We start from the raw sequence: 230,686 nt of genomic DNA, 5'->3' as shown, positions 1-230,686 counted from the left end.
CTGAGGCTGTTGAGTACGTCCAGCTTGGTGGAGACTTTGGAACCGGCCACGATGGCGGCCATCGGTTGCGCCGGAGCGCCCAGGGCCTTGCCCAGCGCATCCAGCTCAGCGGCCAGCAGCGGGCCGGCAGCGGCGACCTTGGCAAACTTCGCCACGCCGTGGGTCGAGCCTTCGGCGCGGTGGGCGGTGCCAAAGGCGTCCATCACGAATACGTCGCACAGCGCCGCGTATTGCTGGGCCAGCTCGTCGCTGTTCTTTTTCTCGCCCTTGTTGAAGCGCACGTTTTCGAACAGCACGATGTCGCCAGGCTTGACGTCAACGCCGCCCAGGTAGTCAGCCACCAACGGTACGTCGCGGCCCAGGGCCTTGCTCAGGTATTCGGCCACAGGTTTGAGGCTGTTTTCAGCGGAGAACTCACCTTCGGTCGGGCGACCCAGATGGGAGCAGACCATCACGGCCGCGCCTTTTTCCAGGGCCAGCTTGATGGTCGGCAGCGAGGCCAGGATTCGCGCATCGCTGGTGACAACACCGTCCTTGACTGGGACGTTGAGGTCTTCGCGAATCAGTACGCGCTTACCTTGCAGATCGAGGTCGGTCATCTTCAACACGGTCATGGGTCGCAGTTCCTGAATTACTGTTGAGGTTGTTTGGAAGCCACTTGCAGATAGTGTTCTGCAACATCGAGCATTCGGTTGGCAAAGCCCCATTCGTTGTCGAACCAGGCCAGGATGTTCACCAGCCTCGGGCCGGAAACGCGGGTCTGGCTGGCATCGACAATCGCCGAATGCGGGTCATGGTTGAAATCGCAGCTGGCGTGGGGCAACTCGGTGTAGGCCAGCAAGCCTTTGAGCGGGCCGCTGGTGGCGGCGTCGCGCAATATCCGGTTGACCTGCGCCGCATCGGTATCGCTCACGGTTTGCATGGTGATGTCCAGACAGGACACGTTCACCGTCGGCACCCGTACCGCTTTGGCCTGGATTCGCCCGGCAAGTTCCGGCAGCAATCGCTCGATGCCACGCGCCAGGCCGGTGGACACCGGAATCACTGACTGGAACGCCGAGCGCGTGCGGCGCAGGTCCTCGTGGTGATAGGCGTCGATCACCGGTTGGTCGTTCATGGCCGAGTGGATCGTGGTGATCGACACGTAGTCCAGGCCGATCGCCTGATCCAGCAGGCGCAACAACGGCACGCTGCAGTTGGTGGTGCACGAGGCGTTGGACACCAGCAGCTCGGCGCCGGTCAGGCAATCCTGGTTGATGCCGTAGACGACGGTGGCGTCGACATCCGCCTCGCTGGCCATCGGCTGGGAAAACAGCACGCGCGGAGCGCCGGCATCAAGAAAACGCTGGCCGTCGGCACGGGTGTGGTAGGCACCGGAGCACTCCAACACCAGGTCGACGCCCAGCGCCGCCCAGTCGATGCCCTCGGGGGTGGCACTGCGCAGTACTTTTACGCAGTCGCCATTGATATGCAGACAATCGTCCTCGACCCGCACTTCGCCAGGGAAGCGGCCATGGGTGGAGTCGAAACGTGTCAGGTATTCGATGCTGGCCATGTCGGCCAAGTCGTTGATCGCAACAATTTCAAACCCTGCCGCCGCCCCTCGCTCGAACAGAGCACGCAAGACGCAACGACCAATGCGGCCGTAGCCGTTGAGTGCAACTTTGTAGGGACGCGGTTGGGGCATGGGGTTCTCGCAGTAGGGGCGACACAAACCACTGTAGGAGCGAGCTTGCTCGCGAAGAACTTGAGAGCGCCGCGTTAAACCAGAAACGCTGCGTTATCGTTAACGATCTTCGCGAGCAAGCTCGCTCCTACAGTAGAGGCGGTGGTCAGTGGGCCACCGCGTTAGCGCCTTAGTCTTCCAACAACTCTTCAGCCTGGCCCAGGATGTTTTCCAGGGTGAAACCGAACTCTTCGAACAAGGCAGGTGCCGGTGCCGACTCACCGTAGGTGGTCATGCCGATCACGCGGCCTTCCAGGCCTACGTACTTGTACCAGTAGTCGGCGTGAGCCGCCTCAATGGCGATACGCGCGCTGACCTGCAACGGCAATACCGATTGCTTGTAGCCGGCGTCCTGGGCTTCGAACACGCTGGTGCAGGGCATGGACACCACGCGCACGTTGCGGCCCTGGGCGGTCAGCTTGTCGTACGCCTGAACGGTCAGGCCCACTTCGGAACCGGTGGAGATCAGGATCAGTTCCGGCTCACCGATGCAGTCCTTGAGCACATAGCCACCACGGCTGATGTCGGCGATCTGCGCGTCGGTACGCACCTGGTGCTGCAGGTTCTGGCGCGAGAAGATCAGCGCCGAAGGGCCGTCCTTGCGCTCGATGGCGTGCTTCCAGGCCACGGCGGATTCCACCGCGTCGGCAGGGCGCCAGCAATCCAGGTTCGGCGTGGTGCGCAAGCTGGTCAATTGCTCGACCGGCTGGTGCGTCGGGCCGTCTTCGCCCAGGCCGATGGAGTCGTGGGTGTACACATGGATCACGCGCTTCTTCATCAGCGCGGCCATGCGTACCGCGTTGCGGGCGTACTCCATGAACATCAGGAAGGTCGCGCCGTAAGGCACCAGGCCGCCGTGCAGCGACACGCCGTTCATGATGGCGCTCATGCCGAACTCGCGCACGCCGTAGTACATGTAGTTGCCGCTGGCGTCTTCGGCCGACACGCCTTTGCAGCCTTTCCACAACGTCAGGTTGGAACCGGCCAGGTCGGCCGAACCGCCGAGGAACTCAGGCAGCAGCGGGCCAAAGGCGTTCAGGGTGTTCTGGCTGGCTTTACGGCTGGCAATGGTCTCGCCCTTGGCCGCGACTTCGGCGATGTAGGCCGAGGCTTTTTCCGAGAAATCGGCCGGCAGGTCACCGGCCAGGCGGCGTACCAGCTCATTGGCAAGCTCAGGGAATTCGGCGGAGTAGGCAGCGAAGCGCTGGTCCCACTCGGCTTCGGTGGCCAGGCCTTTTTCCTTGGCGTCCCACTCGGCGTAGATGTCGGCCGGGATCTCGAACGGGCCGTGGTTCCACTTCAGCGCTTCGCGGGTCAGGGCGATTTCCGCGTCACCCAGCGGAGCGCCGTGGCAGTCTTCCTTGCCTTGCTTGTTCGGCGAGCCGAAGCCGATGGTGGTCTTGCAGCAGATCAGGGTCGGCTGCGCGCTCTTGCGAGCGGTGTCGATGGCGATCTTGATTTCTTCCGGATCGTGGCCGTCGACGTTGCGGATCACCTGCCAGTTGTAGGCTTCGAAACGCTTGGGGGTGTCATCGGTGAACCAGCCTTCGACTTCGCCGTCGATGGAAATGCCATTGTCATCGTAGAAGGCAATCAGCTTGCCCAGGCCCAAGGTGCCGGCCAGGGAAGCGACTTCGTGGGAAATGCCTTCCATCATGCAACCATCACCCAAAAATACGTAGGTGTGATGATCGACGATATCGTGGCCCGGGCGATTGAACTGCGCGCCCAAGACTTTTTCAGCCAGCGCGAAGCCAACCGCGTTAGCGAGGCCCTGGCCCAGGGGACCGGTGGTGGTCTCGACGCCTGGGGTGTAGCCGAATTCCGGGTGGCCCGGGGTGCGGCTGTGCAACTGGCGGAAGCTCTTGAGGTCATCGATGGTGACGTCGTAGCCGCTCAGGTGCAGCAGCGAATAGATCAGCATCGAGCCGTGGCCGTTGGACAGTACGAAACGGTCACGGTCGGCGAACGACGGGTTGCTCGGGTTGTGCTTCAGGTAGTCACGCCAAAGTACTTCGGCGATATCCGCCATGCCCATCGGGGCACCGGGATGGCCGCTGTTGGCTTTTTGCACGGCATCCATGCTGAGGGCACGAATGGCGTTGGCACGCTCACGACGGCTGGGCATCGCTGATCTCCTGGGGGCTTGAACAAAGAAACGGAAAAAAGGACCGGCATTTTCCCTCAGCCACCGCCTGCGGGCAATGACAGATAGTCACTTGAAGCGGTTTTTCCTGCGGTTTGCCCGCCAATCCCTTGCAGAACCCGGATGCCGGTTCGTCCAAAGGTTATAGCGCCCGCTTATAACTGCCACTTATCGATCAATATCAAAACTTTTTGATATTGGCCTTGCGGCGATTACCACCCGTCACTAGACTGCTGGCCTTATGAACCTACCCGTGCCCTCCCTGCGTCCTGACGACGGCGATGAACTGGCTGCCCTTTGCAAGGCTGCAGGTGATCCGTTGCGCTTGAACGTATTGCGCGCACTGGCCAACGATTCCTTCGGCGTATTGGAGCTGGCGCAGATCTTCGCCATCGGCCAGTCCGGCATGAGCCATCATCTGAAGGTACTGGCCCAGGCCGACCTGGTGGCGACCCGCCGCGAAGGCAATGCAATTTTTTACCGTCGCGCCCTGCCCCACACCGAGTTGCTCGGCGGCAAACTGCACGCCGCCCTGCTTGACGAAGTGGACAGCCTGGACCTGCCGAGCGACGTACAGTCGCGCGTCAGTCAGGTTCATGGGCAACGCGCCGCTGCCAGCCAGGATTTTTTCGCACGGGTTGCCGAGAAATTTCGTGCACAGCAAGACCTGATCGCCGGCTTGCCCCAGTACCGCGAAAGCGTACTGGCGCTGCTGGACAAGCTGAGCTTCAGCAATGAGGCCACGGCCCTGGAAGTCGGCCCTGGCGACGGCGGTTTCCTGCCGGACCTGGCGCGGCGCTTTGGCCAAGTGACGGCACTGGACAACAGCCCGGCGATGCTTGAACTGGCGCGCCAGCTGTGTGAACGCGAGGCGTTGGGCAACGTCCGCCTGCAACTGGCCGACGCCCTGAGCGACACCCGCCTGCGGGCCGATTGCGTGGTGCTGAACATGGTCTTGCACCACTTTGCCGCCCCCGCCGACGCGATCAAGCAAATGGCCGGGTTGCTGCACCCCGGCGGCAGCCTGCTGGTAACGGATTTATGCAGCCACAACCAGAATTGGGCCAGGGAGGCCTGCGGTGATCTCTGGTTGGGTTTTGAACAGGACGATCTGGCCCGTTGGGCCACCGCTGCGGGACTCGTTCCCGGGGAAAGCCTCTATGTAGGTTTACGTAATGGTTTCCAGATTCAGGTCCGCCATTTTCAGCGACCGACTGGCGACACTCACCATCGGTAAATATCAGGAAAACATCGAGATGAGCGAATACTCCCTTTTCACCTCCGAGTCCGTGTCTGAAGGGCATCCGGACAAAATCGCCGACCAGATTTCTGACGCGGTGCTGGACGCCATCATTGCTGAAGACAAGTTCGCCCGTGTGGCGTGCGAGACTCTGGTGAAAACGGGCGTGGCGATCATCGCCGGCGAAGTCACCACCACGGCCTGGGTCGACCTGGAACAGATCGTGCGCGACGTGATCACCGACATCGGCTACAACAGCTCCGACGTCGGCTTTGACGGCGCGACCTGCGGCGTGATGAACATCATCGGCAAGCAGTCCCCTGACATCAACCAGGGCGTCGACCGCGCCAAGCCTGAAGATCAAGGCGCTGGCGACCAGGGCCTGATGTTCGGCTACGCCAGCAACGAAACCGAGGTGCTGATGCCCGCGCCGATCACCTTCTCTCACCAGTTGGTACAGCGCCAGGCCGAAGCACGTAAATCCGGCCTGCTGCCGTGGCTGCGCCCGGACGCCAAGTCCCAGGTCACCTGCCGCTACGAAGGCGGCAAAGTGGTGGGTATCGACGCCGTCGTACTGTCCACCCAGCACAACCCGGATGTCTCCTACAAAGACCTGCGCGAAGGCGTGATGGAGCTGATCGTCAAGCACGTACTGCCTGCCGAGCTGCTGAGCAAGGACACCCAATTCCACATCAACCCGACCGGCCAGTTCATCATCGGCGGCCCGGTGGGCGACTGCGGCCTGACCGGTCGCAAGATCATCGTCGACAGCTACGGCGGCATGGCCCGTCACGGCGGTGGCGCGTTCTCCGGCAAGGATCCATCCAAGGTCGACCGTTCCGCTGCCTACGCCGGTCGTTACGTGGCCAAGAACATCGTCGCCGCCGGCTTGGCTGAACGTTGCGAGATTCAGGTGTCCTACGCCATTGGTGTGGCCCAGCCTACTTCGATCTCGCTGAATACCTTCGGTACCGGCAAGATCAGCGATGACAAGATCGTCAAGCTGGTGCGCGAGATCTTCGACCTGCGCCCTTACGCGATCACCACCATGCTCGACCTGCTGCATCCGATGTACCAGGAAACCGCAGCCTACGGCCACTTCGGTCGTACCCCTGCGCAGAAGACGGTCGGCGACGACACCTTCACCACCTTCACCTGGGAAAAAACTGACCGCGCCAACGACCTGCGTACCGCTGCCGGTCTGTAATCGTTCGCGGCTGACAAAGCCCCGCCAGGTTCGCCCGGCGGGGCTTTTTGATTTTCAAAGATTGCAACAAAATCGTTGAAACCGAGGCCGAAGTCGACGCGGCCAGCAAAATCGGGCGGCCGAGGCTGATAACCACGACGCGCCGGAGGCGTTGGACGGCTGGTTCAAGCAGGCAGAAACACCCGGTAAAAAGCCCCGCTCGGTCGGGGCTTTTTTGTGGCCGTGCGGATCACTTAGGCTGAACGCCCTTTTCGAGCAAGGATGCTCCCGATGCGCGCGTCAATGGTTCTCCTGATTGGCTTTCTACCGTGCTGGGCCTGGGCCGAAGACTGTCCCGAGGATGCCCGAGCGCAAATCGACACGTTGTCCAGGCAGGTCAGCGAATGGGATGACGTTTATCACCGACAAGGGCAGTCCCCCATCAGCGATGAACTTTACGACCAAGCCCGCCAACGCCTGGCAGATTGGCGCAAATGTGCGCGCCAACCCGCCCTCAAGGCTGACAATCCCCTGGCCAGCTCACGTGGCACCTTGCGCCATCCGATCGCGCACACCGGCCTGGACAAACTGCTGGACGCGTCCGATGTGGGTGAATGGCTCAGCACCCGCCAGGACGTTTGGATTCAACCCAAGGTCGACGGAGTGGCCGTCACCCTGGTGTATCGCAAAGGCCAATTGCACCAACTCATCAGCCGCGGCGATGGCCTGCTCGGTCACGATTGGACAGCCTCCGCGCGCAAGATGCCGGGTATCGTCCAGCAACTGCCGGAGCCCGTCGACGCTGTACTGCAAGGCGAGCTGTACTGGCGCCTCGACGGCCACGTACAGTCGGCAAACGGCGGGCTCAACGCGCGTAGCAAAGTGGCCGGCTTGATGAACCGACGCCAATTGAGTGACAGCGAGGCGGGCGGGATCGGGTTGTTCGTCTGGGCCTGGCCCGAAGGCCCGGCGAGCTTCACCGAGCGCCTGGCCACGCTGGCACGGTGGGGGTTCACCGACAGCCAGCGGTATAGCCAGTCCATCGACAGCATCAGCGATGCCACGCGCTGGCGTACCCATTGGTACAGCCATCCGTTGCCGTTCGCCAGCGACGGGGTGGTGTTGCACCAGGCTGCGCGCGCACCCGCCAAACGTTGGCAAGCCAGCGCACCTTACTGGGCGGTGGCCTGGAAGTACCCTGCGACCAAAGCGCTGGCACTGGTACGCAAAGTACAGTTCAGGATCGGGCGTACCGGACGTATCACACCGATTCTCGAACTGGAACCGGTGCGACTGGATGACCGGCAAATCAGCCGAGTCAGCGCGGGTTCGTTGAGAAACTGGCAGGCCCTCGACATCCGGCCCGGCGATCAGGTATCCATCAGCCTTGCCGGCCAGGTCATTCCCCGGCTCGACGAGGTGATCCTGCGCAACAACACCCGAGTGGAAGTGCCAGTACCCGATACTCGAGACTTTCACGCCTTGAGCTGCTGGCAGCTGGACCCCGGCTGCGAGGAGCAACTGCTCTCGCGCCTCACCTGGCTGAGCAGCAACCAGGGCCTGGCCTTGCCACATATGGGGCGGGAAACCTGGAACGTATTGATCCAGGCCGGTCTAATCGCAGGCTTTCTCGATTGGTTGACCCTGGATGCGGCAGAGCTTGCTAACATTGATGGCTTCGGCGAACGCACCCGCGCGCGGGTGCTCGACAGTATTCACAGCGCCCGGCAACGCCCGTTTGCACAGTGGCTCAAAGCCCTGGGCGTACCGCCTGCGGCGCGCAACAACCTGGAGGGCGACTGGCATACCCTGGTCGCCAAAGACACCCAAGCCTGGCTGGCCTCGGACGGCATCGGCCCGGGCCGCGCAGCGCAACTGAGCGCCTTTTTCCGCGACCCGCAGGTCCAGGCATTGGCTGAAACATTACGTGAAGCCGGCATAGACGGTTTCTGAGTCCGGCCCGACCCTCTGAATGCTACTTGGAGTCCTTATATGAAATTTCTTGCCCCTCTTGCCTTGCTGACTGTCGCAAGCTTCATGGCCACGCCGGTGCTGGCCGCCGACGAAGCGCCCGAACTGACCGGCTGCGCCGCCAAGCGCCAGGCCATCAGCACCCAGATCGAACAGGCCAAGGCCCATGGCAACAGCGCCCAACAGGCCGGCCTGGAAAAAGCCCTGAGCGAGGTCACCGCCAACTGCACTGACGCATCGCTGAAGAAAGAACGCGAAAACAAGGTGCTGGATGCCAAGCACGAAGTCAGCCGCCGTCAGGCCGACCTCGACAAGGCCATGAAAAAAGGCGATCCGGACAAGATCAACAAGCGCAAGGACAAGCTCGCCGAATCGCGCAAAGAACTGCAGGATGCGGTGGAAGAACTCGACCAGTAAACCGGTCAGTGGTCCCGAAACTGCTTATGGCAGGCGCTGCAGGCATCTTCAACTTTCTGCACTGCAGGTTGAAGATTGCTGGCCTTATAGGGCCGGACCTGGCTTGCGATCACCAATTCACCGGTGGCCGCCTCAAGGTCGCGGGCCATTTGCTGGAACTGCGCCTGCTTTTGCCACACCTCGTCCCTGGCACTGGTGTGGTCCTCTTCACGCACGTTCGGGAAGTGCTGCCAGGGTTGATGGGACAACGCGTCCAGCTTGACCGCGCCGTCGGCGAACTGGGCGCCGTCGAAAGGGATGCGCCCGCGCAACATGCCGCCCAGGCCTTCGGCGGTCTTGAGCATCTGTTTGAAGATCGCCTTGCGCTGGCCCAGGGGGGAATTGGGGTCAACCCCGCCGCAGGCGGACAAGGCCAGGCAGGCCAACACTACAACGGTCATATTTTTTAAAGTCATGGTGGCTCAGGGTCACGGAAACGGCGGTCAGTATCCCCGCCCCCTCCGCAAAGACCAATAGCCCTATTAATAACAAGGTTGCCCAAGCGCGAAAAAGCACGGGCAATCGCTTCAGGAATTACGTGCATGAATGTCAATTGGAAACCCTGGAGCCGCTTGGCGTGGGCTCTACCGATGATCGCGCTGCTGGCCGGCTGCGACCTGGGCAAAGACGCCGGCAAAGAGACAGCCAAAGAAGAGGCGCCCAAACCCCAGGCCGTCGCCACTTACGTGAGCGCTCCGTGGGAAGCGCTGCCGGCGGTTTCCGACAGCGACTTGCTGGCGGGCTTCGAATCCTGGCGCAGTGCCTGTCAGCGCCTCAAGGCCGACCCGATCTGGAGCGCGACCTGCGCAGCGGCAGCCAGCGTACCGGGCAATGCCGTGGCGGTTCGCGGGTTTCTTAAAGAGCGCCTGGATGTATTCGGCCTGCGTTCAGCCGACAACACCCCGAACGGCCTGATCACCGGCTACTACGAGCCGGTCTACCCCGGCAGCCTGACCGAAACCGCCACCGCGCATGTGCCGGTGTACGGCGTGCCGGATGACCTGATTATCGTCAACCTGGAAGCAATCTATCCGGAACTCAAGGGCAAACGCCTGCGCGGCCGCCTGGAAGGCCGCGTGCTCAAGCCGTATGACGATGCCAGCACCATCAACGGCCAGGGCTCGACCGCCAAGCCGATAGCCTGGCTGACCGATCCGATGGACCTGCAATTCCTGCAGATCCAGGGATCTGGGCGTATTCAACTGGCCGGTGGGCGTCAACTGCGTGTGGGGTATGGCGACCAGAACGGCTACCCCTACCGCCCTATCGGCCGCTGGCTGGTCGAGCAAGGCGAGCTGAAAAAAGAAGAGGTGAGCATGGGTGCCATCAGCGCCTGGGCCAAGGCGCATCCGCAGCGTATTCCAGAGTTGTTGGCGAGCAACCCCAGCTATGTATTCTTCAGCGCCCGCCCCGACAGCAACGAAGGGCCGCGCGGGTCGCTGAATGTGCCATTGACGGCGGGGTACAGCGTGGCGGTGGACCGCAAGGTGATTCCGCTGGGCAGCCTGCTGTGGCTGTCGACCACCAAACCTGACGGTTCAGCCATCACCAGACCCGTCGCAGCCCAGGACACCGGGGGCGCAATCACCGGCGAAGTGCGGGCAGACTTGTTCTGGGGCACAGGCGAGGCAGCGGGCGAGTTGGCGGGCAACATGAAGCAACAGGGGCAGATCTGGATGTTGTGGCCCAAGGGTGCGGCGCTGCCTCAGGCGCCTGTCACGGACGCTCTATGATGATCGGGACAAGCCTTAATGCCATTCAGCTAAGCGAAAGTGCTCCACTGTAGGAGCGAGCTTGCTCGCGAAAAACGTCTAGGCAACGCGTTCATTCTGAATAAACGCGGGGGCTCTGAGTTCTTCGCGAGCAAGGGCTAGCCGCCCGCCTCGCTCCTACAAAAAGCCTTAACTGACTGGCATTAGGGCAAGCCTCCTCCCCCAGTGAATCGGTGGCGCTACAGAATCCCGTGCACATGCCGATAGCCTGTGAATAAGTCCAAGCCTTGTTCCAGGGGAGTTCGCAGCATGTATCGTTGGTCGGCCGAAAAGCTCGGAAATGTGAGCGTCAAAACCAAACTGGGCTTAGGCTTCGGCCTGGTGTTGCTGCTTACGTTAATCATCACACTCACCGGCTGGACCGGGCTATCCAGCGTGATAAGCCGTGGCGACAAACTGGGCTACATCGCCAGTCTCAACGACTTGAGCAAGGACCTGCGCATCGCGCGACTGGACTTTGAAATGCGCCGTGGCGAACAGGGCCCGGCAACCGTCAATGGCCTTCTCGGCCAACTGGAAAGCGGCCTGAAAACTGCGCGGGCGCTGATTGAACAGCCCGCCGATATCGCGTTGGTCGATGACCAACTCGCGGCGGTTGACCAGTACAAGCGTGCATTCGACGCCATGGTCCAGGCAGGAGCCAATCGCGAAAACGCGCGCAGCAAACTCGGCGATACCGCCGACAACGCGGTGCTCAAAGTCGGCGAAGTGGAAAAGGCCCTGTTACAGGGCGACAGCGTCAGCCAGTTCAACAGCATCGTCGACCTGAGCAAGCTGATCCAGCAGGCGCGGTTCCAGGTTCGCGGTTACACCTACAGCGGCAAAGTCGAGGCCGAGCAGCCTGCGCTGGATGCCATCGACAATACGCTGAAGAAAATCGCCGCCCTTGACGGCCAGCTACCTGACCAATTCTCGACCAACCTGCAACAGGCCAGCGCCTCGCTGCAAGCCTACCGCGCCGCGGTCAGCCAGTACCGCGACTCGCAGGTGGCCAGCGCCGCTGCGCTGAAACTCATGAACGTCCAAGGCGACATTCTGCTGGACCGCAGCAGCACACTCACCGCCTCGCAAACCGTGGTCCGCGACAGTGATGCCGCGCAAGCCAAACGGCTGTTGCTGCTGGCTGCCCTGCTGGCACTGAGTTTTGGTCTCTTCGCCGCCTGGGCCATCACTCGCCAGATCATCATTCCGCTCAATCAAACCCTCAAGGTCGCCGAACGCGTAGCCTCGGGCGACCTGAGCCACAATCTGGAATCTGCCCGCCAGGATGAACTCGGCCAACTGCAACGCGCCATGCAAAGCATGACCGTGGGCCTGCGCGAGTTGATTGGCGGCATCAGCGATGGCGCCACGCAAATCGCCAGCGCCGCCGAGCAGTTGTCGGCAGTGACCGAACAGACCAGCGCCGGGGTCAACAGTCAGAAGATCGAGACCGACCAGGTCGCCACGGCCATGAACGAGATGGCCGCTACCGTGCAGGAAGTTGCGCGCAATGCCGAAGAAGCCTCGGAAGCCGCCGTGGCCGCCGACCTGCAGGCCCGTGAAGGCGACAAGGTGGTTGGCGAAGCCATCGCCCAGATCGAGCGCCTGGCCACCGAAGTCGGCAATTCGACGATCGCCATGGCAGACCTGAAGCGCGAAAGCGACAAAATCGGCAGCGTGCTCGACGTGATCAAGTCCGTGGCCCAGCAAACCAACCTGCTGGCGCTGAACGCGGCCATTGAAGCGGCGCGTGCCGGTGAAGCCGGGCGTGGCTTCGCCGTGGTAGCCGACGAAGTGCGCAGCCTGGCCCAGCGCACACAGAAGTCCACCGAGGAGATCGAGGAACTGATCGTCGGCCTGCAAAACGGTACCCAGCAGGTGGCGACCATCATGGACAATAGCCGCGGCCTGACCGACAGCAGTGTCGAACTGACCCGCCGCGCCGGCAGCGCATTGGAGAACATCACACGTACCGTTTCGACCATCCAGGCGATGAACTCGCAGATCGCCACGGCCGCCGAGCAGCAAAGCGCGGTAGCCGAAGAGATCAACCGCAGCGTGTTGAATGTGCGCGATGTCTCCGAACAAACCTCTTCAGCCAGCGAAGAAACGGCGGCGTCCAGTGCAGAGCTGGCACGCCTGGGCATCTACCTGCAAACCCTGGTCGGGCGCTTCCGCATCTGACTGACTTGAGCGGCGGCCGATTGAGGCTGCCGCACCTTGTGAAATTTCCTACACAGTTATCAGCCCGCCCTCACCTCGATTCGAATTAGCGTTCATCTGTCGCGAAACGCTTTTTCTGATTGGGAGGTGTGCCATGTTTTCTCGGCTGACCCGCATACAGGTTAACGCCAGTGTTCGCCTCAAGCTGGCTCTGGGTTTTGGCCAAGTGCTGATCCTCAGTTTCATGATCGCCGCGGCGGGCTGGCAAGCCCTGAACGCCGTGCTTTATCGGTCCAATAGCCTGACGAGCCTGGGCGAACTGGCCGTGTACGCGGAGGCCATGCGCGCCGACCGCACCGTCTACCGCACCCTTGCGGACAAAGCCAGCCTGGCCCAGATGACGCAGAAGACCGAGAAAATCGACCAGCTCCTGGCAGACCTTTCGCATCGATTGGTAGACCCGACCGATGTGCAACGCAATGAGGAGGCGACACGCCTGGTGGCTGGCTTGAAGGCCGCGCTGGCGGAGCTGCCCGCGTTGATCGAGCAGCGAGAGAGTGTCCGGCCAGCGCTCAAAAAATCCGCCCTGCAAGCCAGTGACACCCTGGCCCAATTCGCCAGCGACTTGCCCGACCAGAATGACGAAAAGGCGCTCGACGCCATTGAGCAACTGCGCCAAGCCATGGAGCAGGCCGAGGATCGCGCCCAGAATCCCGCCTGGGCCGCCGAGTCGTTGCAAGCCTATGCCGAGGCAGCAAGCCAGGCGCTGGATGCGCTGGACATCGCACAGAAGGCAGTGTTCATGCTGCCCGTGGACTCAGCACTGCTCAAAACCGACCTGAACGACTACCGTGCACAACTGCTCAAGCTCAAGCAAGCCCAGCTCAACGTCGAAACCGTGCAAAACCGCTTCGAACAGCAGCTCAATGAGTTGCGCGAGAACAGTAACTTGCTGAGCCAGAGCCAGAACACCAAGCGCAATGACGAGGCCGACCACACGCGCACGCTGCTGATTGGCGTCACGGCGGCTGCACTGGTGCTGGGCGCCCTGGCCGCGTGGTGGATTGCCAGCCAGATCGCCTCGCCGTTGCGTGACATCCTCGTTGCCGCCAACCGTGTCGCTCAAGGCGACCTGAGCCACGACACCCACGTGGAGCGCCGCGACGAACTGGGCCAGCTGCAACAAAGCATCGGGCAAATGACCCGCAGCCTGCGCAGCCTGATCAGCAGCATCGGTGACAGCGCTCGGCAGATTGCCGGTGCGGCGACGCAGTTATCCACCGTGACCGAACAGACCCGCAACGGGCTGAACAATCAGAAAGATGAAACCGACCAAGTGGCCACGGCGATGAATGAAATGCTCGCCACCGCCCAGGAAGTGGCGCGCCATGCCGAACGCGCGTCCGTTGCAGCGAACGAAGCAGACCAGCAGGCCGGCGCCGGCGAGCAGGTAGTCATCCAGGCGGTTGAGCAAATCGGCAACCTGGCCAGTGAAATGGCCTTATCCGGCCGCGCGATGCTGGCTCTGCAAAAAGAGAGCGAAAAGATCGCCAGCGTGCTGGACGTTATCAAGTCCGTGTCCCAGCAGACCAACCTGCTCGCCCTGAACGCCGCCATCGAAGCGGCGCGCGCAGGCACCGCCGGGCGAGGGTTTGCCGTGGTCGCCGATGAAGTGCGCAGCCTGGCCCAGCGCACACAGGAATCGGCTGAAGAGATTGAAGGGCTGATCCTTGGGTTGCATAACGGCACCCAGCAGGTCGCGGACATCATGGACAGCAGTCGCAACCTGACCGACAACAGCGTTGCCCTGACTCGCGACGCCGGCGAGGCCTTGGCAGCGATTGCCCGCACGGTATCGGTCATCCAGGAAATGAACCCGCAGATTGCCGCCGCCGCCGAACAGCAAAGCGCAGTGGCCGAGGAAATCAATCGCAGTGTCTTGAAGGTGCGGGATGTGTCGGAACAGACCGCCGCCGCCAGCGAGGAAACGGCGGCCGCGAGTGTTCAGTTGACGAGGTTGAGCCTGGATCTGCAGACGCTGATCGGCAAATTCAAGCTCTGAAACACCGCCATCCAATGTGGGAGGGGGCTTGCTCCCACATAGGCGCCCGAACCTATAAGACCTGGCGCAGGAAAGCCTGGGCCCGCGGGTCCTTCGGCGCCGCGAAGAACTCGGCAGGCGCCGCGTCTTCCAGCAATTTGCCGTGATCGAAGAACAACACCCGGTCTGCCACCTCGCGGGCAAAGCCCATCTCGTGGGTAACGCACACCATGGTCATGCCTTCCAGTGCCAGGGTCTTCATGACATCCAACACTTCACCGACCATTTCCGGGTCCAACGCCGAGGTGGGTTCGTCGAACAGCATCACCTTGGGCTCCATCGCCAACGCCCGGGCGATGGCGACCCGCTGTTGCTGGCCGCCGGAAAGGCGTGACGGGAACTCATTGGCTTTCTGCGCAATACCCACCTTTTCCAGGAGTGCCAGGGCCTTGGCCTCACGCTCTTGCTTGCCGCGCTTGCGCACGACCTTTTGCGCCAGGCACAGGTTTTCCAGCACGGTCATGTGGGGGAACAGGTTGAAATGCTGGAACACCATGCCGACTTCACGGCGATAGGCATTCACATCGGTCTTCGGGTCGGCCAGCTGCAAACCGTCAATGCTGACCGAACCTGAGTCGAATTCCTCCAGCCCATTGAGGCAGCGCAGGAAGGTGGACTTGCCGGAGCCGGACGGACCGATCACCACCAGCACTTCGCCCTTTGCCACCTGGGTGGTGACATGGTCCACCGCACGCACCACATGACCACGGGTGTCGAAGACTTTTACCAGATCGCGGACTTCAATCACTTTGCGCGAGCCTCCGCTCAAGCCGGCTGGCCATTTTCGACAGCGGCAGGTTGATCAGCAGGTACAGGCCTGCCACACAGAACAGAATTTCAAACGGCGAAAACGAGGTGGTGATCACTTCGCGTCCACTCTTGAGCAACTCGGTGATCGCGATCACCGAGACCAGCGAGGTATCTTTCACCAGGCTGATGAATTGCCCGGCCAACGGTGGCAGCACGCGTTTGAACGCCTGAGGCAACACTACATGGCGCATCGACTGGCTGGCGCTCAAGCCCAGGGAGCGCGCGGCCTCGTTCTGGCCACGGGTGATCGACTGCACACCGGCACGCACGATTTCCGCCACATAGGCGCCGGTGAACAGCGACAGTGCGGCGATCCCGGCAAACTCCCGTGACAGGTTGAGCACCGTGCCGATAAAGAAATAGAAAATGAAGATCTGCACCAGCAGCGGCGTACCACGCACCAGTTCGACGTAGAGCGTCGACAGGTCGCGCAAGGTCGGGTTGCTGGAAAGGCGGCACAAACCGGTGGCCAGGCCAATCGCCAGGCCCAGGACGCCGGACACCACCGACAACCACAGTGTGGTCCACAGGCCCCACATCAGCGGCCCCAACGCCCAATGACGGTTGACACCGATGACGTCACCTTCAGCCACATCATCGCCGCGCGCCACCTGCAGGCTATTGTCGGCGACCGTCAGCGTTTGTTCGGTGCCGGCCTCATTGCGCAGGGTAACCTCGGCCACGTCGCCTTTGCGTACCAGTTCAATGACCGTCGAAATATCCGCCGCACGCTGCGCTTCCTCAGCCTGATAGGCGAAGTACTGCGGCACGCGGTTCCAGCGCCATTCGTAGGACATCAGCGAGGTGGCGTAGTACAAGGCACCAGCCAGGCCGACCAGTACGAGCACCGTCAGCAGGTGCCAGGGCCATTGGGCTTTTTTCTGTTTCATTTCAGATTCCGGGATTAGAGCTCGTTCCCACGCTCCGCGTGGGAACGCCTCAATGGACGCTCTGCGTCTGCTTTGTGACGCGGAGCGTTACGGGCTGCATTCCCACGCGGAGCGTGGGAACGATCAATCAGCCTTATTCCATGTCCTTGAGCCACTCGGAGCTCTTGAACCACTTGTCATGGATGCGATCGTAGGTGCCGTCGTGCTTGATCTGGTGCAGGAAGTTGTTGATGAAGTTGACGCTGTCGTAGTCGCCTTTCTTCAGGCCGAACGCCAGGGGTTCGAAGGTGAAGGGTTCGTCAAGGAACACCAGCTTGCCATTACCGACCTTCTTCTCGGCCACCACGTTGTACGGGGCGTCGTAGACAAACGCGTCAGCCTTGCCATTGACCACGTCGAGCACGCCTTCCTGCTCGTTGTCGTAGCCGTGGTACTTGGCTTTGGCGATCAGCTTTTTGGCAACCATTTCACCGGTGGTGCCAAGCTTGGAGGTCAGGCGGTACTTTTCGTCGTTCAGGTCTTTGTAAGACTTGATGGTGCCTTCCAGGTCCTTGCGAATCAGCAGGGTCTGGCCGACCACGATGAACGGTTCGCTGAAGTTCAGGCGCAGATTGCGTTCCTGGGTCAGGGTCATGCCGCTGCCGATCATGTCGAACTTGCCGGTCAGGAAGGCCGGGATGATACCGTCGTAACCGGTAGACACCAGTTCCAGCTTGACGCCCATGGACTTGGCGAGGGCCTTGAGGATGTCCACTTCAAAACCGATGATGTCACCGCGTTTGTCGGTCATTTCGAACGGCATGTAGGTCGGGTCGATGCCGACTTTCAGCGTGCCGCGCTTGACCGCATCATCGATGGCGCCGGCCTGGGCCGCAGTGGCCGCCACCAGCGCGGTGACGCCGAGCATCAGCATCGAAAGATACTTTTTCATCATCAAGTCCCCTGAACGGTTCTTATAAAGTGGGGCGCACAAAAGGGCTGCGCCATTTCGGGGTGCGATCCTAACCCACTCGTTGCCCGTCACAAAGGTTTCACGGCTAAATGTTATCGGCGTGTGTAAGAGGAACCCTACGGCGCCGCGCATGACCGCAGGCCTGGGCCGGTCAGCGCCTGGGTTCACTAATGGGTTGATGTGTAAGCAGTTATGACGACAAGTCAATTTCCGCGATCCAGGCAGTGTCCTTGAACCACTTATCATGCAATTGATCGTAGGTCCCGTCCTGGGCCACTTGGTTGAGAAAATGATTGATCCAGTTGAGGCTGTCGTAATCACCTTTTTTCAGGCCGAACGCCAGAGGCTCAAAGGTAAACGGCTGCTCCAGCGTCAGTAATGCGCTGTTCTCGGGCCGGGCCATCGCGATCAGGTTGTAGGGCGCATCATAAATAAAAGCGTCGGCCCTGCCCTCCACCACCTCGCGCACACCCTCCTCCGGCGTTACGAAACTCATCAGCCGGGCCGCCCCCAGGAAGCGCTGCGCCGCCGCCTCGCCGGTGGTGCCTTCGGTGACCGCGATCCGATAGCTCGCCTCGTCCAGGTCTTCGATGCTCGACACCGTGCCGGCCAGGCGCGGATGCAGCAGGACGGTCTGGCCCACCACGATAAAAGAATCACTGAAATTGAGCTTGAGGTTGCGCTCCTGGGTGACCGTCATACCGCTGCCGATCAAGTCGAACTTCTTCGTGATCAGCCCCGACAGCAACTCCGTATAGGGCACCGTGACCAGTTCGAGTTCAACCCCCAGCGCGCGACTCATGGCGTGGAGCAAATCGATCTCGAAGCCGACGACGCGCCCCTGCCTGTCCGTCATTTCGAACGGTACGTAAGTCGGCGTGGTGCCGACTTTCAGCACTCCACGGCGAACGGCGTCGTCAATTGCCCCGGCGTTGAGCAAGCCTGTGTGAATCAATGCGACAACACCCATCAGCAGTGCCGAACCATACCTTTTGAACATGTGTGCCCCCGTGGCGAGTCAAATTGGGGGCGATGCTACCCCAGCCACAGGCACGGCAATACGCTTCGAACGAAGGTGTTTTGTTTCGAAATAACAAAGGGTTAGCGGAGAAAGGAAGGGGCGGTAAACGCTGTAGGACAAGCACTTGGAACACCCCCGAGGTGAACCCTCGGGGGCGTCTGAATCAGGCCGGTAGAGCCTGGGACGACTGCGGTTGCAGGGGTAGCAATGGCGCGTGCGGGTCAGCCTTGATCGAAGCACGCCAAGCGTCCAGCCACTCGGCATGGCCTTCGCTCCACACCTGTTCATGCAAGCGGGCCAGGGCCACCGGATCGCTGAGCAAGGCCAGGCGTTCGCCGTTGTTGAGGCCGGCCGGGCCGACTTTCAACGCGTGGCGAACACGCTCCCCACGCAGGTACTCGATCGGCTCCGCCTCGCGGTGACGTGAAGTCGCCAGGGCGCAGGCCAGGGCGTTCTGCTGTGGGTCGACCACCGAACGTACGAACCCGTCGTTAAGCGCGTGCCAACGGTTTTCGTGGGTGTACTTCTCGGTCGACAGCAACGCCTGCGGTGGATTGTATTCCTCGGGGATCAGGAACAGGCTCTCGTCGCGAGACTTGAGGCCCAGCTTGACCCGACTGGAAATCACCGACACCGGGATCGACAGCATCAGCGAACCGACGATGGGAATCAGCCACCACAAGAAGCTCGGGTTCAGCCACACCACCAGCAGTGCCCACAAGAAGCCCAGCACAGTCTGCGGACCGTGGCGCTTGACCGCTTCGCTCCAAGGCGTGGAGTCGTCGTCGCGTTGCGGCGAGTTCCAGGTCGCAGCCCAGCCGAGGAACGCGGCCAGTACGAAACGGGTGTGGAAGATCATGCGCACCGGCGCCAGCAGCATGGAGAACAGCATCTCCAGCAGCATCGACAGGGTCACCTTGAACTTGCCGCCGAACTCTTTCGCGCCCTTGGCCCAGATCAGGATGATGCTGAGCAATTTAGGCAGGAACAGCAGCACGATAGTGGTGGAGAACAGCGCCACCGCCTTGTCCGGATGCCATTGTGGCCACAGCGGGTACAACTGGCGTGGCGCCATGAAGTACTGCGGCTCCATCAGGGTGTTCACCGCCAGCAACGCGGTGGACAGCACCAGGAAGAAGAACCACAACGGCGCCGACAGGTAGGACATCACGCCAGTCAGGAACACCGCACGGTGCACCGGGTGCATGCCTTTGACCAGGAACAGGCGGAAGTTCATCAGGTTACCATGGCACCAGCGACGGTCACGCTTGAGTTCGTCGAGCAGGTTCGGCGGCAGTTCTTCGTAGCTGCCCGGCAGGTCGTAGGCAATCCACACGCCCCAGCCGGCACGGCGCATCAGCGCGGCTTCGACGAAGTCGTGGGAGAGAATCGCACCGGCGAACGCGCCTTTGCCCGGCAACGGCGCCAGGGCGCAGTGCTCGATGAACGGCTTCATGCGGATGATTGCGTTGTGGCCCCAGTAATGGGATTCACCCAGCTGCCAGAAGTGCAGGCCGGCGGTGAACAGCGGGCCGTAGACGCGGGTGGCGAACTGCTGCATGCGCGCATACAGGGTGTCCATGCCCGAGGCACGCGGCGCGGTCTGGATAATCCCGGCATCCGGCGTGGCTTCCATCAGGCGTACCAGGCTGGTCAGGCATTCGCCACTCATCACGCTGTCGGCGTCGAGCACCACCATGTACTTGTAGTCCCCGCCCCAGCGACGGCAGAAGTCGTCGAGGTTACCGCTCTTGCGCTTGACGCGACGGCGACGGCGGCGATAGAAAATCTTGCCGAAACCACCGGCTTCGCGGCACACGTCGAGCCAGGCTTGCTGTTCGGCAATGCAGATATCGGCGTCGTTACTGTCGCTGAGCACGAAGAAGTCGAAGCGGTCCAGATCGCCGGTAGCCGCCACCGATTCGAACGTCGCACGCAAACCGGCGAATACCCGAGGCACGTCTTCGTTACAGATCGGCATGACCAACGCGGTGCGGGCATCCTTCGGAATCGGCTCATTACCAGCACTTTTACCGGAGATACGGTACTTATCGTGGCCGGTCAACAGTTCGAGGAAGCCCATCAACGCGGTCCAGAAACCGGCCGAGACCCAGCAGAACAGAATCCCGAACATGATCAGGATACTGGTCTGCAGTGCGTAAGGCAGAACCTGGGTAGCGGTTTGCAGAAGGGTCTGGTTGCGGATTTCGTCGAAGTCCACCAGCGACCAGCCCTGGTACGGCATGATGCCTTTCATGTACCAGCCGGCCACGATGGTCTGGCCAAGCATCAGCACCAACAGGATATAGCGACGAATCGAACCCACGGTACGCCAGCGCGCAGCCGGCAGGACCCGCTCGTCTTTCGGCGGCTTGGGCGGGTTGGTACGACCCGTCATCCGGCGCCAGCCGCGTACCAGGATATTGGTGCGCCAAGGCTCGGGCACGACTTTGGTCCGACGGATCGGCGGCGTGGCCTTCAGGCAGACGCGACCGCTGGCGTCGAGCGCCAGCATCTCGGCGTCCTGCAGCTCTTCGGCCGTGCTGAGGGTCAGCCTGCGGCCCACTGACGCTTGGGCGGCGTCGGTAGGTGCGTCGAAGGTTGCGGACGACAGGCGTTCGTGCAATTCGCTGAAGGAGCTGCAGCCCGCCAGTTCGGCACGCTGCTCAGCGGTCATGGGCAGATGCGCCAGGTACTCGGTCAGAGTCTCTGGCTTGGCTTGTGAATTACTCATCGGCGGGCAACTGGTAGCTCCAGGTTTCGGTCAGGACTTGTTCGGTCTTGGCCGGCTCCGGCGTGACAGGCGCCGGGGCAGCTTCTGGCTGCTTGGCGTCCTTGTCCTTCGCCTCTTTGGCGTCTTTCTTGGCCTGTTTCTCGTGTTGCTTGGCCAAGACCTTGTCAGCCTTGAGCACGTGGGTCGACACCTGTTCTGGCTCGGCCTGTGCGATCTCCTGCACCAGCGCGGCGCGCATTTCAGTCGGCTTGCTCGCGTCCTTGATCTTCATGCGCAGGGTCAGGCGCCAGCCTTTGGTGTGCTCGTTGTAGCGCACGCTGTTTTCAACCAGCTCGGCGTTGTCGCCAACACTGACCTGGCTGCGCACCGGGGCGTCCGGCAGCAGTTTTTTCAGGGCCGGGCCTTCGAAGTCCACCAAGTAAGCCACGCTGCCGTCCGGCTGACGGATCAGGTTGGATTGCTTCACGTCACCGGTGGAACGCAGGGTCTGCTTGACCCAGGCACTGTCAGGCGAATGGAAGGCAGCATCGTCCAGCGTCCAGTGCAGGCGGTAGGACACGTCCAGCGGCTTGCCGACTTCCGGCAGTTCGGCCGGGCTCCAGAAGGCAACGATATTGTCGTTGGTTTCGTCGGCGGTCGGAATTTCTACCAGGTCGACACTGCCTTTGCCCCAGTCGCCTTCAGGTTCGATCCAGGCGCTCGGGCGCTTGTCGTAGTTGTCGTCCAGGTCTTCGTAATGGCTGAAGTTGCGGCCACGTTGCAGCAGGCCGAACCCACGCGGGTTTTCGACGCTGAAGTTGCTGACCGACAGGTGTTTAGGGTTGTTCAACGGGCGCCAGATCCACTCGCCATTGCCGGCATGGATCGACAGGCCGCTGGAATCATGCAGCTCGCGACGGTAGTTGAGGACCTTGGACGGCTGGTTGGCGCCGAACAGGAACATCGAGGTCAACGGGGCCACGCCCAGCTTGCTGACCTTGTCGCGCAGGTACATCTGGGATTTGACGTCGACCACGGTGTCGGTGCCCGGACGCAGAATCAGGCGGTAGGCGCCCGTCGCACGTGGGGAATCCAGCAGGGCGAAGATCACCAGGTGCTTGTCGCCCGGCTTCGGACGCTCGATCCAGAATTCGGTGAAACGCGGGAATTCTTCGCCGGACGGCAGCGCGGTGTCGATCGCCATGCCACGGGCCGACAGGCCATACACCTGATCCTTGCCGACGACGCGGAAATAGCTGGCGCCAAGCATGGTCATGATTTCGTCTTGCTTGTCAGCCTTGTTGATCGGGAACAGCACACGGAAGCCGGCATAACCCAACTGTTCGGTGGCTTTTGGATCAAACTTTACGTCGCCGAAATCGAAACGATTGGGGTCGTATTTGATTTCCTGGACGCTGTCAGCGGTGACTTCATTGATTTTCACCGGTGTATCGAAGTGCATACCCTGGTGATAGAAGGACAGCTTGAACGGGGTGTTCTGATCGGCCCACTCGGCTTTTTCGTTGCGGAAACGAATCTTCTGGTAGTCAGCGAATTTCATTTCGCGGAATTCGTTCGGCAGATTGCTGCGCGGAGCTTCGTATTTCTGCCCAGCCAGTTCTTTTGCCTTGGCCGACACATCGTCCAGACTGAATGCCCACAGTTGACCCGCGCCGAACAGGCAAAACAGGGCAGAGCCCGTCACCAGTGCGTTTCGTAACCGTTTGGCAGACAATTTTGGTGCATTACAGGGACTAACAATCACGAGCAACCCTCGCCGAAAACAGATCAAAAAACCAACGGCCAGCTATCTATATGCCAGGTTGGCGAGCATTGTTCCGACTCCTCAGGGGCAAAATGATTCCCCACTGGTTTGTCGGACAAGTCTCTACCTAAGTCAAAAATGGACCAAACAACGCTGATCCCCGTAGCGCGCGATTATCTAGTAGCCCGCGAGACAACGCATCAGGGACAACGAAGTATTTGTAGCGAAACCCTGCGTTTTTAGGCATTAACGTCGCTTTTCATACATTCAGGTCTGTAAGAGGAAGGTCACAGGGCCATCATTGACCAGATGCACCTGCATATCCGCGCCAAAACGCCCTGACGCCACCTTGCCATGCAATTGTTGCGCTTGTAACAACAAGTGATCAAACAGCGCCGCTCCCAGGGCCGGCGGGGCCGCTGTGGAGAAGCTTGGCCGCAGCCCGCTTTTGGTGTCCGCCGCCAGCGTAAACTGCGACACCAGCAGCAAACCGCCGCCGATGTCCTTCAACGACAGGTTCATCTTGCCCTCGTCGTCGCTGAACACCCGGTAGTTGAGCAGCTTATGCAGCAGTTTATCGGCGCTCTCGGGGGTATCTGAAGGTTCGACGGCCACCAGCACCAGCAAACCCTGTTCAATCGCCCCGACGATTTCGCCGGCAACCTCGACCCGGGCGCCTCGCACCCGTTGCAACAGGCCCTTCATGCTTCTTCAGGCGGTAAATCAAGCAGGCGTCGTGCCATTTCGCCGGTTGCGCGTACCAGCGCATCGGTAATCCCAGGCTCGGACGCCGCATGGCCCGCTTCGCGGATCACCTGCAGTTCGCTGTTCGGCCAGGCCTGATGCAGCTCCCAGGCGTTATCCAGCGTACAGATCATATCGTAGCGGCCATGGATGATGACGCCAGGCAGATGGGCGATCTTGTGCATGTCGCGAATCAGCTGGTTGGGCTCCAGGAACGAGTTGTTGGTGAAGTAATGGCATTCGATGCGGGCAATGGACAAGGCACGCTGCGGCTCGGAGAAGCGCTCGACATGCTGCGGGCTCGGGCACAGGCCGAGCATGCGCCCTTCCCAGCCGGACCAGGCCTTGGCCGCGTGCATCTGGGCGATCTGGTCGTTGCCGGTCAGGCGCTTGTGGTAGGCCGCGATCATGTCGTGACGCTCATCGACAGGAATCGGCGCGAGGTAGTCCTGCCAGTAGTCCGGGAACAGGCGGCTCGCACCGGCCTGGTAGAACCATTCGATGTCCTGTGGGCGTGCGAGGAAAATGCCGCGCACGATCAGGCCATGCACGCGCTCGGGATGGGTTTGCGCGTAGGCCAGGGACAGCGTCGAACCCCAGGAGCCACCGAACAGCACCCATTTGTCGATGCCCAGGTGCTCGCGGATGCGCTCAAGGTCAGCGACCAGGTCCCAGGTGGTGTTGTTTTCCAGACTGGCGCGGGGCGTGGAGCGCCCGCAGCCACGCTGGTCGAAGGTAACGATGCGGTACAGGTTGGGATCGAAGTAGCACCGGCTCTGGGCATCGCAACCGGAGCCTGGGCCGCCATGGATGAAAACCACGGGCAGCCCTTCGGGGGAGCCGCTTTCATCGACGTACAGGGTGTGAACATCATCGACTGCCAGATCGTGCCGGGCATAGGGTTTGATCTGCGGGTACCAAGTCTGCATTGCGCGCTCCGTAGGGTGTCGGGTTCATCCCTGGGGGGACGTCTATTATTTTTGCCGTCTGGCATCATAAACCCGAATTGTGCAATGAGCATGCCCTTGAGCGCTTGTACCGGTGTCAGCCATTATCGATAGCGGGTTTGCCCCCATGCCAGCAAAGCTTGCAGCAATTGTTTGAGCACCACCTGGGTCGGCTCGGCCAGGTCGGGGCGATAGCGGAACGGCTCGACCTCCTCCATATAGGTGCTCTGGCACAACTCCAACTGCACCGCATGAATATCCTGCGCCGGGTCGCCGTAGTGCCGGGTGATATGGCCACCCTTGAAGCGCCCGTTCAGCACATGGGTGTATTGCGGGTGATTGGCGCAGATGGCTTCGAGCTGGCTGGCCAGTTGCGGATCGCACGCGGCGCCGTTGAAGGTGCCGAGGTTGAAGTCCGGCAATTTGCCGTCGAACAGGTGCGGGATCACCGAGCGGATCGAATGCGCATCGAACAGCAGCGCATAGCCGAACTCGGCCTTGAGGCGGGCGAGTTCCTCTTGCAGCGTGCGGTGATACGGGCCCCAGATTTTTTGCAGATAGGTAGCGCGCTCGGTCTCGGAGGGTGTCTGTCCGTCGCGGAACAACGGCACGCCATCGAACAGCGTCTCCGGATACAAGCCGGTGGTAGCGCCGGCGTAGAGCGGCTTGTTATCGGACGGCCGGTTCAAGTCGATGACGAACCGCGAATACTCGGCCGACAAGGTGCTGGCGCCCAGTTCATCGGCAAAGTCATACAGCGTGGGGATGTGCCAGTCGGTGTCCGGCAGGCTTTGCGCTTCGGGGATCAGCCCGGCCTCGACTGCTGGCGTAAGCCGCAGGCCCGCGTGGGGCATGCTGATCAGCAGCGGCGTGTTGCCTTGTTTGAAGGTCAGAACTTTATCCACAACGCGACTCCTTACACAGTGACGTCGACGCCATGGCGTACGACGCGTTTATCCAATTCGCCACCCAGCCAATAGGCCAGGTCGGCGGGGCGATCGATCTGCCAGGCGACAAAATCCGCGACCTTGCCCACTTCCAGGGAACCATGGGTATCGCCCATGCCCAGCGCGGTGGCCGCATGCTGTGTGGCGCCGGCCAGGGCTTCTTCCGGGGTCATGCGGAACAGGGTGCAGGCCATGTTCAGCATCAGGCGCACCGACAGTGCCGGTGAGGTGCCGGGGTTGAGGTCGCTGGCAATGGCAATCTTCACGCCGTGCTTGCGCAAAGCCTCCATGGGCGGCAACTGGGTTTCACGCAGGAAGTAGAACGCGCCCGGCAACAACACGGCGACCGTGCCGGCAGCAGCCATGGCGATGGCATCCTCTTCGGTCATGAATTCCAGGTGATCCGCCGACAACGCCTGATAGCGCGCTGCCAGGCTGGAGCCGTGCAGGGAAGACAATTGCTCGGCGTGCAATTTCACCGGCAGGCCGAGTTGCTGGGCCACTTTGAACACACGTTCCACCTGCTCGGTGGAAAACGCCAGGTATTCACAGAAGGCATCTACCGCGTCCACCAGCCCTTCGGCCGCCAGGGCCGGCAGCATGTCGTTGCAGATGTGCTCGATGTAGTCATCGGCGCGGTCTTTGTATTCCGGCGGCAACGCGTGGGCCGCCAGGCAGGTGGCGCGCACGCTCACCGGCAGCGCTTGCCCAAGGCGTCGCGCCACACGCAGCATCTTGCGTTCGTTGGCCAGGTCCAGGCCGTAACCGGACTTGATCTCCACCGTGGTCACACCGTCGCGCAACAGACTGCGCAGGCGTTTTTCCGCGCTGACGAATAACTCATCTTCCGTCGCCGCACGAGTAGCGCGCACGGTGCTGGCGATACCGCCGCCCTTGGCCGCGATGTCCGCATAGCTGACACCTTCGAGGCGTTGCTCGAATTCGCCGCTGCGGTTACCGCCAAACACCGTGTGGGTGTGGCAGTCGATCAGCCCGGGGGTGACCCACGCGCCTTGCAGGTCATGGACCTGGGCGTAATCCGCCGTCGGCACTTGGCTGCGCGGGCCGATCCACTCGATGAGCGAATGTGCGGTGACCATGGCGGCGTCCTCGATGATCGAGTATTTGCCATGAGCCATGGTCGCGATGTGGCAGTGTTGCCAAAGGGTTTTCATCAACGCCTCCCTCAGTTATCGATGAGACATTCTTATGAGGAGAAGATCGTTCCCACGCTCTGCGTGGGAATGCATCCTGTGACGCTTCGCGTCACCACTCTAAAAGCGGACGCAGAGCGTCCAGGGCGGCATTCCCACGCAGAGCGCGGGAACGATCGGTGGGTTACAGGCTCGGCAGCAACTTGGCCGGCACCAGTTCATTCAGGCAGCGGCTGGCAAGCAGTTCGCTGGCGGCGGTGATGTCCGGGGCGAAGAAACGGTCCTTGTCATAGAACGCCACTTTGTCACGCAACAGGCCACGGGCTTTTTCCAGTGCTGGCGAGGTTTTCAAGCCGTCGCGCAGATCCAGGCCCTGGCAGGCGGCCAGCCACTCGACAGCCAGAATGCCACGGGTGTTTTCGGCCATTTCCCACAGGCGCTTGCCCGCAGCCGGGGCCATGGACACGTGGTCTTCCTGGTTGGCCGACGTCGGCAGGCTGTCGACGCTATGGGGATGGGCCAGCGCCTTGTTTTCGCTGGCGAGGGCCGCAGCCGTGACCTGGGCGATCATGAAACCGGAGTTGACCCCGCCATTGCCCACCAGGAACGGCGGCAATTGCGACATGTGCTTGTCCATCATCAACGAGGTACGGCGCTCACTGAGGGAGCCGATTTCGGCGATGGCCAGGGCCATATTGTCAGCGGCCATGGCCACCGGCTCGGCGTGAAAGTTACCGCCGGAAATCACATCGCCTTCTGCGGCAAACACCAGCGGGTTATCCGACACGGCGTTGGCTTCAACGACCAACACGTCGGCAGCCTGGCGGAACTGGGTCAGGCAGGCGCCCATCACTTGTGGCTGGCAACGCAGGGAATACGGGTCTTGCACCTTGTCGCAGTTCTGGTGCGACTGGGACACCTGGCTGCTTTCGCCGAGCAGGTCACGATAGGCCGCCGCCGAATCGATCTGCCCACGTTGGCCGCGCGCGGCATGAATGCGCGCGTCGAAGGGTGAGCGCGAGCCGAGCACCGCTTCCACGGTCAGGCCGCCACAGACCAGCGCGCCGGCGAACAGGTCTTCGCCCTCGAACAGGCCGCGCAAGGCGTAGGCGGTGGACACCTGGGTACCATTGAGCAGGGCCAGGCCTTCTTTGGCGGCGAGGGTCAGCGGCGTGAGGCCGGCGATTTTCAATGCCTCGGTGGCCGAAAGCCACTCGCCCTGGTAACGCGCCTTGCCTTCGCCGAGCAGCACCAGGGACATATGGGCCAGCGGCGCCAGGTCACCGGATGCACCGACCGAGCCCTTGAGCGGAATATGCGGGTAAACCTCGGCGTTGATCAGTGCGATCAGCGCGTCGATCACCTGTCGACGAATCCCGGAAAACCCACGGCTCAGGCTGTTGACCTTGAGCACCATGACCAGCCGCACCAGCGCATCGCTGATCGGCTCACCCACGCCGGCGGCATGGGACAGCACCAGGGAACGCTGGAGGTTTTCCAGGTCTTCGCTGGCGATGCGGGTCGAGGCCAGCAGGCCGAAACCGGTGTTGATGCCATAGGCGGTGCGGTTCTCGGCGAGAATCTGCTCCACACAGGCCACACTGGCGTCGATCTGCGCCGTGGCGCTGTCATCCAGGCTGAGGGTTACCGGCTGCTGGTAGATGGCCCGCAGTTGGGCGAGGCTCAGTTGGCCTGGAATCAGGTTTAGCGCAGTCACATTCGTTCTCCTTGTGAATTGTTCTTCTTGAATAGGTGTTCAGTGCACATTCGGTAATGCAGTGTGTTTGAGCAGGTGGGCGGCCGCCGCGATGTCCGGCGCCAGCCAGCGGTCCTCTTCGTAGGCCGGTACGACTTCGCGCAGCAAGCGCCAGGCGCGGTCGGTGCCGGCGCCGAAGCGCTGGTCCTTGAGGAACTCGAACGCCTGGGCCGCCAGCAGGTATTCGATGGCCAGAATCTGGGTAACGTTGGCCAGTAGCTGATGCAGCTTGAGCGCGGCGTTGGTGCCCATGCTCAAGTGGTCTTCCTGCAGGCCCGAGGTGACAAAGTTGTCGAGCACCGCCGGTTGCGCCAACTGGCGGTTTTGCCCGCACAAGGAAGCGGCGACGTACTGCACGATCATCATTCCGGAGTTGACCCCCGGTTTGCTCACCAGGAATGCCGGCAGGCCGCTGACGTGCGGGTTGATCAGGCGGTCCAGGCGGCGTTCGGCCACCGAGCCGATTTCGGCCATGGCGATGGCGAGCATGTCGGCGGCCAGCGCCACGGACTGCCCGTGGGGGTTGGCCTGGGACACCACGCGGTAGTTGTCCGGCGTACCGAGCAGCAGCGGGTTATCCGTGGCGCTGTTGAGTTCGGTCTCGATCTGGCGGGTCGCGTGCTCCACTTGATCGCGCGCCGCGCCGTGGATTTGCGGGATCGAGCGCAGGCTCAAGGCGTCCTGGGTACGAATGCCCCGGCTGCTGGCGATCACTTCACTGCCGTCGAGCAAGGCGCGCAGATGGCGGCCGACGTACTGCATGCCCGGGTGCGGCTTGAGGGCGATGATTGCTTCGTCGAACGCGTCGATCTGGCCGCGCTGGGCTTCGAAGCTCATGGCGCCGATCACGTCGGCCCATTCCAGCAAGTGATGCGCATCGGCCAGGGCCAGGCAGCTCAGGCCGGTCATGCACGGCGTACCGTTGACCAGGCACAACCCATCCTTGGCGCCGAGCACCACCGGCTGCAAACCTTCGGCTGCCAGCGCTGCTTGCGCGGTCACCACCTGGCCGCGATAGCTGACGTTGCCGACCCCGAGCAGCGCCACGCCGACATGGGCCATGTGGGTCAGGTAACCGACCGAACCCTGGGACGGCACCTGCGGCGTGATGCCGTGGTTGAGCAGCGCCAGCAGCGCATGCACCACCTGCGGGTGCAGGCCGGACTTGCCCTGGCTGTAGTTGATGATGGCGGCGCAGATGATCGCGCGGGTCTGCTCATCGCTCAGTACCGGACCGACACCACAGGCGTGGCTGAGCAAGGTGTTGCGCGACAGCTGGCTCAGTTGCTCGCCCTCAAGCGAAACATTGCACAGCGCGCCCAGGCCGGTGTTCACCCCATAGGCGCGTTCGCCGCTGGCGACGATGCGCTGCACGATGGCCTGGGCATTGTCGATACGCGCCCAGGCGTGGCCCGAGAGTTCGAGCACGGCGCCGTGGCGGGCGACGGCGACGACGTCCTGCCAGCGCATTGGGGCGTCGGCGAGGGTGATTTTTGTTGCCTGGGACATTTTCAGCCTCTTAAGTTGATCGTTCCCACGCTCTGCGTGGGAATGCCGCCTGGGACGCTCCGCGTCCCGCTGTCAGGGAGTGACGCAGAGCGTCACGGGATGCATTCCCACGCGGAGCGTGGGAATGATCAGTCAGACCACCGCCGCCCGCCGCTGAACGAACCGGTCCACATACTCATCCGCCGGCGAATGCAGGATCTCCCTGGGCGTGCCGACCTGAATCAGCTTGCCATCCTTGAGGATCGCAATGCGGTTGCCGATGCGCACCGCTTCGTCGAGGTCGTGGGTGATAAATACGATGGTCTTGTGCAGGGTCTTTTGCAGCTCGAGCAACTGGTCCTGCATCTCGGCGCGGATCAGCGGGTCGAGGGCGCTGAAGGCCTCGTCCATCAGGATGATGTCGGTGTCAGCCGCCAGGGCGCGGGCCAGGCCGACACGTTGACGCATGCCGCCAGAGAGCTGGTGCGGGTATTTGTTTTCATAGCCCTTGAGGCCCACGGTTTCGATCCAGTGCAGGGCGCGTTCGGCACACACCTGCTTGGTTTCGCCGCGCACTTTCAAGCCATAGGCAACATTGTCGAGCACGCTCTTGTGGGGCAACAAGCCGAAGCTCTGGAACACCATGCTGATCTTGTGGCGACGGAATTGGCGCAAGGCCTCCATGTCCAGTTGCAGAATGTCTTCACCGTCGACCAGGATCGCGCCGCTGGTGGGGTCGATCAGGCGATTGAAGTGACGCACCAGGGTGGATTTGCCGGAGCCCGACAGGCCCATAATCACAAAGATCTCACCGGTGCCGATGCTCAGGGACAGGTCGTTCACACCCACCACGCAACCGGTCTCGGCCAGCACCTGATCCTTGGTCTTGCCCTGGCCAATCAGCGCCAGCGCTTCTTTGGAGCGGTTGCCGAAGATCTTGAAGACGTTCTTGACTTCGATTTTGCTGACAGTAGTCATTTGCTCGCCTCATGCCGTGGACGACCATAGGCCTGGGTAATGCGGTCGATGACCACGGCGAGAATCACGATCGCCAGCCCGGCTTCGAGGCCTCGGCCGACGTTGAGGGTCTGGATGCCGACGAGTACGTCTTCACCCAAGCCACGGGCGCCGATCATCGAGGCGATCACCACCATCGACAACGCCATCATGGTGGTCTGGTTGATGCCCGCCATGATGCTCGGCAGCGCCAGCGGCAGTTGCACGCCGAACAGCTGCTGCCAGCGGTTGGCGCCAAAGGCGTTGATAGCCTCCATGACCTCGCCGTCGACCTGGCGGATACCCAGGTCTGTGAGGCGGATCAGCGGCGGCGCGGCGTATATGACCGTGGCGAAAATCGCCGGCACCTTGCCCAGGCCAAACAGCATCAGCACCGGGATCAGGTACACGAAGCTGGGCATGGTTTGCATGATGTCGAGCAACGGCATCAATACCGAACGCAAGCGATTGCTGCGCGCGGAAAGAATGCCCAAGGGGATGCCGATCAGCACCGAGATCACCGTGGCGACCATCATCAGCGCCAGGGTCTGCATCAGTTTGTCCCACAGGCCGACCGCGCCGACGAGGAACAACAAACCGACAATCACGGCCGTGGTCACCACCTTGCGCGTGGCGTGCCAGGCGATGACGCCGACGATGGCCAGCATCAGCCACCAAGGCGCTGCGCGCAGCAGGCTTTCCAGATTGACGATGGCCCATAGCAGGGTGTCGGAAATGTGCCGGAACACGTCGCCGTAGTTGGTGACCAGCGAATCCACCCAACCGTTGACCCAGTCGGCAATGGAAAACGTAAAACTCTCAGGAAACATAGCGTGCTCTCGATCCAGTGGGTTGAGGCCAGGCGCCCGGCTGCCCCTCAGGGTAGCCGGACACGCTTGACCTACAAGGCCGCGTCGATTTTCTTGGCGGCGTCTTCGCTCACCCAGGCGTGCCAGACTTCAGGATGTTCCTTGAGGAAAATTTTCGCCAGTTTCGGCGACTCGATCCGCTCTTTGGCCATGCGGCCCAGGTTCTGGTTCAGCAGGTCGATGGGCAGGTTGACCTTTTCCAGCACGGCCACCAGTTCCGGCGCTTGCTCGTGGAAGGCCTTGGACAGGCCGACCTTGATGCTCACGCTTTTATCCACGCCCGGTTTTTCTTCCAGCTTGACCAGATCCACCTGGCCCATCAGCGGCGTCGGCGACCAGTAGTAGAACAGGATCGGCTCGCCGCGCTTGTAGCTCGACAGCACCGCCGCATCCAGCGCCGGGCCAGTGCCGGGGCGAAAGTTGGTGTAGGTGCTTTCCAGGCCGTAGCTTTTGAGCATTTCACTGTTATCCAGCTCGCAGGTCCAGCCGGCCGGGCAGTTGTAGAAGCGTCCCTTGGAGGGCTCTTCCTGGTCCTTGAACACCGCAGCGTACTTGGCCAGGTCGGCAATGGTCTTGAGGTCCGGGGCCTTGGCTTCCAGCTTGCGCTTGGCGTCGCCTTCGATCACGTAGCGCGGCACGTACCAGCCTTCAATGGCGCCAACCACGGGCGCACCGACGCCAACGACTTTGCCGGCCTTCTCGGCCTTGTTCCAGACTTCGCTGCGGCCGACCCACTCTTCGGCAAACACCTGGATGTCGTTACTGCTCAGGGCGTTTTCCATGGTGATGGAGTTGCCCGGCAGGCTGTCGGTTTTGCAGTCGTAGCCTTTCTCCAGCACGGTTTGCAGGATGTCGGTGAGCAACATGCCGCTTTCCCAGTTCAGCCCGGCGAACTTCACCGGCTTGCCGGATTCGCACCAGCCGGCCGCCTGGGCGCCGGCGCTTGCCAGCAAGCCCGCAGAAAACAACGTGGTCAGCAGGGTCTTATGCATTTTCATTGTGTGACGCTCCCAATCATGAAATGGATTACGGCAGTCAAAAGGCATCCTGCCTTGTCCACGTCCCGTCAGGCCTGCGCCGCAGCGCGACCGATACCGCTTGTTTGCGTGGGTGCAACGCTGTCCTGCTCGACCGGCAGGATCAGTTGATCAGGCATCGTGCCGTGCCATTTTTTCGCGCACAGGTAATACAGGGCTGCCGGCAACACCAGGCCGATGATCCAGGAGATATCCACCCCACCCAGGGTTTCTACCAGCGGGCCGGTATAGAACTTGGTGGAAATGAACGGCAGCTGCACCAGCACACCGAATACATAAACGCTGATGCCCAAGGGGTTCCAACGCCCATAGCGACCTTTGGGGTCAGCCAGCGCCGGCACGTCATAACGCTCGCGGGTGATGCAGTAGTAATCCACCAGGTTGATCGCGCTCCAGGGCGTGAAGAACGCCAGCAGGAACAGGATGAACGACTTGAACGCCCCAAGGAACGAATGCTGGCCGAGCAGCGCGATCAGGGTGGCCGTGCCGACAATCGCCAGCACGAACAGCAGGCGCTGCAGGCGCGATACCCGCAGGTGGCCCTGGAAGCCGCTGATGATGGTCGCGATACACATGAAACTGCCGTAGGAGTTCAGCGTGGAAATCGTGACCTTGCCGAACGCGATACTGAAGTACAGCAACGCCGCCGCTGCACCGCTGCCGCTCAGGCCAACGATGTAAGCCACTTCGTGCCCGGCAAATTGCCCGTTGGCCATGGCGGCGGTAAAGACGCCGAGAACCATCGCCACCTGCGCGCCGATGACCGAGCCTGCGCCAGCCGCCAGGAAGGTTTTCACCGAGGAGGTGCTGCTCGGCAGGTAACGTGAGTAGTCCGCCACATAGGGCCCGAACGCGATCTGCCAGGACGCGGCCAGCGAAACCGCGAGCAGGAAGCTGCTCCAGCTGAAATGGCGGATCTGCAGCAATGCGCCGATGTCGGCCTGGCCCATCAAGCGGCTGAACAGGTAGACGAAGGCGATCACGCCAATGACGCTGGCGACGCGACCGATGAAGTGGATCACCCGGTAACCGAGCACCGTAACCAGCGCGATGACACTGGCGAAGATCAGGATGCCGACGCTGTCGCTGACCCCGAACAACTGGCCCAGCGCCTGCCCGGACAGCACCGTGCCGGTAGCCGTGAAGCCCAGGTACATCAGGCACACCAGCACGATCGGGATGGCCGCGCCATACACGCCGAACTGCACCCGGCTGGAAATCATCTGCGGCAGGCCGAGCTTGGGCCCTTGCGCCGCATGCAACGCCATCACCCCGCCGCCCAGCAGTTGGCCGATCAACAGACCGATCAACGACCAGAACACATCCCCGCCCAGCACCACGGCCAGGGCCCCGGTGACGATAGCCGTGATCTGCAGGTTAGCACCCAGCCACAGGGTGAACTGGCTCAATAGACGACCATGTCTTTCCGCTTCCGGGATGTAGTCGATCGAACGCCTTTCGATCAACGGGGTGGTGTCGTTTGCAGCCATGGGTGTTCAACCTCTGATGGATTGTTTTTATGTGCTACGCCAATCAACTGTGGGAGGGGGCTTGACCCCTCCCACACCTATTACTTGATCATCGGCAGGTTGAGGCCCTGTTCCTTTGCGCAATCGATCGCAATCTGATAACCCGCATCCGCGTGCCGCATCACCCCGGTAGCCGGGTCGTTATGCAGCACCCGCGCAATGCGCTCGGCCGCTTCGTCGGTGCCGTCACACACGATCACCATGCCCGAGTGCTGGGAAAAGCCCATGCCAACGCCGCCGCCGTGGTGCAAAGACACCCAGGTCGCGCCGCTCGCAGTGTTGAGCAAGGCGTTGAGCAGCGGCCAGTCGGACACAGCGTCGGAGCCATCCTGCATGGATTCGGTTTCACGGTTGGGGCTGGCCACCGAGCCGGAGTCGAGGTGATCACGACCGATTACGACAGGCGCGGACAACTCGCCGCTGCGCACCATCTCGTTGAACGCCAGGCCGAGCTTGGCGCGCTGGCCCAGGCCGACCCAGCAGATACGCGCCGGCAAGCCCTGGAAGCTGATGCGCTCGCGGGCCATGTCCAACCAGTTGTGCAGGTGGGCGTCGTCGGGGATCAGTTCTTTGACTTTGGCGTCGGTCTTGTAGATGTCTTGCGGGTCGCCCGACAGCGCGGCCCAGCGGAACGGGCCGATACCCCGGCAGAACAGCGGGCGAATGTAGGCCGGTACGAAGCCTGGGAAATCGAAGGCGTTTTCCACGCCTTCTTCCTGGGCCATCTGACGGATGTTATTACCGTAGTCGAAGGTCGGAATGCCTTGTTTCTGGAACTCGAGCATGGCTCTGACGTGCACCGCCATCGACTGTTTGGCGGCCTTGATCACAGCGGCAGGCTCGGTCTTGGCGCGGGCGCGGTATTCGTCCCAGGTCCAGCCGGCCGGCAGGTAGCCGTTGAGCGGGTCGTGGGCGCTGGTCTGGTCGGTGACCATGTCCGGGCGCACGCCACGCTTGACCAGCTCCGGCAGGATCTCTGCGGCGTTACCTAGCAGGGCAATGGAGATCGCCTTGCCTTCCTGGGTGTACTTGGCGATGCGCGCCAGGGCGTCGTCAAGGTCGGTGGCCTGCTCGTCGACATAGCGGCTGTTCAAGCGGAAATCGATGCTGACCTGCTGGCATTCGATGTTCAGCGAGCAAGCACCGGCCAGGGTCGCAGCCAAAGGTTGGGCACCGCCCATGCCGCCGAGGCCGGCGGTGAGGACCCAACGGCCTTTCAAGTTGCTGTCGTAATGCTGGCGACCGGCTTCGACGAAGGTTTCGTAAGTGCCCTGGACGATGCCCTGGCTGCCGATGTAGATCCAGCTGCCGGCAGTCATCTGGCCGTACATGGCCAGTCCCTTGGCATCCAGTTCATTGAAGTGTTCCCAACTGGCCCAGTGCGGCACCAGGTTGGAGTTGGCGATCAGTACGCGCGGGGCATTGCTGTGGGTCTTGAACACGCCGACCGGCTTGCCGGATTGCACCAGCAGGGTTTCGTCGTCGTTCAGATTCGTAAGGCTCTCGACAATCTGGTCGTAGCACTCCCAGTTGCGCGCGGCACGCCCGATACCGCCGTACACCACAAGCTCCTTGGGGTTCTCGGCCACTTGCGGGTCGAGGTTGTTCATCAGCATGCGCAGCGGCGCTTCAGTCAGCCAGCTTTTGGCGGTGAGCTTGTTACCGCGGGCAGCGCGGATTTCGACGTCACGGTATTTTGTAGGCCTTGCTTTCGAAAAATCGGTCACAGCTGGACTCCTCGGCATGATGCGCGAACATGGATGGTGCGAAGCAGAGTCTTACGCACACATCTTTACTTGTATGTACAAGCATATGCAATCAAGCGGCCAACTTTCAGAGCGAGGGTTTGGATTTTTTCCGAAAGGGCGTGGGAGCCTTGGAAATTAAGGCTTCGAGGCGTGATGAAATTTCTTACGAGGGAGTCTTACAGCGAGGGAGTTTCGTCAAGACAACGTGGCTTTGCGCCGTGCTGGGGCGTTAAGTAACAATTTGGTGCGGGGCTGTGGAAACAGATCCTAAGAGCAACACAAAACAAATGTGGGAGGGGGCTTGCTCCCGATAGCGGTGTGTCAGTCAAAGATATATTGACTGATCCACCGCTATCGGGAGCAAGCCCCCTCCCACATTTTTAACCGCGCTGGGTCAGTTCGATCAGGCAGCAGCGGCCACTGACCGAAATATCCAGCAAGCCGGTGTTACCGTCCACTTGCAGGCAATCGTGATGACCCAGCACATGGTCCAGCACCTTCACTTCATCCGCCACGCTGAACACCAGCACAGTGTGCGCCGAGCTGAAAAACCGCTGTACGCCATCCACCCACTGCAACCGCGCGTGATAACGCTGGGGCGAGTAGATCAGGTTGAAATCGCGGATCGGCCCGGTGATCAAGCGGCACGCCACCTGACTGTCACCCTTGAACGCGAACGGTTGCAGCGGTAACAAACCGCGCTGCTCCTCACCGTCCACGGTCAACACCATGCCCGCGCCCTTGATCACGGTGATCACGCGCTGGTAGCCAGCGAAGGTGGAAAAACCACCCGACTCGGCGATGTCTGCAATCGACAGGCGCCAGCCGAAACCATCGAGGCCGGTGCCTGCGTCACGGGTGATTTCTTCGGTGCTGCCGCCGCCATTCTTCCACGGCATGCGCACGTAGTCGGCAGCGCGCCAGACGTTGACTGAACTCATTTGCTGAAGCGTCCTTCAAGGCTGTGCCGCGAACCTGGGTGAATCAGGCGCGCGGCGGTGACCGGCTGGCGACCAGACCAGGTGCGTCGGCGGATCAACAGGCAGGGCTCGCTCGGCTCGATCTGCAACAGCTTGCACTCGGCAGCATCGGCGAGGATGGCTTCGACCACATGCTCGCCCTCCGTCAGCGGTGCGACCTGGTTGAGGTAGGCGTAGGGCGTTTGCTGGGTGAAATCCTGTTGCAAGTATTCCGGGGCAACCAGGGCGTTGACGAAACGGTCTTCGATCTGCACCGGAATGTCGTTTTCGAAATGCACGATCAACGAGTGAAACACCCGCCCGCCTTCGCGCATTTCCAGCGCGACGGCACGTTCCGAACCGGCCGCTTCTTCGCCCAGGGTGATGACCTGGCACGTATGCCGATGGCCGCGGGAGGCGATCTCATCGGCAATGTTGTGCACTTCAAACAGCGCCGACTGACTCTTGGGCTCGGCGACAAACGTACCGACGCCCTGCATGCGCACCAGCAAACCTTCGGCCGTGAGCTCGCGCAACGCGCGGTTGATGGTCATGCGGCTGAAGCCCAGTTGGCTGACCAGCTCGCTCTCCGACGGCACGCGGTAATGGGGCGGCCAGTTGCCGTTGAGGATCTGCTGGCTGATCATCTGTTTGACGCGGGCATACAAGGGCGCCGGACTTTCGTCCATGTGGGCAGCCAGCGGAGACTTGGCAGGCGGAGTCGGCACAGGGAATCCTTGCAGGGGGAAAAGATGCATAGATTGCCGGAGTTTACCGAGCAGGCAAACGTCTGTATATGTATATACAAATAAACACACGACCGGGGTGCCTTGATCATGTCCGCTTTCTTTGCCGAACGCGCGCTGCTGCCTGATGGCTGGGCCAATGATGTACGTCTTGAAGTCAGCGCCGATGGAGTGCTGACACAGGTTGAGGCCAATGCCAGCGCGGTGGGCGCCGAACGGCTAAGAGGTCCGGTATTGGCCGGCATGCCCAACCTGCATTCCCACGCTTTCCAGCGCGCCATGGCGGGGTTGGCGGAAGTGGCGGGTAACCCCAATGACAGCTTCTGGACCTGGCGTGACCTGATGTACCGCATGGTCGGCAAGATCAACCCGGAGCAGTTGAAGGTCATCGCCCGCCAGCTGTACATCGAGATGCTCAAGGCCGGCTACACCTCGGTGGCAGAGTTTCATTATGTGCATCACGACGTCAGTGGCCAGCCCTATGCCGACCGCACTGAGCTGTCGCGTCAGATCAGCCAGGCCGCCGCCAGCAGTGGCATCGGCTTGACGTTGGTGCCGGTGCTTTATACGCATTCGGGGTTCGGTGGCCAGGCGCCCAACGACGGCCAGCGCCGGTTTATCAACAGCACCGACAACTATCTGGATCTGCAGTCGCGCTTGCAGCCGATGCTCGCCGCGCAACCTACGCAGCAACTGGGCCTGTGTTTCCACTCCCTGCGTGCGGTCACGCCCGAGCAGATCAAGGACGTGCTGGCCGCCAGTGATCAGGTGTGCCCGGTGCACATCCACATTGCCGAACAGCAAAAAGAAGTCGACGACTGCCTGGCCTGGAGCGGCAAACGCCCGTTGCAGTGGCTGTACGACAACGTGGACGTCGACGAGCGCTGGTGCCTGGTGCACGCCACTCACGCCGATGCCGACGAAGTCGCGCGCATGGCCAGGAGCCGGGCGATTGCCGGTTTGTGCCTGACCACCGAAGCCAACCTGGGCGACGGGATTTTTCCGGCGGTGGATTTTCTGGCCCAGGGCGGGCGCATGGGCATCGGGTCCGACAGCCATGTGTCACTGAGCGTGGTGGAAGAATTGCGTTGGTTGGAATACGGCCAGCGCCTGCGCGATCAACGGCGCAATCGCTTGTATCGCAATGACCAGCCGATGGTCGGGCGCACGCTGTTCGATGCCGCATTGGACGGCGGCGCCCAGGCATTGGGCCAGCCGATTGGTGGATTGGAGGTGGGCAAGCGCGCCGATTGGATCGTGCTGGACGGCAACGACCCTTACCTGGTGACAGCGACAGGGGACGGCATTCTGAATCGCTGGCTGTTCGCTGGCGGTGATCGACAAGTGCGGGATGTGCTGGTCAACGGCCAGTGGGTGGTGCGGGATGGGCATCATGCCGGCGAGGAAGAAAGCAGCCGGGCATTCACTCAAGTCTTGAGAAACTTACTCGGTTAAAAAATGTGGGAGGGGGCTTGCTCCCGATGGCGATGTATCAGTATCAGATGCGCTGATTGACACACTGCTATCGGGGGCAAGCCCCCTCCCACATTTTTACTGCGAGGTTTTCGCCATCTGCTTGTCGGACGTGCGCCAGATCAAACGCGTGGTGTCATACCCCTGCTGTCGTGCCCTGCTCAAGAGGTCTTCACGTGTATCGGCGCTTACCGTTGGCGTACGCGACAAAATCCACATGTAACGCCGGCTCGGGCTGCCGACGATGGCGGTCTTGTAGTCATCGCTGACATACAGCACCCAGTAATCGCCCTTGGCAACGCCCGGCAACAACGACGTAAACCAGTTATCGAATTCTACCCAGAGCTTGTCGGTCTTGCCCGGCACTTGCGGCGTGGCCGTGCCCTTGGCTTCCTGCCATTTCCACTCAGGCGTCAGGCAGCGATTGAACACCGACATGTCGCCATCCGGCAACAAGGTGTAGCGGGCTTCGGACTGCGCGCAGTTGCGCTGGAAGTACATCGGCAAGCGAGCCAACTCATACCAGGTGCCCTGGTAACGCTTGAGGTTGACGTTGCTCGCGGTCTTGGGTTGCAGATCATCGCCAGAATGGCTGGCGCAGCCCGCCAAAAACAGGCTGGCGCAAAGGAACACAACAAAACGCATCATTCTTCTTCTCCCGCAGGCTCGCGCCCCGGTTTACTTCAGGCCTTGCCCGGAAAACATCAGAACTTTGTCACCGGCGTACTGCACGCTGATAAAGCTGTTTTTATCGCCCCAGGTGCAGCTGGACATGCCCAGTGCGCCGGAACAATCGGTCGGCTTGCCCAGCAACGACTCTACCTCGGCCTTGGCCATGCCGGCCGACAGTTTCTGGTAGTTTTCTTGATTGACCTTGCTGCAGGCGGCTAACAGCACGCAAAAAGCCAGCAGGGCGAGACGGCGTAAAGACATGGAAAAGCTCCTGGAGAGACAAAGCAGCTGGGGTATCTGCCAGAAGCTTAGAAGGGAAAAGAGGTGTCTGGTTCCCGACGAGCGAAAACAAAAAAGCCCCGAAAACGCTGAAACGTTTCGGGGCTTCTTTAACGGTGATCCGCCTCACAACACGGCGGATAACCTATCGCAGCAGCTTACTTCTTGTGATACGCCGTCACACGCTCAACTTCTTCCTTGGAACCCAGGAACACCGCCACACGCTGGTGCAGGCCTTCGGGCTGGATGTCGAGGATGCGCTGGTGGCCGTCAGTGGACGCCCCGCCCGCCTGCTCCACCAGGAACGACATCGGGTTGGCTTCGTACATCAGGCGCAGTTTGCCCGGCTTGGACGGTTCGCGGCCGTCACGTGGGTACATGAACAGGCCACCACGGGTCAGGATGCGGTGCACATCGGCAACCATGGCCGCGACCCAGCGCATGTTGAAGTTTTTCTTCAACGGGCCTTCTTCGCCTTCCATCAACTCGTTGACGTAGCGCTTCACCGGTTCTTCCCAGTGACGCTGGTTGGACATGTTGATCGCGAATTCCTGGGTGGAAGCCGGAATGGAGATGTCTTCGTGGGTGAGTACGAAGCTGCCCATTTCGCGGTCCAGGGTGAAGCCTTTGACGCCATCGCCCAGGGTCAGCACCAGCATGGTCTGTGGGCCGTAGATTGCGTAACCGGCGGCGACCTGCTCGGTGCCTGGCTGCAGGAAGGCCTTTTCGTTCAGGGCTTCGTTCTGGCTCAGGTATTCGTTCGGGCAACGCAGTACCGAGAAGATGGTGCCGACCGGCGCGTTGATGTCGATGTTGGACGAACCGTCCAGTGGGTCGAATACCAACAGGTACGCGCCTTTGGGGTATTTGCCCGGAATCTGGTAGGCATTGTCCATTTCCTCGGAGGCCATGCCGGCCAGGTGACCGCCCCATTCGTTGGCTTCGAGCAGGATTTCGTTGGAGATAACGTCGAGCTTTTTCTGCACTTCGCCCTGCACGTTTTCAGTGCCCATGCTGCCCAAGACACCACCCAGTGCGCCTTTGGACACGGCGTGGCTGATCTCCTTGCAAGCACGCGCCACCACTTCGATAAGGAAGCGCAGATCGGCAGGCGTGTTGTTGCTGCGGGTCTGCTCGATCAAATAGCGACTCAAGGTAACGCGGGACATGGACGGCTCCGGAGAATGGGGGGCTTAAAAACCCGCGCAGTTTAACGCGAGTCGGGGCTGATTTCCTCTAATCAGAGGATTTAACGCCAATAGAGTTCACGGGTTGGCGCAACGGCGATCTCCAACAACGCTGCATATATGCAGAACCCCATGTGGGAGGGGCTTGCTCCCGATAGCGGTGTGCCAGTCGACATAGCTGTTAACTGATAGACCGCTATCGGGAGCAAGCCCCCTCCCACATTTTCTACTGCGGTGTTTAGTCGAGGGCTTTCCAGATCTCGGTGGCGTATTCGCGGATCGTCCGGTCCGAGGAGAACCAGCCCATCCGCGCCGTATTCAGCACCGCCGAGCGCCACCAGGCCTTGGAGTCATGCCAATGCGCCTCGACCCGCGTCTGGGCGTCCCAGTAGGAGTCGAAGTCGGCACACACCAGGAAGCGGTCGTAGTCGATCAGCCCGTCGATCAAACCCACATACCGGCCCGGATCATCCGGCGAAAACACACCACCACGGATCGCCTGCAGCACATCGCTCAAGCGATGGGAGGCAGCGATTTCCGGCCCGGCGTTGAATTCACCGGCGTGCTTGCGAGCTTCGACCTGCTGGGCACTGAGGCCGAAGATGAACATGTGCTCGGCGCCCACCCGCTCGTGCATTTCCACGTTGGCGCCGTCCATGGTGCCGATGGTCAGCGCGCCGTTGAGGCCGAACTTCATGTTACTGGTGCCCGAGGCCTCGAAACCGGCGGTAGAAATCTGCTCAGACAAGTCCGCCGCCGGGATGATGCTTTCCGCCAGGCTGACGTTGTAGTTGGGCAGGAACACCACCTTGAGCAGGCCGCGTACGGTAGGGTCATTGTTGACGGTGCGCGCGATATCGTTGGTCAGCTTGATGATCAGCTTGGCCTGGTGATAACTCGCCGCCGCCTTGCCGGCGAAGATTTTCACCCGCGGCACCCAATCGACCTCCGGCTCGGCCCGGATCGCCTGATACAGCGCCACGGTGTGCAGCAGGTTGAGCAGTTGGCGCTTGTATTCGTGGATCCGTTTGACCTGCACGTCGAACATCGCCGCCGGGTTCACCGAAATACCCAGGCGCTCATGGATGATCTCGGCCAGCGCTCGCTTGCTGTGCAGGCGTTGGTCGGCGAAGGCTTTGCGGAAGGTCTGTTTCTCGGCGAAGGTTTCCAGCTCGCCCAGGCGGGTTTCCATGTTGTCGAGAATGTCAGGGCCCAGGGCTTGCACCAGCATATCGGTGAGCTTGGGGTTGGCCTGGTACAGCCAGCGGCGGAAGGTGATGCCGTTGGTTTTGTTGTTGATGCGCTCCGGGTAGAGCTTATGCAGTTCGGAAAACACCGTGCTGCGCATCAACTGAGTGTGCAGACCGGACACGCCGTTGACACTGTGGGAACCGAGGAACGCCAGGTTGCCCATGCGCACACGACGGCCGTTGTCTTCTTCAATCAACGACACGGCGCGCAGCACGTCGAAGTCGTGAATGCCCTTGGCACGCAGCGAGTCGATGTGCTGGGCGTTGATCAGGTAGATGATCTGCATATGCCGGGGCAGCATGCGTTCCATCAAACCGACCGGCCAGGTTTCCAATGCCTCGGGCAGCAAGGTGTGGTTGGTGTAGGAAAGCGTTTCGACGGTGACGTCCCACGCCGCTTCCCACGGAATGTCGTGCAGGTCGACCAACTGGCGCATCAACTCGGCCACGGCGATGGACGGGTGGGTATCGTTGAGCTGGATAGCGGCGTGTTCGCCCAGGCTCAGCACCGAGCCGTGCATGTTCTTGTGGCGGCGCAGCAAGTCTTGCAACGAGGCGGAAACGAAGAAGTATTCCTGGCGCAGACGCAGTTCCTGCCCCGCTTCGGTGCTGTCGGCCGGGTAGAGCACCCGGGAAATGCTTTCGGCGCGGGCCACCTCGGCCACGGCGCCCAAGTGGTCACCGGCGTTGAAGCGCTCCAGGTGCAGGTCTTCCACCGCACGGGCTCGCCACAGGCGCAGGGTGTTGACGCTGGCACCACGCCAGCCGACCACCGGGGTGTCGTAGGCAACGGCACGTACTGTTTCGCTGGGCGTCCACACCTGGATCAGCTTGCCGGAGGCGTCCGGCAGGGTTTCGACGCTGCCGCCAAAGCCGATCGGGTAAATCACCTCGGCCCGCTCGAACTCCCACGGGTTGCCGAAATCCAGCCAGCGTTCGGTCTGTTCCTGTTGCCAGCCATCGACAATCGCCTGGCGGAACAAGCCGTGTTCATAGCGAATGCCATAGCCGTGGCCGGCAATGCCCAGTGTCGACATGCTTTCCATAAAGCAGGCGGCCAAGCGCCCCAGGCCACCGTTGCCAAGCGCCGCGTCGGGCTCCAGCAAGCGGATGCGCTCAAGGTCCACACCCAGCTCGGACAGCGCGTCGCGTGCGATCTCGAGCACGCCGAGATTGCTCAGGCTGTCATAGAGCAGGCGACCGATAAGAAATTCCAGGGAAAGGTAATAGACCCGTTTCTGGCCTTTGCGGTATATGCGCCGCGTATGGTCCATCCAGTGGTCGACCATCTGGTCGCGGGCGGCCAGGGCAATGGCTTCGAACCAGTCGTGGTCGAAGGCGTGATCCGGGTCCTTGCCCACCGCGTAGGTGAGTTTGGTCAAGACAGCATCGCGAAATGCGGCTACCTCTGCTTCTCGTGCAAGTGGTTCCTGAGACATCAATTGCGACCTCGGGCGAGATAGAAGGAGTTGCTAGAGCCTAGACGGTCTGACAGACGGTGGACGCTCTGGTTCGTCAGTTTTTTAACTCATTGCGCGTTGCATGAATTTGATGCAGAGGTCGTGCCTGATCGCCGTTCGCGCAGAAACTCTGAAAAGGTTGTTCAAAAAACCACCAATCCCGGTATGATCGCGCGCCCGGATACAGCCCCACCTTTTGGAACCCTGATGAAGCCTCAACTGATCGCCGCTGCGGAACTCGACCGTCTCGAGACCTGGCAGAAATATTCCGCCCACATGTGCGGTGGCTGCGTGTCCAGCTGCTGCACGCTGCCGGTCGAAGTGAAGATCAAGGACCTGATCCGCATCGGCATCGTCGATGAGTTCGAGCGCGGCGACCCGCCGAAGAACATCGCCAAGCGTTTGCAGAAGGAAGGCATCGTCGAGCGCTTCAATTCCAAATCCGAGATTTTTACCTTGCAGCGCATGAGCAACAACGACTGCCTGTACCTGGATCGTAAAACGCGCTTTTGCACTATTTATGACAAGCGCCCGGATACCTGCCGCAACCACCCGAAAATCGGGCCGCGGCCGGGGTATTGCGCGTACAAGCCCAAGGAAGTGGTGCGCGAGACTAATTTCAAGACGCTCGACAAGTTTTGATGATCGTTCCCACGCTCCGCGTGGGAACGCAGCCCTGGACGCTCCGCGTCCGCTCTTAAAGGCGGGACGCAGAGCGTCCCCAGAGGCATTCCCACGCAGAGCGTGGGAACGATCAGACATAAAAAAACGCCCCCGGCCTTTCGACCGGGGGCGTTTTTATTCAGCCTGAGTTAACTCAGTTCTTGGCTTTCTTGGCAGCGCGGGTGCGCTCGCCTTCGTCCAGGATCTTCTTACGCAGGCGGATCGACTTAGGCGTGACTTCACACAGCTCGTCGTCCTGGATGAATTCCAGGGCCTGTTCCAGGGTGAACTTCACCGGTGGAACCAGAGCGATGGTTTCGTCTTTACCCGAAGCACGCATGTTGTCGAGCTTCTTGCCTTTGGTTGGGTTGACGCCCATGTCGTTGTCACGGCTGTTCAGACCAACGATCTGGCCGTTGTAGATCTCTTGACCGTGTTCAACGAACAGCTTGCCACGCGCCTGGAGGGTTTCCAGGGAGTAGGTCAGCGCCTTGCCGGTTTCTACCGATACCAGAACACCGTTCTGACGGCCGGACATGTCGCCGGACTTCATGGTGTCGTAGCGATCGAAGATCGAGGTCAGGATGCCAGCACCGTTGGTCAGGGTCAGGAACTGGTTACGGAAACCGATCAGACCGCGAGCAGGGATGTTGTATTCCAGACGCACACGGCCTTTGCCATCCGGCACCATGTTGGTCAGGTCGCCCTTACGCAGGCCCATCTCTTCCATCACCTTGCCCTGGGATTCTTCCGGGGTGTCGATGGTGACGTTTTCGAACGGTTCCTGCTTCACGCCGTCAACGGTACGGATGATCACTTCCGGACGACCAACACCCATTTCGAAGCCTTCGCGACGCATGGTTTCGATCAGTACCGAGAGGTGCAGCTCACCACGGCCGGAGACCTTGAACTTGTCAGCCGAATCGCCTTCTTCAACGCGCAGAGCAACGTTGTACAGCAGCTCTTTGTCCAGACGCTCCTTGATGTTACGGGAGGTCACGAACTTGCCTTCTTTACCGCAGAACGGCGAATCGTTGACCTGGAAGGTCATCGAAACGGTTGGCTCGTCAACGGTCAGAGGCTTCATCGCCTCGACGGTGTCCGGCTGGCACAGGGTGTCGGAGATGAACAGCGAGTCCATGCCGCTGACGCACACGATGTCGCCGGCGAAGGCTTCTTCGACGTCGATACGGTGCAGGCCGTGGTGGCCCATCAGCTTCAGGATACGGCCGTTACGCTTCTTGCCATCGGCGCCGATCGCGACAACCGGGGTGTTCGGCTTGACGCTGCCACGGGCAATACGGCCAACGCCGATAACACCCAGGAAGCTGTTGTAGTCCAGTGCCGAGATTTGCATCTGGAACGGGCCTTCACGGTCAACCTTCGGTGGTGGAACGTGGTCAACGATGGCCTGGTACAGCGGGGTCATGTCTTCCGCCATGGCGGTGTGTTCCAGACCGGCAATACCGTTCAGGGCCGAGGCGTAGATCACTTGGAAATCAAGCTGCTCTTCGGTGGCACCCAGGTTGTCGAACAGGTCGAAGATCTGGTCCAGAACCCAGTCAGGACGCGCGCCTGGACGGTCAACCTTGTTGATGCACACGATCGGACGCAGGCCGGCTTCAAAGGCCTTCTTGGTCACGAAACGGGTTTGCGGCATAGGGCCGTCTTGAGCGTCAACCAGCAGCAGAACGGAGTCAACCATCGACATTACGCGTTCTACTTCGCCGCCGAAGTCGGCGTGGCCCGGGGTGTCCACGATGTTGATGTGGTAGCCGTTCCAGTTGATTGCGGTGTTTTTTGCCAGGATGGTAATACCGCGCTCTTTTTCCTGGTCGTTGGAGTCCATCACGCGCTCGTCGTTGAGCTCGTTGCGCTCCAGGGTGCCGGATTGACGCAAGAGTTTGTCTACCAGGGTGGTTTTACCATGGTCAACGTGAGCAATGATGGCGATGTTACGTAGATTTTCGATCACTTGTGTATCTCGATCAGAGGATTCGGTGTGCTGACAGGTCGTGGCAGCGATTTACAGTAGAGTCAGGCCTTGCCGTTACAGCTTGACGGCAGAGTCGGGGGGCCGGTGACGCAGGCCACAGGCAAACAGCCCCGGGCTCTTAGCTCGGTCGATAAACGCGCACATTGGCATGCCCCTCACTGAGCAAATGGTGGGCATGCAGGCGACTCATCACGCCTTTGTCGCAATACAGCAGGTACTGACGGCTGTCATCCAGTGCCTTGAAACGCGCGTTCAATGCATAAAACGGCAGCGTTTGTACGTCGATGCCAGGAATTTCCAGCGGCTCATCTTCGGCGGCATCCGGGTGACGGATGTCGATGATGATCTGGCCGGCCAGGGCTTCGCTGACTTCTTCGATCTGCACATCCTGGCCCAGCTCGTCGATGACGCGATCGATCGGGACCAGTTTGGCGTTCTCGAGCGCTCGCTCCAGAATCGCCATGTCGAACTGTTGTTCTTCATACTCCACGCGGTTGCGCTTGGCGTGGGTCTTGGGGTTCACCGAGATGACCCCGCAATACTCAGGCATATGCTTGGCAAAATCGGCGGTGCCGATCTGCTCTGCCTGATCGATGATGTCCTGCTTGTGGCTGGCGATCAGCGGGCGCAACACCAGTTTCTCGGTGACGCAATCGATGATCGACAGGTTTGGCAGCGTCTGGCTGGAGACCTGGGAGATCGCTTCACCGGTCACCAGCGCGTCGATCTGCAAGCGATCGGCAATCCGCGACGCCGCGCGCAACATCATACGCTTCAATACGACGCCCATATGACCGTTATCGACTTTGCCGAGAATTTCGCCCAGCACTTCCTCGAACGGTACGCTCACAAATAGCACGCGTTGGGAGCTGCCGTACTTCTTCCAGATAAAGTGCGCAACTTCCATCACGCCCAATTCGTGTGCACGCCCGCCCAGGTTGAAGAAGCAGAAGTGGCTCATCAGGCCGCGACGCATGATCTGGTAGGCCGCCACGGTGGAATCGAAACCGCCGGACATCAATACCAGGGTCTGTTCCAGGGCGCCCAACGGGTAGCCGCCAATGCTGTTGTGCTGGCTGTGGATCACAAACAACCGTTTGTCGCGAATTTCCATGCGCACTTCAATTTGCGGTGCTTTCAGGGAAATTCCAGCGGCACCGCACTCGCGACGCAGCTTGCTGCCGACGTATTTCTCTACGTCCATGGAGCTGAATGGATGCTTGCCGGCACGCTTGCAGCGCACCGAAAAAATCTTGCCGGCCAGCGCGTCACCGAAGTGCTGCTTGCACTTCTCGGTAATGTCGTCGAAGTCGCCCAGCGGGTACTCATCCACCTGCAGGAAATGCGCGATACCCGGCATGCAGCTCAGGCGTTCGGTCATGTCCTTCAAGGCTTTGGCGTCGGTCAGGCGGGTTTCCAGCTCGAGATTGTCCCACACGCCATTCACCACCACAGCCGGGTCCAGGTCACGGAGCACGGCACGGATGTTCTTGGCCAATTGACGGATGAAACGCGTCCGTACCGGTCGGCTCTTGATGGTGATCTCGGGGAAGACTTTAACGATTAATTTCATGGAAACAGCGCGCGCCGGGCCTGCTGAAAAAGGGGGGCGCGGATTATAGCGGAAATCGCTCAAGGTTTAACCAGTTAATATGCAGCGCATTCGCCACGCACCAAAACGGGTCATTTTCGCCCGTTAGCGCTACATTGCAGTGCGCTATTTACCGCGCTTTGGCCGATTGCACCGTTATAGGGGCCATTTTGAAGCAAAAAGACCATGTTGGCGCACTGGCATGCAATTTGCTCTCTTGTGAGGCAGGTTGCCTTGGCGGAGTATCCGCGCCGGCATCACCCAAATTCTAAGGGCTAACTCCACTACCCTAGCCCGAAGCCACCCGGAGGACACCATGTCGAAGTCGGTTCAACTCATCAAAGATCATGACGTTAAATGGATTGATCTGCGCTTCACGGACACCAAAGGTACTCAGCACCACGTGACCATGCCGGCTCGCGACGCGCTGGATGATGCTTTCTTCGAAGAAGGCAAGATGTTCGACGGTTCCTCCATCGCTGGCTGGAAAGGCATCGAAGCCTCCGACATGATCCTGATGCCGGACGACAGCACTGCCGTCCTCGACCCGTTCACCGAAGACCCAACCCTGATCATCGTCTGCGACGTGATCGAGCCTTCGACCATGCAAGGCTACGACCGCGACCCACGTGCGATCGCCAAGCGTGCCGAGGAATACCTGAAGTCGACCGGTATCGGCGACACCGTATTCGTAGGCCCGGAGCCAGAATTCTTCATCTTCGATTCGGTCAAGTTCAAGTCCGACATCTCCGGCTCCATGTTCAAGATCTACTCCGAACAAGGCTCGTGGATGTCCGACCAGGACGTGGAAGGCGGCAACAAAGGCCACCGTCCAGGCATCAAAGGTGGCTACTTCCCGGTTCCGCCGTTCGACCACGACCACGAAATCCGTACCTCCATGTGCAACGCCATGGAAGAAATGGGCCTGGTCATCGAAGTTCACCACCACGAAGTGGCGACTGCCGGCCAGAACGAAATCGGTGTGAAGTTCAACACCCTGGTCGCCAAGGCTGACGAAGTCCAGACCCTGAAGTACTGCGTACACAACGTGGCTGATGCCTACGGCCGTACCGCTACCTTCATGCCTAAGCCGCTGTACGGCGATAACGGTTCGGGTATGCACGTTCACTTGTCCATCGCCAAAGAAGGCAAGAACACCTTCGCCGGCGAAGGTTATGCTGGCCTGTCCGACACCGCCCTGTACTTCATCGGCGGTATCATCAAGCACGGTAAGGCCCTGAACGGCTTCACCAACCCGTCGACCAACTCCTACAAGCGTCTGGTTCCAGGCTTCGAAGCGCCGGTGATGCTGGCCTACTCGGCACGTAACCGTTCCGCCTCTATCCGTATCCCTTACGTGTCCAGCCCGCGCGCTCGTCGTATCGAAGCCCGCTTCCCGGACCCGGCAGCCAACCCATACCTGGCTTTCGCAGCCCTGGTCATGGCTGGCCTGGACGGCATCCAGAACAAGATCCACCCTGGCGACGCCGCCGACAAAAACTTGTACGACCTGCCGCCTGAAGAGGCCAAAGAGATCCCACAAGTGTGCGGCAGCCTGAAAGAAGCCCTGGAAGAACTGGACAAGGGCCGTGCGTTCCTGACCAAAGGCGGCGTATTCAGCGACGACTTCATCGATGCCTACATCGAGCTGAAAAGCGAAGAAGAAATCAAGGTTCGTACCTTCGTACACCCACTGGAATACGAGCTGTACTACAGCTGCTGATCCGGTAGCGCTGCTTGACTTAGCGTGATGGCAAAAGGCCTCCTTCGGGAGGTCTTTTTTTGCGCAATTTTTTGTAGGAGCGAGCTTGCTCGCGAAAAACGCAAAGACACCTCATTTCTTCAACATTTACGCGCTATCGTTAACGACCTTCGCGAGCAAGCTCGCTCCTACAGGGGATCGCCTTTGAAATCTCGATTCGTATTTGCCTTGATGTTCGTCAGTGCCGGCGCTTGCGCCGCACCGCCTACCCTCGAGCCGCTGCTCAACAGCATCGCCGAGCGCCTGGAAATAGCCGACCAGGTAGCCTTGAGCAAATGGGACAGCCATAAACCCGTGGAAGATAAAAAGCGCGAGCAGGAAGTGATCGCCAGCGTCGTCGCCCAAGCACCGAGCTACAAACTGGACCCCGCCGCCGCCGAGCAATTTTTCTCGGCGCAGATCGAGGCAAACAAACTGGTGCAGTACACCCACTTGTCCGACTGGCAATTCCAGGGCAAGGCCCCCGACGATCCGCGTCCGGACCTGGTCAAGCAGATTCGCCCGCGATTGGATGAGCTGCAAAAACGCCTGCTGCAGCAGTTGGCCGACTTCACGCCCCTGCGCACAGACCCTCAATGCCCGCAATGGCTTGCCGAGGCGGTGCATGAGCCGCTGAATGATCCGCTGCGCCAACTGGCGATGATTCGCGCCACAGCGGAGCTGTGCGTCTACAAAGGTTAACGCCTGCAAACCCAATCACAACTGTGGGAGGGGGCTTGCTCCCGATAGCAGAGTGTCAGTCAGCATATTTAACAGCTGATACACCGCTATCGGGAGCAAGCCCCCTCCCACATTGGATTTGGGTGCATTCAGCTTCCTGAACAGACTTTCTCAAACCGCACTATATTGGTGCGATAGGTTGCACCCATCCCAGCGACCCAGCCCATTTTGGTTCGATTCTTCCCGAACAAGCTGGCAGAGCGCCACAGTTTCGCGCCTGAACCCCTTATTTCAGGGCTTTAACGCTTCTTTTCGGAGCCTTGGTTTGGTTTTTGCATTTTCCTTGTATCAGCGTGTGCCTCAAGCCTGCGCCTTGCTCCAAAAGAGGTCCTGATGACCATCAGTGATGCACTGCACCGTTTGCTACTCGACAACCTGACCACTGCGACCATCCTGCTCAATGCCGACCTGCGCCTTGAGTACATGAACCCGGCGGCGGAGATGCTACTGGCCATCAGCGGCCAGCGCAGCCATGGGCAGTTCATCAGCGAATTGTTCACCGAGTCGGCCGAGGCCTTGAGCTCGTTGCGCCAGGCCGTGGAGCAGGCACACCCGTTCACCAAGCGCGAAGCGATGCTCACCGCCCTGACCGGGCAGACGCTGACTGTCGACTACGCGGTGACGCCGATCCTGAGCAATGGCGCGACGCTGCTGCTGCTCGAAGTGCACCCCCGCGACCGCCTGCTGCGCATCACCAAGGAGGAGGCGCAGCTGTCCAAGCAGGAAACCAGCAAGATGCTGGTGCGCGGCCTGGCCCACGAGATCAAGAACCCGCTGGGCGGCATTCGTGGCGCGGCGCAGTTGCTGGCCCGCGAGCTGCCGGAGGAGCATCTCAAGGACTACACCAACGTCATCATCGAAGAGGCCGACCGCCTGCGCAACCTGGTGGACCGCATGCTCGGCTCCAACAAGCTGCCGTCGCTGGCGATGACCAACGTGCACGAAGTGCTGGAGCGCGTCTGCCAACTGGTCGAGGCCGAAAGCCAGGGCTGCATCACCCTGGTGCGCGACTATGACCCCAGCATCCCCGATGTCTTGATCGACCGCGAGCAGATGATCCAAGCGGTGCTCAACATCGTGCGCAACGCCATGCAGGCCATCAGCAGCCAGAACGAGCTGCGCCTGGGCCGCATCAGCCTGCGCACCCGCGCCCTGCGCCAGTTCACCATCGGCCATGTGCGCCATCGCCTGGTGACCAAGGTCGAAATCATCGACAACGGCCCGGGCATTCCTGCGGAATTGCAGGAAACCATCTTCTTCCCCATGGTCAGTGGCCGCCCGGACGGTACCGGGCTGGGCCTGGCCATTACCCAGAACATCATCAGCCAGCATCAGGGCCTGATCGAATGTGAGAGCCATCCCGGCCACACCACGTTCTCGATCTTCCTGCCATTGGAACAAGGAGCCCCCACGACATGAGCCGTAGTGAAACTGTCTGGATCGTCGATGACGACCGTTCTATCCGCTGGGTCCTGGAGAAAGCCTTGCAACAGGAAGGCATGACCACCCAGAGCTTCGACAGCGCCGACGGCGTGATGAGCCGCCTGGCTCGCCAGCAGCCGGATGTGATCATCTCCGATATCCGCATGCCCGGCGCCAGCGGCCTGGACCTGCTGGCGCGGATTCGCGAACAGCACCCGCGCCTGCCGGTGATCATCATGACGGCGCACTCGGACCTGGACAGCGCTGTCGCGTCGTATCAGGGCGGCGCCTTCGAATACCTGCCCAAGCCTTTCGACGTGGATGAGGCGGTGGCGCTGGTCAAGCGCGCCAACCAGCACGCCCAAGAACAGCAGAACCAGGAAGCTCCGCCGGCCCTGACGCGCACACCGGAAATCATCGGTGAAGCGCCGGCGATGCAGGAAGTGTTTCGCGCCATCGGGCGCTTGAGCCACTCCAACATCACCGTGCTGATCAACGGCGAGTCGGGTACCGGTAAAGAGCTGGTCGCCCACGCGCTGCATCGTCACAGCCCTCGGGCGGCGTCGCCGTTTATCGCGTTGAATATGGCGGCTATCCCGAAAGACTTGATGGAGTCCGAGCTGTTCGGCCATGAAAAAGGCGCGTTCACCGGCGCTGCCAACCTGCGGCGCGGGCGCTTTGAGCAAGCGGACGGCGGCACTCTGTTCCTCGATGAAATCGGCGACATGCCAGCCGATACCCAGACCCGCCTGCTGCGGGTGCTGGCCGATGGTGAGTTCTATCGCGTCGGCGGGCATACGCCGGTCAAGGTCGATGTACGCATCATCGCGGCGACCCACCAGAACCTGGAAACCCTGGTCCACGCCGGCAAATTCCGCGAGGACTTGTTCCATCGCCTCAACGTGATCCGTATCCACATCCCGCGCATGTCGGACCGCCGCGAAGACATCCCCACCCTCGCCCGCCACTTCCTCAGCCGCGCCGCCCAGGAGCTGGCCGTCGAGCCGAAGCTGCTCAAGAGCGAGACCGAGGAATACCTGAAGAACCTGCCATGGCCCGGCAACGTACGCCAGCTGGAGAACACCTGCCGCTGGATCACGGTGATGGCGTCCGGGCGCGAAGTGCATATCAGCGACCTGCCGCCGGAACTGCTGAGCCTGCCGCAGGATTCGGCACCGGTCACCAACTGGGAACAGGCACTGCGCCAATGGGCCGACCAGGCCCTGGCACGCGGCCAGTCGAACCTGCTGGACAGCGCCGTGCCGGCGTTCGAGCGGATCATGATCGAGACCGCACTCAAGCACACCGCTGGCCGCCGTCGCGATGCCGCCGTGCTGCTGGGTTGGGGGCGTAATACCCTGACGCGCAAGATCAAGGAGCTGGGGATGAAGGTCGACGGCGGGGATGACGACGAAGGTGACGAGGGCTGATCGCCGCTCTCTGATCCACCGAGGATCCAATGTGGGAGGGGGCTTGCTCCCGATAGCAGTGGTTCAGTCACAACATCTGTGTCTGATCTACCGCTATCGGGAGCAAGCCCCCTCCCACATTTGGATCTTCACAAGGCTCATAGTCATGCACCGATTCAATGCACCATGAACCGGCATCGGGCATGGAGCTGGCACCCGAAAGATTGCTACGACTGAAAAACTCTCCACAGCTGAAACCACCAAAGCCCCGAATTCCGGGGCTTTGCGCTTTCTTGCAAGTTTTTACGAGGCAATTTGCAAACTCTGGCACGCCCCCTGCAATACCCCTTGTACTACCCAGTTTCGGGGACCTTGGTACAGGCAGGCCGAGAATCCCCTCTTTAACACCGAAGCCCTAGGCTTCACCCCGTTTTGGGAGCCCTGGTACAGGCAGGCCGGGAACTCCCTCTTTTATTGCTCGTGGAGATGGATCTCCAGCCGCCAGCGGTCATCGACCTCTTCGCCCTTCCACTCCCCGCGTAATGGTCGAGCCGCCACCAGGTTCAGCAGCAAGCCGCCGTCGGTCTTGCGTACGCGCCAGTTCACATCCTTGTCATTGACCTTGAGTTGCCCACTGGCGGCATTGCCCTGTGCGTCGAACAGCAGCGCCACGGTGCCGTCGATATGCTCGCCGTGCAGCTTGGGTTCGCTGTTGAACCACACCACCAAACCGTCCGCCGCAGGTTCCACTTGCTGCAGCTCGACCGGGTCCGCAGTGGTCAAGCGACCGATCATCAAGCCAATCATCAAGCCGACAATCGCCAGTGAGCCGAGCACCCGCGGCAATAGCTTCGGCCTCGGGTCGTCTTCGGGGGTAGAATGCAGCGCATCTTTACCTTCGGAGCCGTGCATGTTTCACGTCATCCTTTTTCAACCAGAAATTCCGCCGAATACCGGCAACGTTATCAGGCTGTGCGCCAACAGTGGCTGCCACCTGCATTTGATCGAGCCGCTGGGCTTCGACATGGACGACAAACGCCTGCGCCGCGCCGGGCTGGATTACCACGAGTACGCTACCCTCAAGCGCCACGCCGACCTGGCAAGCTGCCTGGAAAGCCTGGGCCACCCGCGCTTGTTCGCGTTCACCACCAAGGGCTCGCGGCCGTTTCATGATGCCAGCTTCGCCGAGGGTGACGCGTTTCTGTTCGGCCCCGAGAGCCGGGGCCTGCCGGCCGAAGTGCTCGACGCCCTGCCCGACGGCCATCGCCTGCGCTTGCCGATGCGCGAAGGCTGCCGCAGCCTGAACCTGTCGAACACCGTCGCCGTGGCGGTCTATGAAGGCTGGCGCCAACTCGGCTTCAAGTAACACCGCATAGCAAATGTGGGAGGGGGCTTGCCCCCGATAGCGGTATTTCAGCCAGCATATCTGTAGCTGACCCACCGCCATCGGGGGCAAGCCCCCTCCCACATTTTTTACCGCATCGACTTATTGAACCGTCGACGAACCTTCCTGTTGCATGCGCTGCAGCTCTTGGGCGTACAGGGCATCGAAGTTCACCGGTGCCAGCATCAGCGCCGGGAACGAGCCACGGGTGACCAGACTGTCCAGGGTCTCACGGGCGTACGGGAACAGGATATTCGGGCAGAACGCGCCCAGAGTGTGGCTCATGGACGCTTCGTCCAGGCCCTGGATCAGGAAAATACCGGCCTGTTGCACTTCAGCGATGAAGGCCACTTCTTCGCCGTTCTTGACGGTGACCGACAGGGTCAGCACGACTTCGTGGAAGTCACCTTCCAGGGCTTTTTGACGGGTGTTCAGGTCCAGCGCAACGCTTGGGGTCCACTCCTGGCGGAAGATGGCCGGGCTTTTCGGCGCTTCGAACGACAGGTCACGCACATAGATGCGCTGCAGCGAAAACTGTGGGCCTTGGGCTTCTGCTGCTTCGGTGTTCTGTTGATCAGTCATCGCAGATCCTTCTCTATCTTGGGGCTTTTAGGGGTTAGGCGGACAGCAGCGCATCAAGTTTACCGGCGCGCTCAAGGGCAAACAGGTCGTCGCAGCCACCGATGTGCCGGGTGCCGATCCAGATCTGCGGGACCGACGTGCGCCCTGCCTTCTGGGCCATTTCGGCGCGCACCTGGGGCTTGCCATCGACTTTTATCTCTTCGAAGGCAACGCCCTTCTTACCCAGTAAAGCCTTGGCTCGCACGCAATAAGGGCAATAATCGCTGGAATACACGACAACCTGGCTCATATCACTTCACCAGCGGCAGGTTATCGGCCTTCCAGCTGCCGATACCGCCGGACAGTTTGGCGGCGGTGAAGCCGGCCTTGAGCATTTCACGCGCGTGAGTGCCGGAATGCTGGCCCTGGGCGTCGACCAGGATGATGGTCTTGGCCTTGTGCTTTTCCAGCTCGCCCAGGCGCGCCATCAGCTTGTCCTGGGGAATGTTCAGGGCACCGACGATATGGCCGGCGGCGAAATCCTTGGCCGGGCGGATATCCACGACAACCGCTTCATCCTTGTTGACCAGCGCGGTCAGCTCCGACGTGCTCAGGCTGCGGCCACCACGGCTCAATTCGTGAGCGATCAGCAGCGCCAGCAGGATGACGAAGGCACCCACGAGCAGATAGTGGGCAGTGGCAAATGCAATCAGGTGATCAACCATCAAGGAGGTTCCAGGGCGTTAAAATGGCGGTAAGTATACACAGCCGCCAGGGGCGGCCAACCCCCGTAAAGCGGTGACGCGGTTGGAACTTCGCTTTAAACTGCCACTCCCTTTTCCATTGTCTTCCTTTATTACCGCCGCGAGAGGATCTATGACTACCACGCCTAAACCTTTGGTCCTGATTATTCTCGATGGCTTCGGACACAGTGAAAGCCACCACGACAACGCTGTGTACGCAGCGAACAAGCCCGTGCTGGACCGCCTCACCGCCACCGTACCCAACGGCCTGATCTCCGGTTCCGGCATGGACGTGGGCCTGCCGGACGGTCAAATGGGCAACTCGGAAGTCGGCCACATGAATCTCGGCGCCGGACGAGTGGTCTATCAGGACTTCACCCGTGTGACCAAAGCGATCCGCGATGGCGAGTTCTTCGAGAACCCGACCATCTGCGCTGCGGTGGATAAAGCCGTCGCCGCCGGCAAGGCCGTGCACTTCATGGGCCTGCTGTCCGATGGCGGCGTGCACAGCCATCAGGACCACCTGGTGGCCATGGCCGAACTGGCCTTCAAGCGCGGCGCCGACAAAATCTACCTGCACGCCTTCCTCGATGGCCGCGATACCCCGCCCAAAAGCGCGCAGTCGTCCATCGAACTGCTCGACACCACCTTCGCCGCCCTGGGCAAGGGCCGTATCGCCAGCATCGTGGGCCGCTACTTCGCCATGGACCGCGACAACCGCTGGGACCGCGTAGCCCAAGCCTACAACCTGATCGTCGACGGCCAGGCCGAATTCAACGCCCCTACCGCCCAGCAAGGCCTGGAAGCCGCCTACGCGCGTGGCGAGAGCGATGAATTCGTCAAGGCCACCACCATCGGCGAGCCGGTGAAGGTCGAAGACGGCGACGCCATGGTGTTCATGAACTTCCGCGCCGACCGTGCCCGTGAGCTGAGCCATGTGTTTGTCGACGACGGCTTCAAAGACTTCGAGCGCGCGCGCCAGCCGAAGGTCGAGTTCGTCATGCTGACCCAATACGCTGCCAATATCCCGGCCCCTTCGGCGTTCGCTCCGGGCAGCCTGGAAAACGTGCTGGGCGACTACCTGGCAAAAAACGGCAAGACGCAACTGCGCATCGCAGAAACCGAAAAATATGCCCACGTGACCTTCTTCTTCTCCGGCGGGCGTGAAGAACCGTTCCCCGGCGAAGAGCGCATCCTGATCCCGTCGCCCAAAGTCGCCACCTACGACCTGCAGCCAGAAATGAGTGCGCCGGAAGTCACCGACAAGATCGTCGACGCCATCGAGCATCAGCGTTACGACGTGATCGTGGTCAACTACGCCAACGGCGACATGGTCGGTCATAGCGGCAACCTGGAAGCAGCGGTCAAGGCCGTGGAATGCCTGGACCTGTGTGTCGGTCGCATCGTCGATGCCCTGGACAAGGTCGGTGGCGAAGCGCTGATCACGGCGGACCACGGCAACTGCGAGCAGATGTCCGATGAATCCACCGGCCAGGCCCATACGGCCCACACCACCGAACCGGTGCCGTTCATCTACGTCGGCAAGCGCGATTTCAAAGTGCGCAACGGTGGCGTACTGGCGGATGTGGCGCCGACCATGCTGATGTTGATGGGGCTGGAGAAGCCGAAAGAGATGACCGGGACCTCGATCTTGGTCTGATCTAAACAGCAACGCATAACAATGTGGGAGGGGGCTTGCTCCCGATAGCGGTGTGCCAGTCGACACTTATGTGACTGAGCTACCGCAATCGGGGGCAAGCCCCCTCCCACATTGGATCTGCATTGTTTGCTAGATATCTTTTTGCCATACCACCGCCACTCGGCACCTATCTTGCCCGCCAGCCCCAATTGGGCGTTTTTTTTGCAGCGCTTGGCGGGCATACTAGGCCGTCCCTTTCCCCTGGTGTCGCCCGCCTCTATGCTTCGCGCCTTGATTACCCTCGCTCTTGTCTGCCTGCTCCAACCGGCGTTTGCCGATGAGCGCGCACAAACCCAACAACAGTTGGACGCTACGCGTCAGGACATTACCGAGCTGAAAAAACTGCTCGGCAAGCTCCAGGAAGAAAAATCCGGCGTGCAGAAAGACCTGCGCGGCACGGAAACCGAAATGGGCAAGCTGGAGAAGCAGGTCCAGGAGCTGCAAAAAGAATTAAAGAAGAGCGAGTCGGAACTGGAGCGACTCGACGCTGAGAAAAAAAAACTCCAGAGCGCACGCGTTGAGCAGCAACGCCTGATCGCGATCCAGGCCCGCGCCGCCTACCAGAGCGGCCGCCAGGAATACCTCAAGCTGCTGCTCAACCAGCAGAACCCGGAAAAATTCGCCCGCACCCTCACCTATTACGATTACGTGAGCCAGGCACGCCTGGCGCAATTGAAGAGCTTCAACGAAACCCTGCGCCAGTTGGCCAATGTCGAGCAGGAGATCAATGACCAGCAGGCACAGCTGCTCGACCAGAAAACCGCACTCGACACCCAGCGCAACGAGCTCGATAAAGTCCGCAAGGAACGCCAGCAAGCCCTGGCCAAGCTCAACGACGATGTAAAAGCCCGCGACGCCAAGCTGCAAGCGCGCGAGCAAGATCAGGCTGATTTGGCCAAAGTGCTCAAGACTATCGAAGAAACCCTGGCGCGCCAGGCGCGCGAGGCCGAAGAAGCGCGGCAAAAGGCGTTGATCGCGCAGCAGGAAGCCGAAAAAAAGCGCCAGCGTGAGGCCGAACTGGCAGCCACTACCGATGCGCCGGCTCCACGCAAACCGGCACATGCAGCGCCTGGCCCATTGGTTTCCAGCAGCGGCGAGTCGTTCGGCGGGCCTTTTGCTTCAGCTCGCGGAAAACTTCCATGGCCCGTTGATGGTCGACTACTGGCACGCTTTGGGGAAACCCGTGGCGATGACACCCGCGCCAAGTGGGATGGGGTGATGATCAGCGCCTCTGCCGGCAGCCAGGTCCACGCCGTCCACGGCGGGCGCGTGGTGTTTGCCGATTGGCTGCGCGGGGCCGGTTTGCTGGTGATTCTTGACCACGGTAATGGCTATTTGAGCCTTTATGGCCACAATCAGACGTTACTCAAGTCGGCAGGTGATGTGGTAAAAGCCGGTGAATCCATCTCCACTGTCGGTAACAGTGGTGGCCAGGACACGCCGGCGCTGTACTTCGCTATTCGTCAGCAGGGTCGCCCGAGCGATCCCGCACAATGGTGCCGATCCCAAGGATAGGGTCGCATCTACATTAGGAGCTCGTTCGACATGCTGCATTTGTCCCGCCTCACTTCGCTGGCCCTGACGATCGCCCTGGTGATCGGCGCGCCTCTGGCTTTCGCCGACCAGGCCGCACCGGCTGCGCCCGCCGCTATGGCCGCGACCACCAAGGCGCCGTTGCCGCTGGACGAGCTGCGTACCTTTGCCGAGGTCATGGACCGGATCAAGGCAGCCTATGTCGAACCCGTAGACGACAAGACCCTGCTGGAAAATGCCATCAAGGGCATGCTCAGCAACCTCGACCCGCATTCCGCCTACCTGGGCCCGGAAGACTTTGCCGAACTGCAGGAAAGCACCAGCGGTGAGTTCGGCGGCCTGGGCATCGAAGTGGGCTCCGAAGACGGCCAGATCAAAGTGGTCTCGCCCATCGACGACACCCCCGCGTCCAAGGCCGGCATCCAGGCCGGCGACCTGATCGTCAAGATCAACGGTCAGCCGACCCGCGGCCAATCCATGACCGAAGCCGTCGACAAGATGCGCGGCAAGCTCGGCCAGAAAATCACCTTGACCCTGGTGCGCGACGGCGGCAACCCGTTCGACGTGACGCTGGCCCGCGCGACCATCACGGTCAAGAGCGTGAAGAGCCAGTTGCTGGAGTCGGGCTACGGTTACATCCGCATCACCCAGTTCCAGGTCAAGACCGGCGACGAAGTGGCCAAGGCCCTGGCCAAGCTGCGCAAGGACAACGGCAAGAAGCTCAACGGCATCGTGCTCGACCTGCGCAACAACCCAGGCGGCGTGTTGCAGTCGGCGGTGGAAGTGGTCGATCACTTCATCACCAAGGGCCTGATCGTTTACACCAAGGGCCGTATCGCCAATTCCGAGCTGCGCTTCTCGGCCACCGGCAACGACCTCAGCGAGAACGTGCCGCTGGCCGTGCTGATCAACGGCGGCAGCGCCTCGGCATCGGAGATCGTCGCCGGCGCCCTGCAAGACCAGAAGCGCGGCGTGCTGATGGGCACCACCAGCTTCGGTAAAGGTTCGGTACAAACGGTGCTGCCGCTCAATAACGAGCGTGCGCTGAAGATCACCACGGCGCTGTACTACACGCCCAATGGTCGCTCGATCCAGGCCCAGGGCATCGTGCCAGACATCGAAGTGCGCAGGGCCAAGATCACCAACGAGATCGACAGCGAGTACTACAAGGAAGCCGATCTGCAAGGCCACCTGGGCAATGGCAACGGCGGGGCCGACCAGCCGACCGGCAGCGGCGCCAAAGCCAAGCCGATGCCGCAGGACGACGACTACCAGTTGGCCCAGGCGCTGAGCCTGCTCAAGGGCCTGAGCATCACGCGCAGCCGTTGATATGCGTGTTGCACTGATTATCGCGGTGCTGTGCAGCCTGGCCGGATTCGCCCAAGCGACGCCGGCCGGCGAACCGCACAAGGCCTACCTGACCCTGATCATCGACGACCTTGGGCAAAACCTGCCCAGGGATCGTCGCGTGCTGGCCCTGCCTGGGCCGGTCACCACCGCGATCATGCCCGATACCCCCCACGCCGCCGAATTCGCCCGTGAAGCCCACAAGGCCGGCAAGATTGTCATCCTGCACATGCCCATGGACCCGGCCACCGGGCCGTTCGCCTGGCACCCTGAGCTGTCGATCGAAGAGCTGGGCAAGCGCCTGGACGCCGCATTCGCGGCCGTGCCCTACACCGCCGGCATCAATAACCATATGGGCAGCCGCATGACCGCGCAGCCGGCAGCGATGGCGTGGTTGATGGGCGAGCTGCAGCGGCGCCACAAGTTCTTTGTGGACAGCCGTACCAGCGCACAAACGGTGGCTGCGGCTGAGGCGCAGAAGATTGGTTTGGCGCATGTTTCGCGGGATGTGTTCCTGGATGACGAACGCACCGAGGCGGCGATTACCACGCAGTTGCAAACCGCAATCAAGCTGGCACACAAGCAGGGTTCGGCGGTGATGATCGGGCATCCTTATCCGCAAACGCTGGCGGTACTGGAGCGTGAGCTGCCCAAGCTCAAGGCCCAGGGCGTGGAGTGGATTGATATCAAATTGATGATCAGTGTGCGCAGTAACCGGGCGATGGCCGGGCACGGCAAAGACGGCATTTACCGCTAAATGAAGGCTGCGAAGATCCAATGTGGGAGGGGGCTTGCTCCCGATGCGGTGGGCCAGCCCCTAATGTATTGACTGACACTCCGCCATCGGGAGCAAGCCCCCTCCCACATTTTTGACCGCGTTTATTCTGCTGATTCCCTTGCGCCGCATGGGAACCTGCAACCTTTAGAGGTATTGCGCCATGATTTCGTCTACTCGACCGCTCTTGCGTAATTCATCCAGCGCCGCCTGGAGCTTGGCAACCACCTCATCCGGCACATCCTTGTTCAACGCAAGGTAGAGCTGCGCACTGTTGAACCGCAACACCGTCTTGAGCCCGGTTACCCCCACCTGCCGCGCCAGGTAACGGCCAGCAGGATCGCCGGTGGCCCACAGGTCTATCTGGCCCTCCATGAGCTTTTGCGCATTATCCTGGTCACGCAAGGCGACAATCGGCTTGAGCCCCTGCTTGTCCAGGCTCTGGGCAATGGCATCGCCCTTGTAGGCGCCAATCCTGTAGCGGCGCGCCTGCTCAAGGCCGTCGAGCTGGATCTTGCTGTCAGCCTTGGCCAGCAGCACCCAGTCGTCCGGGCCAATGGGGCCGACCCATTTGAACAGCGCTTCACGGTCCGGCAAACGCGCCATGACGAATACGCCATAGCCAGGCTTTTCCAGGGCGAGTTTGTAGATTCGCTCCCAAGGAAACCGCAACGTGAGATTGTAGGAAATGCCGGCGCGCTTGAAGGTTTCCCGCACGATGTCCACGGCGATGCCTTCGATGTTCTCGTCCTTGGCGAAATTCTTGCCGTTCTTCGCCATGTTGTAGGGCGGGAAATTTTCCGTCAGTAACACCAGGGAGGCGTCGGACGATTCTTCGGCGTGTGCCGTAGCCACCATGAGCATGGAGGAACTGGCGAGGGCGAGCAGCAGGTGTTTGAACATGAAGGCTACCGGAATCCATGGCAAGCGCAGAGAGTGCCGCGAGCCTGCCATGGTGTCCAGCGTTTAGCGAACGACGATACCGCGCGCGGCCATGTACGCCTTGGCCTCGGGGACCGTGTATTCGCCGAAGTGGAAAATACTCGCCGCCAGCACCGCGCTGGCGTGGCCTTCGATGACGCCATCGGCCAGGTGCTGCAGGTTGCCGACCCCGCCGGAGGCGATTACCGGGATGCCCAGCGCGTCGCTGATGGCGCGCGTCACGCCCAGGTCGAAGCCGTTTTTCATGCCGTCCTGGTCCATGCTGGTCAGCAGGATTTCACCGGCGCCCAGGCCTTCCATTTTCATCGCCCATTCCACCGCGTCCAGGCCGGTGGGCTTGCGCCCGCCATGGGTGAAGATCTCCCAGCGCGGGGTTTCGCCAGGGCCGGAGACTTTCTTGGCGTCGATGGCAACCACGATGCACTGCGAACCGAAGTGCTGCGCGGCCTCGCCGACGAACTCCGGGTTGAACACCGCCGCCGTGTTGATCGAGACCTTGTCCGCGCCGGCATTGAGCAGGTTGCGGATGTCCTGCACGGTGCGCACGCCGCCGCCCACGGTCAGCGGGATAAACACCTGGCTGGCCATGCGCTCGACAGTGTGCAAGGTGGTGTCGCGGCCGTCGACGCTGGCGGTGATATCGAGAAAGGTAATTTCGTCGGCACCTTGCTCATCGTAGCGACGGGCGATTTCCACCGGGTCGCCGGCATCCCGGATGTTCTCGAACTTGACGCCCTTGACCACGCGACCGTTGTCGACGTCCAGGCAAGGGATGATGCGTTTGGCCAGCGCCATGGTCAGTCCTCAGCCGTTGTAGGCGTCGCAGTAAGCCTGGGCTTCGGCAACGTCCAGGGTACCTTCGTAGATCGCGCGGCCGGTGATGGCGCCGATGATGCCAGGCGCCTTGGCGTCCAGCAGCGACTTGATATCGCCCAGGTTGTGGATACCACCGGACGCAATCACCGGAATCTTCGTCGCCGCCGCCAGCGCTGCGGTGAACGGCACGTTGCAGCCCTGCATCATGCCGTCTTTGGCGATGTCGGTATAAACGATAGCGGACACGCCGTCGGCTTCGAACTGCCTGGCCAGGTCGATCACTTGCACAGTACTGATCTCAGCCCAGCCGTCGGTGGCGACGAAGCCGTCTTTGGCGTCCAGGCCCACGATCACTTTGCCTGGGAAGGCGCGGCAGGCTTCGGCAACGAAGGCCGGGTCTTTCACGGCCTTGGTGCCGATGATCACGTAGCTCACGCCGGCCTTGACGTAGTGCTCGATGGTTTCCAGGGAACGGATGCCGCCGCCGATCTGGATCGGCAGGTTCGGGTAGCGCTTGGCGATGGCAGTAACCACCTCGCCATTGACCGGCTGGCCTTCGAAGGCGCCGTTCAAGTCCACCAGATGCAGACGACGGCAGCCCCCTTCCACCCATTTGGCAGCCATGCTCACCGGGTCATCGGAGAACACGGTGGAATCTTCCATGCGGCCTTGGCGCAGACGTACGCAGGCGCCGTCCTTGAGATCGATAGCGGGGATAATCAGCATCTGGCAAACCTTATTCGATATTCAGCAATGCTTGGGAAATCAGGGTTTCTCAAGCGACCACAAGTCGCTTTCGATGCTTTCGAACCTTTCTTTAAGGAGCGTCTGCGTATCGAAAATCGCCCTGTTGTAATAGTGCGGCGCCACTTCGGTGGTGAACAGCTCAAGAATCTCGGCGACCTCGAACGAGCCCAGCTTGAGCTCGAAGCGGTCCTCCATGAAACGCTTGATCTTGTCGGTAGCCTCACGCTCCTGCTCGGGCGTGAGGTTCAAGATCGGCGGCTTGGGCTTCTTGGCCATTTACCAGCGACCGTCCCACGCGGCAAAGTTCTGCAGCAACTGCAGGCCATGGGTATGGCTCTTCTCCGGGTGGAACTGCACGGCAAAGCGCGAACCGTCGGCCAGCGCGGCGGCGAAGTCGACGCCGTAGTGCCCGCCACCCACCACCTGCTCGGGTTTACCGGCGGCGATGTAGTAGCTGTGCACGAAGTAGAAGCGCGCCATGTCCGGCACTTCGTGCCACAGCGGGTGATCCATGCTCTGGCGCACTTCGTTCCAGCCCATGTGCGGGACTTTCAGGTGGGCGCCGTCTTCATGCAGGTCCTTGCCAAAGAACTTGACCTGGCCTGGGAACAGGCCGATGCAGTCAACGCCATCGTTCTCTTCACTGCTGTCGAGCAAGGCTTGCATGCCCACGCAGATGCCGAGGAACGGGCGGTCCTGGCTGACTTCACGCACCAGGCTGTCAAAGCCCAGACGACGGATCTCGGCCATGCAGTCGCGAATCGCGCCCACGCCTGGGAACACCACGCGGTCGGCTTCGCGAATCACGCTGGCATCGCTGGTGATCAGCACCTTGCCGGCCCCTACGTGCTCGAGGGCCTTGGCCACCGAGTGCAGGTTACCCATGCCGTAATCGATAACCGCGACCGTCTGCATTACAAAACGCCCTTGGTCGACGGCATTTGCCCGGCCATGCGGTCATCGAGCTCGACGGCCATGCGCAGCGCGCGGCCGAAGGCCTTGAATACGGTTTCGATCTGGTGGTGGGTGTTGGTGCCGCGCAGGTTGTCGATGTGCAGGCTGACGAGTGCGTGGTTGACGAAACCCTGGAAGAATTCCTGGAACAGGTCGACATCGAAGCCGCCCACGGTGGCGCGGGTGTAGGGCACGTGCATCTGCAGGCCTGGGCGGCCGGAGAAGTCGATGACTACGCGCGACAGCGCTTCATCCAGCGGGACATAGGCGTGGCCGTAGCGACGAATGCCTTTTTTGTCGCCGATGGCCTTGGCAAATGCCTGGCCGAGGGTGATGCCTACGTCTTCCACCGTGTGGTGGTCGTCGATATGCAAGTCGCCCTTGCTGACGATATCCAGGTCGATCAGCCCGTGACGGGCGATCTGGTCCAGCATGTGCTCAAGAAAAGGGACACCGATATCAAATCGGGCCTTTCCGGTGCCATCCAGGTTGATCGAGGCTTTGATCTGGGTTTCCAGAGTGTCGCGCTCGACGGACGCCATACGTTCGACCATCACCAGCTCCGCAAATCATTGGGCGAAAAAGGCAGCCATTATAGGGGCGCGGGCGCTAAACAGAAACATCGGAGGGGATAAGACTGACGAGTTGATCAAAGCGCCCCAGCATGGTGCGCGAAGATCATTCCCACGCTCTGCGTGGGAATGCCGCCTGGGACGCTCCGCGTCCCGCCAACGGGTGCAAGACTCAGAGCCTGCGCGCTGGTAACGCGGAGCGTCACGGGATGCATTCCCACGCGGAGCGCGGGAACGATCAGGCACAAAGGTTTTGCAGTGTTAGTGGAACAACACGGCCGTCTTCTGCAGGGTCACCCACACACCCCACGCCAGCGGAATGCCCACCACCAGCCAGGCGGCGATCGCCATGGGCACGGTGCCGGGAGCCGCTTTCCACTCCAGGGAAGTGCTGGCATCAGCACCTTTGTCATGGCCCAGCGCCTGTTCGGCGGCAAGTTCCGCGTCGGTCATGAAGTACTTGTCGGCGACCGGACGCACCAGCAGGTTGCAGATAAAGCCCAGCACCAGGAGGCCGGCGAGGATGTACAAGGTGATGTCGTAGGCCGCAGCGCGTTCCACGCCGATGCTCAGCTGATATTCACGCAGGTAGTTCACCAACACCGGGCCCAGCACGCCGGCCGCAGCCCAGGCGGTCAGCAGGCGGCCATGGATCGCGCCGACCATTTGCGTACCGAACAGGTCCGCCAGGTAAGCCGGCACCGTCGCAAAACCACCGCCGTACATCGACAGGATGATGCAGAACGCCGCCACGAACAGCGCCACGTTGCCCAGGTGCCCCAGGTTCGGGATCAGCGCGTACAGGGCAAAGCCCAGGGCGAAGAACACGAAGTAGGTATTTTTACGGCCCAGGTAGTCGGAGAACGACGCCCAGAAGAACCGGCCACCGATGTTGAACAGGCTCAACAACCCGGTGAAGCCTGCCGCGATGGCTGCAATCGACGCCAGTTGCCCGGCATCCAGCTGACCAAACGGCACATCCACACCCAGCAGCTTGCCGCCGAACACTTCCTGCAACAGAGGCGACGCCATGCCGAGGATGCCGATACCGGCCGACACGTTCAGGCACAGCACCAGCCATACCAGACGAAATTGCGGGGTTTTCCACGCCACGTTCACATGTACATGACGGTGAGTGATCATCGCGTTGCTGGCTTTTTTCGCCGGCGCGGTCCAGCCCTCAGGCTTCCAGCCGGTCGGCGGCACGCGATACGAGAGTGCGCCGCCGATCATGAACACGAAGTAAATCGCAGCCATCACCAAAAAGCTCTGCCATACGCCCACGCTGGTGGGCGAAGCGAAATGGCCCATCAGTGCTGCGGCCAGCGGTGCGCCGACCATCGCGCCTCCACCGAAACCCATGATCGCCATGCCGGTAGCCATGCCGCGCTTGTCCGGAAACCACTTGATCAGGGTCGATACCGGCGAGATATAGCCCAGGCCCAGGCCGATACCGCCAATGACCCCGGAGCCGATCCACATCAGCCAGATCTGGTGGGTATAGATACCCAAGGCCGAGATCAGCAGGCCACCACACCAGCACAGTGCCGACACGACACCGGCCTTGCGTGGCCCGGCGTGTTCCAGCCAGCCGCCCCAGATTGCTGCCGAGCAGCCCAGGAAGATGAAGAACAGGGTGTAGATCCAGCCCAGCATGGAGATGGGCCAGTCGCATTGGGACGAAAAGACTTGGGCGATGAAGCCCATGTCCGGCGCGCAGGCGACCGGTGCGGTGATACCCAGCGCCTTCGACAGCGGCAACCAGAACACCGAGAAACCGTAGGCCATGCCGATGCACAGGTGAATGGCCAGGGCGGCCGGCGGAACCAGCCAGCGGTTGAAGCCGGGCTTGGCGATAATGCGTTCCTTGGACAGGAACGCAGGCGGTGCGGCGTTGATATCGGCCGCAGTGCTAGTGCTCATTGGTGTTTCCCCCAGTTATTGGTATGCGTCCGTCAGGCGCTCTCCCCCTCGGCCTTGCACGCAAAGCGTGACCGTTTTTTTGGGTGAAACTCCATTTTGGCGCGACGATACGTCGCAGAAGGCGGACGAACGCGCAGAGATTAGCACTTGCGGACCAGAGAAAAACCAAAGTGACATCACTTTTTTCAGCAAATCGGTTTTTTTTGACGCCAGAATCTTGTTTCGGCGGTCGTAGATACAATGTAACGATCCACGAACTGATGCAGGCCGTCGGGCGTTATACTCTGCGGCTAAATTTTGAAATCGACATACAAGGACTCGCCCATGAAAGCGTTCGGCAAAATCCTGGGTCTGGTATTTCTCGGGCTGTTGCTGATCATTGTGGCTCTCGGCTTTGCCCTGACCCATCTCTTCGATCCCAACGACTACAAAGAAGAAATTCGCCAGATTGCCCGCGACAAGGCCCACATCGAGCTGACGCTCAATGGCGACATCGGCTGGAGCCTGTTCCCCTGGCTGGGCCTGGAGCTGCACGAGGCCGGGGTGGCGACCCTGACCAACCCGACCCAACCATTCGCCGACCTGCAGATGCTCGGCCTGTCGGTACGCGTGCTGCCGCTGCTGCGCCGCGAAGTGCAGATGAGCGATGTGCGCGTCGAAGGCCTGAACCTGCGCCTCAACCGCGACAAGAACGGCCACGGCAACTGGGAAGACATCGGCAAGAACCTGCCCGATGAACCCACGGGCACTCCCGCTCCCGCGCCAGTCGAGCCGGTGGCCGAAACCAAGCCGGAAAAACCGCCGCAGCCGATCCGCCTGGACATCGACAGCCTGACCATCAACAACGCCCGCGTTGAATACAACGATGAACAGACCGGCAAGCAGTTCAGCGCCGAAAGCATCCAGCTCAGTGCCGGCGCGATCCACGAAGGCGCCAACATTCCGCTGAAACTCACCGCGTTCCTGGGCAGCAACCAACCGGTCATGCGGCTCAAGACCGAGCTGAACGGCAATCTGCGCATCCAACGCGCCCTCAAGCGCTACCAGTTCGAAGACATGCGCCTGAGTGGAGAAGCTACCGGCGAGCCGCTGCAAGGCAAGACCCTGACCTTCTCCACCCAGGGTCAAGTGCTGGTGGACCTGGCGGCCAACTTTGCCGAATGGACCAACCTGAAACTCTCGGCCAACCAATTGCGCGCCCTCGGCGAACTGCGGGTCAATGACCTGGACAAAACCCCGCAAGTCAGCGGCGCGTTGTCGGTCGCCCAGTTCGACCTGGCGAAGTTTCTCGAGAGCGTCGGCCACCCGTTGCCAGCCATGGCGCCGGGCAGCCTGAGCAAAGTCGAACTGGTCAGCCGCGTCCAGGGCACGCCGACTAGCGTTGCGCTGGAAGACCTGAACCTGAAGCTCGACGGCAGCACCTTCACCGGTCGCGTCGCCGTGGATGATTTCGCCAAGCAGTCCCTGCGCGTTCAACTCAAGGGCGATACCTTCAACGCCGACAATTACCTGCCGGCCAAATCCGAAGCCGCCAAAGGCGCCACCGCCGCACGCCAGGCCGAAGTGCAGAGCAGCGAAGCCGGGGCGATGGCCGCCGGCGGTAGCACTCCGCTACCGGAAGCACCGACCAAGGGCGCCTGGAGCAGCGACAAACTGCTGCCGCTGACCCGCCTGCGCAGCCTGGATGTGAACGCGGACCTCGCCTTTGGTCAACTGACCTTGAGCCAGTTGCCAATCCAGAATGCAGTATTGAAAGCCTCCGGCATCGACGGCCAGCTCAAGCTCGACAGCCTCAGCGGCGGTCTCTACAACGGTACGTTCCAGGCCAACGGCAGCCTCGACGTGCGCCAGGACATCCCGCTGCTGGCGCTGCAAAGTCATATCAAGCAAGTGCCCGTTGAACGCATCCTGCAGGCCCAGGGGAAAACCCCGCCGGTCAAAGGCCAGATCACCCTCGACAGCAACCTGAGTGGCCGAGGCAACAGCCAGAAGGCCCTGATCGACAGCCTCAACGGCACCGCCAATGTCGTGATCAACAACGGTGTGTTGCTCAATGCCAACATCGAGCAGCAACTGTGTACCGGTATCGCCCTGCTCAACCGCAAAACCCTGAGCACCACGCCACAAGGCAAGGACACGCCCTTCCAGGAATTGCGCGGCAACCTGACGTTCCGTAATGGCGTGGCCAGCAACCCTGACCTGAAGGTGCGCATTCCAGGGCTGACGCTCAACGGCGATGGCGATGTCGACCTGCGCGTGCTGGGCATGGACTACCGCGTGGGCATCATCGTCGAAGGCGATCAGCGCGACGTGCCGGACCCGGCCTGCCAGGTCGGCGCCAACTTCCAGGGCATCGAAGTGCCGCTGCGTTGCCGTGGCCCGCTGGAACTGGGCGCCAAGGCCTGCCGCCTGGACAAAGACGGGCTTGGTCAAGTCGCCATCAAGGCGGCGGGCAATCGCCTTAACGAGAAGCTCGAAGAGAAGCTCGACAAAGTGAATCCAAAGCTCAAAGACGCACTGAAAGGCTTGTTCAACCGATGAGAAACGAGCAGTTTTCAGCGGCGGTACTCGACTGGTACGACCGCCATGGTCGCCACGACCTGCCCTGGCAACAAGGCATCACGCCTTACCGGGTGTGGGTGTCGGAAATCATGCTGCAACAGACTCAGGTCAGCACCGTGCTCAATTACTTCGACCGGTTCATGGCGTCCCTGCCAACGGTCGAAGCCCTGGCCGCCGCGCCGGAAGACGAAGTGCTGCACCTGTGGACCGGCCTGGGTTACTACACCCGGGCGCGTAACCTGCAAAAGACCGCAAAGATCGTGGTAGCCGACTACGGCGGCGAGTTTCCCAGGGATGTCGAAAAGCTCACCGAGCTGCCCGGCATCGGCCTGTCCACCGCCGGAGCGATCGCCAGCCTGAGCATGGGCCTGCGCGCGCCGATCCTCGATGGCAACGTAAAACGCGTGCTGGCACGCTTTACCGCGCAAGAGGGCTACCCAGGCGAACCCAAGGTCGCCAAGCAGCTGTGGGCCACCGCAGAGCGCTTCACGCCCCATGACCGCGTCAACGCTTACACCCAGGCGATGATGGACATGGGCGCGACCCTTTGTACCCGCAGCAAACCCAGCTGCCTGCTGTGCCCGCTGGAAAAAGCCTGCGAAGCGCACATGCTCGGCCTGGAGACGCGCTACCCGATCCCCAAGCCACGCAAGACCATCCCGCAGAAACGCACGCTGATGCCGATGCTGGCCAATGCCGAAGGCGCGATCCTGCTTTACCGTCGCCCGTCCACGGGCCTGTGGGGCGGTTTATGGAGCCTGCCGGAGCTGGACGACCTGGAAGACCTCGATCATCTGGCCAACCAGCACGCACTGGCATTGGGCAAGCACCAGGAACTGCCAGGGCTGATCCACACCTTCAGCCATTTCCAGCTGGCCATCGAACCCTGGCTGGTCCAGGTCGAGGAAAGCGCCCATCACGTGGCCGAGGCCGACTGGCTCTGGTATAACCTCGCCACCCCGCCGCGCCTGGGCCTTGCCGCCCCGGTAAAAAAATTGCTGAAGCGCGCGGCTGACGTATTGAACGCAGGAGAGTCGTCATGACCCGCACCATCATGTGCCGCAAGTACAAAGAAGAACTGCCCGCACTCGAACGCGCCCCTTTTCCGGGTGCCAAGGGCCAGGACATCTACGACCACGTCTCCGCCAAAGCCTGGGGCGACTGGCAGAAACACCAGACCCTGCTCATCAACGAAAAACGCTTGAACATGATGAACGCCGAAGACCGCAAATACCTGCAGGGCGAAATGGACAAGTTCTTTTCCGGCGAGGAATACGCCCAAGCCGAAGGTTACGTTCCGCCTGCTCAATAATTGATCAAAAACCGGGGTCGGCACGTAAGCGACGGTAATAATTAAATATTTTTTGAAAACTTGCTTGACGACCCCCTGAAAAACCCGTTTAATGCGCCCCGTTGCCCAGATAGCTCAGTCGGTAGAGCAGGGGATTGAAAATCCCCGTGTCGGCGGTTCGATTCCGTCTCTGGGCACCAAAATACCGAAAAACCCCAAGGAACGATGTTCCTTGGGGTTTTTTATTGCCTGCGATTTGATGGTGGCCGGAATTCTTCTCAGACGCCTTTCACTTATCTGAGCGCTGTTTTTGAGATAGTGCAGGCCCTCATGAGGCCTTGAACACTTGGATAATCCCTATGCTTGAAGAGCTTCTTACCTGAGCAAAAACACCATCAACGGATTGTCATTCAATCGCCCCTGAAAGCTCGGCGCCAATGGTTCCACGGGCGAGCCCTTCAACAGCGCCGTGTCCTTGCGCGGCACAATCACCCAGGATGGCCGGGGCAATGTGACGAGCTTCTCAAGCTCGTTACGCCCGACGAACAGCGGCTGCTCATCGTGATCCAGGTTCATCATGTAGCGCACCGCCCAGGTGTCCCGGGCCAGGTCGACAAATACCAGAGGCCCCGGCTGCGCATCCCGCAACGCTTCCACCTGGCGGACAAACTGGCGGGTATCGAACTGAAGGTCCTTGGCCGGCTCAATGACGCTCACCAGCAGCAACCACTGCGCCGCCAGGGCGATTGCGCTGAGCCACACCAAACGTGTGGCCCGGTACCACGCAAACATCGCCGCCACCTGCAGAAGCACCAGCACGCCGATCAATAGCGGCATGGACACGTCAGGCCAGTAACCCTGCTTGTGCCAGGCATGCCGACACACAAACAGCACCACCACGCACAGCGCCGGCAGCGCTACAACGAGCCCTTCGTAACCGCGACGCACGCCAACGAGCCAGCCTTGCGCCTGGAGCAGCCCATAAGCCGCGACGGCGGCAAACATCGGCACCATGGGCAGAATGTAATAAGCACGCTTGAAATGCGGCACGGACAGGCCGAGCAGAATCATCAGGCCGCACGCGCCGAGCCGTATCAATAACTGCACATCCTCGTTGGCCCAGCGTTGCGCCCAGCGATAACGCAGCGCAATCAAGGTAGCCAGCGCCAATGGCACCACCGGGAAGTAGCGGTACAGACTCAGCTGGAAGTAAAAGTAGAACGGCTCGCCAGACTCATCGAGGCGTCCGCCGACCTGCATCTTGAACACCTCATTGGCAAAGGCATCGCCACCACTGATGCGCGCGAGCTTCATCAATAGCCACCAGCACGCCGCCAGCAACACCAACCCGACAACGCCGTGAATCAACACCTGCCTGACCCGCTCCCCCGGCCGGCCCAGCGCCCAATACACGCAAGCAACGCCACACACCTCGATCAACCCCAGCGGCCCACGAATCGCAAAGGCCAGGATAAACAGTGGGAACACCGCAAGTTGCCTGCACCGCGAGCCCAGGCGCTCACCACTGTGCAGCAGGTAGAAAGTGCCGATGCACAACAGCGCGATCATCTGGTCCAGGCACACCGAGCGCGACTTTTCGAGCAACTGGGTGGTGAGCAATGTCAGCAGCACCGTCAGGAATGCCCAAGGCCGGCTGGACGGCGCCAGCAGGCGATAGATCAAGGCAATCACGCCGGCCGAAGCCAGCGCGGTGGGCAGCACATTCGCCAGATGGTTGGGCGCGTCGAACAACCGGGCGAAGACGTAGCTGAGGAAGGTCGCGGTGCCGGGGTAATCCGCGTACGGCTGGCCGTAGGTGGTGGGGAAAAGACTCGCGCCGTGGCGAAACATTTCCTGCAGGAACAGCGCCCAACGTCCGTCAAAGCCTTGGGGCTGCTGGTCCCAGATACCCCAGGTGAACAGCAATAAGGCGATCAGAAAGATGCCCAGTGACTCCAGGCGAAAGCGGTTGCGATGATCCATCGGGTGACCTGTCAGGTGGGAGGCGCGGGCTTATGGTGCCGGCCGCCTCCCTGAATAGCGCCTGAACAAACCTGATTATTCACGCGTTAGCGGCTGGCGGGCCACACCAGGGCCGGGATCAGGCGGATATAGATCAACTGCGCGACCAGCTCGACCAGGGTTTGCAGGATGACCGCCGTTGCGGCCAACCCGCGCACGCCTTCAGGCAACGCCAGCGCCAGGGGCAGCACCACCAGCGAATTGCGGGTGGATGCGCTGAACGTCACCGCACGCGCCGTGGCCGCCGGCAGCGCAAACAGCCGCGCGGCCAGCATTCCCATCAGCGGTGCCAGCAGCACGAAGCCTGCGTAGACCGCGAGCACTGGCAGCAGTACGCCGATGTCCCGAATCACCGATGTGATTTGCGAGCCAATCACCACAAACAGCACGAGCGCCATCGCCGGCACCGGCAGCCAGGCCCAGGCGCTGTTCCACCGGCCGATCAGCATTGATCGCCGGGCGAAGAACAGGGTCAATGTGGCCAGCAACATCGGCGCCACGATCAACCCCAGGAACGCTTCGATAAACGGCCCGACCGCGATCACCACCCCGGATTGCGTGCCCAGCATCAAACCCAGGTACACCGGCAGCAAGGCCAACTGCATCAGCAGCAGTAACGGCGTGGCCGCCAGTACCAACCGCGAGTCGCCTTTACCGATGTGAGTAAACACCACCACGTAATCGATACACGGCGTGAGCAACACCAGCAACGCGCCCACCAACAGCGCAGGGTGCCCCAGCAGGCCACGGGTCAGCGCCCATACCAGCAAAGGCACCAGGATGAAATTGGCCAGCAGCAACGCCGCCATGAAGCGCTTGCTGCCCCAGCCGCGGCGCAGATCCAGGAAAGGAATTTGCAGGAACATCGCATACATCAATACCGCGATGGCCGGCGTGATCAGAACGCTGAGGTCCTGAGCGAATGATGGCGCGAATACGCCACACAGAGCGGCCAGCAGGATGGCAACAAAGTAGACGGGAATCTGGTTGTGCTCGACGGTGTCGCGGGTCATGAAGACGCTCTGGCAGGTTGCAAAGGCCAAGCCTATTCATCTATTGCCTGGCGGTCGAGTTGGATGAGCGACCAAACCTTCTTGGGATTTCTCCCAACCTGCGCTTCAATACCTGCCCCAAACCCAAGGACGTTACGCCCATGGCCTCGCCAAACAAGCAGCAAAAACGCGCCCAGCGGGCAAAAACCAAGGCCAAGCAAAACCGCACCCAGCGTGCCGTCGCAACCAAGCCGGACGCGTTCGCAGGCGACGACAGCCGTATCGACCTTGAGTCGGTGGACTTGACCGAGCTGTTCGTGGAAATGCGTACGGCGGGCGAGGTCAGCCAGCAGGCGCTGTGTGCGGTATTCCTGGCGCACCCGCTGCTGGCACTGGTGCTGGAGCAGGAAGGCGAAGAGGAAGCGACCGACTTTATCCTGGCCGCGCTGATCGAATATCGGCAATGGGCCACTGACAGCGATGACGAGGCCGCCGCATTGGCGTGGATCGAATCGCCGCAGTTCCAGGCGGACTATGTAGCAGCGTCCCAGGCCCTGACGAATTCAGCAGACTGACACATACCAAATGTGGGAGGGGGCTTGCTCCCTCCCACATTTTGATCTGCATTTCGTCAGTTCAGTACGGGAGTGCCCATTCTCTGGGCCTTGCGACGACTCGCAACAAACAGCCCCGCCAACACCACCAGCAAGCTCAGGATCCCTGTCGCGATGATCTCAACGCGGTGCGCTTCCTGGAACAGCATGATGGTCAGCGTGCCCACGATAAAGACCATCACCGCGTAGGTCAGGCCCGGGAACAGCCACATCTTGAACACAATCTTCTCACCCGCTGCCGTACGCTTCTGACGCATGCGCAGTTGCGACACGGCAATCACCAGATACACCAGCAAGGCAATGGCGCCCGAACTGGCCAGCAGGAATTCGAACACCGCCGCCGGCGCCACATAGTTGGCAAACACCGCCAGGAACGCAGCGCCCGTGGACAGCAACACGGCCCAGTAAGGCGTGCCGCTTTTATTGGTGCGTTTGGCCACAGCTGGAGCATCGCCACGACGGCCCAGGGAGAACAGCATGCGCGAGGCGGTGTACAACGCAGAGTTGAGGCAGCTGGTCACGGCAACCAATACCACCAGGTCGACGATCAGCTTGGCATTCGGGATGCCCATGCGCTCGAGCACGGTCTGGTAGGAACCCACGGCAGCCAGCGTCGGATCATTCCAAGGCACCAAGGACACGACGATGAAAATCGACAAGAGATAGAACAAACCAATCCGCCAGATCACCGAGTTGGTGGCCTTGGTGATTTGCTGGCCGGGGTTCTTCGATTCTGCGGCAGCGATGGTCACGATCTCAGTGCCCATGAACGAGAACATGGTGGTCAGGATCGCCGCCAGCACCGCGCCCATGCCGTTCGGCATAAAGCCCTGGGTGTCGAACAGGTGCGATACACCGCTGACCTGGCTGGTGGGCAAAAAGCCGAAAATCGCCGCCAGGCCAAGGATGACAAAGCCCACGATCGCCACGACCTTGATCAGCGCGAACCAGAACTCGAACTCACCGTAATTCTTCACACTGAACAGGTTGGTCGCCGTCAGCAGCAAGGTGATGATCAGGGTAAAGGCCCAAATGGCTACGCCCGGGAACCAGGCATGCAGGATGGTTGCGGCCGCGTTGGCTTCCAACGGAATCACCAGCACCCAGAACCACCAGTACAGCCAACCGATGGTAAACCCGGCCCAGTGGCCGATCGCACGGTCGGCGTAAGTAGAGAACGAACCGGTGTCCGGTGAGGCAACGGCCATTTCGGCCAACATGCGCATCACCAGTACCACCAGCGTACCCGCAGCGGCATATGCCAGCAGTACGGCAGGGCCGGCGGCAGCAATCGCATGGCCGGAGCCCACAAATAAACCGGCACCAATCACCCCGGCAATCGAGAGCATGGTCACATGACGCGGTTTAAGCCCCTGTTCGAGGTCATTGCAGCTTTGCGTACTACTCATTGACACACCTTTGGGAGGAATTGCGAAAACGGTTCGCCCGGCCCGGAGTCTTTCGTGAAAAGAAACCAACAGGGCGTTCTTTATTTTTTACGCAAGTTTTGCGCCAAAATATTACAAAGCCTGAATTGACGCGGGCTGTAGGACAATTCCTCAGTCGTCGCAAGTCATTGAGAACAATGGCATTCCGCTATAGCGTTACCGAGCGACCCACTTTCACCGCGCATGAGCGCACCAAAAACACACACAAAAAGTAGGCGGCGCTCTATAAAGGGGCCGATATGCACCGTTTACCCGGTTAACCCTTCCAACACCCGGCCAAAGCTGGCACCATCGCGCCCTTTTTTACGCGAAGCCTGTGGATTGGCCAGGTCCAAACGTCTGTTAGTTGTTGATGGCGCGACACGCTGCTGCGCCGATGCGACACCCTGCCGCAGACCACCTGTTAACCGTCCGCAGCGCTGTTGGCTGTCATCCAAACGCTATGCTAGCTTGGCGCCTCGCCAGGAAGGCGGCCCAACAGCAGGAATGCAATGCACACAATGAGGACCGCACATGGCCGAGGCCGCGCCCGCGCTTGAAATCCGCAACTTGCACAAACGCTACGGTGAGCTGGAGGTACTCAAAGGTATCTCGCTGACCGCTCGCGACGGCGATGTGATCTCGATCCTGGGTTCCTCCGGCTCCGGCAAGTCCACCTTCCTGCGCTGCATCAACCTGCTGGAAAACCCGCACCAGGGCCAGATTCTGGTGGCCGGCGAAGAACTCAAGCTCAAGGCCGCAAAAAACGGCGAGTTGATGGCCGCCGACGGCAAGCAGATCAACCGCCTGCGCAGCGAAATCGGTTTTGTGTTTCAAAACTTTAACCTGTGGCCGCACATGAGCATCCTCGACAACATCATCGAGGCCCCTCGCCGCGTGCTCGGCCAGAGCAAGGCCGAGGCGATAGAAGTGGCCGAGGCCCTGCTGGCCAAGGTCGGCATCGCCGACAAGCGCCACGCCTACCCGGCGCAACTGTCCGGCGGCCAGCAACAACGCGCAGCGATTGCGCGTACGTTGGCAATGCAGCCCAAGGTCATTCTGTTCGATGAGCCAACGTCGGCGCTTGACCCGGAAATGGTCCAGGAAGTACTTAATGTGATCCGCGCGCTGGCCGAAGAAGGCCGCACCATGCTGCTGGTCACTCACGAAATGGGCTTCGCCCGCCAAGTGTCCAGCGAGGTGGTGTTCCTGCACCAGGGCTTGGTCGAAGAGCAAGGATCGCCACAGCAGGTGTTCGACAACCCGCTTTCGGCGCGCTGCAAACAATTCATGTCCAGCAACCGCTAACGGAGCAACATGCATGCAGACCTATAAAAAATTCCTTCTGGCCGCGGCCGTCTCGATGGCGTTCAGCGCCACGGCCATGGCAGAAACCTTGAAAATGGGGATCGAAGCGGCCTACCCGCCCTTCAACAATAAAGACGCCAGTGGCAATGTCGTCGGTTTCGACAAAGACATTGGCGACGCCCTGTGCGCCAAGATGAAAGTCGAGAAGTGCGAAGTGGTCACGTCCGACTGGGACGGCATCATCCCGGCCCTGAACGCCAAGAAATTCGACTTCCTGGTGTCCTCGCTGTCGATTACCGAGGAGCGCAAGCAGGCTGTCGACTTCACCGACCCGTACTACTCCAACAAGCTGCAGTTCATCGCGCCAAAAGCCACCGCCGACTTCAAGCCCGACGCCGCCTATCTCAAGGGCAAGGTGATCGGTGCACAACGTGCGACCCTGGCTGGCACCTACCTGGAAGACAAGCTGCCGGACACCGAGGCCAAGCTGTATGACACCCAGGAAAACGCCTACCTCGACCTGACTTCCGGCCGCCTGGACGGCATCCTGGCCGACAAGTACGTGCAGTACGAATGGCTCAAGAGCAAAGACGGTTCGGCCTATGAATTCAAGGGCGACCCGGTTGTAGAGAGCGACAAGATCGGTATCGCCGTGCGCAAGGGCGACCCGCTGCGCGAGCGCCTGAACAAAGCCCTGGCAGAGATCAAGGCAGACGGCACCTACAAGAAGATCAACGACAAGTACTTCCCGTTCAGCATCGAATGATCTGAACGGCCTGACCGGCGCGCTCAGCCGAGCGCGCCGGCTTCCAGCAATGCCTGCCGCGATATGAAAACACCATGAATTTCGATCTCTACGGATTCGGCCCGGCCCTTGCCGCCGGCGCGCTGATGACCGTCAAGCTGGCGCTCACGGCCCTGTGCCTGGGGCTGGTGCTGGGCTTGGCCGGTGCCTTGGCCAAGACCTCACCGTACAAGCCGTTGCAATGGCTGGGCGGTGCTTATTCGACCATCGTTCGCGGTATTCCCGAGTTGCTGTGGGTGCTGCTGATTTATTTCGGCACGGTCAACCTGATGCGTGCCCTGGGGGAATTCTTCGGTAACCCCGACCTGTCCCTGAGCGCCTTTGCCGCCGGCGTCATCGCCCTGGGCCTGTGCTTTGGCGCCTACGCCACGGAAGTGTTTCGCGGCGCGATCCTCGCCATTCCCAAGGGCCACCGTGAAGCTGGTGTGGCGTTGGGGCTGTCGAAATTTCGGATTTTCACGCGTCTGATCATGCCGCAGATGTGGCGCATCGCCCTGCCGGGCCTGGGCAATCTGTTCATGATCCTGATGAAAGACACCGCTCTGGTATCGGTGATCGGCCTGGAAGAAATCATGCGCCACGCGCAGATCGGCGTGACCGTGACCAAGCAGCCGTTCACCTTTTTCATGGTCGCCGCCTTCATGTACCTGGGCCTGACCGTGCTCGCCATGACCAGCATGCACTTCCTGGAAAAACGCGCCGCCCGCGGCTTTGCAAGGAGCGCCCAATGAGCACTGATTACAGCTGGCTGTCGCATTTCGACCTGGGCCTGAACTGGGCCGTGATCATCAAGTGGCTGCCTAAATTGGCCCAGGGCGCGACACTCACCCTGGAGCTGGTGGCAATCGCTGTGATTGCCGGCCTGCTGCTGGCGATCCCATTGGGCATCGCTCGCTCTTCGCGCCGTTGGTACGTGAGTGCCCTGCCCTATGCCTACATTTTCTTCTTCCGTGGCACGCCGTTGCTGGTGCAGTTGTTCCTGGTCTACTACGGCCTGGCGCAATTCGACAGCGTGCGTGGCAGCTTCATGTGGCCCTACCTGCGCGATCCGTTCTGGTGCGCCACCGCCACCATGACCCTGCACACCGCCGCCTATATCGCTGAAATCCTGCGCGGCGCGATCCAGGCCATTCCCCCGGGCGAGATCGAAGCAGCTCGCGCCCTGGGCATGTCCAGGCCCAAGACACTGTTCTACATCATCCTGCCCCGCGCCTCGCGCATCGGCCTGCCGGCCTACAGCAACGAAGTGATCCTGATGCTCAAGGCCAGCGCCCTGGCCAGTACCGTGACCTTGCTGGAGCTGACCGGCATGGCCCGGACCATCATCGCCCGTACCTACCTGCCGGTGGAGATCTTCTTCGCGGCCGGGCTGTTCTACCTGGTGATGGCCTACGTGCTGGTGCGCGGTTTCAAACTGCTGGAAAAATGGCTGCGCGTCGATGCGTGCCAAGGACGTTGAGGCACGCTTCCAGGCACTGGATGCGTTTCTGATCGAGCACCAAGGGCTGTGGCGACCGCGGCCCTTTACCCAGCTTCGATTGCCCTGGGAAACCGAACATCCCGCGCTAGCGCAGTGGCTACGCCAGCGCTCGCTGGACGACGCCGAAGCCAGTCACAATCACCCCCACGACCTGCCGGCGCCCGCGCCTTTTCCACAGTTGGCCGCACAGGCGCTGCGCCTCAGCGCCGTGGATAAATTGCCGACACACGCGCTTGCATCCGCTCGCCATCGCCTGGATGTCGACGTTCCGGGGCGCAAGTGGCAACAGATCGAAGCCTTCGGCGCCGCCCTGAATTTTGCCGCAGAGCCCCACCACTGGCTGGACTGGTGCGCCGGCAAAGGCCATCTCGGCCGCCGCCTGCTGCAACCTGGCCAACAGCTGACCTGCCTGGAATATGACCCGGCCCTGATTGCCTCCGGCACAGCCTTGAGTGATCACCACGGCTTGCGCGTTACCCATCGCCTGCAAGACGTGATGGCGGATGTGGCGATCAGCCCCGAGCACACACCCGTCGCCCTGCATGCCTGCGGCGACCTGCACGTGCGTATGCTGCAACTGGCCAGCGCTGCCGGCTGCAAGCAACTGGCGCTGGCGCCGTGCTGCTATAACCGCATCGGCGCCGACCGCTATCAAGCGCTGTCCGCGACCGGGCGCGCGTCGGCCCTGCAGCTGTCGATCGAGGATCTGGGCCTGCCGCTGAGCGAAACCGTCACTGCCGGCAACCGCGTCCGCCAGCAACGCGATACCTCCATGGCCCGGCGCCTGGGCTTCGACCGGCTGCAACGGCAGCTGCGGGATTGCGACGACTACCTGCCCACGCCGTCCCTGCCCACGAAGTGGCTGGATAAATCCTTCGCTGACTATTGCCGGGAGCTGGCACGCCTGAAGGATTTATCTACCGGTGACCAGGATTGGGGGACGCTGGAAGCACACGGCTGGCGCCGGCTGGCCGAGGTGCGAAACCTGGAACTGGTCCGAGGCCTGTTTCGCCGCCCGCTGGAAATGTGGCTGGTACTGGATCGCGCGTTATTCCTGATGGAGCACGGCTACAATGTCGAGCTCGGCAGCTTCTGTGAACACACCCTCACCCCACGCAACCTGATGGTGCTCGCCGAGCGCGATTAAGGAGCACAACTTCCTACCGCGCCCTGTGGATAACTCTGTTGATGAATTCTTTACCAAAGCTGTAGCCATCAGCGCTACAGACCAAAAGCGGCGCTGGTCATTTTTTGTTCACACAATAAAACGCACGCAAAACAGGCAGTTGCAGCGTATTGAGAACGGCTCCACAAAATGGCCGTTCAGTAACCACCGTTACCAACCGATTGTGCATAAGCATCTGGCGTAAACCGTATAAACCGCGCTTTCACGCGGTTTTCCTCGGCGCCTTCAGCAGCAGGCACAACGCATTGATATCGTCACTGGCGAGCCGCTTGGTCACGTTATCCAACGGGTCGGCCGCGAAGGCCAAGGCCTCGTTGATCGCCATGTCGCGATGCACCTCCAGCAGGTCTGTGCCAAGCCGACGTTTGAATGCCTCAACCATGTCCAGGCTGAACGCATTGCTTTCATCCACCTGGTTGACCACTACGTGCACAGCCGGTGGGCACTGGCCCTCGAGGTACGGGGCGAGCAGCGTGTCCAGATGATCCAGCGTACCAAGGCACGCAGCGTCCGACTGCACAATAAGCAGCACCACATCGGCCACGTTCAGCGCCTGATGGAAATAGACATTATTGCCGGCGGGCGTATCGATAATCACCGTCTGCCGCTCGCTCAAGCCCAGCGACGCGAGACGCTGAGCCAACCAATCGGGCTCATGCTTGAGCCAACGCTCCAGATTCTCCTGCTGCTGAATATCGACATCGCCGAAAGTGATCACCTGACAACCGGCAAACCCCACCTGCTGCAGCGGCCCCCATTGCCCATGCTCCAGACTGGTGCGCCCGATTCCCGGCAAGGTGGAACTGACGCCAAAGTGGTGGTGCAAGGCATTCTGCGGGTCCAGGTCCAACGCCACCACCGACTCACCGTGGCGCTGCAAACCGCTGCTCAACGCCGTAACCAGCGTGCTGCGCCCGACACCGCCATTGATCGACACAAGCGCCACTATTTTTGGACGCAACACAGGGATAACCAGCGGTTGGAGATATTGAAGGGATTGTTCAGGGACACTGCCGAAAAAGTGCATTCGCGCATTGATGCCATCGGCGTCATGGGCGACATCCTTGCCGAACAACGCCAGGATTTCTCTGCTAAGGCTCATAACCTGCTCCTCACGACGCAGCGTTAAGACGTGAAGCTCGGCAAGCGCGGGTACTTACCGCAGGTCTTATTATAGGCGTCCTTGTTTGGGCATTCTGTGACAACGGGTAGGGCGCGTCATTATTTTGATGTTTTTGTTTTGTGCTTTCTGGATGAACGGTAAAAAGTCAATTTAATGGCTCTTTTCTGAGTATTGCCTACGCACGTTTTCATGCAGTGACATTGGGCAAAAAACACGGCGACTGCAAAAAACCGCAGCGTTTGCAAAAATAGTCAGAATTCAGGGGTTTACAGAACCTTTTCAATCGCTATAATCGTCGCCCTAACACGCCGGTATAGCTCAGTTGGTAGAGCAACTGACTTGTAATCAGTAGGTCCCGGGTTCGACTCCTGGTGCCGGCACCACATTAGGCTCCATTGCATTCCACTGAATGCTCTGGAAGCCCCGAAAACCCGCCCTTTGGCGGGTTTTTTCGTTCCAGGACCCTCTGTCGGGATCCAACAAAATCCCCTTCCCCGAGGGTATGTTAGGGGTACTGCGATTTCCCGGTCAGGAGCGCGTACCCCTATGCCACGTCTAGCGATCCCCCTCAGCGACCTGCAATGCCGCACGGCCAAAACCCGCGAACGCGCCTACAAGCTGTTCGACGGCGGCGGCATGTACCTTTTCGTCAAACCCAATGGCGTGAAGACCTGGCGCTTGAAGTACACCAAGCCCAGCGGCAAGGAAGGTACGCTCATCATCGGCAATTACCCCATCGTTACCCTTTCCGTCGCACGACGTAAGCGAGACGAAGCCAAGGCGTTGCTGCTCGACAATCTCGACCCAATGGAAGAAAAAAAGAAGGCCAAGATCGTAGCCCAGCGGGCCGCGCTGCTTTTCGAAACCGTTGCCCTGGAGTGGCACTCCGACATGTCCCGCCGCTGGACCGAAGGCCATGCAAAAACCGTAATGAGCCGACTGCGCACCCACGTCTTCCCGCTGATCGGCCAACGACCCATCGCTGAACTCGATACCCACGACCTGCTAGAAATCACCCAGCGCATCAAAGAACGCGGCACCATGGATGTGGCGTTAAGGGTACAGAACTACTTATCCACCATCATGCGCGGGGCCAAAAGGGCTCGGCAGATCACCATGAATCCTGCACTGGATCTGGCAGGCTCGCTTCACGCGCCGCGCACAGTCCATCGCCCAGCCCTCTCTCTCAACCGCCTACCCGAACTGCTGCACCGTATCGACAACTACAACGGCCGCGAACTGACGCGCCTCGCCGTCCTGTTGACGTTGCATGTATTCGTCCGCTCCAGCGAACTGCGCTTCGCTCGATGGAGTGAGTTCGACCTCCAACGCGCCATGTGGGAAATCCCCGATACACGCGCACCGATTGAAGGGGTACGCAACTCCACACGCAGGACCAAGATGAACGGCGACATTCAAATGGTTCCGCTATCGCCGCAGGTCATCGAAATACTGGAGCGTCTGCGCAGCCTGAGTCGCTTTTCAGAGTTGGTGCTACCGGGCGACCACAAGTACTGGAAGCCAATGTCCGAGAACACTGTGCTCCGCAACGTCGGCTATGACACCAGCAAGGACGTGTGCGGCCACGGTTTCAGGACCATGGCCTGTAGCGCCCTGCTGGAGTCCGGGTTATGGACCGACGCAGCCATCGAAAGACAAATGAGCCACAAGGAACGCAACCGTGTGCGTGCCGCGTATATCCACAAGGCCGAATTCCTCGAACAGCGCAGGCTGATCATGGCGTGGTGGAGCAACTACATCGACGCCAACCGCCATGGGCATGTGACACCCCACGAATTCGCTCACCCAGTCGGCGACAACATCACAGCCCTACAAAATAGCCGTGGCGCATCCAAACGTGGGTAAGCCAATAAGATCACCGCAGTCCGCCCTTCCACGCGGGTCCATCCAAGCGGGGCTGCAAAGCCGCCCTGCTTGGATGGACCTCACTTAAAAAATCTAAGCCCACGCAACTGTCTGTGGAAAACCACTGATTTCCACCGGTGGATAATTTCATCCACAGCCGCAGAACTCCCGAAAATTCGAGCCTTGACCCAAATTATCCACAGGCGTAGAAAAGATCGGGCAAGTGCTGTCGTTGACAGCAACCCAGGTAGCCAGAACCTTTAAGGCTACGCCACACCGTGGCGGTTCTCCCAAAGTGCGATTAGCGTCCGGCGGCTCGCACGGTCACTCACCGAGTGATGGATGCCTACTTCAGATCGTTGCCATTGCGGCAAATACATCCCCCTACCCAGCTGCCCTGCAGCAACCTTTCCGCTTGGCCATTTCACTGCGCCAACCTGCGCCCGTCTCTTTCTCCCGGAAAGAGACGGGCGCTCCTACCGCTGCTGCAGCCCATCTCGTACAAGGCTTTGCGGCATTCCTCCTTGTGACAATCGGCGTGACAAACACCGAAGTCACCAGCAACAGCGATGCAGATGATGGTGCCGCAGCCCAGGGAATGGACTGCACCTGACTGACAGTCAGGCACGCCCCGGTCATAGCATCACTGCCTTCACCCGGCTCAAGATCTCGCGGCGTTGGTCTCGTCAGCCAATGCAGCCTCCACCCGCCCACTTCCTTGGAAGTGTTCAGGAGGCCAGATCATGAGATGCCCAGGCTCCCGGTCGTAAAGAGCCGCCAGTCCCGCGTTAGTGGACAACCCTCACAGGTCGCAGGGGCCTTGATCCCTGATAATACTCAACATTCTTGGCGGGATGACGTGGGGAAGGTTTTACAAGTGTGGCTTACAGCGGAGTTTGGTCATGGGATTGGTCGGTAGACGGGAGGGGCGTAATTTTGGCTATGGCCGGCAATTGAGCTATGCCGGGCCGCAGGCACTGAAAGACCTGTTTGGCGATGGGCATTACGGGACGGTCAAAGCACACAGTGATCGTTGGCAGACGTTCGTGCGCTGGTGTCGGTCGGAGGATGGCCCGGGAATTAATGATGCACGGCAGATTGATCGGCAGACCTTGCTGGATTACGCGGAGCATCTGCGTCACCTGGTTGAGCGCAGCGATCTCGCCATCGCCACTGCGCAAAACCGATTGTCCAGCGTCAATCGGACCCTGGCAGCGCTTCGCGGTGATCAGTATGTGAAAGTACCGAGTCCGAGCGAGGCGTTAGGAATGCGGCGCACCAGTGTTCGTCGTTCGGTGCCGCAAGGCCAAGACCGCGAACATGTGAAGAGGGTCGTAGAGGTGCTTTGCGCACACCAGCAGCCGCGTGCCGCGGCCATCGCTCAATTAGCGCGAGCCAACGGCATGCGCTTACGTGAGGCCATTTTGGCCGACCTTCCGCGCTTAAAACGTGAGGCCGAACAATACGGCAAGATCAACATCCAGGATGGCACCAAGGGGGGCCGCTCAGGTGCCTCGGCACCTCGCTGGATCAGGGTGGATGATCAAATTCGCGAGGCGCTGAAATTCGCCGAACAGGTCTCACCCGACGGTAGCCGCAACCTACTTGCACCGAACGAAACCTACCTCGATTTCCAGCGGGGAATCGTCCGTCCTGCACGGGACATCCTCCATCAGTACAACCTTAAAGGCTTCCACGAATTGCGGGCAGCCTATGCGTGCGAACGCTATGAGCAAATCACCCACCATCCCGCCCCCATCAACGGTGGCCATTGCTATCAACTCGACCGACGTCTCGATCAGGAAGCCCGAGTACAAATCAGCTATGAGCTGGGGCACAACCGTATCGTCGTGGTGGCCGCTTACATTGGTGGTCGCGCATGAGCACGGCATTCGATATGGATCTGTTCCTGGCGGGCGTCCTGACCGGATCGCATACCACGCGCCAACGCCACTTGCGTCAGGCGAAGGCCATCCAAACAGCGATCGCTGAGCGCTGGCAACGCGACAATCCATGGACTTGGCAGAGAAAACACCTTACGTGGTTTTTGAATCGCCACCTAAACCAGCACACTGAATCGACGCGCTATTACTATTTGCTGACCATGCAATTACTCACTCATCGCTTAGGAAAACCCTGGCAGTTCAACCGCTAAACGAAGGTCAGAAAACGGCCAATACCGGACGTTCAACCTGGGTGTGCGGTCGGTTCACCAATCCGACCAATTGGCGTGAGTAGCGTTCGAACGTCGTGATTTGATAGGGATCGATGATGTATTTGACGTGGCAGGTGATCATGGGCTCAATCCTTTGATTTGGAGAGCCTCATTTTCCAGTCGTTCTGCTACGAAACACCCAACAGCGTCATTGCCATAGGCAGTGATAGCATTTAGCCTCACACGTAACGATAGGTCGGCTGCCCATCTGCCTTAACCACGATGGCATCCGAAGGGACAAAAATGCTCCAGCTGAGGACGAATCTCAGAATTCCATCACGCTGTTACGTACAAAGGGAATTGTTATGGCTAACACTTATAATATCTACAAAGTCAAACCAGCCAAACTTGACCAACTAAAAGAGAAGTTAAAATCAGTTGGATTGGTAGAGCAAAAAACCCTAGAAAAGGACGGGTACTTAAAAACCTTTTATTTTTCTGAAAAAGTAGAAGGCAACGAAGTTTGGTGGTGGAAGACATACCGTAACTTCTTCAATGAAGACATTGAAGAGCCAAAAAATATTTTTAACTTTGCTGTATTGGTTTGCCAAAATATCGCAGAACCTGAAAAGATATTTGCTGTCAGCTTGGGCAAATCACATTTTTATCTTTCGAAATTCATACAGCTGGATTTTGGTATTGACCTCGCTCTGCATATGGCCGATGAGAGTTCAATACTTCTCAAAAAAAGCCGATATTTTACTGGCACGAAAAGGCAAGACGTTTCCTCTTATCAGCAGTTCCAGGTGAACAACTACGAAGCTGGTGAGTCCGTGGACCATATAAAACTAAAGGCAGCAAACAAAACTGTCTGGGGTAACCGCAACATCATTTTTGCTGACTCTATCCAGATGGATATGGACAAGCAGCCCATGCATCTCCCTGAAATATTCAAAATTATTGAAGCCAGCTTTAAGGATGATCAAATAATCCACCTCCCCAAACTCGAATCAGCCAATGCAGATATTGCAAATGACCTGGATATTCAGGCTCTCACTCATTTGAGAGATGGCGAAGGGAACGTGGGGATTGATCAGTTTCATGTAAGCGGTGTGTCGATATGTTTCAGCTTCCATGACTATGACTATGTCATCAAAGCGAAGAACAGCGAAGGAAAACTCCTGAGCAAGCAGCTCGGCAATACTATGGACATTGAAGCAATTTCAGAGTTCCTCGTTGACAATCCAGATATTGACGATATAAACAATGTGACGGTGCAGTTTAAAAATGAAGATATCGGACGATTCACGAGAAACCTCAAAGAGCTGCTGGATATGCCTATCGTGTGGGGCGACCAGCAATATTTTTTGAAAAATGGCGAATGGTTCTTTTTTAATCAGGTTTTCATGGACTACCTAAAACGATCTCTCAGCGCTGTTGAGGTTATTCTCGAAGAACAACTGATTGAAACAGAGTTTGTTGCTTGGCAAACAAACAAACGAGCCAATCGAAAAGCCGGAGATGACAAGGTTGATTATCGCGAAGCCTATTTCAATCAGAAAATATGCAACGAGCGCGGATACACGCTCTTAGACCGAGAACTCACCGCGATTCGCTCGTTAGAAAAAAAAAGAAGGGATTATCAAGTTGAAGTAGCCGACCTTTACTACAAAGGCGAGATAATATCCGTAAAGATTTCAAAAAAGAAGCCGGAACTAATTTACAATATTGAACAATCGAAAGACTCCATAACCCTTATTAAAAACAACAAAATCAAATTTAGTAAGAAACTTACTTCGGCGGCGCTTTGGTTCGTCTTCGAAGAAGACATTAAAACCATCACGGACGTAAACTCCATCCAGTTTCTACTAGCAGTCGAAGCTTGGAAGAAACTAGTGACAGGATATTCGCTCAAGCCGAAAATTTACATATCGCGCCACATAAAATAAAAAATGAGTTCTCGAGCAATCATGGTGATCTCATCGAACATGGAAGGTGAAAGGTGAAAGGTGAAAGGTGAAATCACCATGAGCCATACACACCGTTGCGAGCCGATGATTGCCTGAGGTTGGACATAGTAGGCAGCGTGGTATCGTCATACCGCTCTGTTGGGAGCCCAGCCAGCAAACAATTATCCATCGTTCCTTTAAGCTCACCACGGCTTGAGCGTTTCCGTGTGCGACACCAAGTCTGGAGCCCACCAAGCAGCATTGAGCGGCTGTTGTTTTCGGGTGCTGCCGGTACCGAACGGCAGCTATGGGTCCAGGCTGTGTGAAAACGCATGCACCGTTTTGAAGTCTGCATTGCTACGTAAAATCTGCCAGCGTTTGGTTAGTCAGCAGACCTGAAATTTGCATAGGAACACGACTTTCGTTCCGATTCTGACTGTCAAACGTGCTCTAAAACGTTTTTACACAGCCTCGGTCGATAGCGGTCACCAGCTATCAACCCATACCAGTCACCTGTCTCTGCCGCCTGTCGATCTCTAAGCTTAAAAACCCATTTAGTATTTGGCAAAATCTGGATAAGAGAAAAGTTCGCCACTCCTAGATCTCTCAAGCCATTTGAGTGATGAATCAACTTGATATCTATCAACAATGGCCTCAGCCAAATCATTATGACCTAAGGCAAAAAGCGACGTTACAATGTTAGACAAGGCATTCGTTTTATCAAAAATGTGCATAAAGCTTTCTCTAACATTTTGAATGCCAACTCTAAAATAACTGTTGATTTCCGAGACAGTGCTTTTATATAGCTCGACGTAAAATTCTGTATACAACTTGTCGCGCGCAAAATAGAATAAAGTATGCAATCCTGCGAGATATTCAGGAGTCAGCTTTTCTTCAAATTCATTCCAAACTGACCGTCTAGTACTTGCTCTTTCTTTTATGCTGTCAAGTATCGACTCCCTTCGATCCCAGTAATCAAGGCCAAGGCTTGGTGTTTCTGGAAGTAAGCTCTTGGTATTCTGAGGCGCCCACTGATCGAAGAAGAAAAATAGCTGATCTGGGATTATACCTTTAAGTGGTAAAGGCTCACCTATTACAGAAGAAAGAACATAGTGCGTTTTTATTTTTTCAATAGCTTTCGATAAATCTCTGCTGCCAATGTCGTACTTACACATGAGCTGTTGTTTGATATCTTTAAATTCTGGTGCTGCCCAATCAGATTTCGGGGGTAGATCTCTGGCCAGCCTATAAATCATTGGGCGTGAAAGCTTTGATGTAAAAGTCCCTTGAGCATATTCGTCTTTAAGCCACAGATTCAAATCATGGAGCTTGTCTAAGTCGTGTTCTAGCTGCCCAAATTTCCCTTTTAAACGAAAGAAATTAATAGAAGCGACGTCAGTTAGATGTTTTTTGCTTTCATTGCTTAAAGGGTAGCGAAACGTCTGCCCGGTGGCGTCTACCTCTGCAATGTCTGAAATGGTTTCGGCAATTAGGCTGTTAACACCCTTATAACGGTTGTCCAGAAGCTCGGAGTTACACTTAAAGAAGTTCCAAATATTTCCAATATCATGTGACCCGGACAAATCGAACAAAAGTTCGTAATTTTTCGCTTTAGCTACGAATGACAGCTCCTGAATTGCTCCTTTCAGTCTTAATTCAACAGAATGGCGCATATTAAAACAAACGGGATACACTAAGTCATCAATTTCCATATCCATTTTTTTGGAAAGAACCTGATCAATTAGTAAGTTGGCAGCGGTGGAGAAACCTTTGGAGTACTCAAAATATCCAGGGCTGCCGTTGTTTCCTACGCAGGCATTTGCCCATGTAGGCTCTGAACCACAGAAAGTTGAATTTTTATTTCCGGCCATGATTAAATCCTATTTTTACTTAGGCGCGCATGTACAGTGCTTAGCTAATGATTTTGCCTAAAACAGCTAGCCGTGACCATGATTCAGTTCGGTGCGTGCGATGGTCAGCAGCATAGCTGACTCTGGCCGGTAGTTGTTGCCCGAAAGAGGCAGCTATCGGCCGATTCTGTTGAAAAAGTCGGTTCGCCCAAATGGCCCGAATATTGACCGGTGAAAACGCCTTTTTTACACGCTGCTGCGTGAAATCTGAGTCCAGAAGCCTCTGCCAAAAGTATAGATTTCAATCTCAGGCGCGTACTTTTCTACCGTGGAAACGATGGCCGACTTTTTCAACAGAATCGGCCATAAGCAGACTTTCAAAACGTCTACTAAAGTAGAGGCTATTCAGCATCACAATCCAGTTGCAGAACCCATTTTACACCCCCTCTCTAGCCTCTAAACGCATCGCCTTTCTAGCTGAAGCTAGCGTTATAAATTATTTCTTGATCGGGGCCTGTTCAATGTAATGCGCAATATCCGGTAAAAACGTTTCTGTCAATCGCTTTTGCGCCGCGAATACCGCCCACCCCCAAATTGCAATAAGAAGCCCAGCTACTAACAAAAATGCCATCCCGCCACCAGAAGATTTATCTTCAGGCTCCGATAACATGGTTCGGCCAATGTCTTTGAAAACGGCTGAGCCGCACACCGTTAAATAAACCAATATTGAAGTATAAAAAACGTTGTTGTGCGCAGCATGAAACAACTGCTCACTCACGGCCCGCGGTGGTGCGAGAAACACAAAAAAAATCGTTAAGAAATTAGTAAACGAAGCAATCAAAATGGAAAGCACTATGGACGCGTTCTCATACTTTTTTGCAATCAGCCTCACTATTCCCGCGCCAAGGAATGAAGAAAACAGGAAAAAAGAGATCACCATCAAAATATTCTTAACCTCAATTACCCCAACACCGTTAGCAGATCCGTTTAAAATCGGCGAAGTTATTTTGGATTCCGAATGAGGTTGAATCCCTGCAAATATAAACATGAGGACGCTACCTATGGCACCCACCAGTATCGCTGTAGTGGCGATTGGTGCTCTCTTAAATTCATCGACAGAATATATTTTCCACTGCTGGAGTAATCCCGCGTGCTGCGTTTTCGATTTTTCTGCATCACTCATCGCCCTAACCCTTTTCCAATCCTAATGACATTCATCTCCAGTAACCTTTAACGAATAGCACATCGCCACGACATATCCAATTAGCGTCACTCGTGATGAAGGGTGCCCGGACATGACGCTGCGGTCATGCAATCTCTCATGTGATGAGCTGCTTTCCACTCAATGTAGCCTCTGTGAGTGACTGCTTCTGGCCGTCTGCTGCCTGTCGCCACGGCAGGTTTTGGCGGATTCCTGCCTATTCTCTACGGAAGGGATGATCGACAACGTTCGAATTCAGGAGGTTTACCATTCGTATGCGGCTCTGAATTACTTACAGACCGACAATGTGCTGACATCTAAAAAATCCCGAATTCGATTCCACCGAACGCCATAACCAGCTGATTTATTTATAGTTACTAGTTGGGGTACGCCAAATTTTCCACCAAATTCCAGAGCCGCAGAAAACCTAGCCCCGCCAACAGCTACCGTTCGTCTGGTGCCGGCACCATATAAAACGAAGCCCTCGCAGAAATGTGAGGGCTTTGTTGTTTTTGGGTTAATACCACCCAGTCGCTCGCCTGCAAACCCTTCCCCAAACCGACTAACCGCTATTGACCGCCAACCTGCCGAAGCCTAACGTTTGCATACCGTGTACACAGCGTATACAAAAAATGTATGGAGCAACGTTATGGCAGCCTCTCCCGTTCTGTCTTTCCGAGTAAAGCCCGAACTTGCCAGCGAGCTGGATCAACTGGCGCAGGCGACCGACCGAGACCGCCAATACCACCTGCAACGGGCTTTGAGCCGCTATTTGGCCGATGAATCCTGGCATTTCAAAGCCGTGCAGGAAGGCATCGCAGATGCTGATGCCGGCAACGTCACCGATTTGGATGCCGTAAAGGCTAAGTGGGTAAAACGTGCCGAAGATCGCGTTAAGCAGCAAAGCGGAAAGTGACCTGGATGGAATTTACGAGCATTACGAAGGTTTAGTCGGCGCGGAATTGGGGGAGGCAGCCGTCTTCCACATCCTCAACTGCCTGGAAATGCTGGAGCGTTTTCCTAATGCAGGGAAAGCATCTCCAGTGCCCGATTGCCGAGAGCTGATTATCACCACGTATCCGTATCGAGCGACCTATAGCTTGCAGGGCGACCGCGTGATGGTGTTCCGGATTCTTCACCAGCATTCGGAGCGCCGGGAGGATTGGTGATCGTTGATACGCGGAAGCGCCCAGGTAACTGGCCAACTGGCGTTTGAATGAATAGTGGCAATTGCAAGAAAATAAGTCCGTCCCCTTTTTCTCCAATAACGGAAATTGCGGTCTACCCCGTTTTTCGCGTTTTTCAAACGTACTGCAATGCCCCGATCACCCCCCTATCCCCTCTCCACCTGAACCGGCAACGCCTCAATCATCTCCCCCCGACACACCCCCAAAATCTCATCCGCCAGCGCCGAATCATCAGGACAAGCGCGCGACAACACAATCGCGCCAACCGCCCTTGCCAGCAGGTCAATCATTTTCACCCTCGCCGCATCCGGCGCCGCATCCGGGCCGGTTGGGTATTTTTCGCCAAGGGTTTGCAGCATCTGCTCGATGCCTTCAGCGAAGGTCGATTTCAAATCATCCGACTGACGCGCCGCGTCGCCGCACAACGCCGCCATGGTGCAGCCCGTGGCGCGGCTGTCGCGATGAGCCCTGGACACGTACATGTCGATGAAGTCCTTCACGTTCAATGTTTCGGCGCCGGCGAGGGACCGGGCAAAGCTGGTGGCCGAGGCTTCGGCCATCAGGTCGGCCTTGGAACCGAAATGTTTGTAGAAGCCGCCATGGGTGAAGCCGGCGGCGGCCATCAGGTCGGCCACGCCGACGCCGTCGAAACCGCGCTCGCGAAACACCACTGAAGCCGTTTCGACGATGTGCTCCCGGTTTGCTTGGGCCTGGACCTTGGACACGCGCATGTTCGCTACCTCTCTACCGCTGAATTCATGGGCTGATGATACATAGATGTCGTTCATAATCAAAACCGTTGACAGTTTAGATTTCGATCATCATCCTAATCGCAAGTGACATGACCTCTACCAAAGTCACCGGCTGATCGAGCCTGGTTCTACGCGCACCTCAATCCCAACCCCTGATAAAGAGCTGACATCATGACTACCCGCCCTACCGTTCTCATCACTGGCGCTTCCACCGGCATCGGCGCGGTGTACGCCGAGCGTTTCGCCCAACGCGGGCATGATCTGGTGCTGGTCGCCCGCGACCACGCGCGCCTGGAAACGCTCGCCGCGAAGTTGCAGGACGAACACAACGTCGCCATTGACGTACTTCAGGCCGACCTGACCCAACTCAGCGACCTGCACAGCGTTGAAGCGCGCCTGCGCGATGACGCGCGCATCGGCATCCTCGTCAACAATGCCGGCGCCGCACAATCCGGCACGTTCATCGAGCAAAGCACCGAGAGCGTTGCGCAACTGGTGGCCCTCAACACCACCGCGCTGGTGCGGCTCGCAAGCGCCATCGCGCCACGCCTGGCCAAAGCAGGTGAAGGCTCTATCATCAACATCGGTTCGGTGGTGGGGCTGGCGCCTGAGTTCGGCATGTCGGTCTATGGGGCGACCAAGGCGTTTGTGCTGTTCCTTTCCCAAGGCCTGAGCCTGGAACTGTCGCCCCAGGGTGTTTACGTACAAGCCGTACTGCCCGCCGCCACCCGCACGGAGATTTGGGACCGCGCCGGTATCGACATCAACACCCTGAGCGAAATCATGGAAGTGGGTGAGTTGGTCGATGCGGCACTGCTTGGTTTCGACCGACGCGAATTGGTGACTATTCCTGCGCTGCAGGAAGGCGAGCGTTGGGATGCACTGCAAGCCGCGCGTGGAGGACTTTTGGCGCAGATCAAGCAATCAACGGTGGCGCAACGCTATTTGACTCAAGCCTGAACGTTCTGACGTTGCCGGGGCCGCGCCTCGCTCATTCCACGACAAGAGCAGTTGCACCATGAAAGCATTTTTTATCGACCGCTACGGCAAGCAGAACGGAATGATTGGCGAAGTGCCCGACCCTGCGGTCGGTGTGCATGACGTGCTGGTCCAGGTGCATGCGACGAGCGTGAACCCGTTGGATTCGAAGATCAGGACGGGGGCGTTCAAACTGATCCTGCCCTATCGGTTTCCATTGATATTGGGCAATGACCTGGCCGGGGTGGTGGTTCGCACGGGTGCGGCGGTGACGCGATTCAAGCTGGGAGACGAAGTGTATGCCCGGCCTCCCGACGCGCGGATCGGAACCTTCGCTGAGCTGATCGCTGTGAACGAAGACGCGCTGGCGCTGAAACCTTCGAACCTCGACATGGCCCAGGCGGCGTCCATCCCCTTGGCCGCCTTGACGGCCTGGCAAGCGCTGGTTGAAACCGCCCAGGTGAAAAAAGGCCAGAAGGTGTTGATCCATGCCGGCTCCGGCGGTGTTGGCACGCTTGCCATCCAGCTCGCCAAACACCTCGGTGCCTTCGTTGCCACCACCACCAGCACGGCGAATGTCGAATGGGTGAAAGCACTTGGGGCGGACGTGGTCATCGATTACAAACGCCAGGATTTTTCCAACGAGTTGCGCGATTTCGACGTGGTGTTGAACAGCCTCGGCACTGATGTACTGGAGAAATCGGTCAAGGTTCTCAAGCCTGGCGGCCAGCTAATTTCCCTGTCAGGGCCGCCGACTGCGCAATTTGCCCAAGCCCAAGGCCTGCCCTGGGTGCTGGGGCAGGTCATGCGCCTGCTCAGCAGCGGCATTCGCAGAAAGGCCCGTAAACAGGGGGTGAGCTATGCGTTTTTGTTCATGCATGCCGACGGGGTACAGCTGCAAAAAATCACCTCGCTGATCGAGGCTGGCGTCATCAAACCGGTCATTGATCGCTCCTTCCCGTTTACATCGACCGCAGAGGCGTTGCGGTACGTCGAGCAGGGCAGAGCAAAAGGCAAGGTCACCATTACGCTCCGATAGTTTTTTTTGCGAAAGGCGATCCAAGCGCACGAAGAATGTGGCACTTAGCCATCTCTTTGATTGACACCCCTTCTCTACTCCGTTAAAAAACCCGCCTTGCTGTGCATTTAATCGAGACATGGATGTCGTCCAACCCCCCGCTGTTCAAATACCGCCGCTATTGGCTGGCGGCCATCATCGTGTTGCTGGCGATTCTTGATCCTTTCGGCCTGGCCAGTTCCAGCGACAAGGCGTCGGCGCAGTGGCTCAATCGTATGTTCGCCAGCCACTACCCAAGCCTCGGACAACAGCAGGTGGCGGTGGTGTTGATTGATGATGCCTATCTGATGCGCAATGACAGCCCATGGCCAATGCCGTACAGCGACCAGAGCAAATTGTTCAAGCATTTGCTGGCATACAAGCCACGGGCTGTGTTTGTGGATTTGCTTTACAGCCACGACCACTCGTTCGGCGACCCAGCGCGGGGCAGTCAGTTGCTGGCAAATGTATTTGAGCGTTATCAACGCCAGGGCATCCCGCTGTGGTTGGCCAATACTGGGCTGACGCGAGCAGAGGCGGGCCAGGCCAATACGCTGGCGCCTTTTATGCAGGTCAGCCGGCCAGCACTGGTGGCGTGGGAAGGGGTGGACGACAAGTACCCACTGGCTAAGCACACACAGGCCGGGCTGATGGAAACCCCCGCCATGGCACTGTACCGGGTGTTCTGTGCCACGCAAGACTGCACGTCGCCGCCAGTGGATGCGCAAACTGCTGCTCAGCGCCAGCCGATCGCGGTGCAATGGGGGCTGAAGCTGGCAGCGGACCAGGCGCGTATTGCCGATATCCGCCACTGCGCATCGGCGCGGCATTTCTTGCTGGACGGGGTGGCGCAGTTCTTCCAGGCCGTGTTCTGGAAGCTGGATGACTCCGCCCAGGCGCAGTGCCCTTATACGCTGACGTTGTCGGCCAGTGACCTGGAAGTCAGTGACCCGGACGACCAAGCCTTGATCGCCGAGTTACTCCACGACCGCCTGGTGCTGATCGGTGCCAATATTGCGTCCACCGGGGACCTGGTGGAGTCGCCGGTGCACGGCCAGCTCCCCGGCGTTTACCTGCACGCCATGGCCCTGGATAACCTGATCAATGCAGGTATGAACTATGACCATGAACCCGCCGACTTCCCCCACCTGCCTTTCAATTGGCTGGACCTGCTGGAGCTCGGGCTGCTGGCGTTGATCGCTGTGCTCAAGGCGCTGCACGCACGACGCCTGGCGGGCCATCGCACCTGGAGCCGGTGGCGGCGCCAGGAAATCTGGTTTTTTACCTCGCCGTGCCCGTCGTGGCTGTTGGTGATGTCAACGTTGGGGTTGGTCAGTGTGCTGCTGAGCCTAAATGACATCACCCCGGTCAACGTGCTGGGCATTGTATTGCTGTCGTTGGTGTTGTTCAGCGAGCGGATCGAAGCCTTCTTCGACCGCGATCGTTGAGCGTGCCGCTTTGCCATTTGTCTCAAGGAACTCAAGGATGAACAGAAGCCTCATCGTCTTGCTCGCAGCCCTCTTCACCCAGGGTGCCTGGGCGGAAACCCACAGTATTCAGGCGTTCCTCGCCGACCCGGTGACGGTGCTCGACGAGCAGGGCAAGCCACAGCGCGAGTTGGCGAAAAAAGATGCGCCTACCCAGCCCATGCCGGTGCTGCAGTACAACCAGGCGTTGGACCTGGTGCAGGTAGAACTGGCAGGCCAGAAAGTCTGGCTGGACACCATGGACCTGCGCATCGAACCGCCGCTGAACGTGGTCGACCTGCCGTGCCTTGGCCTGACGAAAAGCCAGGCCAGGGACGCCCGCAATAATTCCACCATAGGTTTTGGTGCCGGTTGCAATCAATAAAGGGAGCGTTGCGGTGAGGGAATATCTAGTAGCAGCCAGCCTATTGGCCAGTTCGGTGCTCAGTGGTTGCGCCACCTTGAAGGGCGCGGACCAGGCGTTCCTGAATCTGGTAGGGCCGTCGACCCAGTCGCGGGTCCAAGGCCACTACGTGGACAACATCGACGTGCGCCAGTACTACAAGCTGGACCCCCAACGCCAGAGCCAACAGCGCCTGAGCTACGACGGGCGGGCGGTGCCCGCTGCCGAAGCGCGCCAGCAGAACCTGGTGGATATCCCTATGCTGCAAGGCTACTTGCAGGGCATTGTCACGCGCTTGTCCAAGGGCTGGCCGGGCGAAGTGCCGCCGCTACAGGTGAAGATCACCGACAGTTATGGGTTCGGACCGTCGGCAGATCCTTACGGCAACCTGTTCGTACCGCTGGGCATGCTGGACAACGTTGCCAGCGAAGACGAAATCGCGGCGATGCTTGGTCACGAAATGAGCCATGTGCTGCTGCATCACCATGACCGCATGGCGGCCTTCCAGCAACAGAAAGACATGTTTACCACCGTCGCCTCCACGGTCGCCCTGGCTACCATGGCTGCCGATACTGGCGTCGACCGTAGCGCCGGTACCATGAAGCTGTTCAGCAAAGACCCGGCCGGTACCCAGAAGACCATCGGCAACACGGTGCTGTACACCGCGCTGGCCAATACGTTTTCCGACCAAGTGTGGAGCACCGCCTGGGGCCGTAGCCAGGAAGACCAGGCCGACCTGCTTGGCACCGACTTGATGATCCGCGCCGGCTACGCGCCGCGCGCCGCCACCCATAGTCTGGAGCGGCTCAACGACTTCCAGGGCAAACAGAAACCCTTGCTCACTGGGTTCCTCACGGCGCGTAAGAATGCCATGCAGGATTCGCTGCAACAGTTCAATCTCAACCAGTTCACCAAGGAGCTCGACGTACTGGTCAAGGACGGCTTGACCACCGGCATCACCGCAACCACGCAGTACTTCAACCGCTCGCATATGTCGGCCACGGACCGCGACACCGAGCTGCGCCAATATTTGCAGCGCGAATATCGCCAGGAACGCCGCGCCCGGGTCAACCCGCAAAGCTGGTCGAAGATGAAGGCTACGCCCAAAGTGGCGGAGGCCTTGCAGGGCTACAAAGACGCGTACTTCGCAATCGATGCCCTGGAGAAAAACAAGGTACCGGATGCCGAAAGGTTTGTTCGCAAGGCCCTGGCCTCGCCCGTCAAGGACCAGCCGAGCATTCGGCGCACTGCCTATACCCTGCGCCTGGCCCAGGGTAAAAACAGCGAGGCGGTGAGAGAGTTGCAAGCGATCAAGGACTGGTCCCTGGCCGGCCCTTCCACCTATGACTTGATGATCAGCTACCACCTCAAGCGGGGCGACGGGCAATCGGCACTGGAGATGATCGACAAGGCCGAACGCAATCTGGGCTCGGAGGAACTGTTCATCACGGAAAAACTGTTGGCCAACCAGCAACTGCAGAATGTGCAGCAGGTGCAAACCGTGCTGCGCAAGTGTGAGCAATACCCGACACGCAAGGAAAACTGCAAGAAGCTCGCGCCGATCAAGGCCTGACGTTCGATGCTCACCGCCTAGCGGGAAATGCTCGTCGTCAGAAATAAAAAAACCCCGAACCAGTCGGGGTTTTTCTCGCCTGGCATCAGGCGCGACCTGCGATCAATCAGAAAACATTGATCGGGTAGTCGGCGAACAGGCGGATTTCGTTACCGCCCACGTTGTATTCGCTGGCGTTGTTGGAAACGCGCAACCACGAGGCGCGAGCACGCAGGCTCAGGTCTTTGGCCGGGCCGCTCTGGACCACATACTTGAACTGGTTCCAGATTTCACGCTCGGTGCCATCGCCACGGCCAGTGCCGTCGTCGATGTTGGTGCCGCGCACATAGGCAATGTTGTAGGTCAGGCCCGGTACACCAAAGGTGGTGAAGTCGATGCCGTAGCCCGCTTGCCAGGAGCGCTCGTCCTTGCCGTTGAAGTCGGACCAGTAGGAGTTGGCCAGCAGGATGGTATTACCGCCGTCGCCGATGCCGCCAGCGTTGCGGTAGCCGCCGTACAGGTAGCCGGTGTCACCGGTGCTGCGCTGGTGAGCGATGGTGAAGCTGTGCGCGCCAACGGCCCAGGTAGCGCCCAGGCTCCAGATTTTGTTGTCGCGAGCGTCGGCGTCTTTCTGGTTTTCCAGGGCGAAGCTGCGGTCCAGCTTGGTTTTGTAGCCGTTGAAGTCAAAGGTCAGCGACTGTTTCTCTGGCAGCGCCAGCACATAGTTGACGTTGACGTACTGCTTCTTCAGCACGTCCTGCATGTCGGAGGCATACAACGCTGCCGACAGGCTTTCGGTGAATTTGTAGCTACCACCGATGTAGTTGATGCTTTTCAGGCCACCGCTGTCGCTGCCTTCGGCGCTCTTGCGTGCTTCCTTGGTGAAGTGGCCGGCGTCCAGTTGCAGACCGGCGATTTCCTTGGAAACGATCGAGGTGCCCTCGTAGGTTTCCGACAACAAACGCGAATTGTCGTACTGCAACACAGGCACGGCTGGCATCTGCTGACCGTATTTGATCACGGTGTTGGAAATGCGCGCCTTGACGGCTGCGCCGCCTTTGGCCAGATCGTTGGCAGCTTCGCCGCTATCGCCCTGCTTGAAGAAGTCGATACCGCCCGCACCGCTGCGACCTTTGCCGCCGTCCAGACGGATAGCGTATTGGCCAATCACGTCCACACCCACGCCCACAGTGCCCTGGGTGAAGCCGGACTCGAACTTGCCGATAAAACCCTGGCCCCACTCGGCCTTGTCCTGCTTGCCGTTCTTGTAGTCACGGCTGATGTAGGCGTTACGTGCTGCGATATTCAGGTGGCTGTCTTCAACGAAACCCTTGGATTGCTCCTGGTCGTTCGCCATGGCTGTCGATGCGCTCAAAATCCCCAGAGCGATCAGACTCATCCGTTGCTTCAACATTTTCTTATATTCCTTATTACTGGTTGAGTACGCGCTATGACACCAGGCCCCGTATCGCTTTCTGGTGTCGACTTTCTCCAGAAAAAACAAGGCCCGCGAACGACTGAACTGCCGCGGGCCTTTTCTTATTGGATGAGTCATGGCTGTTAGCCACAGGCGTTGGGCGCAATCCTATGCGCGCGTTGAACTATGTGTCAATTTCGTGAACCGCCTCTATTTAGGCTAAATAATTCTAAGCACAGACCTATAGCGCTTTGGCTGTAGGAGCGAGCTTGCTCGCGAAAAACGTCCAAGCAACGCGTTCATTCTGAATAAACGCGGGGGCCCTGAGTTCTTCGCGAGCAAGCTCGCTCCTACAAAAAAGCCCTTGCCCCCTCCCATATTGATTCCTCGGCGCTTTCAGTTGCGCTCCAGCTCGCACAACACCTGCACCTCATCCTCCGTGAACAAGCCCGCTGGGTAGCGTTCACTCATCACGCTGCGCAAGTCAGGCTGTTGCCTGCCCTGGCGCGCGCCGTTTTCCTTCAACCAGAGCGCCAGCGCGTGGATCGCGTCGCCGTCGACCCGCACCGGGTGGAACGTGCGCGTGTACATCGGGTTGATTTCGGCATTCATTTCAGCGCTCTCTCCTGCTGCGTGAGCGGCTAACTTACTCAAGGTTTGTGACAGAACCATGCGGTCATCACCTTGGCGCTCTGTGGTGTGTTGCCGATACAAGAGCTATGCCAATCTCCCGCATTCACAGGTATTGAGGCACAAAAAAGCCCGCGACCGTGCTGGGTCGCGGGCTTGCCTGGAACACTGCGCTCGCGCAGTGCTCGCTCGCCCTCAAGGCGCTGTTACAACTGCACTCAATTTCTCTGCGGTGCTGGCTGCTGCTGGGTCAGGCAGTGAATATTGCCACCCCCCAGTAACAGTTCGCGGCCCGGCACCATCACCACTTCGTGTTGTGGAAACAGGTTCTGCAGGATCTGCTTGGCCTGATGGTCCAGCGGGCCATCGAAACTCGGCGCGATGATGCCACCGTTGACGATCAGGAAGTTGACGTAGGAACCGGCCAACCGCACGCTCGGATTACGTTCCTGGCTGCCATCTACCGGATCGACACCGGCACATTCTTCTTCGGTGGCATACAGCGGCCCCGGAATCGGCATCTTATGCACCGTGAACGAGCGGCCGCGGGCGTCGGTGCTGCTTTGCAGTACCTCCATGGCGGCATGGCAGCGCGGGTAGTTCGGGTCTTGCGGGTCGTCGGTCCAGGCCAGCAGCACTTCACCTGGGCGCACGTAGCAGCAGAAGTTATCCACATGGCCGTCGGTTTCGTCGTTGAACAGGCCATCCGGCAACCAGATGATCTTATCCACAGCCAGGTTGGCGCTGAGCACCGCTTCAATAGCTGCGCGGTCCAGATGCGGGTTGCGATTGCGGTTCAACAGGCATTCTTCGGTGGTGATCAGGGTGCCTTCGCCGTCGACGTGGATCGAACCGCCCTCCAGCACAAAACCTTCGGTGCGATAACGCGACGCGCGCTCGATCTCGAGAATCTTGCCGCCCACCTGTGCGTCGCGGTTCCACGGCGCATACAGGCCGCCATCGAAACCGCCCCAGGCGTTGAAATCCCAGTTCACCCCGCGTACTTCACCGCTGTCGTTGATCACGAAGGTCGGCCCCGTGTCCCGTACCCAGGCGTCGTCGCTGGACATTTCCACCACGCGGATATTCGGCACGTCCAGGCGGCTACGAGCGTTTTCATACTGGCTGGCGGAAACCGCAACGGTCACCGGCTCGAACCGTGCGATGGCCTTGGCCACGGCCACGTGGGCCGCTTGCGCCGGCTTACCGCCCAGGCGCCAGTTGTCTGGACGCTCGGGCCAGATCATCCAGGTTTGAGTCTGTGGCGCCCATTCGGCGGGCATATGGAAGCCATCGGCGCGAGGTGTGCTGTGCAGGGTGGTCATGGCGATGAGGACTCCGAATGGGGTGAAAGCCGACTTTATAACGGATAAATATCGGCATTAATAGTGAACAGGAAGAATAATTAAGCCATATAACGTAATTTAGTCGATAACAATCGAATGACTACAGCTCATCCAGCACCTTCGACAGCATGTCGACGAAGAAATCCACACTGCGCCGGGTCGTGACCATCGGCGGCTTGATCTTGAGGATGTTCAGGTAGTCGCCGGTCGGCTGCATGAAGATTCCCAGTTCGCGCAGACGGTCGCATAACAGCGCAGTCTCTTGTGTCGCGGGTTCCAGGGTTTGTCGGTCACGTACCAGCTCGAGGCCCAGATAGAAGCCGGAACCGTGTACCGCGCCGACTAACGGATGATGCTCGATCAACGCTTGCAGGCGTGTCTTGAAATATCCGCCCACTACCTGGGCGTTTTCCCACAGCTTTTCCTCTTCCATCACATCCAGCACCGCCATGCCGATACGGCAGCTCACCGGGCTGCCGCCCGATGACGAGAAAAAATAACCCTCCGCTTCCAGGGCTTCGGCAATCTCTCGACGGGTGATCACCGCGCCCAACGGCTGCCCGTTGCCCATCCCCTTGGCCATGGTAATGATGTCCGGCACGACGCCCTGCTCTTCAAAGCCCCAGAAAAAATGCCCCATGCGGCCATAACCTACCTGCACCTCATCGGCAATGCAGACACCGCCCTGGGCGCGGACCAGCCCATACACCTGCTGCAAATAGCCGGGCGGCAACGAAATGCCACCGGCGTTGCCATACACCGGTTCGCAGATGAAACCCGCCAGTTGGCGTTGGCCAGCGGCGATTTTCGCCAGGTTATGCTCCACGCTTCGTACATAGTCAGGCGCACTGTCTGGCCCGCGAAACTCACCCCGGTAGGTATTCGGCGCCATCACCGGGTGCACCCAGTCCGGGCGGCTGCTCAACGCCTGGGGATTATCGGCAATCGAGGTAGACACCGCGTCCGCCGCCACCGACCAGCCGTGATAGGCCTCCAGCACGCTGAGCATGTCGCGCCCGCCGCTGTAGGCCCAGGCCAGGCGGATCGCCAGGTCATTGGCCTCGGTGCCGCTGTTGACCAGGAACACCCGGTCCATGCCCGCCGGCGCCAGCGCCAGCAGGCGTTCGGAAAACTCGGCAATCGCCGCGTAGTGAAAACGTGAATTAGTGTTGAGCAACGACCATTGCCGCGCCGCCACTGCTGCCATGCGCGGGTGGCCGTGGCCCAGCACCGCCACGTTGTTGAGCATGTCCAGGTAGGAGCGGCCCTGCATGTCGATCAAGTGATTGCGCCAGCCCCGCTCGATACGGGGCGGGTCGACGTAATAGTGCTTCTGCGAACGGGCGAAGCTGGCGTCGCGCCGGGCCAGCAGGGCTTCGGGGGCCAGCTCCGGTTCGGCATCACAGGCCAGCCCGAGCAGCACCGCCGGTGACGGGCACAACGCCTGCCACGCCGACGCCCGGGAAGGCGCACAGAACAGCGGGGGTTCCAGGTCGGCACGACACAGCTGCACGATCAACGGCCCGTGGACTTCACCGAGTATTTGCCCCTTCACCACCTGCGCACCGGCTTTGAGCCGCGTTGTCACACCCCATACGCGCAGATTCAGGCGCTCTTCGTACACACACAGCAAACCGTCGGCGCCCTCGCGCAGTGTCCCGGCGAAAGGTGCCTCAAGCACTGTGCCATGGGGCAGGCTTAATTCGACATGAAGAGCGAAGGTGTCCGGTTCCACAGCACTGTCCGGGCGGGTGCGCGACAAGCGATATTGCCCATAACGGCTGGCTGCCAGCCCATGCACCGCAGCGGCTTCATTCAGCAGCCGCCGATCCATGCCCGGCGTCTCCCAATTGCCCGCCTCGAAATGCGGGCTGAGTACGCCCAGGTCGATCAGCGCGAACTCCCGCCCGACCAGCCCCGGCAGCAAGGGGGCAAAGTCCTGGTTGGCCAAGGCAGGCAACGCCTCGCCGACGCTACTCAGGATCGCCGCATCCATCAGTTCGAACGGCACCGACGTGGCGACATGGAAAATTTCCCACTCGTGCTCGGCGTTCTTCAACAGGTAGGCGTTATCAGGGTCCAGACGTCGCTGCTGCTCACTGCTCAACACCAACACCGCCGCACGGGCGACGATCAACGGCCACAGCGCGCGCAACTCTTCATGCTGCAACGGCGTGATCGCGTGACAGGCCTGGATCGCCGGCAGGATGGCAAACGGATCGCCTTCAGCGTGATGCAGCAGCGCAGCGCACGTCACCGACAGGTCAGCGATGCGCCAGGTGTGTACCAGGTCGCCGAAATCGATCACACCCTGGACCTTCCAATGCCGCTGCGCATCGCGCTGCCAGACCACGTTGTCATCGGTGATGTCCATGTGCACGGCCTGCCAGGGCAGGTGTGCAGCCAGAGGGCGGATATGCGCTTCGATCCGCCCGGCGACTTGCTCCAGTGCAGTGCGATGGGGAAGCTCGGGCAAGGTCGCTAGCAGATAAGTGATCAGCTCCTGCGCGTGGCGTGGGTCCCACTGCAGGGTGCGATCCAGGCCGGGATGAGTGAACGTTGACAGTGCCAGGCTCATTCGCCCGCACAGGTCGCCGAACCCTGCGATCACATCGCGACCCAGGTGAGGCAAATCGGTCAGCGGCTGGCCGTCGATGTAGTCCAGTAGCCGCAGGTGCAGGGTTTGCCCATCGACGGTGACGCTCAGCAGTTCGTCGCCATTGAGGGCCTTGATGACCTTGGGCACGCGCACCTGTACGTGTGCCTGCAGCTCGTTGAGGGCTGCATGCTGGGCCAGTAGCTCGATTGCGGCGTAGTCACCCCGGCAGATTTTCAGAACGAAGCGGCCCAGGGGGCTGTCGATCCTGTAGTTAAGGTCTTGTTGGCTGCCCAATGACTGCGATGTGCCCCTGAGGCCGTAATGCTGCTCAAGCAACTGGGCCGCCTGCTGGAAGCTCAAATGGGGGCAAGGCAAACTGGCACGATGGATCAATGTGGCAAGCAACATTGTGACGACCTCGGTTTTATCAGGCGTCTATATCGCCATTGTTCCGGGGCGTTAATCAACCCCTCGTGCTCGCCGCGCTTGCGCCCGCCCGATTCACAACTCAAGCTATGCTTCTTTCGCTTAATGTCCGTCTAAGGAAAAGGCCCTCGACATGCGTATTCTCATCACCGGCGGTGCCGGATTTATTGGCTCGGCCCTGATCCGGCATCTGATCCAGCACACAGAGCACGAAGTGCTCAACCTGGACAAACTCACTTACGCCGGCAACCTTGAGTCGCTGTCCAGCATTGCGTCCAACAGCCGCTATGAGTTCGTCCAGGCCGATATCATCGACCAGGCCACCGTCAGCGCCGTGCTGGCGCGCTTCGAGCCCGAAGCGATCATGCATTTGGCGGCCGAGTCTCATGTGGACCGTTCCATCGACGGCCCGTCGGATTTTATCCAGACCAACATTGTCGGTACCTACAGCCTGCTGGAAGCCACCCGGGCGTACTGGCAGACGCTGGCAGAACCGGCTAAAAGCGCATTCCGCTTCCACCACATCTCCACTGACGAGGTGTATGGCGACCTGCACGGCGTGGACGACCTCTTCACCGAAACCACGCCCTACGCCCCCAGCTCGCCGTACTCTGCGAGCAAGGCAGCATCCGATCATCTGGTCCGCGCCTGGCAGCGTACCTACGGCTTGCCGGTGCTGTTGACCAACTGCTCGAACAACTATGGGCCGTTCCACTTCCCCGAAAAGTTGATCCCTCTGGTTATCCTCAACGCTCTCGCAGGCAAGCCGCTGCCGGTCTATGGCGATGGCTTGCAAGTGCGCGACTGGCTGTTCGTCGAAGACCACGCCCGTGCGCTGCTCAAGGTGGTGACTACTGGGCTGGTAGGCGAGACCTACAACATCGGTGGCCACAACGAACAGAAGAACATCGACGTAGTTCGCGGCATCTGCGCCTTGTTGGAGGAGCTGGCGCCACAGCGCCCAGCCGGGGTGGAAAAATTCACCGACCTGATCACCTTCGTCAAGGATCGTCCGGGCCACGACCAGCGGTACGCGATCGACGCCAGCAAGATCGAGCGCGAACTGGGCTGGGTCCCGGAAGAAACCTTTGAAACCGGCCTGCGCAAGACCGTGCAGTGGTACCTCGATAATCTGGAATGGTGCCGCAGGGTCCAGGACGGCAGTTATCAGGGTGAACGACTTGGCAATACTGACGTAAAGGATCTGATCGCATGATGAAGGGAATTGTATTGGCCGGCGGTTCCGGCACCCGTTTGCACCCCATTACCCTGGGCGTGTCCAAGCAACTGTTGCCGGTGTATGACAAGCCGATGATCTATTACCCGATCTCGGTGCTGATGCTGGCGGGGATCAAGGACATCCTGGTGATCTCCACGCCCGTGGACCTGCCGCAATACCGCAACCTGTTGGGCGATGGCAGCCAGTTCGGCGTGCGTTTCAGCTATGCAGAGCAGCCTTCGCCGGACGGCTTGGCGCAAGCGTTCATCATTGGCGAGGAATTCATCGGGGATGACCCGGTGTGCCTGATCCTGGGCGACAACATCTTCCACGGTCAGCATTTCGGTGATCAATTGCGCAACGCCGCGAAACGCCCATCGGGCGCCACGGTGTTCGGCTACTGGGTGAAAGACCCGGAGCGTTTTGGCGTGATCGATTTCGACAAAGAAGGCCGTGCCCTGTCGATCGAAGAAAAACCGGCGAAGCCCAAATCCAGCTATGCCGTGACCGGCCTGTATTTCTACGACAACGACGTGATCAAGATCGCCAAGGCCGTCCAGCCTTCGCCACGCGGCGAGCTGGAGATCACCGACGTCAACAACGCCTACCTCAAGCGCGGCGATCTGCACGTTGAGCGTTTCGGTCGCGGTTTCGCCTGGCTTGATACCGGCACTCACGACAGCCTGCTGGAAGCCTCGACCTACGTGCAGACCATCGAGCACCGTCAGGGCCTGAAAGTAGCCTGCCTGGAAGAGATCGCCTACGAGAACGGCTGGATTGATCGTGACTATCTGCTGGAACGTGCGAAATATTTCGGCAAAACCGGCTATGGTCAGTATCTGTACACTCTGGCCGGGAACCCTAAATGAATGTGAGCACCACTGAGCTGCCTGGTGTATTGGTCATCGAACCAAAGGTTTTTGGCGATGACCGCGGCTTTTTTTATGAGAGTTTCAACGCTCGCGAGTTTGAAAACGCCAGCGGATTGAAACTTCAATTCGTGCAGGACAACCACTCACGCTCGTTGAAAGGCGTGTTGCGCGGCTTGCACTACCAGGTAGAACACGCCCAGGGGAAACTGGTGCGGGTGACAGCCGGGGAAGTATTGGACGTGGCGGTGGACATCCGCCGCAGCTCTCCTCATTTCGGTCAATGGGCCAGCGTGCGCTTGTCTGCCGAGAACAATCGTCAACTGTGGATTCCACCCGGTTTCGCCCATGGGTTCGTTGTGCTGAGCGATTACGCCGAATTCCTCTACAAGACGACGGATTACTACACGCCGTCTGCAGAGCGGTGCATTCGCTGGGACGACCCGGACCTCAATATCGATTGGCAGCTCAATGGCCCACCGACTCTGTCCGCCAAGGATCAAACCGGTAAAAGCCTGAAAGATGCGGACCTGTTCCCGTGACAGTGCCCATGAAGATATTGATCACCGGCCAACACGGCCAAGTCTCCCAGGAGCTGCAACAGCGGCTCCAAGGCCTCGGTGAGCTCATCGTCCTCGGCCGCGACCAGCTTGACCTGGCCCACGCCGAGCAGATTCGCCAACAAGTGCGCGCTCACCGCCCAAGCCTGATCATCAACGCCGCCGCCCACACGGCCGTCGATCAGGCCGAAAGCGAGCCGGACGCTGCCTTCGCCATCAACGCCATCGCCCCCGGCATCCTCGCCGAAGAGGCCAAGGCCCTAGGCATTCCGCTGATTCACTACTCAACCGACTACGTGTTCGACGGCAGCAAACCGGCCCCGTACACCGAAAGCGATTCGCCCAACCCACTGGGCGTCTACGGTCAGAGCAAGCTGGCGGGCGAGCAGGCGATTGCGGCCGTGGGCGGGAAGTACCTGATTCTGCGCACCAGTTGGGTGTATTCGAGCCACGGCAAGAATTTCCTGCTGACCATGCAGCGTCTGCTGCAGGAGAAGCCGCAGATGCGCATCGTCGCCGACCAGATTGGCGCGCCAACCTGGGCCGGGACCATCGCCAACAGTACGCGTGCGTTGATTGAGCGCTGGCAAGCCGGCACCGCCGGGGATTGGGGGGTTTACCACCTCACGGCCCAAGGCGAAACGTCGTGGTTCGGCTTTGCCGAGGCCATTGGTCATGCCCTTCGCGCTGCGGGCAAAGCCTGCGCCGAGCTGGAAGCGATCCCGTCCAGCGCCTATCCGACACCCGCCCAGCGCCCGCTGAACTCGCGCCTGGATTGCAGCCGCCTGCAACAGCAATGGCAAGTCAGCCAGCCGCAGTGGCAAGACGCATTGCACGAGTGTCTTGCCGAGCAGCACTAGGCATAATGCGCCTGTACCCACAGGCGCACGATTCCCATGACCCCACCCCTTCCGCGAAGACCCCGCTGGCGCAGCCTCGCCCTGTTGGCGCTGTGCCTGGCGCCGCTGCTCTGGCCGCTGGAGCACCTGGCCGAGCGATACTACCGCAGCGAGCTGGCCGGGCAGAACCGTCAGACCCTCGACCTGTACGTCGCCAACCTGTTGGGCACCCTGCATCGCTATGAAGTGCTGCCGCAGATCCTCGGTGACCTGCCGGCCTTGCGCACCGCGCTGGATGCGCCTCACGTCAGCACCAACCTGGTCAACGCCAACTCGCTGCTCAAGGACGTCGCCGCCCAGGCCGGGGTGGAGGTGATGTACCTGATGGACACCACCGGCAAGACTCTCGCCGCGTCCAACTGGGACAAACAAGACAGCTTCGTCGGGCGCAACTTTTCCTTTCGCCCCTACTTCAGCGAAGCCATGGCCGGGCGCCTGGGGCGCTTTTTCGGGCTAGGCACCACCTCGGCCAAGCGCGGCTACTTCTTCGCCGCCGCCGTACGCGATGGTGAGAACATCATTGGCGTGCTGGTGGTCAAGGTGGATCTGGACCATACCGAGAGCTTGTGGGGCAACACCCCGGAACAACTCCTGGTGACCGACCACAACGGCGTGGTAATCCTCACCTCGCGCCCGCAATGGCGGTTCCGCGCCACCCGGCCGCTGACCGCCGCAGAGCGCCAGGCCATTATTGCCATCCAGCCTTATCCCACCCGTGATCCTCAGCCGCTGAACCTCAGCAGCAGCGCCTGGCTGCGCCAATCCACCGCCATCGCCGAGACCGGCTGGAACGTGGAAATCCTCGCCCCCCAATCCTTGATCAACCGCCCGGTGCGTACCGTGGTGGCCGTAGGCGGCGCGATGTTGCTGGTGCTGATGCTGCTGCTCGGCTTGATGATGCAGCGCCGCCGGCATTACCTGGAGCGCATCGCCTTCGAAGCCAAGGCGCGCCGCGAGCTGGAAATGCGCGTGGCCGAGCGCACCAGCGACCTGGAAGGCCTGAACCGGCGCCTGAAACAGGAAGTGCTGGAGCGCGAACACGCCCAGCAGGAACTGGTACGTGCCCAGGATGACCTGGTGCAGGCCGGTAAACTCTCGGCGCTGGGCACTATGTCGGCCAGTATCAGCCATGAACTGAACCAACCCCTGGCAGCGATTCGCAGCTACGCGGAAAACGCTGAAATCCTGCTCGACCATGAACGCACCGCCGATGCGCGCGGCAACCTCAAGCTGATCAGCGAACTGACCGGGCGCATGGCCTCGATCATCGCCCACTTGCGCGCGTTCGCCCGCCGTGACCGCCACGCGCCGGAAAGCGTGGCGCTGCAACCCGCGCTGGACGATGCCCTGGCCTTACTGGCCAAACGGCGGCGCTCGATGGAAGTGGAATTGATCCGCGACTTACCCGAAGCGACCTTATGGGTACAAGCCGGCGAAACCCGTCTGCGCCAGGTGCTGGGCAACCTGCTGGCCAATGCCCTGGACGCCCTTACCGAAAAAGGCCCGCCGCGCAAACTGTGGCTGAGCGCCCAAACCACTGACCAGGGCGTCAACCTGTACATTCGCGACAACGGCCCGGGTTTTTGCATGGAGGCGTTGGGCCGCGCCAGCGAGCCGTTCTACACCACCAAGACGCGCACCCAGGGCCTAGGCCTGGGCCTGGCGATCTGTGACACCCTGATGCGTGCCTTCGGCGGCGAACTGCTGTTCGCCAACCACAAGGAAGGCGGCGCGCTGTTAACCTTGAAATTGCGTGCCGGCTCGCCGGGCGTCAGTCTGCAACCGTCCGAGGACCGCAGTGTATGAGTATCGATAACCAGATTCAGGTGGTGCTGATCGACGACGATCCCCATTTGCGTCAGGCGCTGTGCCAGACCCTGGACCTGGCCGGGCTGAAAGTGCTGCCCCTGGGCGAAGCCAGCGGCCTTACCGCACGCTTGTCGCGGGACTGGTCGGGCGTCGTGGTCAGCGATATCCGCATGCCCGGCATGGACGGCCTGGAACTGCTCGCCGAACTGCACGGCCAGGACCCGGACCTGCCCGTGCTGCTGATCACCGGCCACGGCGACGTGCCGCTGGCGGTGCAGGCCATGCGTGCCGGCGCCTATGACTTCCTCGAAAAACCCTTTGCCAGCGACGCCTTGCTCGACAGCGTGCGCCGCGCCCTGGCCCTGCGCCGACTGGTGCTGGACAACCGCAGCCTGCGCCTGGCCCTCAGTGACCGGCAGCAACTGAGCACGCGCCTGGTGGGGCATTCGCCGCAGATGCTGCGCCTGCGCGAACAAATCGGCGCACTGGCAGCGACCAAAGCCGATGTGCTGATCCTCGGCGAAACCGGCGCCGGCAAGGAAGTGGTCGCCCGCGCCTTGCACGATCTGTCGAGCCGCCGCAGCGGTCCGTTCGTGGCGATCAACGCCGGGGCCCTGGCCGAATCGGTGGTGGAAAGCGAGCTGTTCGGCCATGAACCGGGCGCGTTTACCGGCGCGCAGAAGCGCCGTATCGGCAAGTTTGAATTCGCCAATGGCGGCACGCTGTTCCTCGATGAAATCGAAAGCATGAGCCTGGATGTACAGGTCAAGCTGTTGCGCCTGCTGCAGGAGCGCGTCGTGGAGCGCCTGGGCGGCAACCAGTTGATTGCACTGGATATCCGCATCATCGCCGCCACCAAGGAAGACCTGCGCCAGGCGGCCGACCAAGGCCGCTTCCGGGCCGACTTGTATTACCGCCTGAATGTCGCGCCGCTGCGCATTCCGCCACTGCGCGAGCGCGGTGAGGATGCACTGATGCTGTTCCAGCACTTCGCCGACGAAGCCAGCAGCCGCCACGGCCTGCCCTTGCATGAGCTGCAACCGGGCCAGCGCGCGCTGCTGCTGCGCCACAGTTGGCCGGGTAATGTGCGCGAGCTGCAAAATGCCGCCGAACGCTTTGCCCTGGGCCTGGAACTGGCCTTGGACAGTACGCTGGACAATCCCTCCGCCAGCACACTGACCTCCACGCCCGGAGGCTTGAGCGAGCAAGTCGAACAATTCGAAAAAAGCCTGATCGCCGCCGAACTGACCCGCCCCCACAGCTCCATGCGCAGCCTCGCCGAAGCCCTCGGCGTGCCCCGCAAAACCCTGCACGACAAACTGCGCAAGCATGGCCTGAACTTCGCCGACAGCGCCAGCCACAGCGCAGACGACGAATGACCCTGCCCATCCGCCAAGAGACCGCCATGAGCCGCGACAGCCGTTACCTGGAATCCATCCTCCACCACGACATCCCCCTCACCCGGGAAATGGGCCTCAAGGTGCTCGACTGGCAACACGGCCAACTGCAACTGCATTTACCCTTGCAGGCCAATATCAACCACAAGAGCACCATGTTTGGCGGCAGCCTCTACTGCGGCGCCGTGCTGGCGGGTTGGGGTTGGTTGCACCTGAGACTGCGCGAAGAGGGCATCGAAGACGGGCACATCGTGATTCAGGAAGGGCAGATCAGCTATCCGTTGCCGGTGACGCAGGATGCGACGGTGATTTGCGCGGCGCCGGAGGAGAAAATGTGGAAGCGCTTTGTCGCAACGTACAAGCGTTATGGGCGAGCGCGGTTGACGTTGGAGACGTGGATTGTGAATGAGGGCAGCGCAGAGCAGGCCGTGTCGTTTACTGGCCAGTACGTCCTGCACCGCTAAAAATGTGGGAGGGGGCTTGCTCCCGATAGCGGTGTATCAGCAGCACATTCAGTGACTGACACTCCATTATCGGGAGCAAGCCCTAATGCCAGTCAGTTAAGGCTTTTTGTAGGAGCGAGCTTGCTCGCGAAGAACTCAGGGCCTCCGCGTTTATTCAGAATGAACGCGTTGCCTGGGCGTTTTTCGCGAGCAAGCTCGCTCCTACAGTGGACCACTTTCGCTTAACTGACTGGCATTAGGGCAAGCCCCCTCCCACATTTAGATCGGCTCAGACTTCAAGAACGGGCCAGGGTCAACAGGCGCTTACGCCACGCCGCCTTGGCCGGCAACGCCAGGAAGAACGGGTTCAACAACGATTCCCGCGCCGGGTAGCTGAACGGTTTGCCATTCAGCTCCAGCACCTCGCCCCCCGCCCCTTCCAGCACGCCTTGCGCCGCCGCAGTGTCCCACTGCGAGGTCGGCGCCAGGCGCGGATAGCAGTCGGCACTGCCCTCGGCCAACAGGCAGAACTTCAAGGAACTGCCGATATTCGCCAGTTTCAGCTCCCCCAAGCCTTGGCTCAGCCCCTCCAGCAAACGCTCCTGCTCCGGGCTGGTATGACGGCGGCTGGCAACCACGGTAAAGGCTTCACCCGCGGCCGGAGCCTGGCGCACCTGGATCTGCCTGGGCGCGGCATTCACATCCGAACGCCAAGCCCCCAGGCCCGCGCCGCCGAAGTAGCAACGACCACTGGTGGGCATCGACACCACGCCGAACACCACGCGACCTTGTTCGATCAAGGCGATATTGACGGTGAATTCTTCACTGCCACCAATGAATTCCTTGGTGCCATCCAACGGGTCCACCAGCCACCAACGCTGCCAACCGGCGCGCACGCTCTGGTCGATATCGGCGTCTTCTTCGGACAGCACCGGAATGCTTGGGTCCAGCGCAGTCAGGCCAGCGAGAATCAGATGGTGCGCAGCCAGGTCGGCGGCCGTCACTGGCGAATCATCCGCTTTGGAGGTAACCACGACGTCGGCACGCCAGTACGGCAGGATGGCTTCACCGGCCTGGCGAGCCAGTTCGATGACGGGGGCGATAAAGGGGTGACCCAGAAACAGTTCGCTCATAAGGTAAACACTCCACGCTGGGTCAGCAGGTCTCGCACCAGGTACAGCGCGGCAAGTGCCCGGCCCTCACTGAACTGCTCGTTTTGCGCCAGTGCCGACAGCTCACGCAGGTTGACCCGCTCCACCCGCATGGGCTCGGGCTCATCGCCTTCCAGGCGTTCTTCATAAAGCTCGGTGGCCAGCACCACCTGGATTTTCTGGCTCATATAGCCGGGTGACAGTGAAAGCTCAGTGATGTGTTCCAACTGGCGTGCGCCATAGCCGGCTTCTTCCTTGAGTTCGCGGTCGGCCGCCGCCAGCACATCCTCGCCGGGCTCGATCAAGCCTTTAGGCAAGGACAACTCATACTCGTCGGTGCCACCGCAGTATTCTTCCACCAGCAAGGCATGGTCTTCGTCGATCATCGCGACGATCATCACTGCGCCGTAACCGGCACCACGGCCCACCAGGCGCTCGTAGGTCCGTTCAACGCCATTGGAAAAGCGCAATTGCACTTCCTCCACGCGGAACAAACGGCTACTGGCGACTATTTCGCGGGCGAGGACGGTGGGTTTCTGGCGCATGAACGGCTCCTTGGCGTGATCGGGTTACTATACCGTGGCTTTTCCGATTGTCTGTGTCGGATATCTTTACTTACATGAGAACGCCCCATGCCCTCTTTGCCCTGGCACGCCATCGACACCGTCCTGCTGGACATGGACGGCACCTTGCTAGACCTGCACTACGACAACCATTTCTGGATGGAGCACCTGCCCCAGCGTTATGCCGAACTGCATGGCGTGAGCCGGGCCATGGCCGAAATGGAACTGCAGCCCCTGTTCGAGCGTAACGCCGGACAGTTGCAATGGTATTGCCTGGATTTCTGGAGCGCCGAACTGAAGATCCCAGTGCGCGAACTCAAGCTTGAAACCGCCCACCTGATCGCCCTGCGCCCGGACGCCGATACATTTCTGGCGGCAATCAAACAGGCCGGCAAACGCGTGATCCTGATCACCAATGCTCACCGCGACTCGCTGTCATTGAAGTTGGAGCGCATTGAGCTGGCGCCGTACTTCGAGCAACTGATCAGCTCCCACGATTACGGTTTTCCCAAGGAAAACCAGCAGTTCTGGGAAGCGCTGCACGCTGATATCCAGTTCGACCCGGCCCGCAGCCTGTTTATCGACGACACCCTGCCGATCCTGCGCAGCGCCAGGGAGTTTGGTGTGGGGCATTTGTTGGCAGTCAAAGAGCCCGACAGCAAAAAGGGGCCCAAGGACACCGCAGAGTTTGCGGCTGTCGAGGACTACCGCGATCTCATAGCCGGACTCTGAACCCATGTGGGAGGGGGCTTGCTCCCGATAGCGGTATATCAGAAACACATCCAGTGACTGACACACTGCCATCGGGGGCAAGCCCCCCCCACAGGGTTGTTGTGCGTATTACTCAGGAATACGCAGGGTCTGGCCTGGGTAGATTTTGTCCGGGTGCGACAACAGCGGCTTGTTGGCCTCGAAAATCTTGTTGTACTGGTTGGCATTACCGTACACAGCCAGGGAAATCGCGCTGAGGGTGTCGCCCTTTTTCACCACGACGAAACGCGCAGCGGTAACCGCAGGACCCGTGACGGTGATCTGATCATCCACGCTCGCCACGCCGGCGATGTTGCCCAGTGCCAGCAGGATCTTCTCTTTCTCTTCCTGGGTGGCCACTTCACCGGTCACGGTGACCTTGTCGCCATCCACCGTGGTTTGCACGTTTGGATTACCCAGGCCCACCTTGCTCACATGCTCCTTCAACTGTTCACTCGCGTTAGCATTACCCGGCGTCAACAGGTCGACGATCTTTTCGCCGGCTTCTTTGATAAAGCTGAAAATACTCATAGTGCGCTCTCCTTGGGTTTAAGTTCCTGATGCCCAAGACTAGACCAGTCCCAAGGTTTTGGGTTCCAGCGCTCCCGAAGACGAGCAGACGACCGCGCAAAACCGAGCCTTGATCGACGCCGTCTATCACTACATCAATACTGGCAATTAGACGCGACCCTTTGTCGCGCCTAGTCTGAACACTGATCAATCCGTCGGTGGTAATTGCCTCATGAACGCCAAGCGCCCAACCTGCGCGGCGCCCGCCCTTGAAATGCCCGCGCCCGCCGCCAGCCAGAGCTATGAGTACAGCAATCTCGAACACACAGACGTCGGCAGTACTGCGCTGGCCGAAGAGGTGGCGTTGGCGATTGCCTATAACGACATCAGCCAGGCCGTCATGCTGGTGACGCCGACCGACCTGGAAGACTTCATTGTCGGCTTCAGCCTTGGCAGCGGCATTATCACCGACGTCAGCGACATCTATGACCTGAAGCTCAGCGGCTCGGGCTCTGCACAGTATGCCCAGGTACAGATTTCCAGCCGGGCGTTCTGGAACCTCAAGCAGCAGCGCCGCCAATTAGCGGGCACCAGCGGCTGCGGGCTGTGCGGCGTCGAAGCCGTGGAGCAGGCTTTGCCCGACCTGCAGGTGCTGCCCGGCGCACCCTTGCCACCCGCCGCATGGCTTGATGGCCTGCGCCAGCGCATCAGCGCCTTCCAGCCCCTGGGCCAACACAGCGGCGCGGTGCACGCGGCCATATTTATGAACAACCAGGGCGAATTGCTGATGGGCCGCGAAGACATCGGCCGGCATAACGCCCTGGATAAATTGATTGGCGCACTGATCCGCCAACAGATTCCGACCGACGGCGGCCTGGCAATTGTCACCAGCCGCTGCAGCCTCGAATTGATCCAGAAAGTCCTGCGCGCGGGCATCCAGACCCTGGTCAGCCTGTCGTCGCCCACCGGCCTTGCCCTGCAATGGGCGCGCCGGCATAACCTCAATCTCATCCACCTGCCGCAGAAAAGCGCGCCGCGGGTTTACAGCCCAGCGATGGAGTACCAGCCATGAGCCTTCACCACCAAGCCGACCAAACCCCAACCCCACGCTACAAGCCCTACAAAGGCCCGGCAGGCGGCTGGGGTGCACTGATCAGCGTGGCGCACGCCTGGCTGACCAGCGACAACGCGCTGAAAAACCTGCGCATGATGCTCAAGACCAACCAGAACGGCGGTTTCGACTGCCCGGGCTGTGCCTGGGGCGACTCCCCGGAAAGTGGCATGGTCAAGTTCTGCGAAAACGGCGCCAAGGCGGTCAATTGGGAAGCCACCAAGCGCCGCGTGGACGCCGCGTTCTTCGCCAAACACAGCGTGACCGCGCTGCTGGAACAAAGCGATTACTGGCTGGAGTACCAAGGGCGTCTCACCGAGCCTATGCGCTACGACGCCGCGACCGACCGCTACCAGCCCATCAGTTGGGACGCCGCATTCGACCTGGTCGGCAAGCACCTCAATGCCCTGCCCAGCCCGGACATGGCCGAGTTCTACACCTCGGGCCGCGCCAGCAACGAAGCCGCCTACCTGTACCAGTTGTTTGTGCGCGCCTACGGCACCAACAATTTCCCCGACTGCTCGAACATGTGCCACGAGGCCAGCGGCGTGGCCCTGGCCCAGAGTGTGGGCGTGGGCAAAGGCACTGTGACCTTTGATGACTTCGAACATGCCGACGCGATTTTCGTCTGGGGCCAGAACCCCGGCACCAACCACCCACGCATGCTCGAGCCGCTGCGCGAAGCGGTGAAGCGCGGCGCTCAGGTGGTGTGTATCAACCCCCTGAAAGAACGTGGCCTGGAACGCTTCCAGCACCCGCAACATCCGCTGGAAATGCTCACCAACGGCGACAAGCCAACCAACACCGCCTACTTCCGCCCTGCGCTGGGCGGCGACATGGCCATCCTGCGCGGCATGGCCAAGTTCCTGCTGCTGTGGGAGCGTCAAGCCTTGGCCGAAGGCAAGGAAGCGGTGTTCGATCACGACTTCCTCAACGAACACACCATCAACGTGCTGGACTATCTGGGCCAGATCGACGACACCTCGTGGGAGGAAATCGTCGAGCAGTCCGGCCTGACGCTGGTGGAGATCGAGCAAGCCGCGCGCATGTATGCCAAAGGCAAGAACGTGATCATGTGCTGGGCGATGGGCATCACCCAACACCGTCACTCGGTGCCGACCATCCAGGAAATCGCCAACCTGATGTTGCTACGCGGCAATATCGGCCGCCCAGGCGCCGGCCTGTGCCCGGTGCGCGGTCACAGCAACGTGCAGGGCGACCGCACCATGGGCATCAACGAACGCCCACCGGTGGCATTCCTCGACTCACTGGAGCGCCGCTTCCAGTTCCAGGTGCCGCGCACCAATGGGCACAACGTGGTCGAAGCCATCCACGCGATGCTTGAAGGCCGCGCCAAGGTGTTTATCGGCCTGGGCGGCAACTTCGCCCAGGCCACGCCGGACAGCACCCGCACGTTCGAAGCATTGCGTAACTGCGACCTGACTGTACAGATCAGCACCAAGCTCAACCGCAGCCATCTGATGCACGGCAAAGACGCGCTGATCCTGCCATGCCTGGGCCGTACCGACATCGATATCCAGGCCGAGGGCCCGCAAGCCGTGACTGTGGAAGACTCGTTCAGCATGGTCCACGACTCCAACGGCCAGTTGCAGCCGCTGTCGAAGCTGATGAAATCGGAGCCCGCGATTGTGGCGGGCATTGCCGCCGCGACCCTGGGCAGCAAACCGGTGGATTGGAATTGGCTGGTGGCTGACTACGGACGCATTCGCGACCTGATCGCCGACACCATCCCAGGCTTCAAGGACTTCAACGAGAAGCTCAAAAACCCGGGCGGTTTCTACTTGGGCAACTCCGCCGGCGCACGCCGCTGGAACACCCCATCGGGCCGCGCCAACTTCCGACCGAACGTCCTGCCCAAAGACCTGATTCACGAACGCACCCACGCCACAGGGCGTGTGCCGGACCTGATCATGCAGTCGATGCGTTCCCACGATCAGTACAACACCACTATCTATGGGCTAGACGACCGTTATCGCGGCGTCAAAGGCCAACGGGATGTGCTGTTCGTCAACGAAGCCGACATCATCCGCCTGGGCTTCAAGCCGGGGCAGAAGGCGGACATCATTTCGCTGTGGGAAGACGGCCGAGAGCGGCGCGTCAAGGGCTTCACCCTACTGGCGTTCGATATTCCGGCCGGGCAGGCCGCTGCTTACTATCCGGAAGTGAACCCTTTGGTGCCGTTGGAAAGCACGGGCGACGGTAGCCATACGCCAACGTCGAAGTTTGTGGCGATTCGTTTGGAAGCGGCGAGCGATAATGGGTTGATCATGGCGCGCTCGGCCTGACGTGTGCTACACATTTTGCAGGCACAAAAAAGGCCGCTTTTTATATAAAAGCGGCCTTTCCCAAGTAGCTAAAGACTCGTAAAAACAACTTAAGTTCCCTATACAAAACAGCAACTTAGCAAATTGTATACAACTGCTGCCGCCGGTCGGATTTCGATTGTCAGCGGCTCGATACAACCTCAGGATCGCGCCGTCATCCCCTTGAGGTTTCCCTGAATGAAGTTCTCCTCGATTCTCTTGTTGTCCCTTGGCCTGGTCAGTGGCGCAGCCATGGCCGGTGGCACCACCGAAGCCGGTGTGGGCGGCGCATTGGGCGGGGTTCTAGGCTCGGTTGTCGGCCAGCAGTTGGGCGGCAACACCGGTTCGACCATCGGCGCAGCGCTGGGTGGCGCGGGCGGCAGTGCGGTCGGCGCCGACAAGCGCAGCCGTGGCGAAGCCGCCATTGGCGGTGCACTGGGCGCCGCCGGTGGCAACGTGGTAGGCCGCAGTGTCGGCGGCAGCACCGGCGCACTGATCGGCTCAGCCGCCGGCGGCGGCGCAGGTGGCGCGCTGGGCAACTACATGGGCAACAAGAGCGATGACGATGACCGTCGTTACCGTGGCCGCGACGACCGTCGCTACTACCGTGATGACCACCCTGGCCGCGGTCATGCCTATGGGCATCGCAAGAACAAACACAAGCGCCATCATCGTTATGATGACTAAGGCCTGACGAACACAGAAAATCCCATGTGGGAGGGGGCTTGCTCCCGATAGCGGTGGATCAGTCACTGTATGTATTGACTGATCCACTGCTATCGGGAGCAAGCCCCCTCCCACATTTGGTTCAGCGGTGTTTGCGGGACCGAGTCAGGCTACCAACCGCTGTAACGCCTCGCGCAACCTCCCCGGAATCGTCACCGGCTGGTTCGTGCCCCGGTCGACAAACACATGCACAAAACGCCCCGCCGCACAGGCTTCCTGCTCGCCTGCCTTGAATACCGCCAACTCGTATTGCACTGAGCTATTGCCCAACTTGCCCACCCGCAGGCCGATATCAATGCGCTCAGGGAAAGCGATCGACGCAAAGTAATCGCACGCCGAACTGACTACAAACCCGACCACTTCCCCGTCATGAATATTCAACTCGCCCTGTTCGATCAGGTAGGTATTCACCGCCGTGTCGAAAAAGCTGTAGTAGGTGACGTTATTCACATGGCCGTACACATCATTGTCGTGCCAGCGCGTAATAATCGGCTGGAAGTGTGCGTAATCGGCACGTTGTGGCACTGAGTCAGGCATGGGCACCTCTCGTTAGAAGGAGTTTACAGGTCATTCAAATGAGCTTCGGCCCACTCACGAACCTCGGCGTAGGGGTAGTCCTCCAGCGCAGCGAACCCGGGAATACCCCGCGCCTTCAACTTGGTGAACAACGGCACGCTGATCCCACCCAGAAAGCGCGTCAACCGTTCCGCACCCGGCAATTGGCCGGTGTGCTCATGATGCCTGTGGATAAAATCACCGCACAGCCCCATAAAGTTTTTATCCACAAGCGGCGGCAGGCGCGGCGGCGGCGGTAGATGGGCGACGTGCCCATGGCACACCGAGCAATGCCCGCAACGCTCAGGTACATTTTCGTCGCCAAAATAGCGCGCCAGGCGTTGCCCAAGGCACTGCTCGGTGGCGAACAGATCAAGCATGGCGTGAATCCGCGCCACTTCTGTCACCTCGTGCTGCTTGAAGCCTGTGTATAACTCGGCGCTTAGTACCTGTGGGTCGAAATCGGTGTTCAGCAAGCTGTAGACCTCGGTCATCTGCTTGCTCTCCAATTCGATCAGGCCCTGTTCCTGGAAGTAATCCAACGCTTTCACCACACGACTGCGCTCGGCGTTGTGCTGCTGGTAGAGCGCCTCGAAATCCACGGTCGCCCAGGTTTTCGCGCGCTTGCACACCTGGATGATCGCCGCGACAAACTGTTGTCGCTCCCCGGAAAATCGGGCCAGCAAGGCCTCGGGTTCGATCAGGTACTTGAAACGGTACTCGGCATAAAACGCGTAGCGCGGTGCGATCACGCCCTTGAGCTCCAACTGCACCAGCAGCGTCTTCAACGGCAGCTCGCGAATATTACTGTGGTCCGATAAAGACCTGAGTAAAAACTCCCATTGGCCCTCGTCTCGCGCGGCCTGCACCTCTTCCAGCACCCGGCGGATACCTTCCTGCTCCGGCGTATCACCGTACACGAAGTTTTCCAGCACATTGAGGCTGTCGCGATTGGCCAGCACCAGGCAGTCCGAAGGCTGGCCATCGCGCCCGGCGCGGCCGATTTCCTGGCTGTAATTTTCGATGGATTTGGGCAGGTCGAAGTGCACTACATTGCGGATATCACTCTTGTCGATGCCCATGCCAAACGCGATGGTGGCGACGATGCAATTGGAGCGCCCTCCCATGAAACGCTGCTGGATGCCCTCGCGTTTGTCGTGGGGCAAACCGGCGTGATACGCCTCGGCCTGGATGCCGTTACGGTTCAGGTGCTCGGCGATCTGCTCGGCGGTTTTTTGCAGGGTGACGTAGACGATGCTCGGCTGATTGGCCCGCTCGCTCATCCATTGCACGAGACGGCGGCGTTTGTCCGCGCCGCTCACTGGTTCTACCAACAAGTTGAGGTTGGACCGGTAAAAGCCCGTGGTAATCACGTCCTGCGGCGCAATGGCGAACTTGGCCTGCATATCGGCAATCACCTTGGGCGTGGCCGTAGCCGTCAGCAGCAGCGCTTGTGGGATCTTGAACTGGCGCTGGTAGTCGGGAAGCTTCAGATAGTCCGGACGGAAGTTGTGGCCCCACTCGGAAATGCAGTGCGCCTCATCCACCACCAGCAGCGAGAGCTGCACACTTTGCAGGAAGTTGCGGAAACGCTCATTTTTTAAGCGCTCCACGGAAATCATCAGGATTTTCAATTCGCCGGAACGTGCGCGAGCCATCACGGCATTGGCGTCCTCGCGGCTTTGCGCCGAGTCGATGCTGCCCGCTGAAATGCCGTGACGCCGCAGAAAACCCAACTGGTCCTGCATCAATGCCAACAGCGGCGACACCACCAGCGTCAGGTGTGGCAGCAATACGGCTGACAGCTGATAACACAGGGACTTGCCCGACCCGGTGGGGAAAATAGCGGCCGCCGAACGACCGGCCAGCACAGCGCTGACCGTCTCTTCCTGGCCCAAACGAAACTGTGGATAACCAAAGACCTGCTGGAGGGTGTCGTGCATAGGCTGTCACTCCATTGACCGTTGAACGTGGCTTAAAAAAGTAGCCCATTAAGTTCAGCGGATCGAGAAAGGTCGCATGGAAAAAAGAGACAGGATGATACACAGGGTGCAGCAATGGCCTTGGGCCAAATACGACTGTAGGAACACCAAAACCACATGTGGGAGGGAGCAAGCCCCCTCCCACATTTCAAAACCGCGCTACAACCGAATCAGCGGTTCTGCACCCGCTCAATCGCCGTGTCGTACACCGGATTGGCCTTCTGCTCCTTGGCCAACTGGTAGTGACGCAGCGCATCCGGGAACTGGCCCGCCGCTTCGTAGATTCGCGCAATGTTGTAGTAGGCACCCGCGCGTACGGTTGCCGCATTGGCCCCCGTCGCCAAGGCGATAGCCTTGCGGTTGGCCCAGATCGACTCGGCGGTGTTACCAGCCTTCTGATACGCCAGGCCGAGGTTGCCATAGGCTTTACCGAAGCCGTTATCCAGATCAATGGCCTGGCGGAACAGGCCAATCGCCTGGTCCAGATTACCCGCCTGGTAGGCAGCTTCACCCTGCACATTCAGACGCTTCGCATCAGTCTGTGCGGAAGAGCTGACGGCTACTGCGGTAACGGCAACGCTGTCGTCCAGCAATGGTTTGACTTCGTTGAGTACATTGGCGGCATTCACGGTCACGCCGCTGAAGGTGTTGATGTCCTGGAAATCGCCACTGCCGGTCATGCGGAACACGGTCCACAGGTTACCGCTGCGGTTTTTCGGCACGTAGTAGGTGCGCACCAGCGATTGGCCCATGTACACGAATACTTTGGCTTCACTGTTGGACAACTGACGCGAGCCTGGATTGCCGCCGTTGCTGTAGTCATGCACAGCGTAAACGTAGCTTTCACCGTAGTGTTTTTTCTGCAGGGTGATCGTCTCCGGGCCGTAGCTGTCGGTGTCATCCACGTCCAGCTCGGCGTCGGTGCCGGTCTTGTTCTCGAAGTAGATATTGTTGCCGGGGAAGATCATATGGGAGTCGAGATCGTCCGGCGTCTGGCCCCAGCTCAGCACCACGCGCAAGCCATCGAGGTTTTCCATCACAGGGCTGATAGCGTAGGTCATGCCCTTGCACGGGCATTTCACCACCAGGTTGGAATAGCCCGGTTTTTTGATGATCAATAGGTTGCTGGCGTCGTCAGCCGCCTCGCTGGTCAGCGTCACCTGCCCTTGAGCGTTGGTGCGGCCCACCACGTTCTGCGCACCGTTGCGTTGCAGCAGCACCTCGGCGTCGGCGATTTTCTGGTCCTTGACCACCGCACTCAGCACCTCGATCGGCAACTGCTCGGCCTGAACGGAAAAAGCCACCGCACACAATGACATCGCCGAAGCGACACGAAGCAAACCCATGCTAATTCCCTTTAAGTAGTGGGCGGAATTGCCCTACAAGATTTTGCGGTGAAACATACGCTGAATTCAGCACGCTGGCGGATTTTTTATAAAGAATGTGACGTGGTTATAGCGAACACTGACCGCACGATGAAACCGGCCTCAGTCTTGGAGAACTGCGCCGTGGAAGAGATGACGTTCAAGCAGAAACAGGCTTACTACAAGAAGATACAACGCTCCAACTATCTTGCCAGCTTGCGTCTGGCAGGCTTCGACACCCAACCGTCCGATGTCGATAATGCTCTGCCGACGAGAGCCGCGGTCCTTGCCTGGTATCTGCCTCGCGAACTCGACGCCTCAGCACTGCACGGCTTGAACCTCAGGTGTTGGTGACGCAGAGCGTCACGGGATGCATTCCCACGCAGGAGCGTGGGAATGATCTGAGGCCATGAACAGTTAAACCATTCGTTTATTGCCCGAGAACACACTCACTTCTAAGGTTCGTTCCGTCGCTGCCAAATCAGCGACCGGGTTTGGTCATCCGAAAAACAGCAGGGACAAACGTGCCAACTCGTTTGGTGTATTTCTTTGAATCTGTATTGGAACTGAAATGACAAAGCCCAACCTCCCAACCAATCGTTATCGCATTCTGCGCACTAACTTCACCGATACCTACCCCCTCGTCATCGACACCGAAACCAAAGCCGAAGACATCCAGTCCGCCGCCCACCAGCGCATCCGCGCAGCCACGGACCTACTGGAAACCTTCTCCTGTCTGACCTTAGAACACGCCGACCTCAAAGACATCTCCCACATCACCAACGCCTTGTACCTGCTCGTCCAGGACGGCTGTGATTTGCTGGAAGCGGCGCAACATGTACAGCTGCAACCCGAACAACCGCAAATCTAAGCAACACGCTTTGAGCGAGCTTGCTCGCGAAAATCGTCAACGATGACGCGGTAAAGCAGAAGAAACGCGGCGTCCTTGAGTTTTTCGCGAGCAGCTCGCTCCTACAATTGACCCGCTTTGCCTGTTAAATCACCGCCAAGCCAAAAATCCCGGAAACGGTTGTAGGAAACCTCCAAATACCGCGACATCCCTTTCCCAAACTGCTCCAAACACCCGCTCGACCCTCTGCAGAAGTTACCCGTAGCTGAATGAAAATAGCGCGGTCTCAACTTTCTCGGCAGAAACCTGTGAACATCGAAAGGACTCAACACATCGGCCACTATGGCGTCATCTTCACAGTGATTCGCTTCATTGTTGTGCCTGACAATCGGCATGCTTTGGCCAATCTATGCCTGCTTGAAACAAAAACGGCAGCGCGACAAGTGCGCGATCAGATACGTAGGCTGTACGAAAAAATGCTGGCCAGAGACTTGCCATGCGAAATGACGGTCGCGATTTCCCATCCTTTGAGACGGAATCAGGCCGATCGGTTAAACGACCAAAACGTGCTCATCAAACAAATAATCTCCGGAGCGGTTAAAGCACCGGGAATTGCCATTTCAACCGTAACCGCGGGCTTCGTTGGAGATACTATTTCCGGCAAGCTTCGTAGATATCACGCTGGAGACATCATCATCGGTCTGGATGCCAGTGTGAGAGGAGGCATAGGACCTCAGCGGTCAACACTCTCAATGCATGTCTACTCGGACGAGTCTTAGTGACATGGCGCTTTACCTTCAATCCGCTTCCTTTCTCATTATCTATTTGGTGCTGCACTACCACATCACAGACCCAATGCTCAGAAAGCACTTCGCAGTCACATTTCTTACAGCAGGTCTTATTTTGACGTTCCTACTACCCTATGTAGCGGTGATCCTCAGAATGCCCCTCCTACCTGTCTTTGTATTCTTGATAGGCTTGGCACTCTTCATCACGCGAAACAAATACCGCCTAAAACGCAACAGCCCCCCTCACCCACTTCTACATGCGCCCACCATGAACCTCGCCCCGAACTTCCCCAAAGACCCCGTCATGCAGCAACTCCTGCAACTGCTGCACGAAGAAATCGGCCTGCCGAAACACACGACCATCCGCCTGCAAACTTCACTCAATTTCGACCTGGGCTGTGACGGCAGCGAGGCCAAGCAACTGATGGAAGCACTGGAGCAGGAATTTGCGCTCGACCTGGGCGACTACGACACTTATCGTTACTTCAACCCACCGGTCTTCGACGTGTTCCTCAAGCGCCGGGCCAAGGGGCATGGCGACAAAGTCCCGCTGACCATTGGTATGCTCTACCTGGCGATCAAGACCCACAGCTGGGACACGCAAACACTGGAAAACCTGAGCTGAACTGAGAGCGCTGAGGTTCAAATGTGGGAGGGGGCTTGCACCCGATAGCAGTGTGTCAGCCAGCAAATTTTTGACTGTTACACCGCAATCGGGAGCAAGCCCTAATGCCAGTCAGTTAAGAAGTAGAAAGGGTAAAAAGTAACCTGTGGCGAGGGAGCTTGCTCCCGCTGGACTGCGCAGCAGTCCCATTTTTGGGGCCGCTTCGCGGCCCAGCGGGAGCAAGCTCCCTCGCCACAGGTACAGTGTTCGTCCTTAACTGACTGGCATTAGGGCAAGCCCCCTCCCACATTAGCTTTGCGCAAATCTGCCGAGCGATACATAACAAGGACCTTACATGGACGTAACGATGGGCCTGCTGGCCGCCCTGCTCTGGGGCGGCACGGACTTTCTGGTGGGCCTCAACGCCCGGGCCGTTGGTGTTAAACGCGCGGTGTATTTCGGCCAAGCCCTCGGTTTTTTGATCATGACCCTGCTGCTGGTCAGTTTTCCTGCCTTCTTTTTCAAATCCCTCAATGCGCCGTTGAGCGTCTGGCTCCTGGGTATTGCGGCCGCGCTGCTCACCGTGTCCGGCGCCCTCGCACTGTCCAAGGCCTTCGCCCTGGGCAAAGCCGCCATCGTTGCGCCACTCGTGACCTCATACGGCGTAGTCACCACCTTGCTGTCCTGGGCCAGCGGCGAGCAGATCAGCCTGATCCAACTCGGCTGTATCGGCCTGTGCGTCATCGGCGTGATCCTTTCCAGCCTCCATAAGGACAACGGCGTACCCCACAACAATCCGCGCCTGTCCATCGCCTACGCCATGCTCGCCGCGCTGTTGTACGGCACCAGTTTCTGGCTGCAAGGCCGCTATACGCTGCCGGCGCTGGGCCCCATCACTATGCTGTGGCTGGGTTACCTGGTTGGAGGGTGCGTAATGGTGATGATGGTGCTGAAGATCAAGGACGGCTTGAAAATCCCGCCGCTGAAAAACTGCGCGACATTGACCGGAGCGAGCGTGATGAACCTCGGTGGTTTCTCGGCGTTTTCGTGGGGGGCGATGGCAGGGTCGGTTTCGGTGGTGACGGTGATCAGTACGCTGTCAGGTGGGATTGCAGCGATCCTGGGGTTTGTGTTTTTCAAGGAGCGGCTGACGGCGGTGCAGGTGCTGGGGGTTGTGCTGGTGCTGGTCGGAGCAGTGGTTTTGCACATTGCCGACTGATCTTTCGCGCACAAAAAAGCCGCCTACAGAAGGCGGCTTTTTCACTGCAGCTAAATCTTACAACTTAGGCCCTGCAGCCTTGATCGCATCGCTCACTTCAAACTTCTTGAAGTTCTCGATGAACAACCCGGCCAACGCCTTCGCAGCTTCATCGTAGGCAGCCTTGTCAGCCCAGGTGTTACGTGGGTTCAGCAGGCCAGTCTCAACGCCCGGCACGGCCAATGGCACGTCGAGGTTGATGGTGTCGAGGTGTTCGGTTTCGGCACCGATCAACGCGCCGCTCTGGATCGCTGCGATCACGCCGCGCGTGGTCGGGATGTTGAAGCGTTTGCCGACGCCGTAGCCGCCGCCGGTCCAGCCGGTGTTGACCAGGTAGACCTTGGAGCCGAAGCCGCGGATGCGCTTGATCAGCAGCTCAGCGTATTCACCGGCAGGGCGCGGGAAGAACGGTGCGCCGAAGCAGGTGGAGAAAGTCGACTTGATGCCGCTGCCCGAACCCATTTCGGTCGAGCCCACCAGTGCGGTGTAGCCGGACAGGAAGTGGTAGGCCGCTTGTTCTTCACTGAGGATCGACACGGGCGGCAGAACGCCGGTGAGGTCGCAGGTCAGGAAGATCACCGCGTTAGGCTCACCGCCCAGGTTCTTCTCGGAACGCTTGGCAACGTGTTCCAGTGGGTAGGCGGCGCGGCTGTTCTGGGTCAGGCTGACATTGGCGTAGTCGGCATGCCCGGCTTCGTCGATAACGACGTTTTCCAGCACGGCGCCGTGCTTGATGGCCTTCCAGATAACCGGCTCGTTCTTCTCGGACAGGTCGATGCACTTGGCATAGCAACCGCCTTCGATGTTGAACACCACGCCTTCGCCCCAACCGTGCTCGTCGTCACCGATCAGGTAACGGCTTTCGTCGGCGGACAGGGTGGTCTTGCCGGTGCCGGACAGGCCGAAGAACAGGGTCACATCGCCTGCTTCACCGATGTTGGCGGCGCAGTGCATCGGCAGCACGTCGGCGGCCGGCAACAGGAAGTTCTGCACCGAGAACATGGCTTTCTTCATTTCACCGGCGTAACGCATGCCGGCGATCAGCACTTTTTTCTGGGCGAAGTTAAGGATCACGCAACCGTCGGAGTTGGTGCCGTCACGCTCTGGCACGCACTCGAAGTTGGCCACGTTAAGCACTTGCCACTCTTCACGCCCGGCCGGGTTGTACTGGGCCGGATTGATGAACAGGCAGCGACCGAACAGGTTCTGCCAGGCCGTCTGGGTGGTCATTTTAACGGCCAGGTAGTGGTCTTCGGCAGCCCCTACGTGAACGTGGGAAACGAAATGCTCTTGCGCATTGTTGAAGGCCTCGACGCGAGCCCAGAGGGCATCGAACTTGTCGGCCGGGAACTTGCGGTTGATCGGGCCCCAGGCGATTGCGGCCTGGGTGGTCGGCTCTTCAACGATGAAACGATCGACCGGCGAACGGCCGGTGCGGTGACCGGTTTCTACGACCAGCGCGCCAGTATCGGCAAGCACGCCTTCACCGCGCTGCAGGGCTTCTTTGACCAGATCGTCAACACTCAGATCGGTGTATACGGCGTTATTGGCTTGCGTCATGAGGTTCCCCGTCGGCCTATGGCCGAGTGCTCCAAACGTTTTGTAGTAGAAAGTTGCGCACTACTACCGCGAAAAAAGTGGGCCGGATTATGCCAGAAAAGCCCAAAAAGAGTAGGGTCCTCCCGTCAGAACGCCTCTAATCCGGCATTTGACAGGTGATTTACCTCTGCTTAAACGTTTTAGTGGCGAGTGTCGGAAGGGGTGTCGATGCCTGCGCCGGCGAATAATTGGGCGACATCGGCAGCATCGAACAGATAACGCTCGTTACAGAACTGGCAGTCGATCTCGATATGGCCGCCGTGCTCCACCACCAGATTCTGCGCATCTTCCAGGCCCAGGCTGACCAGGGCGTTGGCCGAGCGCTCGCGGGAGCAGCTGCAATTGAAGCGCAGGGACTGTTCGTCGAACAGGCGCACGGCTTCTTCGTGGTACAGGCGGTGCAAGATGGTTTCGTTGTCCAGGGCCAGCAACTCCTCAGCGGTCAGTGTGCCCGCCAGGGCGGTCAGCTTGCGCCAGCTATCCGTGCGCTCATCCTCATCCTTGATGCGGTCAGCCGGCAATTGCTGCAACAACAGGCCGCGAGCGCGCTTGCCGTCGGCGTTGAGCCAGAACTTGGTGCCGACTTGCTGGGACATTACGAAATAGTTGGTAAAGCAGTCCGCCAAGGTCTCGCCGTCGAGGTCAACGATGCCCTGGTAGCGCTGGCCCTCGGTGGGGTCAACGGTGATCGCCAGCACGCCATCGGCCATCAGCTCGGAAAAGGTGGCATCCGGTGTAATCCGGTCGACGTCATAACGGGCCAGGCCACGAATCTCGCGCTCGCTGGAACACTCGATCATCAGCATCGGGATCGGACCTTCGGAACGCGCCTGCAAGATCAGCAAGCCATCGAATTTCATCGTGCCCACCAGCAGCGAAGCCGCTGCCATCAACTCACCGAGCAACTGCGCGACCGGCTCCGGATACGCGTGTTTGGCAAGGACTTCGGCATAGCTGAGCTCCAACGAAACCAATTCGCCGCGGGCGTCGTTCTCGTCAAAGATAAAGCGTTGGGTGAAGTCGGTATCCGGTAGATCAGTCATAGGTCTGGGTATCTGAAGTGATGACAAAATGATTACAACGTTTATAAAATTAAACGCTTTAGCACCATATTGGTGCGGATTCTCCTGAAAACAAGGAGCTTAATAGGACGATGAGGGACAGTTTATGAACAATCCGGGTTTGTTCCAAGCGAACTGGAACCTCCGGCGATGGGCTCTTTGCAATCTACTCGCTATCGGGCTGCTGTGTTTTTGGCTGTGGCCCACGGGGCAGATGCTGTGTGTGATTTTCGACGAGTGGCTGTTTCATCTGCTCAATGGTCCGCTGGCGAGCAATTCTACTTGGCTGCACGTGTGGGCCGTGGCGAGCCTGCGACCGTTTGATGCGGTCGTCGGGGTAATTCTGTTGGCGCTGCTGATACGCGGCGACTGGGTGTTCAAGGCCGTGCAGGTTCGCCAGGCGTTCTTTGGCTTCCTCAGCATTCTTTTGTTGTTGCTGTTTATCCGCATGCTGTTTTCCAAACTCGCGGCGCAGATGGGTTGGCAGCACAGCAGCCCGTCGATGGTGATCGGCGGCGCAGTGCAGATGAGTGATTTTTTCCCTGGGCTGGAGAAAACCTGGGAACTGAAAGACCGTTCGAGCCAGAGCTTTCCCGGCGATCATGCTTCGGTGTTGTTGATCTGGGCGATGTTCATGACCCTGTTCGCCCAGCGCATCGGCCAGGTGCTGGTGATCTGGGGCCTGGCGCTGCTGTTCATGATGCCGCGACTGGTAGCAGGCGCGCACTGGGGCCAGGACGATTACATCGGCGGGGTTTTGCTGGCGCTGTTGGCATTGGGTTGGGGTTACTACACGCCGTTTGCAGCGAAGGTGTCGGGGTCCCTGTTGCGGGTAACAGCGCCGGTTTTCGGGTTGCTTGGCAAATTGCCGGTGATCGGGCGATTGAGTGTGATGCGCGCAAACCCTTAACACCACCGGCCAAATGTGGGAGGGGGCTTGCTCCCGATAGCAGTGGATCAGTCAGCTTATCGGTAACTGACCTACCGCAATCGGGAGCAAGCCCCCTCCCACATTTTGATCTCCTTTGGGTTGGAGATTCGTGTAATCAATCATCATTGCCACTGCCGCGAAACTTGAACAAGTCACGGCGTTGCTTTTTGCTCGGCTTGCCATCGGTGGTCAAACCCGAAGCTCCCGCCTTGCGCATGGCCGCAGCGTTCTCGCGCTTGGTAATGCTGGCTTCGGTCTCCGCATACAGTGTCTGCGCTTCTGGCGCGCCCCGGCGCACGACAGAAAGCGCCTGAACCACGACGGTCTTTTCATCAAACCCTGTACGAATCTGAAACTCGTCGCCGACACGCGGCTCCTTCCCCGGCTTGCAGCGCTCGCCGCGGTGGTGCACCTTGCCGCTCTCGATAGCGGCCTTGGCCAGGGCACGGGTTTTGTAGAAACGCGCGGCCCACAGCCACTTGTCCAGGCGGACCTTTTCTTCCTCTTCCTGTTTTTGAGCCACTTGAATTCCTCGCTCTGAAAAATGTCGCAACCTTACCGTTGAAACGCTTCGACGCATAAACCCTGAGGCTCACCTAAGATACGCCAGGTAGCACTCTGTTTTCGCGAGGACACGCTGTGACCGACTTTCCCGTTTCACTCACCTCGCCCAACCAGCGGTGCGTGGGTTGCCAGCAAAGCGAGCCTCTGGGGTTCGATTTTGCTTTCGCCTACCAGCCTATCGTAGACCTGCGTGATCATTCGATATTCGCCAATGAAGCCTTGGTGCGCGGCATCCAGGGTGAAGGCGCGTCGTCGGTGCTGGCCCACGTCAACGCAACCAATCGCTACCGCTTCGACCAGCGCTGCCGCACCCAGGCAATTGCCGGCGCTGCCGCCCTGGGCATGCAGACTCACCTTTCCATCAATTTCATGCCCAATGCCGTTTACCGTCCGGAACTGTGTATCCGCAGCACCCTGGAGGCCGCCCGCGCGCACAATTTTCCGCTGGACCGCCTGATTTTCGAGACACTGGAAAGCGAGCATGTAGATAACAATCGCCATTTGACGAATATTCTGCGTGAATACCGCGAATTCGGCTTCAAGACCGCCATCGATGATTTCGGCGCGGGCTATTCGGGGCTGAATCTGCTGGCCGATTTCCAGCCGGACCTGATCAAACTCGACATGGCGCTGATTCGCGATGTCGACCAAGACCGCGTCCGTCAGGTGATCGTCCGGGGGATTGTCACAATCTGTGAGCAGTTGGGGGTTACTGTCATCGCCGAAGGCATCGAAAGTGCCGGCGAGCGGGACTTCCTCTCCGACTGTGGAATATTTCTAATGCAGGGCTACTGGTTCGCCAAGCCCGCATTCAATGCCCTGGCCAAGGTTTCGCCTGACGCCTGGGCACATTGACCGGTACCCATATTGAAGACATTTGACCATTTGACCGTTGTGGGTCTGCGAGAGTGGGTGGCGCTTCCCGACCTGGGAGTGGCTGGCCTGCGCGCCAAGATCGACACCGGTGCCAGTACCTCGAGCCTGCACGCCACTGAAATCGAGCCGTTCGAACGTGATGGCGAGAAATGGGTGCGTTTTACCGCCCACTTGGGCAGCGTGGTGCAACTGCGTCACCGCCGCTGCGAAGCGCCCCTGGTAACGATGAAAACCATCAAGAGTTCCAATGGCCATGCGCAGGTGCGCTACGTGATCAGCACCACCCTGGCGTTGGGCGATCGGGTGTGGCGGGTGGAATTCACCCTGGCTTGCCGCAAAGCCATGCGTTATCGCCTGTTGCTGGGCTCCAAGGCGCTGATTGACGGCCAGTTGGTGGTCAGCCCGGGCGTCAAGTACGTTCAAGACAAGCCGGTGTTCCCGGTCTCTACTATTTCAGCCCCAGGTGCTGCATGAAGATTGCTGTGCTGTCGCGAAACCCGCGTCTGTATTCTACCCGCCGCCTGGTCGAGGCCGGCACTGAACGTGGCCATGAAATGGTGGTGATCGACACGTTGCGCGCCTATATGAACATTGCCAGCCACAAGCCGCAGATCCACTACCGGGGCAAGCCGCTGGAAGGCTTTGACGCGGTGATCCCGCGCATCGGCGCCTCGGTGACGTTCTATGGCTGCGCGGTGCTGCGCCAGTTTGAAATGATGGGGGTCTTCCCGCTGAATGAATCCGTGGCCATCGCGCGCTCGCGGGACAAGTTGCGCTCGCTGCAGCTGCTGTCGCGCCGGGGGATCGGTCTGCCGGTCACCGGCTTTGCCCACTCCCCGGATGACATCCCCGACCTGATCGAAATGGTCAATGGCGCGCCGCTGGTGATCAAGGTGCTGGAGGGCACCCAGGGCATCGGCGTGGTGCTGTGCGAAACCGCAACGGCGGCGGAATCGGTGATCGAGGCGTTCATGGGCCTCAAGCAGAACATCATGGTGCAGGAGTACATCAAGGAAGCGGGCGGTGCGGATATCCGCTGCTTCGTGGTGGGCGACAAGGTGATTGCCGCCATGAAACGCCAGGCCAAGCCGGGTGAGTTCCGCTCCAACCTGCACCGTGGCGGCAGCGCGAGCCTGATCAAGATCACCCCGGAGGAGCGCATGACCGCGCTGCGTGCGGCCAAGGTCATGGGGTTGGCCGTGGCAGGTGTGGATATCCTGCGCTCCAACCATGGCCCGTTGGTCATGGAGGTGAACTCATCGCCGGGCCTGGAAGGGATCGAGACCACCACGGGCAAAAATGTGGCGGGGATCATCATTGAGCATCTGGAAAAAAATGGCGGGCCGAACATGACCCGAACCAAGGGAAAGGGCTGAAAAGCTCTGCCCCTGACACAACATCAGTTCAGATGTGGGAGGGGGCTTGCTCCCGATAGCGGTGGGTCAGTCACATCTGCATTGACTGACATTCTGCTATCGGGACCAAGCCCCCCTCCCACACTTGATTCATGTTGTCTGTTAGACCGCATCCCTGGGCAGCATCAATCCAAGCGGCAGGCGCACCCGTGCCTCCAATCCGCCCTCTTCGCGGTTGCGCAATTCGACATTGCCGCCATGCATCGACGCAATCCGCCTCACAATCGCCAAGCCCAAGCCGGTACCTTTACCGCCCCGGGCGCGGTCGCCACGGGTGAACGGGTTGAAAATGGCCTCCAGTTCCGCCGGGTCAATACCGGTACCGCGGTCCATCACGCTCAGCACGACATAGGGCGCAGCGCTGTCGCCAGACACGTACGCCGCCACTTCCACATCCGAACCAGCATGATGCAAGGCATTGCCGATCAGGTTGTTCAGCAGGCGCTTCATCGACACCCTGCGCAACGCAAACGGCTGGATCGGTTCCAGGCGCAAGCGCACCTGCTCACCGCTCTGGTTGTAGGGCGCGACTACTTCACGTACCAGGTCGGTCAGGTCAACCTCCTCCACTACCTCGTCGCGCCCGTCACGGATAAACGCCAGGAACTGGTCCAGGATTGCGTCCATGTCCTCGATGTCGCGCACCATGTCATCGGTGAGGTCGGTATGGTTGCCCATCAACTCCAGGGACAAGCGCAATCGCGTCAACGGCGTGCGCAGGTCATGGGACACGCCCGCCAGCATCAGCTCGCGCTCGCGCCCGGCCTGCTCGACATCCTCCGCCATTTGGTTGAACGCGCCGTACACCTCGGTCATCTCACTGGGCGTATCGCTGACCGGCAGGCGCACACTGCGCCCCTGGCCCAATTGGCGGGCCGCGAACACCAGGCGCTTGAGCGGTTGATTGAGCTGGCGCACGAAAATCCACGCGGACGCGGTTGAAAGCAAGCCAATGGCGAGGAACCAGCCCAATACGTTCCAGATTTTCTGCCCGCGCAACGGGTGCGGATACAGCGGCACCTTGATCCAGGCATCTCCCAGGCTGGGCGCCCTTACCCACAGCGCCGGCGAAACGTGCATGCGCAGCCGCACCTCGGTGTCCTCGCCCAGTTCCGCCTGCATCTGGCGCTGGTAGATCTCACTGTAGGGCCAATGCTGTTCGCCTTCAGGCACGCCGGCCCCATCAACCCGAATCAGGGTTGAGGCCTTGGCTACCTTTTCACGGTTCTCAGGGTCTACGGCCCAGTAGGCGCGCAACGTCAAGGCGACGCCATGGCTGTACTGCCGATCCACCAGCACGTCCTCGTTCATCAAGAGATAAACCAGTGTGAGTGCCTTCGAAAACAGAACGACGATCAGCACCAGCCAAAGGGTGCGGGAGAAGAAACTTTGCGGGAACCACAGCGGGGTTTTCATAGGAGACAGCTAGACACCTTGCAGGAACGAGCGGCGCTCGCAGAATTGCAGACGCCGGACACCCCGTCGATCCTCATAGAATCAAACGCCGGATGCCCGCCCCTGCAAATCATCGGTCACTTGGTTGCGGTGCCATCCGGCACAAACACATAACCCACACCCCACACCGTCTGGATATACCGCGGCTTGGAAGGGTCCGGCTCGATCATCCGGCGCAGTCGGGAGATCTGCACGTCGATGGAGCGCTCCAGGGCGTCCCATTCTCGGCCACGGGCCAGGTTCATCAGCTTGTCGCGGGTCAGCGGCTGGCGAGCGTTCATCACCAGAGCCTTGAGCACCGCGAATTCGCCGGTAGTGAGCATGTGCACTTCGTCGCCACGCTTGAGCTCGCGGGTCGCCAGGGACAACTCGTAGTCGCCAAAGGTCACGCTTTCGTCTTCGCTGCCCGGCGCGCCCGGTACCGACGGGGCCTGGCGACGCAATACGGCCTTGACCCGGGCCATCAGCTCGTCCGGGTTGAACGGCTTGGCCAGGTAGTCATCAGCGCCCAGTTCAAGGCCCTTGATGCGGCTCAGCTCATCACCCTTGGCAGTGAGCATGATGATCGGGATCTGGTTGTTCGCACCGCGCAGACGCTTGCAGGCGGTCAGGCCGTCTTCGCCGGGCAGCATCAGGTCGAGCACGACCAGATTGAACACTTCACGCCCCAACAGGCGGTCCATCTGCTCGGTGTTCGGCACCGCGCGCGCCCGGTAGCCTTTGGAGTTGAAAAAACGCTCCAGCAGGCTGCTCAGCCCCGGATCGTCGTCAACGATGAGAATTTTTTCGCCTTCAGCAGTTTGTGCAGTGCTGCTCATTAGATGCTCCTCTTATCTCGGCGCGCATTATGGCCTAGCTGCCGTTATACGCACCGTGTGCATTGTTAGCAGATTTTTCCTCTACTGCCAGCCAAGCCGCGCTCTACGACCACTGGCGCAGTAGCCCCCAAGGGCAGAACGCTGGTTATAATGCGGCGCCTTCGTGCAGGGCAACGTCAGATCGTTACCGTTTACTGCCAGGCTTTTTTTACCCGCTTGTCGTGTTTTTTCGATTTCGAGGGTCAATAGACTGCCTCTTGACCCAGGCAGCGGCGCCAGTCGGGCCGCTCAACCAGCCTCGCAAAGCCTTGTGTTTCGGGCCTGCGAGCTGCTTTTCAGAATTTCAGGTGGTTTTATGGACAGCATCAACAGCCGCATCGCCGAGGAACTCGGTGTACGCCCACAACAGGTCGAAGCGGCCGTCGCGCTACTGGATGAAGGCTCCACGGTGCCTTTCATCGCCCGTTACCGAAAAGAAGTGACCGGCAGCCTTGACGACATCCAGCTGCGGCACCTGGAAGAACGCCTGCGTTACCTGCGAGAACTCGACGAGCGGCGTATCAGCATCCTTGCCAGCATCGAGGAACAGGGCAAGTTGACCCCGCAATTGGAACGCGACATCAAGCTCGCCGACACCAAGACCCGCCTCGAAGACCTTTACCTGCCGTATAAACAGAAACGTCGCACAAAGGGCCAGATCGCCCTGGAAGCGGGCCTGGGCGACCTGGCCGACGGCCTGTTCAATGACCCGTCGCTGACCCCGGAAGCCGAAGCCGCGCGCTTTGTCGACGCGCAAAAAGGCGTCGCCGATATCAAGGCTGCCTTGGAAGGCGCCAAGTACATCCTGATGGAGCGCTTCGCGGAAAACGCCAGCCTGCTGGAAAAACTGCGTACCTACCTGAAACAGGAAGCCATCCTCAGCGCCCGCGTCATCGCCGGCAAAGAGGAAGAAGGCGCCAAGTTCCGCGATTACTTCGAACACGACGAGCCCCTCAAGAGCATGCCGTCCCACCGCGCCCTGGCGATTTTCCGTGGCCGTAACGAGGGCATTCTCAGCTCCGCGCTGAAAGTCGGCGACGAACTGCCGGGCACCATGCACCCGTGCGAGGGCATGATCGGTCAACAATTCGGCATTCAGAATCAGAATCGTCCTGCGGACAAGTGGCTCAGTGAGGTCGTGCGCTGGACCTGGAAGGTCAAGCTCTATACCCACCTGGAAACCGACCTGCTCGGCGAGCTGCGCGACGGCGCCGAAACCGAGGCGATCAACGTATTCGCCCACAACCTGCATGACCTGCTGCTGGCCGCTCCGGCGGGCCCACGCGCCACCCTGGGCCTGGACCCGGGCCTGCGCACCGGCTGCAAGGTCGCGGTGGTCGACGCCACCGGCAAGCTGCTGGACCACGCCACCGTCTACCCGCACGTGCCGCACAACAAGTGGGACCAGACCCTCGCCATCCTGGCCGCCCTGTGCGCCAAGCATGCCGTGGACCTGATCGCCATCGGCAACGGCACCGCCAGCCGCGAAACCGATAAGTTGGCCGCTGAGCTGATCAAAAAATACCCAGCCATGAAGATGACCAAGGTCATGGTCTCTGAGGCAGGCGCTTCGGTGTACTCGGCCTCGGAACTGGCGTCCAAGGAATTCCCGGACCTCGATGTGTCGATCCGCGGCGCCGTGTCGATTGCCCGTCGCCTGCAGGACCCACTGGCCGAGCTGGTGAAGATCAACCCTAAATCCATCGGTGTCGGCCAATACCAGCACGACGTGTCGCAGCTCAAGCTGGCGCGTGGCCTGGATGCGGTGGTGGAAGACTGCGTGAACGCCGTGGGTGTGGACGTGAACACCGCTTCCGTGGCGCTGCTCGCACGTATTTCTGGCCTCAACGCTACCCTGGCGCAGAATATCGTGACTCACCGCGACGAGAATGGCGCCTTCAAAACCCGCGCCGCGCTGAAAAAGGTCGCGCGTCTGGGCGAGAAAACCTTCGAGCAAGCCGCCGGTTTCCTACGCGTAATGAACGGCGATAACCCGCTGGATGCCTCTGCGGTTCACCCGGAAGCCTATCCGCTGGTGCAACGAATCGCCGCCGAAACCGACCGCGACATTCGCTCGCTGATCGGCGACGCGGCGTTCCTCAAGCGTCTGGACCCGAAGAAGTACACCGACGAAACCTTCGGCGTGCCGACCATCACCGACATCCTGCAAGAGCTGGAAAAACCCGGCCGCGACCCGCGCCCCGAATTCAAGACCGCTGAGTTCCAGGACGGTGTCGAAGACCTCAAGGACCTGCAACTGGGCATGATCCTCGAAGGCGTGGTGACCAACGTGACCAACTTCGGCGCATTCGTGGATATCGGTGTGCATCAGGACGGTTTGGTGCATATCTCTGCGCTTTCGGAGAAATTCATCAAGGACCCGCGCGAAGCGGTTAAGGCCGGTGACGTGGTCAAGGTCAAGGTGATGGAAGTCGACATCCCACGTAAACGCGTTGGCCTGTCGATGCGCATGAGCGACACCCCCGGCGAGAAAATCGACGGCGCCCGTGGCGCTCGTCCTGGCTCGGCCCCGCGCTCGTCGCAGAACACCGCGCCGCGCAAGGAAACCGCGACAGCCGCTCCGAGCAACAACGCCATGGCTTCGCTGTTCGCCAACGCCAAACAGTTGAAGAAGCGCTGATGGAGATTCCGGCCGGTTTGACCCAGAGCGCGTTCAGCGAACTGATCGGCTGCCGCCTGCAGCGCCTGGATGAGGGCGTTGCCGAAGTGGCCCTGAGCCTGGCGCCGCATTTGCGCAATCGCGGCGGCAAGCTGCATGGCGGCGCGATTTTCAGCCTGGTGGACATCACCATGGGCCTGGCCTGCTCCAGCGCCCATGGGTTCGACCAGCAGAGCGCGACCATCGAGTGCAAAATCAACTATATCCGCGCCGTGGAAGACGGTGACGTACTGTGCACCAGCCGGGTGATCCACGCCGGCAGGCGCACATTAGTGGTCGAAGCCGACGTGTACCAAGGCGACAGACTTGTCGCAAAAGCACAGGGCACGTTCGCTGTCCTATAGCTCCCCGCCCATGATTTGAGTTAATTTCGGCGCTGTGACAACAGCGTCGGAATTTTCTCGCTGCGCTGTAGCCCAATTCATGGAGTGAAGTCGGCATATTCAGAGCGGGTCAAATCGACTCAGAACCAGGCGATCACGCCAGTTTCAACTTCACCCTTGTAGACCGTCTTGCCCACCCCCATATTGGGGCGACTGACGCGTGAAGGAATCCAACTTGAGCGAACTTCTCAACCGCCGCCTGGCTCTGCTCGGCAAGCGCGAACACCTCTCCCTGCTAGAGCACTGCCTGCATGGCATCGAGCGTGAATGCCTGCGCGTCACCAGCGAGGGCCGCCTGGCCCAGACACCGCATCCGGAAGCCCTGGGCGCCGCGTTGACTCACGAACAGATCACGACCGATTACTCGGAATCGCTGCTGGAGTTCATCACTCCCGCGCTGCCCAACCCGGCCGATACCCTGAGCAGCCTGGACAAGATCCACCGCTTTGCCTACACCAAGCTGGGCAGCGAGTACCTGTGGAGCCCCTCGATGCCGTGCCCGTTGCCGGCCGAGGAAGATATTCCGATTGCCTACTACGGCACCTCCAATATCGGACAGCTCAAGTACGTTTATCGCAAGGGCCTTGCCCTGCGCTACGGCAAGACCATGCAGTGCATTGCCGGTATCCACTACAACTTTTCGTTGCCGGAACAGCTGTGGCCGCTGCTCAAGGAAGCCGAAGGGTTTGTCGGCACCGACCGCGACTATCAGTCCACCGCCTATATCGCGCTGATCCGTAACTTCCGGCGCTACAGCTGGCTGTTGATGTACCTGTTCGGTGCCTCGCCGGCCCTGGACGCCGGCTTCCTGCGCGGTCGCTCGCACCAGCTTGAAGTGCTCGACGCCGACACCCTGTACCTGCCGTACGCCACCAGCCTGCGCATGAGCGACCTGGGTTACCAGAGCAACGCCCAGGCTGGCCTGACGCCGTGCTACAACGACCTGGCCAGCTACACCGACAGCCTGCGCGAAGCGGTGGCAACGCCCTACGCGCCCTATGTCGAAGTCGGCACGCACAAGGATGGTGAGTGGGTGCAGCTCAACACCAACATCCTGCAGATCGAAAACGAGTACTACTCCAACATCCGCCCCAAGCGCGTGACCTATACCGGCGAACGGCCGATCCAGGCCCTGATGGCACGAGGCATCCAGTACATCGAAGTGCGCTGCCTGGACATCAACCCGTTCCTGCCGATGGGTATCGACCTTCCAGAGTCGCGCTTTCTCGATGCGTTCCTGCTCTATTGCGCGCTGAATGACAGCCCGCTGTTCGCCAATAATGAATGTGGGAATGCCACCTCCAACTTCCTCAGCGTGGTCAAGGAAGGTCGCCGTCCGGGCCTGCAATTGCAGCGTGAGGGCCAAGCGGTGGATATGAAAGAGTGGGCCACCGAGCTGCTGGAACACATCGCCCCCCTGGCCGCCCTGCTCGATGCAAGCCACGGTATCACCGAGCACAGCCAGGCGCTGGACGCGCAGTTGGCGAAGGTCAATGACCCGTCACTGACGCCGTCGGCTCAGGTGCTGGCAGCGATGGCCGAGCGCAAGGAAAGCTTTGCGCAGTTCTCCCTGCATCAGAGCGAGGTGCATGCTGAGTATTTCCGCAAGGAGCCGCTTCCCGCTGAGGAACAAGCGCGCTTCGAGGCACTGGCGCGTACGTCCCTGGCCCAGCAGGCGGAGCTTGAGCAAAACGAGGTGGGCGATTTCGATGTGTTTGTGGGGTCGTACCAGGCGAGTATTCTGGCGATCAGTAACTAAGACCGAACGCGGTCCATTGTGGGAGGGGGCTTGCTCCCGATAGCAGAGTGTCAGTCGCTCCATCAGTGACTGATCCACCGCTATCGGGGGCAAGCCCCCTCCCACATTTGTCTCTCATATGCTCAAAGGATTGCTTCAATTCTTCTCCGACTAAGCTAATTCGAAAATGTTATTTATTTTCGGATTCTTAGATCATTTAGTCTCCTCACACGCCGACCCCCGGCCGCCTGATCGAGGAGCTTCCCTTTGAAACTGCTGACCCCCCTGCGCTTGCTGGCGGCGTTGTCCCTGGCCGGTGCCAGCCTGTTTGCCCAGGCGGCGGATGTGACCGTCGCGTACCAGACCACCGTAGACCCGGCGAAAGTCGCCCAGGCCGACGGCGCCTATGAAAAAGCCACCAACGCCAAAATCGACTGGCGCAAATTCGACAATGGCGCCGATATCATCGCCGCCATCGCCTCGGGCGACGTGCAGATCGGTTACCTCGGTTCCAGCCCGTTGACCGCCGCAATCACGCGCAACGTACCGGTGCAAACCTTCCTCGTCGCCACCCAGATCGGCGGGGCCGAAGCCCTGGTGGCGCGCGATGGTTCGGGGATCAACAGCCCGCAGGACCTGATCGGTAAAAAGATCGCCGTGCCGTTCGTGTCCACCGGTCACTACAGCCTGTTGGCCGCGCTGAAGCACTGGAACATCGACCCCTCGAAAGTAACCATCCTCAATCTCGCACCACCGGCCATCATCGCCGCCTGGAAGCGCGGTGATATCGACGCCACCTATGTGTGGGACCCGGCCCTGGGCGTAGCCAAGGAAAACGGCAAGGTGTTGATCACCTCCGGCGAGCTGGCCAAGTTCGGTGCACCGACCTTCGATGCCTGGATCGTGCGTAAGGATTTTGCCGAGAAGCATCCGGAAATCGTCACCGCCTTCGCCAAAGTCACCCTGGATGCCTACGCGGCGTACCGCAAAGACCCACAAGCCTGGCTCGCCGACAAAGGCAACGTCGACAAACTGGTGAAGCTCTCCGGTGCCAAGGCCAGCGACATTCCGTTGCTGCTGCAAGGCAACGTCTACCCGCTGGCCGCTGACCAGGTGACCCTGCTGGGCGCACCGACCACCAAGGCCGTCACCGACACTGCGGCGTTCCTCAAGGAACAGGGCAAGGTCGATGCCGTGCTCCCAGACTACGCCCCTTACATCAGCGCCAAATTCATCACTAATTGAGGAGTTCATCGCGATGGCCTTGCTACAACTGGAGCGCATCAGCGCACAGTACCCAGGCGCTCCGGAACCGGTACTGGCGGATATTTCACTCGAGCTTGGGCCCCAGCAATTGCTGGTGGCCCTCGGCCCGTCCGGCAGTGGCAAAACTTCGCTGTTGAACCTGATTGCCGGTTTTGTCGAGCCCTCGGCCGGGCGCATCACCCTCGATGGCGTGCCGGTCAAGGGGCCCAGTGCCGAGCGCGGCGTGGTGTTCCAGGACGATGCCCTGTTGCCCTGGCAGGACGTACTGGCCAACGTCGCCTTCGGCCTGGAACTGGCCGGCGTGCCCAAGGCGCAACGTGAAGTGCGCGCTCGGGAAATGCTCGCGCTGGTGGACCTGGGCGGTTTCGACAGCCGCCGCATCTGGCAACTCTCCGGCGGCCAGAAGCAACGCGTCGGCCTTGCCCGCGCCTTGGCGGCCGACCCTCGTGTATTGCTGATGGACGAGCCTTTCGGCGCCCTCGATGCCTTCACCCGCGAACAGATGCAGGAGCTGCTGCTGCAAGTCTGGCGACGCACGGCCAAGCCGGTATTCCTGATCACCCATGACATCGAAGAAGCGGTGTTCCTCGCCACCGACTTGATTCTGCTGGCCCCCAACCCCGGCCAGATCGTCGAGCGCCTGCACCTGGACTTCGGCCAACGCTACGCGGCGGGCGAATCGGCACGGGCAATCAAGTCCGACCCGCGCTTTATCGAAACCCGTGAACACGTGCTGGGCAAAGTGTTCTCGCAACGGCAGGTGTGCGCATGAGCAGCTACGAATTCGCCGCCACGGCGGCCAAGCCGGTGACACACGTCGTCATTCCCGTACGCCGCCGCGTGAGCACGCGCTGGATCAGCCTGTTGACCCTGTTGGCCTTGCTGGCTATCTGGTGGGCCGTGACCGCCAGCGGTTTGATCGAGCCGCTGTTCCTGCCGCCGCCCTCTGCCGTGTTGCAAAAAGGCTGGTTGCTGGCGACCACGGGGTATATGGATTCCACCTTGTGGCAGCACTTGGGCGCGAGCCTCAGCCGCATCGGCCTGGGCCTGGGCTTTGCGGTGCTGACCGCCGTGCCGGTGGGCATCGCCATCGGCGCCAACCGGATTGCCCGCGGCATTCTCGATCCGCTGATCGAGTTTTACCGGCCGATCCCGCCGCTGGCCTATCTGCCGCTGATCGTGATCTGGTGCGGCATCGGCGAGCTGTCCAAGGTGCTGCTGATTTACCTGGCGATCTTTGCGCCGATTGCCATCGCCACTGCGACCGGCGTACGCACTGTGGACCCGGCCAAGTTGCGCGCCGCACAGTCGCTCGGCGCGACCCGTGCGCAGTTGATCCGGCATGTGATCCTGCCCAGCGCCCTGCCCGACATCCTCACTGGCGTGCGCATCGGCCTGGGTGTGGGGTGGTCGACCCTGGTGGCCGCCGAGCTGATCGCCGCCACCAGCGGCCTGGGCTTCATGGTGCAGTCGGCGGCGCAGTTTCTGGTCACCGACGTCGTGGTCCTGGGCATCCTGGTGATCGCGCTGATCGCCTTCGCCATGGAAATGGGCCTGCGCGCCCTGCAGCGTAAATTGGTGCCGTGGCATGGCCAGGCACACTGAGTGACGATGAATAAATGAGCAGCCTGACCGTTACCCCACTAAGCATCGCACTCGGCGCCCAGATCAGTGGCGTCGATATCACCCAAACACTGAGCGCCGAACAGCGCGACGCCATCGAACACGCCCTGCTCAAGCATTCGGTGCTGTTCTTCCGGGACCAGCCGATCACCCCGCAGCAACAGGCACGGTTCGCGGCGAATTTCGGCGACCTGCACATCCACCCGATCTACCCCAACGTACCGGAACAGCCCGAAGTGTTGATCCTCGACACGGCGGTCACCGATGTGCGTGATAACGCCGTATGGCACACCGACGTGACCTTCCTGCCCACACCAGCCCTGGGCGCGGTGCTCAGCGCCAAACTGCTGCCGGCGTTCGGTGGCGATACCTTGTGGGCCAGTGGGATTGCGGCTTATGAAGCGCTGTCCGAGCCATTCAAAGCGTTGCTCGATGGGCTGACTGCCACCCACGACTTCACCCAGTCTTTCCCACTGGAGCGCTTTGGCAACACCGCCGACGACCGAGCCCGCTGGGAAGAAGCCCGCCAAAAAAACCCACCCCTGTCGCACCCGGTGATCCGCACACACCCGGTGAGCGGGCGTAAATCGCTGTTCGTCAGCGAAGGCTTCACCACCCGGATCAATGAACTGGAATCGGCTGAAAGCGCGGCGGTTCTCAAACTACTGTTCGCCAATGCCACACGCCCGGAATTCACCATCCGCTGGCGCTGGCAGGAAAATGACGTGGCGTTCTGGGACAACCGCGTGACCCAGCATTACGCGGTGGATGACTACCGGCCGCAGCGGCGGGTGATGCATCGGGCAACCATCCTGGGCGATGTGCCGTTCTAAGAACACCTCGGTTCAAATGTGGGAGGGGGCTTGCTCCCGATAGCGGTGGGTCAGTCGCTGTATCTATTGACTGATCCACTGCCATCGGGAGCAAGCCCCCTCCCACATTTTTAACCCAGCGGTGTCAGGTCATTCAGCTGTCGATGGTTTTTCCCACAAGTTGATCCCACCTTCCTGGGCAAACCGATCAATCTCCGCCAATTCTTCCGCGCTGAAACTCAGGTTCTTCAACGCCCCGACGTTCTCGATGATCTGCTCCGGCCGGCTGGCACCGATCAGCGCGCTGGTCACCCGTGGATCACGCAGGGTCCAGGCCAGCGCCATTTGCGCCAGGCTCTGGCCGCGACGCTGGGCGATTTCGTTGAGGGCGCGAACATGGGCAATGTTGGCGTCGGACAGGTGCTTGGCTTGCAACGAACCGCCACCTGGGCGGTTGACTCGTGCGTCGGCCGGTACGCCGTTGAGGTATTTATCGGTGAGCAAACCCTGGGCCAACGGTGTGAACGCAATCACCCCGGCGCCGAGCTCTTCGGTGGTGTCGAGCAGGTCTTTTTCCACCCAGCGGTTGAGCAGGTTGTAGGCCGGCTGGTGAATCAACAGCGGCACTTTCCACTCGTTGAGCAGCGCTGCCATCTCACGGGTTTTTACGCCGGAGTAGGACGAGATACCGATGTACAACGCCTTGCCCTGCTGCACGGCGGTGGCCAGCGCACTGGCGGTTTCTTCCAGCGGCGTGTCGGCGTCGAAACGGTGCGAATAGAAAATATCCACATAGTCGACGCCCAGGCGTTGCAGGCTCTGGTCCAGGCTCGCCAACACGTATTTACGCGAACCGCCGCCCTGGCCATAGGGGCCGGGCCACATGTCCCAGCCGGCCTTGCTGGAGATGATCAGCTCGTCGCGATAGTGCTTGAAGTCTTCACGCAGCAACCGGCCGAAGTTGATCTCGGCGCTGCCGTAGGGCGGGCCGTAGTTATTGGCCAGGTCGAAGTGGTTGATGCCTGAGTCGAATGCGGTGCGCAGCAGGGCACGCTGGGTGGCGATCGGGGTGCTGTCGCCAAAGTTGTGCCACAACCCCAGGGACAGTGCCGGCAGCACCAATCCACTGCGGCCTACGCGGCGATAAGGGATAGATTCATAGCGGTTTTCGGCAGCAATGTACGTCATCGAATCCTCTCTAGGCTTGGGGCAAACAAGGCCTGGGAATAAGGTTATTCCCAGGCCTTTCAGCCCGCTGAATCGCTTAAGTCTGCCTTTCCCTTTTACAGCAAAGACCTACTTGAGAGGAACGGTGCGCCGTACGTTTTCTCAGCGCACCAGGTGCAGGAACTGCAGGTGCCGCTCGTACTGGTCGAGGATGTCGTTGATGATCTGCTCCTTGGTGTAGCCCACCAGGTCGTAGTCCTGGCTGCCCTCACGCAAGTGCACTTCCGCCCGATAATAGCGGCGATTGTTGAGCTGTTTGGACCCCATGCCGCCGCGCGCAAATGAAGGCGTGAAATAGCCGCGCATCTGCACCTGGTAAACGAACGGATGCTCTTCGCCGTGGCCGATTTCCAGGCTGACGCTGTCGTTGGACGGGTCGGGCTGGGTGACGACGTTGAGACCTTTTTCGACAAACACCGCCGTCACTTCTTCGATCGCCGGACGTACCGTGGTCTCAAGGAAGCGGTACACCTCATCCCGCGACGGGAAATGTACGGCCTGACTCAAACGCTGGCGCCAACCGCCCGTGCCCTTGCGTGAGCCCGACACCGGCGCCAACGAATGCAACTGGGCGATCTGCTTTTGCGATTCGAGGTAGAACGCCTTGTGCAGCCCCCACATCATCAGTAACAGGATCAGCGAGAACGGCAGCGAAGTCAGCACCACCGCTGATTTCAACGAATCGATACTGCCGGCAAACAGCAAGGCGCTGGTGACCAGGGCGGTCATTGCGCCCCAGAACACGCGCAGCCATTTCGGTCCGTCTTCATCGGCGTTGCCGCCCTTGGACGACAGGGTCGACAGCACCACGGTGCCGGAATCCGCCGAGGTCACGAAGAACACAAAGCTGATGAATACCGTGACCGCAATCACGGTTTTGCTCCACGGGTAGGTTTCCAGCAGCAGGTACAGGCTCATCGACGGTTCATCGATGGCGGACTGGCCCAGCGCGGTCATGCCATGGTTGAGCACCTGGTCGATGGCGCTGTTTCCGAAGATCGACATCCACGCCAGGGTGAAACCCAGCGGGATCAGCAGCACGCCGAACACGAATTCGCGGATGGTGCGGCCACGGGAAATGCGTGCGATGAACAGGCCCACGAACGGCGACCATGCGATCCACCACGCCCAATAGAACACCGTCCAGCCACCCAGCCAGTCGCTGGGTTTGTCGTACGCGTACACATCGAAACTCTTGGTCGGCAGGGCGCCCAGGTAGTCCCCGATGTTCTGGATCAAGGTGTTGAGCAAATGCTGGGTGGGCCCGGCAAACAACACAAACAGCAGCAGCGCGCAGGCCAGCAGCATGTTGATGTCGGACATCACCCGCACGCCCTTGTCCACACCGGCCACGGCGACGATGATCGCCGCGCCCATCATCAAGGTGATCAAGCCCACCTGGATCCACTGCGTATGGGCAATACCGAACAGGTAATCCAGGCCGGAATTGAGGTGCAGCACGCCAAAGCCCATGTCGGCGCCCAGGCCGAACACCGTGGCGATGATGCCGAAGCCATCCACCGCGTAACCGATCGGGCCATTGATGCGCTTGCCGATCAATGGGTACAGCGCCGAACGCAGCGCCAGCGGCAGGTTATGCCGGTAGGCGAAGTACGCCAGGGCCATGCCGACAAACGCGAACACGCCCCAGCCGTGCAGGCCCCAGTGCAGGAACAGGATCTGCATGGCCTGGCGCGCCGCATCGGCATTCAGCGCCTCGCCCTGGGGCGGTTGCACCAGGTGGGTCAGGGGCTCGGACACGCAAAAGAAGAACAGCGTGATGCTGATCCCGGCGGCGAACAGCATGCCGGCCCAGGACAGGTAACTGAATTCGGGCTCGTCGTGGTCGGCACCGAGTTTTATCTTGCCGTAGCCCGATAGCGCGGTGACCACCACGAAGACCAGATACAGGGTCATCGCCAGCATGTAGTACCAGCCAACCGTATTGGCCGCCCAGTTTTGCGCCGCCAGCAGCCAGGCACCGGCCTGTTGCGGAATAGCGATGACAGTGATGCCGAACAGCAGAATAGCCGTGGCGGCAAAGTAGAAGACGGGCGCATTCATGCGCACCTGACCGCTGGACGGGGTAGACGATGCACTCATGAACCATGCACCCCCGAGGTGTGAAATGTGGCTGTCAATAACGGACTCAGCAAAGGTAAGCCTCCTGTTGTGAGCGGGCAGCGAACCACCGGTTTAACTTGAACGAACGTTCAAGTTAAACATGGATAGGCGGTTTGGGACTAATTTCGGGGCCGAGTGGTAGGTGATTCCTACACTAGCTTAGGGATTGGTATGACGCGTGAGGACCGGAATTCGTTCAGCAATGACGGGATGATTTTGGAATGCAGTCAAACATGTGGGAGGGGGCTTGCTCCCGATAGCAGTAGGTCAGCCAACACAGGTATTGGCTGATCCACCGCTATCGGGAGCAAGCCCCCTCCCACAGGGGATTTGTGCAGATTCCTTACTTTTGCGCACCATCATCATGCTGCAAATTCGCCTGGGTAATATTCGCCCCGGCCGGCACGCTGCGGGTCAGCCACACATTACCGCCAATGGTCGAACCCTGGCCGATGGTAATCCGCCCCAGAATCGTCGCGCCGGCGTAGATCACCACGTCATCCTCAACGATAGGGTGACGCGGATGGCCTTTCTGCAATTGCCCATCTTCATCCGCCGGGAAGCGCTTGGCGCCCAAGGTCACCGCCTGGTAGATGCGCACGCGCTCACCGATGATCGCCGTCTCGCCAATCACCACGCCGGTCCCGTGGTCGATGAAGAAACTCGGGCCGATCTGCGCGCCGGGGTGGATATCGATACCGGTGGCCGAATGAGCGATTTCCGCGCTGATCCGCGCCAGCAAGGGCAAACCGGCGCGGTATAGATGATGGGCCAGACGATGGTGAATCACCGCCAGGATGCCGGGGTAGCACAGCAGCACCTCATCCACGCTGCGCGCGGCCGGGTCTCCGTGGTAGGCGGCCAGTACGTCGGTATCCAGCAGGCTGCGCAACGCCGGCAAGGCCAGGGCGAAATCCTGGATCAGGCGAATGGCCTGGGCGTCGACCTCACGGTCATCCTGGCCGCCCTGGCGCGCGGCGTAGCGCAGCTCCAGGCGGGCCTGGGCGAGCAAGGCGTTAAGGGCGACGTCGAGGGTATGCCCGACGTAGAAGTCTTCACTTTCTTCGCGCAGGTCCACCGGGCCCAGGCGCATCGGGAACAGTGCGCCGCACAAGGCTTCGAGAATCTGCGCCACCGCCTGGCGAGACGGTAGTTCGCGGCCTCCATGTTCGCCACTCAAGCGGCCATTGCGCGTTCGCCACTGGTCCCGGGCGCTGCGCAGTTGGCTGACGATGGTCTGTAGTTGCCAATGGCTGGAACGCTCACTCACGGTATTCACTCCTGACGAAATGGCCCTCACTTTACGGTATGGCCCTGGCAGCGCTTAAGAACCAATGGTGCGAGGCTAAGAACCATCTGACATAAGCGATTGGCGGTTGCCCGATGAAAAGTGCCTGCCTATAGTCGCCCCATCACTCAGCCACCGTGCATAGCCATGATCAAACAACAGCTCGACCGCTTTAACCGTCTGGAACTGTTGGGCGGCGCCACCGCCCTGGAAAAACTCGAGCGGCTGTCGGCCTGGCTGGGCAGGGATATCTACGTCAAGCGCGACGACACCACCCCATTGGCCATGGGTGGCAATAAATTGCGCAAACTTGAATACCTCGCCGCTGACGCCATCGCCCAGGGCGCCGATACCCTGGTCACCGCCGGCGCTATCCAGTCCAACCATGTGCGCCAGACCGCCGCGCTGGCCGCAAGGCTCGGCCTGGGCTGCGTCGCCCTGCTGGAAAACCCCACCGGCACCGAAGACCCCAACTACCTGAGCAACGGCAACCGCCTGTTGCTGGAGCTGTTCGACGCCAAGGTGGAGCGGGTAGAAAACCTCGACAATGCCGACGACCAACTCAACGCCCTCGCCGACCGCCTGCGCAGCAACGGCAAGAAGCCCTACCTGGTGCCTATCGGCGGCTCGAACGCCCTCGGCGCGTTGGGGTATGTGCGCGCGGGCCTGGAGCTGGCGGCGCAGATCGAAGACAGCGGCCTCGACTTTGCGGCGGTGGTACTGGCCTCCGGCAGCGCAGGCACCCACAGCGGCCTGGCACTGGCGTTGAGCGAAGCGCTGCCGAACCTGCCGGTGATCGGCGTCACCGTGTCGCGCACCGACGAAGCCCAACGTCCGAAAGTGCAAGGCCTGGCCGAGCGCACGGCCGAGCTGCTCGGCATGCAGGTGCCGGAAGCCTTCAAGGTGATCCTGTGGGACGAATACTTCGGCCCGCGTTATGGCGAGCCGAATGCGGGTACGTTGTCGGCGATCAAACTTCTGGCCAGCCAGGAAGGTCTGTTGCTCGACCCGGTCTACACGGGCAAGGCCATGGCCGGCCTGCTGGACGGTATCGGGCGCCAGCGGTTCGCAGACGGGCCGATCATTTTCCTGCATACCGGCGGAGCGCCGGCGTTGTTTGCCTATGATTCGGTGTTCAACTGACCGAACACGGACCGGAATGTGGGAGGGGGCTTGGTCCCGATAGCGGTGGGTCAGATACAGATAAAGGGACTGTTACACCGCCATCGGGAGCAAGCCCCCTCCCACACTTGACCTCATTGATATTCTAAATATGAATATGAAGTTGGATTTATATTATTTTCAAGTCTTAAAAACCGCCTTTATCATCGCGCCGAAGGCGAAGACGCGCACCGCGCTTTAAGGCAGGATACGGCTACTGCGTCACCGGCTTCGCTCACCATAAAAAACCACAGGGGCTCTTCATGACTATTTCTGTATTGCGTCGCACATTGCTGGTCGGCACATTGGGCTTGGCGCTCGGCGCAGGCATGCTTGGCCAGGCGGTCGCCGGCGAGCAACTGAACACCATCAAGAAAGCCGGCGAGATCAAGATCGGCCTGGAAGGCACCTACCCACCGTTCAGCTTTGTCGATGAAAGCGGCAAGCTCAGCGGCTTCGAGGTGGAGCTGTCCGAGGCGCTGGCCAAGGAGCTGGGCGTCAAGGTCAAGCTGCAAGCCACGCCATGGGACGGCATCCTCGTCGCCCTGGAATCCAAACGCCTGGACGCCGTAGTCAACCAGGTGACGATTTCCGAAGAGCGCAAGAAGAAGTATGACTTCTCCAAGCCCTACACCATTTCCGGTATCCAGGCGCTGACCCTGGCGAAGAATGTCGACAGCATCAAGACCGCCGACGACCTGGCCGGCAAGAAAGTCGGGGTAGGCCTGGGCACCAACTACGAACAATGGCTCAAGGCCAACCAACCCAAAGCGGAAATCAGGACCTACAACGACGACCCGACCAAATTCCAGGACCTGCGCATCGGCCGCATCGACGCGATCCTGATCGACCGCCTGGCCGCTCTGGAATACGCCAAGAAAGCCAAGGACACCGCCGCTGCCGGCGACGCCTTCTCCCGCCAGGAAGCCGGTATTGCCCTGCGCAAGGGCGAGCCTGAACTGCTCGACGCGGTAAACAAGGCCCTCGACAAGCTGCGCGCCGACGGCACCTTGAAGAAGTTGTCCGAGAAGTACTTCAACGCTGACGTCACTCAATAATGGAAGCAGGTTTCCAACTCGCGCTGGACTCCGCGCCCTTTTTGCTCAAGGGCGCGTATTACACGGTGATCCTCAGCCTGGGCGGGATGTTTTTCGGCCTGCTGCTGGGCTTTGGCCTGGCGTTGATGCGCCTGTCGCGCTTCAAGCTGCTGAGTTGGACGGCGCGGGTCTACGTGTCGTTCTTTCGCGGCACGCCGTTGCTGGTGCAACTGTTCCTGATCTACTACGGCTTGCCGCAAGTGGGTATCGAGCTGGACCCGATCCCGGCCGCCATGATCGGCTTTTCGCTGAACATGGCCGCCTACGCCTGTGAAATCCTGCGGGCCGCCATCGCGTCCATCGAGCGTGGCCAGTGGGAAGCCGCCGCGAGTATCGGCATGACCCGTGCGCAGACATTGCGCCGGGCCATCCTGCCGCAGGCCATGCGCACGGCCTTGCCGCCGCTGGGCAACAGTTTCATTTCGCTGGTCAAGGACACGGCGCTGGCCGCCACTATCCAGGTGCCCGAGCTGTTCCGTCAGGCGCAACTGGTCTCGGCGCGCACCTTCGAAATTTTCACCATGTATCTGTCCGCAGCCCTGATCTATTGGATCCTGGCGAGCATCCTGGCGCATCTGCAAAATCGTCTGGAAGACCGGGTCAACCGGCATGACCTGGAGTCCTGAAGCATGATCGTGGTTGAAAAGCTGACTAAACAATTCAACGGCCAGGTGGTGCTCAACGGTATCGACCTGGAGGTCAAGGCCGGCGAAGTCGTGGCCATCATCGGCCCCAGCGGTTCCGGCAAGACCACCTTCCTGCGCTGCCTGAATTTTCTCGAAGAACCCACCAGCGGCCGCATCAAGGTGGGCGACATCGAGATCGACAGCAGCAAGCCACTCAACCAGCAACAGGGCCTGGTGCGACGCCTGCGCCAGCACGTCGGTTTTGTCTTCCAGAACTTCAACCTGTTCCCCCACCGCACCGCGCTGGAAAACGTCATCGAAGGCCCGATCGTGGTCAAGAAGATGCCACGCGAGGCGGCGACCGAACTGGGCCGCAAGCTACTGGCCAAAGTGGGCCTGGCGGGCAAGGAGGCGGCTTATCCTCGGCGCTTGTCCGGTGGGCAGCAACAGCGTGTGGCGATCGCTCGGGCGCTGGCCATGGAGCCGGAGGTCATCCTGTTCGACGAACCCACCTCGGCCCTCGACCCCGAACTGGTAGGTGAAGTGCTGGCGACCATCCGCAGCCTGGCCGAAGAAAACCGCACCATGGTGATCGTCACCCACGAGATGAGCTTTGCCCGGGATGTGGCCAACCGTGTGATCTTTTTCGACAAGGGCGTGATCGTCGAACAGGGTGAAGCCAAGGCGCTGTTCGCCAATCCCAGGGAAGAACGCACCCAGCAGTTCCTGAGCAAGTTTCTCGCCCATTGACCCAGTTTTTTGTGGCGAGCCGGCTTGCTCGCCACAAAAGCCGCTCCTACACCGAAACGCCATTGCTGCCGGTAAAACACCACGCTGCGCCCCTCTTGAAATACCCCTTCCAGTCAGACCCTTCTGAATATCCTCCAGCCCGCCGTTTAGCCTTTTGCCGCCATTGACGCCCCCGGCCCAACCGTCTTATCTAGCGTCCAGAGGATTGGATCCTATCCCGGCTACTCACTGAATCGTTCTTTCGGCCCCTTTGCGCACCCGCGCCCAGGCCCGGAACGATTGCTGCTGGCTGCATCAAGGAGATCACTTATGACGCACACTACAACCCCGGCCATGCTGACCGCACCCACCCTGCCCCAAGCCGTTCGAAACGGCATCAGTGCCCACGCGGCTGCCCAATTGCAGGTCGACATCGCACCTTACCCCGGCATGGAAGAAGGCGACCTGATCGAGCTGTTCTGGAACAACTGCTTTGCCGCCTCACGCCGGGTGACCGCCGGCAAAATCGGCACGCCTACCCACCTGCGAGTGCCGGAAAGTTTTGTACAGGATGGCCCGGCGCGGGTGCATTACCAGATCATGCAGATCGGCCACGGCCCGGCGCGCTCGGCCACCACCCAGGTCCGGGTCAAAACCAATTACCCGGGCGGCGCGCCGTCGGCCCTGTACAGCGACGAAAACCAGAACCTCGCGCCGGTCAGCCTGCCCGAGACCATTCGCCGCCAGGGCGTCAACAGTCGCCAGGTGCAACGCGGAATTCCGCTGAGCATCGAGCCTTACGCGAACATGGCCAGTGGCGATGCCATCACGTTGCGCTGGGGTGACGTGCGCATGGACCTGCCGAACATCCAGGCCAGGGACGTCGGCCTGGCGGTGCAGGTCTGGGTGCCTTCGACAGTCATTATCGAAGGCGGTGACGACTGCCGCCTGGAGGTGACGTACTGCATCCTGGACCGCGTCGGCAACAATTCGCGCTGGGCGCCAGCCCGCACCTTGCGCATCGCCGCCTGGGTTCCCACGCCCCTTGGTGCAGCCAAGGACGTGTATCAACCTCGCCCTTTCGGCTCTCCCTGCGAACCGGGGTGACGCGCCTTCTATGCATATTCCTAAAAGTTAGTTTATTTAAAAAATAAACACGCTTAGGGTATATGAACCGGACCACCGGACATTCCTGATTGTTTTGTTTTTATTTCATTGAATGCGAGGTCGGTATGGTCAGAATTACCCCGGTGCATAACGCCAGGGCATTACGTGCAGCCAAGGAGCGGCGCTGATGTCTAACTTGGCTCTAACACCCCTCCAGAGTGATCTGGACGTAGCCCCACTGTTGTTGCCGGCCACGGTGCTGCGCAACGACGCCCAGGCGCTGAGCGCCGCCCATGAGCTGGCCGACGCCGCGCGCCTGCAAGCCGCCAAGCGCGACCAGCAACGCCAATTGCCCTGGGCGCAGGTCGAACAGTTCACCCGCAGCGGCTTGGGCAGCATTTCCATTCCCCGTGAGTACGGCGGCCCGCAGGTTTCATTCGTCACCCTGGCCGAGGTCTTCGCGATCATCAGCGCGGCCGACCCGGCCCTGGGGCAGATCCCGCAGAACCATTTCGGCATCCTGCACCTGTTGCAAAACACCGCCAGCGAGCGCCAGAAAAAGCAGCTGTTCCAGAGCGTGCTCGACGGTTGGCGCATCGGCAATGGCGGCCCGGAACGCGGCACCAAAAATACCCTGGAGCTCAAGGCGCGTATCACCGCCGAGGGTGACGGCTACGTGGTCAGCGGCCAGAAGTTCTACTCCACCGGCGCTCTGTTTGCCCACTGGGTGGCCATCAAAGCGCTCAACGACGACGGCAAGCAAGTCATGGCGTTCGTGCGCCGTGGCAGCGAAGGGCTGCGCATCGTGGATGACTGGTCGGGCTTTGGCCAACGCACCACTGCCAGCGGCACCGTGCTGCTTGACCGGGTACCGGTGGACGCAGAACTGGTGGTGGACAACTGGCGCCTGGGCGAAAGCCCGAATATCCAGGGTGCCGTCTCGCAATTGATCCAGGCGGCCATCGACGCCGGCATTGCCCGTGGCGCCCTGGACGACACCATCGCCTTTGTACGTGAACGCTCGCGCCCGTGGATCGACGCCAAGGTCGAACGGGCCAGCGACGACCTGTATGTGATCGCGGACATCGGCAAGCTGAAAATCGAACTGCACGCCGCCGAGGCGCTGTTGCGCAAGGCCGGCCAGGTGCTGGACCAGGTCAGCGCTGCGCCGATCACCGCGCAGTCCGCCGCACGCGCGTCGATCGCCGTCGCTGAAGCCAAGGTACTCACGACCGAGGTGTCATTGCTGGTCAGTGAAAAACTCTTCGAGCTGGCCGGCAGCCGCGCCACCCTCGCCGAATTCAACCTTGACCGGCACTGGCGCAATGCGCGGGTCCACACGCTGCATGACCCGGTGCGCTGGAAGTATCACGCGGTGGGCGCCTATCGCCTGAACGGCACTTTGCCGGCTCGCCATTCCTGGATCTGACCGACCAGACATCTGGAGAACATCATGACTTTCTCTCACCCCGTCGCGGTCATCACCAGCGACGAACAAGCCCTTATTGTCGCCAGCGACCTGGCTGAGGACTTGCGCCGCGACAGCGCCCAGCGCGACCGCGAGCGCCGCCTGCCGCTGGCCGAGCTAGACGCCTTTTCGCGCTCCGGCCTGTGGGGCATCAGCGTGCCCAAGGCCTACGGCGGCGCTGGTGTGTCCAACGTCACCCTGGCCAAGGTCATCGCGCTGATTGCCCAGGCCGATGCCTCCCTGGGCCAGATCCCGCAGAACCACTTCTATGCCCTTGAAGTGCTGCGGGTCAACGGCAACCCCGAGCAGCAGCAGCGCCTGTACGCCGAGGTTTTGGCCGGCCAGCGTTTTGGCAACGCCTTGGCGGAGCTGGGCACCAAGACCGCCCACGACCGTGTGACCAGGCTCACGCGTGATGGCGAGGGTTTTCGCATCAGCGGCCGCAAGTTCTATTCCACTGGCGCGATCTACGCCCAGCGCATCCCCACCTCGGTGGTGGATGAACACGGCGTGCAGCAACTGGCCTTTGTGCCGCGCGACAGCGAAGGCCTGAGCGTGATCGACGACTGGAGCGGCTTCGGCCAGCGCACCACCGGCAGCGGCTCAGTGGTGTTCGACAACGTGTGGGTGGCGGCGCAGGACGTGATCCCGTTCCAGAGCGCTTTCGAACGCCCGACCACCGTCGGCCCCTTGGCGCAGATTCTTCATGCCGCCATCGACACCGGTATCGCCCGCGCCGCCTTCGAAGACGCGCTGCATTTTGTGCGCACCAAGACCCGTCCCTGGATCGACTCGGGCAGCGAAAAGGCCACTGATGACCCGCTGACCTTGAAGAGCTTCGGCCACTTGAGCATTCGCCTGCACGCCGCCGAAGCGCTGCTGGAGCGCTCGGGCGAATTCCTCGACCGCGCCCAGGCCGACAGCAATGCCCAGACCGTCGCGGCCGCCTCCATCGCCGTCGCCGAAGTGCGCGCCTTGAGCACCGAAATCTCCTTGGCCGCCGGCAGCACGCTGTTCGAACTGGCCGGCAGCCAGGCGACCCTGGCCGAGCATGGCCTAGATCGCCACTGGCGCAACGCACGGGTGCACACCCTGCATGACCCGGTGCGCTGGAAATACCACGCGGTGGGCAATTACTACCTCAACGATGAAAACCCGCCGCTGCGGGGGACCATCTGATGAGCAAGAAAAAAATCCTGCTCAATGCCTTCAACATGAACTGCATCGGGCATATCAACCACGGTTTGTGGACCCATCCACGGGACACGTCCACCCAGTACAAGACCCTCGAGTACTGGACTGACCTGGCAAAAATCCTCGAGCGCGGGCTGTTCGACGGTTTGTTTATCGCCGATATCGTCGGCGTGTATGACGTGTACCAGCAGTCCATCGACGTGCCGCTCAAGGAATCGATCCAGTTGCCGGTCAACGACCCGCTCCTGCTGGTCTCGGCCATGGCGGCCGTCACCCAGAACCTCGGCTTCGGCCTCACCGCCAACCTGACCTACGAGCCGCCGTATCTGTTCGCCCGGCGCATGTCCACCCTCGACCACCTGAGCCGGGGCCGGGTGGGTTGGAACATCGTCACCGGCTACCTCGACAGCGCCGCCAAGGCCATGGGGCTGACCGAGCAGGTCGAGCATGACCGCCGCTATGACCAGGCCGATGAATACCTGGAGGTGTTGTACAAACTCTGGGAAGGCAGCTGGGAGGATGACGCGGTGGTCAACGATCCCAAGGCACGGGTGTATGCGCAGCCGGGCAAGGTGCACAAGGTCGAACACCATGGCGAGTTCTACCAGGTGCAGGGCTATCACCTGTGCGAGCCATCGCCGCAGCGTACGCCGGTGCTGTTCCAGGCCGGCAGTTCGGACCGTGGCCTGCAGTTCGCCGGGCGCCATGCCGAGTGCGTGTTCATCAGCGGGCAGAACAAGGCCGCGACCCGAATCCAGGTGAACAAAGTGCGCGCCAGCGCGGTGCAGGCCGGGCGCAATCCGGATGACATCAAGGTGTTCATGGGCCTGAACGTGATCGTCGGCGCGACCGAGGAACTGGCCTGGGCCAAGCACGCCGAGTACCTCAGCTATGCCAGCGCGGAGGCCGGCGTGGCGCACTTTTCGGCGTCCACGGCGATCGACTTTTCCGAGTACGAACTGGATGAACCGATCCAGTACGTGAAGAGCAACGCCATCCAGTCGGCGACCAAGAACCTGCAGAACAACGACTGGACCCGACGCAAATTGCTCGAACAGCACGCCCTCGGTGGGCGCTACATCACGCTGGTGGGGTCGCCCGAGCAGGTCGCCGACGAACTGGAATCGTGGATCAGCGAAACCGGCCTGGATGGCTTCAACCTCACGCGCATTGTGACGCCGGAAAGCTATGTGGATTTCATTGATCTGGTGGTGCCGGAGCTGCAAAAGCGTGGTTCGTACAAGACTGAATATGAGCAGGGAACGCTGCGCGAAAAAGTCTTCCATGGCGCCGCTCGCTTACCCGAACAACACACCGGCTCCACCTACCGACACTGAACCAAAAAATGTGGGAGGGGGCTTGCTCCCGATAGCAGTGGGTCAGACACAGCGGCATTCACTGACACTCCCTCATCGGGAGCAAGCCCCCTCCCACATTGGATCTTCATTGTTTGTACCAATACCTTATGACTGGAAAAATTTATGAAAAAAACCCTGCTCACCCACCCAGTCAAAGCACTGGCCCTGGCCTTCGGCTTGTTCAGCTCGGCCGTATTCGCCGCCGATGCGCCGTTGAAAGTCGGCACCACCGCCGCCTTCGCGATTCCCCTGGAAGCCGCCGTGGAAGAGGCCGGCAAACAAGGCCTGAAGGTCGAACTGGTGGAATTCACCGACTGGATCGCGCCGAACGTCAGCCTCGCCGCCGGCGATATCGATGTGAACTACTTCCAGCACATCCCCTTCCTGGAAAATGCCAAGGCCGCCGCCGGCTTTGACCTGGTGCCCTATGCGCCGGGCATCATCAACAACGTCGGTCTGTATTCGAAAAAGTACAAAAGATTCGATGACCTGCCCGAAGGCGCCAGCGTGGCCATCGCCAACGATCCGATCAACAGCGGGCGCGGCCTGCAACTGCTGGCCAAAGCCGGGCTGATCACGCTCAAGCCGGGGGTGGGCTACAAGGCCACTGAAGAAGACATCGTCAGCAACCCGAAAAAGATCAAGATCCTGCAAGTCGAGGCCGTGCAACTGGTACGCGCCTATGACGACGCCGATCTGGTGCAGGGCTACCCGGCGTACATCCGCCTGTCCAAGACCTTCGATGCCGAGTCGGCGCTGCTGTTCGATGGCCTCGACCACCCGGAATACGTGATCCAGTTCGTGATCCAGCCCAAGAGCAAAACCGACCCGAGGGTGATCAAGTTCGTCGACATTTACCAGCACTCGCCGACGGTGCGCGCCGCCCTGGATAAATCCCTCGGCAAGCTCTACCAGGTCGGCTGGGACGATAAAAAATGACCGCTGCCAACGCCCAACTGCGCGACCTGGGCACATTGCCCAGGGACGCCGAGCAGACCGAACTGCATCCGGACTTCAACAGCGCCCATGTGCGTTTCATCAACCTGGGCAAAACCTATGACGGCACGGTGCATGCCCTACAAGGCATTGACCTGGCGATTGCGCGCGGCGAAGTGTTCGGCATCATCGGCCGCAGCGGCGCCGGCAAGTCGTCGCTGATCCGCACCATCAATCGCCTGGAACAACCCAGCAGCGGGCGCGTGCTGATCGATCAGGTGGATATCGGCAGCTTCGATGAAGACCGCCTGGTCGCGCTGCGCCGGCGCATCGGCATGATCTTCCAGCACTTCAACCTGATGTCGGCCAAGACCGTCTGGCAGAACGTCGAACTGCCGCTCAAGGTCGCCGGGGTGCCCAAGCCGCAGCGTGAGCAGAAGGTGCGTGAGCTGCTGGAACTGGTGGGTTTGCAAGACAAGCACCAGGCCTATCCGGCGCAGCTCTCGGGCGGGCAGAAACAGCGCGTGGGCATCGCCCGTTCGCTGGTGCACGACCCCGAGATTTTGCTGTGCGACGAAGCCACCTCGGCGCTGGATCCGGAAACCACCCAATCGATCCTCGGCCTGCTGCGCGAGATCAACCGGCGCCTGGGCCTGACCATCGTGTTGATCACCCACGAAATGGCGGTGATCCGCGACATCTGCGACCGCGTGGTGGTGCTGGAGCATGGGCGCATCGTCGAGCAAGGCCCGGTGTGGCAAGTGTTCGGTAACCCGCAACACGAGGTGAGCAAGACCCTGCTGGCGCCGCTGCAACATGGGCTGCCGGAAGAACTGCAAAACCGTTTGCATACCCAGCCTGAATCGCCGGAAGCCGCCGTGGTGCTGCGCTTGCAGTTCACCGGCAGCGCCAGCGATGAACCCGACCTGGCCGCGCTGTTCAGTGCCCTCGGCGGGCGTGTGCGTCTGCTGCAGGGCGGCGTCGAACGGATTCAGGGCCATGCCTTGGGGCAACTGCTGCTGGCGGTGAATGGCTCGCCCCATAGCACCGAAGAACTGCGCAACCGCGCCGCAAACTGGGCACAACAGGTGGAGGTGCTGGGCTATGTGGTTTGATCGTTTGCTGCAGGGCGCCATCGACACCTTGTTGATGGTGGGCGTGTCGTCGTTGATCGCCTTGCTGGTGGGGATTCCGCTGGCAGTGTTTCTGGTCACCAGCGACAAAGGTGGCATCTACCAGGCACCGGCGCTGAACCGCGTGCTGGGCGCCTTCGTCAATCTGTTCCGCTCGATTCCATTTCTGATCCTGATGGTGGCACTGATCCCGTTCACCCGGCTGATCGTGGGCACCACCTACGGTGTATGGGCGGCAGTCGTGCCGCTGACCATCGCGGCCACGCCGTTCTTTGCGCGCATCGCCGAAGTCAGCCTGCGCGAGGTCGACCATGGCTTGATCGAAGCGGCGCAGGCCATGGGGTGCCGCCGCTGGCACATCATCTGGCATGTGCTGTTGCCCGAAGCGCTGCCGGGGATCGTCGGCGGGTTCACCATTACCCTGGTGACCATGATCAACTCGTCGGCCATGGCCGGGGCGATTGGCGCGGGCGGGCTGGGCGACATTGCGTACCGCTATGGCTACCAGCGCTTCGATACGCAGATCATGCTCACGGTGATTGTGCTGTTGGTGGTGTTGGTGGCGGTGATCCAACTCGGCGGCGATCGACTGGCGCGGGTGCTGAACAAGAGGTGAGGTATAGTCGGCGCATCCCAGCGCCCGGTATTGCCTGTCATGACCCTCAAGCCCGACGACCTCGACCAGATCACCGCCATCACCCTCGGCCATTACAACAAAGTGGCCGAAGACTTCCGCGAGGGCACCCGCGATCACGATGTGAGCCAGAACATCGACGCGTTGCTGCGGCACATCCAGGGCACGCCGCCGTTTACCGTGCTGGATTTTGGCTGCGGGCCGGGGCGGGATCTGCAGACCTTTACACGCCTGGGGCATATCGCCGTGGGGCTCGATGGTTCCGAGCGGTTTGCGCAGATGGCGCGGGACGACAGTGGCTGCGAGGTTTTGCAGCAGGACTTCCTCAAGCTGGACCTGCCCGACGGGCGCTTCGATGGGGTGTTTGCCAATGCGGTGCTGTTTCATATTCCCAAGCAGGAATTGCCGCGCGTTCTCAAACAACTGCATGGCACGTTGAAGCCTGGGGGCGTGCTGTTCAGCTCCAACCCTCGCGGTGACAACCAGGAAGGCTGGAATGGGCCACGGTATGGGTCTTATCACGATCTGGAGGCCTGGCAGGCATTGCTGACAACGGCGGGGTTTGTGGAGTTGGAGCACTATTACCGGCCGGCTGGATTGCCTCGGGAACAGCAGCCTTGGTTGGCCAGCGTTTGGCGTCGGGTTTAAGTGATGTATTGCCTGGGCTGACGCTATCGGGGGCAAGCCCCCTCCCACAGGGGAACGCATTCCAAATGTAGGAGGGGCGGTGCGACGATTCGACTTGCCCCCGATGGTCTCAGTCGCGCTGCTGCTCCAACTGATACACCACCGGCTTTTCACCCTCCACCAGCGCCGTCACACTGCGCCCGGCATAGCCTCGTTTTTCTCCCGCCGAGAAATTCGCCACCAGCCGCGTGCCATCGACAAACGTGGTTTGCTGCACCTGTTTATCTGCGGTCAGCCAGCGAAAATCAGTCATCGCCTGAGTCGCCAGGCGCTCATGCAGGGGACGGAAAAATCGGTCCTGGCGCTGGATCAACGGCAGCCGTTCCTTGAGCGTCGCAGCACTCAGGTGATACAGCGGCGGTACGTTGTAGAGCAACTGCGTCAGCTCATTTTCAGCCCGCACATTGCTCAGTTTGAGGCTATCGAACAGCCAGTGATGGGTGGTGATCACCGAACCATGGAACACCGCCTGGTACAGCGGCAGGCGCATCGTCGGATCGAAGTAGAGCGTGCGAAACGGCTCGTTCAGCGGCACCGACTTGAAGAACACCGCCGGTTGCTCCGGCGGATACCAGTTGCCCACGTAGTAGGGCGACTGTTTGTCCTGAGTCATGTCGCGATCCCCCCAGCCCAGCACCGGGGTTTGCATGCCATGGGCGAACAGGATCCCCTGGGCGGTGATGGCGTTGCCGTCTTCGGAGCCTGTCGGCAATTGCAGCGTGGTGTTCAGCCAACGGGACGCATCGATATTGCCTTCAGCGTTTTGCGCCTGGGTCATCGGTGCGCTGTCGCGGTAACTGTCGAGCAGCATGCTGGTAGCGTACGCATCGAGAAACCAGGCGTTGAAGCCGGCCCTGGCCTGTACGGCTTTCACCCGCGCTTCCAATAACGGCCGCACACAGCGCGGATCGGTGTAGTGGCCGGACCGCTGGAAGCCAGTCTTGAGCTGGCCGTCCTTCAATACAATGGCGCAGTCGCGGTAGGCCTTGCTGCCCAGGTGGGCGGTGGTCCAGTCGGGATTTTCGGTGGCGGACAACGCGGTTTGATAGGAGTCGTAGGGCGCCATCAGGTAGCCCGCGTCGACACCGGCGCGGATGGTTTCGGGGTGCCACAGGCCGCCTTCCCAGCCTTCGCCCAGGGTCAGCATCAAGCGTGGCAGCCCGGCGTCGCGCAGTGTCTGTACTACCTTGCTGCCCCAGGTGTCGGGGCTACCGCCGAGGGCCCCGGCAAAATCCACGGCCAATTCACGACGCAACTCACCGTAGCGGGCGGCAAGACGGGTCATATCGGGCTCGTCCACCTGCCAGCTCTGCCGGGCCTTCTGGTTGATCGCCGCGTTGAGGCCGCGCAACAGCACGGTTTGCTCGTAGCGATTCAACCTGCGCGGCTGCGCCAGCAGCGCTGCGGAGTCCTTGTCCAACAGGCCCTTGAGCGCATGATCGCGCAAGCGCTTGAGCAACAGCGGCCAATCACGCACATCCTCCAGCGCCAGCAGGTCATTGCCCCACAGGTAGGCATGGCTGGCGCCCAGCAGTTTTTGCGCGCCCGGCGTATGTCGCAGCTTGGCCTCCAAGGGTTCGTAACGGTCCTGTTCGACCAGCCATTGGCGATAGCGCTTGGCGCCGGCCAACGGGTCGCTTTCGCCCAGGTGCAACAACAGGGTCATGGGCGCGGCAGGTGCGAGCGACGTGAACTCATGGGCCAACGACAACGCCTGGCCTTGCCAGCGCAGGCGGTTGTTGTAGGGATTGGTCAGCAGCCAGTTCAAGGTAAAGGCGCCGTGATCGACACCCCACAGCGGCAGGCTGAGGTCCTGGGTGGTGTTGATATCGCCCTGCGCCACCAGGAAATCGCTCCACAGGGCATTGCCGGCCGGCACGTAATGCCCTTCGGCCAACGGCCACATAACCCCCTTGCCCAGGGCGCTCGCCGGCTGCACAAGGATCGGCAGTTCACCGTCTTCCCGCGCCCTGATCGACAGCAGCAGGTCGCGCTGCTCAAGGCTGGCAGTCACGCGATAGGCACCGTCGTCCCACTGCCAACTGACCTGTTGATCGTTTTGTGCGAGTTGACTGACGGCGCGGGCCGATACGCCTTGGGAGGCTTGAACCTCGGGTTGGCCGCTGGGTGTCACACGGATGGCGAGGGTGGCCGGGTCGAGTTCGACTCGCCACAACGGGTTTTCCAGTACGGTGCTGGCAAAGGCCAGGGGCGACAGGAAGCAGCAACAGATCAGCAAGGTATGACGCAGACGGCTCATGGCAGGCGACCGTTGAAAGGTGGAGGCCGGAGGGTAAAACACTCAACGGGTGACCAGGGCAACACCCGTCGCTTCCGGAAGTTTCCCACGTCTCAAAGATCGTTCCCACGCTCCGCGTGGGAATGCGGCCCGTGACGCTCCGCGTCACCTGTGCGCAGTAGCCGAAATTTGCAGCGCTTGGCGGGACGCGGAGCGTCCCAGGAGGCGTTACCACGCGGAGCGTGGGAACGATCAGCCCCGCTCACATTTTTAACCGCGTTCTTCCTGCTTTGGCTCGCGGATCTTGTACCAGGCCACATACAGCGCCGGCAGGAACAACAGCGTCAGCAAGGTGGCGATGATGATCCCGCCAATCATCGCGTAGGCCATCGGCCCCCAGAACACTTCCCGGGCAATCGGGATCATGCCCAGGCTCGCCGCAGCCGCCGTGAGCAGGATCGGCCGGCGCCGATGCTCGGTGGCCTCCACCACGGCGTCCCACGGTGTGTAGCCGGCCACTTCATATTCGTGGATTTGCGTCACCAGGATCACCGAGTTGCGGATGATGATGCCGATCAGCGCGAGGATACCGAGGATAGCCACAAACCCCATGGGCGTGCCCGTGGGAATCAGCGCCAGCACCACGCCGATCAGCCCCAGCGGCGCGACACTCGCCACCAGGAACATCTTCTGCACGCTGTGCAGTTGGATCATCAGGAACGTGGCCATGAGGAACAGCATCAGCGGCACCACGCTGGCAATCGGGCCCTGGGCCTTGCCGCTTTCTTCCACGGTGCCGCCGGTGGCGACTTTGTAACCCGCCGGCAGGCCGTCGCTGAACTTCTGAATAGTCGGCGCCAGCTGCTTGACCAGGTCGGTCGGCTGCATCTCGTCGCGCACTGCGGCCTTGATAGTGATGGTCGGCTTGCGGTCGCGACGCCACACCAGCGGCTGCTCCAGCTCGTAACGCACGGTGGCGAAGGCCAGCAGCGGAATCGAGGTGCCGTTGGGCGTGACGATCTGCAGGTTCTGCAAGGTTTCCGGCGTACCGCGTTCGGCGTCCTCGGCGCGGCCGACCACGTTGATCAGGTAGATATCGTCGTGCACCTGGGTCACCGAGGCGCCGCTGACCACGCTGTTCATCAACTGCGCCACGTCTTCCGACGACAGCCCCAGTTGCCGTGCCTTATCCTGGGCGATGTCGACGCGCAGCACTTTGCCCGGCTCGTTCCAGTCGTAGATGATCTCGCCCAGGTGGGTGTTCTGGTCGAGCAAGGTCGCCAGTTCGATGGCGTGCTTGCGCACCTGGTCGGTGTCTTTGCCGGACACGCGGTACTGGATCGGCCGTCCCACCGGCGGGCCCATTTCCAGCGGCTGCACGAAACTGCCGATGCCGACGAAGTCATCGCGCAGGCGCTTTTGCAGGCGCGCAATCAAAGCGCCACGCTCTTCCAGGCCCTTGCTGACGATCACCAACTGCGCGTAGTAGGGGTTTTCAAGTTGCTGGTCCAGGGGCAGGTAGAAACGGATCGCACCCTGGCCGATGTAGGTGCTCCAGCGCGTAATGTCCGGGTCGTCCTTGATGATCGCTTCCAGACGGTCGACCGCCTTGCGCGTCTCGTTGATCGAGGCGTTTTGCGGCAGGTTGAGGTCGACGAGGATTTCCGGGCGATCCGAGGACGGGAAGAACTGGTTCTGCACAAATTGCATGGAGAACACCGACGCCACAAACAGGCCCACGGTGATGCCGATGGCCCACCAGCGGTTGCGCATGGCCCACAACATGCCGCCATTGAACGCGCGGCCGATGCGCCCCGGCTCGGCGCTATGGGGCTTCACATTGGCGCTGAGGATATGCACGCCGATCACTGGCGCAAACAGCACCGCCACCACCCACGACACCAACATCGCCACGGCAATCACCGCGAACAAGGTGAAGGTGTACTCACCCGCCGAACTGGCGTTGAGGCCAATCGGCACGAAACCGGCGACGGTCACCAGCGTGCCGGTGAGCATCGGAAACGCTGTGGAGGTGTAAGCGTAGGTGGCGGCCTGCTCCTTGGTTTCGCCTTTTTCCAGGCGTGTGATCATCATCTCCACGGTGATCATCGCATCGTCCACCAGCAGGCCGAGGGCGATGATCAAGGCGCCCAACGACACCCGTTGCATAGTGATGCCGCTGTATTCCATGAACACGAACACCAGGGCCAGCACCAACGGAATCGAGCACGCCACCACCAGCCCGGCACGCATGCCCAGGCTGATAAAGCTCACCACCAGCACGATGATCACCGCTTCGAACAACGCGCTGGTAAAGCCACCGACGGCCTCTTCCACCACTTCGGCCTGGTCCGAAACTTTGTGCACACCGACGCCCACCGGCAGGTCGGCGGTCAGCTCATCCATGCGCCCGTGCAGCGCCTTGCCGAACGACTGGATATTGCCGCCCTTCTGCATCGCAATCGCCAAACCGATCGCCGGCTTGCCGTTGAAACGGAACATCGGCCGCGCCGGGTCGACGTAGCCCCGGCTGATGTCGGCAATGTCGGCCAGGCGATAGAAGCGGTCATTCAGGCGCAGGTTGACGTTGGCCAGGTCCTTCTCCGAGGCGAACTGCCCCGAGGTGCGCACGGAAATCCGCTCCGGCCCGGCCTCGATCACCCCGGCGGGGGTCACGGCATTTTGCGATTGCAGGCTTTGCACGACCTGGCGCTGATCGATGCCCAAGGCCGCCAGTTTGCGTGTGGAAAAATTCAGGTAAATCACTTCGTCCTGCTGGCCGATCATCTCGACCTTGCCCAGCCCCGGCACCGAGCGGATTTCAGCGCGCACCTGCTCCACGTAGTCGCGCAACTGGCGCATCGACAGGCCATCGCCGGTGAAGGCGTACACCGAGCCGAACACATCACCGAACTCGTCGTTGAACGACGGCCCCTGCAAGCCCTGGGGGAAGGTGCCGCGAATATCGTCGATCTTCTTGCGAACCTGGTACCAGATCTCCGGGATAGCCTTGGCGCTGGTGGTGTCCTTGAGGAACACGAACACGGTGGATTCGCCCGGCCGGGTGTAGCTCTTCACATAATCGAGGGAGTCGAGTTCCTCGAGTTTTTTCTCGATGCGGTCGGTGACCTGCTTGAGGGTTTCTTCCTGGGTCGCGCCCGGCCAGCGGGTCTGGATGACCATGGTCTTGATGGTGAACGAGGGGTCTTCCTCGCGGCCCAGGTTCATGTACGAAAACACGCCCATCAGCAGCGCGACGAACATCAGGTACCAGACGAAGGACTGATGCTTGATGGCCCAGTCGGATAAGTTGAAGCTGCCTTTCATCGCGGGCTGTCCTCGTCGACTTTGACTTTCTGCCCGGGTTTCAGGCTGTTCACACCGGCGGTGACGACGCGCTCGCCGGGCTTGATGCCACCATTGAGCACTGCGCTGTCGGCGTCACGGCTGATAACCGTGATGTCACGCGGTTGCACTGTCTGGCTCTGGGTGTCGAGCAACCAGATGCGGGTCTTGCCGTCGACTTCCTGCAAGGCGCTCAACGGCAGCTCGATACGCGGCGCGATGGCGCTGCTCAAGGTCACGCTGATGGCGGTGCCCAGGCGAAACGCGGTGGGGGTGTCAGTCAGGCTCAAGCGTGCGCGACGGGTACGCGTGGCGCTTTGGGCCTGGGGCTCGATCTCGCGCACGATGGCGGTGGTGTGCACGCTGGGGTCCAGTTGCCCGGCCACCAAAAACACCACATCCGCCGGCAGGCGCTCGGCCAGGCCGGCGGGCAGGTCGATCACCGCTTCCTTGATGTCCGGGCGGGCCAGGGTCACCACTTGCTGGCCGGCGCTGACCACCTGGCCGGCCTCGGCGTTCCAGGCGGTGACGATGCCGGCGTGGTCGGTGCGCAGCTCGGCGTAGTTGAGCTGGTCCTTGGCTTGATTGACCGAGGCGCGAGCCTGGTCGAGGGTCGCCTGGGTGGTTTTCAGGTCGGTCTGGGCCACATCCAACTGCGCCTGAGCACCGACGCCACGGTCGAACAGCTCTTGCTGGCGGCGGGCATTGGCCTGGGCATTGATGAACTGTGCCTGCACCCGCGCCAGGTCGCCCTGGGCGGCGCGCAATTGGTTCTGCTGGTCGGTGGGGTCGAGGACGGCGAGCAAGGCGCCCTTCTCCACCTCGGCGCCAACGTCCACCGCGCGGCGGGCGATACGGCCCGGCACACGGAAACCCAGGTTACTTTCGTAGCGGGCCTGAATGGTGCCGGCAAAGCGGCCAAGGTGTGCCTGGTCTTCGGCCTTCACCTCCATGGACAACACCGGGCGCACCGGTTCGGGCGGCGCGTCTTCCTTGGAGCAGGCCACCAGCAACAGGCTGGCGGCGAGGATCACCGTCAGGTGCTTCATGGCTGGGCTCCTTGCTGGGCGATTTCGACGAGCATGCCGGGGTGCAGCAATTGCCCACCGGCCACCACGACTTTTTCGCCGCCTTTAAGGCCGTCGCCGATGATCACTTTGCCGGTGAGGTACCGCGCCACCGTGACCTTGTGCAGTTGCGCCTTGCCGTCGCCGTCTACCAGCCACACGGCGGGTTCGCTGAGGTCCTTGGTCAAGGCCGACCACGGCAACTCGATGCTGGCCTTGGCCGGGCCATTGGCGGTGGCGCTCACCACCGAGCCCAGTTCCATGCCTTTGGGCAGGCTTTGCAGGGCAATCTTCACTTGCACGGTGCCAGTATTGGCGGCCACGGCAGGGGTGACTTCGCGGACTCTGCCCACTGTCTTGATGCTCGGGTTATCCAGCAGGCTGACGGTGATCGGCGCGTCCGGCGGCGGCTCCACCAGCAGGGATTCGTAAACGTTGAACACCGCGTCGCGTTCGCCATCGCGGGCCAGGCTAAAGATCGGCACGGTGGCTTGTACGACCTGGCCGACTTCAGCCTGGCGCGCCGTGATGATGCCCGGCGCATCGGCGATCAGCGCGGTATAGCCAAGTTGCTCACGGGCGTTGGCCAACTGCGCCTGGGCGGCGGCCAAGGCGCTTTGGCTGCTGCGCAACGCGGCCTGGGCGGCGTCGTATTCGCTGCGGCTGGTGTAGCCCTTGGGCAAGAGTTTTTCCTGACGCACGAAGGCGGCGGCGGTTTGCTTGACCCGCGCCTGCTCGGCCACGACCTGGGCCTGGGCGGAATCGACGTTGGTTTGCAGGTCCTTGGGGTCGAGCTTGGCCAGCACTTGCCTGGCTGTCACCCGATCACCGACGTCGACCAGGCGCTGGATGATCTTGCCACCTACCCGAAAGGACAAATCGGTTTGCACCCGCGCCTGGACATCTCCGGTCAGCGTGACCGCTGCGGCGAAATCCGCCGGCTGCACGGTTTGCACGAACACCCGTGAATGGGCCTTGGGCTCGGTCTTTTCCTGGCCACAACCGCCCAGCAGCGTCAGTAAGCCAAGCCCGAATAAAAATGTGGAAATGCGACCGCCCATGCAGGCTCCTTTTGCGTGATGCCGACGTGCCAGTGTGTATGCGACTGTGAGCTTAGATCAGGGTTCCTTATCTGCATGGAGGATCCCATACTTCAATGGTTCCCCTACCGACTCAATTGCCATGCTCAAGACCCTCGCGGTGGCCAATTACCGCTCGATCAATAAATTGGTGGTGCCCCTGGGCCGCTTGAATCTGGTGACAGGCCCCAACGGCAGCGGCAAGTCCAATCTGTATCGCGCCCTGCGCCTGCTGGCTGAAACTGCCCAGGGCGGGGTGATCAATGCACTGGCCCGGGAAGGCGGGCTGGACTCGACGTTCTGGGCCGGGCCGGAAACCATCAGCCGGCGCATGCACAGCGGCGAAGTGCCGGTGGAGGCTGTCGTGCGCAAGGGCGTCAAGCGTCTGCGCCTGGGGTTCGCCGCCGAAGATTTCAGCTACGCGATCTCCCTGGGCTTGCCGGAACTCACCCAGTCGTTTTTCAGCCTCGACCCGGAAGTGAAGAGGGAATGCATCTGGGCCGGGCACGTCTACCGCCCGGCCAGCCTGTTGGTACAGCGTTCCGGGCCGTTGGTACGCGCTCGCGAAGGCCGCGCCTGGGATGTACTGGCCCAGCACACGCCGAACTATCACAGCCTGTTCGACCAAGTCGGCAGTTTGCGTGGCTCGCCGGAAGTATTGCTGCTGCGCGAGAGCATTCGTGGCTGGCGCTTTTATGATCACTTTCGCAGCGACGTGGACGCGCCAGTGCGCCAACCGCAGTTAGGCACCCGCACGCCGGTGCTGCATCACGACGGGCGCGATTTGGCCGCAGCGTTGCAAACCATTCGTGAAATTGGCGACCCCGAGGCGTTACAGCGCGCAGTCAGCGATGCGTTTCCAGGCGCGCGCTTAAATATCCAACCGTTACAGGGCGGGCGCTTTGCCATCGAGTTTTACCAGGAAGGTCTGCTGCGCCCGTTGTCGGCGGCAGAGTTGTCGGACGGCACCTTGCGCTACCTGCTGCTGATCGCCGCGCTGCTGACGCCACGGCCGCCGACCATGATGGTGCTGAACGAGCCTGAAACCAGCTTGCATCCGGACCTGTTGCCGGCGTTGGCGCGCTTGATCATCCAGGCGTCGGCGCAGTGCCAGGTGTGGGTGGTGTCCCATGCCAGCCGCTTGATTGCGGCGCTGCAGCAGGATGAGGAGTGCAATTCGATTGTGCTGGAGAAGGTGCTGGGGGAGACGCGAGTGGTGGGCCAGGGGATGCTGGATGCGCCGGCGTGGCAGTGGCCGGAATAGGGGGTGACTGCACAGGCCTCATCGGGGGCAAGCCCCCTCCCACATTTGGATATATGCACAAATCAGAACCTGTGAACCCAATCCAGTGTGGGAGGGGGCTTGCCCCCGATGGCGGCGGAACAGCCAACACAAAGGCCAGGCCTCAGCCCTGCCACTTCCCGCCTTCAACAATCACACTCTCAGGCTTGGTGTCATCGCTCAGCTCTTTACGCACATATTGGTCATAGAGCTTGAGCAAGAACTTCTCTTCGCCCAACTTCGCCAACTCCGCATTCACCCAGTCGCGCAGTTCGATATTGCCCTTCTTCACCGCCGGGGCAATCGGTGCTTCGTCACCGAGCTTCTGCTCCAGCACGCGGTAGCCGGGGTTCTGCTTGGCCCAGCTGAACAGCACCAGGTTGTCCTGGGCGTAGGCATCGCCACGGCCGGCCGACAGCGCTTGCAGCGACTCGGAGTTTTTCTCGAACTTGAGCAGTTTCCAGTCCGGGTGGTGCCTGGTCAGCCAGATGTCGGCAGTGGTGCCGGTGGTGACAATGGTGGTGCGGGTGGCCAGGTCATCCAGGTTCTTGACCGGGCTGTCGCTCGGCACCAGCGCCTGTACCGCCACTTTCAGGTTGGGGTTGGTGAAATCCACCGCTTCCTTGCGCTCAGGGGTCACGGTCATGTTGGCGAGGATCAGGTCGACTTTGTCGCTTTGCAGGAATGGGATACGGCTGGCCGGCTCCACGGCGACGAACTCGACTTTGTTTTCATCGCCCAACAGGTCCTTGGCGAATTGGCGGCCGATGTCGGTATCGAAGCCGACGTAGCGGCCGGCTTCGTTAACGAAGCCGAACGGCGGTTTGTCGGTGAAGACGCCGACGATCAGCTTGTCGCGGGCCTTGATCTTATCGATGGCACTCACCGCGCTGGCGGCAGGTTTGGCAGGCTCTTCGGCCTTCTTGTCGCAGCCGGCCAGTAACGCGACGGCAAACAGTGGCAGCAGTAACTTTTTCATAGCAGCTCCGGTTCCTTGATCTTTCTGGGCAGTGTTGAAACAAAGGAGAACTTCTCCAGGAACTGCTGCGCGCGTGCGGTTTGCGGGTTCGTAAAGAATGCCTCGGGGGTGTTGTGTTCGAGGATGCGACCGGCCTCCATAAACACCACGCGGTCGGCGACGGCGCGGGCGAAGGCCATTTCGTGGGTGACAATCAGCAGGGTCATGCCGTCGCGGGCCAGGTCCTGGATGACTTCCAGCACTTCCTTGACCATTTCCGGGTCGAGGGCAGCGGTGACTTCGTCAAACAGCATGACCTGCGGGTTCATGCACAGCGAACGGACGATGGCGATGCGTTGCTGCTGGCCGCCGGAAAGCTGGCGTGGGAAGGCGTCGCGCTTGTCGGCCAGGCCCACGCGCGCCAGCAGTTTTTCCGCCTGCTCACGCGCTTCACGCGGGTCGCGCTTTTGCACCTTCAAGGGGCCGAGCAGAATGTTGTCGAGCACGCTCATGTGCGGGAACAGGTGGTAGCTCTGGAACACCATGCCGATGTCCTGGCGCACCTGGCGCCAGTCGGTATGTTTTGCCAACAGCTCGTTGCCGGCGAACCGCAAGTGCCCGCTGTGAGCCACTTCCAAGCCATTGAGGCAGCGCAGCAAGGTGCTTTTGCCGCAACCACTGGGGCCGAGGATCACCACCACTTCGCCGCTGTGCACGCTCAGGTCGATGCCCTTGAGCACCTGCTGTTCGCCGAAGAATTTGTTGAAACCCTGAAACTCGATCAATGCGCTCATGCTTGGGCCCAGCGCCGTTCCAGCACCTTGGAGGCGGCCGACAACGGGTAGCAGATAAAGAAGAAAAACAGGAACAGCGCGCCGTAGATCAACACCGACTCATAGGTGCGCTCGATGATTTGCTGGCCGACCTTGATCACATCCACTACGCCGATCAGCACCGCCAGGGAGCTGGTCTTGATGATCCGCGTGTAGACATTGATGGTCGGCGGCGTCATGCGTTTCAGGGCCTGGGGCAGCAGCACGTAGCCGTACAGCTGCGGGTCGGACAGCCCGATCGACAAGCCGGCTTCGCGCTGGCCACGGGGCAGCGAATGCAAGGCGCCGCGCACCACTTCGCCGACTTCACTGGCGCCCCACAACGACAACACCAGCACCGCACACCAGAAACTGGGGATGCTCAGGCCGAAGAAGATCGGCAGGCCGAAAAACAACAGGTACAGCCAGACCAGCACCGGGATGGCGCGAAACAGCTCCAGGTAAACCCGCAGCAGCGCATTGATCACGCGGTTGTCCAAGGTGCGCAATACGCCATACAACACGCCGCCGACCGTGCTGAAGGCGATGCTCAAGAACGAAATCGACAGGGTTTGCGCAGCGCCCTTGCCCAGTTGCGGCAACGACACCCATAACAATTCAAGACCCGAACTGGCCATGCTGGAGCCTCCTTTCCAAGCGGCTGAGCAACAGCGACAACGGCAAGAACAGCAGCACGCAGATCAGCGTCAATACGGCGAGCATTTCGTAGGTCTTGTAGTAGAGCGCGATGTAGCTCTTGGTGGTGTAGAGAATCTCCGGCACCGCCACAGCGGAAACCACCGTGGTCTCCTTGAGCAGAAAGATGAAATTGGCGAACAGCGCCGGCAGGCTGAGGATGCCGGCCTGGGGCAGAATCACATGGCGCAGCAGCTGCCAGTCGGACAGGCCGATGGACTTGCCTGACTCGATCTGCGCCGTTGGCACCGCTTCCACACCGGCGCGCAGCACTTCGGTGAGGTAGGCGCCGCCGAGGAAGGTCATGGTGATGATCGCCGCCCAGAACCCGGAAATATTCAAGCCCAGGGCCGGCAGCGCGAAATACACGAAGAACAGTTGAATCAGCAGCGGCGTGTTACGCGCCAGCTCTACATACAGCGCCACCAACCGCGACAGGTAGGGGGTGCGAAACACCAACAGCGCTGCGTTGATCAGCGCCACCAGCAAGGAGGTGGCAATGGCGATCAGACCCACTTGCAGCGTCACCCCGACCGCTTTCAGAAATGCCGGCAGGGTGCTGAGGATAAAAGCAAAATCGAAGGTCATCTTGAGTCCATGACGCCGCAGGATAATGTGGCGAGCGCTGTCCGTTCCGGCGTGGGTAACGTCGGGTAGCGCGAACTTTAAAGGTATAAAAAGAAAAATTTAAATACCGAAATAGCATATTAATATCACCCAAATAGCTAACTTATTGGGGGATTGCTTAACCGAGCGCGAGACGTGAACGCGTCGATAAAAAAGCCCCGCCGACAGGCGAGGCTCTCAACACTATTTAGCCCCTCTTCAGCGCGTCGGGCTGGCCGCCACCGGCCATTGCTTTGGTAGCGCTGTTTTGCTGCTCTTCGGTCTCAAAATTGACGTAGTTGTCGGGGAATTTGAAATGGGAATCCACGAGCTTCCAGTACTCTTCGTTTTGCGGCTTTGCTTTGTCCCATATTCGATCAGCCAGAGAGCGGGCATCGCTGCGCACCAGATCCGGCTGCCCCTTCGCTTGCTGTATCACTTTGTCGACGTGCCCGCGTAATGCATTGGGGCCGGTGGTTTCAATCGTGCTTTTATTCGGGCGACTGAAGTAACGGTCACCGCCGTACTCATTGCCCTTCATGGAACGGTAGTTGTTGCCGATGTCATCAATCAGGCTGGACAGCATCGCACTCTGGGCATGGCTGGAAAATAAGGCGTTGGCGAAATAAGGGGTGGCGCTGCCCTTTGCGTCATTTTTGCCTTCAGCCATGCCGACCAGCATTAAATCGGGATGGGCATGCAGTGCGCCATCGAGGGGTCGTACGCTCTCCAGATCAATATCCGTATAAGTGCCCGCATAACGATTGACGATTTCATAACGTGCCACGTCCGAGGCTGCAGCATAGCCACCGTTGCGTCCGATAATTTCGTGTTGATACACGTCTTTGTTCTGTAATCGAATGTCCGAGGGATTGCTCAGGTCACGAATCTGAATGTTCTTTTGATCGGCAAACCGCTCTTTTAAACTCGTCAGCGTACTGATATCACGGGGAGGGTTACTCGCGTAACGGTCCCAGGATTTTGTCGTCTGGTCCAGAATCACGGCTTCTGCTTGATAAAACTTATCGTCGGTGCGCTGCGCGTAACGCTCAAATCCGTCAAGTACCTGCCGAGCGTTAGCAGCCGTCACGTTTCCACCTTCGGGCAGCAGTAGCGCTTTCAACTGTTTGTTACTCGAGGCAGACAGCTCTTTGTTCAACTCGCTGATGACTTGTGACTGTTCTGCAGGTTTACGCTGCCTGGGAGATTCCATAGTCACTTTGAGCTGGCTGAATAAACCGCGAATGGGACGCTCTGATTGATAGCCTGGATAAATAGCTTCCGCTTTTGCCTGCGCGGACTTATTCGTGGCGTAAGCATCAAATTGAGTGGAATCCACCCAAAGCGTGACTTCATGGTTAGGGTTCTTGGATGCCCACTGACGCAAGTATTCATCCTGCTTGGCGCTTGGTTCCGAGCCCACCCACACCATATGGATATTGTTCGGGACGGGCTTGAATTCGCTTAGAGGGTAGGTGGATTCAAAGCTCTTAGGGCTCTGGGGCTGGGCCGCTACCGGACTCATGCTTGGGGAGGTGGTGAGCAGTTGATGCGAAGAGACATGCTGAGTCATAACTATTGGCTCCAAAAAGCTGACAACACTTGCCGGCGCCTCCATGCGTTAACTCCTTCATCGACTCTAAGCCTGCGGGTAAAAAAACAAAAAAACAAAGATACAAATGTAAGATTATTTAAGAAACATAAGCCGGCAATTCAAGAAAACATTCAATGGAACTAATCCACAAACAAAACCAATAAACTCCCTTAATGTAACGGGTATAAAGTTGCGCTCCACAACTTAACGCCTCACTTCGACGCCTTGTATCTGTCACAAAAAAACGCCGGCGCTTTATTAGCCACCGGCGTTGAAACCTTGAAGGGGGTTTTGACTTACATCAGAACGCTGGCACGACCGCGCCGTTGTACTTCTTCTCGATGAAGGCTTTGACTTCGGGGCTGGTCAGGGCCTTGGCCAGTTTCTGGATCGCGTCACTGTCCTTGTTGTCCGGGCGAGCGACCAGGAAGTTCACGTAGGGCGACTTGGCGTCTTCGATGATCAGCGCGTCTTTGGCTGGGTTCAGGCCGGCTTCCAGCGCGTAGTTGGTGTTGATCACGTCCAGGTCAACCTGGTCGAGTACGCGGGGCAGCAGCGCCGACTCCAACTCCTTGAATTTGAGGTGCTTGGGGTTGTCTTTGATGTCCTTGAGCGTGGACAACGGGTTGGTCGGGTCTTTCAGGGTGATCAGACCGTTCTTCTGCAGCAGCAACAGGGCGCGACCACTGTTGGAGCCTTCGTTCGGGATGGCCACAGTGGCGCCATCTTTGAGCTCAGAGATGTTTTTGACTTTTTTCGAGTACCCGCCGATAGGTTCAACGTGCACGCCGACCACGGTCACCAGGTTAGTGCCTTTGCCCTCGTTGAAGTTTTCCAGGTACGGCAGGGTCTGGAAGTAGTTGGCGTCCAGGCGCTTCTCGGCCACTTGCACGTTCGGCTGTACGTAGTCGGTAAAGACTTTGATCTGCAGGTCTACGCCTTCCTTGGCCAGGGTTGGCTTGACCAGCTCAAGGATCTCGGCGTGCGGGATCGGGGTGGCGGCCACCACCAGTTTCTCGTTGGCCTGGGCGAAGCTGGCAGTCAGGGCAGCCGCCAGTGCGGTAAACAACAGAACCTTTTTCATGCAATGTCCTTCTAACGACCGTTTTTATGTGGAGTGCCAGCGAAGTGCTATCGCGGCGTGGAGTGGACAATACCTAGATTTTTTATTCCCGAACAATATCTTTTATTCACGTTGATATTCCATTTTGCTCATACAGGAAGGTACGCAGCGTCTCCCGTTCGGTGGGACTGGCGTTCGCGAAAATCCGCTGCACCAGCTCCAAGGGCGAGCCGGCGGCGGGAAGGTTCAGATGCTCGGGCAGAATCTCATCGCCGCTGCTCACCAACAGGGCAAAGTGGATAACGTTTTCCAGCTCGCGGGTATTACCCGGCCAGCTATGACGTTCCAGCACGCGCTGGGCGGCGTCGCTGATCAGCGGCACCGGCAGTTCCAGGCGCTGGCTGTAGATGCCCAGGAAGTATTCGGCCAGGGACAGGATGTCGCCGACCCGCTCGCGCAATGCCGGCAGGTCCAATTGACCTTCGCTCAGATAATGGAACAGGCGCTCATGGAACTTGCCCGCTGCCACCGCCTGGGCCAGGTCGATGCTGGTGGCGGCCACCAGGCGCACGTCCACCGGGCTGGGTTGGTGGGCGCCGACGCGGGTGACTTCGTGGTTTTCCAGAGCGGCGAGCAATTTGACTTGGATCGGCAACGGCAAATCGCCGATTTCGTCCAGGTACAGCGTGCCGCCATTGGCCGAACCGAACCACCCCGCCCGGCTGCTCGCCGCGCCGCTATGGCTGCCGGCGGCATAGCCGAACAGCTCCGCGTCGGCGTAAGTCGGGCTGATCGCGCCGCAATTGACCGACACAAACAAGCCCGAGCGATCACTGCCACGGTGAATATGCCGCGCCAGCAGCTCTTTGCCGCTACCGGTCTCGCCGCGAATCAACACGGGCAGCGCACGCGGTGCGAGATTTTCCAGCTCTTCGCGCAGTTGCCGCGAACGTGGGTCGACGAACACCAGCGCCTTGGCGCGGATGCTCAGCGGGCTCTTTTCGGCATCGGGGAAGGTCAGCAATGGCTGGCCGTAGGTTTCATGCAGACTCATGGCAGGCTCCCGCCCCCATCCACTCAGGGACAGGGCGTTGAAATAGGTTATGCACGGCGCCGAGCGTGATGCTCGAGGCGAATTTGCAGGCGATAGAGGTACGCGAAACCCTGCTCCCAGCGTTGGTGGCCGGACTTCACATTGATATGCCCGGCCCCCGACAGGATGCCGGCTTCGGCGCCCCAGTGACGCGCCAGCTCCAATGCCCGTGGCGCGCTGACGGCGCTGTCGTTGTCGGAACTGACCACTTGGCTGGGAAACGGCAACAGGTCGGTAGGAATCGGCGCAAAGTTGCGCAGGGCGGGGGCGCAGGCCGGACGTTCGACATCCGCCGGGGCCACCAGCAAGGCACCGCGCACCTGGCGCAGGAAATTCACCGGCGCGGTGGCGGCCCAATGCGCCACGGTGATGCAACCCAGGCTATGGGCGATCAGGATCACCGGCGTGCTGTCGGCGGCGATGGCCTCGGCCAACGCCGCTACCCAGTCTTCGCGGCGCGGGGTCAGCCAGTCATCCTGCTCCACGCGCGCGCTGTTGGGCAGGCTGTTCTGCCAGTGACTTTGCCAATGATTTTCTGGCGATCCTTGCCAGCCCGGCACGATCAGGTAACGAATCGATTCGCTGTGCATGGGTGTGCCCTCCTGCAGCGTTTAACGTTGCTGACCAGTATAGGGACGCGGTTTATATTCGTTAAGGAATAAGAAGCTATTTATTAATAACCAAAATCTCAATCCCGCATGCGGTCAAAATGTGGGAGGGGGCTTGCCCTAATGCCAGTCAGTTAAGGACGAACACTGTACCTGTGGCGAGGGAGCTTGCTCCCGCTGGGCCGCGAAGCGGCCCCAAAAATGGGACTGCTGCGCAGTCCAGCGGGAGCAAGCTCCCTCGCCACAGGTTACTTTTTACCCTTTCTACTTCTTAACTGACTGGCATTAGGGCTTGCCCCTCCCACATCCAAAAAAAAAGGCCGCACCCTGCCAAGGAAACGGCCCAAAAATCGTCGCGGCTTTGTTGCGATTAACGTGCGGTAATCACTGACAGCTTGGTTATCCCCGCGCGCTCGATAGACGCCATGGCTCGCGCCACTTCGCCGTAGTTCACACCATCGTCAGCCTGCAGTTGCACCCGCACATCGGGGTCCTTGGCCTTGGCCGCCTGCAGCTTGAACTCCAGCAGGTCCGGCTGGATTTCGTCCTTGTTGATAAACAGTTTGCCGGCACCGTCGATGCTCACCACCAGCGGGTCTTTCTGCTCGACCGGGGCCACGGCTTCGGTCTTGGGCAAATTGATCGGAATCGCATTGGTGAGCAGCGGCGCGGTGACGATGAACACCACCAGCAGCACCAGCATCACGTCCACCAGCGGCGTGACGTTGATCTCGCTCAGCACCTCGTCGCTGTCTTGGGTGGAGAAGGCCATGTCAGGAGGCCTCCTTCACTTTTTGCGGGTTGGCGGCGCTGGTCTTGGTCAGCGCCGGGTGCAACAGCACGCGAAAGGCGTTTTTCTGCGCGAGACTGTAGAAGTCGTGGGCAAAGTCGTCCAAGTCGGCAGCCGTCAGCTTCAGGCGACGCAGGAAATAGTTGTAGACCAGCACCGCTGGCACCGCGACGGCAATCCCCACGCCCGTGGCGACCAGCGCCGCACCGATGGGGCCCGCTACGGTTTCCAGGCTGGCCGAACCGGCGGCGCTGATGCCCTTGAGCGCCTCCATGATGCCCCACACCGTGCCGAACAGGCCGATAAACGGCGAGGTGCTGCCGATGCTGGCGACCACGGCCAGGCCGGTTTCCAGGGAGCGGCGTTCACGCACGATCTGCTGGCGCAAGGCACGCTCAAGGCGGTCTTGATGATTGATGGCCTGGCTCAGGTCAGCCGCGTGCTGGGTATCGCCGACCTGGATCGCGGCGTAACCGGCATGGGCTACTCGGGCCGCCGCGCCCGGTTGGGTTTCAGTCAATTCGGCGGCGGCGTCCAGGCTTGAGGCAGCCCAGAATTTTTTATGAAACCGGCGATCCTGGGCCTTGAGGCGCCCGAATTGCACGCCCTTCAACAACGCCAAGCCCCAGGTGGCGACCGAAAAGACCACCAACAGCCAGATCACCGCGCTTTCAATGGATTCAAGTGGAGATGCCAAAGCCATGATGTGTTCCCTCTGTGCAGCTGAATAATTAATGGATCTTGAAATCGATCGGCACGCTGACCCAGCCGTCCTGGGCCACGTCACCCTGCTTGGCCGGCACGAAGCTCCAACGCTTCACGGCGGCCAATGCGGCGTCATCGAGTTGCTGGCGACCGCTGCTTTTCTGCAGCTGGATTTCACCCGGTTTGCCGCTGGCCAGTACGTGCACCCGCAACAACACGGTGCCCTCCCAGCCGCGACGCTGGGCCAGCGACGGGTATTCCGGCGCCGGGTTCTTCAGGTAAGCGGCGTTGGCCGAAGCGGGCGTTACCGGGGCCGGCGCGGGCGGTGCAACAGGTGCCGGCGGCGCGGGTACAGGCGGCGCGGGCGGCTGTTCGATCGCCTTGGGTACCGGCTTGGGCTCAGGTTTGGGCACGGGCTTGGGTTTGGGTTTAGGAATCGGTTTGGGCGGCGCCGGCTTGGCGGCCAACTCATCCACCACCGGCGGCGGCGGCTCGATCATCGCAGGTGGCGGCGGCACGGGCAGTGGCGGCTCGACCACGGGTGGCGCCGGCCGGGAAAACTCGATGGTCATCGGCGGAATTTCCGGCGGCACCACTGGCAGCACCGGAGTGGGCTTCTGGCTCACCCAATAGATCACGGCGCCGTGCAAGGCCAACACCAGCAAGCCCAACAGAACGCCTTCGCGTCGGCTGGAAAACCGCTTGGGGGTCTGTTGCAAGCGCAGCTGCCCCAACGGCGCACGGTGCGGCCGGCCAAGGTCGACCAACTCACCACCCGGTGCCAGGCGCCATTGCGCCTCTTGTGCACTGGCGGCGGTCTGGACATTGCCCATTGATTCACTCCCTACGGCTTTAAGACCAAAAAACCGACAGGCCTGCTTGAAAGGCCGTCGAGGGCTGAATCATCGGGGTTGAGCGCTTATCTCTTAAAGTAATCTTTAAAGTTATGGATATATCTAAAGCGAATATAAAAATGGGCCCGCTGCGTCAAGCCCGCGTCTTCCGTGGCTTTGCGCGAAGCGCTTGTTTTTGCATGCGTTTACGGCATACAAAATATTCAGCGAAGGCATGGTTCAAACGGGATTTGCATCGCACTAGGCAAGCAACTCACCACGGGTGTGCTCAGGCTGTCGACCCAGCACAACGGCTGGCATACTCCCTGCCTCTTTTTGCACTCCGGCAGGTCCTGCATGACGCTTAACCATTCGATCGCCAGCAAGCTCGCAGGCTGGGGCCTCCTGGTGGTCCTGGGACTGAACCTGCGGCCCATCCTCAGCTCCATCAGCCCGCTGCTCGGTGAAATTCGCCAAGCCACCGGCCTGAGCTTTCAGAGCAGTGCCTTGCTCACCAGCTTGCCGGTGGTGTGCATGGGGTTGGTGGCGCTGGTGGGCGTGCGGGTAGAAGCACGGCTGGGTGAACGGCGCGGCATTGCGCTGGGACTAGTGACGATTTTGCTGGCGTGCCTGGCGCGCTGGCTGATGGGCCAGGCCTCGGCGCTGTTGGTCACGGCATTGCTCGGCGGCGCGGGTGTGGCGCTGATCCAGGCGTTGGTACCGGCGATGATCAAGCGCGAATTTCAGCACCGAGTGCCGGTGGCGATGGGCGTGTATTCGGCGTCGCTGATGGCCGGTGGAGGGCTCGCGGCGCTGCTCAGCCCGGTGGTGGCCACGTATTTCCAGCAATGGCAGGCGGGCCTGGGCGTGTGGCTGTTGCCGGCGCTGGGGGCGTTGTTGCTATGGGCAGGGTTGCCACTGGGCGCCGCCCGAAATACACAGGTTGCCCCGGCCTTCAAAGGCCTGCGCAACCGCCGCGCCTGGCTGCTGGCGCTGTATTTCGGCCTGGTCAATTGCGGCTACATGAGCATGGTGGCCTGGCTGCCCGCCTACTATCAGCAACTGGGTTGGGGCGTGCTGCCCAGCGGCTCGTTGCTGGCGTTCATGACCATTTTCCAAGTAATCGCCGCGCTGTTGATGCCAGTACTGGCGCAACGTGGGATCGACCGTCGCCCGCTGCTCGGCTTCAGCCTGTTGGCGCAAACCCTCGGCTACCTCGGCCTGATCATCGCGCCCACCGCATTCCCCCACCTATGGGTGGCCTTGTGCGGGTTCGGCCTGGGTGCGTGCTTCGCCCTGAGCCTGCTGCTGACCCTCGACCATCACCGCGACCCACGCCAGGCCGGGCAACTGGCTGCCTTCGTACAAGGCGTGGGCTTTTTGATTAACGCGATTTCGCCGTGGTTGACCGGCTGGCTGCGCGAACTCACCGGCCACTTCATCAGCGCCTGGGTCGTGCTCACGGTAACGGCGGTGGCGATGCTGCTGGTGACGCGGGTGTTCAGCCCGGCCACCTATCGCACCGGGCTAGAAGTCGTAGCGCCCGGTCACGCCTAGGGTACGCGGCGTGCCCAGCAGGCCTTCGTAACCGCCGTTGCCGCCGGTCCACAGGGTGGTGTAGTAGGTTTTGTCGAAGGCGTTTTTCAGCCACAACGACACATCCCACAGGCCTTGTTCGTAGTTGCCGCGCAGGCCTGTGGAGAGGTTGACCAGCGCATAGGCGGGGATCTGCCCGTAGTCGGAGTCTTCCACCGTGCCCACCGCCTTGGAGCGAAATGCGTAGCTGGCGGTGACGTAGGGTTCAAAGCCGTTATCCAGGTTCCACTTGTACTCGCCGTTGGCATTGGCAATCCATTTCGACGCGCCCACCACCTGGTGCCCGGTCAAGTCGCAGGACGCCGGCGCACCGGGGCGCAGGCTGACTTCCGGCGGGCATGGCGCGTCCTTGTAAGACAGATAACTCACGTCGTTGAACGAGCCGTTGATATTCAGCGTCAGGCCCTTGATCGGCACCAGGGTGCTTTCCACTTCAACGCCCCGCGAGCGCACGGAGCCGGCGTTGGTAAGGTATTGCACACGGTTGTCCTGGTCGTAGGCGTTGGTCTGGTAGCCGTTGACCTGGGTCCAGAACAGGTTGGCATTGAGCTGCAGGCGTCGATCCCACAACGTGCTCTTGAAACCCAACTCGGCATTGTTGGCCCGCTCGGTGCCGATCAGCAGCGAGTCGGCCCCGGCCGTCGGTGCCGAGCCCACCGCCAGGTTGACGCCACCGGACTTCTCGCCGTGGGACAGCGTCGCGTAGCCCAGCAGGTTGTCGTTGAAGTGATAACTGAGATTGAGCAGCCCCGACGGCGTGGCGCTGTATTGCGTCAGGTCACCCGAGTCATACGCCCCGGCACGCCCGCGCCGCGCCGTGGCAGCCGCGCCGCTGACCGCTGCGCCGCCGAGCGGGGCATTGCGTGTCACCCAGGCACTTTTTTCTTCGTAGGTGCCGCGCAGGCCGGCGGTGAAATCCAGGCGTTCAGTCAGGTGCCAGGTGCCTTGGGCGAACAGCGCAAAGCTGTCGGTGCGGATGTGCCCGTTGCCGACGCTGCTCACATTATTCAACGAGCCGGTCGGCGTGCCGTTCCAGATGTCCGCCCTCGGGCCGTAGTAGGCGAAGGCTTGGTTATCCAGGTCTGAGCCGAAGTAGTAGGCGCCGAGCACGTAGTCGAAGAACCCGCCCTGGGGTGAAGCCAGGCGAAATTCCTGGGACCACTGTTTGTCTTCCACCGATACGCCGGCGTTATACGAGGCCGGCACGTTAAGCCCGTCATCATTGCGCGGGGTGAAATTCCACCAGCGATAGGCGCTGACCGACGTCAGGGTGAAATCGCTCGGCAAGGTCCAGTTGGCCTCCAGCGACGTTCCGCCCTGAAACACCGTGACGTGCTGGTCATTGTCCAGATTGACCTTGCGGTGGGTGCCGTCGACCAGCGTGGCGCCCGCTGCGTTGGCCCTGGACTGGTAGAGGTTGGTACCGTTGATGGTCGGCCCGGTGCTGTAGAGCACACGGGTACCGGCGCTGGAATCCTCCTCGTTGTAGTCACCGATCCAGCGCAGGTTGAACGCCTCATTGGGCTTGTACAGCAGTTGCCCGCGAAAGCCCTGGCGTGAACCGCCATTGAGGTCGTGCCCGTCATGCTCGTTCTTGATGTCGCCGTCGCTGCGCGTGCGATAGGCCGAAAAGCGCCCGGCCAGTTCATCGCTCAGCGGGCCGGAAATCGTGCCCTTGGTCTGGAAATAACCGTCCTCGCCCAGCGAGGTTTCGATGCTGCGCTCCGGGGTGAAACTCGGCGCGCGCGTGCTGATATTGATCACCCCCGCCGTGGTGTTCTTGCCGAACAACGTACCTTGCGGGCCGCGCAGCACCTCGAGCTGCTCGATGTCCATGAGGTCGAACACCGCCATGCCGGGACGGCCGAGGTACACGTTATCGATATACAACCCCACGCTGCCTTCCAGGCCGTCACTGGCCGGGTTGTTGCCCAGGCCGCGAATCGACACGCTGGACTGGCGCGCATGCATATAGGCGACGTTGACGCTGGGCACCAGTTGCTGCAAATCCTGAATCCGGTACACCCGCTGGCTCTCCAGCGCTTGGCCGCCGACCACGCTCATGGGCGTCGGTACCGCCTGGGCGCTTTCGGTGCGCCGCCGTGCGGTGACCGTGACGGTTTCCAGCTGACCACTGGCGCTTTCGCCCGCAGGCGCCGGCTCGGCCGCGTGGCTGGGCGTCCAACCGGCACTGCCCGCGAGCAACAGGGCCAAGGGCAGGCGCTTGAGCGTCCAGGGAGAGCAAGGTAAAGCGGGCGTGAACAGACTCATGAGCGGCTCCGGAACCCAGGAATATTCAATCTCTGATATTCCTTTAGGTTATTTATTTATGTTTTTACGAACATTTACTGCATAAGAGATAGCCTTTATAAGGAGTCGACCTAATGCATAGCCAATGCATTTCCCGGATATTTTTGATGTGAAAAATGCATATCGACCTGCGCCAGCTTCGCCACTTCATCGCCCTCGCCGAACAACGCAGTTTTGTCGCGGCGGCGTTGACGGTGAACCTGTCGCAATCGGCCTTCAGCCGCAGCATCCAGGCCCTGGAACACAGCGCCGGCTGCCAGTTGGTGGACCGCGGGCGCAAAGACCTGGCGCCGACCAAACAAGGCCAGGTGCTGCTCGAACATGCCCGGCGCCTGGTCAGCGGCGCGCAGCAATTGGCTAACGAAATCAGCCAATTCAATGGCCTCGAGGCGGGCGAACTGCGCTTCGGTTGCGGCCCGGCCCCGGCGGGCGGCTTGATCCCCCGCGCCATCGGCAGTTTTATCGGGCGCTATCCCAAGGCCCGCGTGCAGTTCCAGGTGGACGACTGGGACAGCCTGAGCAAACGCCTGCTCAGCGAAGAGTTCGAATTCTTCGTCGCCGACACCCGCCATTTCGAAGCCAACCCCGACTATCACACCCATCGCCTGCGCCCGCGCCGCTGGTACTTCTGCTGCCGCGTCGGCCACCCCCTCGCCGCCCGCGACAGCGTCAGCGCCGCCGAACTGATGAGCTATCCGCTGGCCGTGACCATCCGCCCACCGAACCTGCGCAAAGTCATCGTCGACCTCAGCGGCCGACCGGATTACCTGCCCAATGTCGAATGCGAAAACGGCTACAGCCTGCTGGGGGTGGTGCTGCGCTCGGACGCCATCGGTATCGTCAGCGCCAACAGCGACGTGCTGCAGATGGCTCGCGGCGAATTGGTGTGCCTGGCGATCGACGGCCTGGATGAAAACCTGGAGGAGCGTTACACCCGCTACGGCATCGTCAGCCGCGCGGGGTATCGGTTGTCACCGCTGGCGGAGGCGATGATTGAGCAGATCAAGCAAATAGATGAGTTGGATGAAGACATGTGTACGCTGGAGAATGTCGCTGTGTGAACCGACGCCATCGGGGGCAAGCCCCCTCCCACATTTGAATGTATTCACAGATCAAGTGTGGGAGGGGGCTTGCCCCCGATGGCGCCGGTAGCAATACCCATGCAGTCCCTGCATCAAACCCAGTCCCCAAATGCACTTGCCAGCGCCCTACCCAAACAGCGAAAAAACCTCACCTGTCCTCCATTCGGTGAAGCCTCATGTCCCAACCCCAACCCGTGCGCAATGTGCTGTACATCATGTGCGATCAACTACGCCGCGATTACCTGTCGTGCTATGGCCATGCGCATTTGCACACGCCGAATATCGACCGCCTTGCCGCCGCCGGCGTGCGTTTCAGCCGGGCCTATACCCAAGGCACCATTTGTGGGCCGTCGCGGATGTCGGCGTACACCGGGCGTTATGTCAGCAGCCACCAGGTGGCGTGGAATGCCGTGCCGCTGCCCCTGGACGAGCTGACCATTGGCGACTATCTGCGCCCCCACGGCATCCGTACTGCGCTGGTGGGTAAGACCCACGCCACGCCGAATCTGGATGCGCTGCAACGCGTGAACATCGACCCTGAAAGCGCCCAGGCCGAGCCGCTGAATGAAGTGGGCTTCGACACCTACTTTCGTCACGACGGCATCTACCCCGACAGCCCGCTGTTCGAGGATAAACGCGAGTCCGCGCCCTACACCCATTACCTGCGCGAACAGGGCTACAGCGGCAGCAACCCGTGGCATGAATGGGCCAATGCCGCACAAGGTGAAAACGGCGAAGTGCTCAGCGGCTGGCATATGCGCAACGCCGGTTTGCCGGCACGGGTCGCCGAGCAGCATTCGGAAACCGTCTACACCACCGACCGCGCCATCGACTTCATCCAGGAGCAGGCCGAGCAACCCTGGTGCCTGCACCTGTCCTACATCAAGCCGCACTGGCCCTATATCGCACCGGCGCCGTACCACGCGATGTACGCCGCCGAGCATGTGCAGGCGCCGATTCAACCGGAGCAGACCAGCGATCACCCGGTGTACCAGGCATTCCGTCAACATCAGGAGAGCGTGAATTTCTCCCGCGACGAAGTGCGGCTCACGGTGGTTCCGACCTACATGGGGTTGATCAAACAGATCGACGACCAGCTCGGGCGGCTGTTCGATTTCCTGCAAAGCAACGGGCGCTGGGATGACACGCTGATCGTGTTCACCAGCGACCACGGCGACTTCCTCGGCGACCACTTCCTCGGTGAAAAGGAATTTCTACTGGAGCCTGCCGTGGGCATTCCCTTGATTGTGCGCGACCCGCGCGCCGGTGCCGATAGCAGCCGCGGCTCGGTGGACGCGCGCCTGGTGGAGACCATCGATGCCCTGCCGACCTTCCTCGACGCCCTGGGCCTGCCCGCCGCCGATCACCGCCTGGAAGGCCGCTCGCTGATCCCGCTGCTGCATGGTCAGCCGACCCCTTGGCGCCAGTATGCGATTGCCGAATACGACTACGCCTTCCAGGCGCCGGCCCGCGAGCGCCTGGGCCAGCCGATCGACCGTTGCCGCATGACCATGGTGCGCAGTGAGCGCTGGAAATACCTGGCGTACGACGGCTTTCGCGCGCAGCTGTTCGACCTGGAAAACGACCCGCAGGAAGTGCACGACCTGGGCGCCGATCCGGCCTATGCGGATGTGCGCGAGATACACGTGGGTTATCTGTTCGAGTGGCTGCGTGGGTTGAAGCGGCGCACGACCATCAGCCACACGGAGATTGAAGTGCGTGGTCAGTGGTTTCGCTACGGGGAGCCAGAGGCGGAGAAGGTCGTGCAGATCGGGGTCTGGTAAGGCCTATGATCGTTCCCACGCTCTGCGTGGGAATGCAGCCCGTGACGCTCTGCGTCACCTGTGCGCGGTAGCGGGACGCGGAGCGTCCCAGGAGGCATTCCCACGCGGAGCGTGGGAACGATCATCTCTGTGAATTTAAAGGCCTTTGGTGGTCTGGCTGCGTTGGCCCTGCACACCCACCGGCACATCGCCCTTGAGCGTCACCCGGCGCACGATGCGTTCCTGGGTGCCGTAGTCATCCACCGCGTAATGCTGGGTGGCGCGGTTGTCCCAGATGGCCACGTCGCCGCTGTTCCAGCGCCAGCGCACGGTGTTTTCCAGGCGGGTGACGTGGCTTTGCAGCAGGTTGAACAGTTGCGTCGAGTCGGCCTGGGAGTAGCCTTTCAGGCGTTTGACGAAATGCCCCAGCAGCAGGGTTTTCTCGCCACTGACCGGATGCACGCGCACCACCGGGTGCTCGGTTTCATACACCGTCGAGGTGAACACCTTGCGGTATTCTTCAAGCTTCTCCACCGCCACGTCCGGCTTGCGCGCGGCGTAGTCGTATTCGTTGCTGTGAATGGCCCAGAGGTTATCGGCCAGGGCGCGCAGTTCGACGCTGAGGTCGTTGTAGGCGGCCGCCGTGTTGGCCCAGACGGTGTCACCGCCGGAGGCTGGCGCCAGCACTGAACGCAGGATCGAGGCTTTCGGGTAGGCGTCGACGAAGGTCACGTCGGTGTGCCAGGAATTGGCGCGCTGGCCGCGGGTGCCGTCCAGCTCCATCAAAAAGCGCGTGCCGTCGCGTACCGGCACAGTCGGGTGCGCAATCGGCTCGCCGAGCAGATGGGCGAAGGCTTCCTGGCTCTGGTCATCGAGGTGCGTTTGCTCGCGAAAGAAGATCACCTTGTACTGCACCAGCGCTTGCTGGATGGCTTCGACCGTGGCGGCATCGAGGTGACCGGACAGTGTGATGCCACGAATCTCGGCACCGATGCGGCCGGCAACCGGATGAATCTCCAGTGCCTGGGCGATGGGTTGAACAGCTAATGCGGCGTTGCTCATTGTAGTGACCCTCATGTGCCTGCGGATGGTGGAACGCTCGCCGACAACGCTCTATTCATATGCCTTTTAGATCTAGCAATTGAACCAATGCTTCGTTGACGGAATAAGAGCTTGCATTTAAAACCTCAGCTGGGTCGCTCGCAAATGCCTTCGACCTATTTTTCAAATGCCGGGAATGCATATGGATCTTCGTCAGCTGCGCTACTTCATCGCCCTCAACGAACACCGCAGTTTTGTGCGTGCGGCGGACGCCATGGGCATCACGCAACCGGCGTTCAGCCGCAGTATCCAGGGGCTGGAACAGGAGTTTGGCTGCGTGCTGGTGGACCGTGGCCACAAGGACCTGCGCCCGACACCGGAAGGTCAGGTGGTGCTGCAACACGCCCTGACCCTGGTGCATGGCGCCGCCTTGCTGAGCAGTGAAGTCACGCGCATGACCAAGCTCGATGCCGGCGACCTGCGCTTCGGCTGCGGCCCGGCGCCGGCGGTGAAGCTAGTGCCGGATGCGGTGGCGCGTTTTATCGGCGCGCACCCGAAAATCCGCACCAGTTTCCAAGTGGATAACTGGGAAAAGCTCAGCCGTGCATTGAGCCGTGAGGAGATCGAATTCTTCATTGCCGACATCCGCCAGTTCGAAGCCGACCCGAACTTCCAGACCCGTGCGCTGACGCCCAAGCGCGGCGTGTTTTTCTGCCGCCCCGGGCACCCGCTGCTGGCCAAGGACAGCCTGTCGACCAACGACATGTTCGACTACCCGCTGGCCGCGCCGCTGATCTCCCAGGGCATTCGCAAACTGCTGGCAAACCTGAGCGGGCGCATGGACTTTTCACCGAGCATCCAGACCGAACACTTCCCGGCGCTGGTAAAGATTGTGCTGCAGTCCAATGCCATCGGCGTGGGCACCGAAGAAGCGTTCGCCGAGGACATCGCCCGAGGTGCGCTGGTGCTGCTGCACTGGCGCAACCTGCCGCAGAGCCTGGAGACCCTGAGTGCGCGGTGCGGGATTGTCAGCCGTACCGGGTCACGCTTGTCGCCGGCGGCCAAGGCGATGATCGAGACGTTGGTTGAGGTAGACAGGCAAGAGGTGAGTGTGGCGGTTTGAAGGGCCTCATCGGGGGCAAGCCTCCTCCCACAATTGATCTGTGAATAAATTCAAAATGTGGGAGGGGGCTTGCTCCCGATAGCTATGGCCCAGGCACCACTCAGCTCAAAGCCCCGCCGCCACCAACCCAGGCGCCACCCAGTCACTCACCTGAAACGACCGGCGAATCAGCTTTTCCCTGGACGCCAAATCCACTGCATCCTGCAATTTGCCAAGGAACACCGGATCAAGCGTTGCCGGGAAAATCGCGCTGAGCTGCTGGTCTTTCAGATCATTGGTCAGGATCACCGGCGGATAACTGGCCAGCCCCGACACCAGCTCGATGTAGGCCTGCTTGTTGTTGTCATCGGTCAACCACTGCACCGCCTGCTGCTGGGCCTTGAGCAGCTTGGCCACGGCGTCGGGATGCTCATCGACAAACTGTTTGCTGCCTACCAGCACCGCCTGAATGCTGCCGGCGCCGCCGAGGTCCTTGGTGGTCAGGGCGATTTCGGCCAGCCCCTTGGCTTGCAGCGCGGTCAGGTTCGAGCCGCCCCAGGTCGCGTCGATCTGCTTGGCGGCCAGCGCCGCACCGGCCGCGTTGAAATCCAGGTTGATGACTTTCAGGTCTTTCTCATTCAAGCCCTGGCTGGCCAGTGCGCTGTCGAACGACAACTGGCTGGCCGTGCCGCGAAACACCGCGACGCGCTTGCCCTTGAGGTCTTGCAGGGTCTTGATGCCCGAGCCCGGTACCACGCCGAGGTACTGCTTGATGTCCCGTGCCGTTGCACTGAGCAAGCGGGTCTGCAGGCCATTGGAGCGGCCGATGATGGCCGCCAGGTCGCCCAGGTAGGCGAGGTCCACCTGGCCGTTGGCAAAGGCTTCGTTGATCACCGGGCCCGCGCCCTTGAAGTAATTCCACTGAATCGTGATGCCTTGGTCGGCGAAGGCCTTTTCGAAGATCTGCTGTTCGCGCAACACATCGGTGATGCCGCCACCGCTGTGTTGGGTGCCAGCGCTGAGGTCGGGCACGGCAATGCGGATTTCCTTGAGTTCGGCGGCATGCACCAGCCCCGCCAGTGCGGTGCCCGCGAACAGCGTGATCAGACGTTTGAAGGGCAGTTTCATAAGCGCAGCTCCTGGTGGGCGACGGTCGCCGGGGAGCTGAAAGTAGGCACAGGCTGCTGAAAACTTTAAATACTATAAATTCACAATTTTATAGCTTTTAGCACTATGCAAGCCAAACCGCAGGCTCCAGCGGACTATGCATAAACAGCATTGAAAATATTCTTCGAATGCATTGGATGCGTGCCGGGCGCAGGCTTTAAATGACTTCTCTTATCCCACAATCATCTTGATTACGTTTTTATAAGATCGAAATCACATAACGAAAGGGAAGTCCTCAATGGCCCGGAGCGCACGGTTGAGCCCGCCTCTTACAACGCCCATCCTGCGCTGGCCGTCGTTCAGCCACTGGCTGCTGCCGCTGTCACTGTTTGCCCTGTGGTGGCTGGCCAGCCGTCAGCAGTGGATGAGCGAACAGATCCTGCCGCCGCCTTCACTGGTCTGGCGCAGCGCGGTGGAACTGGCGGGCGGCGAGTTGTGGAGCCATTTGGCGATCAGCCTGCAGCGCTTGTGCTGGGGCTTGCTGGCGGGCATCAGCGCCGGGGCCTTGCTCGGTGCCTGGCTGGGCTTCAGCGCGCGTGCCGAGCGCCTGGTATTCCCGACATTCAGCGCGCTGTCGCAGGTGCCGACCCTGGCGTGGATCCCACTGTTCATGGTGTTTTTCGGCATTGGCGAGACGCTGAAACTGGTGGTGCTGGTCAAGGCCATCGTGGTGCCAGTCACCCTGCATACCCTGGTCGGCGTGCGCGACGCCCAACCGCAGTTGCGTGAGGCTGCGCGGGTGCTGCGCCTGCCCACCCCTCTGCTGATCCGCCGGCTGATCCTGCCCGCCGCCCTGCCGGCGTTCATGGCCGGCGTGCGCCTGGCCCTGGCGGCCGGTTGGACGTCGCTGCTGGCGGTGGAATTGCTCGCCTCCAGCGAAGGCATCGGCTACCTGATGGTGTGGGCGCGCCAGTTATTCATGCTCGATATCGTCTTTGTGTGCATCGTGGTCATCGGCGTGCTGGGCGTGGCGATGGACCGTGGCATCGGCTGGCTGGATCGGCGCTGGGTGCACTGGCCGCATCCGGCCACGGCGCAGATCCGTCGCGGCCCGCGTTACCACGGCTGGCAACGCCTGCAGCCGTGGCTGCTGCCGCTGTTGTTGCTCGCGCTGTGGCAGGTGGCGACGCAACAGGGCTGGGTCGACGCGAATATCCTGGTGAGCCCGTGGACGGTGCTGCACACCACCGCCTCGGGTGTCGCGGATGGCACGCTGTCGGGGGCGCTGGGCAAAAGCCTGGGGCGCACCTTGGGCGGCTTGGTGCTGGGCGGCAGCCTGGGGTTTGCCGTGGGCTTGTGGCTGGGCTTGTCACCGCGCAGTGAGCGGGTACTGGGCCCTACCCTCGCCGCGTTGCGCCAGATCGCCATCTTCGCCTGGGTGCCACTGCTCACGGCCTGGTTTGGCCTGGGGGAATTGGCCAAGTGGGTGTTTATCGGCCTGGCGGCGTTTTTCCCCTTGTTTGTCGCCACCCAGCGCAGCGTGTTGAACCTGTCCCCCCAACTGAGCGAAGCCGCCCAAGTGCTGCGCCTGGACCTGCCCCAACGGCTGCGCTGCCTGATCTTGCCCGGCGCGGCAGCGGGAATTTTCGCCGGCCTGCGCCTGAGCCTGATCTACGCCTGGCTGGGCACCATCGGCGCGGAATACTTCATGCCGTCCAACGGCGGTATCGGCAGCCTGATGATCGGCGCCCAACAGCTGCTGCGCATGGACTTGATCATGAGCGGCATGCTGCTGGTCGGCCTTACCGGCGCCACCCTCAACCTTGTCGGCCAACGCCTGGAAACTCGCGCCACCCGCTGGAGACACGCATGAACGCACCGATTGTCAGCTTCAACCATGTGGGCAAGTCTTTCGATGTGGACGGCTTCGAATTGGAGGCCATCCGTGAGTTCAACCTGCAGATCGCCGAGGGCGAATTCGTTGCGATTGTCGGCTCCAGCGGTTGCGGAAAATCCACGCTGCTGCGCTTGCTGGTGGGGCTGGATACGCAGTTTCGCGGCGAGATTCAGGTGGACGGTAAGCCGGTGAACGGCATCGGTGGCGAACGCGGCATTGTGTTCCAGGAACACCGCCTGTTTCCGTGGCTGACGGTGGCACAGAACATTGGCCTGGGTCTGGTCAACGAGACCTTGAGCGAGGCCGAGCGCAGCCGGCGCATCAGCGACTTTATCGAACTGGTGGGCCTGACTGACTTCACCCGCGCCTATCCTCACCAGTTGTCCGGCGGCATGGCGCAACGGGTGGCGATCGCTCGCGGCTTGGTCGCCAGCCCACGAATTCTGCTGCTGGACGAGCCGTTCGGCGCACTGGATGCGCTGACCCGCCAGCAGATGCAGGACGAATTGCTGGCGATCCGCGCCCGCGCCAGAATCACCACGGTGCTGGTGACTCACGACGTGGAGGAAGCGATTTTCCTGGCCGACCGGGTGGTGGTGATGGAGCCTCGACCGGGACGGATCAAGCAGGTGGTCGAGATTGCCCTGCCCCATCCACGCCAGCGCAGCAGCTTTGAATTCCACCAGTTGCGCGAAGAGCTGCTGCATGAATTGACCAGCGACGATCACTACCAGCCGCCGGCGCGCGAACAGATCCGCGACCTGCCGTTGGCATTCATCGCTTGCTGAATGACAGCTCGCTGCGCGGCTGCTCCTGGCGCTCAAGCCGATTGGCCCGCGCAAAGGTGCCCAAATCATTGAAGCGCACACCCATCTCGGCCATGACCTTGTGCGCCACCTTAGCGGTCATCTGGCGAATATAGAACGGCTCCTTCACCACAAAATGGTGGATGCCGTGGGTGCTGCCGAAATTGAAGCAGAACGCCTGCAACGGCCACATCCACCAGGGGTTGAGCACCTGGGTCTGCTGGATCACATTGCCCAGCTCCACGTCGCCGTAGTAATGCATGTTGGAGCTGACGAAGTGCAGGCAGAAGGTGCGCAGCACGTTGGGGCCGATGATCACCACGGCGGCGATGTCGATCACCTGCATCATCTGCAGCGTCCCGGCTGACCATTCGATGGGCGCGCCCATCAGGCTGGCGATGCCATTGGCGGCATGAAAACCCAGGAACACGTACCACGCGCCCCAATGCAGCAGCGCCAGCGGTGCGTACACCATCACTACGCGCTTGAGGATGCTGAACCGGTGCCGCCAGGTCTTGGCGCGCAGCAGGCGGATCAATGCCGACATCATGTTGTCGCCCACCATCAGCAAGCGCGCGATGCCCCAGGGCTCGCCGTTGGTGATCGCGCGCTCTTCCATATCGGCCTCGGTACCGGAGACCTTGTGATGGTTAAGGTGCAGGTGCCGGCGAATCCATGGATTGATGGTGCTCGGTCGCGCCAGCCAGACCAGGCCCATCATCAGGTTGTGCGGCACGCGCTGCTTGCGAAAGTACATGCTGTGGATCAGGTCATGTTCCAGCTCATGGGTGAGTGAGGCGAAGAAGGCATTGAGCAGCAGGCACACCCACCAGGCCATCTGACCGCTGATATAGAGCGCTGCCGAACCCAGCATGCCGACCAGCGCAAACGCCAGGATGCCCGCGCCCAGGGCGTCCTGATGCAGCAGCCAGGGGTGGCGCTGGCGCAATCGCACGCCCTCGGCCAGCACCACCTCACGGATATGCGCCGAACGCTGTTGGGCGTTCATCTGCTGGGGACTTGCACAAGTACCGTCCATGCTTCCATTCTCTAGTGGAGTGATGCCTGCATCCTGCACCCTACCCTGGCGCAGGGCGCTAGCTCCGCACGCCAACCTGTTGACCGCAAGCGCCAATCGCCATGACCGAACCCACCTCCCTCGCCAGTTGGACCCGCGCCCTGCGCAAGCAACTCGACGCCCTGGGCCTCGACAGCGCCGCGCTCTGCCGCGAGGCCGGGCTCGACCCGCTGTTGATGGACGACCCGAATGCGCGCTACCCGTTGTCGGCCACCACGCGCCTTTGGGAACTGGCGGTGCAGGCCAGTGGCGATCCGGCGATTGGCTTGCGGGTGTCGAGGTTTGTCAGCCCCACCACCTTTCATGCGTTGGGGTATGCGCTGGTGGCCAGCGGCAGCCTGCGCGAGGTGTTCGAGCGTATCGTGCGCTATCACCAGGTGGTCAGTGATGCCCTGAGCCTGGAGCTGAGCCGTCACGGTGACGGCTACCGTTTCCGCCTGCTGCAACCCGAAGGCAGCCCGGCGCCGGCGCTGGAAGCCATCGATGCGTTCGCGGCGATCTATGTGCGCACCTGCCGCAATCGCCTGGGGCGTGACTACGCACCGCTGGCGGTATACCTGCGGCGCCCGGAACCGGCCGACCCTGCACCGTGGCACACGGTGTTTCGCTCACCGGTGTTCTTCGGCGCCGAGGAAGACCGCCTGGAGTTCGCCGCCCGCGACTTCGACAGCCACCTGGACGACGCCAACCCGGAGTTGGCCGAACACAATGAAACCGTGCTCAAGCGCACCCTGGCCCAACTGCAACCGCTGACCTGGGAACGCAAGGTGCGCGCCGCCATCGAGGCGCAACTGCCCGACGGCGAACCCAGCGCGGAGCGGATCGCCCAGGCGCTACATTTGAGCCTGCGCAGCCTGCAGCGGCACCTGGCGGATGAAGGCTGCCGGTTTGATGCGCTGCTCAATGAGTGTCGGCAGAACCTGGCGCTGTTGCACCTGCGCGATCCGCAGTGTTCATTGGCCGAGATCAGCCATTTGCTGGGGTTCGCCGATACCAGCAGCTTCAATCGGGCGTTCAAGCGCTGGACGGGGATGACGCCGGGGCAGTTCAGGGATGGGTTGCGGTAGGGAGATGTGGGGTGGCTGTAATGGCCTCATCGGGGGCAAGTCGAATCGTCGCACCGCCCCTCCCACAGTTGGAATGCGTTCACCTGTGGGAGGGGGCTTGCTCCCGATAGCGATTGCCCAGGCCATCACCGTCCCCGATCACGCCGCAACACCTTCCTCACCCGCGCCACCAATGCCTTGGCATCAAACGGCTTGAGCAAGTAGTCGTCTTCATGCAATTCCAACCCGCGCAAACGATCTTCAATGCCATCGGGCGTGGTCAGAAACAGCACGGGCGTTTCGCCGCGTTGGCGAACCTCCTGCTGCAACTTCCAGGCATTCAGGCCCGGCAGCATCACATCCAGGATCACCAGGTCGTACACGGTGCTTTCCACAAACCGTTGCGCGGCCATGCCGTTGGCCGCGACTTCCACGGTAAAACCGGCCTCGCTCAAGCCCTGGGCCATCCGTTGCGCCAATTGCGGCTGGTCTTCCACTAACAACACGTGCATGCCTTACCTCTGGGTTTGATTACAAACCTGTCATCAAATTGTGCGGCTTTTGTCCACCTCCACTGGCTACCGTGACGGCCTGCCTTCTGGAGCGTTCACCATGTATCGCACTGCTTTATTCCTGAGCCTCGCCGTCGCGACTGCCGCCCAGGCGACGCCACAACTGCCACGCCACGCCACGCTTGATTTACGCACCGCGCGCCAATTGGCCGATGCCAGCCTGGCTCACTGCAACGCCGCGCTGACCGTGCTCGACCGTAGCGGCAACCTGCTGCTGAGCCTGCGCGCCGACGACGTTGGCCCGCACAACAGCCTCGCCAGCCAGCGCAAGGCGTACACGGCGTTGTCGACCAAAACCCCAACCCGGCTGTTCGCCGAGCGTGCGCGCAACAACCCCGAGGCCGCCAACCTTAACAGCTTGCCCGAATTGCTGTTGCTCGGCGGTGGCGTGCCGCTGTTTGCCGAGAGCGAACTGGTCGGCGCGCTGGGCATCGCCGGTGCCGGCGGCGCGCCGCAGGATGAAGCCTGCGCCGTACAGGCGGCCGAGCAACTGGGCTTGAAAATCTCCCCTTGATTCCACTCCTGTCAACAAGGACTTCTCGATGAAAACCCTAAGCATGACCCTCGCCGCCCTCAGCCTGAGCGGCCTGTGCAATCTGGCCCTGGCCGACGGCAACCCGCTGAGCGTGCATGTGCTCAACCTGGAAAATGGCCTGCCGAGCGCCGGCGTCAACGTCACCCTGGAAGAACACGTGGGCGACCAATGGCAGGCGCTGTCCCAAGGCGTGACCAACCAGCAAGGGCGCATCGCCGAACTGTTCCCGGCTGATCGCAAAATGAAGCCGGGCGAGTACCGCGTGGTGTTCAAGACCGGCGACTATTACAAGAAAGCGAATCGCGAAACCTTCTTCCCCGAAGTGCCGGTGATTTTCCAGGTCAAGCAGGCTGACCAGCACTACCACATCCCGCTGTTGCTCAGCCCTTACGGCTTCTCCACCTATCGCGGTTCATAGGCGCGCCTGCTCGACTTCACCCTGGCCTTGCGCGATCATCATCAGCAGCCGCTGGCAGCCGACTGACAGGGCATGATCAAACATCCTACTAGAGGAATAACAATGAAAAGCCTCGTCGACCACCTCAGTCAATACGCCGCCTACCACCGCGACCCGCGCAATATCACCAGTCATTTCATCGGCATTCCGTTGATTGTGGTGGCGGTCGCCGTGCTGCTGTCACGCCCCGAATGGGCGGTGGGCGGGCTGTGGCTATCACCGGCGGTGCTGCTGGCGCTGTTTTCGGCGTGGTTCTACCTGCGCCTGGAGCTGGCGCTGGGTGTGTTGATGACGGTGCTGATGGGTTTGTCGGTGTGGGCCGGGCACGTACTGGCGGCGCAGAGCACGGCGGTGTGGCTGGGCAGCGGCGTGGGCCTGTTTGTGCTGGGCTGGGTGATCCAGTTTGTCGGGCATTACTACGAAGGCCGCAAGCCGGCGTTTGTGGACGACGTGTCGGGGCTGATCGTGGGGCCGTTGTTTGTGGTGGCGGAGTTGGCGTTTCTGGTGGGCTTGCGGCAGGACCTGAAACAACAGATTGAAGCGCGCTCGGGGCCGGTGGCTCGTCGCGATCTCAAGCCAAGCGAGGTCTGAATGTGGGAGGGGGCTTGCTCCCGATGGCGGTGGGTCAGCTGATTCATAGGCCAACTGACACTCCGCTATCGGGAGCAAGCCCCCTCCCACATTGGCCCCATTTCACATTTGGCACTGGGGTGAGCTTAGGCTTTTTGCCAGACCTTGGGCTTGAAGAACAGGGTCTCGCCACGGGCCAGGCCGGTGAGGCTGTCGTGGTCTTTTACCACTTCGGCTTCGATCAGCTCGGGTTGGCCTTCGACTTTCAAGGTCACCCGTGTGGTCGCGCCCAATGGCCGAATATCACGCACCTCAGCCGCATGGTGATCCTCCAGCTCATGCCGCGACAGCGACACCTCATGGGGGCGGAACAGCAGGTGTTTATCCTCGCCCAGGTGCAGGCGGTTCGAGTCACCCAGGAAGTGGTACACAAAATCGCTGGCCGGGTTTTCGTAAACCTCGCCCGGTGAGCCGATCTGCTCGATCACGCCCTTGTTCATCACCACGATACGGTCGGCAACTTCCATGGCCTCTTCCTGGTCATGGGTCACGAACACCGAGGTCAGGTTGATATCCTCGTGCAAGCGCGCCAGCCAGCGGCGCAGCTCCTTGCGCACCTTGGCATCGAGGGCGCCAAACGGTTCGTCCAGCAGCAGCACTTTAGGCTCTACCGCCAGGGCGCGGGCCAGGGCGATACGTTGGCGCTGGCCGCCGGAGAGTTGTTCCGGGTAGCGATCGGACAGCCAATCGAGCTGCACCATGTTCAGCAGGTCGTGAACCTTGGTCGCGATCTGGCTTTCGCTCGGGCGCTGGTTTTTCGGCTTCATGCGCAGGCCGAAGGCGACGTTGTCGAACACGGTCATGTGGCGGAACAGCGCATAGTGCTGGAACACAAAGCCGACGTTGCGATCACGCACATCGTGGCCGGAGACGTCCTCGCCGTGGAACACGATGCTGCCGTCATCCGGGGTTTCCAGGCCGGCGATGATGCGCAGCAAGGTGGTCTTGCCGCAGCCGGACGGGCCCAGCAAAGCCACCAGCTCGCCACTCTGGATATCCAGGTTGATGCTGTCCAGGGCCTTGAAGGCATTGAAGTTCTTGCTGACATTACGGACTTCGATCGACATGACTTATTCCTCACCGGCGCTGTTGCGCAGGCGGTTGATTCGGTTCTCGCTCCACTGCTTGAGCAGCAGGATGAAGAGCGCCAGGATCAGCAACAGGCTGGCCACCGCGAAGGCGGCGACGTGGTTGTATTCGTTGTAGAGAATCTCGACGTGCAGCGGCAGCGTGTTGGTCACGCCACGAATATGGCCGGACACCACCGACACCGCGCCGAACTCACCCATGGCCCGCGCGGTACACAGCACCACGCCGTAGATCAGGCCCCACTTGATGTTCGGCACGGTGACATGCCAGAACATCTGCCAGCCGTTGGCACCGAGCAGACGCGCGGCTTCTTCTTCCTGGGTGCCCTGCTCCTGCATCAGCGGGATCAGCTCGCGGGCTACGAACGGCACGGTGACGAAGATGGTCGCCAGCACGATGCCAGGCAAGGCGAACACAATCTGGATGTCATGGTCCTGCAACCACGGTCCGAAGAAGCCCTGGGCGCCGAACATCAGCACGTACACCAGGCCTGCGATCACGGGCGAGACCGAGAACGGCAGGTCGATCAGCGTTACCAATATGCTTTTGCCACGGAAAGAATACTTGCTCACGCACCACGCGGCGCTGACACCAAACACCAGGTTGAGCGGCACCGAAATCACCACGGCGATTACCGTGAGTTTCAGCGCCGACAGCGCGTCCGGTTCAAGGATCGCAGTGAAGAACGCGCCGAGGCCATTCTTCAAGCCCTGGGACACCACGATCAACAGCGGCAGCAGCAAAAACAGCGCGAACACCAGCCAGCCGAGGCCGATCAGGATACGTCGCGAGGTGGCGCTGCCACGCCGGGCGGCGTTGGCCGAGGACGCGGCGGAAATAGACGATTGGGACATGTTCCGCGCCTCCTTATGGACGTTCGATGCGCCGCTGCAACAAGTTGATCAGCAGCAGCAGGACAAAGGAAACCACCAGCATCAGCACACCGATCGAGGTGGCGCCGCGGTAGTCGTACTGGTCAAGCTTGACCATGATCAGCAGCGGCAGAATCTCGGTTTTCATCGGCATGTTGCCGGCGATGAAAATCACCGAACCGTACTCGCCGACGCCACGGGCGAAGGCCAATGCAAAACCGGTCAGCCAGGCCGGCAACAGCGCCGGCACGAGGATGTGACGGAACACTTGCAGCGGCTTGGCGCCCAGGCAGGCGGCGGCCTCTTCGACTTCCCGGGGGATATCGGCGAGTACCGGCTGTACGGTGCGCACCACGAAGGGCAAGGTGACGAAGGTCAGCGCCAGGGTGATGCCCAGCGGGGTGTAGGCGATCTTGAAGCCCAGGTCGGCGGCGAACTGGCCAACCAGCCCGTTAGGCGCGTACAACGCAGTCAACGCGATACCGGCCACGGCGGTGGGCAGGGCGAACGGCAGGTCGATCATCGCATCGATGATCTTGCGTCCGGGGAAGGTGTAGCGCACCAGCACCCAGGCCAGCAAGGTGCCGATCACGCCATTGATCAGCGCGGCGTACAACGCGGTGCTGAAGCTCAGTTTCAACGCCGCCAGCACGCGGGGTGCGGAGATGATGTTCCAGAACTGATCCCAGGTGAGTTGAGCGGCGTGTACAAACATCGCCGCCAGCGGGATGAGCACGATCAGGCTGAGGTACACGACGGTGTAGCCCAGCGTCAGCCCGAAGCCGGGTATGACGGGGGAGATACGACGCGACATAAGAGTCCTTGGTTAAAGGGTAGAAACCACTGTAGAAGCCAGCTGTTGTGGCGAGGGAGCTTGCTCCCGCTGGGCTGCGCAGCAGCCCCAGGGCCAGGCGACCCGATGAACCGTGGGGACCGGTACTGGGAGCGCTTCGCACTCCAGCGGGAGCAAGCTCCCTCGCCACAGAAAGCTCGCTCCTACAGGGATCGGTGTTGTTACTGCGCCGTGTAGATCTGGTCGAACACGCCACCGTCGTTGAAGAATTTCGGTTGGGCAGTTTTCCAGCCGCCGAAATCTTTGTCGATAGTCACCAAGTCCAGTTTCGGGAACTGTTGGGCGTATTTGGCGGCGACTTTCTCATCGCGTGGGCGGTAGAAGTTCTTCGCCGCAATCTCCTGGCCAGCCGGGCTGTACAGGTGCTTGAGGTATTCGGTGGCGATCTCGGTATTGCCCTTTTTCTCGGCGTTCTTGTCGACCACGGCCACTGGTGGCTCGGCGAGGATCGACAGGGAAGGCACGACGATGTCGAACTTGTCGGCGCCGCCGTCTTCTTTCAGCGCCAGGAACGCCTCGTTTTCCCATGCTAGCAGCACGTCGCCCTGGCCGTTGTTAACGAACGTGATGGTGGAACCGCGTGCGCCGGTGTCGAGGATCGGCACATGCTTGAACAGCTCCTTGACGTATTCCTGAGCCTTGGCTTCGCTGCCGCCGGTCTTCAGGCCGTAGGCCCAGGCCGCGAGGAAGTTCCAGCGCGCACCGCCGGAGGTTTTCGGGTTGGGCGTGATCACCGAAACGTCTTTCTTGACCAGGTCGCCCCAGTCCTTGATGCCCTTGGGGTTGCCCTTGCGTACCAGGAACACGATGGTCGAGGTGTATGGGGTGCTGGCATCCGGCAGGCGGGTCTGCCAGTTTTCCGGCAGGGTCTTGCCCAGCTTGGCGATTTCGTCGATGTCGCCGGCCAGGGCCAGGGTCACCACGTCGGCGCGCAGGCCGTCGATCACCGCGCGGCCCTGCTTGCCCGAACCACCGTGGGATTGCTGGATCTTCACGTTGTCGCCCGGGTGAGACTGTTTCCAGAAGCTGGTGAACTCAGCGTTGTAGTCCTGGTACAGCTCACGGGTCGGGTCGTACGAGACGTTGAGCAACTCGTAGTCCTTGGCAACGGCGGAACCGGCAAACACGGCACTGGCCAATGCGGCCAGGGCGTAACGGCGAATCGACGACATAGAAGCTCCTGAAATTCTTATGTTGGCGCAACCCTGTAGGAGCGAGCTTGCTCGCGAAAAACCCAGGAGCACCGCGTTAAACCTGATGCGCTGCGTTATCGTTGGCGTTTTTCGCGAGCAAGCTCGCTCCTACTGGTGGCTTATTCTTAGGCGGGTTTGTTACCCGGGTTCTGCAGACGGAATTTTTCCTTGCGTTCGATCTGTACCACTTGAGCGTTGTGTACGGTGATTTCCACCGCGCCAAACCGCAGATCGCGCAAGGCGCTCTGGATCTCACGCAAAATGGCTGCTTCGTCCTGGCCGTCGACGCTACGTAGAGATGCGCTCATGGTCTCGCTCCTGAAATGAATAGTGCCTGGCAGTGGCGGCACTGCTTGCGGCGTGAGGCGATAGTAGATAAGCGCGGATATTCTTAAAAATACTATTTAAGAATGTTTATATAACCAGAAAGAATTTTCTGACGGGACGTGGGGTTGCGCGCAGGTTTTGCGTTCAGCCACTGAAATTAAGCCGTAATGCAATCCAATGTGGGAGGGGGCTTGCCCCCGATGGCGGTGGGTCAGCCAAGCCTCACCAAGCTGATACACCGCTATCGGGGGCAAGCCCCCTCCCACAGTTTGATCGCATTTCAACTAACGACCGGGGCTCGGTGCCAGTCGATATCGGCCGCCGGCATCGGCTTGCCAAACCAATACCCCTGGCCCATGTCGCACTCCTGGTCCAGCAGGAAGCGCGCCTGCTCCACTTGCTCGATCCCCTCGGCATGCACCTGCATGCCCATGCTTTTGGCCAGGGCGATGACCACGCGCACGATGGCGGCGTCGTCTTCATCCCAGGGCAAGCCGGCGACGAAGCCCTGATCGATCTTGAGTTTCTGCACCGGCAGGCGCTTGAGGCGCAACAGTGAGGAATAGCCGGTGCCGAAGTCGTCAATGGCCAGGCGCAGGCCCAGCTCGCGCAGGCGGTGCAATTGTTCGAGGGCCACTTCCGGGTCGTCCATCACTGCGCTTTCGGTGACTTCCAGCTCAAGGAATGCCGGGTCCAGGCCCGTGTCGTGGAGCACCTGGCCGACTTGTTCATAGAGTTCACGCCGGGCAAACAGGCGGCTGGAGACGTTGATTGCGATAAACCCCAACGGCGCGCCGTCCGCCAGCCATAGGCACATCTGGCGGCAGGCCTGGTCCATCACCCAGGCATCGATGTCGGCGATCAACCCGGTGCGCTCGGCGATGGGGATAAATTCACCCGGTGGCACCAGGCCGCGCTCCGGATGCTGCCAGCGCACCAGCGCTTCCACGCCAATCAAACGGCTGTCCTGCAGGTCGTGCACCGGCTGGTAATAGACGCGCAGCTCCTGCTGGTCGAGGGCGCGGCGCAATTCGCTGGCGATTTCCACACGATTCTGCGCATGAGCCGTCAGTTCCTCGGTGTACAAGGCGTAGCTTTCACGGCCCGCGTTCTTGGCCTTGAACAAGGCCGAGTCAGCGTTGCGCAACAATTGCTCGGCGCTCAGCGCATCGCTGGGGAACAGGCTGATACCGATGCTGGCGCTGATAAACAGCTGGTTGCCGTCAAAAATGAACGGCTCCTTCATGGCCTCAAGCATACGCTGGGCCATGGCTGCAGCCTGCATCACCTGTGGACAACTTTCCGCCAGCACGGCGAACTCGTCGCCCCCCAGGCGCGCCAGGGTCACCCCAGGCCCGAACAGCCCCTTGAGACGGTCGGCCACCAGCTTGAGCAGTTGATCGCCAACGTTGTGGCCCAGGCTGTCATTGATGATCTTGAAGTGATCCAGGTCCATCAACAGCAATGCACAGCCGCGCTTGTGCACGCGTGCCGAGGCCAGCGCCTGCTCGGCGCGGTCGGTGAACAGCAGGCGATTGGGCAGGCCGGTCAGCGGGTCGTGGTGGGCCAGGTGCGCCAGCTCGTGCTCGGAGTCCTTGATGGCGCTGATATCCGAGAACACGGCGACGTAGTGGCTGATGCGGCCCTGGTCATCACGGATGACGCGGATGGTTTGCCACTGCGGGTAAATTTCTCCGCTTTTGCGCCGATTCCAGATTTCGCCGCTCCATTCGCCGCTGCGCTCGAGGGCCTGGAACATCTGTTGATAAAAATTCGACGAATGGCGCCCGGACTTGAACAGGCTCGGTGGCCGGCCCATGACGTCTTCGCGGCGGTATCCGGTGATCTCGATGAACGCCCGATTAACGTGCACGATCAGGCCCTGAGCGTCGGTAACCAGCACGCCTTCGCGGGTGCAATCAAACACCGCAGCGGCCTGTTGCAAGCGTTCACGGTTTTCTTTCAGGGGTTGTTGCAACGCGTGGGCACGGGCAAACCGCGCGCCCATCAGGTAAATAGCCAGCGCGCTCAGGCCTACCCAGACATAGCCGCGCAGTTGCAGCCAATGCGCCAAGACCCGTGGATCATCGATAAAGCTGATTAATAATTGGTGGCTAAGCTGGAGCCATAGAACGGAAATCAGCAGGTATACCAGCCCCGCACGTAGGGCTCCTCGGTATGAAAACAACATATGCTCAGTAATCCTTACCAAAAAAACACAATCGCCCTACGAAGGCTGAGGATTATAGAATAAGAAACATCCAGTCACTTCTATCTGAAAGGGCGGCTGGTTTTCTCTGTAGGCTTAGTGATAATGCGTGAGCTGTTCTTTACTTTATCTGAGGGCCATACAGCCTATGTGGTACAACGGTTTTCTTGACCTGTCAGCCTGGCAACTGGTGGCAGTCACGTTGTTGATGACCCACGTGACCATTATCGGGGTCACCGTCTATCTGCACCGTTATTCAGCCCATCGCTCGCTCGAGCTCAATGCTGGCCTGAAACACTTCTTCCGCTTCTGGCTGTGGTTGACCACGGCGCAGAACACCCGCGAGTGGACCGCCATCCATCGCAAGCACCACGCCAAATGCGAAACCGTCGATGACCCGCACAGCCCGGTGATCAAGGGCCTGTCCACCGTGGTGCGCAAAGGTGCCGAACTGTACCGCGCCGAGGCGGAAAACCCCGAGACCCTGCGCATCTACGGCAAGAACTGCCCGGACGACTGGATCGAACGCAACCTCTACACGCGCTACCCGCTGCTGGGCGTGGCGATCATGGGTGTCATCGACGTGCTGCTGTTCGGCACCATTGGCATCACCATCTGGGCGATCCAGATGATGTGGATCCCGTTCTGGGCCGCTGGCGTCATCAACGGCCTGGGCCATGCCGTGGGCTATCGCAACTTCGAATGCCGCGACGCGGCGACCAACCTGGTGCCGTGGGGCATCATCGTCGGTGGCGAAGAACTGCACAACAACCACCACACCTACCCCAACTCGGCCAAGTTGTCGGTGAAGAAGTGGGAATTCGATCTGGGCTGGGCCTGGATCAAGGTATTCAGCTTCCTGCGCCTGGCCAAGGTGCAGCGCGTCGCGCCGATCGCCCACCGTGTCGAAGGCAAGGGCCACCTGGACATGGACACCGCGATGGCGATCCTCAACAACCGCTTCCAGATCATGGCCCAATACCGCAAATTGGTGATCGGCCCGCTGGTCAAGCAGGAGCTGGAGAAAGTCGATCATTCGGTGCGCCACCAGTTTCACCGCGCCAAGCGCCTGCTGTCGCGGGAAACCAGCCTGCTGAGCGATCGCCACCACGTGCGCATCCAGAGCATGCTGGAACACAGCCATGCGCTGAGCGTGATCTACGAGAAGCGCCTGGCGCTGCAGCAAATCTGGCTCAAAACCAGTTCCAACGGCCACGACATGCTGGCGGCGATCAAGGAATGGGTGCACGAAGCCGAGGCCAGCGGCATTCAATCTCTGCGTGATTTCGCTCACCAATTGAAGACCTATTCACTGCGTCCCGCAGCGGTCTGACGGTACTGCGGGAGGGCTCTCCCTCCCGCACACTGGCTTTTTGGCGCCATTTTCCGGACACCGCCAATCCATCCCGATCACGGAACTTCACCGCAATTCCCCTCTCTCAAAGAACACTTCGCCATCATGGTGACCCCTTGTAGTGACCGCTGTTCCATCCTGCGGCGCGCCCAGAGAGAGTTGTTCCGATGGTTCACGAAAAGCCCTGCCCGACTGACCTGTCCACCGTCCAGCCACCGCGCCCAGCGGCGGCGTCGACCCTGCTGGCGCTGATGCATGCCCAGGGCGAGGTCGAGCGGCTGAGTGAGCGTGAGCAGCTGCTCAGCTCGCTGCTGGTGAGCGTGAACGCGGTGCTGTGGGCCATCGACTGGGAAACGCGTCGTGTGCTGTACGTCAGCCCGGCCTACGAACGGATATTCGGCCGCAGCGCCGGTTTGCTGTTGGCCGATCACCGGGAATGGCGCAACAGCATCCACCCCGAAGACCTCGACTACGCCGAACACAGCCTGGCCCGCGTGCTGGAACAGGGCGCCGTGGAAGACCGCGAATACCGCATCGTCACGGTCGACGGGCAGATCCGCTGGCTCAGCGACAAATGCTATATCAATCAGCAGGCCGAGCCGGGCAAGCCGATGATCGTCGTGGGCATGGCCGAGGACATCACCGAAAAGAAGCAGTTGGAGCTGGAACTGCATCGCCTGGCCACCACCGATGTACTGACCCAGAGCAGCAACCGCCGGCACTTCTTCGAACTCGCCAACCAGGCCTTTGACAACGCCTGTATGCAGGGCACGCCGCTGGCGTTCCTGTTGCTGGACATCGACGACTTCAAAGACATCAACGACAGTTATGGCCACCTCGAAGGTGACCAGGTGCTGCGGCGCATCGCCGAAAGTGGCCGAAGCGTGTTGCGCCGTGGCGACCTGTTCGGCCGCATCGGCGGCGAAGAATTCGCCGCCATACTGCCCGGCTGCGCCCCGGACATGGCCCTGCAGGTAGCCGAGCGGCTGGGCAAGGAAATCCAGGCGCTGAGTTTCAGCGTTGAAGGCCACGCGTTTACAGTGACCGTCAGCCAAGGCCTGACCAGCCTGCGCGAAGACGACTCGACCCTCGACAGCCTGTTCGGCCGCGCCGATGCGGCGATGTATGAGGCAAAACGCCAGGGTAAAAATCGGGTGATCGCGGGTTAGCTCGTATTGGGTTGGCAGCGCTAGTCGCATACCGCGCTACCAGAGGCAGCCGCTGATACAGCAACTGCCTACGCTTCAAAAGGAAACAACCTACTGACGCCCAGCAAAAGAAGACTTCCTATTAAACGGCCCACCCATTCCGGTGGGCTCATAACAATAAGAGGTCTGCACCATGAACGAGTCCACGAGCCCCGTACGCGTCGCCGTTGTGCAATTTGATCCGCAAGTCGGCACCTACAATCGCGCTTCCAACCTGGAAACCAGCCTGAGCCTTGCCCTGCAAGCGGTTAACAATGGCGCCAATTTGATTGTGCTGCCCGAGTTGGCCAATACCGGTTATCTGTTCAACAGTCGCCAGGATGCCTATCTGCATGCCGAGCCCGTTCCAGACGGTCCCAGCCTGCGGGCCTGGATGGATTTCGCGCAGTTTCACCAGGTGCATCTCGTGGCAGGCCTGGCTGAACGCGACGGCATGCAACTGTTCGACACCGCCGTGCTGCTGGGCCCCGACGGCCTGATCCTGATTGGCAAATACCGCAAGGCCCACCTCTGGAACAAGGAAAAGCTCTGGTTCAGCCCCGGAAACCTTGGATTCCCCGTGTTTGAAACCCCCATAGGCCGTATAGGTTTACTGATCTGCTGGGACATCTGGTTCCCCGAGGTCCCACGCATCCTGACCCAGCAAGGCGCCGATATCATCTGCAGCCTGAACAACTGGGTGTGGACCCCACCGCCGCTGTTCGACGAAGCCGGCAAATGCATGGCCTCGTACTTGACCATGACGGCCGCCCACGTCAACAACGTGTTCATTGCTGCGGCCAACCGTATCGGCGAGGAACAGGATGCACGTTACCTTGGGTGTTCACTGATTGCCGGCACCAACGGCTGGCCCATCGGCAAGATCGCCTCACCTAACGAGCAAGCGATTATTTACGCCGACATCGACCTCTCCAGCGCTCGCAGCGCACCGATCTGGAACAGCCTCAACGACCTGCAACGGGATCGTCGCAGCGACCTGTATGACGGGATGCTCGGCTACCGCCTTCACCCGTGCCTGCCACGCTGATGGGGGTGCGACCATGGCTTTCCTACCGACAAAAAAACTGTCATCAGACTCACCTGTTCGCCACCTTGTCATTCTGTTCCTGGCCTCGCTCACCCTGGTAGTGTCACTCACCGGGTTGTCAGTGGCTTACTCCACTTCGGCGCCGGAGCTTTGGCCAAGCTACAACGACATGATGGCCAGCCTGCCCACACCAACAGCGTGGTTGCGTTGGGTGGTCGGCGATATCAGTGAGGTGGCCTTCTACAAACACGAGTTCGCGTCACTCGGCCTGCTGCTAGGTGGCGCTTTCGGTTACTGGACCAGTCGTTATGCCCAGGCCTGGCAAGGCTTCAGCATCGCCTACGGCACGGGGCTCTGGCCCTGGCTGGTGACCAGTTCATTGCTGGGCTTGCTGCTAAGCAATGCGATGTGGGGCTGGACCCTGACGGCAGACGCCTGGCAACCCACGTTCGCCGCCTTTGTTTCGCTGCCGGCGGCCATGGTGCTGCTGTTTGGCGGGGGGTGGAAGGTCACGCTCAATGGCGCCTTGCTCGGCGCGCTTTTGGTGACGCCGAGCTGCCTGTTGCTGGTCAACTACCTGTGCATTCCGCTGGGTTTGCCGGTGGTGATTGGCAATGTATTGGGCATGGCTTTGGGCAGTGTGGTGGCGTTTTTACTATGCCGTGCCCTGCCGGTGCTGGTAAGCCGTGCAGCTGAACCCAGGGCCAGCATCCCTCCCGCCACAGCCCTGAAAATACCCGATTACGGTATACGCTGGACGTTACGTCGGGTGCTGGCGGACTTTTCCGAAGCGCCGTTCTATGGCAATGAGTGGGCCAGCCTGGGTTTGCTCGCTGGGGTGTTGCTGGCTTATGCGCTGAATCCCCTGAGCCCCGCGCATGGATCTGGATGGTTGCCACACCTGATTGCAGGCCAAGCGCTGACCTCACTCATCGGTATTCTTTTGTGGCGTCGGCAATGGCGTGAGCGTGGCTGGTACCCAACCTATGTGCCCCTGGTGTCGGTAGTGCCCGCTGCCGTATTGACCTATGGCGGCAACCCGACAGTGATTGTAGCCAGCGCGATACTGGGCGCGCTGATCGCCCCGCCGCTGGCCTGCGCGATTGCCGGGCGCCTGCCCAGCTACCTGCATCCCTACATCGGCAACGTCTTATCCATGGCGATCAGTACGGCGTTGATCGTGCCGTTCATCGGTGCGGTGATCGCGGATTAACCCAATCAACGCCTGGAGGTGATTCATCAGGCATAAAAAACCCCGCCGACGCGGGGTTTTCTATCGAGAAAAGCGCTGGGCTCAAAGCTCTGCGAAACACTCTTCAATGATTGCCAAGCCTTTGTCCAGCTGCTCGTCCGGCGAGGTCAGCGGCACCAGTACGCGCAATACGTTGCCGTAGGTACCGCAGGACAGCAGGATCAGGCCCTTGTCACGCGCCTTGGCCACCACGGATGCAACGGCAGCGGCGTTCGGTTTGTGGCTATCGCCATCTTCGAACAACTCCACGGCAATCATCGCGCCGAGGGCACGCACTTCGCCGATTACCGGGTATTTGGCCTGGATGGCCTTGAGGCCGGTTACCAGGCGCTCGCCGACGGCCTTGCAGCGGTCCAGCAGGTGCTCTTCTTCGAACACTTCCATCACCGCCAGCGCGGCCGCGCAAGCGATCGGGCTACCGGCGTAGGTACCGCCCAGGCCGCCTGGGGCGATGGCGTCCATGTATTCGGCCTTGCCGCACACACCGGCCAGCGGGAAACCACCGGCGATGGATTTGGCGAAGGTGGTCAGGTCGGCGGCGACGCCCATCTGTTCCATGGCGAAGAAAGTGCCAGTGCGGCCGGCACCGGTTTGCACTTCGTCGGCGATCAGCAGGATGCCGTGCTTGTCGCACAGTTCGCGCAGGCGCTTCATGAAGGTTTTCGGCGCGACGTAGAAACCGCCTTCGCCCTGCACCGGCTCGATGATGATCGCAGCGATATCACGCGGCTCGGCATCGTTCTTGAAAATACGCTCGATGCTGGCGATGGCGTCGTCGTCGCTCACACCGTGCAGTTCATTGGGGAACAGCGCACGGAACACGCCGCCCGGCATCAAGCCCATGCCGGCCGAATACGGCACGACCTTACCGGTCAGGCCCAAGGTCATCATGGTGCGGCCGTGGTACGCGCCGGTGAAGGCGATCACACCGGCACGACCCGTGGCGGCGCGGGCGATTTTCACGGCGTTTTCGACCGCTTCGGAACCGGTGGTGACCAGCAGGGTTTTCTTGGCGAAATCACCTGGCACCTTGGCGTTGATTTTCTCGCACAGCTCCACGTAAGGCTCGTAGGCCAGCACCTGGAAGCAGGTGTGCGTCAGCTTGTTCAGCTGCTCGGTCACCGCTGCGATGATTTTCGGGTGCACGTGACCGGTGTTCAGCACGGCGATACCGCCGGCGAAGTCGATGAACTCGCGACCTTCAACGTCGGTCACGGTGGCGTTCTTCGCGGATTCGGCGAAGATCGGGTGAATCTGGCCAACACCGCGCGGTACAGCGGCTTCGCGGCGTTTCATCAGGGAAGCGTTGGTCTTGCTCATAAAGTCCTCATTCGCCGCTCATCGGGCGGCGTGGCTCAAGGATAGGTGGCGGGGAGGCAACTACGGCAGCATGCGATGATCGACTGCCACAGCTTTCCGGCCACTGCGAATAACGGCGTGAAACACGCAAAGGGACAGCGCTCTCGTGCCCTCTGCGTTTACTGCAATCCTTTACCGGTCAGATGCCCAGGCAGAGGTATTTGATTTCCAGGTAATCCTCGATCCCGTACTTGGAACCTTCACGGCCCAGGCCCGAAGCCTTGATGCCGCCGAACGGCGCCACTTCGTTGGAGATCAACCCGGTGTTGACGCCGACCATGCCGTATTCCAGGGCTTCAGCCACACGGAACACACGGCCCAGATCGCGGGCATAGAAGTAGGACGCCAGGCCAAACTCGGTGTCGTTGGCCATCGCGATCACTTCGGCTTCGTCTTTGAAGCGGAACAGCGGTGCCAGTGGGCCAAAGGTTTCTTCCTTGGCCACGGCGGCGTTTTTCGGCACGTCGGTCAGGATGGTCGGCTCGAAGAAGTTGCCTTCCATCGCCTTGCCACCGGCCAACAGTTTGGCACCTTTGCTCAGGGCATCGGCGATGTGTTCCTGGACCTTGGCCACGGCCTTTTCGTCAATCAGCGGGCCGGTGGTGGTGCCTTCTTCCAGACCGTTGCCGATCTTGAGCTTGGCCACGGCCACTTTGAGTTTTTCGGCGAACGCGTCGTAGACCGAATCCTGGATGTACAGGCGGTTGGCGCAGACGCACGTCTGGCCGTTGTTGCGGTACTTGGAGATGATCGCGCCTTCGACAGCCTTATCCAGGTCGGCGTCGTCGAACACGATGAACGGCGCGTTGCCGCCCAGCTCCAGGGAGACTTTCTTGATGTCCTTGGCGCACTCGGCCATCAGTTGACGACCGATTTCGGTGGAGCCGGTGAAGGACAATTTACGCACGATCGGGTTGCTGGTCAGCTCGCCGCCGATGTCGCTGGCGCTGCCGGTGACGACGCTCAGCACGCCTTTCGGGATGCCGGCACGGTGTGCCAGCTCAACCAGGGCCAGGGCCGAGAACGGGGTTTGCGACGCTGGCTTGATCACCATGGTGCAACCGGCGGCCAGGGCCGGGCCGGCTTTGCGGGTAATCATCGCCGCAGGGAAGTTCCACGGGGTAATGGCAGCGGTCACGCCGATCGGCTGCTTGATCACGATCAGGCGCTTGTCGGGCTGGTGGCCGGGAATCACGTCACCGTAGATGCGCTTGGCTTCTTCGGCGAACCACTCGATAAAGGAAGCGGCGTAGACGATTTCGCCCTTGGCTTCGGCCAGCGGCTTGCCTTGTTCGAGGGTCATCAGGCGGCCGAGGTCGTCCTGGTTTTCGATCAACAGTTCGAACCAACGGCGCAGCTTGTTGGCGCGCTCCTTGGCGGTGAGTGCACGCCAGGCCGGCAGGGCCTTGTCGGCGGCTTCGATGGCGCGGCGAGTTTCGGCGGCGCCCATCTTCGGCACGGTGCCGAGAATCTCGCCCGTGGCCGGGTTGTTGACCTTGATGGTTTGACCGTTGTCCGCATCGACCCAAGCGCCATCGATGAAGGCTTGCTGGCGGAACAACTGGGTGTCTTTAAGCTGCATGTCGGCTTTCCTTAACAGCACCGCGCGCGCGCGGAGCGAATTAGAGTTGTTGAAAGGCGCCTGGTGGGCTGCCGTCAGGGAAATCGGCCTCGGTGCGCAAGAACCAATAACGTGCGCACGGGAGACAGAGCGTTTGAAATCTCAAACGAATCCTAGGATCAATGGGGGTACAGGGCAATAGGATGTTCGAAAAAAAGAACAAAAACGGCATATCCGTCAGACCTTTCTGATCAGCGTAGTCGCACTTGGTTTCACCGCACTGATCGATGGCCCCCGGCCCAGAGCCTGCACGCGGCGGTTTCCTACACTTAAAGGCCCAAAGACCGGCATGGACGCCCAAGGTCGACATGGGTATGATGTCGCCCGCACAAGCATCCGTAGCTCAGCTGGATAGAGTACTGCCCTCCGAAGGCAGGGGTCGTGGGTTCGAATCCCGCCGGGTGCACCAGATATGAAATGAGAAAGCCCCAGGTTGAGAGACCTGGGGCTTTTTTGTTTTAAATAATTAAAACTGAGAGGTACAAGAAAAATGAAGCGCAGCGAGATAAAACGCCGCCCTTTAGCCGCCCCTCTTAACGCAACATACTCACGCGCTGGGCCGCATGCTGCCCTGTCGGTATTAATCGGTTCGGCCTCAGCGAGGGCTCGCTCCCGGAATGCGCAGTAACTGCGCAAATTGCGCACAGGAAGCACGCAGCTCGGTACGCATTAGGTGCGTACCGGCAGCAAACTCGCACTTCTGGTTCGCAACCATCAAGGCGCGAACCAAACCGGTCGCCTGTTATCAGAAGTTATGGTTGCCAAGCGCTGATTTCCACTGTGGTTTTCAGGGTTTTGCAGTCTTTTCCACTGGCAACCTGACCACTTTGGTTGTGACCATACAAATGAGCATAGGGAGGGACGTTCAATACTCCCCCCCGACCAGCTCAGATGTCTGTGTCCATACCAGCCAGGCAAGATTGTTGCCGATGATGTCGAAACATCACCTCCAAAAATTCGAGAGGCGGCCGTCAAGGTGGATGCCCGATCAATATCCTGGCGGGATGGGGTGGTGAAATACCGCGCCAGACAAATCCTTAATGCGCCAGGCAATACTAGACAGGCCCTAGACGGATTTTCGCCGATGGGTCTCGTCTGAATTTCCCCCAGCGCAAGCAATACGCTGCCCCCAGCGTAAACGCTGCGTGCTGGCGACTGATGCTCGTCAAATATTCACCAGAGGGGACGGCCAGTTAACTCTGGACCAGAATCAGAAACTGCTCGCCTTGCCACCTCGCCAAACTGCAGATTGAAAAACCCAGCCAGACTGGCTTTTTGCCACCCATGGGCTAGCATCAATGATTGCCACGCAGGGCGTAACGTTAAAACAAGTTATTCAAAATAAAAAATACCTCTCAGCATCCATTGGGGCACGCTGGAATTTTAATTACTGCCCCAATAGTCAAATTTTCCTAATAAAATGCAAGGAGCGCGACATGCAATATGTAGCATGCTTAAGGGTAGGGCAAAACGATATAAAAGCTCTCATCAATCTGGAGCCTGATAGGAAAGATGTATTTACTCCTCTCTTGGATATGAGAGGAGATGATGACCGACACTTACAGACATTTTTGGCAAACTGGACTGATCACCCATTTTTCCTAGATGTATCTAGAGTAAGAAAAGATGTCGGAGAGGACTTCATTGGAGGCAACGACCTTCACAACGCTAGCGATGCCTTTGAAAATAAACAGCAGTTTTTTCTAAACACCCAGCAAACAAATAATCAACTAATCCCAGTAATTTCATGGACCGACGATGATCCGCAAAGAGACGTTATTCAGTTAGCTCTATCTGCAGAGCGAAACTTCAACCAAATCGCAATTCGAGTTTTCTGCCCTGAAAAACCGACCTCTGCATCTTGGGCCAGACTTTTATCAATCCTAGACTCTCTAAATCTGCCTAACTTCGCGCATGTGATACTGGATTTCGGGGCAACCTCACCGGCAAGTACGGCTGCAGGCTCCGAATTCAACCATTCATTGAAGCAGCTTAATGTTTACAACTTACAAAGCGTAATACTGCTTAGCACTTCATTCCCTATCGACAAACCAGCGTCTAATACCTCTCGATCCTCTGCTTGTTATGACGTCGCTTGGCAGTCAAACATTGACCGCAACGGCATAAATCCTAGCCCCACATATGGCGACTACGCGGCAACCAACCCAACCGCACCTATGGAGTACATTCCAGGGATGCCAGTGCTACCATTCGGTTGTTATTACACTCCAACGGAATGGTGGCAAAGACGGAAAGGAGGAAATAAAGAATTTGCAAATTATATCGAAATAGCACAAGAGGTTAGAAACCTACCAGGTTATCATGGTGATGATTTCTGTTGGGCCACTCGTGAGTACTCCCGAATTGTCGCAACCTCTACTGGATACGGCAACAATGGAACATGGAACGGTTATAGAATCAATCAGCATATCTGCGCAATGATTTTATCTATAACCGACGACGCTAATGATGAGTTTGACGAATTAGATTTTGACGATCTTATCTAAGAGTATCGATTCTTAAGAGTTTGCAAAACGCAATCTCTAATATCTGCCAGAGGAAGTGCGTCGCTAACTTTATGACGCACATCCTTAATCAGGTCCTTCCCGCGAACATTGATACCGAAACTCTTAGCCAGAGAGTCGAGCTCGTCCCGCCATAAAAAACCAGTCAAATGAAATTTATCCTGCGACCTATTCGACTTAGCGCTTCTTATCATCGCCATCCCTGAATAATCGTCTACTACCAGTATTCCTACAGTGGGTATAGAGACTTCTAGCGCCTTAATTAAGTGTTTCGAATGACAGCAAAGCCATACCTCATCAAAACAGGCTAAATAAGCTTCTTGCTGACCTCCCCACCTACTCAAAGTATCCGCGTGAGACTTTATCTCAAATGCACTCAACTTCCCGTTGGCATGAACGAGGTCAGCCCGCCGAGCCTTATCAATAAAGCAAAGCTCTTCAATGAAGACATCCTGAGCATCATGGGGCATCACTCTCGTGATCCATTGCTTAAGGAGAGGTCGTATTTCGGTTGGATTTAGCATGGAGCGATTATAGCCTTCGATTTTGAAGTCTTCACAGTAGATCTGAAGGGTGCTCGACGAGAGGATGTCGGCCCCCCTTCCAAGCCGGGGAGCTATAGCATCACCAAATCTTATCGCGCCTCAGCAGGAGCCAAGCCTAGCATCGAGGAAGTCTGGTCCGGTAATACTCATCTGGTCGGGCGAATACGTAAAATGAACGCACCCGAATGACCACTACCCTGATCCGGCGGGGAAGTGCCACGCGGCGCCAGCACCATCGCCGCGAATGTGTGGCGATGGCTCCTCAAATGTGAGGACCGAGATAATTGGGCAGCTTATGGACTGAACCATCAGAGGAGTGATGGTGGTGACGTTACCGTTCGTCGGGGATAGAGCAATGCAAATAGACGGCTTTTTCAGCCCGCGTGAAACGGGCCACCACGCCCCAGCAGCAAGCGCCGTGTATCCCCAGGTGTATCCCTTTAGAGCGCACAGAAGACAAACCCTTTAAATACGGCAACGTTAACTTTAGGTTCAAACGGCGCCGGGACCAGATACGAATGAAAAAGCCCAAGGCCGAAAGACCCGGGGCTTTTCCGTATATGCCAATTCAACGCTTCCGCAACGCCTCCAACCTCCCCGGCAAATCCTCCCCGGGAAAGCGCTTATGCAGCGCCAGCAGCTTCTCATCAGCCGCCTTGCGCTCTCCCGCCTCACGCAACTTCACGATCGCCTGCAACTCCTGCTCCAAAGACGGCAATGCAACCGGCGCGGCCTTGCTGAGCTTTGCCGCTGGCGGGGTCGCCAGCGCATCTGCGGTTTCAGCCTGAGCCGGTGCACTTTCAAGCCTGGGCGCCGCTGCCATTCGGGCCATTGGCGCGGGGGCGGAGAAGGCTTGCGGCGTTGGCTGGGCGGCTTCTTGGTGGCGCGGGGCGGAGAATGTCGCGGTGGAGATTTCGGGCTGCGGCACGGGGGAGCGTGTGAGTACGCCGATCATCAGCGCTAAACCTGCGACGGTGGCGAATGCCATTTGCCAGCGCGGGCGTTGGCAGGCGTGCAGCCAGCGTTGCCACAGGTTCGGTTGTGGCGCCGGGGCTTCGCGGCGGGCGGTGTTGAGGATGAAGGCGTCGAGGGACGCGGGGGGTTCGCCGGCGCTGTGTTGACGGTAGTGCTGGAGCAGTTCGTCGTCTGGGGTGGGTCGAGTGTCAGTCATACAGTTACCTCGTCGGCCAGCAAGCGCCGCAATTTCTGCAGGGCGTAGCGCAGGCGGCTTTTTACGGTTTCCAGCGGGGCGCCGATGAGCGTGGCGATTTGGGGGACTTCGAGTTCGCCGTGCAGGCGCAGCAGGAAGACTTCGCGCTGGTCTTCGGGCAGGTCTTGCACGGCGGCGTCGAGGCGCGCCTGGTCGCGGCTCAGGCTCAGGTGTTGCTCGGGGCCGGCGCTGTGGTCGGCCTGGGCGTGCAGCTGCTCGTCGTAGCTGTCGTGCAGCGGGTTGTGGATGCCGTACTTGCGCCAGTGGTCGATCAGGCGGTTGCGCGCGATCTGGAACAGCCACGTACGAAAACTCGCCCGGCCCTGTGGCTGGGTGGTGCTGCGGATCAGGCTGAGCCAGGTGTCCTGGTAGATTTCCTCGGCCAGTTCGGGTTTGTTGCACAGGGACAGGAGGAAGCGGTACAGGCCTTGGCGGTGCCGGGCGTACAAGGCTTCGAAAGCAGCGGCGTCGCCGGTTCGGTAGCGGGCCAGCAGCGATTCGTCGCTGGGTGGATCGTCTGGGACGGCCATGTGCTGGGGTGAACTCCTTTTTGTCAGCCGAAGCAGGATTAACTGTGGGAGGGGCTTGCTCCCGATGGCGGTGGGTCAGTATCGGACATGCTGGCTGACACACCGCTATCGGGGGCAAGCCCCCTCCCACATTTGGTCAGCGTTTCAGGCTTTGGGCCAGTTCGACCAGCTGTACGAACTCGTTGCGCAGGCCGAACGGGTCGTCGCCGCGGGCTGAGCGGGCCAGTTTGGCGGTGTCCTGCAAACTCATGCTGCCAGTGTAGCGGCCATCGCCCTTGAGCTGTTGGGCGAAGGCGGCCACGGCGGCACTGAAGCGCAGGTCGTCACTGGGCTTGGTGGATATTTTATCGACGGCCCGTTCGATCAATTGGCTATCACCGCCCGCCGCAGGTTTGTAGCGTACGCGCACCGTCGCCAATTCTGCCGAGGTGTTTTCAGCCGCAGGCGCCCTGGCATAGCGCAACGGCTCCAACCAGCCCTTCTCGCCCAGGGGTACGATTTCGTACAGCGCGGTCAGCGTGTGCCCTGCGCCGATTTCGCCGGCATCGACTTTGTCGTTGTTGAAATCCTCACGCTTCAAGGCGCGGTTTTCATAGCCGAGCAGGCGGTACTCGCTGACCTGTGCCGGGTTGAATTCCACCTGCAATTTTACGTCCCGCGCCACCACCGCCAGCGTTGAGCTGAGCTGGTCTACCAACACCTTGCGGGCTTCGCGCAGGTTGTCGATGTAGGCGTAGTTGCCCTCACCGGCGTCGGCCAGTTGCTCCATCAGGTGTTCGTTGTAGTTGCCCACACCGAAACCGAGGGTGGTCAGCGAAACGCCGCTTTTGCGCTGGTCGACGGCCATTTGCTTGAGGCTTTCGAAGTCGCTGATGCCCACGTTGAAGTCACCGTCGGTAGCCAGCAGGATGCGGTTGATGCCCTTGTCGATAAAGCCTTCGCGGGCCATCTGGTAGGCCAGTTCGATGCCGGACGCGCCAGCAGTGGATCCACCGGCGGTGAGTTGGTCGATAGCGTTGCGGATTTTGGTTTTGTCGCGGCCCGAAGTCGGCTTGAGCACCACGCGGGACTCACCGGCATAGACCACCAGCGACACGCGGTCCTGATCACGCAGTTGATCCACCAGCAATTTCAGGGTGCTTTTCACTAATGGCAAACCTTCGCGACGATCCATCGAGCCGGACACATCCACCAGGAACACGAGGTTGGCCGGCGGCAGGTCCGCCACGGCGCGGTCGGACGCTTTGATGCCGATGCGCAGCAGTTTAGTCCGTGGGTTCCATGGTGTGGTGGCGACTTCGGTCGTGACGCCAAAGGGTGAGCCATCGGTAGGCAACGCGTAGTCATAGGGGAAGTAATTGACCATTTCCTCCAGTCGCACCGCGCCTTCGGGCGGCAGGCTGCCTTGGTTGAGGAAACGTCTGACATTGGCGTAGCTGCCGGTGTCGACATCCACGCTGAAGGTGGAGACCGGGGTTTCGGCGACGCGATGCACCGGGTTGTCGGGCAGGTTGGCGTATTGCTCGCGGGGTTCGCTGCGGTAGTCCATGGTCGCGGTCTCGCGCATTTGCATCGGTGCAGGCATGGCCATGCGCTTGACCAATACGCCCTGGGCCGGCGCACGCTGAAGCTCTGCGACGGGTTCAGCCGGTTTCGCCAGGTCAGGCGAGGACGACAGCCCGCAACCGGCCAGCGCCACCAGCAGGGTAAGGGAGAAGCCTTGGGCAGCAGGACGCAGGAAGAGCAGAGGGCGGGACATGGGCTGAACCTCGTGAGTGAATAGTCCGTTCACAAGGTCAGACGCGAGGTATGCGGGGTTCGGGTTAATGCTCTCGATTTAGATAACAGCAGAAATCAGTGTGGGAGGGGGCTTGCTCCCGATGGCGGTGGGTCAGCCACCAGATGCAGTGGCTGACACTAAGCTATCGGGGGCAAGCCCCATATGCGCTAACCAAACCTCCCTCCCCACAACTCGTCCTGCTGGCGTCCTCGTTTTCGTGGGGATTCACGCAGTGCCTGGCTGATATCTCCCCACTTCTCGATACACGTAAACAACGACAAGTGGGGATTGATCGCGCTGCAAAGTAGCCAGTAAATAAAGGCCATCTCACGCCAGTGACAACGGAGTGGCGGCACTTCCTTTTTCTGTCTCGTCTCCCTCGATAGGGGAAAAATGCTCGCCCGCTGCGATTAACCGCTCAATCAGGCAAGCCACTAATAATTTCCCTTGCAACCATGCTTTTGCGCCTTCCGGATTTTTCTTTCTGAGGTGGGATAACCCCAGCAATGACTTCATCCGCTTGAACGCCAACTCCACCTGCCAACGGTGCCGATAGAGAGCCAAAACCTCCTGCGTATCCAGGCAGTCCAAGGTTGTTACCAGCACCACGTAACCGGCCGCTTCCATCGTTTCAGGTTTCAATTGCTTCTGCTTTTTTTGCCCGACTCTCTTGAGCTTGCACTCGCTTTGCGATCGCTGCTCGTCGGTTTTTCGATAGGCGCACACACGTACTGCAATATCCCCCTTTGAACCTTTCATCACAGCTGCCCACTCGCCCGTTTGCCCTGGCTGCAAGGTCCGTAGTCGCGCCAGTTGCTCAAAAGGCGACCCTTGCTCATCGCTAAGCGGCAGGCTGCTCAGGTTCATTCGTACCAGGATGTCACCGCCTGCATTGAGTACATGATTGACTCCACGCCGGTTGGCAAACCCTCGATCCGCGATGAAAACATCGCCCTGCTGCACCGAAAACCGAGTCAACGATTCGCCTGTTTTGGACGGTGTCACTTGCACTTCACAGCAACGCAACGTGCTGATATCCATCGTGTAATGCAGCCGCCATGTTGAGGTGACCGCGCCAGGCTCCATTACGACACTGCCATCAGCAGCCAGTATTCGTCTCCCCAGCAGCGCCGGGCATTGCATGGCCGCGACCGGCGATTGTTGGATCAACTGCTCTGTGATCCAACCTAGCCAGGCCCCCGATTTGTTGACCCTCTTGAGAAGGCCCACGTCTGATAACTCCAGCAATTTCCCTGTACGCGCTCGCTCTACCGTTTCGACCATCGAGCAATCGGCGCTCATGTACATCAATAATGTGCGCAATAGACTCTCTGGCCCGCTGAATCGGCGACCGAACTTCAGGGCCCCCAGCTCTTTTGCCTTGGCTTCCCATCCAGGCGGTAGTAGTGCCAGGAGCTTGGGCCAGTCTTCATTCAGTTTTTGTGTTGGGTCTATTGTCACTGCTCTCGCATCCTAAAGAGTCAGACTTGATTATATCTTTTGGGGTTTGGTTAGCGCATATGGGGGCAAGCCCCCTCCCACATTTGATCTGCAGAGCCTATCAGTCGGTGCCGTATTTCGGGTTGCGCGGGCCGTACAGGATGCCGGTGCGCTGCCCGGCCGACAGCAACCGTGCACTGGTGATACCCGCAATCGGGTGCGCCGCGTCGGTGGAACTGTTGATCACTTGCTTGACCGCCGCCGTAATCAACATACCCACCAAGCCACCACTGTTGTTGTTGCCCTCCTCGCTCGACGCACGCGCCGTGCCGGTCCACAGGGTGGTGCCGGTGCGCAGGTCCACCAGTTTGGCCGAGGCGGTCACCGAGGTGTCGCTGGAGATCAGCATGTACTTGGTACCGTACTCGCTGACAGTGATGTACAGCGCGGCGTCTGCACCAAAGATGTCATGCAGCTTGGCCGGCAGTACGGCCTGGATATCGTTGGCGGTGGTCAGGCCGTTCTGGCGGAAGGTTTCGTCCACCAGGGCGATCGGCAGCACGTAGTAGCCGGCTTCGGCCAACGGGTAGGTGACTTGCGACACCAGGCTGTAGGACGCCTGCACTTCCGGCGATTCGTTGATCGGCGGCAGTACCAGGATCGACTTGGGCCGCGCCTGTTTGTAGGCTGAGTAATCAAACGTCTTGGGCGCCGCGCAACCGCCGAGCAAGGCCAGGGCCAGCAGGGCGCCGGTGAGTTTTAACAGGCTCATTTAGTGGCGACTCCGGTCTTGGCGTTTTTCAGCAGAAAGTCCATGTAGGCGGCCGACTCAGGGAACAGCGCCTTCTCGGTACGAAACTCCTGCACCATCTGGTCGTCCTTGCCCATGTTCATGTACAGCATGCCCAAATGCGCGTGGTAGCCCGGCGGCGCCTTGCGGCCGGTGGCGTTGATTTTTTGCAGGTCGCGCTCCAGTGCCTCGACCTGCGCTTCCTTGGGCTCACCCTTGAAGTATTCGTAAACCTGCGGCTGGTAGCTTTCCCATTGATACAGGGGCTGGGGCGCCGTCTGGCACCCGGTTACCGTCGCGATTGCTGCCAGCGTCAGCGCCAACTTCACTGCCTTGCTCATCCGTGTACTGCTCCTTGAGGTGTTGCTGATCAGTTACGTGGGTTCCAGGCGCCGGCGTTGATGCCGTCCACCAGGCGGTTGATCGCTTCGCGCATGGCCAGGTCAAGCACCTTGCCATTGAGGGTGGAGTCGTAGCTGGCGGTGCCGCCGAAGCCGATCACTTCACGGTTGGACAGCGCGTACTCACCGGCGCCCTGGGTGGAATACACCACTTCGGAGGTGTTGATATTGACGATATTCAACGCGACTTTGGCGTAGGCCACTTGGGTCTTGCCACGGCCGAGGATGCCGAACAGCTGGCGGTCGCCGGTTTCCTTGCGGCCGAACTCGGTCACATCGCCGGTCACCACGTAATCAGCGCCCTTGAGCTTCTGCACGGTGCCTTTGATTTTGGCTTCCTGGGAGATTTCGCCCATGTTGTCGCGGTCCAGCACGCTGAAGCGGTTGGTCTGCTGCAAGTGGGTGATAAGGATAGTCTTGGCCTGGCCACCGAGGCGGTCGACGCCGTCGGAAAAGATACCGCGCATGTAGCTGGAGCGGTTGTCGAACTTGCCCACGGCAATCGGTACACGCACGCCGGAATAGGCCACGCTGGCGCTGGCGACTTGCTCAACCGGCATTGCGCGGTTGCTCTCGGTGGCGCAACCGGCCACGGTCAACAGCGCTGCGGCGGTGAGGCCCGACAGCAGGATTTTGGACAGTGTCTTCACGTGTTGCTCCTAAAGTGAGAATCGGCAGAGCGCAGGGCTGCGGCCATTTTCGGGGAGGGGAACACGTGCGTCTGTATTCATCCCTGAACCTGTCGTGCCGCAACGGCTGCGGCATTTTACGGGGTTGAGAGCGGTTCTCAAGGTGTTTTGAATAAACGCAGGGTTAAGTGATGAATGGGGCTGCTGAGGGAGGGAGGGAAACCGGATCGGCCTAAAGTTCTGAGCCGACGTGCCGAGACCCTGACCTGGTTCATTCATTAATAGGGATATTGCGTGTTGAAAATCCTCTTGCGGGCAGCGGCCCTCGTTGCCGCACTGTCGATGACCGGCTGTGTGTCCTACACCGTCACCGGCCCCATCGGCGCCCCGTTACACCCGGCTTCTGTCAGCAGCCCGCGCAGCGCGCAAATCGCTGATGTGACGGTGAACGCCGCCGACGTCAACGACGCCAACAAAACCGCGATCAGCCGTTCATTGACGCTGCAGCTTAACCAGTACGTGCGCGCGGCCGGTTACTTCAAGCAAGTTACCGAGTACCCGGTGCGCCTGGGTGAGCAGGATGTTTCGCTCAAGTTCAACATGACGTCGCTCAAGGGCCATCGCGGCGTGCACCCCGGTTATGTACCCGGCGCCTTGCTGACCTTGACGATCTGGATCTGGGTCAACGGCCCGATCTACGTCGATACCTTCGACCTGGCCGGCGACCTGGTGATCGTCGACCGCGACGGCAAGGAACTGGCCAGCAGCAAACAAGAGGTCAAGTTCGAGCGCAACGTGGGCCTTTACGGTCGCGAATACTGGGCCCCGACCATGGGCGCCAAACAACTGAACGAACTCGTCGCGCAACTGCTCGACACCGCCACCGCCAAACTGGCCAAACCGTAACCGCAGGGAGCACCACATGAAAGGATTGATCAAGCACAGCCTGGTACTCGCGGCCGTCTTGCTGACGGGCTGCGTGTCCTACTCGCAACACGAACTGCCACCGGTACAGACCTGGCCGCCCACCGCCAACGCGCCCGCACACAAACCTACGGCGTACGTGCGCACCACCGGGCTGAACCAGGTCAACGGCGGCCCCGCCAACGCCGCTGCCGGCGCACCTGCCGCCCTTTGGGAAAAAGCCGTGGCGGATGGGTTCCGCCAGTCCAACCGCTTTGCACGGGTGAGCACCGACAAGGTCGACTCGGACATCTACGCCGACGCCACCCTGTACAACAACGAACAGTTCAGCATGGCCTCGGCGATCATCACCGGCGTGACGTTCTTCATCATCCCGTCCACGGCCAAGAACACCTTCACCCTGGAAACCGTGTTCAAGGACAAAGACGGAAAGGAGTTGGGCCGCGTCAAGAAGAGCGAGTCGGTACGCACCTGGATGCACCTGGTGCTGATCGTGGGCATCCCGTTCCAGGCAGACACCCGGGAAGTGGTAGAGGCGTTGACGCGCAGCACGCTGGATGAGGCGGTACAGCGCAAGTTGTTCTGACGGATTCACACAAATCCAAATGTGGGAGGGGGCTTGCCCTAATGCCAGTCAGTTAGGGCTTTTTGTAGGAACGAGGCGGGCGGCTAGCCCTTGCTCGCGAAAAACTCACAGGCACCGCGTTCATTCAGAAAGCACGCGTTATCGTTGACGTTTTTCGCGAGCAAGCTCGCTCCTACAGACGGCGGTGTACGCTTAACTGACTGGCATTAGGGCTTGCCCCCGATGGCGGTGAGTCAGTCAACACATCATTGACTGGACCACCGCTATCAGGAGCAAGCCCCCTCCCACACTTGTTTTGCGGTGTTGCTTAGAACGCGTATCGCGCCTTGAGCATGACGCCGTCAGCATCGAAACCGCTGCGTGCCTGGCGGGTGTAGCTGGCGCCGACGGTGAAGTCCGAGACCTGGTAGTTCACGCCCACACTGGCTTCATAGCTGTCACGCGCCACCGACGCGCCGGTCACGGTAAACGGCGAACCACCCGCCACGAAGCTGGAGGTTTGCGCGACGCGATCACCCATCAGGTCGTGATAGGCCATCAACGTAGCTTCCGGTTGCAGTGTGCCGGCGCTCAACGGCAGGTTGGCCGCCAGACGCACACCGGCGCCCAGCTCGCCCACTTCATAACGCTGCGACGCCGTGCTCAAGGCTGCCGACGAACCTTTCTCGGTGTAGCCATCCATGCGCACGTTGGCATACCGCGCCGCCACACGTGGCTCGATCACCACCGCCTGGGATGGCTTGAAGCTGTAGCCGCCGATCACGCTGGCCGCCAACACATTGCTGTCGTAGCTGCCCTTGGCCGTAGTGCCCGCGACGTGGCGCTTGCTGTCGTTCTCGTTATGGCCGTAGCTGAGGCTGCCATCCACGAACCAGTTCTGCAGCGCCCAGTTGCCGTACAGCGACAGCGCGTGGCCCTCGACGTCGGTCTTGTTGCCCAGGTCCGAATGAATATTCGAATTGAGGTAGCTGTACGCCACGCCCAGAGTGGTGGTGTCGTTCACACGACCGTCCACGCCCACCGCCATGCCGCTGCTGTTGGCCGAGTAACCGTTGTTGCCGCCACGGCCGTCCTGGTCCATGTTGCTGCTCAGGCCCTGCACCCACACGCCGCCGACCTGGTGGCTTTCGCGCTGGTCAGTGAGGCGATTGAAGATCGCGCCGTTGACCACGGTTTGCCCCGATAGCGCCACATCGAGGGCGCCACGGTTGACGTCCGGGGTGAGTTGGTCGGCGAGCTGCGCCAGTTGCTGCGCCGTCCCGGCGTTGGCCAGGCTCTGGAACACCGGGTCGTTTTGGTTGAGCTGGCCGAGCACATCGTTTTTCAACACGTTGACGGCGGTCGCAGCCGACGCCCCCGCGCTGGCACCCGCCAGTTCCTGCTGCACCTGCTGATCGCTTTTCACCGCCACCACGGCCTTGACCGTCTGCGCATCGGCCGAGTAGCTGAGCACGTTCAGCAACGACGACGCACTGGCCACGGCCACGCCGTTGTTCTGCACGTTGGTGGCTTGCAGCAAGGTGTATTGCGTGCCGGATTTAGGCGCGGCGAAGTCGCCCGGGTTGGCGCTGACGGTCAGCTTGGAGGCCTGGGCCAGATTGGCCGTGCCGTTGACGGTGATATACGGCGTGGTCGGCACCACGCTGTCGGACAGGTGCATATCAATGCCCGCGCCGCTGGCCACATTCAGATTGCCGGTGATGGCGGTGCCAGGCGCGGACAGGTTCAGCGAACCCGAGTTGACCGACACTGGCGCGATGATACGGCTACCGGTGAAACCTGCCTGGCCGTCGACGTTGACGGCGTTGAGGTTGAGCAGGTCGCCGGTGATTTTGCCGCCGGTCCAGTTCAGGCTGGCGAGGTTATTGGCGTCGACGGCGATGCCGCTGTTGCTGCGGATTTCGCCGGCTTGCTGGTTGATTTCAAAGCTCGCAACCTGCTCGGCCGCATCCACCTGGATCGCAGTGCCGTCGGCGGTGATGAGGCCGCGGTTGACGATACCGCGCGCGCCCGTGGCGCTGTTCTGCGCAAAGCTGGCGCCGGACAGGTCGAAGGCATTGGCCGCCGCGCCTTTGGCTTCAATGGTGCCGGTGTTGAGGATGTAATCGACGGTGCCCGCGTAAAACGTCAGGCCCTTGGCTTCATTGCCGTTGGCGGAAATCAGGCCACTGTTTTCGATGCGCAGGGGGTTGGTAGCGGTCTCAACTTCCATACCCCAGGCGCCATTACCTGTGGCGATAATCGAGCCCGAGTTGAGCAGCTTGCCGCCGATGGTGGTCGGCGTGCCGCTGTTGACGTCGAGGACCAGGCCGATCGCTTCCGGGCCAGCCATATCAATCACGCCAGTGTTGGAAACGTCACCGGCAACCGTGGTGCCGTGCAGGTAAATACCCTCACCACCGCCCAGGTAGCCGGGAAAGGGCTCGGCGCTCACCGGCGGCGTGGAACGGATGGTGCCGGAGTTGATAACGCTGCCGCCAATGGTGGTAGCGCCGATTTCAAGCCCTTCATAGGCGCCATGGGTCATCAGGATATTGCCCGCCTGAACCACATCCCCAGTGATTGTGCCGGGGTTCAGACCGGAAGGACCAGACCAGAACATCGGGTCGATGGCGATGGCGCGAATGGTTTTGCCCTGTGAGTCCAGCGTGATGTCTGCGCGGTTGATCAGCGAGCCTTGAATGTTGGTGTTCACAAATCCGAGACCGGCGGGGTCAGTGGTGCCGGAATTGACCACCTCGGAAAACTTGCCGGTAATGGTTACCGGCTCGTTAAACGTCTCATTGACCCAAATATTCTTGCCCTGACCCAGGTCGAACTCTACTGCCAGCACCTGGGTGCTGATCGCGCCAACCATGATTGCCAACAGACTTTTCTGGAACTGCTTGCGCTTCATTTCAAACTCCATGAACTACAGGTCAAAACCGCCAAGAGGCCCGGCGGCAGTAGGTGTGCTTTGGGAAAGGATCAATCGATCCGAATGATGCCTCCAACGTCCCTGGGAATCGCAGGCGCGAGCCGGTGCACCGCAGGCGGTGGCAGAAAGGGGTCGTAAGAGGGAAAGGTTCACATCAATCCTTAATGTCATTTGAAAACGCTGCAGTCCATGCAGCCCGACCGATTGCGGGTGGGCGGGGTAAAGACACTGAGATAAACAAAATGTTCAAAGCTATAAGCGGCACGCCCCAACACCGCCCACCCTGTAGGAGCGAGCTTGCTCGCGAAAATCGTCAACGATAACGCGAGCAACCAGAAAAACGCCGCATAGACGCTGTTACATCACCGTCAGCCTTACTTGAGCTCCTTCACCAGATACTGCGCAGAAATCTGCGTAATCCCGGTCAGCGCCCGGCGCAAGGCTTCAGGGTCGGTGCGATAAGTCAGCGGCGTGTAGCCATAAACGTTCTGGCCATTGAATGGCGTAACCGTCTCAAAGGTGCGCCAGATCATCTCATCACCGCGATTCATCTGCGCCACCACGCTAATGGTGGGGTAAATCACGCTGCTGAACCCCTGGGTCAGGCGAAAACCCCACTCGGACACGGTCAACTGGATCTGCGCATCGGCCGGTTCATCGTCACCGACCACCTTGAGCGTCGAGGTCTTGCCCAGTGCATCGACAAAGCCCTGCTTGAGCAACACACCCACGTCGATTTTTTCCGCTTCGATCAGCGTCAGGATCGCCATCGACGTCGGCATCTCTGCCAACTGCCCAAGCTTCATGCCACCAGCCAAACCGGCGCCGCTCAACGCCGCAGTACCCACCTTGGACGCACCGCTGGCCACGCCAACACCCGCGCCAACCCCGGCCCCCAGGGCCGCGCCCCAGGCTTGTTCGCGGCCGAAGTACACCATGTTCTTTTCCCACTTCACGGGCAGGACTTTTACCGTCTTGATCTGCGCGCGGTTTTCGGGAGTGAGCGGGTGGCTGACGCAACCGCCGAGGATGAGGGTAGTGATGAGGATTAGGAGGAGGTTTTTCACATCAGTCCTTTAATGTTTGAGGGTGGAATTTGTATTCGTGGTGCGTTTTTTCGTCGACAACCTATCGGCAATGGAGGGGAAGACGTTAGGGGTTGCGGGTATTCTCCGACGAGGCGACATTTTGATTCCTTGCGTGGGTTTGGTGGTGCGGCTTATAGTCCGGCGGTCGCTCAAAAAGCGACCGGGTTTGGCGACCCGAAGAAAGTGGATCAATTCAGCTCGCGACTTTCCCGGTCATTTCACGCAGCACACCTGATCATCGGAGAGGTAATAAAGCCCCTCAAGTTTTCCGCAAATAGAAGGAAGACCAAAAACCGGTTCTGAGACATAAGAAAGAGGCAACTCGGACCTAATCGAACAGGCAAACTCTGAGCTTTCCCACGCAGGCGTTACTATACCGCTCCAAAAAGTTACGACCTTCCCCTCATCAGATAATATAACAGGCTTCAAGTATTCAACTTCGGCATTAAAGCCCCAATACAAATAACCGCAATATACAGTCCCATTCACACCAAAAAAATCAGCTCGAACAATAATCTGAAAGTCTGAGCACGCGTCTTGTTCGCACAGGGGGCGTACAGTTAACTCGTCCTCCACGGTGTCGTCCATCGGAAAAAACCAAACGTTACAGCTATCAAAATCATCAATCGTTAGCTCGCATACTTGCTTGTCCAACATAACTCGCCATCACTATCTAAATAAATGCAAACAAAAAAGGATAGGTTTATTTAATAGAATTTTAACCAACATGTCGAATTAAAATAAATCTGTCCCCCTTTTGCTTCCTGCTCCCTTTAATTATTCACTTAAAGAGCTTACATCACCAGAATTCAAAAATTCTTGAAAACAAGAAATGACGATATCTATATCTCTTGTGATGAAATTCGCCGGATAATAATCGCCCAGAATCTCAACCGGACTTGTTCCAGCCGACGTATTACTAAGAGTACGCACAGCGTGCTCCCCATTATCGAGGTATTGATTTAGCATCAAAAGATAATTTCCAGAATCAGCGTAAAGGTTGATTTCGTAAGGCCCATATTCAGGTCCCAGGGAAATAGACAACGACGCGACGCCATCGAATTTACTATATTTATTTAGAATGAATTTTACATCTTCCATGGTCGGTTGATGAACCAAAGGGTGGGTGCAAAAGGGATGCAACTTGACGGCAAAAAGGATGCAAATAGGATGCAGAAAGAGTGCAAATAGGGTGCAATCAGGGCGCAACAGAAACTGGAAATACCGGCGCAAGAGTGCGCCGGATCTCAGCCAAAGCAAAACACCTGATGATTAAGACTCTGGCAAAACCGAAAGTACTGCTTTAAAAATATGAGTTCCATCATCAACGGCTGACGATGCTTCATATATTGCTTCGGTCGCTGTCATAAGCGAATTCTCTCCACCAGCTAAGGACAGCGCCGATACAGCACGAGCTTGGCTAAACAACTGAAGACCTTCTAGATTTAAGTTTTGCCCTTCATCCAGGCTGTCTTGCAAGTCAAAATACTTCTCATCTAACTGTGCAGCTAAAGCATCTAGCCCAGAAACCTGATCATTTGTGAGTCTATTACCAGATAGTAGTTGCCTAAGAGACTCGACAACAATAGGCACTTCTACTGGACAAGCCTGAAAAGCAAGTTCGCAAGCCACTTTTACAGCAACTCTTCGTTGCTCCTCACTGACCAACTTAAGCTTTTCTACAAGTCCTTTCTCAACCATTTCTAAACGCATAATCATTGTTTAGCCTTTGGCAGTGGTTTTAATGGCGTTGACACATTGGCCCCTGTCGGCTCAATTACGTTCTGACATGATGCACAGACAGGACGTGTCGCACCGATATCAACAACTTTCAATCCGTTAGCGTTGGCATAGCTGACAATATCCGCTTCTGCGTGGCCAGTTCCAACAACTACTTTCTCGCCTTCTTGCAAACTCACTCCAGGACGAAGATAGCCACGAGGTTCACTTGTACTGACCAGAACAGAGCGAACACCATTGGCATCCTCTACTACCGCAACACCCATAGTTATTCGGCCTTGAGAATTCGCAGGTATTTGTGACTGAATTTCACTTACACGGCTTTGGATAAGGTTAGATGGGTTGTCGTAGGCAAGACCTCGCTCTAGAGATGTACCTGCGCCTTTTGGACCAAAATACCCCTCCGGCAACGCACACGGCCCCGTATTGTGCACCCACGTCTTCAACTCTCCAACATAGAACGTGTGCCCCACGTCCACCGTCAGGTTGAAGGTCTCGCCCACAGGCAAGTAAAGCTCCAGCGACTCCACCTCAGACGATGTGTTGTTCGTCTCGCCATCAGCGAGGGACTGCAGCAGATCGCCCGGTTTCAGATCGATGACAGGAATGAAGTCGCGCTTGGCCGGAACATAGAACGGGTGACCCGGCGTGACTAGCAGGGTTTCGCCCTCAGCTATGCCGTCTGCCCGAACGCTTTTCAGTTTGAGGCGGTAAATCGGCTGGTCGGAACGCTGATGGGTCGCCAGGATCTTAGCGGCGAAGGGTTTGCCGCCTTTTTCCGGTTTGCTCCAGACCACGTCGCCGACTTTGAGCGATTCGATGGCGCGGTCGCCGTTAGGGGTTGAGACTTTAGTGCCGGCAGCGAAGCAGCAGGGCTCTTTGTATTTCGTGAGCACGACTTCATTGCTTCGGGCAGCAAGTAAGTCATCCGCTCTGACGTAGCTGCCTACATCACCAGCGAGGGCAGTCGGTTGATAGGCGCCGACGGATGTGGTCGGTGTACGGGTGCCCGTGCGCTCAAACTGTAACGTGGTGTCAAAGCTGTTGGGGCTCAGGCCGTAGGTTGGGATGTCATCCGCCAATCGGGCCGTCATCCCCGCAGCGGCTTCGCTTCTCGCCACCAGGGCACTGTCAGCCCTGACAAGAGCCGAGGCTTCGCTAGCCTTGGAAATCTGCCCAAACCTGCCAGCAGTAGACCCAGGAGCGGCCATGGTCGCAGCGTCAGTGACTAACTCTGAAACTTGCGCAGCTGACTCATAGCTGTTGCCTTGCAGGCCTGAAACGAATGCCCGACCCGTTTGCCGGGTGGTCATTTGACCAACCGGGTTCAGAGACGGATCGGCAACAGGCCCCAGAAAGTCGTTGGCAACGCCCAGTGCATTTCCACCCAAAAGCTCACTACCGAGCTTAGCAGTGGATGTAACTAGGCCCCACGCACTACGACCTACGCCTGCCACTCCGCCTTTAAAGCTCTCCCGGTAGTCCGTCGGCTTATCGCTGTAGTTCAAATTGGACTGATAGAAATCCACTGTTCCTTGGCTGTTGTGCCCTTCAGGGTCGCCCAAGTAGTCGATATTTCTAGTGCCGTCTTTGTAGGCAGACGGGCGCGTGTCCTTGAAATCAAGAATCAAGGCCGCCGTCTCATTACCACTGTATCCGCGCTGGCTTCCGTCCGCGGACGCATCGGTTCGCGCGTAGTTATCCGCAATGGGTGCCAGAGCCACACCTAAGTGCTGCAAGGTTGCTGTATCGATATTGCTTACATCATCTGCCGAGATTGATTTTCTCCAGCCATCATCGGTGTAATAGGCCAGCGCAACCCCCATGCGCCGCGAGGCCTCTTCCTGACTGATCTTTAAATCCGCCGCCATTTTTGGCGCTTGCTCTTTAATCAGTTCGGCGGCTCGCGGGTGCAGTTGCTCGTTGTAACGTTCAACATTGCCCGCCACCCAAGCGGCGTCGTTCGGATTGCCGTTCACTAGAGAACCAGCCGCAATACCGATGATTTGCGCGGTTGCGACTTTGAATTGATTATCCGTTGCGAAACGATCATCCAGGTACTTACCCAAGTTCTCTGTCGCAATTGCTGTCAGCCCTTCAGCCGCGCCGGCGGCAATGGCGCCGGTCTTGAAGTCCCCGCCTCGAGCAGCTGAAAGTGCGCCACCCAAGATGGCATGCATCAGGACCTTCTCCGCCGAGCCGGGGCTCAGATCAAGGTCGCTCGCCAGATTGCCAAGCCCCTTGTTGCCGGCCGCAGCGGCAAGGTCGAAACCTTGCGACACCAAGGCGGAGCTCAGATTGTCTTTCAAGCTGCCGCCGTTGATGG

At 60.2% G+C, this 230,686-nt stretch carries 200 protein-coding genes, 3 tRNA genes and 4 pseudogenes (2 of these 207 only partly in view); 99 read left to right on the top strand and 108 right to left on the bottom strand.

Annotation, left to right across the window (positions count from 1 at the left end; translation table 11 throughout):
- The 3 genes from C4J85_RS01935 to tkt form a co-directional block, all read right to left on the bottom strand.
- Positions 1–614: the 5' portion of a phosphoglycerate kinase gene (locus C4J85_RS01935; protein ID WP_057014011.1), read on the bottom strand. The gene continues 550 nt to the left of window position 1, outside the view; only the first 614 of its 1,164 coding nucleotides appear in the window; its start codon is at positions 612–614; its stop codon lies off the left edge, out of view.
- Positions 615–631: 17 nt separating this feature from the next.
- Complete coding sequence (gene epd, locus C4J85_RS01930; protein ID WP_124408868.1) at positions 632–1,687, bottom strand: erythrose-4-phosphate dehydrogenase; 1,056 nt, start codon at positions 1,685–1,687, stop codon at positions 632–634.
- Positions 1,688–1,856: 169 nt separating this feature from the next.
- Positions 1,857–3,854: a transketolase gene (gene tkt / locus C4J85_RS01925; RefSeq protein WP_124360904.1), complete on the bottom strand. Its 1,998-nt coding sequence runs from the start codon at positions 3,852–3,854 to the stop codon at positions 1,857–1,859.
- A gap of 259 nt (positions 3,855–4,113) precedes the next feature.
- Here tkt and C4J85_RS01920 point away from each other — a divergent pair, with 259 nt between their 5' ends.
- From C4J85_RS01920 to C4J85_RS01905, 4 genes are all read left to right on the top strand, one after another.
- A complete protein-coding gene (locus tag C4J85_RS01920; protein ID WP_124408867.1) occupies positions 4,114–5,109 on the top strand; it encodes a metalloregulator ArsR/SmtB family transcription factor in 996 nt (331 codons plus the stop codon).
- 19 nt (positions 5,110–5,128) lie between these two features.
- Positions 5,129–6,319: a methionine adenosyltransferase gene (metK, locus tag C4J85_RS01915; RefSeq protein ID WP_124365518.1), complete on the top strand. Its 1,191-nt coding sequence runs from the start codon at positions 5,129–5,131 to the stop codon at positions 6,317–6,319.
- A 270-nt stretch (positions 6,320–6,589) separates the two neighbouring features.
- On the top strand, positions 6,590–8,251 hold the full coding sequence (gene ligB / locus C4J85_RS01910) for an NAD-dependent DNA ligase LigB (RefSeq protein WP_124408866.1): 1,662 nt from the start codon (positions 6,590–6,592) through the stop codon (positions 8,249–8,251).
- A gap of 39 nt (positions 8,252–8,290) precedes the next feature.
- Positions 8,291–8,686, top strand: coding sequence for a DUF1090 domain-containing protein (locus C4J85_RS01905; protein WP_124365516.1), 396 nt, complete (start codon positions 8,291–8,293; stop codon positions 8,684–8,686).
- Positions 8,687–8,691: 5 nt separating this feature from the next.
- Here C4J85_RS01905 and C4J85_RS01900 read toward each other — a convergent pair whose 3' ends face one another.
- A complete protein-coding gene (locus C4J85_RS01900) occupies positions 8,692–9,141 on the bottom strand; it encodes a cytochrome c (RefSeq protein ID WP_124408865.1) in 450 nt (149 codons plus the stop codon).
- Between the two features lie 126 nt (positions 9,142–9,267).
- On the opposite strand from C4J85_RS01900, the gene C4J85_RS01895 reads away from it, so the two are divergent.
- From C4J85_RS01895 to C4J85_RS01885, 4 genes and pseudogenes are all read left to right on the top strand, one after another.
- On the top strand, positions 9,268–10,458 hold the full coding sequence (locus C4J85_RS01895; protein WP_124408864.1) for a murein transglycosylase A: 1,191 nt from the start codon (positions 9,268–9,270) through the stop codon (positions 10,456–10,458).
- A gap of 288 nt (positions 10,459–10,746) precedes the next feature.
- Positions 10,747–11,805: pseudogene (locus tag C4J85_RS27870) on the top strand (methyl-accepting chemotaxis protein); the annotation flags it as partial.
- Positions 11,791–12,663, top strand: a complete 873-nt coding sequence (locus C4J85_RS27865) for a methyl-accepting chemotaxis protein (RefSeq protein WP_372240626.1) — start codon at positions 11,791–11,793, stop codon at positions 12,661–12,663. The pseudogene C4J85_RS27870 and the gene C4J85_RS27865, both read left to right, overlap by 15 nt.
- Before the next feature lie 133 nt (positions 12,664–12,796).
- On the top strand, positions 12,797–14,704 hold the full coding sequence (locus C4J85_RS01885) for a methyl-accepting chemotaxis protein (protein ID WP_124408862.1): 1,908 nt from the start codon (positions 12,797–12,799) through the stop codon (positions 14,702–14,704).
- Positions 14,705–14,756: 52 nt separating this feature from the next.
- On the opposite strand, the gene C4J85_RS01880 is transcribed toward C4J85_RS01885, so the two are convergent.
- From C4J85_RS01880 to hutC, 19 genes and pseudogenes are all read right to left on the bottom strand, one after another.
- Entirely contained in the window at positions 14,757–15,491 is a 735-nt protein-coding gene (locus C4J85_RS01880; protein WP_124360894.1) for an amino acid ABC transporter ATP-binding protein, read from the bottom strand.
- Positions 15,484–16,443 (bottom strand): amino acid ABC transporter permease, encoded by a 960-nt coding sequence (locus C4J85_RS01875; protein WP_124406067.1) that lies wholly within the window; start codon positions 16,441–16,443, stop codon positions 15,484–15,486. The genes C4J85_RS01880 and C4J85_RS01875 overlap by 8 nt, the downstream gene beginning before the upstream one ends.
- A 133-nt stretch (positions 16,444–16,576) precedes the next feature.
- Positions 16,577–17,374 (bottom strand): transporter substrate-binding domain-containing protein, encoded by a 798-nt coding sequence (locus C4J85_RS01870; protein ID WP_124408861.1) that lies wholly within the window; start codon positions 17,372–17,374, stop codon positions 16,577–16,579.
- Between the two features lie 211 nt (positions 17,375–17,585).
- Complete coding sequence (locus tag C4J85_RS01865) at positions 17,586–18,395, bottom strand: transporter substrate-binding domain-containing protein (RefSeq protein WP_124372381.1); 810 nt, start codon at positions 18,393–18,395, stop codon at positions 17,586–17,588.
- 182 nt (positions 18,396–18,577) lie between these two features.
- Positions 18,578–21,150, bottom strand: a pseudogene (mdoH, locus tag C4J85_RS01860) (glucans biosynthesis glucosyltransferase MdoH); the annotation flags it as partial.
- A complete protein-coding gene (locus C4J85_RS01855; RefSeq protein ID WP_065950185.1) occupies positions 21,143–22,894 on the bottom strand; it encodes a glucan biosynthesis protein G in 1,752 nt (583 codons plus the stop codon). The gene C4J85_RS01855 and the pseudogene mdoH, both read right to left, overlap by 8 nt.
- Before the next feature lie 267 nt (positions 22,895–23,161).
- Positions 23,162–23,599: a D-aminoacyl-tRNA deacylase gene (gene dtd, locus C4J85_RS01850; RefSeq protein WP_124408859.1), complete on the bottom strand. Its 438-nt coding sequence runs from the start codon at positions 23,597–23,599 to the stop codon at positions 23,162–23,164.
- Positions 23,596–24,567, bottom strand: coding sequence for a prolyl aminopeptidase (gene pip, locus C4J85_RS01845; protein WP_124360887.1), 972 nt, complete (start codon positions 24,565–24,567; stop codon positions 23,596–23,598). The genes dtd and pip overlap by 4 nt, the downstream gene beginning before the upstream one ends.
- 122 nt (positions 24,568–24,689) lie before the next feature.
- Complete coding sequence (gene hutG, locus C4J85_RS01840; RefSeq protein WP_124408858.1) at positions 24,690–25,490, bottom strand: N-formylglutamate deformylase; 801 nt, start codon at positions 25,488–25,490, stop codon at positions 24,690–24,692.
- 11 nt (positions 25,491–25,501) lie between these two features.
- The gene (gene hutI / locus C4J85_RS01835; RefSeq protein ID WP_124369280.1) at positions 25,502–26,707 is read right to left on the bottom strand and encodes an imidazolonepropionase; all 1,206 of its coding nucleotides are present in this window, start codon (positions 26,705–26,707) and stop codon (positions 25,502–25,504) included.
- A gap of 163 nt (positions 26,708–26,870) precedes the next feature.
- Entirely contained in the window at positions 26,871–28,403 is a 1,533-nt protein-coding gene (hutH, locus tag C4J85_RS01825) for a histidine ammonia-lyase (RefSeq protein WP_124408857.1), read from the bottom strand.
- Positions 28,404–28,442: 39 nt separating this feature from the next.
- Complete coding sequence (gene hutH / locus C4J85_RS01820) at positions 28,443–29,951, bottom strand: histidine ammonia-lyase (RefSeq protein ID WP_124408856.1); 1,509 nt, start codon at positions 29,949–29,951, stop codon at positions 28,443–28,445.
- 132 nt (positions 29,952–30,083) lie between these two features.
- Positions 30,084–30,908, bottom strand: a complete 825-nt coding sequence (locus C4J85_RS01815; RefSeq protein WP_124360880.1) for a glycine betaine/L-proline ABC transporter ATP-binding protein — start codon at positions 30,906–30,908, stop codon at positions 30,084–30,086.
- Positions 30,905–31,756 (bottom strand): proline/glycine betaine ABC transporter permease, encoded by an 852-nt coding sequence (locus C4J85_RS01810; RefSeq protein WP_124360879.1) that lies wholly within the window; start codon positions 31,754–31,756, stop codon positions 30,905–30,907. Before C4J85_RS01810 ends, C4J85_RS01815 begins: the two co-directional genes overlap by 4 nt.
- A gap of 71 nt (positions 31,757–31,827) precedes the next feature.
- A complete protein-coding gene (locus tag C4J85_RS01805) occupies positions 31,828–32,793 on the bottom strand; it encodes an ABC transporter substrate-binding protein (protein ID WP_124365504.1) in 966 nt (321 codons plus the stop codon).
- 68 nt (positions 32,794–32,861) lie between these two features.
- Positions 32,862–34,322, bottom strand: a complete 1,461-nt coding sequence (locus tag C4J85_RS01800; RefSeq protein ID WP_124408855.1) for a cytosine permease — start codon at positions 34,320–34,322, stop codon at positions 32,862–32,864.
- An 80-nt stretch (positions 34,323–34,402) separates the two neighbouring features.
- Positions 34,403–36,106 (bottom strand): urocanate hydratase, encoded by a 1,704-nt coding sequence (hutU, locus tag C4J85_RS01795; RefSeq protein WP_124406060.1) that lies wholly within the window; start codon positions 36,104–36,106, stop codon positions 34,403–34,405.
- A gap of 383 nt (positions 36,107–36,489) precedes the next feature.
- Entirely contained in the window at positions 36,490–37,050 is a 561-nt protein-coding gene (locus C4J85_RS01790) for a HutD family protein (RefSeq protein WP_124365501.1), read from the bottom strand.
- The gene (hutC, locus tag C4J85_RS01785; protein WP_177412738.1) at positions 37,047–37,826 is read right to left on the bottom strand and encodes a histidine utilization repressor; all 780 of its coding nucleotides are present in this window, start codon (positions 37,824–37,826) and stop codon (positions 37,047–37,049) included. Before hutC ends, C4J85_RS01790 begins: the two co-directional genes overlap by 4 nt.
- A 78-nt stretch (positions 37,827–37,904) precedes the next feature.
- On the opposite strand from hutC, the gene C4J85_RS01780 reads away from it, so the two are divergent.
- Positions 37,905–39,269, top strand: a complete 1,365-nt coding sequence (locus tag C4J85_RS01780; RefSeq protein WP_124408854.1) for a formimidoylglutamate deiminase — start codon at positions 37,905–37,907, stop codon at positions 39,267–39,269.
- A 96-nt stretch (positions 39,270–39,365) separates the two neighbouring features.
- Here the strand turns inward: C4J85_RS01780 and C4J85_RS01775 are convergent, their stop codons facing one another.
- The 4 genes from C4J85_RS01775 to C4J85_RS01760 form a co-directional block, all read right to left on the bottom strand.
- A complete protein-coding gene (locus C4J85_RS01775; RefSeq protein ID WP_124360872.1) occupies positions 39,366–39,935 on the bottom strand; it encodes a lipocalin family protein in 570 nt (189 codons plus the stop codon).
- 30 nt (positions 39,936–39,965) lie between these two features.
- Positions 39,966–40,220 (bottom strand): lipoprotein, encoded by a 255-nt coding sequence (locus tag C4J85_RS01770; protein ID WP_033897714.1) that lies wholly within the window; start codon positions 40,218–40,220, stop codon positions 39,966–39,968.
- 176 nt (positions 40,221–40,396) lie between these two features.
- Complete coding sequence (locus C4J85_RS01765) at positions 40,397–41,407, bottom strand: class 1 fructose-bisphosphatase (protein ID WP_124360871.1); 1,011 nt, start codon at positions 41,405–41,407, stop codon at positions 40,397–40,399.
- Positions 41,408–41,663: 256 nt separating this feature from the next.
- The gene (locus tag C4J85_RS01760) at positions 41,664–44,114 is read right to left on the bottom strand and encodes a glycogen/starch/alpha-glucan phosphorylase (protein WP_124406056.1); all 2,451 of its coding nucleotides are present in this window, start codon (positions 44,112–44,114) and stop codon (positions 41,664–41,666) included.
- Positions 44,115–44,342: 228 nt separating this feature from the next.
- On the opposite strand from C4J85_RS01760, the gene C4J85_RS01755 reads away from it, so the two are divergent.
- Positions 44,343–44,777: a YkgJ family cysteine cluster protein gene (locus tag C4J85_RS01755; RefSeq protein ID WP_003237464.1), complete on the top strand. Its 435-nt coding sequence runs from the start codon at positions 44,343–44,345 to the stop codon at positions 44,775–44,777.
- A 175-nt stretch (positions 44,778–44,952) separates the two neighbouring features.
- On the opposite strand, the gene typA is transcribed toward C4J85_RS01755, so the two are convergent.
- Positions 44,953–46,773 carry a translational GTPase TypA gene (gene typA, locus C4J85_RS01745; protein WP_124365497.1) on the bottom strand — a complete coding sequence of 607 codons (1,821 nt, stop codon included), beginning with the start codon at positions 46,771–46,773 and terminating at the stop codon, positions 44,953–44,955.
- Between the two features lie 139 nt (positions 46,774–46,912).
- A complete protein-coding gene (gene thiI / locus C4J85_RS01740) occupies positions 46,913–48,367 on the bottom strand; it encodes a tRNA uracil 4-sulfurtransferase ThiI (protein ID WP_124408853.1) in 1,455 nt (484 codons plus the stop codon).
- Positions 48,368–48,701: 334 nt separating this feature from the next.
- Here thiI and glnA point away from each other — a divergent pair, with 334 nt between their 5' ends.
- From glnA to ntrC, 4 genes are all read left to right on the top strand, one after another.
- Positions 48,702–50,108 (top strand): glutamate--ammonia ligase, encoded by a 1,407-nt coding sequence (gene glnA, locus C4J85_RS01730; protein WP_124360867.1) that lies wholly within the window; start codon positions 48,702–48,704, stop codon positions 50,106–50,108.
- Positions 50,109–50,291: 183 nt separating this feature from the next.
- Complete coding sequence (locus C4J85_RS01725; RefSeq protein ID WP_124365494.1) at positions 50,292–50,828, top strand: chorismate mutase; 537 nt, start codon at positions 50,292–50,294, stop codon at positions 50,826–50,828.
- Positions 50,829–51,200: 372 nt separating this feature from the next.
- Positions 51,201–52,286, top strand: a complete 1,086-nt coding sequence (gene glnL / locus C4J85_RS01720) for a nitrogen regulation protein NR(II) (protein WP_005783937.1) — start codon at positions 51,201–51,203, stop codon at positions 52,284–52,286.
- Positions 52,283–53,719 carry a nitrogen regulation protein NR(I) gene (gene ntrC, locus C4J85_RS01715; RefSeq protein WP_003218003.1) on the top strand — a complete coding sequence of 479 codons (1,437 nt, stop codon included), beginning with the start codon at positions 52,283–52,285 and terminating at the stop codon, positions 53,717–53,719. Before glnL ends, ntrC begins: the two co-directional genes overlap by 4 nt.
- Positions 53,720–54,169: 450 nt before the next feature.
- Here the strand turns inward: ntrC and C4J85_RS01705 are convergent, their stop codons facing one another.
- Positions 54,170–54,610: a hypothetical protein gene (locus tag C4J85_RS01705; RefSeq protein WP_124406054.1), complete on the bottom strand. Its 441-nt coding sequence runs from the start codon at positions 54,608–54,610 to the stop codon at positions 54,170–54,172.
- Between C4J85_RS01705 and C4J85_RS01700 the strand changes: the two genes are divergently transcribed.
- Positions 54,609–55,064, top strand: coding sequence for a tRNA (cytidine(34)-2'-O)-methyltransferase (locus tag C4J85_RS01700; protein ID WP_003171120.1), 456 nt, complete (start codon positions 54,609–54,611; stop codon positions 55,062–55,064). The genes C4J85_RS01705 and C4J85_RS01700 overlap by 2 nt on opposite strands.
- A 120-nt stretch (positions 55,065–55,184) precedes the next feature.
- Here the strand turns inward: C4J85_RS01700 and secB are convergent, their stop codons facing one another.
- From secB to C4J85_RS01685, 3 genes are read right to left on the bottom strand one after another with little or no spacing between them, the layout of a single operon-like run.
- Positions 55,185–55,664, bottom strand: a complete 480-nt coding sequence (gene secB, locus C4J85_RS01695; protein ID WP_012721755.1) for a protein-export chaperone SecB — start codon at positions 55,662–55,664, stop codon at positions 55,185–55,187.
- Between the two features lie 34 nt (positions 55,665–55,698).
- The gene (grxC, locus tag C4J85_RS01690; protein WP_124365491.1) at positions 55,699–55,953 is read right to left on the bottom strand and encodes a glutaredoxin 3; all 255 of its coding nucleotides are present in this window, start codon (positions 55,951–55,953) and stop codon (positions 55,699–55,701) included.
- A 1-nt stretch (position 55,954) separates the two neighbouring features.
- Positions 55,955–56,368 carry a rhodanese-like domain-containing protein gene (locus tag C4J85_RS01685; RefSeq protein ID WP_124360862.1) on the bottom strand — a complete coding sequence of 138 codons (414 nt, stop codon included), beginning with the start codon at positions 56,366–56,368 and terminating at the stop codon, positions 55,955–55,957.
- 151 nt (positions 56,369–56,519) lie between these two features.
- Between C4J85_RS01685 and gpmI the strand changes: the two genes are divergently transcribed.
- The 4 genes from gpmI (at position 56,520) to C4J85_RS01665 (ending at position 61,722) form a co-directional block, all read left to right on the top strand.
- On the top strand, positions 56,520–58,046 hold the full coding sequence (gene gpmI / locus C4J85_RS01680; RefSeq protein ID WP_124360861.1) for a 2,3-bisphosphoglycerate-independent phosphoglycerate mutase: 1,527 nt from the start codon (positions 56,520–56,522) through the stop codon (positions 58,044–58,046).
- Positions 58,047–58,304: 258 nt separating this feature from the next.
- Positions 58,305–59,600 carry a murein hydrolase activator EnvC gene (locus C4J85_RS01675; RefSeq protein ID WP_124365489.1) on the top strand — a complete coding sequence of 432 codons (1,296 nt, stop codon included), beginning with the start codon at positions 58,305–58,307 and terminating at the stop codon, positions 59,598–59,600.
- Positions 59,601–59,630: 30 nt separating this feature from the next.
- Positions 59,631–60,947: a S41 family peptidase gene (locus tag C4J85_RS01670; RefSeq protein ID WP_124365488.1), complete on the top strand. Its 1,317-nt coding sequence runs from the start codon at positions 59,631–59,633 to the stop codon at positions 60,945–60,947.
- Between the two features lies 1 nt (position 60,948).
- Positions 60,949–61,722, top strand: coding sequence for a divergent polysaccharide deacetylase family protein (locus C4J85_RS01665; RefSeq protein WP_124408852.1), 774 nt, complete (start codon positions 60,949–60,951; stop codon positions 61,720–61,722).
- Positions 61,723–61,887: 165 nt separating this feature from the next.
- Here C4J85_RS01665 and C4J85_RS01660 read toward each other — a convergent pair whose 3' ends face one another.
- The 7 genes from C4J85_RS01660 to C4J85_RS01630 form a co-directional block, all read right to left on the bottom strand.
- Positions 61,888–62,643 (bottom strand): ABC transporter substrate-binding protein, encoded by a 756-nt coding sequence (locus C4J85_RS01660; RefSeq protein WP_124406051.1) that lies wholly within the window; start codon positions 62,641–62,643, stop codon positions 61,888–61,890.
- A gap of 63 nt (positions 62,644–62,706) precedes the next feature.
- The gene (gene hisF, locus C4J85_RS01655; RefSeq protein WP_003171107.1) at positions 62,707–63,477 is read right to left on the bottom strand and encodes an imidazole glycerol phosphate synthase subunit HisF; all 771 of its coding nucleotides are present in this window, start codon (positions 63,475–63,477) and stop codon (positions 62,707–62,709) included.
- Between the two features lie 9 nt (positions 63,478–63,486).
- Positions 63,487–64,224, bottom strand: a complete 738-nt coding sequence (gene hisA, locus C4J85_RS01650) for a 1-(5-phosphoribosyl)-5-[(5-phosphoribosylamino)methylideneamino]imidazole-4-carboxamide isomerase (protein WP_016972250.1) — start codon at positions 64,222–64,224, stop codon at positions 63,487–63,489.
- A gap of 39 nt (positions 64,225–64,263) precedes the next feature.
- Positions 64,264–64,521, bottom strand: a complete 258-nt coding sequence (locus C4J85_RS01645; RefSeq protein WP_005783916.1) for a DUF2164 domain-containing protein — start codon at positions 64,519–64,521, stop codon at positions 64,264–64,266.
- Positions 64,522–65,160, bottom strand: a complete 639-nt coding sequence (gene hisH, locus C4J85_RS01640) for an imidazole glycerol phosphate synthase subunit HisH (protein ID WP_124402789.1) — start codon at positions 65,158–65,160, stop codon at positions 64,522–64,524.
- The gene (gene hisB, locus C4J85_RS01635; protein ID WP_003237513.1) at positions 65,160–65,753 is read right to left on the bottom strand and encodes an imidazoleglycerol-phosphate dehydratase HisB; all 594 of its coding nucleotides are present in this window, start codon (positions 65,751–65,753) and stop codon (positions 65,160–65,162) included. Before hisB ends, hisH begins: the two co-directional genes overlap by 1 nt.
- 279 nt (positions 65,754–66,032) lie before the next feature.
- Complete coding sequence (locus tag C4J85_RS01630; protein WP_124365484.1) at positions 66,033–67,694, bottom strand: OFA family MFS transporter; 1,662 nt, start codon at positions 67,692–67,694, stop codon at positions 66,033–66,035.
- A gap of 324 nt (positions 67,695–68,018) precedes the next feature.
- Here C4J85_RS01630 and C4J85_RS01625 point away from each other — a divergent pair, with 324 nt between their 5' ends.
- From C4J85_RS01625 to C4J85_RS01610, 4 genes are all read left to right on the top strand, one after another.
- Complete coding sequence (locus C4J85_RS01625) at positions 68,019–70,235, top strand: AsmA family protein (RefSeq protein ID WP_124408851.1); 2,217 nt, start codon at positions 68,019–68,021, stop codon at positions 70,233–70,235.
- Positions 70,232–71,299, top strand: a complete 1,068-nt coding sequence (mutY, locus tag C4J85_RS01620; protein WP_124406048.1) for an A/G-specific adenine glycosylase — start codon at positions 70,232–70,234, stop codon at positions 71,297–71,299. Before C4J85_RS01625 ends, mutY begins: the two co-directional genes overlap by 4 nt.
- Positions 71,296–71,568, top strand: coding sequence for an oxidative damage protection protein (locus tag C4J85_RS01615; protein ID WP_124360851.1), 273 nt, complete (start codon positions 71,296–71,298; stop codon positions 71,566–71,568). Before mutY ends, C4J85_RS01615 begins: the two co-directional genes overlap by 4 nt.
- Positions 71,569–71,671: 103 nt before the next feature.
- Positions 71,672–71,747: transfer RNA gene (locus tag C4J85_RS01610), tRNA-Phe, on the top strand.
- Positions 71,748–71,922: 175 nt separating this feature from the next.
- Here the strand turns inward: C4J85_RS01610 and C4J85_RS01605 are convergent.
- A complete protein-coding gene (locus tag C4J85_RS01605) occupies positions 71,923–73,530 on the bottom strand; it encodes a glycosyltransferase family 39 protein (RefSeq protein WP_124408850.1) in 1,608 nt (535 codons plus the stop codon).
- 86 nt (positions 73,531–73,616) lie between these two features.
- Entirely contained in the window at positions 73,617–74,582 is a 966-nt protein-coding gene (locus C4J85_RS01600) for an arsenic resistance protein (protein WP_124408849.1), read from the bottom strand.
- Between the two features lie 140 nt (positions 74,583–74,722).
- Here C4J85_RS01600 and C4J85_RS01595 point away from each other — a divergent pair, with 140 nt between their 5' ends.
- Positions 74,723–75,136: a hypothetical protein gene (locus C4J85_RS01595; protein ID WP_124408848.1), complete on the top strand. Its 414-nt coding sequence runs from the start codon at positions 74,723–74,725 to the stop codon at positions 75,134–75,136.
- A gap of 56 nt (positions 75,137–75,192) precedes the next feature.
- On the opposite strand, the gene gabP is transcribed toward C4J85_RS01595, so the two are convergent.
- Positions 75,193–76,584 carry a GABA permease gene (gene gabP, locus C4J85_RS01590; protein WP_124406044.1) on the bottom strand — a complete coding sequence of 464 codons (1,392 nt, stop codon included), beginning with the start codon at positions 76,582–76,584 and terminating at the stop codon, positions 75,193–75,195.
- Positions 76,585–77,136: 552 nt separating this feature from the next.
- Between gabP and C4J85_RS01585 the strand changes: the two genes are divergently transcribed.
- The 5 genes from C4J85_RS01585 (at position 77,137) to C4J85_RS01565 (ending at position 81,342) form a co-directional block, all read left to right on the top strand.
- Positions 77,137–77,910 carry an ABC transporter ATP-binding protein gene (locus tag C4J85_RS01585; RefSeq protein ID WP_124365477.1) on the top strand — a complete coding sequence of 258 codons (774 nt, stop codon included), beginning with the start codon at positions 77,137–77,139 and terminating at the stop codon, positions 77,908–77,910.
- 13 nt (positions 77,911–77,923) lie between these two features.
- The gene (locus C4J85_RS01580; RefSeq protein WP_124408847.1) at positions 77,924–78,676 is read left to right on the top strand and encodes an ABC transporter substrate-binding protein; all 753 of its coding nucleotides are present in this window, start codon (positions 77,924–77,926) and stop codon (positions 78,674–78,676) included.
- A gap of 74 nt (positions 78,677–78,750) precedes the next feature.
- Positions 78,751–79,446 carry an ABC transporter permease gene (locus tag C4J85_RS01575; protein ID WP_065883173.1) on the top strand — a complete coding sequence of 232 codons (696 nt, stop codon included), beginning with the start codon at positions 78,751–78,753 and terminating at the stop codon, positions 79,444–79,446.
- A gap of 38 nt (positions 79,447–79,484) precedes the next feature.
- Positions 79,485–80,174 (top strand): ABC transporter permease, encoded by a 690-nt coding sequence (locus tag C4J85_RS01570; protein WP_124365093.1) that lies wholly within the window; start codon positions 79,485–79,487, stop codon positions 80,172–80,174.
- A complete protein-coding gene (locus tag C4J85_RS01565) occupies positions 80,155–81,342 on the top strand; it encodes a methyltransferase (RefSeq protein WP_124408846.1) in 1,188 nt (395 codons plus the stop codon). Before C4J85_RS01570 ends, C4J85_RS01565 begins: the two co-directional genes overlap by 20 nt.
- 241 nt (positions 81,343–81,583) lie before the next feature.
- On the opposite strand, the gene bcsQ is transcribed toward C4J85_RS01565, so the two are convergent.
- Positions 81,584–82,483 (bottom strand): cellulose biosynthesis protein BcsQ, encoded by a 900-nt coding sequence (bcsQ, locus tag C4J85_RS01560; RefSeq protein WP_124408845.1) that lies wholly within the window; start codon positions 82,481–82,483, stop codon positions 81,584–81,586.
- A 328-nt stretch (positions 82,484–82,811) separates the two neighbouring features.
- On the opposite strand from bcsQ, the gene C4J85_RS01555 reads away from it, so the two are divergent.
- The 4 genes from C4J85_RS01555 to C4J85_RS01535 all read left to right on the top strand — a co-directional run bounded on the left by C4J85_RS01555 (position 82,812) and on the right by C4J85_RS01535 (position 86,525).
- Positions 82,812–82,887: transfer RNA gene (locus tag C4J85_RS01555), tRNA-Thr, on the top strand.
- A gap of 163 nt (positions 82,888–83,050) precedes the next feature.
- Positions 83,051–84,370: an integrase arm-type DNA-binding domain-containing protein gene (locus tag C4J85_RS01550; protein WP_124408844.1), complete on the top strand. Its 1,320-nt coding sequence runs from the start codon at positions 83,051–83,053 to the stop codon at positions 84,368–84,370.
- Between the two features lie 902 nt (positions 84,371–85,272).
- Positions 85,273–86,253, top strand: coding sequence for an integrase domain-containing protein (locus C4J85_RS01540; protein ID WP_124408843.1), 981 nt, complete (start codon positions 85,273–85,275; stop codon positions 86,251–86,253).
- On the top strand, positions 86,250–86,525 hold the full coding sequence (locus C4J85_RS01535; RefSeq protein WP_124408842.1) for a hypothetical protein: 276 nt from the start codon (positions 86,250–86,252) through the stop codon (positions 86,523–86,525). The genes C4J85_RS01540 and C4J85_RS01535 overlap by 4 nt, the downstream gene beginning before the upstream one ends.
- A gap of 49 nt (positions 86,526–86,574) precedes the next feature.
- Here the strand turns inward: C4J85_RS01535 and C4J85_RS01530 are convergent.
- Positions 86,575–86,667 (bottom strand): annotated as a pseudogene (locus C4J85_RS01530) (NIPSNAP family protein); the annotation flags it as partial.
- A 223-nt stretch (positions 86,668–86,890) separates the two neighbouring features.
- On the opposite strand from C4J85_RS01530, the gene C4J85_RS01525 reads away from it, so the two are divergent.
- A complete protein-coding gene (locus tag C4J85_RS01525; RefSeq protein WP_124408841.1) occupies positions 86,891–88,474 on the top strand; it encodes a DUF6119 family protein in 1,584 nt (527 codons plus the stop codon).
- Between the two features lie 554 nt (positions 88,475–89,028).
- On the opposite strand, the gene C4J85_RS01520 is transcribed toward C4J85_RS01525, so the two are convergent.
- Entirely contained in the window at positions 89,029–90,345 is a 1,317-nt protein-coding gene (locus C4J85_RS01520) for a hypothetical protein (RefSeq protein ID WP_124408840.1), read from the bottom strand.
- A gap of 475 nt (positions 90,346–90,820) precedes the next feature.
- On the bottom strand, positions 90,821–91,507 hold the full coding sequence (locus C4J85_RS01515) for a hypothetical protein (protein ID WP_124408839.1): 687 nt from the start codon (positions 91,505–91,507) through the stop codon (positions 90,821–90,823).
- Between the two features lie 667 nt (positions 91,508–92,174).
- Here C4J85_RS01515 and C4J85_RS01510 point away from each other — a divergent pair.
- A complete protein-coding gene (locus C4J85_RS01510; RefSeq protein ID WP_124408838.1) occupies positions 92,175–92,441 on the top strand; it encodes a CopG family ribbon-helix-helix protein in 267 nt (88 codons plus the stop codon).
- A complete protein-coding gene (locus C4J85_RS01505) occupies positions 92,404–92,694 on the top strand; it encodes a type II toxin-antitoxin system RelE/ParE family toxin (RefSeq protein ID WP_124408837.1) in 291 nt (96 codons plus the stop codon). The genes C4J85_RS01510 and C4J85_RS01505 overlap by 38 nt, the downstream gene beginning before the upstream one ends.
- A gap of 164 nt (positions 92,695–92,858) precedes the next feature.
- Here C4J85_RS01505 and C4J85_RS01500 read toward each other — a convergent pair whose 3' ends face one another.
- On the bottom strand, positions 92,859–93,443 hold the full coding sequence (locus tag C4J85_RS01500; RefSeq protein WP_124411160.1) for a TetR/AcrR family transcriptional regulator: 585 nt from the start codon (positions 93,441–93,443) through the stop codon (positions 92,859–92,861).
- A 192-nt stretch (positions 93,444–93,635) separates the two neighbouring features.
- On the opposite strand from C4J85_RS01500, the gene C4J85_RS01495 reads away from it, so the two are divergent.
- The 5 genes from C4J85_RS01495 (at position 93,636) to C4J85_RS01475 (ending at position 98,941) form a co-directional block, all read left to right on the top strand.
- Positions 93,636–94,424, top strand: coding sequence for an SDR family oxidoreductase (locus C4J85_RS01495; protein WP_124408836.1), 789 nt, complete (start codon positions 93,636–93,638; stop codon positions 94,422–94,424).
- A gap of 58 nt (positions 94,425–94,482) precedes the next feature.
- Positions 94,483–95,481: an NADP-dependent oxidoreductase gene (locus tag C4J85_RS01490; RefSeq protein ID WP_124408835.1), complete on the top strand. Its 999-nt coding sequence runs from the start codon at positions 94,483–94,485 to the stop codon at positions 95,479–95,481.
- 122 nt (positions 95,482–95,603) lie between these two features.
- Positions 95,604–96,947 (top strand): CHASE2 domain-containing protein, encoded by a 1,344-nt coding sequence (locus C4J85_RS01485; protein ID WP_124408834.1) that lies wholly within the window; start codon positions 95,604–95,606, stop codon positions 96,945–96,947.
- A 37-nt stretch (positions 96,948–96,984) separates the two neighbouring features.
- Positions 96,985–97,350 (top strand): hypothetical protein, encoded by a 366-nt coding sequence (locus C4J85_RS01480; RefSeq protein ID WP_124406032.1) that lies wholly within the window; start codon positions 96,985–96,987, stop codon positions 97,348–97,350.
- A 13-nt stretch (positions 97,351–97,363) separates the two neighbouring features.
- Complete coding sequence (locus tag C4J85_RS01475) at positions 97,364–98,941, top strand: M48 family metallopeptidase (RefSeq protein ID WP_124408833.1); 1,578 nt, start codon at positions 97,364–97,366, stop codon at positions 98,939–98,941.
- Between the two features lie 106 nt (positions 98,942–99,047).
- Here the strand turns inward: C4J85_RS01475 and C4J85_RS01470 are convergent, their stop codons facing one another.
- The 4 genes from C4J85_RS01470 to C4J85_RS01455 form a co-directional block, all read right to left on the bottom strand.
- A complete protein-coding gene (locus C4J85_RS01470) occupies positions 99,048–100,334 on the bottom strand; it encodes an OprD family porin (RefSeq protein ID WP_124369236.1) in 1,287 nt (428 codons plus the stop codon).
- A 399-nt stretch (positions 100,335–100,733) separates the two neighbouring features.
- The gene (locus C4J85_RS01465) at positions 100,734–100,949 is read right to left on the bottom strand and encodes a hypothetical protein (RefSeq protein WP_124406029.1); all 216 of its coding nucleotides are present in this window, start codon (positions 100,947–100,949) and stop codon (positions 100,734–100,736) included.
- Positions 100,950–101,185: 236 nt separating this feature from the next.
- Positions 101,186–102,292 (bottom strand): agmatine deiminase, encoded by a 1,107-nt coding sequence (aguA, locus tag C4J85_RS01460; RefSeq protein ID WP_124408832.1) that lies wholly within the window; start codon positions 102,290–102,292, stop codon positions 101,186–101,188.
- Between the two features lie 121 nt (positions 102,293–102,413).
- The gene (locus C4J85_RS01455; RefSeq protein ID WP_124408831.1) at positions 102,414–105,320 is read right to left on the bottom strand and encodes an aminotransferase; all 2,907 of its coding nucleotides are present in this window, start codon (positions 105,318–105,320) and stop codon (positions 102,414–102,416) included.
- A gap of 151 nt (positions 105,321–105,471) precedes the next feature.
- Between C4J85_RS01455 and rfbB the strand changes: the two genes are divergently transcribed.
- From rfbB to C4J85_RS01420, 7 genes are read left to right on the top strand one after another with little or no spacing between them, the layout of a single operon-like run.
- Positions 105,472–106,554 carry a dTDP-glucose 4,6-dehydratase gene (rfbB, locus tag C4J85_RS01450; RefSeq protein WP_124408830.1) on the top strand — a complete coding sequence of 361 codons (1,083 nt, stop codon included), beginning with the start codon at positions 105,472–105,474 and terminating at the stop codon, positions 106,552–106,554.
- Positions 106,551–107,426 carry a glucose-1-phosphate thymidylyltransferase RfbA gene (rfbA, locus tag C4J85_RS01445; protein ID WP_124365451.1) on the top strand — a complete coding sequence of 292 codons (876 nt, stop codon included), beginning with the start codon at positions 106,551–106,553 and terminating at the stop codon, positions 107,424–107,426. The genes rfbB and rfbA overlap by 4 nt, the downstream gene beginning before the upstream one ends.
- Entirely contained in the window at positions 107,423–107,968 is a 546-nt protein-coding gene (rfbC, locus tag C4J85_RS01440) for a dTDP-4-dehydrorhamnose 3,5-epimerase (RefSeq protein WP_124365450.1), read from the top strand. The genes rfbA and rfbC overlap by 4 nt, the downstream gene beginning before the upstream one ends.
- Before the next feature lie 8 nt (positions 107,969–107,976).
- The gene (gene rfbD / locus C4J85_RS01435; RefSeq protein WP_124408829.1) at positions 107,977–108,846 is read left to right on the top strand and encodes a dTDP-4-dehydrorhamnose reductase; all 870 of its coding nucleotides are present in this window, start codon (positions 107,977–107,979) and stop codon (positions 108,844–108,846) included.
- A gap of 36 nt (positions 108,847–108,882) precedes the next feature.
- The gene (locus tag C4J85_RS01430; protein ID WP_124408828.1) at positions 108,883–110,691 is read left to right on the top strand and encodes an ATP-binding protein; all 1,809 of its coding nucleotides are present in this window, start codon (positions 108,883–108,885) and stop codon (positions 110,689–110,691) included.
- Positions 110,688–112,073, top strand: coding sequence for a sigma-54 dependent transcriptional regulator (locus C4J85_RS01425; protein ID WP_124402742.1), 1,386 nt, complete (start codon positions 110,688–110,690; stop codon positions 112,071–112,073). The genes C4J85_RS01430 and C4J85_RS01425 overlap by 4 nt, the downstream gene beginning before the upstream one ends.
- Before the next feature lie 26 nt (positions 112,074–112,099).
- Positions 112,100–112,555, top strand: a complete 456-nt coding sequence (locus tag C4J85_RS01420) for a thioesterase domain-containing protein (RefSeq protein WP_124411159.1) — start codon at positions 112,100–112,102, stop codon at positions 112,553–112,555.
- Positions 112,556–112,830: 275 nt separating this feature from the next.
- On the opposite strand, the gene cysQ is transcribed toward C4J85_RS01420, so the two are convergent.
- On the bottom strand, positions 112,831–113,667 hold the full coding sequence (gene cysQ / locus C4J85_RS01415) for a 3'(2'),5'-bisphosphate nucleotidase CysQ (RefSeq protein WP_124408827.1): 837 nt from the start codon (positions 113,665–113,667) through the stop codon (positions 112,831–112,833).
- On the bottom strand, positions 113,664–114,230 hold the full coding sequence (gene nudE, locus C4J85_RS01410; RefSeq protein ID WP_124360813.1) for an ADP compounds hydrolase NudE: 567 nt from the start codon (positions 114,228–114,230) through the stop codon (positions 113,664–113,666). Before nudE ends, cysQ begins: the two co-directional genes overlap by 4 nt.
- A gap of 87 nt (positions 114,231–114,317) precedes the next feature.
- Here nudE and yrfG point away from each other — a divergent pair, with 87 nt between their 5' ends.
- The gene (yrfG, locus tag C4J85_RS01405) at positions 114,318–114,980 is read left to right on the top strand and encodes a GMP/IMP nucleotidase (protein ID WP_124360812.1); all 663 of its coding nucleotides are present in this window, start codon (positions 114,318–114,320) and stop codon (positions 114,978–114,980) included.
- Positions 114,981–115,088: 108 nt separating this feature from the next.
- Here yrfG and lysM read toward each other — a convergent pair whose 3' ends face one another.
- Entirely contained in the window at positions 115,089–115,529 is a 441-nt protein-coding gene (lysM, locus tag C4J85_RS01400; RefSeq protein WP_003187704.1) for a peptidoglycan-binding protein LysM, read from the bottom strand.
- Between the two features lie 211 nt (positions 115,530–115,740).
- Here lysM and fdhD point away from each other — a divergent pair, with 211 nt between their 5' ends.
- From fdhD to C4J85_RS01385, 3 genes are all read left to right on the top strand, one after another.
- Entirely contained in the window at positions 115,741–116,580 is an 840-nt protein-coding gene (gene fdhD, locus C4J85_RS01395) for a formate dehydrogenase accessory sulfurtransferase FdhD (protein WP_124406020.1), read from the top strand.
- The gene (locus tag C4J85_RS01390; protein ID WP_124406019.1) at positions 116,577–118,925 is read left to right on the top strand and encodes an FdhF/YdeP family oxidoreductase; all 2,349 of its coding nucleotides are present in this window, start codon (positions 116,577–116,579) and stop codon (positions 118,923–118,925) included. Before fdhD ends, C4J85_RS01390 begins: the two co-directional genes overlap by 4 nt.
- A 216-nt stretch (positions 118,926–119,141) precedes the next feature.
- The gene (locus C4J85_RS01385) at positions 119,142–119,630 is read left to right on the top strand and encodes a glycine zipper domain-containing protein (RefSeq protein WP_124408826.1); all 489 of its coding nucleotides are present in this window, start codon (positions 119,142–119,144) and stop codon (positions 119,628–119,630) included.
- Between the two features lie 144 nt (positions 119,631–119,774).
- Here C4J85_RS01385 and C4J85_RS01380 read toward each other — a convergent pair whose 3' ends face one another.
- From C4J85_RS01380 to C4J85_RS01370, 3 genes are all read right to left on the bottom strand, one after another.
- Positions 119,775–120,206, bottom strand: a complete 432-nt coding sequence (locus C4J85_RS01380; protein ID WP_124408825.1) for a thioesterase family protein — start codon at positions 120,204–120,206, stop codon at positions 119,775–119,777.
- 23 nt (positions 120,207–120,229) lie between these two features.
- On the bottom strand, positions 120,230–122,167 hold the full coding sequence (locus tag C4J85_RS01375; protein WP_124408824.1) for an ATP-dependent DNA helicase RecQ: 1,938 nt from the start codon (positions 122,165–122,167) through the stop codon (positions 120,230–120,232).
- 209 nt (positions 122,168–122,376) lie between these two features.
- The gene (locus tag C4J85_RS01370) at positions 122,377–123,552 is read right to left on the bottom strand and encodes a tetratricopeptide repeat protein (RefSeq protein WP_124408823.1); all 1,176 of its coding nucleotides are present in this window, start codon (positions 123,550–123,552) and stop codon (positions 122,377–122,379) included.
- Between the two features lie 162 nt (positions 123,553–123,714).
- Between C4J85_RS01370 and C4J85_RS01365 the strand changes: the two are divergent.
- The 5 genes and pseudogenes from C4J85_RS01365 to C4J85_RS01345 form a co-directional block, all read left to right on the top strand.
- Positions 123,715–123,867: pseudogene (locus C4J85_RS01365) on the top strand (YhfG family protein); the annotation flags it as partial.
- Between the two features lie 274 nt (positions 123,868–124,141).
- Positions 124,142–124,441, top strand: a complete 300-nt coding sequence (locus C4J85_RS01360; RefSeq protein ID WP_124408822.1) for a hypothetical protein — start codon at positions 124,142–124,144, stop codon at positions 124,439–124,441.
- Between the two features lie 287 nt (positions 124,442–124,728).
- Positions 124,729–125,199 (top strand): hypothetical protein, encoded by a 471-nt coding sequence (locus tag C4J85_RS01355; protein WP_124408821.1) that lies wholly within the window; start codon positions 124,729–124,731, stop codon positions 125,197–125,199.
- Between the two features lie 277 nt (positions 125,200–125,476).
- Positions 125,477–125,833: a DUF1493 family protein gene (locus C4J85_RS01350; protein ID WP_124408820.1), complete on the top strand. Its 357-nt coding sequence runs from the start codon at positions 125,477–125,479 to the stop codon at positions 125,831–125,833.
- A 334-nt stretch (positions 125,834–126,167) separates the two neighbouring features.
- Positions 126,168–127,031: a DMT family transporter gene (locus C4J85_RS01345; protein ID WP_256657858.1), complete on the top strand. Its 864-nt coding sequence runs from the start codon at positions 126,168–126,170 to the stop codon at positions 127,029–127,031.
- Positions 127,032–127,088: 57 nt separating this feature from the next.
- Here the strand turns inward: C4J85_RS01345 and C4J85_RS01340 are convergent, their stop codons facing one another.
- Complete coding sequence (locus tag C4J85_RS01340) at positions 127,089–128,630, bottom strand: phosphoenolpyruvate carboxykinase (RefSeq protein ID WP_124408819.1); 1,542 nt, start codon at positions 128,628–128,630, stop codon at positions 127,089–127,091.
- 179 nt (positions 128,631–128,809) lie between these two features.
- Positions 128,810–129,712 carry an Hsp33 family molecular chaperone HslO gene (gene hslO, locus C4J85_RS01335; RefSeq protein WP_124369215.1) on the bottom strand — a complete coding sequence of 301 codons (903 nt, stop codon included), beginning with the start codon at positions 129,710–129,712 and terminating at the stop codon, positions 128,810–128,812.
- Positions 129,713–129,836: 124 nt separating this feature from the next.
- On the opposite strand from hslO, the gene C4J85_RS01330 reads away from it, so the two are divergent.
- On the top strand, positions 129,837–130,640 hold the full coding sequence (locus tag C4J85_RS01330; RefSeq protein WP_124408818.1) for a phosphatase PAP2 family protein: 804 nt from the start codon (positions 129,837–129,839) through the stop codon (positions 130,638–130,640).
- Positions 130,641–130,776: 136 nt separating this feature from the next.
- Here C4J85_RS01330 and C4J85_RS01325 read toward each other — a convergent pair whose 3' ends face one another.
- A complete protein-coding gene (locus C4J85_RS01325; protein ID WP_124365429.1) occupies positions 130,777–131,184 on the bottom strand; it encodes an RNA-binding S4 domain-containing protein in 408 nt (135 codons plus the stop codon).
- 116 nt (positions 131,185–131,300) lie between these two features.
- On the opposite strand from C4J85_RS01325, the gene C4J85_RS01320 reads away from it, so the two are divergent.
- Genes C4J85_RS01320 through rimK form a run of 3 tightly spaced genes read left to right on the top strand, consistent with a single transcriptional unit; the run spans position 131,301 to position 133,477 of the window.
- The gene (locus C4J85_RS01320) at positions 131,301–132,080 is read left to right on the top strand and encodes an EAL domain-containing protein (protein ID WP_124365428.1); all 780 of its coding nucleotides are present in this window, start codon (positions 131,301–131,303) and stop codon (positions 132,078–132,080) included.
- A 45-nt stretch (positions 132,081–132,125) separates the two neighbouring features.
- Positions 132,126–132,575: an ATP-dependent zinc protease gene (locus C4J85_RS01315; protein WP_372238202.1), complete on the top strand. Its 450-nt coding sequence runs from the start codon at positions 132,126–132,128 to the stop codon at positions 132,573–132,575.
- Positions 132,572–133,477, top strand: a complete 906-nt coding sequence (rimK, locus tag C4J85_RS01310) for a 30S ribosomal protein S6--L-glutamate ligase (RefSeq protein WP_057725432.1) — start codon at positions 132,572–132,574, stop codon at positions 133,475–133,477. Before C4J85_RS01315 ends, rimK begins: the two co-directional genes overlap by 4 nt.
- Before the next feature lie 141 nt (positions 133,478–133,618).
- On the opposite strand, the gene C4J85_RS01305 is transcribed toward rimK, so the two are convergent.
- Both C4J85_RS01305 and ompR read right to left on the bottom strand, forming a co-directional pair.
- Positions 133,619–134,932, bottom strand: coding sequence for an ATP-binding protein (locus C4J85_RS01305; protein ID WP_124408816.1), 1,314 nt, complete (start codon positions 134,930–134,932; stop codon positions 133,619–133,621).
- Between the two features lie 116 nt (positions 134,933–135,048).
- A complete protein-coding gene (ompR, locus tag C4J85_RS01300; protein ID WP_003236035.1) occupies positions 135,049–135,789 on the bottom strand; it encodes a two-component system response regulator OmpR in 741 nt (246 codons plus the stop codon).
- A gap of 355 nt (positions 135,790–136,144) precedes the next feature.
- Here ompR and C4J85_RS01295 point away from each other — a divergent pair, with 355 nt between their 5' ends.
- The 7 genes from C4J85_RS01295 to tauD all read left to right on the top strand — a co-directional run bounded on the left by C4J85_RS01295 (position 136,145) and on the right by tauD (position 144,351).
- The gene (locus C4J85_RS01295; protein WP_124408815.1) at positions 136,145–138,469 is read left to right on the top strand and encodes a Tex family protein; all 2,325 of its coding nucleotides are present in this window, start codon (positions 136,145–136,147) and stop codon (positions 138,467–138,469) included.
- Entirely contained in the window at positions 138,469–138,852 is a 384-nt protein-coding gene (locus C4J85_RS01290) for a PaaI family thioesterase (protein WP_124365425.1), read from the top strand. Before C4J85_RS01295 ends, C4J85_RS01290 begins: the two co-directional genes overlap by 1 nt.
- A gap of 214 nt (positions 138,853–139,066) precedes the next feature.
- Complete coding sequence (gshA, locus tag C4J85_RS01285) at positions 139,067–140,650, top strand: glutamate--cysteine ligase (RefSeq protein WP_124408814.1); 1,584 nt, start codon at positions 139,067–139,069, stop codon at positions 140,648–140,650.
- Between the two features lie 246 nt (positions 140,651–140,896).
- Positions 140,897–141,874, top strand: a complete 978-nt coding sequence (tauA, locus tag C4J85_RS01280) for a taurine ABC transporter substrate-binding protein (protein WP_124408813.1) — start codon at positions 140,897–140,899, stop codon at positions 141,872–141,874.
- A gap of 13 nt (positions 141,875–141,887) precedes the next feature.
- Entirely contained in the window at positions 141,888–142,667 is a 780-nt protein-coding gene (gene tauB, locus C4J85_RS01275; RefSeq protein ID WP_124360790.1) for a taurine ABC transporter ATP-binding subunit, read from the top strand.
- Positions 142,664–143,500 carry a taurine ABC transporter permease TauC gene (gene tauC, locus C4J85_RS01270; protein ID WP_124406010.1) on the top strand — a complete coding sequence of 279 codons (837 nt, stop codon included), beginning with the start codon at positions 142,664–142,666 and terminating at the stop codon, positions 143,498–143,500. The genes tauB and tauC overlap by 4 nt, the downstream gene beginning before the upstream one ends.
- A 14-nt stretch (positions 143,501–143,514) precedes the next feature.
- A complete protein-coding gene (gene tauD / locus C4J85_RS01265; RefSeq protein ID WP_124408812.1) occupies positions 143,515–144,351 on the top strand; it encodes a taurine dioxygenase in 837 nt (278 codons plus the stop codon).
- 129 nt (positions 144,352–144,480) lie between these two features.
- Here the strand turns inward: tauD and mgrA are convergent, their stop codons facing one another.
- The 3 genes from mgrA to epsC form a co-directional block, all read right to left on the bottom strand.
- Positions 144,481–145,518, bottom strand: coding sequence for an L-glyceraldehyde 3-phosphate reductase (gene mgrA, locus C4J85_RS01260; RefSeq protein ID WP_124365420.1), 1,038 nt, complete (start codon positions 145,516–145,518; stop codon positions 144,481–144,483).
- A 141-nt stretch (positions 145,519–145,659) separates the two neighbouring features.
- The gene (gene betT / locus C4J85_RS01255) at positions 145,660–147,621 is read right to left on the bottom strand and encodes a choline transporter BetT (RefSeq protein ID WP_164487677.1); all 1,962 of its coding nucleotides are present in this window, start codon (positions 147,619–147,621) and stop codon (positions 145,660–145,662) included.
- Between the two features lie 403 nt (positions 147,622–148,024).
- On the bottom strand, positions 148,025–148,951 hold the full coding sequence (gene epsC, locus C4J85_RS01250; RefSeq protein ID WP_124360785.1) for a serine O-acetyltransferase EpsC: 927 nt from the start codon (positions 148,949–148,951) through the stop codon (positions 148,025–148,027).
- A gap of 165 nt (positions 148,952–149,116) precedes the next feature.
- Here epsC and C4J85_RS01245 point away from each other — a divergent pair, with 165 nt between their 5' ends.
- From C4J85_RS01245 to C4J85_RS01190, 12 genes are all read left to right on the top strand, one after another.
- Positions 149,117–150,112, top strand: a complete 996-nt coding sequence (locus C4J85_RS01245; protein ID WP_124408811.1) for a D-cysteine desulfhydrase — start codon at positions 149,117–149,119, stop codon at positions 150,110–150,112.
- A 281-nt stretch (positions 150,113–150,393) separates the two neighbouring features.
- Entirely contained in the window at positions 150,394–151,188 is a 795-nt protein-coding gene (tcyJ, locus tag C4J85_RS01240) for a cystine ABC transporter substrate-binding protein (RefSeq protein ID WP_124408810.1), read from the top strand.
- The gene (tcyL, locus tag C4J85_RS01235) at positions 151,188–151,853 is read left to right on the top strand and encodes a cystine ABC transporter permease (RefSeq protein ID WP_003187646.1); all 666 of its coding nucleotides are present in this window, start codon (positions 151,188–151,190) and stop codon (positions 151,851–151,853) included. Before tcyJ ends, tcyL begins: the two co-directional genes overlap by 1 nt.
- A 3-nt stretch (positions 151,854–151,856) precedes the next feature.
- The gene (tcyN, locus tag C4J85_RS01230; protein WP_124360781.1) at positions 151,857–152,603 is read left to right on the top strand and encodes an L-cystine ABC transporter ATP-binding protein TcyN; all 747 of its coding nucleotides are present in this window, start codon (positions 151,857–151,859) and stop codon (positions 152,601–152,603) included.
- A gap of 309 nt (positions 152,604–152,912) precedes the next feature.
- Positions 152,913–153,689 carry a hypothetical protein gene (locus tag C4J85_RS01225; protein WP_124365416.1) on the top strand — a complete coding sequence of 259 codons (777 nt, stop codon included), beginning with the start codon at positions 152,913–152,915 and terminating at the stop codon, positions 153,687–153,689.
- A 187-nt stretch (positions 153,690–153,876) separates the two neighbouring features.
- Positions 153,877–155,118, top strand: a complete 1,242-nt coding sequence (locus C4J85_RS01220) for an SfnB family sulfur acquisition oxidoreductase (RefSeq protein WP_124408809.1) — start codon at positions 153,877–153,879, stop codon at positions 155,116–155,118.
- Positions 155,119–155,142: 24 nt separating this feature from the next.
- Entirely contained in the window at positions 155,143–156,336 is a 1,194-nt protein-coding gene (locus C4J85_RS01215) for an SfnB family sulfur acquisition oxidoreductase (protein ID WP_124408808.1), read from the top strand.
- On the top strand, positions 156,336–157,688 hold the full coding sequence (locus C4J85_RS01210; protein ID WP_124408807.1) for an LLM class flavin-dependent oxidoreductase: 1,353 nt from the start codon (positions 156,336–156,338) through the stop codon (positions 157,686–157,688). Before C4J85_RS01215 ends, C4J85_RS01210 begins: the two co-directional genes overlap by 1 nt.
- Before the next feature lie 144 nt (positions 157,689–157,832).
- Positions 157,833–158,648 (top strand): MetQ/NlpA family ABC transporter substrate-binding protein, encoded by an 816-nt coding sequence (locus tag C4J85_RS01205; protein ID WP_124408806.1) that lies wholly within the window; start codon positions 157,833–157,835, stop codon positions 158,646–158,648.
- Complete coding sequence (locus C4J85_RS01200; RefSeq protein WP_124408805.1) at positions 158,645–159,760, top strand: methionine ABC transporter ATP-binding protein; 1,116 nt, start codon at positions 158,645–158,647, stop codon at positions 159,758–159,760. The genes C4J85_RS01205 and C4J85_RS01200 overlap by 4 nt, the downstream gene beginning before the upstream one ends.
- Entirely contained in the window at positions 159,750–160,394 is a 645-nt protein-coding gene (locus tag C4J85_RS01195; protein ID WP_056858169.1) for a methionine ABC transporter permease, read from the top strand. Before C4J85_RS01200 ends, C4J85_RS01195 begins: the two co-directional genes overlap by 11 nt.
- Before the next feature lie 39 nt (positions 160,395–160,433).
- Positions 160,434–161,060, top strand: coding sequence for a bifunctional 2-polyprenyl-6-hydroxyphenol methylase/3-demethylubiquinol 3-O-methyltransferase UbiG (locus C4J85_RS01190; protein WP_124408804.1), 627 nt, complete (start codon positions 160,434–160,436; stop codon positions 161,058–161,060).
- A 109-nt stretch (positions 161,061–161,169) separates the two neighbouring features.
- Here C4J85_RS01190 and C4J85_RS01185 read toward each other — a convergent pair whose 3' ends face one another.
- From C4J85_RS01185 to C4J85_RS01170, 4 genes are all read right to left on the bottom strand, one after another.
- Positions 161,170–163,359: a glycoside hydrolase gene (locus C4J85_RS01185; RefSeq protein WP_124408803.1), complete on the bottom strand. Its 2,190-nt coding sequence runs from the start codon at positions 163,357–163,359 to the stop codon at positions 161,170–161,172.
- 249 nt (positions 163,360–163,608) lie between these two features.
- Positions 163,609–166,665, bottom strand: coding sequence for an efflux RND transporter permease subunit (locus C4J85_RS01180; protein ID WP_124408802.1), 3,057 nt, complete (start codon positions 166,663–166,665; stop codon positions 163,609–163,611).
- The gene (locus C4J85_RS01175) at positions 166,662–167,732 is read right to left on the bottom strand and encodes an efflux RND transporter periplasmic adaptor subunit (RefSeq protein WP_124408801.1); all 1,071 of its coding nucleotides are present in this window, start codon (positions 167,730–167,732) and stop codon (positions 166,662–166,664) included. Before C4J85_RS01175 ends, C4J85_RS01180 begins: the two co-directional genes overlap by 4 nt.
- Positions 167,729–168,811 (bottom strand): efflux RND transporter periplasmic adaptor subunit, encoded by a 1,083-nt coding sequence (locus C4J85_RS01170; protein WP_124408800.1) that lies wholly within the window; start codon positions 168,809–168,811, stop codon positions 167,729–167,731. Before C4J85_RS01170 ends, C4J85_RS01175 begins: the two co-directional genes overlap by 4 nt.
- A 121-nt stretch (positions 168,812–168,932) precedes the next feature.
- On the opposite strand from C4J85_RS01170, the gene C4J85_RS01165 reads away from it, so the two are divergent.
- Entirely contained in the window at positions 168,933–170,093 is a 1,161-nt protein-coding gene (locus C4J85_RS01165) for an AAA family ATPase (RefSeq protein ID WP_124405997.1), read from the top strand.
- Positions 170,094–170,235: 142 nt separating this feature from the next.
- Here the strand turns inward: C4J85_RS01165 and C4J85_RS01160 are convergent, their stop codons facing one another.
- The 11 genes from C4J85_RS01160 to C4J85_RS01110 all read right to left on the bottom strand — a co-directional run bounded on the left by C4J85_RS01160 (position 170,236) and on the right by C4J85_RS01110 (position 179,869).
- The gene (locus tag C4J85_RS01160; protein WP_124408799.1) at positions 170,236–171,090 is read right to left on the bottom strand and encodes a transporter substrate-binding domain-containing protein; all 855 of its coding nucleotides are present in this window, start codon (positions 171,088–171,090) and stop codon (positions 170,236–170,238) included.
- A complete protein-coding gene (locus tag C4J85_RS01155; protein WP_124360767.1) occupies positions 171,087–171,863 on the bottom strand; it encodes an amino acid ABC transporter ATP-binding protein in 777 nt (258 codons plus the stop codon). The genes C4J85_RS01160 and C4J85_RS01155 overlap by 4 nt, the downstream gene beginning before the upstream one ends.
- On the bottom strand, positions 171,860–172,519 hold the full coding sequence (locus tag C4J85_RS01150) for an amino acid ABC transporter permease (RefSeq protein ID WP_124365403.1): 660 nt from the start codon (positions 172,517–172,519) through the stop codon (positions 171,860–171,862). The genes C4J85_RS01155 and C4J85_RS01150 overlap by 4 nt, the downstream gene beginning before the upstream one ends.
- The gene (locus C4J85_RS01145; RefSeq protein WP_124365402.1) at positions 172,500–173,165 is read right to left on the bottom strand and encodes an amino acid ABC transporter permease; all 666 of its coding nucleotides are present in this window, start codon (positions 173,163–173,165) and stop codon (positions 172,500–172,502) included. The genes C4J85_RS01150 and C4J85_RS01145 overlap by 20 nt, the downstream gene beginning before the upstream one ends.
- 226 nt (positions 173,166–173,391) lie before the next feature.
- Positions 173,392–174,801, bottom strand: a complete 1,410-nt coding sequence (locus tag C4J85_RS01140; RefSeq protein WP_124408798.1) for a TcdA/TcdB catalytic glycosyltransferase domain-containing protein — start codon at positions 174,799–174,801, stop codon at positions 173,392–173,394.
- A 277-nt stretch (positions 174,802–175,078) separates the two neighbouring features.
- Positions 175,079–175,861, bottom strand: coding sequence for a MetQ/NlpA family ABC transporter substrate-binding protein (locus C4J85_RS01135; RefSeq protein WP_124408797.1), 783 nt, complete (start codon positions 175,859–175,861; stop codon positions 175,079–175,081).
- 106 nt (positions 175,862–175,967) lie between these two features.
- Positions 175,968–176,894 carry a sigma 54-interacting transcriptional regulator gene (locus C4J85_RS01130; protein ID WP_124408796.1) on the bottom strand — a complete coding sequence of 309 codons (927 nt, stop codon included), beginning with the start codon at positions 176,892–176,894 and terminating at the stop codon, positions 175,968–175,970.
- A gap of 47 nt (positions 176,895–176,941) precedes the next feature.
- Positions 176,942–177,523, bottom strand: a complete 582-nt coding sequence (locus tag C4J85_RS01125) for an alpha/beta hydrolase (protein WP_124408795.1) — start codon at positions 177,521–177,523, stop codon at positions 176,942–176,944.
- Positions 177,524–177,911: 388 nt separating this feature from the next.
- Positions 177,912–178,313 (bottom strand): biopolymer transporter ExbD, encoded by a 402-nt coding sequence (locus tag C4J85_RS01120; RefSeq protein WP_124360761.1) that lies wholly within the window; start codon positions 178,311–178,313, stop codon positions 177,912–177,914.
- Position 178,314: 1 nt separating this feature from the next.
- Positions 178,315–179,037, bottom strand: a complete 723-nt coding sequence (locus C4J85_RS01115; protein WP_124405748.1) for a MotA/TolQ/ExbB proton channel family protein — start codon at positions 179,035–179,037, stop codon at positions 178,315–178,317.
- A gap of 25 nt (positions 179,038–179,062) precedes the next feature.
- Positions 179,063–179,869 (bottom strand): energy transducer TonB, encoded by an 807-nt coding sequence (locus C4J85_RS01110; RefSeq protein WP_124408794.1) that lies wholly within the window; start codon positions 179,867–179,869, stop codon positions 179,063–179,065.
- A 357-nt stretch (positions 179,870–180,226) separates the two neighbouring features.
- Between C4J85_RS01110 and C4J85_RS01105 the strand changes: the two genes are divergently transcribed.
- The gene (locus tag C4J85_RS01105; protein ID WP_124408793.1) at positions 180,227–181,426 is read left to right on the top strand and encodes a CynX/NimT family MFS transporter; all 1,200 of its coding nucleotides are present in this window, start codon (positions 180,227–180,229) and stop codon (positions 181,424–181,426) included.
- Here the strand turns inward: C4J85_RS01105 and C4J85_RS01100 are convergent.
- Positions 181,397–183,736, bottom strand: coding sequence for a TonB-dependent receptor (locus C4J85_RS01100; protein ID WP_124408792.1), 2,340 nt, complete (start codon positions 183,734–183,736; stop codon positions 181,397–181,399). The genes C4J85_RS01105 and C4J85_RS01100 overlap by 30 nt on opposite strands.
- A gap of 155 nt (positions 183,737–183,891) precedes the next feature.
- On the opposite strand from C4J85_RS01100, the gene C4J85_RS01095 reads away from it, so the two are divergent.
- The gene (locus C4J85_RS01095) at positions 183,892–184,836 is read left to right on the top strand and encodes a LysR family transcriptional regulator (protein ID WP_124408791.1); all 945 of its coding nucleotides are present in this window, start codon (positions 183,892–183,894) and stop codon (positions 184,834–184,836) included.
- A gap of 197 nt (positions 184,837–185,033) precedes the next feature.
- Entirely contained in the window at positions 185,034–186,641 is a 1,608-nt protein-coding gene (locus C4J85_RS01090) for an alkaline phosphatase family protein (protein ID WP_124408790.1), read from the top strand.
- Positions 186,642–186,776: 135 nt separating this feature from the next.
- Here the strand turns inward: C4J85_RS01090 and C4J85_RS01080 are convergent, their stop codons facing one another.
- The gene (locus tag C4J85_RS01080) at positions 186,777–187,682 is read right to left on the bottom strand and encodes a TauD/TfdA family dioxygenase (RefSeq protein ID WP_124365392.1); all 906 of its coding nucleotides are present in this window, start codon (positions 187,680–187,682) and stop codon (positions 186,777–186,779) included.
- A gap of 181 nt (positions 187,683–187,863) precedes the next feature.
- Here C4J85_RS01080 and C4J85_RS01075 point away from each other — a divergent pair, with 181 nt between their 5' ends.
- Positions 187,864–188,784 (top strand): LysR family transcriptional regulator, encoded by a 921-nt coding sequence (locus C4J85_RS01075; RefSeq protein ID WP_124408789.1) that lies wholly within the window; start codon positions 187,864–187,866, stop codon positions 188,782–188,784.
- 105 nt (positions 188,785–188,889) lie between these two features.
- On the opposite strand, the gene C4J85_RS01070 is transcribed toward C4J85_RS01075, so the two are convergent.
- The gene (locus C4J85_RS01070) at positions 188,890–189,891 is read right to left on the bottom strand and encodes an ABC transporter substrate-binding protein (RefSeq protein ID WP_124360753.1); all 1,002 of its coding nucleotides are present in this window, start codon (positions 189,889–189,891) and stop codon (positions 188,890–188,892) included.
- A gap of 277 nt (positions 189,892–190,168) precedes the next feature.
- Here C4J85_RS01070 and C4J85_RS01065 point away from each other — a divergent pair, with 277 nt between their 5' ends.
- Positions 190,169–191,743 carry an ABC transporter permease gene (locus C4J85_RS01065; protein ID WP_124365389.1) on the top strand — a complete coding sequence of 525 codons (1,575 nt, stop codon included), beginning with the start codon at positions 190,169–190,171 and terminating at the stop codon, positions 191,741–191,743.
- Complete coding sequence (locus C4J85_RS01060; RefSeq protein WP_124408788.1) at positions 191,740–192,555, top strand: ABC transporter ATP-binding protein; 816 nt, start codon at positions 191,740–191,742, stop codon at positions 192,553–192,555. The genes C4J85_RS01065 and C4J85_RS01060 overlap by 4 nt, the downstream gene beginning before the upstream one ends.
- Here the strand turns inward: C4J85_RS01060 and C4J85_RS01055 are convergent.
- The gene (locus C4J85_RS01055; RefSeq protein WP_124365387.1) at positions 192,542–193,612 is read right to left on the bottom strand and encodes a fatty acid desaturase; all 1,071 of its coding nucleotides are present in this window, start codon (positions 193,610–193,612) and stop codon (positions 192,542–192,544) included. The genes C4J85_RS01060 and C4J85_RS01055 overlap by 14 nt on opposite strands.
- Positions 193,613–193,713: 101 nt before the next feature.
- Here C4J85_RS01055 and C4J85_RS01050 point away from each other — a divergent pair, with 101 nt between their 5' ends.
- Positions 193,714–194,718 carry an AraC family transcriptional regulator gene (locus C4J85_RS01050; protein ID WP_124365386.1) on the top strand — a complete coding sequence of 335 codons (1,005 nt, stop codon included), beginning with the start codon at positions 193,714–193,716 and terminating at the stop codon, positions 194,716–194,718.
- Positions 194,719–194,843: 125 nt separating this feature from the next.
- Here C4J85_RS01050 and C4J85_RS01045 read toward each other — a convergent pair whose 3' ends face one another.
- Complete coding sequence (locus tag C4J85_RS01045) at positions 194,844–195,209, bottom strand: response regulator (protein ID WP_124365385.1); 366 nt, start codon at positions 195,207–195,209, stop codon at positions 194,844–194,846.
- A gap of 100 nt (positions 195,210–195,309) precedes the next feature.
- On the opposite strand from C4J85_RS01045, the gene C4J85_RS01040 reads away from it, so the two are divergent.
- From C4J85_RS01040 to C4J85_RS01030, 3 genes are all read left to right on the top strand, one after another.
- The gene (locus tag C4J85_RS01040; protein ID WP_124408787.1) at positions 195,310–195,783 is read left to right on the top strand and encodes a heme-binding protein; all 474 of its coding nucleotides are present in this window, start codon (positions 195,310–195,312) and stop codon (positions 195,781–195,783) included.
- A 28-nt stretch (positions 195,784–195,811) separates the two neighbouring features.
- Positions 195,812–196,222, top strand: a complete 411-nt coding sequence (uraH, locus tag C4J85_RS01035) for a hydroxyisourate hydrolase (protein WP_124360746.1) — start codon at positions 195,812–195,814, stop codon at positions 196,220–196,222.
- 102 nt (positions 196,223–196,324) lie between these two features.
- The gene (locus tag C4J85_RS01030; RefSeq protein ID WP_124408786.1) at positions 196,325–196,852 is read left to right on the top strand and encodes a DUF962 domain-containing protein; all 528 of its coding nucleotides are present in this window, start codon (positions 196,325–196,327) and stop codon (positions 196,850–196,852) included.
- Between the two features lie 125 nt (positions 196,853–196,977).
- Here the strand turns inward: C4J85_RS01030 and C4J85_RS01025 are convergent, their stop codons facing one another.
- From C4J85_RS01025 to dibA, 6 genes are all read right to left on the bottom strand, one after another.
- Positions 196,978–197,958: a sulfate/molybdate ABC transporter ATP-binding protein gene (locus tag C4J85_RS01025; RefSeq protein ID WP_124360744.1), complete on the bottom strand. Its 981-nt coding sequence runs from the start codon at positions 197,956–197,958 to the stop codon at positions 196,978–196,980.
- Between the two features lie 3 nt (positions 197,959–197,961).
- Complete coding sequence (gene cysW / locus C4J85_RS01020) at positions 197,962–198,834, bottom strand: sulfate ABC transporter permease subunit CysW (RefSeq protein WP_122686303.1); 873 nt, start codon at positions 198,832–198,834, stop codon at positions 197,962–197,964.
- Positions 198,835–198,847: 13 nt separating this feature from the next.
- Positions 198,848–199,666, bottom strand: a complete 819-nt coding sequence (gene cysT, locus C4J85_RS01015; RefSeq protein ID WP_065949976.1) for a sulfate ABC transporter permease subunit CysT — start codon at positions 199,664–199,666, stop codon at positions 198,848–198,850.
- Between the two features lie 200 nt (positions 199,667–199,866).
- Positions 199,867–200,877, bottom strand: a complete 1,011-nt coding sequence (locus C4J85_RS01010) for a sulfate ABC transporter substrate-binding protein (protein WP_124360743.1) — start codon at positions 200,875–200,877, stop codon at positions 199,867–199,869.
- A 146-nt stretch (positions 200,878–201,023) separates the two neighbouring features.
- On the bottom strand, positions 201,024–201,206 hold the full coding sequence (oscA, locus tag C4J85_RS01005; RefSeq protein WP_010565387.1) for a sulfur starvation response protein OscA: 183 nt from the start codon (positions 201,204–201,206) through the stop codon (positions 201,024–201,026).
- A gap of 299 nt (positions 201,207–201,505) precedes the next feature.
- Positions 201,506–203,416, bottom strand: coding sequence for a phosphodiesterase DibA (gene dibA / locus C4J85_RS01000; protein WP_124408785.1), 1,911 nt, complete (start codon positions 203,414–203,416; stop codon positions 201,506–201,508).
- 166 nt (positions 203,417–203,582) lie between these two features.
- Between dibA and desA the strand changes: the two genes are divergently transcribed.
- From desA to C4J85_RS00980, 4 genes are all read left to right on the top strand, one after another.
- A complete protein-coding gene (gene desA / locus C4J85_RS00995; protein ID WP_124408784.1) occupies positions 203,583–204,767 on the top strand; it encodes a delta-9 fatty acid desaturase DesA in 1,185 nt (394 codons plus the stop codon).
- 188 nt (positions 204,768–204,955) lie between these two features.
- Entirely contained in the window at positions 204,956–205,957 is a 1,002-nt protein-coding gene (locus C4J85_RS00990) for a sensor domain-containing diguanylate cyclase (RefSeq protein WP_124408783.1), read from the top strand.
- A gap of 172 nt (positions 205,958–206,129) precedes the next feature.
- Positions 206,130–207,023: a nitrilase family protein gene (locus tag C4J85_RS00985; protein ID WP_124408782.1), complete on the top strand. Its 894-nt coding sequence runs from the start codon at positions 206,130–206,132 to the stop codon at positions 207,021–207,023.
- A 13-nt stretch (positions 207,024–207,036) separates the two neighbouring features.
- Positions 207,037–208,236, top strand: coding sequence for a hypothetical protein (locus C4J85_RS00980; protein WP_124408781.1), 1,200 nt, complete (start codon positions 207,037–207,039; stop codon positions 208,234–208,236).
- 81 nt (positions 208,237–208,317) lie between these two features.
- On the opposite strand, the gene gabT is transcribed toward C4J85_RS00980, so the two are convergent.
- Complete coding sequence (gabT, locus tag C4J85_RS00975) at positions 208,318–209,595, bottom strand: 4-aminobutyrate--2-oxoglutarate transaminase (protein WP_124369168.1); 1,278 nt, start codon at positions 209,593–209,595, stop codon at positions 208,318–208,320.
- 178 nt (positions 209,596–209,773) lie between these two features.
- A complete protein-coding gene (gene gabD, locus C4J85_RS00970; protein WP_124408780.1) occupies positions 209,774–211,216 on the bottom strand; it encodes an NADP-dependent succinate-semialdehyde dehydrogenase in 1,443 nt (480 codons plus the stop codon).
- A 371-nt stretch (positions 211,217–211,587) separates the two neighbouring features.
- Between gabD and C4J85_RS00965 the strand changes: the two genes are divergently transcribed.
- Together C4J85_RS00965 and C4J85_RS00960 are read left to right on the top strand one after the other, a co-directional pair.
- Positions 211,588–211,664: transfer RNA gene (locus tag C4J85_RS00965), tRNA-Arg, on the top strand.
- Positions 211,665–212,553: 889 nt separating this feature from the next.
- On the top strand, positions 212,554–213,762 hold the full coding sequence (locus C4J85_RS00960; protein ID WP_177413559.1) for a hypothetical protein: 1,209 nt from the start codon (positions 212,554–212,556) through the stop codon (positions 213,760–213,762).
- Here C4J85_RS00960 and C4J85_RS00955 read toward each other — a convergent pair.
- From C4J85_RS00955 to C4J85_RS00920, 8 genes are all read right to left on the bottom strand, one after another.
- A complete protein-coding gene (locus tag C4J85_RS00955; RefSeq protein ID WP_124408779.1) occupies positions 213,759–214,304 on the bottom strand; it encodes a sce7726 family protein in 546 nt (181 codons plus the stop codon). The genes C4J85_RS00960 and C4J85_RS00955 overlap by 4 nt on opposite strands.
- 589 nt (positions 214,305–214,893) lie before the next feature.
- A complete protein-coding gene (locus C4J85_RS00950; RefSeq protein ID WP_124408778.1) occupies positions 214,894–215,496 on the bottom strand; it encodes a hypothetical protein in 603 nt (200 codons plus the stop codon).
- On the bottom strand, positions 215,493–216,065 hold the full coding sequence (locus C4J85_RS00945; protein ID WP_124408777.1) for an RNA polymerase sigma factor: 573 nt from the start codon (positions 216,063–216,065) through the stop codon (positions 215,493–215,495). Before C4J85_RS00945 ends, C4J85_RS00950 begins: the two co-directional genes overlap by 4 nt.
- Positions 216,066–216,201: 136 nt before the next feature.
- Positions 216,202–217,824 (bottom strand): VWA domain-containing protein, encoded by a 1,623-nt coding sequence (locus tag C4J85_RS00940; RefSeq protein WP_124408776.1) that lies wholly within the window; start codon positions 217,822–217,824, stop codon positions 216,202–216,204.
- A gap of 348 nt (positions 217,825–218,172) precedes the next feature.
- Positions 218,173–219,306 (bottom strand): IS4 family transposase, encoded by a 1,134-nt coding sequence (locus C4J85_RS00935; RefSeq protein ID WP_124370322.1) that lies wholly within the window; start codon positions 219,304–219,306, stop codon positions 218,173–218,175.
- Between the two features lie 100 nt (positions 219,307–219,406).
- On the bottom strand, positions 219,407–220,057 hold the full coding sequence (locus C4J85_RS00930) for a DUF799 domain-containing protein (protein ID WP_124365367.1): 651 nt from the start codon (positions 220,055–220,057) through the stop codon (positions 219,407–219,409).
- Complete coding sequence (locus C4J85_RS00925; RefSeq protein WP_124365366.1) at positions 220,054–220,416, bottom strand: DUF4810 domain-containing protein; 363 nt, start codon at positions 220,414–220,416, stop codon at positions 220,054–220,056. The genes C4J85_RS00930 and C4J85_RS00925 overlap by 4 nt, the downstream gene beginning before the upstream one ends.
- Before the next feature lie 29 nt (positions 220,417–220,445).
- Entirely contained in the window at positions 220,446–221,126 is a 681-nt protein-coding gene (locus tag C4J85_RS00920; protein WP_124356516.1) for a CsgG/HfaB family protein, read from the bottom strand.
- 273 nt (positions 221,127–221,399) lie between these two features.
- Between C4J85_RS00920 and C4J85_RS00915 the strand changes: the two genes are divergently transcribed.
- Positions 221,400–222,011, top strand: coding sequence for a hypothetical protein (locus C4J85_RS00915; RefSeq protein WP_124365365.1), 612 nt, complete (start codon positions 221,400–221,402; stop codon positions 222,009–222,011).
- Between the two features lie 16 nt (positions 222,012–222,027).
- Positions 222,028–222,615: a hypothetical protein gene (locus tag C4J85_RS00910; RefSeq protein WP_124408775.1), complete on the top strand. Its 588-nt coding sequence runs from the start codon at positions 222,028–222,030 to the stop codon at positions 222,613–222,615.
- 307 nt (positions 222,616–222,922) lie between these two features.
- On the opposite strand, the gene C4J85_RS00905 is transcribed toward C4J85_RS00910, so the two are convergent.
- From C4J85_RS00905 to C4J85_RS00875, 6 genes are all read right to left on the bottom strand, one after another.
- Positions 222,923–225,511, bottom strand: coding sequence for an autotransporter outer membrane beta-barrel domain-containing protein (locus C4J85_RS00905; RefSeq protein WP_124408774.1), 2,589 nt, complete (start codon positions 225,509–225,511; stop codon positions 222,923–222,925).
- Between the two features lie 395 nt (positions 225,512–225,906).
- The gene (locus tag C4J85_RS00900; protein ID WP_124408773.1) at positions 225,907–226,599 is read right to left on the bottom strand and encodes a hypothetical protein; all 693 of its coding nucleotides are present in this window, start codon (positions 226,597–226,599) and stop codon (positions 225,907–225,909) included.
- A 234-nt stretch (positions 226,600–226,833) separates the two neighbouring features.
- Complete coding sequence (locus C4J85_RS00895) at positions 226,834–227,277, bottom strand: hypothetical protein (protein WP_124405964.1); 444 nt, start codon at positions 227,275–227,277, stop codon at positions 226,834–226,836.
- A gap of 120 nt (positions 227,278–227,397) precedes the next feature.
- Entirely contained in the window at positions 227,398–227,739 is a 342-nt protein-coding gene (locus C4J85_RS00890) for a hypothetical protein (RefSeq protein ID WP_372240625.1), read from the bottom strand.
- Between the two features lie 153 nt (positions 227,740–227,892).
- Positions 227,893–228,339: a hypothetical protein gene (locus tag C4J85_RS00885; RefSeq protein WP_124405962.1), complete on the bottom strand. Its 447-nt coding sequence runs from the start codon at positions 228,337–228,339 to the stop codon at positions 227,893–227,895.
- Positions 228,336–230,686, bottom strand: partial view of a DUF637 domain-containing protein gene (locus C4J85_RS00875; RefSeq protein WP_256657855.1) — the final stretch only. It continues 6,856 nt past the right edge of the window; only the last 2,351 of its 9,207 coding nucleotides appear in the window; the start codon falls outside the window, past its right edge; its stop codon occupies positions 228,336–228,338. The genes C4J85_RS00885 and C4J85_RS00875 overlap by 4 nt, the downstream gene beginning before the upstream one ends.

The organism is Pseudomonas sp. R4-34-07, from assembly GCF_003852375.1.
GTDB lineage: Bacteria > Pseudomonadota > Gammaproteobacteria > Pseudomonadales > Pseudomonadaceae > Aquipseudomonas.
Note: the sequence above shows the minus strand (reverse complement) of the source record. Positions and strands in the feature narration are given on the sequence as shown.

Excerpts from the sequence above, each read along its gene's own strand:
- epd (WP_124408868.1), bottom strand. The coding sequence starts at position 1,687 with ATGCCCCAACCGCGTCCCTACAAAGTTGCACTCAACGGCTACGGCCGC.
- tkt (WP_124360904.1), bottom strand. The coding sequence starts at position 3,854 with ATGCCCAGCCGTCGTGAGCGTGCCAACGCCATTCGTGCCCTCAGCATG.
- C4J85_RS01920 (WP_124408867.1), top strand. The coding sequence starts at position 4,114 with ATGAACCTACCCGTGCCCTCCCTGCGTCCTGACGACGGCGATGAACTG.
- metK (WP_124365518.1), top strand. The coding sequence starts at position 5,129 with ATGAGCGAATACTCCCTTTTCACCTCCGAGTCCGTGTCTGAAGGGCAT.
- ligB (WP_124408866.1), top strand. The coding sequence starts at position 6,590 with ATGCGCGCGTCAATGGTTCTCCTGATTGGCTTTCTACCGTGCTGGGCC.
- C4J85_RS01905 (WP_124365516.1), top strand. The coding sequence starts at position 8,291 with ATGAAATTTCTTGCCCCTCTTGCCTTGCTGACTGTCGCAAGCTTCATG.
- C4J85_RS01900 (WP_124408865.1), bottom strand. The coding sequence starts at position 9,141 with ATGACTTTAAAAAATATGACCGTTGTAGTGTTGGCCTGCCTGGCCTTG.
- C4J85_RS01895 (WP_124408864.1), top strand. The coding sequence starts at position 9,268 with ATGAATGTCAATTGGAAACCCTGGAGCCGCTTGGCGTGGGCTCTACCG.
- C4J85_RS27865 (WP_372240626.1), top strand. The coding sequence starts at position 11,791 with ATGCAAAGCATGACCGTGGGCCTGCGCGAGTTGATTGGCGGCATCAGC.
- C4J85_RS01885 (WP_124408862.1), top strand. The coding sequence starts at position 12,797 with ATGTTTTCTCGGCTGACCCGCATACAGGTTAACGCCAGTGTTCGCCTC.
- C4J85_RS01875 (WP_124406067.1), bottom strand. The coding sequence starts at position 16,443 with ATGAAACAGAAAAAAGCCCAATGGCCCTGGCACCTGCTGACGGTGCTC.
- C4J85_RS01870 (WP_124408861.1), bottom strand. The coding sequence starts at position 17,374 with ATGAAAAAGTATCTTTCGATGCTGATGCTCGGCGTCACCGCGCTGGTG.
- C4J85_RS01865 (WP_124372381.1), bottom strand. The coding sequence starts at position 18,395 with ATGTTCAAAAGGTATGGTTCGGCACTGCTGATGGGTGTTGTCGCATTG.
- dtd (WP_124408859.1), bottom strand. The coding sequence starts at position 23,599 with ATGAAGGGCCTGTTGCAACGGGTGCGAGGCGCCCGGGTCGAGGTTGCC.
- pip (WP_124360887.1), bottom strand. The coding sequence starts at position 24,567 with ATGCAGACTTGGTACCCGCAGATCAAACCCTATGCCCGGCACGATCTG.
- hutI (WP_124369280.1), bottom strand. The coding sequence starts at position 26,707 with ATGAAAACCCTTTGGCAACACTGCCACATCGCGACCATGGCTCATGGC.
- hutH (WP_124408856.1), bottom strand. The coding sequence starts at position 29,951 with ATGTCCCAGGCAACAAAAATCACCCTCGCCGACGCCCCAATGCGCTGG.
- C4J85_RS01815 (WP_124360880.1), bottom strand. The coding sequence starts at position 30,908 with ATGACTACTGTCAGCAAAATCGAAGTCAAGAACGTCTTCAAGATCTTC.
- C4J85_RS01810 (WP_124360879.1), bottom strand. The coding sequence starts at position 31,756 with ATGTTTCCTGAGAGTTTTACGTTTTCCATTGCCGACTGGGTCAACGGT.
- C4J85_RS01805 (WP_124365504.1), bottom strand. The coding sequence starts at position 32,793 with ATGAAAATGCATAAGACCCTGCTGACCACGTTGTTTTCTGCGGGCTTG.
- C4J85_RS01800 (WP_124408855.1), bottom strand. The coding sequence starts at position 34,322 with ATGGCTGCAAACGACACCACCCCGTTGATCGAAAGGCGTTCGATCGAC.
- hutU (WP_124406060.1), bottom strand. The coding sequence starts at position 36,106 with ATGCCGAGGAGTCCAGCTGTGACCGATTTTTCGAAAGCAAGGCCTACA.
- C4J85_RS01790 (WP_124365501.1), bottom strand. The coding sequence starts at position 37,050 with ATGAGTTCAGTCAACGTCTGGCGCGCTGCCGACTACGTGCGCATGCCG.
- hutC (WP_177412738.1), bottom strand. The coding sequence starts at position 37,826 with ATGCATCTTTTCCCCCTGCAAGGATTCCCTGTGCCGACTCCGCCTGCC.
- C4J85_RS01780 (WP_124408854.1), top strand. The coding sequence starts at position 37,905 with ATGTCCGCTTTCTTTGCCGAACGCGCGCTGCTGCCTGATGGCTGGGCC.
- C4J85_RS01775 (WP_124360872.1), bottom strand. The coding sequence starts at position 39,935 with ATGATGCGTTTTGTTGTGTTCCTTTGCGCCAGCCTGTTTTTGGCGGGC.
- C4J85_RS01770 (WP_033897714.1), bottom strand. The coding sequence starts at position 40,220 with ATGTCTTTACGCCGTCTCGCCCTGCTGGCTTTTTGCGTGCTGTTAGCC.
- C4J85_RS01765 (WP_124360871.1), bottom strand. The coding sequence starts at position 41,407 with ATGTCCCGCGTTACCTTGAGTCGCTATTTGATCGAGCAGACCCGCAGC.
- C4J85_RS01760 (WP_124406056.1), bottom strand. The coding sequence starts at position 44,114 with ATGTCTCAGGAACCACTTGCACGAGAAGCAGAGGTAGCCGCATTTCGC.
- C4J85_RS01755 (WP_003237464.1), top strand. The coding sequence starts at position 44,343 with ATGAAGCCTCAACTGATCGCCGCTGCGGAACTCGACCGTCTCGAGACC.
- thiI (WP_124408853.1), bottom strand. The coding sequence starts at position 48,367 with ATGAAATTAATCGTTAAAGTCTTCCCCGAGATCACCATCAAGAGCCGA.
- glnA (WP_124360867.1), top strand. The coding sequence starts at position 48,702 with ATGTCGAAGTCGGTTCAACTCATCAAAGATCATGACGTTAAATGGATT.
- glnL (WP_005783937.1), top strand. The coding sequence starts at position 51,201 with ATGACCATCAGTGATGCACTGCACCGTTTGCTACTCGACAACCTGACC.
- ntrC (WP_003218003.1), top strand. The coding sequence starts at position 52,283 with ATGAGCCGTAGTGAAACTGTCTGGATCGTCGATGACGACCGTTCTATC.
- C4J85_RS01700 (WP_003171120.1), top strand. The coding sequence starts at position 54,609 with ATGTTTCACGTCATCCTTTTTCAACCAGAAATTCCGCCGAATACCGGC.
- C4J85_RS01705 (WP_124406054.1), bottom strand. The coding sequence starts at position 54,610 with ATGCACGGCTCCGAAGGTAAAGATGCGCTGCATTCTACCCCCGAAGAC.
- secB (WP_012721755.1), bottom strand. The coding sequence starts at position 55,664 with ATGACTGATCAACAGAACACCGAAGCAGCAGAAGCCCAAGGCCCACAG.
- grxC (WP_124365491.1), bottom strand. The coding sequence starts at position 55,953 with ATGAGCCAGGTTGTCGTGTATTCCAGCGATTATTGCCCTTATTGCGTG.
- C4J85_RS01685 (WP_124360862.1), bottom strand. The coding sequence starts at position 56,368 with ATGGTTGATCACCTGATTGCATTTGCCACTGCCCACTATCTGCTCGTG.
- gpmI (WP_124360861.1), top strand. The coding sequence starts at position 56,520 with ATGACTACCACGCCTAAACCTTTGGTCCTGATTATTCTCGATGGCTTC.
- C4J85_RS01675 (WP_124365489.1), top strand. The coding sequence starts at position 58,305 with ATGCTTCGCGCCTTGATTACCCTCGCTCTTGTCTGCCTGCTCCAACCG.
- C4J85_RS01670 (WP_124365488.1), top strand. The coding sequence starts at position 59,631 with ATGCTGCATTTGTCCCGCCTCACTTCGCTGGCCCTGACGATCGCCCTG.
- C4J85_RS01665 (WP_124408852.1), top strand. The coding sequence starts at position 60,949 with ATGCGTGTTGCACTGATTATCGCGGTGCTGTGCAGCCTGGCCGGATTC.
- C4J85_RS01660 (WP_124406051.1), bottom strand. The coding sequence starts at position 62,643 with ATGTTCAAACACCTGCTGCTCGCCCTCGCCAGTTCCTCCATGCTCATG.
- hisF (WP_003171107.1), bottom strand. The coding sequence starts at position 63,477 with ATGGCGCTGGCCAAACGCATCATCCCTTGCCTGGACGTCGACAACGGT.
- hisA (WP_016972250.1), bottom strand. The coding sequence starts at position 64,224 with ATGCTGATTATCCCCGCTATCGATCTCAAGGACGGCGCCTGCGTACGT.
- C4J85_RS01645 (WP_005783916.1), bottom strand. The coding sequence starts at position 64,521 with ATGGCCAAGAAGCCCAAGCCGCCGATCTTGAACCTCACGCCCGAGCAG.
- hisH (WP_124402789.1), bottom strand. The coding sequence starts at position 65,160 with ATGCAGACGGTCGCGGTTATCGATTACGGCATGGGTAACCTGCACTCG.
- hisB (WP_003237513.1), bottom strand. The coding sequence starts at position 65,753 with ATGGTCGAACGTATGGCGTCCGTCGAGCGCGACACTCTGGAAACCCAG.
- C4J85_RS01630 (WP_124365484.1), bottom strand. The coding sequence starts at position 67,694 with ATGAGCACTAGCACTGCGGCCGATATCAACGCCGCACCGCCTGCGTTC.
- C4J85_RS01625 (WP_124408851.1), top strand. The coding sequence starts at position 68,019 with ATGAAAGCGTTCGGCAAAATCCTGGGTCTGGTATTTCTCGGGCTGTTG.
- mutY (WP_124406048.1), top strand. The coding sequence starts at position 70,232 with ATGAGAAACGAGCAGTTTTCAGCGGCGGTACTCGACTGGTACGACCGC.
- C4J85_RS01615 (WP_124360851.1), top strand. The coding sequence starts at position 71,296 with ATGACCCGCACCATCATGTGCCGCAAGTACAAAGAAGAACTGCCCGCA.
- C4J85_RS01605 (WP_124408850.1), bottom strand. The coding sequence starts at position 73,530 with ATGGATCATCGCAACCGCTTTCGCCTGGAGTCACTGGGCATCTTTCTG.
- C4J85_RS01600 (WP_124408849.1), bottom strand. The coding sequence starts at position 74,582 with ATGACCCGCGACACCGTCGAGCACAACCAGATTCCCGTCTACTTTGTT.
- C4J85_RS01595 (WP_124408848.1), top strand. The coding sequence starts at position 74,723 with ATGGCCTCGCCAAACAAGCAGCAAAAACGCGCCCAGCGGGCAAAAACC.
- gabP (WP_124406044.1), bottom strand. The coding sequence starts at position 76,584 with ATGAGTAGTACGCAAAGCTGCAATGACCTCGAACAGGGGCTTAAACCG.
- C4J85_RS01585 (WP_124365477.1), top strand. The coding sequence starts at position 77,137 with ATGGCCGAGGCCGCGCCCGCGCTTGAAATCCGCAACTTGCACAAACGC.
- C4J85_RS01580 (WP_124408847.1), top strand. The coding sequence starts at position 77,924 with ATGCAGACCTATAAAAAATTCCTTCTGGCCGCGGCCGTCTCGATGGCG.
- C4J85_RS01575 (WP_065883173.1), top strand. The coding sequence starts at position 78,751 with ATGAATTTCGATCTCTACGGATTCGGCCCGGCCCTTGCCGCCGGCGCG.
- C4J85_RS01565 (WP_124408846.1), top strand. The coding sequence starts at position 80,155 with ATGCGTGCCAAGGACGTTGAGGCACGCTTCCAGGCACTGGATGCGTTT.
- bcsQ (WP_124408845.1), bottom strand. The coding sequence starts at position 82,483 with ATGAGCCTTAGCAGAGAAATCCTGGCGTTGTTCGGCAAGGATGTCGCC.
- C4J85_RS01550 (WP_124408844.1), top strand. The coding sequence starts at position 83,051 with ATGCCACGTCTAGCGATCCCCCTCAGCGACCTGCAATGCCGCACGGCC.
- C4J85_RS01540 (WP_124408843.1), top strand. The coding sequence starts at position 85,273 with ATGGGATTGGTCGGTAGACGGGAGGGGCGTAATTTTGGCTATGGCCGG.
- C4J85_RS01535 (WP_124408842.1), top strand. The coding sequence starts at position 86,250 with ATGAGCACGGCATTCGATATGGATCTGTTCCTGGCGGGCGTCCTGACC.
- C4J85_RS01525 (WP_124408841.1), top strand. The coding sequence starts at position 86,891 with ATGGCTAACACTTATAATATCTACAAAGTCAAACCAGCCAAACTTGAC.
- C4J85_RS01520 (WP_124408840.1), bottom strand. The coding sequence starts at position 90,345 with ATGGCCGGAAATAAAAATTCAACTTTCTGTGGTTCAGAGCCTACATGG.
- C4J85_RS01515 (WP_124408839.1), bottom strand. The coding sequence starts at position 91,507 with ATGAGTGATGCAGAAAAATCGAAAACGCAGCACGCGGGATTACTCCAG.
- C4J85_RS01510 (WP_124408838.1), top strand. The coding sequence starts at position 92,175 with ATGGCAGCCTCTCCCGTTCTGTCTTTCCGAGTAAAGCCCGAACTTGCC.
- C4J85_RS01500 (WP_124411160.1), bottom strand. The coding sequence starts at position 93,443 with ATGCGCGTGTCCAAGGTCCAGGCCCAAGCAAACCGGGAGCACATCGTC.
- C4J85_RS01495 (WP_124408836.1), top strand. The coding sequence starts at position 93,636 with ATGACTACCCGCCCTACCGTTCTCATCACTGGCGCTTCCACCGGCATC.
- C4J85_RS01490 (WP_124408835.1), top strand. The coding sequence starts at position 94,483 with ATGAAAGCATTTTTTATCGACCGCTACGGCAAGCAGAACGGAATGATT.
- C4J85_RS01485 (WP_124408834.1), top strand. The coding sequence starts at position 95,604 with ATGTCGTCCAACCCCCCGCTGTTCAAATACCGCCGCTATTGGCTGGCG.
- C4J85_RS01480 (WP_124406032.1), top strand. The coding sequence starts at position 96,985 with ATGAACAGAAGCCTCATCGTCTTGCTCGCAGCCCTCTTCACCCAGGGT.
- C4J85_RS01470 (WP_124369236.1), bottom strand. The coding sequence starts at position 100,334 with ATGTTGAAGCAACGGATGAGTCTGATCGCTCTGGGGATTTTGAGCGCA.
- C4J85_RS01465 (WP_124406029.1), bottom strand. The coding sequence starts at position 100,949 with ATGAATGCCGAAATCAACCCGATGTACACGCGCACGTTCCACCCGGTG.
- aguA (WP_124408832.1), bottom strand. The coding sequence starts at position 102,292 with ATGACCACCCTGCACAGCACACCTCGCGCCGATGGCTTCCATATGCCC.
- C4J85_RS01455 (WP_124408831.1), bottom strand. The coding sequence starts at position 105,320 with ATGTTGCTTGCCACATTGATCCATCGTGCCAGTTTGCCTTGCCCCCAT.
- rfbB (WP_124408830.1), top strand. The coding sequence starts at position 105,472 with ATGCGTATTCTCATCACCGGCGGTGCCGGATTTATTGGCTCGGCCCTG.
- rfbA (WP_124365451.1), top strand. The coding sequence starts at position 106,551 with ATGATGAAGGGAATTGTATTGGCCGGCGGTTCCGGCACCCGTTTGCAC.
- rfbC (WP_124365450.1), top strand. The coding sequence starts at position 107,423 with ATGAATGTGAGCACCACTGAGCTGCCTGGTGTATTGGTCATCGAACCA.
- rfbD (WP_124408829.1), top strand. The coding sequence starts at position 107,977 with ATGAAGATATTGATCACCGGCCAACACGGCCAAGTCTCCCAGGAGCTG.
- C4J85_RS01430 (WP_124408828.1), top strand. The coding sequence starts at position 108,883 with ATGACCCCACCCCTTCCGCGAAGACCCCGCTGGCGCAGCCTCGCCCTG.
- C4J85_RS01425 (WP_124402742.1), top strand. The coding sequence starts at position 110,688 with ATGAGTATCGATAACCAGATTCAGGTGGTGCTGATCGACGACGATCCC.
- C4J85_RS01420 (WP_124411159.1), top strand. The coding sequence starts at position 112,100 with ATGAGCCGCGACAGCCGTTACCTGGAATCCATCCTCCACCACGACATC.
- cysQ (WP_124408827.1), bottom strand. The coding sequence starts at position 113,667 with ATGAGCGAACTGTTTCTGGGTCACCCCTTTATCGCCCCCGTCATCGAA.
- nudE (WP_124360813.1), bottom strand. The coding sequence starts at position 114,230 with ATGCGCCAGAAACCCACCGTCCTCGCCCGCGAAATAGTCGCCAGTAGC.
- yrfG (WP_124360812.1), top strand. The coding sequence starts at position 114,318 with ATGCCCTCTTTGCCCTGGCACGCCATCGACACCGTCCTGCTGGACATG.
- lysM (WP_003187704.1), bottom strand. The coding sequence starts at position 115,529 with ATGAGTATTTTCAGCTTTATCAAAGAAGCCGGCGAAAAGATCGTCGAC.
- fdhD (WP_124406020.1), top strand. The coding sequence starts at position 115,741 with ATGAACGCCAAGCGCCCAACCTGCGCGGCGCCCGCCCTTGAAATGCCC.
- C4J85_RS01390 (WP_124406019.1), top strand. The coding sequence starts at position 116,577 with ATGAGCCTTCACCACCAAGCCGACCAAACCCCAACCCCACGCTACAAG.
- C4J85_RS01385 (WP_124408826.1), top strand. The coding sequence starts at position 119,142 with ATGAAGTTCTCCTCGATTCTCTTGTTGTCCCTTGGCCTGGTCAGTGGC.
- C4J85_RS01380 (WP_124408825.1), bottom strand. The coding sequence starts at position 120,206 with ATGCCTGACTCAGTGCCACAACGTGCCGATTACGCACACTTCCAGCCG.
- C4J85_RS01375 (WP_124408824.1), bottom strand. The coding sequence starts at position 122,167 with ATGCACGACACCCTCCAGCAGGTCTTTGGTTATCCACAGTTTCGTTTG.
- C4J85_RS01370 (WP_124408823.1), bottom strand. The coding sequence starts at position 123,552 with ATGGGTTTGCTTCGTGTCGCTTCGGCGATGTCATTGTGTGCGGTGGCT.
- C4J85_RS01360 (WP_124408822.1), top strand. The coding sequence starts at position 124,142 with ATGACAAAGCCCAACCTCCCAACCAATCGTTATCGCATTCTGCGCACT.
- C4J85_RS01350 (WP_124408820.1), top strand. The coding sequence starts at position 125,477 with ATGAACCTCGCCCCGAACTTCCCCAAAGACCCCGTCATGCAGCAACTC.
- C4J85_RS01345 (WP_256657858.1), top strand. The coding sequence starts at position 126,168 with ATGGACGTAACGATGGGCCTGCTGGCCGCCCTGCTCTGGGGCGGCACG.
- C4J85_RS01340 (WP_124408819.1), bottom strand. The coding sequence starts at position 128,630 with ATGACGCAAGCCAATAACGCCGTATACACCGATCTGAGTGTTGACGAT.
- hslO (WP_124369215.1), bottom strand. The coding sequence starts at position 129,712 with ATGACTGATCTACCGGATACCGACTTCACCCAACGCTTTATCTTTGAC.
- C4J85_RS01330 (WP_124408818.1), top strand. The coding sequence starts at position 129,837 with ATGAACAATCCGGGTTTGTTCCAAGCGAACTGGAACCTCCGGCGATGG.
- rimK (WP_057725432.1), top strand. The coding sequence starts at position 132,572 with ATGAAGATTGCTGTGCTGTCGCGAAACCCGCGTCTGTATTCTACCCGC.
- C4J85_RS01305 (WP_124408816.1), bottom strand. The coding sequence starts at position 134,932 with ATGAAAACCCCGCTGTGGTTCCCGCAAAGTTTCTTCTCCCGCACCCTT.
- ompR (WP_003236035.1), bottom strand. The coding sequence starts at position 135,789 with ATGAGCAGCACTGCACAAACTGCTGAAGGCGAAAAAATTCTCATCGTT.
- C4J85_RS01295 (WP_124408815.1), top strand. The coding sequence starts at position 136,145 with ATGGACAGCATCAACAGCCGCATCGCCGAGGAACTCGGTGTACGCCCA.
- C4J85_RS01290 (WP_124365425.1), top strand. The coding sequence starts at position 138,469 with ATGGAGATTCCGGCCGGTTTGACCCAGAGCGCGTTCAGCGAACTGATC.
- tauB (WP_124360790.1), top strand. The coding sequence starts at position 141,888 with ATGGCCTTGCTACAACTGGAGCGCATCAGCGCACAGTACCCAGGCGCT.
- tauC (WP_124406010.1), top strand. The coding sequence starts at position 142,664 with ATGAGCAGCTACGAATTCGCCGCCACGGCGGCCAAGCCGGTGACACAC.
- tauD (WP_124408812.1), top strand. The coding sequence starts at position 143,515 with ATGAGCAGCCTGACCGTTACCCCACTAAGCATCGCACTCGGCGCCCAG.
- mgrA (WP_124365420.1), bottom strand. The coding sequence starts at position 145,518 with ATGACGTACATTGCTGCCGAAAACCGCTATGAATCTATCCCTTATCGC.
- betT (WP_164487677.1), bottom strand. The coding sequence starts at position 147,621 with ATGAATGCGCCCGTCTTCTACTTTGCCGCCACGGCTATTCTGCTGTTC.
- C4J85_RS01245 (WP_124408811.1), top strand. The coding sequence starts at position 149,117 with ATGATCAAACAACAGCTCGACCGCTTTAACCGTCTGGAACTGTTGGGC.
- tcyJ (WP_124408810.1), top strand. The coding sequence starts at position 150,394 with ATGACTATTTCTGTATTGCGTCGCACATTGCTGGTCGGCACATTGGGC.
- tcyL (WP_003187646.1), top strand. The coding sequence starts at position 151,188 with ATGGAAGCAGGTTTCCAACTCGCGCTGGACTCCGCGCCCTTTTTGCTC.
- tcyN (WP_124360781.1), top strand. The coding sequence starts at position 151,857 with ATGATCGTGGTTGAAAAGCTGACTAAACAATTCAACGGCCAGGTGGTG.
- C4J85_RS01225 (WP_124365416.1), top strand. The coding sequence starts at position 152,913 with ATGACGCACACTACAACCCCGGCCATGCTGACCGCACCCACCCTGCCC.
- C4J85_RS01220 (WP_124408809.1), top strand. The coding sequence starts at position 153,877 with ATGTCTAACTTGGCTCTAACACCCCTCCAGAGTGATCTGGACGTAGCC.
- C4J85_RS01215 (WP_124408808.1), top strand. The coding sequence starts at position 155,143 with ATGACTTTCTCTCACCCCGTCGCGGTCATCACCAGCGACGAACAAGCC.
- C4J85_RS01210 (WP_124408807.1), top strand. The coding sequence starts at position 156,336 with ATGAGCAAGAAAAAAATCCTGCTCAATGCCTTCAACATGAACTGCATC.
- C4J85_RS01205 (WP_124408806.1), top strand. The coding sequence starts at position 157,833 with ATGAAAAAAACCCTGCTCACCCACCCAGTCAAAGCACTGGCCCTGGCC.
- C4J85_RS01200 (WP_124408805.1), top strand. The coding sequence starts at position 158,645 with ATGACCGCTGCCAACGCCCAACTGCGCGACCTGGGCACATTGCCCAGG.
- C4J85_RS01195 (WP_056858169.1), top strand. The coding sequence starts at position 159,750 with ATGTGGTTTGATCGTTTGCTGCAGGGCGCCATCGACACCTTGTTGATG.
- C4J85_RS01190 (WP_124408804.1), top strand. The coding sequence starts at position 160,434 with ATGACCCTCAAGCCCGACGACCTCGACCAGATCACCGCCATCACCCTC.
- C4J85_RS01185 (WP_124408803.1), bottom strand. The coding sequence starts at position 163,359 with ATGAGCCGTCTGCGTCATACCTTGCTGATCTGTTGCTGCTTCCTGTCG.
- C4J85_RS01180 (WP_124408802.1), bottom strand. The coding sequence starts at position 166,665 with ATGAAAGGCAGCTTCAACTTATCCGACTGGGCCATCAAGCATCAGTCC.
- C4J85_RS01175 (WP_124408801.1), bottom strand. The coding sequence starts at position 167,732 with ATGAAGCACCTGACGGTGATCCTCGCCGCCAGCCTGTTGCTGGTGGCC.
- C4J85_RS01170 (WP_124408800.1), bottom strand. The coding sequence starts at position 168,811 with ATGGGCGGTCGCATTTCCACATTTTTATTCGGGCTTGGCTTACTGACG.
- C4J85_RS01165 (WP_124405997.1), top strand. The coding sequence starts at position 168,933 with ATGCTCAAGACCCTCGCGGTGGCCAATTACCGCTCGATCAATAAATTG.
- C4J85_RS01160 (WP_124408799.1), bottom strand. The coding sequence starts at position 171,090 with ATGAAAAAGTTACTGCTGCCACTGTTTGCCGTCGCGTTACTGGCCGGC.
- C4J85_RS01155 (WP_124360767.1), bottom strand. The coding sequence starts at position 171,863 with ATGAGCGCATTGATCGAGTTTCAGGGTTTCAACAAATTCTTCGGCGAA.
- C4J85_RS01150 (WP_124365403.1), bottom strand. The coding sequence starts at position 172,519 with ATGGCCAGTTCGGGTCTTGAATTGTTATGGGTGTCGTTGCCGCAACTG.
- C4J85_RS01145 (WP_124365402.1), bottom strand. The coding sequence starts at position 173,165 with ATGACCTTCGATTTTGCTTTTATCCTCAGCACCCTGCCGGCATTTCTG.
- C4J85_RS01140 (WP_124408798.1), bottom strand. The coding sequence starts at position 174,801 with ATGGAGGCGCCGGCAAGTGTTGTCAGCTTTTTGGAGCCAATAGTTATG.
- C4J85_RS01135 (WP_124408797.1), bottom strand. The coding sequence starts at position 175,861 with ATGAAAAAGGTTCTGTTGTTTACCGCACTGGCGGCTGCCCTGACTGCC.
- C4J85_RS01130 (WP_124408796.1), bottom strand. The coding sequence starts at position 176,894 with ATGAGTCTGCATGAAACCTACGGCCAGCCATTGCTGACCTTCCCCGAT.
- C4J85_RS01125 (WP_124408795.1), bottom strand. The coding sequence starts at position 177,523 with ATGCACAGCGAATCGATTCGTTACCTGATCGTGCCGGGCTGGCAAGGA.
- C4J85_RS01120 (WP_124360761.1), bottom strand. The coding sequence starts at position 178,313 with ATGGCCTTCTCCACCCAAGACAGCGACGAGGTGCTGAGCGAGATCAAC.
- C4J85_RS01110 (WP_124408794.1), bottom strand. The coding sequence starts at position 179,869 with ATGGGCAATGTCCAGACCGCCGCCAGTGCACAAGAGGCGCAATGGCGC.
- C4J85_RS01105 (WP_124408793.1), top strand. The coding sequence starts at position 180,227 with ATGACGCTTAACCATTCGATCGCCAGCAAGCTCGCAGGCTGGGGCCTC.
- C4J85_RS01100 (WP_124408792.1), bottom strand. The coding sequence starts at position 183,736 with ATGAGTCTGTTCACGCCCGCTTTACCTTGCTCTCCCTGGACGCTCAAG.
- C4J85_RS01095 (WP_124408791.1), top strand. The coding sequence starts at position 183,892 with ATGCATATCGACCTGCGCCAGCTTCGCCACTTCATCGCCCTCGCCGAA.
- C4J85_RS01090 (WP_124408790.1), top strand. The coding sequence starts at position 185,034 with ATGTCCCAACCCCAACCCGTGCGCAATGTGCTGTACATCATGTGCGAT.
- C4J85_RS01080 (WP_124365392.1), bottom strand. The coding sequence starts at position 187,682 with ATGAGCAACGCCGCATTAGCTGTTCAACCCATCGCCCAGGCACTGGAG.
- C4J85_RS01075 (WP_124408789.1), top strand. The coding sequence starts at position 187,864 with ATGGATCTTCGTCAGCTGCGCTACTTCATCGCCCTCAACGAACACCGC.
- C4J85_RS01070 (WP_124360753.1), bottom strand. The coding sequence starts at position 189,891 with ATGAAACTGCCCTTCAAACGTCTGATCACGCTGTTCGCGGGCACCGCA.
- C4J85_RS01065 (WP_124365389.1), top strand. The coding sequence starts at position 190,169 with ATGGCCCGGAGCGCACGGTTGAGCCCGCCTCTTACAACGCCCATCCTG.
- C4J85_RS01060 (WP_124408788.1), top strand. The coding sequence starts at position 191,740 with ATGAACGCACCGATTGTCAGCTTCAACCATGTGGGCAAGTCTTTCGAT.
- C4J85_RS01055 (WP_124365387.1), bottom strand. The coding sequence starts at position 193,612 with ATGGACGGTACTTGTGCAAGTCCCCAGCAGATGAACGCCCAACAGCGT.
- C4J85_RS01050 (WP_124365386.1), top strand. The coding sequence starts at position 193,714 with ATGACCGAACCCACCTCCCTCGCCAGTTGGACCCGCGCCCTGCGCAAG.
- C4J85_RS01045 (WP_124365385.1), bottom strand. The coding sequence starts at position 195,209 with ATGCACGTGTTGTTAGTGGAAGACCAGCCGCAATTGGCGCAACGGATG.
- C4J85_RS01040 (WP_124408787.1), top strand. The coding sequence starts at position 195,310 with ATGTATCGCACTGCTTTATTCCTGAGCCTCGCCGTCGCGACTGCCGCC.
- uraH (WP_124360746.1), top strand. The coding sequence starts at position 195,812 with ATGAAAACCCTAAGCATGACCCTCGCCGCCCTCAGCCTGAGCGGCCTG.
- C4J85_RS01030 (WP_124408786.1), top strand. The coding sequence starts at position 196,325 with ATGAAAAGCCTCGTCGACCACCTCAGTCAATACGCCGCCTACCACCGC.
- C4J85_RS01025 (WP_124360744.1), bottom strand. The coding sequence starts at position 197,958 with ATGTCGATCGAAGTCCGTAATGTCAGCAAGAACTTCAATGCCTTCAAG.
- cysW (WP_122686303.1), bottom strand. The coding sequence starts at position 198,834 with ATGTCCCAATCGTCTATTTCCGCCGCGTCCTCGGCCAACGCCGCCCGG.
- cysT (WP_065949976.1), bottom strand. The coding sequence starts at position 199,666 with ATGTCGCGTCGTATCTCCCCCGTCATACCCGGCTTCGGGCTGACGCTG.
- C4J85_RS01010 (WP_124360743.1), bottom strand. The coding sequence starts at position 200,877 with ATGTCGTCGATTCGCCGTTACGCCCTGGCCGCATTGGCCAGTGCCGTG.
- oscA (WP_010565387.1), bottom strand. The coding sequence starts at position 201,206 with ATGAGCGCATCTCTACGTAGCGTCGACGGCCAGGACGAAGCAGCCATT.
- dibA (WP_124408785.1), bottom strand. The coding sequence starts at position 203,416 with ATGTTGTTTTCATACCGAGGAGCCCTACGTGCGGGGCTGGTATACCTG.
- desA (WP_124408784.1), top strand. The coding sequence starts at position 203,583 with ATGTGGTACAACGGTTTTCTTGACCTGTCAGCCTGGCAACTGGTGGCA.
- C4J85_RS00990 (WP_124408783.1), top strand. The coding sequence starts at position 204,956 with ATGGTTCACGAAAAGCCCTGCCCGACTGACCTGTCCACCGTCCAGCCA.
- C4J85_RS00985 (WP_124408782.1), top strand. The coding sequence starts at position 206,130 with ATGAACGAGTCCACGAGCCCCGTACGCGTCGCCGTTGTGCAATTTGAT.
- C4J85_RS00980 (WP_124408781.1), top strand. The coding sequence starts at position 207,037 with ATGGCTTTCCTACCGACAAAAAAACTGTCATCAGACTCACCTGTTCGC.
- gabT (WP_124369168.1), bottom strand. The coding sequence starts at position 209,595 with ATGAGCAAGACCAACGCTTCCCTGATGAAACGCCGCGAAGCCGCTGTA.
- gabD (WP_124408780.1), bottom strand. The coding sequence starts at position 211,216 with ATGCAGCTTAAAGACACCCAGTTGTTCCGCCAGCAAGCCTTCATCGAT.
- C4J85_RS00960 (WP_177413559.1), top strand. The coding sequence starts at position 212,554 with ATGATTGCCACGCAGGGCGTAACGTTAAAACAAGTTATTCAAAATAAA.
- C4J85_RS00955 (WP_124408779.1), bottom strand. The coding sequence starts at position 214,304 with ATGCTAAATCCAACCGAAATACGACCTCTCCTTAAGCAATGGATCACG.
- C4J85_RS00950 (WP_124408778.1), bottom strand. The coding sequence starts at position 215,496 with ATGACTGACACTCGACCCACCCCAGACGACGAACTGCTCCAGCACTAC.
- C4J85_RS00945 (WP_124408777.1), bottom strand. The coding sequence starts at position 216,065 with ATGGCCGTCCCAGACGATCCACCCAGCGACGAATCGCTGCTGGCCCGC.
- C4J85_RS00940 (WP_124408776.1), bottom strand. The coding sequence starts at position 217,824 with ATGTCCCGCCCTCTGCTCTTCCTGCGTCCTGCTGCCCAAGGCTTCTCC.
- C4J85_RS00930 (WP_124365367.1), bottom strand. The coding sequence starts at position 220,057 with ATGAGCCTGTTAAAACTCACCGGCGCCCTGCTGGCCCTGGCCTTGCTC.
- C4J85_RS00925 (WP_124365366.1), bottom strand. The coding sequence starts at position 220,416 with ATGAGCAAGGCAGTGAAGTTGGCGCTGACGCTGGCAGCAATCGCGACG.
- C4J85_RS00910 (WP_124408775.1), top strand. The coding sequence starts at position 222,028 with ATGAAAGGATTGATCAAGCACAGCCTGGTACTCGCGGCCGTCTTGCTG.
- C4J85_RS00905 (WP_124408774.1), bottom strand. The coding sequence starts at position 225,511 with ATGAAGCGCAAGCAGTTCCAGAAAAGTCTGTTGGCAATCATGGTTGGC.
- C4J85_RS00895 (WP_124405964.1), bottom strand. The coding sequence starts at position 227,277 with ATGTTGGACAAGCAAGTATGCGAGCTAACGATTGATGATTTTGATAGC.
- C4J85_RS00885 (WP_124405962.1), bottom strand. The coding sequence starts at position 228,339 with ATGATTATGCGTTTAGAAATGGTTGAGAAAGGACTTGTAGAAAAGCTT.